Genomic DNA, 223,417 nt, shown 5'->3' with positions numbered 1-223,417 from the left:
AGATAGAGTCGCGCGTCTTCTTGCTCCTCGGCAGAGTAAACACGCTTGTGACTGTCGGTCGTTTCCTGGCTAGACGAAATAGGTGCGAGGATCAAAGACACCAAAGTGAAGCCGGAAAACTGCGTCACCTCCCACGGCGTATCGGTACGGCCCATGCAAAAGCCATCGCAGTGCGCATAAACGTTGGAGGTGAAGCTGAACAAAGCGAGGAGGGTGAAACGCTTGAAACCTGAACAAGTAAACGCGGGCATAAACGAAAGACATCCTGTCAGTACATCAAAACACCGGGCAACGCTCATGCGTCGCCCGCACGCTCAATCCATCAATCAACGACCTTCAAGCAACTCAGCCGCCTGATCCAGCAACGCCAGCGGATCCTTGGCCTTGTGAATATCCACCGACAACAACTGACGGAATTTCCGCGCCCCGGGGAAACCGGTGCCCAGGCCCAGCACATGCCGAGTGATGTGATGCATCGCCCCACCGGCCAGCAGATGTTCGGCGATATACGGCCGCAACTGCGCCAACGCCTCAGCCCGACTGATCACCGGCGCCGAACTGCCAAATAACTGCTGATCCACCTCCGCCAGCAAATACGGATTGTGATAAGCCTCACGCCCCAACATCACGCCATCGAAGGTCTGCAAATGCTCATGGCAGGCTTCCATGGTCTTGATCCCGCCATTCAGCACAATTTCCAGCTCCGGAAAATCCGCCTTCAACTGCGCCGCCACGTCATAGCGCAAAGGCGGAATGTCGCGATTCTCCTTCGGCGACAACCCCTCCAGAATCGCAATCCGCGCATGCACGGTAAAACTCGTGCATCCGGCATCCCGCACAGTCCCGACGAAATCGCACAACTCGGCATAACTGTCGCGCCCGTTGATGCCGATCCGGTGCTTCACCGTCACCGGAATCGACACCGCATCACGCATCGCCTTCACACAATCGGCCACCAACTGCGGATGCCCCATCAGGCACGCGCCGATCATGTTGTTTTGCACACGATCACTCGGGCAGCCGACGTTCAGGTTCACCTCGTCGTAGCCATGTTCCTGCGCCATGCGCGCGCAGGCGGCGAGATCGAGCGGAACACTACCCCCGAGCTGCAACGCCAGCGGGTGCTCGGCTTCGTTGTGACGCAGGAAACGTTCGTGATCACCGTTGAGCAACGCGCCAGTGGTGACCATTTCGGTGTAGAGCAGGGCGTTCTTCGACAGGAGGCGTAGGAAGAAACGGCAATGGCGGTCCGTCCAATCCATCATCGGAGCCACACTGAAGCGGCGAGAGGGCTCGGAACGGTTATAACTAGTATTAACGGGCACTTCAGGTTTTTCGAAATTCATTGATACTGATCTTTTATACAGCGGTTTTTACCCATTTTTCCTTGTTTTCTGAAGTCGGTTGCTACAATGTAGCAAGCGAATTCGGCAATGTAGCAACTGGAAATGGGCACGATCACATCACGCAAGCGCAAGGACAACTCGACGGCCTACACGGCGCAGATACGGATCAATCGGGACGGGCGCACAGTTTATCAGGAAAGCCAAACCTTCGACCGAAAGCAGGTCGCGCAGGCTTGGATCAAACGACGTGAGACGGAGCTGGCTGAGCCTGGTGCGATTGATCGTGCAAACCGTAAGGGTGTGACGATCAGGAAGATGATCGAGCAGTACCTGGACGAGTACGAGAAGATCCGGCCGCTGGGAAAGACCAAGAACGCCACCTTGAAAGCGATCAAGGATACCTGGCTGGGCGACCTTGAGGACTCTGCTCTGACCAGTCAGAAGCTGGTGGAGTTTGCACAGTGGCGGATGGGGAAGGAGGGCGGTGGCGTACAGGCGCAGACGGTTGGCAATGATCTCTCGCACCTAGGGGCTGTCCTATCCGTGGCGAGGCCGGCATGGGGCTACGAGGTGGATCCGCTTGCCATGCCTGACGCACGCAAGGTGTTGCGAAAGCTGGGTATGGTGAGCAAGAGCAAGGAGCGTAACCGTCGGCCGACGCTCGACGAGTTGGATAGGTTGATGGCGCATTTTTTCGAGATGCAGGTACGTCGACCTGAGTCGATCAACATGCCGAAGATGATTGCGTTTGCTCTCTTCTCGACGCGCCGTCAGGAGGAGATCACGCGGATTCGCTGGGATGACCTTGACGAGTCCCGGCAGGCGGTCCTGGTGCGTGATATGAAGAACCCCGGGCAGAAGATCGGCAACAATGTGTGGTGCCATTTACCGGATGAGGCTTGGGGGATCCTGCAGAGCATGCCCCGGACCGACCGCGAGATCTTTCCGTACAACTCCAGGTCGGTATCCGCATCGTTCACGCGGGCGTGCCCGCTGCTGGGGATTGAGGATCTGCACTTCCATGATCTGAGGCACGAAGGTGTGAGCCGTCTGTTTGAGATGGACTGGGACATTCCGAGGGTGTCGAGCGTGTCCGGTCATAGGGATTGGAATTCTTTACGGCGCTACACACACCTTCGAGGGCGAGGAGACCAATACCATAAATGGAACTGGTTACAAAAAGTCTCGTTGTCAGCCATGGATTGAGGTGTTGCGGGATGATGTCAATTCGATGCTAATGTAGATTCAAATGTGTGTGCACGGGATGGCGAGGATTTACAGTGATCGAGTTTCGAAGACCAAAAATTGTTGTGACTCTCCATGGCATTCAAACCACAGGAAAGTGGCAAAAGCAGATTACTCCCTACCTCGCGAAGCATGGCCTCATTCCCTATCACCTAGATTACGGGTGGTTTGATGTTTTGAGGTTTTTATTGCCATGGACACGCAATCGTCGGGTTCGAGCGATCCGGGAGGAGCTTCGGGACTTGGTGCGAATCACAGGCGCAGATAGGATCAGCGTGATTGCTCACAGTTTCGGCACATTCCAAGTGATGGAGGCGTTGCAGCGAGAACATGGTGAGCTCAAATATGATCGTGTTGTCCTGACCGGCAGCATCGTTCCATTGGATTATGATTGGCAGAGGGCGTTTGAGGTCGACCAATCTGTTATGGCTGTTCGTAATGAGCGCGCAGATGAAGATTGGGTGGCTGCCCTAGCTGGGTGGGTTTCTCAAAAGCTCGGATGGCTAACTCGCTTGAAGGCTGGGAACTCAGGCGGGACACAATTTGTCTACTCGTCACCAAGAATGATTGACACCGCGAACAGCGGAGATCATAGCTCCACGCTGAACGCATCCAAATTTGAGCGTTGGGCTAGATTCATTGCCTACCCGTACCTACCGGACGATATTCTCCGTAAGGTGAAGCTTGAAATTCAGGCATTTCGTCAGGAAGGTGCCCGTCTCTTAAGTGAAGATGTTGAAAAGATGCGAATTTGCCTCTTTGCTCCAATTGATGGTGCGCTGAGAATGGTGCCTGGCGCCTCAGATAACATGAATTTTGCACCAGAATACGACCTCTGCATTGAGGCTGACCATGGCGCAACCGGTGGGGCTTATGAAACCGGCGATACGGCGTTGATTCAGAAGGTTTCTGGCTATTGGGGTGGTGATACGTTGCCAGGCGATGAGCTGGCGAAAATTCACCCCGATCTTTCTTGGGTGGTGGCCATCCCAATAAAAAATGGTGACACAGGTGCTATAGTGGGGGTGCTGAGTCTGGATGGTCTTGGAAACGTGCCTGAAATGCTTCGGGACGATACCAGCGAAGAGTGCAAGGTAGCGTTATTTGCGCTCACAGCGGGTATTAATGCAAGAATTGCACCTGCCCTCGAGGCTGCGTTTCGAGGTGATAGCTTAAGAAAGGTGGAGGTTTAGATGGAAATCAAATTGGTACGCGGTAGCACCGATAAAGACAATTCCGGTTCTTCAGATGCTGTTGAGACTTGGCAGGATTCGCATGTTGTAATGCTAAAAGTTACAGGTGATGGTGACTTTTATAATCCAATTGTTAGTCAAGCTCGCGAGCTTATCTTAAAAACGGGATCTCAAGCGATGCTCGACTCCTTTGATTCAACTATCCTCAGTAAAAATAAAGCTAGCTTTTCGAAGTGAGCTTTTATGAAGGGTGAGATACCTTTGCAAGTAACTCAGGAAGGCTTGTTGAACGCAGCTCTTAGCATATTGGAAAGGTCTTATTCTCCTTATTCAAACTTTCCTGTTGCAGCTGTGGTAGTAGATGAACAAGGCCGGGAGTTCGGAGGAGTGAACGTCGAAAACGCCTCCTACGGATTGACCATGTGTGCAGAACGGATAGCAGTTTACTCCGCAATAGCAGCTGGGGCCAAAAGAATTCATGCAGTAGGATTGGTAACAAAGAGTCGCCAACGTATTGCGCCATGTGGAGCTTGCAGGCAGGTTTTGGCTGAATTCTGTGATCCATCTGTTTCGGTCGTTACCGACGATGGAAATGGTGCGTTACATTCATGGAGTGTAGGTGAACTGTTACCCTCAGCGTTCACCCCCCTAGACTTATTGATAGAAGAATAATTTTCTTAAGGGCCCAGTTGGGCCCTTTTTTATTACTGTCTACCCATGAGTTTGTTATGCTCGGCTGTTGCTCTTTGACGCTGTCTATCTATGTAGTTGGCCAAGTCTTGTAGGTGTATTCCTAGGTGAGCTTTTTGGCTTTCAGCGCCTAATCTTATTAGGGGTATATCAATTTCGCCTGAAAGTACTTTGTGTTTGAACTTTTCAACCGTTAGGCTCATGTAGTCAACGCATACGCGATCTAAAGGTATAACTGCTTGTCCGTTATATTGAGCCATCAGTAGATATAGTGTGTTCATCAGGCTACCCCTTTAGGTGTGGCTGAGAGTAATTTAAATGCTGTTGCTGCCACGACTGGAACTTGTCCGTTGCCAATGGCTTTAAGCTGGTCCACCCGATGGGCCACCCCATCAGCCACTCGGCCCATTCCGGGTTCAGATGACCACCATCCAGTGCCATCACGGCGTGATCCAGGCGATCGTTCGATCGGTCGGCCCCGGATCGGCGAGTCAGTGCGGCAGGGGAGGATCCCTTTGCCATGCTCGCTACCGGTGTTGGCCACCGTCTGACGCGTATCTTCTGCGATGAGCCAGATCCGGTCCCGCTGATGAGGCGCGCCGAGGTCAGCCGCTCCGATAACACCCCACCGCGCGTCATACCCCATTTTGGCAAGGTCACCGAGCACCACGGCAAGTCCTCTTCCCACAAGCAGTGGTGAGTTCTCCAATTCGACGTAGCGCGGTCGTACCTCATCGGTAATTCGTGCCATTTGCCGCCACAGTCCGGAACGGGCGCCGGCGATACCGAGGCCGTTGCCTGCAACCGAGATGTCCTGACAAGGAAATCCTCCCGAAACCACGTCAACAAGGCCTCGCCAGGGGCGCCCGTCAAAACTGCACACGTCAGACCAAATCGGGAAAGGCGGGAGCAGTCCATCGGTTTGTCGTTGCGCCAGAATCTGTGCGGCGTAGGCATCACGCTCAACGGCGCAGACGGTGCGCCAGCCGAGGAGGTGGCCGCCGAGTATTCCGCCACCAGCGCCTGCGAAAAGAGCCAGCTCATTCACGCGGCCTCCAATGAAGGACGCTTATACCCCTGAGCAAGCTGCGCGGGCGGGCGATTCTGAGCGATCAGCGTTGCATTGGGTGTGGCTGCCTCGCGCAGCTTTTGGTGGGGTATGAGCGCCTCGGTGGTGCTGCTGAGAGGGGCAATAATGCCTGCTGCTGCGCAGCAGAGGCGGTTTGTTTCTGGTGTGTCGACGCTGGTTTCCTTGCGGAGCAAAGCGGTCGTGGATTGGGTGTTGTGCTGGTCCTTTTGCATGCCGCTTTCCTCCGAGGTTCGATTGCGCGTTGGTTCATCAGCCGCTGGTGATGCGTGAGCCGGGTTGCGGTGGGTGTCGGATTGGATGCAGATCTGGCTCATGCGGCGCTCTCCTGAGCCATTGGCCCCAGTAGCGCTGCGATGGCGAGCGCCTGGTCGCGGAGGGTGCGTGTGTCTCGTTCCAGTTTTTTACCCGTGCGGAAGGCGGCAAACGTCTCAGCGGCAATCCGAAGCTTTTCGGCGATATCGAGTAACGTCTGGCGTTCGGTTTCGCCGAGTGCCAACGCTTGCTGAAGGCGCTTACTGAATCGCGCCAAGTGGGCATGGTCAGCTCTGATGAATTCGAGGGATGCTTTCAATTCGCGAATGGTCTTGGCGCTTTCAGCGCGCTGGATGGCATCGCTTTCTTTCATGCCCGCGGACTTGCCGTCGTTATGCCCCATGAAATAGCCGGCCCAGACTAGTAGTCCGGCCAAGGCGATCAGGGCAATGAGCGCGGAGATCTGTATAGCAGTCATGTGGTGTGCTCCTGGTGATGTCATTGGCTGGTGGTGGCAGCCGTTCGGTTTGTGGGTGTTACTCGTTGGCGTCGACCTGCTGTCGCTGCATGTCTTCGTCGGCCTTGTAGGCGCGGACGTCGATCAGTGAGGCGACGTGCCTGATGTGGGCGTACTTCGGTGCCTTGCGGCTGGTGTCCAGCGTAGTGATGGGAAGCTGGATGCGGCCGCTGCTGATCTCGGCCACGAACGACTGCTCGTTGAGGTTGCGGAAGTACTGCTCGCGCACTTTCTCCAGCGGGATCAGGACGTCGCCGAAGATTCGGTAGAGCAATTCGACGGTGGCTGACTCCGGTGCCGGGTGCAGGCGCAGCAGGTTCTGTGCTGTGTTACTCATGGCTTTGTTGGGCCTCCTTGCGTTGTTTTCTGGCCGGGTGGTTCCAGGCGTTCAGGCAATGCCGTTTGGTCAGCTCGCGCAGATGTTCGGGCACTTCGAGGAGCGCGGCGTTGCGCTCCTCTCGTGTCCGCATGGCGATGATCTGGCGGGCGTATTCCCTAGGCCACGTCACGGTTGTCTGCTGGGATGGCAGGCAGATCGATGCCCAACTGTTCGGCCAGCCAGCGGATGCCGGGTTGTTTCACCCGGGTTGACTGGCTGTACTGCATGCCGAGTTGGTCGTGGTACCACTGGCCGTCCTTGATGCGCAGGTAATCGCGGTCGCGGTTGGGGTAGGCCGGTAGGTTCTTCTCGTTCAGCAGGCCTTTTTCCCGCATGCGAGCGATGAGCTTTGGCCGGGTGAGGCAGAGTTGGGTTGCGGCTTGGGCGAGGTTGCGTTCCATGGCGTCCCCCTCATGCTGCGTGCGCGGCTGGGGTGGCCGCTGCAGCGAGGTGGTTGATGGACTCGGTAATCTTGCCGTAGATCTCGACATCGGTGCCGTAGGCGGTGAAGCACCGGGTGTTTGGGCTTTTGTTGCCGATGCTCAGGATGGTGGTGATACCTGAGCGCGATTGCGTTCTGTGTACCGCGACTTGCAGAGGGTAGTCGAAGCCCATGTCGAGGCTCAGCACACCGCCGGTGCGTACCAGCTCGAACACGCGTTGCTTGTCGGTGACCTCGAAGCGGCCGTATTCGCGGCTGGCATGCGGGAGGTGCGACAGGTCGCTGGTGTTGCTCGCGTCGAACGGGCCGTTGGCGATCTCTTCGATGAAGTCGGCCAGCCTAAGGTGCGTCCTCTTGTCGTTCTGCAGGGTCAGCGTGTGGCGTTCGCTGCCTAGCTCTACGACGAAGGTGCTCTCTGCTGTGCCGCGTTCAACCTTGAGCCGGAACGCCAGGCACTCACGCTTGGGCGCTGTCCTGATGACGTGGTTGAAGGTCTCAGTCAGGTTGACCTGGGCGTTGAGCAACTGAAGTGTGCGGTTGTCGATTTTGTACTTGATCATGCTGCGTGCCCTCCGCCGTTCGGATCGAATGGGCCCGGAGCGCTACGAGCTTGCTGCTTAGGTTTGCTGGTGACAAACGAGCAGCCGCTCTCGCGGGCCAAGCGGCGGATCTCGAAGATTCGGAAGGGATCAGCAGCGGCCGGGTGGACGTGCAGGGTTGCTGTGGTGTGCATGGTTTAGCCTCGCTCTGTGGTGGAAGAGTGAGGCGAAAGATAACCCATAAGGTTAATTTTGCAAGAAAAAATAACCTTATGGGTGGTTTTTGAGTGCCGGGGGTTGGCGTAGGTATGGATTTCGTTTAGTAAAAACGACCATTCTCACTTTGAAGATCAGCTGTTGTTGTGACATGCACCAAGATATCGAACCCATAGTCTTGAATAATTTCGACCATCCGATTACGAACTTCAGTTGGTGATAATTTCCAATTTTCCAGAACGACAACTAAGTGGAGTGTAAACTTTTTATCTTTAAAGGTTCGGCTTAGGTTGTGAGCTTTTAAGAGCGTATCTGCGTAGCGTCTTGGCTCGAATTGATTTGTAAATAGTTTTACTTCGACTACTTGTACTTCGTCTGATGAATAGGTTGCGGCGTCGAAAATGTATTTGACTGTTGAGTTGTGTGGCTTAAAACTTACTTCAGGTCTAAAGTCGATGTTAAGCGCTTTAGAAAGCTTGCTGATTGCTAGCTTTTCAGTAAGAGCGACATTGGCCATTAAATTCCTATGCTCAATTTCATAGGGTTCCATCAATGCTAGAAGTTTTGAGGCGTGAGTCGATGGGTTAGAGAAAGTTTTTTTGATTAGGCTCTCGGTAATGTTTTTTAATTCTGTTGCGTCAGCGAGGTGGGTATCCTTGTGGATAGGATCTAGATTTTCGTGACTTGTTTTTATCGGGCTTACCTTGATTTGCTCAGACGGCGTTGTCTCAGTTAGCGGAAGGTCATTTGTTTGAGTCGACTGGTTAAGCGCCGCTGCTTCTTCACTTTCGTGTACTTTAGGTTCTAAATTTGATTGGCTGTCAGGCTCGTCAGTTGGGGCCTCTCCAGTCGTTTTAGTGGGGGGCACTTCAGGGCTCGCCTGAGCCTGTACATCCGCTTGAACTTCACGGGTTTCATCATCTAGCTTGCGTTTTAGTTCTTCCGGAGTGGCTCGCCCAAACGGATTTACGAAGTTATTTTCATCTTTGTAATCAGATGGTGCGTATAGAACTTTATGGTTGAAATTTAATGTTGCAAAAAACAATATTATTATGAATGTAGGGAAGAATATTAAGAATAATATATATAGCCATTGGTTGGGGTTTTCAATGAGTGGCAGTATTGCAACTCCGCTCAGCTCTGCGGCGCCAGCAAATATAGAAATTAGGGTCAGCGGGTTTTTAATATGTTTTGCGCTTTCCGTCATCGCACGTGTGCTCCGTTAACTTGGCTAAACAAGCGATGGATTAAAGGTCTGAGATTTTCCATCTTGCCCTTCCGCAAATCGTCCATTCTTCAGTCATGCGAATTATTCTTTCTGGCCAATCAGGGTTAAGTGCGTACAAAAATTGTTCACCGCCCTCCTGCCTTAGCTGTTTCAAAGTTGTAGCGTGATCACTGGTGCGTTTAGCAGCCACAAAATGACCTGGTAGAGCCTCCAGCGCGGGATCAATTACAATTTTGTCACCCTCTATGAATCTAGGCTCCATACTCATTCCTTCGACTCTCAAAATGAATGCACGAGGGCCAACTGGTCCTGGAGCGTCTATCCATTCTTCAGCATCACGCGGATCGAAAATAGCATCGGGTTCACACCAAGCACCTGCTGCGATTGATCCAATCACTGGTAATTTACGTCCTGTATGGCTGATCAGTGTGGCATTGCTGAATTCGCCTAAGCCATATGGCATGTCTAAGTAGCCATTGTGCAGACCTAGCGCCCTCTCTATCTCGCGCGCTATCTGATCTCCAATTCCTTTCGTTGGATTCTTCCCTCCAAATGCACTGATCTGTGCCGGAGCTTTGCCGAGCATTTCGGCTACGTCAGTCAAGCGGAGCTTCCTGTCCGCCAAAATTCGTCGGAAATTCTGTAAGCGGGTGTCTGAAATTTTCATCTGACGATTCTGGCGTGATTAACCTTTATGGTGAATGGCCCTTTGGGTATTGCAAAAAATAACCCTAAAGGTTAATTTATGGCGTGAGAGGTGACCTATGAAGCTGCGTGATTACATAAATGAGCTAGACGATGAGGGGGTATCTGCATACGCGAAGCGCTGCCGCATAGCCCTTAATTACCTTCGGTTACACGTCAAATATGCGAGCAAGGATCCGAGTATTTCTCTGATTAAGTCTTTAGCTCGTGAAAGCAATGGCTGCGTTTCGCTCTATGAGGTGCTTGAGCATTTTGGCGTTACTGAATCGAAACCTGTGGAAGAGGTGGCATAAATTAGAAAAAAGGCGACCCAAAGGTCGCCCAGTCCCTCCCGATACGCACCACCACAGCGCTGTCGGGTCGCGATAAAGGTAGGCGGGCACACCACATGCAACCACCGCCCTTTATCGCGCTTTTCCAAGGCTCGGAAGCCTTGGTGTTGCTGCCTTTTCCACCACAGATTGGGCAGCTGTTGCGCCAGGGGTGAGCAACGGATTGCACGCCCCGGCACGGTGCCGGTGTCGATCCCGAAGATCTAGCCGGCGTTTGGGCCCTTTCAAGCCACGCGGCAAATGTATCACCACTGCACGCCGCGCGGCACTGGCAACTTACAAGGATTAATGCCATGAGCCGTATCATTCTGAGCTCTCTAGACCGGGCGCAGCGGGAAGTTCTGCCGCTCGATCTCGCGCTTTACCATGCCGCACGGGACTACCCCGGCGGCGCCGCTGCTATCGCAGCCACCACCGGCCGAAATGCGACCACGCTGCAGCACAAGCTGTCCCCAACCCATCCCAGCCACACAGTCAACATTCAAGAGTTCGGCGAGATTCTGGAGCTGACCAAGGATCGCCGCATTCTGGATGCGGTGCATGCCTTGGTCGGAGACACGACTTGGCAGGAACTGGCTGAGGCGTACACCAATGACATGCCTGAGACGTTGACCACCGGAATTGCGGAGTACTTCCGACAGGTCGCGGATCTGGCTGATACGTGGGCCAAAAGCATTGGTGATGGGGTAGTTTCCGATGAGGAACTGGCCGCGATTCGCCTGCAGGTGTTCCGTGGGATTCAGGGGCTATTGGGGTTGTTCAACCGAGCCACCTATGTCAACCAGACGACGCGGGGTGTTGATCGTGGCTGATATCGCGGATTTTGCAAATGACCTGGTGCAGGAGCGCATCGATCAAGCGCTCGCAGCACGCAACGCCACCAAACCTGCCTTGGTGGCGCATTCGTTTCTATTCTGCGAAACGTGTGATGACCCGATCCCTGAAGCCCGCCGTTTGGCGCAGCCCGGCTGCACGCAGTGTGTGGGATGCCTTTCTCTCGTGGAGTTGAAGGGGGCTCACCATGCTCGATGAAGTGTTGGGGCAATTCGCGGATTACGGGCTTGAGCCTGCGCAGCCATTGGTGTTTGGCAAGCTAACCCGGTGCAAGACGGCGCAGGATAAGGGCAAGGAAAAAAACGGTTGGTATGTCGTTCACGAGCAGCGTACGGAAAAGGGCGAGACGCTGATTTTCGGAGCGTTCGGTGATTGGCGCTCGGGTGAGTCGCAGAAGATCAAGGTCAAGGCTGGCCGGATGTCGTCTGAAGAACGTGAGGTCATGCGCGCTCGGCAAGAAGAAGCCAAGCGCCGGGCTGCCGAGATCTCGGCCAATGCGGCACGTCGTGCGGCGAATCGGGCGGCGGGAATGTTCAAGCGCATGCCGGAAAAGGGCCGTAGCGACTATCTGGATCGCAAGCAGATTGTCGGCTTTGGCGTTCGGTATGCGCCGCGCACCGGCGCGTTCCTGGTACCGATGAGCAATGTACGCGACGAGATTGTCGGCTTGCAGGTGGTGTTCCCGACTAAGCAGCAGGACACCGGTCGCGATAAATCCTATTGGCCTTACGGGATGTCGAAGGAGGGGGCTTTTCACCTGATCGGGCCGCATCCTGATCCGGGGGAGCCGGTGCTTGTTTGCGAGGGCTACGCCACCGGCGCCAGTCTGCACATGGCCACGTCACTGACCGTGGCCATTGCTTTTGATGCCGGTAACCTGCTGGTGGTGTGCAAAGCGATGCGCGAACGTTTCGCTGGTTGCCCGCTGATCATCTGCCGCGACGATGACTGGAAGACCACGAAACCGAATGGCGATGCTTGGAATCCCGGTGAGGAAAAAGCCAACAACGCGGCGTTGATCGTCGGTGGCCAGGTCGTTGCACCGATCTTCTCTGGCGAACGAGAGGACAAGTGGACCGACTTCAACGATCTGCATGTCGCGGAAGGTTTGGAAGCGGTGCGTCGTCAGGTGTTGGCAGTGGTCAAGCCGCCGGCCGCTGGTGGCTGGAAGGACATGCTGGCTCGCAGTGAAAGCGGCGCGTTGATTGCGCATATGCAGAACGTGGAGTTGATCCTGGCCAATGACGAACGCTGGGCCGGGGTGATCAGCTACAGCGCGTTCAGTTCGAAGATCGTGAAGCTGCGCGCGGCGCCTTATGGCGGCGGCACAGGCGATTGGGCGGATATCGACGATATGCGGGTGATGAAGTGGCTCGCGCAGCAGTACAACTTGCGGGTCAAGGCCTCGCATGTGATCGAGGCGGTGAGTGTGGTTGCGCATGACCATGCGTTTCATCCGGTGCGGCAGTACCTGCGCAAGCTCGAATGGGATCGCGTGCCGCGCCTGGAAAGCTGGCTGACGGACGTCATGGGCGTCAAGGCGACCGACTACTCGTCCAAGGTTGGCAAGCGCTGGATGTTGTCAGCCGTGGCGCGGGTGATGAAGCCGGGATGCAAGGCTGACTCGGTGATGATCCTTGAGGGCGCGCAGGGCGCAGGTAAGTCGACGGCGATGAGCATTCTCGGTGGCGATTGGTTCATGGATACGCCGTTTGCCTTGGGCGACAAGGACGGCTTTCAGGCGATCCGGGGCAAGTGGATCGTCGAGCTGGGCGAGCTGGACAGTTTCAACAAGGCCGAGAGCACCAAGGCCAAGCAGTTTTTCTCCGCGTCGACGGACACCTACCGCGAGAGCTACGGACGTCGCACGATGGACGTGCCGCGTCAGTGCGTGTTCGTGGGGACGACGAACCAGGACGAGTACCTGAAGGACGCGACCGGTAACCGGCGTTATTGGCCGGTGGCGTGTACCAAAGTGGATCTGGAGTTGTTGCGCTCGATTCGCGAGCAGCTTTGGGCTGAAGCGGTGTTCTGTTACGACGCTGGCGACCTTTGGTGGGTGACGCTGGATGAGGCGTCGATGTTCGGTGAGGAGCAGGACGAGCGCTTTGTGGTGGATGAGTGGGAAGGTCCGATTCTGACCTGGCTCGAGGAGTCGCAGATCGGCGAGACCACCTCGGGCAGCGAGGTGTTGGCCAATGCGCTGAAGCTGGACTTTGGGCATTGGGGCAAGCCGGAGCAGATGCGCGTCGGCGCGATCATGCATCGGTTGGGTTGGCGGCGCGTGCGGTTGCCTGCGTTGGTGAAAAGTGGGCAGCGGCCGTGGGCTTACAAGAAGCCGGCAGGGTGGGGCGGTGCTTCAGCGTTGCAGCGGGAAGCGTTCGAGGAGCCTTGTTTCGATGATTAAGGAGATCGATTCGCTGCTTAGGTTATGGGCGCAGGAGCTTCACTCAGAGCATTCGAAAGGGGGGCTGGCTGGGGGGAATATGGTTGCCATGATGATGGAGAGCAACGGGCAACTTATCAGGGGGCGACGTGCCTTCCGTGCGCCGCTGGAGAGTTCGTTGGACATGGAACTGATCGTGAACAAGCACCTCTCGCCCGAGCTGGTGACGGTCGTGCGTGAGCATTACTGCACGCACGATGTGGATATGCGTTTGCGGTACGCCCATTGCGGTTGTGGCCGTGACACCTACTATCAGCGTTTGCATGAGGCGCATCTGCAAATCTACTGGGAGCTGATGGGGGCGGCTGCGTGACCCCAGGCATCGCTCCGGTTGTGGTTGTCCCACTGGCCCGTCTTGTCCCGCTGCGTTTTGATGCAGTGGGACAGGTGCGAGCCTTGTCGTTGTTGGGCTGTCCCACCGTCCCGCTAAAAAGTGCCTCCCGCCCGTGTAAGCGTAGCGGGCAGCAGTACGCGCGTTTCACGCGCATGCGTGTCCTTTAAATTTCCTTCTTTACACGAGAAAGGAGAAAGATAAGTAGGACAGTGGGGCGAAGCCCCGAATTTAGGCGCTCTCAGGCGTCCCACTTCGATCCTAGGAAGTGGGACGAATGGGACACCGCTGAGGCAACAGAATGCCGTGGTGGTGTATTCACCGACATTCGCTAGGCGTTCACCCTGTGTTACCCACTTATTCACCGGGTGGCATTAAAACAGGGTTGCTGCCACCGGAATCGACCTGTAAAAAGTAGTCATCTTCGATAGGTGCGACCGCAGAGAGCGGCAGGCACCCACCACCAAACCCGGCCATTGCGCCGGGTTTTTGCGTTTAGGGGTTGGCGATGACAAACGAGCAACAAGCGCTGGCAGAGATGCCGATCTGGTTAGTGATCGTCCTGGCCCTGGTCGGCGGCGTATCGGGGGAGATGTGGCGAGCAGACAAGGATGGGGCGCGGGGCTGGGCATTGTTGCGCCGCCTCGCGCTTCGGTCCGGTGCCTGCATTGTCTGTGGGGTGTCGGCGATGATGCTGATGATCGCCGCCGGTATGACGATCTGGACGGCGGGCGCCTTGGGGTGCCTGACGGCGATGGCCGGTGCTGATGTGGCGATCGGGTTGTACGAACGCTGGGCCGCCAAGCGGCTGGGCGTTTCAGAGTCGGCATCGACCGACCGCAGCTAGGTCGGCGGCCGGGTGGGGGGCGCCATTTTTCCGGGTCCTCCCTGAGGGCCGCCCCCTACACGGGTTAGCGAACTCGCGGGATCTCTGCAGCTGAGAATTCTGCAGGGATGTCCGTCTTTTCAAAGGGTTAGATATGGGCAGGGCAGTTAGCAAGGCCGACTTAAGCGAGATCGTCGGTCGTGATGAACGCACTCTGACCCGATGGCAGAACGACGGCATGCCTGTGACCGAGTTCGGCCTCGGTCGGGGCAATGAAAACCAATACGACACCGAAGCCGTGATCCAGTGGCTGATGCATCAAGCCGCACTCAACGGCAAAAAAGAATCTTCCCGCGACCGACTAGACCGGATCCGTGCTGACCGCGAAGAACTCGCGATGGCCAAGGATCTTGGCGAGGTGGTCATCGCGTCCGATCTGATCGAACGCTTCGAAGCAATGATCACTGCTGCAAAAGTGGAGTTGCTCAACTCTTTCCCCGATGTGCTGGCCGCCGAACTCTCGGCGCGCTACGACGTGGAAATCGACGAGCAACTGATTCGCGACCCCATTGAAGCCATCCTGAGGAGGCTTTCTGACTATGACAAGGATGATGCCGCGTCAGATGGATATTCTGACGAACCGGACGATACGGAGGGCTTTGAGGAAGACGGCGACTAAAGCGCTGCGCGGCGCTTGCCGCAAATGGTCGCCGCCGCCTCGCATGAGCATTATCGAGTGGGCGGACAAGTACCGCTGGCTCGCACCGGAAGAGGCTGCGCGCCCCGGCAAATATCGCTTTGACGTTACTCCTCACCTGATCTGGCCCGGAGGTCCATTGGAAGCGCTGGATGATCCCGCTGTCAGTGAGATCGTCGGACGCAAGTCGGCGCAGGTGGCATGGACGTCGGGTGTTCTGGGTAACGCCCTGGGCAAGTGGATCGACATTGATCCGTCACCGATTCTGGTGCTGTTTCCCAAGGCCGAAGCGGCCAAGCAGTACGTTGGTGAAAAGCTCGAGCCGATGATCGAAGCCACGCCGCGCCTGCGCAAGAAAGTCGACCTGCGAAGCCGCAAGCTACAGCAGCGACAGGACTTCAAGCGCTTCCCTGGCGGCTTCCTGAAAATGGTGGGTTCCAACAGCCCGGCCAGCGTGAAGTCCACGCCGGTGCCGCGAGTTGCCATTGAAGAGCCGGACGACTGCAACCTGAACCTGCGAGGCCAGGGCGACAGTATCAAGCTCGCTAAGGAACGACTGAAAACGTTCCGCCGCTCGAAGATCATCATCGGCGGTACACCGACCATCAAGGGCTTGTCCGCCATCGATGCGGAGCTGGAACTGTCGGACAAGCGCGTCGGCTTGGTGCCGTGTCACGAATGCGGCCAAGAACACGCGTTGAGCTTTGACAACCTGCACTGCGACGAGGATCCGGAATACCTGCATGAGGTATACGGCAAGAAGCGGCCGGAGAAAACTTTCTACTCCTGCCCGCACTGCGGTGGAATCTGGGATGACAACCAGAAGAACGCCAACCTCAAGCATGGGCGCTGGTCGGCTACAGCAGAATTTCGGGGGATCGCCGGTTACATCCTCAACGAGCTGTACGCGACGTTTTGGGGATCGCGTTTCCAGGTGTTGATGGAGAAAAAGCTCCAGGCCGAACACGCGGCCTCACAAGGCAACATCGGACCGATGATCGCTTTCGTCAACAGCTCCAAGGGCGAAAGCTACGAGTATCAGAGCGATGCACCGAAGACCGATGAGCTGGAAAAGCGTGCGGAGCCTTATGCGGAGCTGACAGCGCCGAAAGGTGTCCTGCTGATCACCGTTGGCGTTGACGTCCAAGGCGACCGCCTCGCTCTCACCATTATCGGTTGGGGACGAGGCGAAGAGTCGTGGCGCTTGTACTGGGGTGAGCTTCACGGCAACCCCATCGACCCGCATGACGCCGTTTGGCAAGAACTGGATCGGGTTATTTCCCAACCCATACCGGTCGAAAGCGGTGCGCAACTGGCGGTATCGGCGGTCAGCATCGATAGCTCTGACGGCAATACCAGTGACGCGGTGTATGCCTACGTGCGGGATCGTCAACGCTACAACGTGATGGCGATCAAAGGCGCCTCTATCGACAGTCGCGACAAGGAGATCTTTACCAAGCCTCCGCAGTCGGTGGATACCTCACAGGACAACACCAAGGCTGCGAAATACGGCCTGCGAGTCCACATCGTCGGTACGCACAAAGCGAAGACGCTCATTGATGGGCGGCTGCGCCTCAAAGGTGCTGGACCGGGGCGCATGCATTGGTACAGCGAGATCCGCTCGGACTACTACGAACAACTCACCAACGAAGTCCTGGCACCGCACCCGCGTAACCCCAGCAAAATGGTTTGGCAAAAGAAAGCCGGCCGTCGCAACGAAGCGCTGGACTGCGAGGTGTATGCCTTGCACGCGGCTCGCAGCCTGAAAACTCACCTGTTACGCGATCACGAATGGGACCAGTTGGAGCAGCAGTTGCTGCAGCCAACCCTGTTCAGTACCGAACAACCGGTCGCACCGGTACCGCGCCGAGCTGTCGCTCGTGGGCGGGGCACCCGCAGTCGCGCGGGCTATTAAGGAAACACATATGACAGACGCACAACAGCGCCTCGCGGAAGTCCGGGCGGCGATCTCTGACGTCCTGAAAAAAGGCCAGCGCTTGCGCCGTGCGGATCGCGAGCTTTATCGCGCTGAGCTGAACAGCTTGCGTCTTCTGGAGCAGCAGTACGCCAGAGAGGTCGCGTTGGAACAGGCTCAACAACAGGGACGTGGCCGCAACCGTGTCTCCTACATGAAGATCTGACTATGGGATTTTTTCGAAAAGACCCGGCCGAGCTGCTGATGCGCGAGGCCCTCAAACTCGCCAAGTCGGCAAACGAGTCCAGGCCTATCGTCGCCCAAGGGGGCGGGGGCGGTGTTGAGACGCGTTGGCGCGGGGCTTCTCGCGTATTGCGCAGCATGGCCAGCTGGATTCCCGGTCTCGGCAGTCCGCGTCGAGATCTCGACCAAAACGAGCGTCGAATGCTGGTTGCTCGCTCGCGAGACGCCATGCGCAATCACTTGATAGCCCGTGCGGCGATCACGCGCTTGCGCACCAATGTTGTAGGAACCGGGCTGGTTTGCCGGTCACAGATCGATCATGACGCATTAGGTCTCGACGAGGCGCAGGCTGAGAAAATCAACAATCAGCTTGATCGCTTGTGGTCGCTATACGCCGATGATCCACGCGAATGCGATGCCGAAGCGACACTAAACCACTACCAGTTACAAGCACTGGTATTGATCTCGTCCATGGTGGGTGGTGACGTGCTAATTGCCAGTCCTGACGATGAGCGCCCCGGCTGCATCTTCAGCACACGCTTGCAGTTGATCGAATCGGACCGGGTCTGCAATCCAGCCGGGCAACTTGACGGCGCAAACCTCGTGGACGGCGTCGAGTTTGACCGGCTGGGGGCGCCTTTGGCGTATCACGTCTGCACCGGATACCCCAACGAATACACCGCCGGCCAAGCGCTGAAATGGGAGCGTCTGCCAGCCTTTGGCGAGGCAACTGGCCGGCGCCGCGTCATGCACGTTATGGCCGACAAGGAGCGTCCGGGACAGAAGCGCGGAGCGCCTTACCTGGCTCCGGTGCTGGAACCGCTGCAGAAGCTGGAGCGCTACAGCAGCGCCGAGCTGATGGCGGCGGTGATCTCCGCAATGTTCACGGTGTTCATCAAAAAGACCAACGACTTTCAAGTCGGGAATCTCCCGCTGACCGCATTAGCTAACGAAGGTGAAGGCGCTGGAGGTGATACCACAGCAGATGGCGAACTGGCGCTGGGCGAGGGGGCGATTGTTGACTTGGGCCAAGGTGAGGAACCGGTAATCGCCAATCCTGCGCGGCCTAATGCGCAATTCGATCCGTTCTTTACGGCAGTGGTCAAGGAAATCGGCGCCGCTTTGGAGCAACCGATGGAAGAGCTGTTGCTCCACTACAGCAGCAGCTACAGCGCAGCCCGTGCGGCAATGTTACAGGCGTGGCGCTTCTACAGCCTGCGCCGCTGGTGGTTGATCTGTGACTTTTGTCAGCCCAGTCGGGAATTGTTGATAGATGAGGCGGTGGCCCGTGGATTGATCAGCCTGCCGGGTTATGCGGACCCGGCGAAACGCAAAGCCTACTGCCAGGCCATCTGGATCGGCCCCGCTCGAGGCGCCATTGATGAGTTGAAAGAAGCCAACGCTGCCGGTAAGCGCATCGAGATCGGTGTCAGCAACGAAACACTGGAAACCGCCGCAATGACCGGCGAGCCGTGGCAGCAGGTCTATCGGCAGCGCGTGCGCGAAGTCACCCAGCGGCGCAACGATAGCCTGCACGTTTTACCCAAAGGGCGGGAGCAGGAAACACCGCCGTCCGCCAACCCCAACGAGGAATAACCATGCCCCGCGCATTCGAGCTGGCTGCATCGCAGCCGTGGCTGATGCTGCCCGGCGCCCTGGATAACTTGCTGACCATTGCAGACCGCATGGGCGATCCGGCGGCGCTGGAAACACGCACTGGCATGCGACTGGATAACAGCCGCACTGTCAGCGTACGCAATGGTGTGGCGATCATCCCGGTAGTCGGTCCGGTGTTTCGCTATGCCAACCTTTTCACCGAGATCAGCGGTGCGACCAGCACTCAGGTGCTGGCCACCGACCTGCAGGCGGCGCTCGATGATCCCAAGATCAGCGCGATCATCCTCAACATCGATAGCCCAGGCGGCGTTGCCGCCGGCATCAACGAACTGGCTGACCAGATCCATGCGGCCCGTGACCGTAAACGCATCGTTGCCTACATCGGCGGCACTGGTGCAAGCGCGGCCTATTGGATTGCGTCAGCTGCCAGCGAAATCGTCATCGACGAAACGGCGCTCGCCGGGAGTATCGGTGTGGTCGTTGAAGCTGTGGTCGGCGAGGAAGGCAACGGCCGTAAGCGCTATCAGATCGTCAGCCGCAATGCCCCGAACAAGCGTGTAGATCTCTCTACCGAAGAAGGGCGAGCCAAGGTCGGCGAAACGGTCGACGCCATGGGTGATGTGTTCGTCGCCAAGGTGGCCCGCAACCTGGGCGTGGAGCCGGAGCGTGTCCCAGAGATGGGCGACTTCGGCGGCCTGCGCGTTGGCGCAGCGGCTGTCGAGTCCGGCTTGGCCCACCGTCTGGGGTCGCTTGAAACATTGATTACCGAACTGGCCAAACCGGCCGCCACTCAACCGAGGAAATACAACATGACCACCGTCAGCAGCACGGCGGAGTTGCGTGAGGCGCTGGCCGCCGGCACGGATCCGCAAACCATCGAAATCGCTCAGGCCAATCAGCCAGATCTCGAAAGCATCCGCACCCAAAGTCGCGAGGAAGGCGCTACTGCAGAGCGGCAACGCATTACCGGCATCAATGCAATGGCCAGCAAGGGTTTCGAAACTGAAATCTCCGCTGCCATTGAAGCAGGCACAACGGTTGAAGCCACAGCGCTACAGCTGTTCAAGGCAGCGCAGGATCGCGGCATTTCTCTGAACGCCATCAAGGCCGATGCCACTGGCGCATCGACGTCCACTCCGACGGGCGATGCCGCTCAGGGTGAGCGCAAGGCCGTCGTAAACGCCATTGTCGAGGGCGCCTCGCGCCGCTGATTGGAGAACATCATGAGCAACCCAGAACGCCAAACCTATGTCCCGGACCAGCTGTCCGCCGGTGCCTTCCCGGTGATGATCGACACCGCCGTGATCGCTTCCGGCCAGAAGCTCAGTCGAGGCGCCGTCCTTGGGCAAGTAACGGCCAGTGGCGAATATGTGCTGAGCAAGGCCGCAGCAACCGATGGCTCCGAAGCTCCTGCGGCTGTACTGGATCAGTTCACTGATACGACCTCAGGCGCGCAGGTAGCGCCAATCCGCCTGACCGGTGAAGTGCTGGCCAGTCAACTCACACTCGGCGAGGGTTTTACTTTGGCGCAGGCAAAAGCTGCGCTGCGTTCCCTGTGCCTGTTCGTTCGTTAATTCGGAGTCTTTGATGGATATTTTTGATACCCGCACCATGCTTGAAGCGGTTGAGCAGATGCCAACCGCGCGGCGCTTTTTGCTGAACACTTTTTTCAACGGTGGCAGTCCTGTCACGTTCCCGACCAAAACCGTGGACATCGACATCATCAAAGGCAAACGCAAAATGGCGCCGTTTGTTAATCCTCGCCTGCCGGGCAGTGTGTCGTTGCGCGAAGGCTATACCACCAGCACCTACAGCCCGCCGTACATTCAACCCAAGCGCGAAACCACCGCCGAGCTGGTGCTCAAGCGTTCGGCCGGCGACAACCCGTTTTCCTCGCGTACTCCGCTGGAGCGTGCCGGGCAGTTGCTCGGTAAGGACCTGCGCGATCTGGACGACGAAATCATCCGCCGGGAAGAATGGATGTGCGCCCAGGCACTCACCACTGGGAAGGTTCGCGTCGTGGGGGAAGGGGTGGATGACACCATCGACTTCCTGATGGCCCCCGATCACAAGATCAGCCTGGGCAGCGGTCAGTGGGGCACCGAAGACGGTGACCCAATTGCCAATCTTCGTAGCTGGAAGCGCAAGATCGCCAAGGACTCCGGCCGCACGGCAAACACCGTAGCCATGAGCGGCGAAGCGCTGGACGCCTTTCAATCCAGTGCAATGGTGATGAAACAACTCAACACTCGCCGCGTTGACATGGGCTTGATCAAGCCAGAGGAACTGCCAGACGGCGTGACTTACCTGGGCTACCTGAATGATCCCGGCGTCGACCTTTACGGTTATGACGAGTGGTATCTGGACGACGAGGATGACGAGCAACCAATGATCCCGGCGGGTGGCTTGATTCTCGGCTCGACGTCCACGCGCAACGCCATGCTCTACGGGGCGATTCAAGATCTGGAAGCCGTGGAAAGCGGCTTGGTCGAAGCGGCGCGCTTCCCGAAGAGTTGGGTGACCCAAGAGCCGAGCGCTCGTTGGCTGAAGCTGCAGAGTGCGGCATTGGCTGGCCTGCTCGAACCGGATGCGTTCATTTACGCCAAGGTGGTGTGACATGGCCAAGAAAGCCGATTTTCTGGTGATCGACGGTTGCGTGCAGGATGGCCGTGTCGTTGTTGTGAAGGGCGAGCCTTACAGTCCACCAAGTAAAGGGATTGAGGAAGCGTTACTCGCCGAAGGGCGTATCGCTCCACTCAAGGATCCCAGAGCACAAGAACTGCTGCGCCAACAATCGGGCGTTGCCAATGGGGACGACGACAGCGGCGGTGAGTGATGGGCTTTCGCGAATTGAGCGACGACATGGACGCCCTGGTGCTGGATGGCTTGGGCGACATGGCAACGGTCGGCGGTCGAGAGATCGCCGGTTTCTTTTCCGCGCCATGGCTGCAGCCGCGTATGGGGCGGATTAACACCGCCTTGCGCGAGCCGCAGTTTGAGATTCGCGTCGTCGACGCAGCGGGTGTTGAGCCCGGGCAACTGGTCGTTGTAGATCTGGCAAAGCAGGACGGGGGAGGCCAGTACGATCTTGTCAAGCTGGAGCCAGATGGTTCCGGCTGGGTGGCATTGCTCTTGAGGGCTAAAGCATGAACGTCGGCAGCTATTTCAAACCCTCAGCAAGTGGCGGGATGATTTCGCTGCAAACCTCGGCGGCAGACTTGAAAGCCTTTCAGGACTTTGCCGCCTTGGTGCCGAAAGCAGCATCCAATGCCCAGCGCCGTGCGATCAACAAAACCCTGCGATGGCTTGCTACCCATATCGCTCGCGCCGTCGGCCGGCAGGAACGCATTGCGGTTGCCGCTGTACGGCAACGTCTGCGGGCCTACCCGGTCAGCAGCGGCGCGAACAGCGGCAAATTGTGGTTCGGCCTCAACGCCATGGAAGCCAGCCGCATAGGCCGGGCACGGCAAACCCGATCCGGTGTGTCAGTCGCGGGGCGACGCTTCCAGGGCGCGTTCCACAAGCGAGTCTATGGGAGCAGCGCAGATGTCTGGATCCGCGTCGGCAGCAAGCATTTCAAATCTGCGGATTACCCCGATAGCGATGTCAGTGCAGCCGGCGGCGCGAGTTCGGGTTGGATTGCCGAACATGACAACCGCTTCCCGCTGGCCAAGGCAAAGGTGTCGCTGGAGCAAGCCCGACCGCACTTCGATAGCTGGGTGCGCAAAGCAGACGAACACTTGGTGCATGTCCTGCAGCAGGAACTCAATTTTGAAGTGCAGAAGTACTTGAAGGGGAAATGACGTGATGGATTCAGTCGACGAACCATTCAGTCTTGAGCAGCTGTATCGAGCCATCGAACGACATCTTCATGATCATTTGCCGGGCGTTCAGACGGTCGCGGTCTGGCCCAACATTGATGATCGCATCGCCTTGCCGGCGGTGCTGGTGGAACTGGCAGAAATGGAGCCGGGCGTTGATCCGGGGACGGGAGAAACCTGCTTGTCCTGCAAGTTTGAGGCGCGGGTGATCACCGACCCGATCCAGCCCGACCATCATCAGCAAGCAGTGTTCTTGGCGGGTCAGTTGGCCGTTCTGCTTCGGGCGCAGTCTTGGGGTGTAGAGGTCGAGCCAGCCGAGTTCGTTCAGGCCATGCAGGACTGGACCAAACCCGAACTGGACGGCTACACGGTCTGGGTCGTGGAATGGACACAGCAGATCTACCTCGGTGAAACCTGCTGGCCTTGGCCGGATCAGCCACCGGGGACGTTGGTGTATGACGTTGAACCGGGTGACGGACCATTCAGGCCGGAGGATCTGCCGTGAGTTACGCGAGCGCCCAGCATGACCGCATGATCGCGGGGGCGGTCAAAGCTTGCTATGTGGTCGCGATGGATCTGTCCGCATCGCCGCCGGTGTGTCGAGTGTCGGATGGCAGTGATTGGGTCAGCGCCTGGGTGCGCTGGCACAGCATCGCCGCCGGCAAGGCCAGGCATTGGCGGGCGCCGTCTTTGGGGGAGCAGGGCAGTTTGATCAGTCCCAGCGGCGACGTGTCGCAAGGCACGTTTGTCCCGGGCCTGTATGGCAATGCCGGACCTCCGCCGGATAATCGCGACCATGTCGAGGTCTGGCGTTTCGATGATGGCGGCTCGCTGGTCTACGACTGGCAGGCCAAGTCTTACACCATCACCCTGCCGAGTGGCACGGTGGCGATCAAGGTCGGCGGCACGGACGTCGTCGTAACGGATAACGCGGTGACAGTGAAGTCGGGAACGATCGATCTTGAGGGCACCGTGAACATCAAGGGTCCGGTCAATATTGATGGCGCGTTACGCGTAACGGGCAACATCGACGGCGCCGGCAACATCATGGCCGTCGGCGACAGTGACAACCACCATAAACATTAACCCAAACATTCATCCAGCCCGCCGCGTGCGGGCTTTTTTGTACCTGGAGAAAACACATGGCCAAGATCAATGACCAGCCTGTCGAGGAGCAATTACCGTCGACGATTCGCCCGCCTGCTCCCCCTCAAGCGCGAACTGTTGATTTGCTGCTGAAGTTTCGCGACAAAGTCTATACCTCGCGCACGCTGTGCATCCCTGGAACGGATCGCACGCTGGCGGTGGCCAAGCACGAGGTCGAGGTGTCGGCGTCCGATGAGCAGGCTGTCAGCTTCCTGAAGACGCATCCCGAACTTGAACCGCTGGAGTGACCTAGATGATCGGAATGGATCGCCACACCGGCCAACCCATTTCCGGCATCAAGCACTTGCGCCAATCCATCGCAGACATCTTGGGCACGCCGCTGGGCAGTCGCCGGCACCGTATGGAATACGGCAGCAAGCTGCGCCGGTTTGTCGATTTGCCCGTTAACGAGGGCTGGAAAAGCGCCGTACAGGCTGAAGTCGCCCGCGCTCTAGGGCGCTGGGAGCCGCGTTTGAAGCTGGAACAGGTGCGCGTCATTTCCGTCATTGGCGGGCGAATCAATCTGCAAATCGTCGGGAAGTACCTGGGCGACAGCGTCACGTTGGAGGTGGCTGCATGAGTACCGTTGATCTGTCGTCGTTGCCGGCACCGACCGTGTTGGAGCCTCTGGACTTTGAAGAGGTTTATCAGGATGGGCTGGGCGTGTTTCGCGGGTACATGGGTGGCAACTGGACGGCCGCGCTGGAAAGCGATCCAGTGGTTAAGACGCTTGAGGTCGGGGCTTATATCAAGGTAGGCAACCGCGCCCGGGTCAATGACGCCGGCAAGGCGTTACTGCTCGCGCACGCCATTCGCGGTGACCTCGATCAGTTGGGGGCTAACGTCAATCTGAAGCGCCTGGTTATCCAGGCCGAGGATCTGCTGGCGGTGCCGCCGGTGCCCAAGGTCATGGAAGAAGACGACCCGTTTCGCGAGCGCATCCAGTTGGCCTATGAGGGCTTGACCACGGCCGGCCCGCGTAACAGCTACATCCTGCACGCGCGTAACGCCTCGGGGTTGGTGGCGGATGCCACGGCTGAAAGCCCGGCGCCTTGTTACGTTACGGTAACGGTGCTGGGGCTGGACGGGGAAGGCGAAGCGGCGCCGGAGCTGCTGGCGACGGTGGCCGCTGCGTTGAATGACGATGACGTGCGCCCGGTCGGTGATCGGGTGACCGTGCAAAGTGCGCAGGTGATCCGCTACGAGATTGACGCCATCTTGCATATGGCCGGCGCCGGCCCGGAAGCGGATGCCAGTTTGGCCGAAGCGAAAAGCCGATTGGCCGGTTGGATCAATCCACGCAAGCGGCTGGGCGTCGAGGTCGCACGCTCCGCTGTTGACGCTCAGTTGCACGTTGCCGGCGTTGCCCGGGTTGAGTTGGTTGGGTGGCACGACTTGGCCCCGACCAAGGCTCAGGCGGCGTTCTGCACGCGCTACAACGTGAGGCTGGCGGGCTGATATGAAAAGTCTACTGCCGCTCAATAGCACGCAACTGGAACGGGCCATGGAGGCCGCGTTTTTCGAAAAGACGATTGTCCCGCTGCGCGACCTCTATAACCCCGACACCTGTCCGGTGCATCTGCTGCCGCATCTGGCGTGGGCGTGGTCGGTCGATCGCTGGGATTACCGATGGTCTGAGGCGACCAAGCGCGCGGCCATCAAGGCGTCGTTTTACATCCACAAGCACAAGGGCACGATCGGCGCGCTGCGTCGTGTGGTCGAGCCGCTGGGCTATCTGATCGAGATTGTCGAGTGGTTCAAGACCGTTCCCGAGGGTGTGCCGGGCACCTTTGCGCTGAAGGTTGGCGTTCTGGATACCGGCATCACCGAGGAAATGTATCAGGAACTAGAGCGCCTGATTGACGACGCCAAGCCCGTCACCCGGCACCTGACCGGGCTGGCGATCAGCCTTGAAACTCAAGGTGATTTGAATATCGCCGTGTCCCTCTACGAAGGCGACGAAATCGACGTTTACCCGCCCGTCATGCGTGACATCGAGGTCACCGGCAGCTTCGGCGTGGTCGGTCGCGAACACACCATAGACACCCTGGACGTTTATTATGATTGATGCGAATTCGCAGTTTTTCGCGATCCTCACGAACGTGGGGATGGCCAAGCAAGCGAACGCCGACGCGCTCGGCATTCCCTGGCTTATCACGCAAATGGGCGTGGGTGATGCCAATGGCACCGAGCCGATCCCGAGCGTGACACAGACAAAGCTGATCAACGAGTGGCGCCGAAAGCCGCTGAATCAACTGAAGATCGATCCGGTCAACCCGGCAGTGATCATTGCCGAACAGATCATTCCGGCCGATGAAGGCGGTAAGTGGATTCGCGAAATCGGCCTATACGATGCGGACGGTGATCTGGTGGCGGTGGCCAACTGCGCGCCGAGCTTCAAGCCGCTACTGTCGCAAGGATCGGGCCGCACGCAAATTGTGCGGATGAACTTCATTGTCACCAGCACCGGCAACATCACCCTCAAGATCGATCCGGCGATTGTTCTGGCCTCGCGGGCCTACGTCGACGCGGCCATTCTGGAAGTGCTGCCGAAGAACAAGACACCCGGCGAATACACGCGGGTCAAGGTCAACGATCGCGGGGTTGTGGTCTCGGGCGACAACCCGGACACGTTGGCCAAGATGGGCATCAAGGACAGCTACACCAAGGCCGAGATCGAATCAATGATTGCCCAGGCCTCGGCGCTGCCTGTAGGCGCCACGGTGGCGTTCCCGCTGGACAAGGTCGCGCCCGGGTTCCTAGAGCTTGACGGCAGCGTCAAGAGCATTGCCGTCTATCCAGATCTGGCGGCGTTCCTCGGCACGGCCTTCAACAAGGGCGATGAGGGTGCCAGCAATTTCCGCTTGCCGGAATCGCGCGGCGAGTTCCTGCGAGGCTGGGATCATGGACGAGGGGTCGATGCAGGCCGCGCTGTTGGCAGTTATCAGCTTGACGCGCTCCAGAACATCACTGGTAATTGGTCGGCGTTTCAGGCCACATCTGTTGGTCAGTCTCATTCTGGAGCATTCCGAGGCACTGGTTCTTACAGCTACCCACAGCCAACAGGTACGGTAGTAAACGGCCCGGTAAGCGTCAATTTCGACGCCAGCCTCGTAGCGCGGACCTCTACCGAGACGCGCGGACGTAACTTGGCCGTGGTTTGGTGTATCAAGGCTTGGAACGCGCCCATCAATCAGGGCAATGTTGATATTGCGGCGTTGCTGCTGTCGGTTGAGCAACTGCGCCTAAACGGCCCTGTGGTGGGTGCGGCGCGAAATGCTGCGATGACCGTCGTCGCCGCATCGTTAACAGCTACGTTTACTGCTGACGAGCTGATCGTCGAGGATGCTGCCGGTACTTACCGCATTAATAGTTTCGCTAAGTCGATCAATCTGGCGACTGTGGGGCCGGGCGGAATGGACAGCGGCGTAGCACCAACTGCGGGATTCTTGGCGCTCTACGCGATTTATAATCCGGCTACCAAGGCGTCGGCGCTGCTAGCTCGAAACGCTACAAGCGCCAAGGTGGGCGATGTGTACGACGGCCCTAATATGCCTGCCGGTTATACCGCCTCGGCGTTAGTCAGTGTATGGCGAACGCAGGCGGGCAAGTTGGTTGTTGGGTATCAAGAGGGTCGAAGAATCCACACCTCTTGGGGGCCTCTGCTAAACGGAACGACGCAGCAGGGTTCTTTGGCGGCCTTGTCTGTCGCGGGCTATGTGCCGCTGAATGCGAAGACTCTTTCGGGTCAGCTTATTGGTTCGCCAGCGGTGGCTGGGGTGCTTGCAATGGATGTGGCGGCGACAAGTGAGGGGGTCGGAGGAAAATACTTCAACGCCTATCTGACTGCCGGCGCCAGTGGGCAGACGCCATTTTCAGATTTGCCATTGATTATTCCGCAAACCATTTACTACATCGCGACATCATCGTCAGCATCCGCAAACTTTCAGGTGTTGGCGAGTGCTTACACTTTCTAAAGAGGCTGAATATGGAAACTATTTTTGTTCGGTTCTCTGACGCTGAAGAAACGCGGATTGCTGATGTTTTTAGTTGCGTGCAAGAGAGTGAAATCTATCCCTTTCAAGGGACGGTCACGTTGGACGATCCGCGTTATGTGGACTTTCTTGCGCCGCTTTCGACTTCTCCAGATTTGGATGTAGCTCGGGCTTGGCGAGACGCTGAAATTGTCCGCGTGATCTGGCTACGTGATCGACACCGTGACGAAGTGGAAATCAGTGAAGAAACAACGATCAATGCAGAGCAGTACGCGGAGCTGTTGTTGTACATCAAAGCACTGCGTGACTGGCCGGCGACCCCTGACTTTCCGTCTGAAGAGTCCAGGCCACTCGCCCCCGAATGGGTGGCCAACCAAACCCAATAGGCGCCCCGCACTGACGGGGCGTTTTCTTTTCCGTTACGCGTAACACGAACACCCTCACAGCCTCGCTTATGCGGGGCTTTTTCGTTTCTGGAGACTGACCTTATGAGTTTTTTCCACGGCGTCACGACCACCTCGGTCGACACTGGCGCGCGCACCATCTCGCTGCCGTCGTCCTCGATCATTGGTCTGTGCGACACCTTCACCCCCGGCGTTCTCGGCGGCGGTACGGCCAAGGCCGGCGAACTGAAATTGATCACCACCGAGCGCGAAGCCATTGCGGCCTTCGGCGCTGACTCGGCGATCACAAAGGCGTGTAAGGCGATCTATGTCAAAGCCAAGGCGGTGATCGTCGCCATTGGCGTGCCCAAGTTGGAAGACGTCGCGCTGCAAACCTCGGCGATCATCGGCGGCGTCCTGGCCTCGGGTCAGCGTACCGGCTTGCAGGCGTTGATTGACGGCAAAAGTTTGTTCAACGCACAGCCGCGGCTGTTGATCGCTCCGGGTCATACCGCTACTCAGGCGGTGGCCACGGCCATCGACAGCGTGGCGCAGAAGCTGCGCGCGATTGGCATCATCGACGGCCCGGGTACGACCGATGAGGCCGCCATGGCCTACGCCGATAACTTCGGCAGTCGCAACCTGTACATGGTCGACCCGGGTGTGAAGTATTGGGACACCGTCACCAGCTCGACAGTCGACGCGCCCGGCTCAGCTTGGGCGGCGGGCTTGTTTGCCTGGACGGATGCCGAATACGGCTTCTGGGCATCGCCATCGAACAAGGAATTGACTGGCATCACCGGCACCGGCCGCGCGGTCGAGTACCTGGACGGCGACGAGACGTGCCGAGCCAACCTGCTCAACAACGCCAATATCACCACGATCATTCGCGATGACGGTTATCGCCTTTGGGGCAACCGCACGCTGTCGAGTGATCCGAAGTGGGCATTCGTCACCCGCGTCCGCACGCTGTTCATCCTCATGGACGCGGTGCAGGCCGGGCACAAGTGGGCGGTCGACCGCTCGATCACCAAGACCTACGTGACCGATGTCACCAACGGTCTGGATGCATTCATGCGCGACCTGAAAGCCCAGGGCGCAATCATCAACTTTGAAGTGTTCCCCGACACCGAACTGAACACGGCCAGCCAGATCGCCCAAGGCAAGGTGTATTGGCGCATCCGTTTCACCGATGTGCCGCCGGCAGAAAACCCGAATTTCCTTTTCGAAGTCACCGATCAGTGGATGACCGAAGTGCTTGAAGCAGCCTAAGGGGGCGTAGCAAATGATTCCTCAGACTTTGTACAACACCAACCTGTTCGTCGACGGCGTGAACTTCTCCGGCGACGTGCCGAGCCTGACGCTGCCCAAGCTGACCACCAAGACTGACGAGTATCGAGGGGGCGGCATGGCCGGCCCCATCGAGATGGATCAAGGGCTTGAGAAAATGGAGGCCTCGTTTGTCACCAAGGGCGTGCGCCGCGAGTCGCTGAAGTACTTCGGCCTGGCTGACGGCACGGCTTTCAACGCCACATTCCGTGGTGCCTTCAAGGGCCAAAAGGGCGCGGTGACAGCGGTCGTTGCAACCCTGCGCGGTCGGCTCAAAGAGGTCGACATGGGCGACTGGAAAGCGGGCGACGCCGCCGAGATCAAACACGCTATTGCGGTCACGTACTACAAGCTCGAAATCGACGGGCGCCTGATGTACGAGATCGACATGCTCGCCGGCATTCAGGTGATCGACGGCAAAGACCAACTCCTCGAAGTGCGCCAGGCGCTCGGCCTGTAAGGAATAGATCCAGATGACTCAAGCAATCGCTAAAAACCTGCCGGCCTGGCTGTCGCTCAGTGCAGTCGGTGCCGTCGTAACGCTGACCCGCCCAAGCCAAGCCAATAGCATCGACGTCGAGACGTTGAACCTGCGCAACCCTACCGTGCGTGAAGTGCGCGCGGCTGACCGTGCCGCTAACGGGGATGACGAACAGCGCGAACTGATGCTGTTCGCCGGTCTGGCGGAAGTCGGACTGAAGGATCTGGAAGGCCTCAAGCTGGCCGACTATCGCCGCGTGCAGGCGGCGTATTCGCACCTGGTGCCTAAAACCGATTATTCGAAGTCGATGCCGGCATGGTTGTCGCTGACCACCGATCAGGTGCTGGTGACGCTGTCGTGCCCGAGCGAAATCAACGGCGTGACGGTCGACAAGCTGGCCTTGCGTTCGCCGACCGTGGGCGACGTGCGTGCCGCCAACCGTGAGGTCAGTGGCGACGATGAACAGCGCGAGCTGGTGTTGTTTGCGGCGCTGTCCGGGGCGTCGGTGGCGGATCTGGAGGGGCTGAAGCTGGTGGATTTTAACCGCTTGCAGGCCGGCTATTTTCGCATGGACAACGACGACGGGCTTTAACCCCAGCGTTATCAAGTCAGCGGCGAAACGTCTGGCGGCGGAAACGGGATTTTCCGCCGCCGAGATCCAGTCGATGCCGTTTGCGGAAATGGTGTGGTGGCTCACGGATTGAGCCGCTTTGGGTAGTGCTGGGCAGATGGGGGCCATCACATGGCAAACAAAATCGCCCTCGGGCTGGTGATCGGCGGCGCCGTCAGTTCCACGGTCGGCGCCGCGTTCAAAGATGTGACCGGGCGTATCAAACGCCTTGAGGCGGAAGGCAATAAAGCGCGCGTGCTGCAGCGCACGATTGGCGACACCATCCGCCTGCGCGAAGAATGGAAGAAGGCTCACGACACCGGCGCGGCCGGTGCGTCCAAATTACTCAACCGTTTGAACTCAAACCTCGACAGCCTGAAAAAGCAGGGGATCGAGGTCGGCCGGCTGGAAAAAGCCTATCGCTCGATGGGGCAGACGGCCAACAAAGCCGAGCTGAAAGCCAAGGGGCATCAGCAGATTGATTCGGGCGTAAAGGGCATGAAAGGCGCCGTCGGTGCGGCGGTGGTGGGTGTAGGCGCCTTGGCGGTGCCGACCAAGGTCAGCGCTGATTTTGGCGCGATCGTGCGGGACATCGCGATCAAGGCCGGCATTGCCAACAAGCCGCAAGAGCAGGAGATGTCGCGCAAGATCATCGACACCTCGCGCGATACCGGCATGGCGCGTAACGACGTGGCCGACGTGGTCAATCAGTTGGTCGGCGCCGGCATGGACCTGAGCAAGGCGCTGGAGTACGCGCCTGTCGCGGCCAAGTTTGTCGTGGGGCAGGGATCCAGCGGTGTCGACACGGCGAAGATGATCAACGCCCTGGGACAGAACGCCAAGATCACCGACCCCAAGCAGATGCAGCAGGCGCTGGAGGCGATCGCCTACCAAGGTCAGGCGGGCAGCTTTGAAGCGGCCGATATGGCCAAGTGGTTCCCGGAACTGCTGGCCAACATGGCCAGCAACGGCATCACCGGCTTGGACGCGGTGACGCAATTGGGCGCCATGCTGCAGGTGCAGATGAAACAGGCCGGTAGTTCGGACGAAGCGGCCAACAACCTGAAGAACTGGATGGGCAAAATCGGCTCGACCGACACGGTCAAGGCCTACGAAAAAGCCGGTATTGATTACAAGGGATCGATGCAGACCGGTTTGCAAAACGGCATGTCGACCCTCGAAACCAGTATGGCGCTGGCTCAGAAATACATTCAGGCGACCGATCCAAAGCGCGCGGCTGCCATGGCCGAAGCGACGTCGAAAATCAGCAAGGAAGCTAATCCAGAAAAGGCCAAGGCCATGATGGCCTCGCTGGAGGAGTCCCTGCGCACTGGCGACCTGTTCGCTGACATGCAGGTCAAGGCCGCGCTGTCGGCCTACATGCAGAACAAGGCGTTGTACAGCCAGCTTAAAAATGATTCGCGTGAGGCATCCGGGATCCTCGACAAAAACCTCGCCGAACGGCGTGAGTCTTCGTCGCAGAAGTGGGCCGAAATGGCCCAGTCGATGGATGACGCCATGCGCAGCATCGGCGATGCCCTGCGGCCGGTAACGGACGTCGTCGCAGAGTCGTTGACTAAGGTCGCGAAGGGCATCACTTCGCTGTCGGACAGTTCGCCCGGTGTCGTGACTGGGATCGGGCTGGTCAGTGCTGCGCTGGTAGGGCTGTCCGGTCTGTATAGCTCTTTCAAGATGGGCAAAGGGTTGCTCAATATCGCGCGCGGATCCTTGGGCAAGGGCAAGGCCGGTGAGGTGCAAAAGGTCTTTGTGACCAATGCCGAGGATGGCGACGGCGGCGGTAATGCCGAGCCCAAGGGCAAGACCGGCAAAGCGTTGTCGCTGGTCGAAACCGGCCTCAAGGCTGTGGCTGCGTTCAAGGGCACGCCGGCAGATGGCGCCGATGATGCCGGTGACGACAAGAAGCCCGGGAAATTCGATCTGGTTTCTACCGGACTCAAAGTCGTGTCGCTGGCCCAAGAAGCCGTTTCGGGCGGCGATGGGGAGGGCGAGGCGGGCGGCGGTGACGATGCGGTCAAGAAGGTTTTCGTCGTCAATGCCAGCGCCCTGGGCGGCTCCGGTGGCGCAGATGTTCAAGGCGAGTCTCGCCGGCGTGGTCGCGGATCACGGCGCGGTGCTTCACGGCGTCGACCGCTGTCGCGTCCACCGGGGCCGCGCCCGCCCGTTCCCGTACCGCGCCCGCCTATTCCGCCGGTGCCACCTGTCCCGGCCGGGACGATGGCCAAGCTGGGTGGGGTTGTGCAGGCCGTTGGCAAGGTCGGCAAAGTCGCCAAGATGATTCCGGGCGGTACGCTGCTGGAGTCTGGAGCGATGGCCTACGAGACATTTGAAAACGCCAAGACCAAGGACGAAAAAGCCGAGGGCTACGGCGCGGCCGCTGGCAATCTGGCCGGCACCATGGCAGGTGCAGCAGCAGGCGCGGCCATTGGTTCGGTGGTGCCGATTATCGGCACGGCTATCGGCGGCTTGATTGGCGCCTATCTGGGCACTCAGGGCGGCGCGGCGCTGGGCGGGTCGTTAGGTAAGTCGCTGTTCGGCGGCGAGGATGAAAAGCCCGAGCAAACGGCAAAGGCGCCGGTGCCAGTAACGCCGCTCATGATGGCTTCAGCGGCGCAGCAAGGCCCGGTGTTGGGTGATGTCGCGCGCTCGATGGCGGTGACGGCGCCGCTCAAGTCGGCAGCGCTGGCCATTCAGCCCAAAGAGCCGGAGAAACCGGTGCCTACCAAGGTGGACCAGCAATTTCAATATTCGCTGAGCATGCCTGTCACGGTGCAGGGCGATATCAAAGACCCGCAAGCATTGGCGCGTGAAGTGATGCCGCACATGCAGCGAATGATGGCGGACGCGGCGAAGAGTAACGCTGCCAAACTGTACGACGAACCCCATGTGTAAGGAGGTTTCATGGCTTACATGGAGCAGATGCAATCAAGTCTGAAGTATCTGGTGGAGGCGGCGGAAACCGGGCGGCGTAGCTCGGATGGCATGCTGAGCCCGGTCAACGGTGCTATCCGCGAACTGACCGGTGCCGCGTCCGAGCTGGAGAACATCCCGTTTGTCGGGCCGGCCATCGGCGCCAAACTTCAGCGGGTAATGCGCGGCGTCGATGCGGCTCAAGCCAAGGTCGGTCAGGTGGTGGCGGTGTACGGCCGCGCCACTCGGGCGGCGGCCGAGGTGCAGGAGCGGCTAGGGACGTTGAAGGAACAGGCGGGCAAGGCGGCCACGGCGATCAACAACGTCGCCGGCAAAGTCAGCCCGGCGCTGGCCAACATCGTGCCCACCAGTTCCTTTGCCGTGGATGCCACGCCGGCGCCGGAGGCGGTGAAGCCGTTCCCGCACCTGATGATCATTCAGCCGCGCGATCCGAAGATTGAGCCGTATTACTTCAACTTGGACACGGCGGCCTTTGATGAGCTGAGCCGTTCGACCGAATTCCGCTGGGCTTCGCAGGAGCGCCTGAGGCGTAGGCCGGCGAAGCAGGCCATCGGTATGGGCGATGAAAAGTTGACGCTCAAGGGCACGATCTACCCGGGCTTCAAAGGCGGTTTAAAGCAGCTCGATACGCTGCGTTCCATCGGGGCCAGGCTTCAACCGCTGACCCTGACCACGGGGTATGGCGAGGTGATCGGAACGTGGTGCCTGAAAAACATCAACGAGGAACAGTCCGCGCTGCTCCACGGCGGGATTGCTCGAAAACAGGGCTTCACTTTGGAGTTTGAGCGCTATGGCGACGACATGCAGGACGTCTGACGGCGACATGCTCGATGTCATTTGCAACAACGCTTACGGCCATCTTAATGGCAGCGTCGAGGCTGTGCTTGATGCCAATCAGGGGCTGGCTGATGAGCCTCAGCCGTTCCGGTCGGGCGTGATTATCGTCCTGCCGGATCTGCCCAGCCCGACCAGTGAAGGCGTCAGCTTGTGGGATTGACTCGGGGCGATGCCTTCGCCGGCGCCGCGTCGCGTTACGCGTAACGGCATCTTGTTTTTCTGACCCGCCTTGTGCGGGTTTTTTATTGGGAAAAATCCATGACCCCGATGTTTCGCATTGTCGCCGATGGGGCCGACGTCACGGCCAAGATCAATGATCGTCTTTTGTTGCTGCGCACCTCTGACAAGCCGGGCATGGAGTCCGACGAGTTTGAGTTGCGTATCGACGACCGTGATGGTCAGGTGAAATTGCCACGGCGTGGCAGCGCTATCGAGATTTACCTGGGCTATGCCGAAACGACCTTGGCGCGCATGGGCAGCTACACCGTGGACACCGTCGAGGTATCAGGCCCACCCGATACCATCGTGATCAAGGGCAAGGCCAGCGATATGCGTGGCAGTGGCAAAACCATCCGCAGCGGAAGCTGGGAAGACGTGCCGCTGTCGAAGATCGTGGCTGACGTCGCGGCGCGCAATGGCTGGACGCCGGTGTGTCCGGTGTCGACCAAGGTCGCCCGCGTCGACCAGCTCAACGAGTCCGATTTTAATTTCATCACCCGGCTGGCCAAACAGTACGACTGCACGGCCAAGGTCGCCGACGGCAAACTATTGGTGATGCCGCGCCAAGGTGGCCAGACGGCCAGCGGTAAGGCGTTTGGCGCCGTCACCCTGACCCGTCGCGACCTTAGTCGCTGGCAATTCAGTCTCGGCGATCGCAACTCACACAAGGCGGTTTCGACCAAGCACCAGAACAAAAAGGACGGCAAGCTGGAGGTGGTCACCATCGACAACGATGACTCCCCGGACGGTCTGCCGGCGGTGCATACCGATCGCCATATCTACCCGAACAGGACCGCCGCCGAAGCGGCCGCCAAGGCCCGTCTGTCAGCGTTCAATCGATCGACCGCCGACGTGCGATTTGAGATGCCCGGCCGAACAGACCTCTTCGCCGAGCGGCCGATTCTCGCCCAGGGCTTCAAGGTCGGGCTTGATGGCGAGTATCTGGCGGATTCGGTCGAGCAGGTGTTCACCCAGTCCGGCTGGTCCACCACGGTCGAATGCAACGCCGGCAAAGCTGGTAAATCCAAGGGCAAGAAAAAGAAAGAGGCTAAGCCACCGCTCAAGGTTGTGAACATCGAGAAGCAATAGCCGCGTCCCATCGCCGCCTGAGTGCGGTTTTTTTACGTCTGGAGTTTGTATGTCCATCACTGAACAACAGCTGCAAAGCATCATGCCCAACGCCCGCCGCCAAGCGGGCGTTTTTGTATCCGCCCTCAACGCAGCTATGGCCCATCGACAGATCACTACGCCGAAACGCCAAGCCGCGTTCCTGGCGCAAGTCGGTCACGAGTCGGGTCAGCTGCAGTACGTGCGGGAACTGGGCGGCGACCAGTACCTGAGCAAATACGACACCGGCAGCCTGGCTGCGAAACTGGGCAACACGCCGGCAGCGGATGGTGATGGCCAGCGCTATCGCGGTCGCGGCCTGATCCAGGTCACTGGCCACGACAACTACCTACGCTGCAGCTTGGCGCTGTTTGGTGACGAGCGATTGCTGCGCACGCCTGAGTTGCTGGAGCTGCCGCAGTGGGCCGCCGAATCGGCTGCATGGTTCTGGTCGGTGAATGGGCTGAACGCGCTGGCCGATCAAAACGAATTCAACACGATCACCCGCAGGATCAACGGCGGCCTCAATGGCCTGCAGGATCGGCTGGAGTTGTGGGGGCGGGCGAGGGCGGTGCTATGCGTCTCGGCGAACTGATCCCGGCGCCGTATCGGCTGCTGGCAAAAGGCGTGCTGCTGGTCGTCTTTGTCGGTGGTTCCGCGGCCATTACTTGGCAAGTCCAGGATTGGCGCTACGGCAAACAGCTCGCAGAGCAGGCCCGCCTCCACACCGAGACCCTCAATCAACAGGTCCTAGACTCGGCCGCGCAGCAGCGTGCCGAACAAGACAAACGTCTCGCGCTCGAGCAGCGCCTGGCTACGAGCGAACAAACCCATTACCGAGCCATGAGCGATGCCCAACGTGATCAAGGTCGCCTGCGCGACCGCCTTGCCACTGCTGATCTGCGCCTGTCAGTCCTACTCGACGCCACCACCGGCGCCGGCAACGGATCGGTGTCAGCCGCCACCGCCACCGCCACCGCCACCGCCACCGGCGGCGTGGTTCATGGCCCCACAAGAGCCGAACTTGACCCAGCGCATGCTCAACGAATTATCGGCGTCACCGATGACGGCGACCGGGGGCTGATTGCCCTCGCGGCCTGTCAGGCATACGCCAAAGAAGTTTCAACACCGAAGTGAAAAAGAGCGGCCGGTCCGGATGCGTCAACATCCGGATCGACCGCCGTCCCTGCAGATGGTCCCTGCAAGTCCAGCCAAGGCTCTTGCTCCGTGCACAAAGCGCGGCGAGCCTAGCACCTGTTTATCTATACAGTAAAGGTCTTGCTCTCAATGTCTACACCCATCATCCCTTGGATGGGCGGCAAGCGTCGCCTGGCCGACCGCCTCATTCCGCTTTTTCCGCCACACGAATGCTATGTCGAAGTCTTTGCCGGCGGTGCCGCGCTCTACTTCATGAAGCCCCAGCCATCGCCGGTCGAAGTCCTCAACGACATCAACGGCGACCTAGTCACGCTTTACCGCGTCGTGCAAAACCACCTTGAGGAATTCGTGCGCCAGTTCAAATGGGCGCTCAGTTCGCGGCAGGTGTTCGAATGGCAGAAAATGACCCGCCCCGAAACTCTCACCGACATCCAGCGCGCCGCCCGATTCTTCTACCTGCAGCACCATGCCTTTGCCGGCAAGGTCTCTGGTCAGACGTTCGGCACGGCGACGACTGCCCCGGCCATCAACCTGTTGCGGATCGAGGAAAACCTCTCGGCCGCTTGGCAGCGCCTGTCCGGTACCTACGTCGAAAATCTTCCTTGGCTTGAATGCGCTGAACGCTACGACCGTCCACACACCTTCCACTACATGGATCCGCCTTACTGGCAGACCGCCGGCTATGGCGTGGACTTTCCATTCGAGAACTACGAACGAATGGCCGACTTCATGCGCCGCTGCAAAGGCAAAGTGATGGTCAGCATCAACGACCACCCGGACATCCGCCGCGTGTTTGAAGGCTTCCACTTCGAAACCTTGGACATCCGTTACACCACCACCAACCAGCGGCAGGGGAAGGCTGAGGTTAGTGGCGAGTTGATAATCATGAATTGGGAGCCAGCAGCGTTGGGTGAATTGTTCTAATCATTGTTAGGGCATTTTTTGGTACGCCCAGAGCAGCGATAAAGGATTTCAACGGGGAGACTCTCCGATAAATCGTTGAACCGTTTTGAGCATGGCAATCTGTGTTTTTAAGTTTATGGCTTGTGTTGGAAGAGAAATTAGATTTTTAATATCATCGGTGGTTGAAAATTTGAATGGATTTGTAATAAAGAAGATTAGGAGGTGTTCGATGAATGCGCAGAGTTGAAAGTTTTTCAACTCAATATTTACTGGAGGGTGTCCCCCGTGAATATGAGTGTTTCTAGAAGTTCGTAATGACTCTAATATTGCTTGATGGAGTATTCTATCTTGATAGAAAAATGATGCTCTTTTTATCAGCGCTGCGGACTCGTGAGTCATAGTTAATCTTTCGAGGGTTGACCACAGCTTCATGAATCTAAGCTCGGGGTCTGCTCGGTCTCTGGCGTCGATATAGTTAATGAGTGCGGAAATCGTAGCTGTGATATATGGGCATTTTTTTAGTCGAGAGACGTTTTTTCTCAAATGCTCCAGAGTCTTGGGAGGTGATTTTAGCGTCAGTGCTGGGTTGTCCTCAAACGATAGATTGATCCAGCAGCCATCTCCGGCTCTCTTGCCGTTCAGATGATGCAGTGTGTGAACTTGGCCGCATTGGACTACGCTTTTCGTGGGATATTCTCGCTCTTTTGAAGTTGTGATTAATTGGCGATTTTTCTTAAAGCCGATTTGCAGGAGCGCTCTGACGCAGCTTAACGCATCGATTGCGTTATTAACGGCGTGCTCTGTGTTAGCAGCGCGGGTTGTGATGCAGACAAAAGTGTAGGATTCTTGGTTTTTAAAATCGCGCTCCTCGTAGCGTGTTAGTTCGTAATCTCTGGCTGTGTAGTATTTTTTAGGTAAGGTGTTGTGAAAGCTAATGCGGCAGTCATTTATGTTGATTGTTGGTAGTTTATAAATGTTTTTAATGTTGATTTGTGTGGCGAGCTTGTATGTTTCTTGTTTTTTTGTTTTCAGATTGCAAAGTTTGTCAAACTCTAAAAGTAAATCGTTGTGGTTGGAGATTTTGTTTTTCTTATAACACCTGTCTATTGTTTCTTTTAGGGTCGAATGTAAAGTGTTTTCGTCAAGTTTGTGGTTGTGTTTGATTAGTCCGAATATTGTGTCGAAGAAAAAAGTTGCTTGAATTTTATAGCTGACGTTGCCGTCTGAGGTTAAGCTGTAGCAATCACGAATTGTATTTACAAGCTCAGAAATGTAGGCTGGGTTAATCCATGCTGATTTCAATTTTATCTCCTGGATCGCAACCGGGGCTGTAAAAAAAGAACGTGCTGTCCGTTATTTGTTGATAGAGTTTAGCAATGGTTCTCTTTATGGAACATTGCACTTTGCTATCCGGTGGTAAAGTTTTAGTTCGCATGCCTGCCAGACACCACAAGGACAGGCCCAAAGCCCTATAACTCTTTTTTGAGTAATTCCCCCAGAAAATTGATCCTCCGCTTTCTATCCTGCGTGCTGTATGTGATTACAGTATCTGTTGTAGATGGGTGGTTAATGGTTATTTGTCACGATGGGCATCTATCATGTTTTGGATGTGAGCGTCTAGCTGGGACTCAGCTTCGCTGATGTGCGAACGGATTTCGTCTGTTTGCTTCATGAAGTCACAATATTTTTTTAGTGCTGCATCTGAGTCTTTCTCTCTGGCAAGGGAGTCGAGTCGGTTCATCCAGCTTGGGAGCGGATCTGATTTGACTGGCCATGGGTAGCTGGAGGCAATTTGTTGAATGTAGTCACCAGTGTTGTTAATTGTTATGTTGTTGTCCTCGGCATATTTTCTACCAGCTTTACTATTAATGAAGGGCCAAACTTGGCAATCGATTATTATAGATGCACGGCTCTTAGGAGAGCCGAATTCGTATTCTTCTAAGAAGATAAGCGAACTGTCGGTGCGCTCGATTGTTTCTTTCATGTCAAAGTGAAGGTCAGATATCATCGTGTCATTCATGGATTCAGCAACTTCGCTTAACCGTTTCCATGCGGAGTCGAAGGTGAGTCGGGACATAAAAAAGTCAATTTTCCCAATATATTTGGCTGCGCGATGAGAAATTTTGTCACCGCTACCTGATGACCATATCAAGGGTGAGAAACTGGAAAGGACCGTGCACGCATTCTTGAAGTAAAATAATGCAAGTGAGTGAAGTATTCCATCATGACGAAGTCCGCGATGATATGCAGTGTTTCTAAAAATATGTAAATATTGGATGCTATCGCATGTGGCCGGCTGTATAAGTTTTTTTATTCTAGCGAGCTTTATTTTTGAATCAAAATTTTGTCCGAGAGCTGCAGCTACAAGTTTTGGGTCAGTACTTGGTTTAGAGAAACGTTTCCACATGTCGTTTTCATAAAAACGGTCTTGTGCATATTTGTGGAGTGTGAGTTCAACTACGTTGTCGATAAGCATGAGCGCGAAACGGTCGAAGTTTCGATCGTGCATTGCTAGCTGGTCCAGCGCCAAATCCATCTGATCAATTTGGTCTGCGAAAAATTGCAGCATTGATTTATTCCATCTCGAAGGCTGATAAAGTTTTTTGTGTCATGCTTGATGAAGTCGAGCTTATTTAATTTGGTGGAGGTAAACGCCTATTTACGTCGTTCATTGTCAGTTGGCGAGATAACGCTAAAATTTGTGAATAGTTCATTGTATTTACAGTGTTTTAGAAAATCGATGACCCCGCTAATGCTTTTCATCTGTTCCATTGGGATCATGTTGTATTGGAAGTCCCATTCATTGGTAATGAAACCTCCATCCTCTACGAAAGCAGTCTTGAGCTTTCCTTCGAAGTGATAGATGATTGCGTATAAAACATTGTCGTTATACACGAATCCATTAAATTTTCTAGTACTGTTTGTAGCTATTGAATAGTGTGAGAATTCCCTGAATGATTCTATCGAGTGTGAATTGGTGATTTTGCATTTGATCGGGCGGCCGATGCTGAATACATAAAGTTCTATTTTTTGCGGCGGCATGAAATTTGATTCATATTCGTCCATACCTATGTAGTAATTCGAAACTGGTGAGGTGTCAATGCTTAGGCTCTCAAGACCCTTAAGTATTATTGGAGGGTTGAATTCTTCTACTTTGATTGCTATGTGTCGATCAATTGTTACATAAATAGAAAATATGGGGACGGGCTTGTCTTTAAGGTTGCTTAATACGACGTTTCCAATTCTGGTTGCTGATGTTCTACTGTGATAGGTGGAAAAAGATGCAAGTATCTTGTTGTTTATTTTTTTCCATGCTAGATATCCGGTAAGAGGAAGGAGCATTAGGCCGGGAACGACTTTCAAAAATTCTTTAACTGTGTCGAAGAGTTCCGGTTGAATACTCATGCGCAGAGAACCTGTTCTTGGTCGGAAAAGTAATTGATACGATGCCATTTATATGGCAGGAAAGCGTTATTGTCTTGAATACCGGCCTCCAGAGCCGAACTCGACATATACTCCAGCACAATCGACCTGTGCTGGAGTGGCTGATTGCAAATAGCTAGGGGATGAGATGGCGTATGTCAGCATAGCTTACGCCAGCCTCAGCCACGCGGTTCACACTTGGTGGATCACCAGCAAGCGCATAGCCGAAGGGATAGCCCTCGTGTGCGTTTTTGAAGGCCAGAAAACAGATCTCTTGCTCATGATCCGCAATCAATGCACGAACCTGATCTTCACTGAGTCCTGGTGTGCGAAGCAACACGTGGAAAGTTTCTTCTTCCGTGCCCGAAGTGAGGCAGAGGTAGCCTTCCTCGCCCACTGGTTGGAGGAGTGCGATCTTAGATGGCAGATGCGGTGTCAGCAGGTGCTCAATATTTTCGAAAGGCTGGAGGCCCAGCTGATACTCCACGATCAATCGTGTGTGGATTCCTTTGATACCATAGCCTCCGATCTCTCTATCAACGTTTTCGACGATCTGATCAATTGACAGTCCTTGATCACGTTGAAAAATCACCCACTGGCCTTCAGTTGTTTCTCGGCGTGCAGGGTTTCTTAATTTGACAGCCTTTTGCATACAAACCTCCAGCGTTCTTCGGCTCTGATTCGAAGTCTGAGACTAGCACCTTGTCTTGGCCGTTAGCATCGGAGAACGGCGGTTAGATGCGTCCGAAGCCGGTGTAGTGCATTAGGGTATTTTCAGAGCGTGACGAGTTCCGCCGTATGCCGTAACTGGCGGTGAGCAACGGTTAATTTGTCTTGATCCATAGGCGTGTAGCGGACTGCATCGCGATAGGTAGGGGTTCGAATCCCTATCCCGCATAATTGAGTCGCTGCAATGGGTGGTTAGCTAGCCACTTCATCCACGCCCCAAAGGCCCATGCTCGCGCGCTTCAGTTGTTCGTCGAATGATTCCCATGCGAAACCGGCATTGCGGATTATCATCCCGATGATCTCCACAAGCCGTTGCATCTGCTCCAGGGTTGCTTTCATGTCTCCCCATTTAATGCCCAGCGTGCCGATATCAACGAGCTGGTATTTGTCTACGACCAAGTGCACTTCGGTATGCGCAGTTACCTTGTCACGGATGGTTCTAAAGGACTTGATCGTTGAACTATCGGATAAAGCTGACCATAGGCCGGTGGCCTCGCAATACAAATCATCGAATTGGGCTCCGCGTTGAGCCTCCTCTCGCAGCTCAATGCGTCTGAGAGCCTCAAGTATCTCAGGCTCGGTTTCATCCTCTCTCTGAGGGATTTCCCAGGCAGCAAACTGCTCACGCAGTGTGAGTCGAAGCGCGTCGTCTGCTAATGCTCGAATAATATTTTTTAAACTAGGAGTTCGCGTGTCGTCATCGAGCGTCAGTTTTGCTATGTCCTGCGCGCAAGAGAGGAATAGTGAGTCCTTTAGAATGCTAAATCCCACAGCTCGTTTTCCGGAGCCAATAGTGGTCACTACAGCTTTATCGAACAGCAACGGTTCGAGGATCGAATACCTTTGACGCAGTTTAATAAAAGCGTCGAGCAAGTGGGATGCGTGAGCCTCAAGTTTCTCTAACTGGGTTGACATGAGAGGTGATCCTTGGACGTTGTAGACACCAGATTCTGTTTTAGCCCGAAAGCGGCCGAGTAGTGCTCGTGCGGAACGGCAATAGCCGAGGCTAGCTCCCACTCTTTCCCTTCAGCTTGGCCAGTCCTTGCTTTATGTGTCCAGCGTTTTCGCCAATCGTCCACAAGGCACCGCGGACGTTGTCTCCGACTTCCGTGAAACCTTGCTGTTCAACATGAAGCGTAAGCTCCATCAGGGCTGCCTCCAGGCCTAGCTGATTCTGGTGGATCCTTTCCAGCACATCCGATAACGAATATTCGTCAGCCACAGCATCGACTCCTTTGGCAAAAGGAAAAGCATAGTACCGGTAGTGTCCTTTGTGGGCGGTAGTTGCTGGATGCTTAGAAATTGCTACAGAGCATTGTCTTTTTGAGGGTATGGCCAGGCTGGCCGGGGTGCAGACGAGGGACTACGCCCAATCCATCATCGGGGCGACAGAGAAGCGGCGGGAGAGTGTGACGGGTTGTAGGGACATGTGAGGAATCTGGATCAAGAAGGCGAAGGCGCAAGAGTTTATCAGGTCTGCGAACAGGCAAAGGCTTGCGAGCCGCTGTTTGTGGTTTGAACTGGGCTCCGACGCGCTCGGCCTGATGGGAGGAAGTGTATTTCTGCCTGTTTTCTGTCCTTCAGTATCCGTTTAAACGATTGCGCAGGCGCTTGTTTAAATCTGACTGGTGAAAGTCATCCGAAGCCTACCTTGTCTTGCGCCTCCCCTACACTTAAGACAGAATCCGCCGGCTTGTGCGTCTAGCCTGCGGGTTTTATCGTCTCCGGGTCACTGAAAACAGTGATCGGGTTTGGTAGCGCGTTCCGTCAAAAGCACAAGACTACAGTCTTGCGACGACGTTTCTCGTCTTTGTTTTATGGTGGTCATGCGCGGGGCGTCTTCGGATGCGCCGGGGTTCCCGACGACCGGTCTACCAACCTGCGTATGGCCTCCACCCTTCGTTTGGTAGCGAGAGTGATGGCTCCTTTTCGTTCATCCGTCAGGAGTTGTACAGCCTGCAATTGCGCACGACCGGTTATTTTTCCGCTAAATAACCCCCACTGCATTGCCCGTAGCGGCCTATTGGCTGAATAGGCCGGGCGCTTGATTGTTAGCTATTTACGTGAAGAGAATTTATGTCTACTCCTGATAAGCCGAAGTTGCCGCTGCAAGCATTTGTGATGTCGTGCCTAGTGGCCGGCTGGGGTCTGGTGTATGCCGGTCAGGTGAAGTGGGCGGTGCGTGTTGCCGCTTTGCTTTATCTGGGGGTGATTTTACTCGGTGTCTGCGGGGTGCCTGCCACGCCATTGGGCCTGTATGTCTTCGCTACGTTTATCGTCCTGGTGAAACTCGGCTCGGCCACGGCGGCTGCGATATCGGTGCGTAGAAACGACCGTCCGGTGAACAGCCCCAGCACCCGTTTCCATGTGCTTTACGTGGTGGCGCTGGTTATCTTTACGCTGGTTCTTTTCGGTCCATTGCGAGGCCCGACGCTAGGGTTCAAGACTTACTTGATCCCCTCCGGCTCGATGGTTCCGACCCTTTCGATCGGTGACTATATCGTCACCAACATGCGCATCGACGCGCCGCAGGTGGGCGACATTGTGGTGTATCGCTATAACGGCACGGAGGCGGTCAAACGTGTGGCAGCAGTGGGTGGCGACACCTTGTCGATTGTTGACGGTAAGGTCATTCGCAACGGCGAAAACATGGGGCTGTTCTTTGCGCCGCCAGAGCGCGTGAAGGATCCTCGTTATCTGCAAACGCCGCAGACGGTGGTCGAGAAAGATCATGTTTATCTGCTCGGCGATAACCGCGACAGCAGTAACGACAGCCGCTTTATGGGTCAGGTCGCAGTCCAGGACATTACCGGTAAAGTCACCGGAATCTGGTATTCATCCGATCGATCGAGGATTGGTACAGCCTTTCAATGAACACAAAAGCCGTCACCTTAAGGTGACGGCTTACGCTTGCAGATCTAGCCAAACTGCCCCGCCGACTCAACCGCAGATTTCGGCTTCCTCAACCGGGTCCGCTGGTAAGCAATCCAAACCATCACTGCATGGCCCTCAAGGCAATCTGCGTGTACCCATGCCCACCACACGCCACATACCATACACCGGACGCGTCGAGGCAGTGATTGCGTGGCCAGGCATTTGAATCCGCATTTTCAATCCCCTTTCACGCCAGTAGCGATGTGCCATAGGCCATGATGGCAATGCGTCATCACGCCACTCAAAAAGTTCAACGATTATACAAAAATATAAAGTTGTACAAGTTTTCGCAAAATTAATAGCATCCCTCCAGACACCTTTGCTGAAACGATAAATCCAGCGTGCAAATGCTCTGTTGCGACGTCCTGGGTTTGTCTGCCGGTGCTCGCGTCGGGTTGTTTTCGACGCTTCAACAGCATCGGCATTTGCATTTCCGGGACAGCTGGAGCGTCCCGTATTACGCCCTGGATGACGACCCCCGAATGTCTGGACGGTGACTGTGGTTACCGGAGATCAATTTTTTGTGCCTGGCGTTTCGCGTCAGGACGTTTGAGGCTGAATATGGCAGTAGCATCGAATTTCCTCGGTGACATCAAAGTTTCCCGCAAGCTGGGAACCGGCTTCGGCATTCTTCTGCTGGCCGTTTTGGCGGTTGCCTTCATTGGCTATAACAGCAACAGCTTGCTGGTTGATCGCTTGAGTACGACGCGTCTGATCGGCACGTTGAATGACGCTACGCAAAATATGCGGCTGTCCGAGAAACAGTACGAAGCCGCCGCTGACGCAGCGTTCGCCGAATCCTATAACGCGCAGTTGAATGTCTTGCAGGGCCTTGTGGGCAAGGCGCTGGATACCTTGACCCGCGCTGAAAACCAGCAAGCCTTGAAGGCTTTGCAAACCACGATTGTTGCCTACGACCAGAAGGTCAAACGGCTGATCGCTGCCGATCAGTCGACCACCGATGCGCTGAAACCGCTGACGGCGCTGTCGGACAAGTACGCGCAAACTTTTGCCGGCATGCTTGAAGGCACCACGACCAGTGCCTTGGCGTCTGCCGATGGTGAACGCGTTCGGGAGCTGCGCACGGTGGCCGATTTGCGCAATGGCATGACCACGTTTCGCCTGATGTTGCGTCGTTACATTGCGGTGCCCAACGACGTGAACAAAAAACTGCTGATGGAAACCATCGATATCTTCTTGAGTGATATCAGCAAGGCGCGCACCAGCCTGCCGACGGCGCTGTCGAGCCAATTGGAAGAAGCGCATGCCGGCATGCGGCGTTATCGCGAAGTACTGGTGGAAGTGGCCGGGCTGTTTGAGCAGAAGCAGAACATGCGCGAGCAGGTCGACCAGGAAAGCAAGGCGATGGACAAGATCATGAGTGGCCTGATGGACACCCAGCAGCGCCTTGCACATGAGGATCAGCATTCGGCTTTTATTCAGATGGCGGTATTGACTGCGCTGGCGCTGGTGATCGGGCTGTTGGCTTCGGTGGTCATCTCGCGCCAGATCACTGCGCCGCTAGCGCTGACGGTTGATCTGGCACGACGGATTGCCAAAGGCGACCTGACGGTACAGGCCAGGTCTGCGCGCAAAGATGAGTTGGGCGATCTGCAAAATGCGATGCAGGAGATGGCGCAGAACCTGAACACGCTGGTGCAAGGTATCGGCAATGGCGTCACGCAGATTTCCACCTCTGCGGAAAAGCTCTCGGCCATGAGCGAGCAGACCAGCGCAGGTGTACGTCAGCAAAAAAGTGAAGTGGATCAAGTTGCCACGGCGATGCACGAAATGGCTTCGACGGTGCAGGAAGTTGCGCGTAACACCACCGATGCCTCCGCTGCCGCGACCCTCGCCGATCAGCAGGCGCGCCACGGCAGCACGGTGGTCAAGCAGGCGACGGTGCAGATCAGCGAACTTGCCATGGCCATTGAAGAGTTGGGCGGTGCGATGAATGTGCTGACTCAGGACAGCGAGCAGATCGGCAAAGTCATCGATGTGATCAAAGCCGTCGCCGAGCAGACCAATCTGCTCGCGTTGAACGCCGCTATCGAAGCCGCGCGGGCGGGTGAGCAGGGTCGTGGTTTTGCTGTGGTAGCAGACGAAGTGCGCTCGCTGGCACAGCGCACGCAGGACTCGACCAAGGAAATCGAAGCGCTGATCGTCACCCTGCAACAAGGCACGCAAGCGGCCGCGACGCTGATGACCTCAAGCCGCGAGCGCACCCTCGATACGGTGGTACTGGCGCAGAAGGCCGAATTGGCGATTACCGAGATCAATCAGTCCATCGGTACGATCCAGGAGATGAGTCTGCAGATCTCGGCCGCCGCCGAGCAGCAAAGTGCCGTGGCCGACGAAATCAACCGCAGCATTGTCAGTGTGCGTGATGTGGCTGACCAGTCGGCTGTCGCCAGCGAAGAAAGTGCGGCGGCGACGATCGAATTGGCGTCCCTGGGGCAGGACCTGCAGCGAATGACCGCGCATTTCCGCACCTGATCTTTTCAACTTGGCGCACGCGGTGCCTTCAACTATTCAGGCGCCGCAGGGCTACAGTTATTGCCTTGTTTGCAGATAACTAAGGCCAGCAGCTGTTTTATTTATCGCCATGGAAGGTTGCACGCCGTCATCAGGTGGTTCATGACCGACTTTCCAAAATCATTCGCGTCTCCCGGTGGCTGCCAGGGCTGTAGAAACAAAGGTGTGCCAGAGATGGATTTCGCCTTCGCTTTCCAGCCCATTGTGGATCTGCGCGATCAAACGACGTTTGCCCATGAAGCGTTGGTTCGCGGCGTAAACGGTGAAGGCGCCTTGTCTGTCCTCGAGCAGGTGGACGATCAGAACCGTTATCGATTCGATCAACTGTGTCGTGTGCGGGCGATTTCCACGGCGGCTGACTTGGGCATGACGCAGTACCTGTCGATCAACTTTCTGCCGAATGCCGTTTACCGGCCGGAGATGTGTATTCGCAGCACGCTGGAAGCGGCGCGCACGTACGGCTTTCCGCTGGAGCGGCTGATCTTCGAGGCTGTGGAAGGCGAGCACGTCGAAAGCAACAAACACTTGATGAATATCTTGCGTGAGTATCGTGAGTTTGGTTTCAAGACGGCCATCGACGACTTTGGCGCAGGCTATTCCGGCCTTAACTTGTTGGCGGATTTTCAACCGGACCTGATCAAGCTGGATATGGCGCTGATCCGCAATATTCACCGTGACCGCGTACGCCAGACGATCGTGCGCAACGTGGTGAACATGTGCAGAGAGCTGGGCGTGGAAGTGATCGCTGAGGGCATAGAAAGTGCCGAGGAAAGAGACTTTCTCGCCGATTGCGGCATTTACCTGATGCAAGGCTACTGGTTCGCCAGGCCCTCGTTCAAATCGTTGGCGCAGATCTCGACGAGTGCGTGGCTGGGGAGATCATCCAATCCGCGCTCTTATGCAAAACATTGACAGCCACCAACACTGGCTGCCGTGAGTGCCATGCGCCTGAATGCCGGTTGTTCTGCGGTCACGGGGTGCGTCGGGTTTCCAGCAACGTAAATAGGCCCATGCCTGCGAGCATCGCCAATACGAAAACGATTGCCTGCCAGTGGCCCGTCAACAGGATGGTCACCGCCGGGCCGGGGCAGATGCCGGCTATCCCCAAACCGACGCCGAACAGCAGGCCGGCCAGGAATGCATTCAGTTTGAGCACGTTCAGATTCCCGACACCGCGTGCATTGAGCGAACCGTTCCCTCAACGCGCGCGGTGGCCGGGTTCAGTGGCTTATTGCGGCACCGCTATCCACTCACTCAACGTCTGCTGATACTTGCCAGTGACCTTGCTCAAATGCAGCCACTGATCGACATACACTTTCCAACTCATGTCATCACGCGGCAGCAAGTAAGCCTTCTCCCCGTACTGCATGTACTTATGCGGATTCACTGCGCACAACCCCGGTTTGAGTTTCTGCTGATACAGCGCTTCCGAGGCGTCGGTGATCATCACGTCGGCTTTGTTGTCGAGCAGTTGCTGGAAGATCGTCACGTTGTCGTGCAGGGCCAGCTGTGCCTTGGGCAGGAAGGCGTGGACGAAGGCTTCGTTGGTGCCGCCGGCAGGTTCCACCAGGCGCACGTTGGGCTGGTTGATCTGGTCGATGGTCTGGTATTTGGACTGGTCGGCGCAGCGCACCAGCGGGATTTTGCCGTCAGTGTCGAGGGTGTTGCTGAAGTAGGCTTTTTTCTGCCGTTCCAGTGTGACCGAGATGCCGCCCATGCCGATGTCGCATTTGCCGGCCTGCATGTCGGGCATCAGGGTTTTCCAGGTGGTCTGCACCCATTGCACCTTGACGCCGAGGCTGTCGGCCAGGGAGCGGGCCATGCTGATGTCGATGCCTTCGAAGTCGCCATCGTTGCGCTTGAAGGTATAGGGCTTGTAGTCGCCGGTGGTGCAGACGCGCAACTGGCCTTGTTGCTGAATGCTGTCGAGGTGGGACGTGGCGGGATCGGCGTGAGCGCCAGTCGCCAGGGTCAGCAGGCCGCCGAGGATCATCGTGCTTTTTAGTGTTGTCATTGAGATCGGGCTTCTGAAAGGGAAGGTGGCCCAGTGTAGTGAAAGCCTTCCACGGGTGTCATCCCGGGTCCGGACTCAATGTGCCCAGCCACGCCACCAGCGCCACGATCAACAGGGCAAGGGCCAGTTCCATCACCACACTGCGCCGCAGCGCGTTCGCGGCGATGAGGTGCTGGCCGTCGCGCAGCGATTGTTGCAGTGACGGTCCAAGATGAAAGCGGTTCAACGCAGCCAGCACCAGCATCACGGCAAACGCCAGCACCTTGATCGTAAGCAACTGCCCGTAGGTCCCGAACAGCACTCCGTCGAGCCTTGGGCCGACGATGAAGAGATAATTCATCACGCCGGTGACCGACACCGTCAGCACGATCAATGCGCCCACCCATTCGAAGCGTTTCACTGCATCGGCGAGCAGGCGAAAGCGTGTGTCACCGATCCGCCCGCTCGCCATCAACACCAGCGCCAGCAAGGCACCCAACCACGCTCCCGCCGCAAGCAAGTGCAAGATGTCGCTGAGAAAGTGCCAGAACCGCAGCCATCCTTCGTCCATCGCTCCGTGCCCGCTCCATGCCAGCGAAGCGAGGGCAATGGCGCCTGCCAACGACGCTGGCCACAGACTCGGCCGGATCACTACGATGGCCAGCGCTGTCATCCGCAGCGCCCACGCCAGGCCAACGTCCGTTTCCAGCAGCATCATCTGCAGGTGCGGCCACAACGCCGCGAGCTGGGTTTCGCCACTCATGGCGCGGGTCATCAGCACCAGCCCGGCCACTGACAGCAATGCCCCTGTCACCGCCATGCCCCGCAACAACGGACGGAACCGCAGCAGCGCGTTGAAGCTGTACAAGCCAAACAACGCCAGGCCGAACAACAGCAGCAAATCCACGTACAAGGCGAACCGCAGGATGATATTGAGCAGGTCCGCCATTGTTCACTTCACTTTGAACGTGACGTTACCGGTGATCGGGTGCGTGTCGGCGGACACCGCGCGCCACTGCACCTGATAGGTGCCGGCAGGCAGCGGGGCGAGCGGGGTGATCAGCATGGTTTTCGGATCGCTGCTGGCGCTGACCTTGGCTTTCATCGGCATCGGCGAGTGAGCCATGCCACCCATTTCGGTCATTACCAGTTTGGCCCCGGAGAACTGCGTGACCAGGCTCTCGGAAAAGTGCAGCTCGATCCTGCCCGGCGCGGCGCCTTCCGCGCCTTCGGCTGGCGTCGACGAGAGCAGTTTCGGATGGGCCTGGGCGAGGGTGCTCAGGAGCAATCCGCTGGCGAATATCAGGGGCAGGGTCAATGTGCGCATGCAAGGTCTCCGGTTTGTTTTTGTAGAAGAATTCAGAACCACAGCCTGACGCCGAGGACGAGGCGCGCCTCACTGCGGTCCTCGTCTTCTTCGCGGGCATAGTCGGCGGTGTTGCCGTAAGTGCGATTCCACGTCACGCCGATATAAGGCGCGAATTCGCGGCGGATTTCATAGCGCAACCGCAGGCCCGCCTCGGTATTGGACAACCCTGAGCCGATGCCCCGCTGCGGATCGTTTTTGCCATAGATATTCAGTTCTGCGGTCGGCTGCAGGATCAGTCGATTGGTCAGCAGGATGTCGTAGTCGCCCTCCAGCCGTACCGCACTCTGGCCGCCCTCGCCAAGGAAAGCCGTGGCTTCGGCCTCGAAGTTGTACAGCGCCATGCCCTGCACGCCGAACGCGGCCCAGGTTTGCGGTGCGCCGGGTTTGAAGTCCTGACGCACGCCGCTGACCACGTCCCACCACGGTGAAATGGCGTGGCCCCACAGCGCTTGAATTTCCGCGTCTTCAGTCTTGCCGTTGTTGCGCTCGCCTTCAGAGCGCAGCCACAGCCGATCGGTATCCCCACCGATCCAGCCGGACAGGTCCCAGGCCAAAGCGCTGCCGTCATCGGCGTTCTGCCATTCGAGTTTGTCGGCAAGAAAGTAACTGTTGACGACGCTGTCATGCACCTGATGACCGCCGGGGCTGATAAACACCGCAGCGCGGTCGGCGTCGGTCACGGGCGCAATCGGCGTGCGGCTTTCGCTGGGCGCGGCGGGCTGCATCATGCCGTCGTCCATGCTTTGCATTGCCGAATGATCCATCTCGGGCATCTGGCTGTGGTCCATGCCGTGCATGGCGTCGGCGGCCATGGCGGAGGTGCCGGCTAGCAGCAGCGGAAACACGCTGAGTCGAGTCATGATGGACCTCTTCATTCTTCCACCCGCACTTCGCGGAACATGCCCGTTTCCATGTGATAAAGCAGATGACAGTGATAGGCCCAGCGGCCGAGGGCGTCGGCGGTGACGCGATAGCTGCGGCGGCTGCCGGGCGGCATGTCGATGGTGTGTTTGCGCACCTGAAAGTTGCCGTTTTCGTCTTCCAGATCGCTCCACATCCCGTGCAGGTGGATCGGGTGGGTCATCATGGTGTCGTTTACCAGCACCAGGCGGATGCGCTCGCCGTATTTCAGACGTAGAGGCTCGGCATCGGAGAACTTGATGCCGTTGAACGACCAGGCGAATTTCTCCATGTGGCCGGTCAGGTGCAGTTCTATCGTGCGGCCCGGATCGCGGCCGTCCGGGTCCTCGAAGGTGCTGCGCAGGTCGGCGTAGGTCAGCACTCGGCGGCCGTTGTTGCGCAGGCCGAGGCCTGGGTCGTCGAGCTTTGGCGCGGTGATCATGGCCTGCATGTCCACCAGCGGATTGTTGTTTTCACTGTCGGGATGGGCTTGCATCGGGCCCATGCTGGAGTGATCCATGGCGCTCATGTCCATGCTGCCGTGATCCATGCCGCCCATGCCCATGTCGTCCATGCTCACCAACGGACGCGGATCCAGCGCCGGCACTGCTGCCGACATGCCGGGGCGTGTGGCGAGAGTGCCACGGGCGTAACCGCTGCGATCCATCGCCTGAGCGAAGAGGGTGTAGGCCTCGGTTGCAGGTTCAACGATCACGTCATAGGTCTCGGCCACGGCAATGCGCAGTTCATCGACGCTGACCGGTTTGACGTGCAGGCCATCGGCAGCCACCACCGTCATCTTCAGTCCCGGAATGCGCACATCGAAATAGGTCATGGCCGAGCCGTTGATCAGGCGCAGGCGCAGTTTTTCGCCGGGACGGAACAGCCAGGTGAAGTTGTCATCGGGGGCCTGGCCGTTGATCAAAAAGGTATACGTGGCGCCACTGACGTCGGCGATGTCGGTAGGGTTCATGTTCATTTGCGCCCACATCGTGCGATCGGCAACCGTGGCGCCCCAGCCTTTCTCACCGACATCGTTGATAAAGTCGCCCACGGTGCGTTTGTGGAAGTTGTAGTAGTCGGACTGCTTTTTCAGCGTCTTCATCAGGCTGGCCGGGTCTTCGTCGGTCCAGTCGCTGAGCATCACCACGTAGTCGCGATCGTACTGGAACGGCTCCGGCTCTTTGGCCTCAATGACCAGCGGCCCATAGACGCCGGCCTGCTCCTGTAAGCCGGAATGGCTGTGATACCAGTAGGTGCCGTGTTGCCGAACCTTGAACTGGTAAACGTACACGCCCCCCGGTTCGATGCCATGGAAACTCAGACCCGGTACGCCGTCCATGTTCGCCGGCAGCAGAATGCCGTGCCAGTGAATCGAGGTGTCGGCGGTGAGCCGGTTACGCACCCGCAGCGTCACGGTATCGCCTTCGCGCCAGCGCAACAGCGGGCCGGGCAGGCTGCCATTGATGGTCATCGCTGTGCGTGCCGAACCCGTGAAATTGACCGGAGTTTCGCCGATGAACAACTCGAATTCGTTACCGCTCAGTTCGTTGACGGGCGCGGCGCCGTTCAGCGCCCAGACCGGTGTCCGCCAGAGCCCGAGGCCACCGAGCAAGCTACCGGCGGCCAGGCCTTTGACAAAAGTGCGTCTTGTGAGAATGGAAGGCATGCGCTGGAAATCCCCGTCTGGCTCATGACAGAGAGACTAGCCAGCCCCGGCTTTCAGTTGGCTGAGGCAAACATTACAGTTTTGTCAGTTAACCCGGGCGGCTTAAAGCCCCAGCCCTTGCTGCACCACTTGCAGCAGATTGTTTTCCGTCAGCGCAATCGCATCCAGCTCCTGGCCGGTCTCGATAGTCTGCAACCACCAGTGACTCTCGCCATGCTCGTCAACCGTGCGCAGCAACGACTGATCGCGCCCCGGCACCTTGATCTCGACACGTCCGCAACCGTCCTCGGTAAACCGCGCAATCGGATCGAACATCAAACTGTGATGGTTGGCTTCGATCACCAGCTGGTCGATCGCGTAGTCGTGGCTTTCGCCGTCCGGCGAACTTTCGCAAACGTGCGTAGGATTTCGCCGAATCTTCAGTCCTACTTCGGTGACTGGCTGCAGCCAGCCCTCGATGCGGTGGTACAAGTCGTACACCTGAGCAGGCCAGCAATCGATTTCCAGCGCCGCATCAGCCTGGGTATGCCGTGTCTGCTTGAGTCTGGCGGCGAGTTCGTCTGCTTTACTCATGTCGGTTCCCTTGTTGGATGTCTGCCTGTTCAGCGTAGACCTTCGCACGGCGCAGGGCCTTGCCTTGCGTCATGCGCTTGCAATACAAGCGTGTCGAAATCAGCACTGGCCAGGTCTGGCCAACAACGAAAACCACGGACGCAGGCGTCCCAAGGAACGGGTTAATGAAAAAGCTGTTTACAATTCTGGCGCTGATCGCGCTGACGGCCGGTAGCATCGGCATGAGTTCGGCGCGTCAGCCGGCGTCGAACAAAGCGCAGGCGGAATCGGTGGCGGGGGTGTTCGACTACTACCTGCTGGCGCTGTCCTGGTCGCCGACTTTTTGTCTGACGCACAAGGACGACGCGCAGTGCACCGGCAACGGTTACGGTTTTGTCCTGCACGGTTTGTGGCCGCAATACGCCAAGGGCGGCTGGCCAGAATCCTGCCCGCCGCTGACCAGGCTATCGGCGGCAGAAACCAGCAAGGGCCTGACGATGTACCCGACGAAAAAACTTCTTGATCACGAATGGTCCAAGCACGGTACCTGCAGCGGTCTTGGCGCGGAGGGCTATCTGGACAAGTCCGATCAGGCCCTCGGCGCGGTGAAGATTCCGCAGGCGTTACAGCCGTTCGGCTCGACGTCGTACTACTTCGAAGCGCAGGAGATTGTCGATCTGTTTCGCAAGGCCAATCCGGGGATTCCCGTAGACGGAATTGCGGTGGTTTGCAGCGGCCCGCAGCTGTCGGAAGTGCGGGTGTGCATGGACAAGGATTTGCAGTTCGGCGCGTGTGGCAAAGGGGTGAAGACGCAGTGCCGGGCGGGGGATATTCGGGTGCCGCCGGTACGGTGAGCCATCCGTAATGAGCCAGGAAAAACAGGCGCTCCCGTGAGCGCCTGTTTTTTTGGCCTGAGGATTTGCAAATGTGAATATGAATACGAACCACGCTACTACCCAAACACCATGAACATCCCCACCGCCGACCTGCTCCGCGAAATCAACAAACCCGAATAAACACCCCCCGGGGGATTCAGGCAAATCCCCCCGCATCCACCCCCAATTCCCCACGCAAAAACTCCACCAGCCCCCGCTGCAACCCGCTCAACACTCCCTCACGACTAACCAGCGCCAGTTCCGTCGGCGCCAACTCAGGCAGATCCCTACACACCTCGTGCTCTGGCAATACCGCCGAAACCGGCAGCACCGAAACCCCCAACCCGGACGCCACTGCGGCTTGAATTCCGGTCAGGCTGTGGCTGCCGAACGCCACTCGCCATGGTCGCTGCGCCACATCGAGCAGGCGAATCGCCCGTTGTCGGTACAGGCAGCCCTGCGGAAACAGTGCCAGCGGCAGCACACAGCTGGAGGTGTCGAATTCGGTGCCTTTGACCCATACCAGTCGTTCCGGCCAGGTAGCCCATGCCGGGCCGCTGTCGGGTTCGCGTTTGATCAGGGCAATGTCGATGTCACCGGCGTCGAGGCGTTGGCGCAGGTCGAGGCTCATGCCACTGATGGTTTCCAGGCGCGCCTGCGGATGGTTGCGGGTGAAGCCGGCGAGGATCAGGGCCATGCGCCGGGCGTCGAAGTCTTCCGGCATGCCGATGCGCAGCACTTCCAGGTCGACGTCGCTGGCCAGCGCTTGCGTGGCTTCGGCGGACAGCGCCAGTAACCGGCGCGCGTAGTGGATCAGCAGTTCGCCGTGTTCGGTGACCGCGACGTTCACTCCGGTGCGGTCGCGCAGGAGTAGCGGGTGGCCGACCAGATCTTCGAGTTTGCGCACCTGCTGGCTGACCGTCGATTGGGTGCGATGCACACGTTCGGCAGCACGGGTGAAGCTGCCTTCATCGACCACGCAGACAAAGGTTTTCAGCAATTCCAGATCCAGCATGGCGGTATTCCTGATAGTTGTTTTGCGAATGAGGATTGAGTGTTTATTTAATTTCACACTATCACCGCACGCTCATAAGCTGAAGTCCTCACTGTGGAGGAATCGACCGATGACCTTGAACAACACGCCGCGCCCGCACTGGCTGACCTTCGATTGCTACGGCACGCTGATTCAGTGGGATGAAGGCCTGAAAGCCGTGGTCGAAAAAATGCTCAGCGACAAGGGCGAGCACGCCGTCGACGCCACTAAGTTGATCGAAGTCTACGACCGTCACGAGCACCGTCTCGAACAAACGCCGCCGCACCGTTCCTTTCGCGAACTCAGCACCCTCGGCCTGCAACTGGCGCTGGCAGAACTGGGCTTGCCGAGCCAGTCCGAGGACAGTCAGCGTCTGGCGGCGGCCATCCCGAACATGCCGCCATTTGCCGAAGTGGTCGACACCCTCGCGCAGCTCAAAGCCATGGGCTTCAAGCTGTGCATTGTCTCCAACACTGACGACGACATCATCGCCGGTAACGTCGCGCAACTCGGCGGCCATATCGACCGGGTGATCACCGCGCAACAGGCCGGTGCCTACAAACCGGCGCCGCGCCTGTTCGACTACGCTCATGAGCAATTGGGCGTGACCCGGGATGAAGTGGTGCACATCTGCGCCAGCCCCATGCTCGATCACACGGCGGCGCGGGACATGGGTTTTCGTTGCGTGTGGATCGATCGCGGCACGGGTCGTCAGTTGTTGCCGGACTATCGCCCCGACGCGATCCTCTCCAGCCTCGATCAAGTGCTGCCGCTGTTCAAATCCCTCGGCTGGACCTAAGGAGAATTGCCATGGCTCATATCTTGAGCGGCACTGGCAAAGCCAGACCAAGCGCAACGTTGAACCTGGACACCGAGGCGATCATCACCGCCCGCAACGAACTCGCTGCGTGCTTTCAACTGGCCGCATTGCATGGTCTGGAGGAGGGCATCTGCAATCACTTTTCGGCGATGCTGCCGGGGCATGATGATCTGTTTCTGGTCAATCCATACGGCTACGCTTTTTCGGAAGTGACCGCGCAGAATCTGCTGGTCTGCGACTTCGCTGGCAACGTGGTCGATGGCGAAGGCGAGCCCGAGGCGACCGCGTTCTACATCCACGCGCGCCTGCACAAACAACTGCCACGGGTAAAAGTCGCGTTCCACACGCACATGCCGCACGCCACCGCGTTGTGCCTCTTGCAAGGCCCGCCGCTGCTGTGGCTGGGGCAGACTGCGCTGAAGTTTTACGGGCGCACAGCGGTGGACGAGGATTACAACGGTCTCGCACTGGACGCATCCGAAGGTGACCGCATCGCCAGCGTCATGGGCGACGCCGACATTCTCTTTCTGAAAAACCACGGGGTGATTATCGCCGCGCCGAGCATTGCCGAAGCCTGGGACGATCTGTATTACCTGGAACGCGCCGCGCAGGTGCAGCTGCTGGCGATGGCCACCCAGCGTGAACTGAAACCGGTGCCTCATGCGATTGCGCAGCGCGCCTATGAACAAATGCGTGAAGGCGATGCGCAAAGTGCCCGCGCGCACCTGACCAGCGCGATGCGGCGGCTGGCCCTGCACAACTGATTAACCGTAAAGAAGCAATCGTAAATAAATCGACGAAAAGCGATCATCCAAACTCGCGACGCGCCGATAACTGGGCGGGAGGCGGGCGTTTGCCCGGTACATCCCGGTGGGCTACGCTCACACATACAAGGGTTTCGGGCTCGCGCCCCTGTCGTACCTGCCCAGGACATGCTTTTGCCAATCCCCAATCACGATCCGCATCAAGCCCCCGGCACGCTCAAGCGCCTGCCGCTACGCAAAGCGGCGGTGCTGTTTATCGTTGCGGTGAGCCTGTGCCTGTGCGGTCTGCTGTACCTGCAACTGGAGCAGTCGCGGCGTCAGGATCTGGCGGTGGCGAAAATGGCTTCGGGCAACCTGACCAGGGCCATGGCGCAGCAGGCCGAGGACACTGTGCGGGCGGCGGATCTGGTGATGACCAGCCTGGTCGACTGGATTCAGGACGATGGTTACGGGGCGGTGCAGCGCCCTCGGTTGCAGCGGATCTTTGCCCGCCGCGCGCAGCAACTGGATCAGTTGCATGGCATCTTTCTCTTCGATCGCGAAGGGCAGTGGGTCATTACTTCGTTCGCCGATCTGCCTCGTGGCAATGGCGTGGCCGATCGCGAATATTTCAAGTTCCATCAGCAGAATGCTTCGACGGTTGCGCACATCGGCCCGGCGATTCGCAGCCGCGAAAACGGCGAGTGGATCATTCCGATTTCCAGACGCGTCAACGACCAGCTCGGCAACTTTCAGGGCGTGCTGATGGCCGGCATCCGCATGTCCTACTTCGATCAGTTCTTCAAAAGCTTCAGCCTCGATGACAGCGGCATCATGTTTCTGGCGCTGACCGACGGCACCTTGCTGGCGCGACGGCCCTTTGATGAGTCGTTGATCAATACCTCGGTGGCACACGGCGAGATCTATCAAACCCTGCTGCCGAACGCTAACGCTGGCACCGCGATGCTCAACTCCGTGGTCGACGGCGTGACCCGCTTGTATGGCTATCGCCAGCTGGCCTCGTATCCGCTGGTGGTCTCTGCGGCGACGTCGCAAGACACGATTCTGCAGGGCTGGTATGACCGCGCCTTTCAGTCCAGCGTGATTGTCGCGCTTGTGATTCTCGGGGTTGGCCTGTTCGGCTGGGTGTTCATTCATCAGGTGCGCGACGGCGAACGTATCGAGAAAAACCTGCGCAAGGCGCAACTGGCGCTGGAGCAGATCGCCACCCACGACAGCCTCACCGGATTGGCCAATCGACGCTTGTTCGAGCGCTCGCTGGACATCGAATTTGCCCGTGGCGCGCGCCAGGTCAGCCCGGTCAGCCTGATCATGCTCGATATCGATTTCTTCAAGCGCTACAACGACGCTTACGGCCATGTCGCCGGCGATCAATGCCTGGCGCAGGTGGCGCAAGTGGTGAAGGCCTGCTGCCAGCGCAAGTCGGATCTGGCGGTGCGTTACGGTGGTGAAGAGTTCGCTGTGCTGTTGCCGGATACGGACATCAACGGTGCGCTGGCGATAGCCGGGCAGATTCGCCGCAGCGTGATCGACAAGCACATCATCCACAGTGGCTCGCCGACCGGTTATCTCACCGTGAGCCTGGGCTGTTATTCATTCATTCCGCATGGCAACGACAGCCCGCAGGTGTTTATCCAGCGCGCGGACGCGGCGTTGTATGAGGCGAAAAATGCCGGGCGCAATCGCGCGGCGGTGTTTACAGCTGAAGAGGGTTTTGCCGAGCTGATGCGTTCGGATCGCTGATTTTTTTTCAATCAACAGACATCAGAAGTGGGAGCGAGCCTGCTCGCGAATCGGTGTATCAGCTTGCATCAAGGTTGGCTGACAGACCGCTTTCGCGAGCAGGCTCGCTCCCACATTGGGTCCTGATGTAAGCAGGACTATCTGGGATGGCTCTTGTTCGTTCAGCTGCCCGTGCCACCGCCCGCACCACCCGTGCCGCCGCCGGCCGAACCGGTGCCGCCACCCGCGCCGGACCCCGAACCGCTGACGCCGCCATTGGTGCCCGTTCCAGTGCCCATGCCCGAACCAGTTCCTGTCCCTGTCCCTGTCCCGGTTCCTGTGCCAGTTCCGTTATTGGTTCCACCAGAATTGCTGTCAACGGAAGGCGAGCCCGGCGTGCTGTCTGGCGGCATGGTCGAGCTGCTGGCGCCGCCGGACTTGGTGCCCGTCGCATCGGTGCTGTCATTGGCAGCGAAGCTGGCGGCGGATGCCGTGGCGAGCAGGCCGGCCAACAATAACGAAGTGAATTTGCGCGTCATCATGGTACGTCTCCTGATAAAGGGGATTACCTGATATTGGTCTTGCGCACTGAAACCTTGGTGCCCGTCGAGTGACGAGCGGTCAGTCGCCGCGCCAAGTGGCCTACCGTTCTTCTGCAATATTGGCTATTTGCCGAACCACCCCCGGGGACTAACGTAGCCACACATTCAATCGCTACCCCGGAGCCCACCATGCAACCTCGTGCCGATTTCTACACCGCTTCCCCTGATGCCATGAAAGCGATGATGGCGCTGGAAAATGCCGTCTCGAAACTGTCGCTGGAAAAGAGCCTGCTCGAACTGGTCAAGCTGCGCTCTTCACAGATCAACGGCTGCGCATTCTGCATCGACATGCACACCGCCGACGCGATCAAGGACGGCGAAACCCCGCGTCGTCTGTTCGCCGTGACAGCATGGCGGGAAGCGCCGTTCTTCAGCGAGCGTGAACGTGCCGCACTGCTGTGGACCGAGTCGCTGACGCAACTGAGCCTGACCCACGCGCCGGACGAAGACTATGAAGTCGTCGCTGCGCAGTTTTCGCCGAAGGAACTGGTTGACCTGACGGTGGCGATCAACACCATCAACGGCTGGAATCGCCTGGCAGTGGGCTTCCGCAAACTGCCGCAGGCCTGAGACATTCACGCTTTTACCTTGTGGGAGCGAGCCTGCTCGCGAAGGCGACGTGTCAGTCACCATCATCGTTGCTGACATACCGCATTCGCGAGCAGGCTCGCTCCCACAGGGTCCTATTCAATGCCCATCGGAGCTCGGCGTCGTCGGTGCTTGCACCTTGCGCATCAAGAACACCATCACAGCGTGCATTGCTTTGTATTAATACGAAGCATTACTATTCACGCCCCTTTCTCACCACGCCGCCCATCCCCCATGCGCTCCCGCAGATCCGGCTTTTTCGAGCATTACGAAGAGTTGATCGGCACCTGGACTCGTCGCCTGCGCAATCGCGCGCAGGCCGAGGATCTGGCGCACGACACCTTTGTGCGGGTGCTCGAGGCGGATTCGGCGGCGGTGCAGCAGCCGCGTGCGTATTTGCATCAGACCGCACGCAATATCGCCGTTGACGGTTATCGGCGTGAGGACCGGCGGGGCGTCATGGAGTCGGAGGCGGTCGATGACAGTGCATCGTCGGCGGGCGATCCGGAGCATTACATGCACGCGATCCAGTTGGCCGACTCCATCGAACTCGCGCTCACCGAGCTGCCGCTCAACTGCCGCAAGATCTTTGTCTGGCAGAAGATCGAAGGCCTGACGCAGGCAGAAATCGCCGAACGCCTGGGGCTGTCCAAGAACATGGTCGAAAAGTATATGATCCGCACCCTGCGCCATCTGCGTGAGCGGCTGGATGGCTTGCAGTCATGATGACGTGTGACGTCGAAAAGATCGCAGCCTTCGGCAGCTCCTACAGGGGGGCGTGCCTGGTCTCAACCTCAGCCGGACAGAATATTCCATGATGGAGACGAGAGATTGCGCCTGTGGGCAAGCGGCGGTGCGTGACGAGGCGGCGGCATGGTTCGTGCGATTGCAGGAGCCGAATGTCAGCGTCGAGCAACGGCAGCGCTTCGAGGCCTGGCTGAACGAGCATCCGCAGCACCGTGCAGAATTCCAGCTGCTACAGGACTTGTGGGCGGCTGCTGATCTGCTGCCGACGTCGCGTCTGCAGGCCCTTGCCGAAACTCCGCCAGCTCGCCGCCAACGTCGGCCGATGCTGCGTTATGCCGTCGCCGCGAGTGTTCTGGCCGTGGCGCTGGGGCTTGGCCTGTTCAGCGGGCTGAATCATCCAGGCGGTTACCGCGCTGAATTCGCCACGGCGCCGGGCGAGCGCAAACATGTGGCGTTGCCGGACGGTTCGGTGATCGATCTGAACAGTCGCAGCCGCTTGCAGGTGCGTTATGAGCAGGATCGACGGGTGATCGAATTGAGCGCGGGCGAGGCGATGTTCAGCGTTGAACACGACGCCTCGCGTCCGTTTATTGTCGAAGCCGGCAGCGGCAAGGTCACGGTTACCGGCACGCGTTTCGATGTGCGCCGCGATGCCACGCAGACCCGCGTGGCGGTGGAGCAGGGCACGGTGAAGGTACAGGGAAGTGCTGCCCCGGACAACGAGTTCATCAACCTCACCGCAGGCCTCGGCACGGCGGTCGATGCCCAAGGCAAAGTCCTGCCGGCCTACGCGGTCAACCCGGCGCAGCTGACCGCGTGGCGCAACGGCAAACTGGTGTTCAACAACGCCAGCCTCAGCGAAGTAGCGGCAGAAGTATCGCGCTATCGCGACAAGCCGCTGACCGTAACCCAGCCGAACGTAGCCAGCCTGCGCCTGACCAGCGTGTTCAAATCCGACGACACCGACGCCTTGCTCAAAGCCTTGCCGAGCATCCTGCCGGTGACGGTGCGCACCCTTGCCGATGGCAGTCAGGAAATAATTTCCAGATAGCATTCAGGTTTTTTCGCCGTTCATCGTCTTCCTGTTCAACTGCAACTGGTTTGCATTAACAGCCGCACAATCTTGCGATCCACAGGACTCCGTACGACGTGAACATCACCACAACCCACAATAAAAAATCCCCTTGGTTGCCACTGGCTCTCGCGCTGGCAGTCAGCGCCGCGATGCCGTTGGCGTTTGCCGCTGAAGCCATTCATATCCGCGCGCAACCGCTAGGCCAAGCCTTGAGCGAACTGGGCCAGCAAACCTCGCTGCAGGTGTTTTTCAGCCCTGAGCTGGTGGCCGGCAAACAAGCTCCGGCGGTGGACGGCGACCTCGCGCCAGAGCAGGCGCTGCGGCAGTTGCTGCAGGGCAGCGGCCTCGATTATCAGATCAATGAAGGCTCGGTGACGCTCGCCCCGGCCGCCACTTCCGCAGCCAGCAACGGCCCGCTGGAACTGGGTGTGACCGACATCAAAGTGGTCGGCGACTGGCTCGGTGACGCGGACGCTGCGGTGGTGCAGAACCACCCCGGCGCACGCACGGTGATTCGCCGCGAAGCGATGGTCGAGCAGGGCGCGATGAACGTCAGCGACGTGCTCAAGCGCGTGCCTGGCGTGCAGGTGCAGGACTCCAATGGCACCGGCGGCAGTGATATTTCCCTCAACGTCGGCGTGCGCGGTCTGACTTCGCGCCTGTCGCCACGCTCGACTGTTTTGATCGATGGCGTGCCAGCGGCGTTCGCGCCTTACGGCCAGCCGCAACTGTCGATGGCGCCGATTTCCTCGGGCAACCTCGACAGCATCGACGTCGTGCGTGGCGCCGGTTCCGTGCGCTACGGGCCGCAAAACGTCGGCGGCGTGATCAACTTCGTGACCCGCGCGATTCCGGAGAAAACCACCGGCGAAATCGGTACCACCCTGGAAACCACGCAGTACGGCGGCTGGAAACACATTGACACCGCGTTCGTCGGTGGCACCGCCGACAACGGCATGGGCGTCGCGCTGCTGTACTCCGGCGTCAACGGTCACGGTTATCGCGAGCGCAACAACGGCAATGACATCGACGACGTGCTGCTCAAGACGCATTGGGCGCCGACCGATAAGGACGATTTCAGCCTCAACTTCCACTACTACGACGCCAGTGCCGACATGCCGGGTGGCCTGACGCAGCGTCAGTACGACGACAAACCGTACGAATCGGTGCGTGATTACGACCAGTTCACAGGCCGGCGCAAAGACGTGTCGTTCAAGTGGATCCGCCAGATCGACGAGCGCACCCAGGCAGAAATTCTCACCTATTACACCGACAGCTTTCGCGGCAGTACCATCGCCGCGCGCGATCAGCGCACCCTCAGCTCGTACCCGCGTTCCTATTACACCCTGGGCATCGAGCCGCGCGTGTCGCGGGTGTTCGATGTCGGCCCGACCACTCAGGAAGTCAGCGTCGGTTATCGCTATCTGAAAGAGGCCATGCACGAAGAATCGAGTCGTCTGGCGCTGGTCAACAACCAGCCGGTGGTCACGCCGACCTCCGACGGCCATGTGTTCCAGGATCGCACTGGCGGCACCGAGGCCAATTCGGTGTATGTCGACAACAAGATCGACGTCGGCAACTGGACCATCACCCCAGGCATTCGCTTCGAACACATCAGCACCGATTGGCACGACCGCGCCGTGCTCGACACCGCTGGCCGCCCGGTACCGGAGAAAAACCGCAGCATCGAAAGCAATGAGCCGCTGCCGGCGCTGAGCGTGATGTATCACCTGTCCGATGCCTGGAAGCTGTTCGCTAATTACGAAACCTCGTTCGGCAGCCTGCAGTATTTCCAGCTCGGCCAGGGCGGTTCGGGTGACAGCACCGCCAACGGTCTGGAGCCGGAAAAGGCCAAGACCTACGAGATCGGCACGCGTTACAACGATGATGTCTGGGGCGGCGAGGTGACGCTGTTCTACATCGACTTCGATGACGAACTGCAATACATCAGCAACGATGTCGGCTGGACCAACCTCGGCGCGACCAAGCACCAAGGCATTGAAGCCTCGGTGCATTACGACATGGCCGCACTCGACCCGCGCCTCGATGGCCTGACCGCCAACGCCGGGCTCACCTACACCCGCGCCACTTATGAAGGCGAGATCCCCGGCTTCAAGGGTCGCGATCTGCCGTTCTATTCGCGGCAGGTTGCGACAGTCGGTTTGCGTTACGACATCAACCGCTGGACCTGGAACATCGACGGCTTTGCCCAATCGAAACAGCGTTCGCCGGGCACCGGTGTGAATGCGGATGGCAGCTTCAATGGCAACTACATCACCGAAGGCACAGCAGACGGGCAGTACGGCGACATCCCGGGTTACGTGACCTGGAACGTGCGCGGCGGTTATGACTTTGGTCCGCAGGTGTCGAACCTGAAGCTCGGCGCCGGGGTGAAGAACGTCTTCGACAAGCAATACTTCACCCGCTCCAGCGACAACAACTCGGGGATGTATGTCGGCGCACCGCGCACGTTCTTCGTGCAGGCCAGCGTAGGCTTCTGATAGAGCGCGGTGCCTTCTTCGCGAGCAGGCTCGCTCCCACATGGACCACTGAAACCCTGTGGGAGCGAGCCTGCTCGCGAAGCTTTCAGACCTTGAGGACTTTGCCGCCGATCGCCACAGCCACCAGCAACACTGCCATCAATCCAAAGGCAAAACTCAGGCTGCTGGCATGGGCGACAAAACCGATCACCGCTGGCCCGGCAAGAATCCCTGCATAACCCAGCGTGGTAATTGCCGGTACCGCGATGCTTTCCGGCATCACCGTTTGTTTGCCCACCGCCGTGTACAGCACCGGCACGATGTTCGAGCAACCGGCGCCGACCAGCGCATAACCGAGCAGCGCCGCTTGCCAGCTCGGCGCGAAGGTGGCGAGAAACAGTCCCGCCGCCGCCAACAGACCGCCGAACAGAATGATCCGCGTAGCCCCCAGCTTGCGCACTATGCGATCACCCAGCAGACGGCCGACGGTCATGGTCAGGGCAAACGCTGCGTAACCCATTCCCGCATAAGCCGTGTCGATCCCCCGTTCCTGAGCGAGGAACACTGCGCTCCAGTCCAGCGCCGCGCCTTCGGTAAGGAAAACGATGAAGCACATGCCGCCGATAAACAGCACGATGCCATGGGGAATGGCGAACGCCGGGCCGGAGCTTTCGCTGCCGTAGGGCAACATGTGCGGCACGCACTTGAGCAGGGCGCCGATCAGCAACACGACGACGACCAGCATCGCTGCCAGCGGTGTCAGCCCGAGGCCGAGCAGGGCGCTGACACCCGCCGCACCGACGATGCCGCCGAGGCTGAACAGGCCGTGGAACCCCGACATCATGTGCTTGCCGCTGGCGCGCTCGACGATCACTGCTTGCAGGTTCACCGTCGAATCCACCGTGCCGAGACCGGCGCCGAACATGAACAATGTGGCGATCAGCGCCGGGATCGACGACACCGTCGCCAGCAACGGCAGTGCCGCGCAGATCAGCAAGGTGCCGGCGGTGGCCACACGTCGGCAACCAAAACGTGTGGCAAGAATCCCCGCCAGCGGCATCGCCAGAATCGAGCCTACGCCCAGGCACAGCAGCAATAACCCCAGCGTGCCCTCATCCAGCCCGGCCCGCGCCTTGGCATACGGCACCAGCGGCGCCCAGGCGGCGATGCCGAGGCCAGCGATGAAAAAAGCGACGCGGGTGGACATCTGTTGCAGGCGTCCGGGGACGAACGTGTCTTGGGGGTTGAGGCTGGTCATATCGATCCTTGGCAAAAAAACAACTGCATCCCGAGTGACATTCTGGCGGCGTTGAGGTTCGATCTCAGGCCTTTCGGGGCATAACGGTGAACATCCTACCCTGTGGGAGCGAGCCTGCTCGCGAAAGCGGTGGGTCAAATATGGAATTGTCGACTGACGCACCGCCTTCGCGAGCAGGCTCGCTCCCACACTGGTTTGCGGTTTACAGTCGGATTTTCGCCAGCATGGAATATGGGAACAAGGCATGACGACGTTCTACGACGCACGCGGCAATATCTACGGAGTGGTCTCACCCCAAGCCTTGCGCGAGGCCGGAATCGCGTTGCCGACAAGCGCCGACGCCTGCGCCGCATCTCGGCAGCACTGGAGCGAAGCCGCTATCGCCCTGTGCTGCGATTGGCCGGAAGGCCAGCGTCCGGCCAACGGCAAACCCCACCGCAGTGACGGCCTGCTGATCGGCCCGTTTCAGGCATCTGCGCCGTTCGATGTGCTGATCGTCAACACCGACGGCAGTCTCGCCGAGCGCAGCGGTAACGGCCTGACGATTTTTTCTCAGGCATTGACCGAGCAAGGCTTGCTGCCGGAGCAGGGTGCAGTGTTGCGTGTCCATCATGACAAAGGTGAGCCGGTAGCAACCTCGGTGAAACCGGCCGAAGTCGAAGGCGTGCGCGGTTTCTGGCTCGACCTCGGCTGGCCCGTATTCGGCCCGCAAGCCGTCGGGGCGCAGGCAGTCGAGAGCGTTCAAATCAACAATCGCGACGTCAGCCATGTCCAGCCCTTGGCGCAACTCGATCCCGCCTGGACCCATAGTCAATTCGTACGCATCGGCAATCCGCACTGTGTAACGCTGCTCGGCGATGCGTCCGCTTTGCCGAGCAACGAACAGATGAGTGAATCGCCCCTGAACGAGAGGCTGACGGCAATTGCCTATGCCATGCCCACCGGTGCCGGCAATCCCTGCCCGGCGGGCGTCAATCTGCAATGGGCCGCGCTGGCGTCGCCGCAGCAAATCCTCGCCCGGGTATTCGAACGTGGCGAAGGACCAACCGCGTCATCCGGCACCAGCGCCAGTGCGGTCGCGTGTGCCGCGTGGCGGGTGGGTTGGGTCGAGGCGGGAGAAGTGCGGGTGGTCATGCCGGGTGGCACCGCACCGGTTTTGCTTGAGGTTTCGCAAGGGGAATTGCTGCGCGTCAGATTGTTTGGCACGGCGCGGTTGATGGATTGATTCGGCCGACGCCATCGCTGGCAAGCCAGGCTCCCACAGGGTTTTGCATGAGGGCCCAATCATGTGCTCAACACAAAACCTGTGGGAGCCTGGCTTGCCAGCGATGAGGCCATCAGCCCCAGCGCAATCTCAACTGAACTCCACCACCGGCATCTGCCGCTTCATCAACACCTTGCCGCCGCGAATCGAATACAGCGGCAGGCCTTGGCTGCGGATCACTTCGTAGTCGCTGTCCGCCGAGAGAATCAGCAGGTTCGCCGGGCGGCCCTGTTCGAGTCCGTAACGCTCGCCCAGGTGCATGGCTTTGGCGCTGTTGTCGGTGACCAGATCCAGCGCGCTTTGCAGGTTGCGATAACCGAGCATGTGGCAGATGTGCAAACCCGCTTCAAGCACGCGCAGGATGTTGCCGTTACCCAGCGGATACCACGGGTCGACGATCGAATCCTGACCGAAACACACGTTCATGCCGGCTTCGAGCAGTTCGTTGACGCGGGTCACGCCCCGGCGTTTCGGGAAGTTGTCGAAACGTCCTTGCAGATGAATGCTTTCGGTCGGGCAGGAAACAAAGCTGATGCCGGAATGGCCGAGCAGGCGGAACAGTTTGGCGCAGTAGGCATTGTCATAAGAACCCATCGCCGTGGTGTGGCTGGCGGTGACGCGGGCGCCCATGTCGCGGCTGCGTGCTTCTTCGGCAAGCACTTCGAGGAAACGTGAATGCGGATCGTCAGTCTCGTCGCAGTGCACGTCGACCAGGCAGCCGGTACGCTCGGCCAGGTCCATGAGGAACTTCACCGAGCTGACGCCCTGATCGCGGGTGTATTCGAAATGCGGAATGCCGCCGACCACGTCGGCGCCCATGCGGATCGCTTCTTCCATCAGCTCGCGACCGTTGCGGAACGACTCGATGCCTTCCTGCGGGAACGCGACGATTTGCAGATCGATCAGGTGACGGCTTTCCTGGCGCACTTCGAGCATGGCCTTGAGCGCGGTGAGTTGCGGGTCGGTGACGTCGACGTGGGTGCGCACGTGCTGAATGCCGTGGGCGGCCAGGGCCTGAATGGTCTTCTTGGCGCGGGTCTTGGTGTCTTCTTCGGTGATGGTGACTTTGCGCTCGCCCCAGCATTCAATGCCTTCGAACAGCGTGCCGCTCATGTTCCAGCGCGGCTCGCCGGCGGTGAGGGTGGCGTCGAGGTGGATGTGCGGCTCGACGAAGGGCGGCACCACCAGATTGCCGCCGGCATCGAGGTCATCCGCGCCGAGGGTCGGCGCTTCGGTCTGACGGGCGATGCTGTGGATCAGGCCGTCTTCGAGGTGCAATTCGTGCAGGCCTTCCTGGTTGCGCAGGCGGGCGTTGATGATGTGCATCAGGCAAATCCTTTTTATAGGTCTTGTAGTGGTGCGCTGACGCGACGTGCGCCCAGCACACCGGTGACGATGACATACGTTAGCGCGGCAGCGGCAATGCCTACCAGCGGCGCGACCCAGGGCGAGCTGAACGCAGCGACGGTTCCGACCCCGTAGGCCCCGAGGCCCGGCCAGTTGAACGCTGGCAACCGTGCGTCGGCCAGACGCGGATAGTGCCCGCGCCAGCGATAGAAAAAGTCAGCCATGATCACCCCGCCAATCGGCGGAATCACCGTGCCGAGCAGGATGAGATACGGCACCAGCATGTCGTACATGCCCAGCAGGGCGAGCAGAGTGCCGATCACCGCGCCACCGAGGGTCACGGTCTTGCGCCGCCCGGTGCGCAGCAGGTTGCAGCCGGCCACGGCGAAGTTGTAGATGGTGTTGTCCTGAGTGCTCCAGATGTTCAGCAACAGCATGGCCATCGCGGCCATGGCGAAGCCCTGCAACAGCAGCACTTCAACCACATCCGGCTGTTGATAGACGATCGCGCCGTACGCGCCGATCAGCACCATCAGCCCGTTGCCGATGAAAAAACCGATCAGGCTGGCCAGCACCGCGACTTTTGCCGAGCGCGAAAATCGCGTCCAGTTGGTGGCTTGCGTTGCGCCGCTGACGAAGGTGCCGAACACCAGGGTGATCGCTGTCGACCAGTCCAGCGAACCGCTCGGCACCACGCTGAGCAAGCCTTCGAAGCCGCCGACTTTCACGGTCGCTGCCCACATCGACAGCATCAGCAGCAACATCATCGCCGGCACCGCGATGTACGAGAGAATCTCCAGTCCGCGATAACCGATGTACGCCGTAGCGCAGAAGCCGAGGCCGAACAGCACCATCAGGACCAGCACGGTGGTTTCATCGAGATTGAAATACTTGCCGATCACCACCGCCGCCGTCGCCGTGCCCCACGCGTACCAACCAATCTGGGTGAAGCCGAGAATCAGATCGCTGAGCTTGCTGCCGACCTCGCCAAAACAGAAACGCCCCATCAGCACCGAATTGAGGCCGCTCTTGAAGGCGATGTAACCCAGCCCTGCGGCGTAAAGGCCCAGCAGCAGATTGCCAACAATGATCACCACCATCATCTCGGCGAAACCGAACGCAACCCCGAGCTTGCCGCCGGCAAACATGGTCGCAGTGAAAAACGTGAAGCCCAGTAACACCATCGCCGTCGAGGCCAGGCCTTTGCGCGCGTGCATGGGGACTTCACTGAGCGGGTAATCGTTGCCGGAGGCGTTCTGCGTCATGGGGCAGTCCTTGCTGGAAGGGGAAGACGCAGAAGGGTTGCAGCGGTCGTGCCAAGCGGCGCAAGTGACCGAATGTGGAGACGCGACTGGGGTTTTCAGCGCAAAAGCAGTGCACTGAAAGCACCAGGAGCCCAATGTGGGAGCGAGCCTGCTCGCGAATACGGAGTGTCAGTCACCGAATAAATTGACTGGAACGACGCTTTCGCGAGCAGGCTCGCTCCCACAGGGGCGGGGAGATCTGTTGCTTATTCGCCGCGATAGATGCAGCCGCTGGTGCACGTCTCATGAATGCGGATCGCGCTGAGTTCCGGCAACAACGGCTTCATCTCATTCCAGATGAATTTGGCCAGCACTTCGCTGGTCGGGTTTTCCAGGCCAGGAATGTCGTTCAGGTAGTTGTGGTCGAGGCGCTCATACAGCGGCTTGAAAATCGCTTTGATCTCGGAGAAATCGCGAATCCAGCCAGTGTGCGGATCGAGGTCGCCGCTCAGGTGCAGCGCGACCTTGAATGAGTGGCCGTGCAGGCGGCCGCACTTGTGGCCGTCCGGGACGTGCGGCAGGCGGTGGGCGGATTCGAAAGTAAACTCTTTGAAGATTTCCACGGTATTTTCGGCTCTGTTCAGATGGCGTTCGCCGCAGCGATTCGGGCAGGCGGCGAGTTTATCAGCTTGTCTTTGGCCGTGCTGACTAAAGGGTCAGCAAGCGGTCGGCGAGGCGACCGTTGGCCGTCAGCTCGAGGAATTCGTCACCCAGTCGCCGGCTCTCGTCCATCGCCGCGTGCCAGTATTTCTGCCGGCTCGGCGCATCGCCCATAAAGCGTTTGAAGTCATTTCGATCGGGCAGTTTGCCGTAGGGCAGGCGCGCCAGATATTCCTTCGATGGCGCGACCAGCAGCACATCCTGCAGACGCTGCACCGAAGCGCGGCGCCATGGCAGGGTCTTGTCGAACCAGCCGGGAATCACCCGATCGGTGAAGTGCGGATAAAGCACGATGCCGTCGCCGCTGTAGGGCAGGTCGAGGTGGTAGTCGAGCAAACCGCCGTCACGGAACGTACCCGCGCCGGCGCCGGGCAGGTCGCGCACGCCTTCCATGACCATCGGAATCGACCCGGAAGCGAGCAGGGCCTGGCGCAGGTTGCCGGTATTGAGCGCAACGAAACGCGAGGGGAAATCGGTCAAGGCATCAAGCGGCGGCGCCAGGCGTGGATCGTGGATGATCAGCCGCTCAAAGTGTCGCGACAGCCGTGCACGGCCGCGCAGGTTGTCGGCGATCACCGAACCCAGCGCCAGACCGAGGCGTCCGCGATGGTCTTCGGCGAGCCGGCCCTGGCTTTTCACCACCATGATGTTCAAGCGGTAATCGGCGTTCTCGAGGATGCTCGCATCGCGGCCGTCGAGCAGGTCATTGAGCATGCGCTGCGAGCTTTGACTGATCTCGGCCATGCTCACGCCTTTGTTGAAATGCTGCTCGGCGTACAGCTCACCGAGGCGGCGAATGCCTTCGGCGGCGTCCGGCAGGCAGGCGCTGGCGAAGCGCCAGGAACCCACCGAGGCGCCGATCAGCGAACGCTCACGCGGCGCATCCGGCAGCCACTCGCCGAACAACGCCAGATCGAGCCCCTGAATCCCCAACGCCTTCGGCCCACCGGCTGCACCGGGCAGGGTGCCGACGTCCGCGGCGTGTAAACCCTGCGCACGAATGCGCGCCATGGCCCGTGGGCCGGCCTTGAGGGTGAGGGCGGGAAACTTGATGTGGATGGCGGTCATACCGGTCTCGATCGTTAGCAAGCTGGCGATTATAAGCACATGTTGCAGGCCCATGTCGGAGTGAGCCTGCCCCACAAGGGGGGCAGACGCAAACCACTGTGGGAGCAAGCCTGCTCGCGAAAGCGGTGGGTCAGAAACATCGTTGCAGCTGACACTGCGCCTTCGCGAGCAGGCTCGCTCCCACAGGGGAGCTTGCCAGCAATGGGGCACAATGATGGCCATTCAGTTTCAGTTAAGTTGACCTCGCTATGGTGCCCACCGTAAGCAACATATAAGAATTCGGAGACACCATGAAAACCCTGACTGCCCTGACCACTGCCTCGATCCTCGGCCTTGGCGCCAACACTGCGCTGGCGCGCGATCTCGGGCCTGACGAAGCGCTTCGTTTGCGCGACGCTGGTACTATCGTCTCCTTCGAGAAGCTCAACGCCATCGCGCTGGAAAAACACCCCGGTTCGGAAATCACCGAGACCGAGCTGGAGGAAGAGTACGGCAAGTTCATTTACCAGATCGAACTGCGCGACCCGAAAGGGCTGAAGTGGGATCTGGAGTTGAACGCGGTCGATGGTGAAGTGCTCAGGGATCATCAGGATACGTAATGAAGCTGAATAGTCGCGCCACCCGCCTGACGGCGCTGGCGCTGGTGTTGTTGTGCAGTACGGCCATGGCTCGCGACCTCGATCAGGACGAGGCGCTGGCCCTGCGTCGCGATGGTGTGATCCTGCCGCTGGAGCAAGTGCTGCAGCAGGCCATGGATCGCTACCCCGGCGCCAAACTGCTGGAAGTCGAGCTGGAAGAAAAACACGACGTGTACATTTACGAAGTCGAATTGCTGACGGTCGAGGGCGTGGCGCGCGAGCTGCACCTGAAGGCCGATACCGGCGAGTTAGTCAAAGACAAGGAAGATTGATCGATGCGTTTGCTTCTGGTGGAAGACCATGTACCGCTGGCCGACGAATTGCTCGCCGGCCTGCAGCGCCAAGGCTACGCGGTGGATTGGCTGGCCGATGGTCGTGACGCGGTGTATCAGGGCAGCAGCGAGCCCTATGACCTGATCATCCTCGACCTCGGCCTGCCCGGCGTGCCGGGGCTGGACGTGCTGGCGCAGTGGCGCGCGGCCGGTCTGGCGATTCCGGTGCTGATCCTTACCGCGCGCGACTCCTGGGCCGAGCGCATCGAAGGGCTGAAGGCCGGCGCTGACGATTACCTGACCAAACCGTTCCACCCGGAAGAACTGTACCTGCGCATTCAATCGCTGCTGCGCCGCTCCAAGGGCCAGGCCAACCAGCCGACCCTGCAAGCCGCCGGCCTGCATCTGGACGAAGGCCGCCAGTGCGTGGTTCGCGACGGCGCCGACATCCAGCTGACCGCCGCTGAATTCCGCCTGCTGCGCTATTTCATGCTGCATCCCGAGCAGATCCTCTCGAAAAGCCACCTCGCCGAACACCTCTACGACGGTGAGACCGAGCGTGACTCCAACGTCCTCGAAGTCCACGTCAATCACCTGCGGCGCAAGCTCGGCAAAAGCGTGATCGAAACCCGTCGCGGTCAGGGATACCTGTTCGGCGGACAAGCTTCATGAGATCAATCCAGCGCCGTTTGAGCCTGGGTTTGATCAGTGTGATGGTGATCGTCGGTCTGGTACTGGCGCAAACCAGCCTGTGGTTGTTCGAAGTCGGTTTGCAGCGCTACCTCGAAGCCGGCCTGCGCAACGACAGCGAAAGCCTGCTGGTAGCGCTGGTGCGCGGCCCGCAAGGTTTGCAGCTGGATGAGCGGCATCTGTCGCCGGCCTATCAGCGGCCGTTTTCCGGGCACTACTTTCGCATCGATTTCTCCGACAGCCACTGGCGTTCGCGCTCGCTGTGGGATCAGGAACTGCCGCTGCTGCAACACCCGGGGCTGCACAGCAATCTGCAACTTGGCCCGGACGGGCAACGCTTGTTGATATTGCGCTCGGACTATCGACGCCTGGGTCAGTCGATCTCGATCAGCGTCGCCCAGGATTACACGCCGGTCAGCGACAGTTTCCAGCGCATGCGCCAGATCGGCCTCGGTCTGGGGCTGGCGGCGTTGCTGTTGATCCTGTTCCTGCAACGCCTGACCGTACGCCGCGCCCTTAAACCGCTGGAACGCGCGCGCGAGCAGATCGCTCAGTTGCAGCAGGGCCAGCGCTCGCAACTCGACGATCAGGTGCCGGTGGAGCTGGAACCGCTGGTGGCGCAGATCAACCATTTGCTCGCCCACACCGAAGACAGCCTCAAGCGCTCGCGCAATGCCTTGGGCAACCTTGGCCACGCGCTGAAAACCCCGTTGGCGGTGCTGCTCAGCCTGGCCTCCAGCGACAAGCTCGATGACCATCCCGAGCTGCGCAGGATCCTCAAGGAACAACTGGAGCAGGTGCAGCAGCGCCTCAATCGCGAACTCAATCGCGCGCGGTTGTCGGGGGATGCGCTGCCCGGCGCGTTGTTCGATTGCGATGCCGAGCTGCCAGGGTTGCTGGCGACCTTGAACATGATTCACGGCGAGCATCTGGCCTTGAGCTACGTCGCACCGCCGGGTTTGCAACTGCCGTGGGACCGCGAGGACTTGCTCGAACTGCTCGGTAACCTGCTCGACAACGCCTGCAAATGGGCCGATGCCGAGGTGCGCTTGAGTGTGATCGAAAGGTCTGACGGCTTTGCCCTGAGCGTGGAAGATGATGGGCCAGGGATTCCCGAAGAGCAGCGCACTCAGGTGTTCAGCCGTGGCACGCGGCTGGATGAGCAGACCCACGGGCATGGGCTCGGCCTTGGGATCGTGCGGGATATTGTCGAAACGTGGGGTGGCTTGCTGGTGCTGGGCGAAAGCGAGTGGGGCGGGTTGAAAGTGGTGATTGAACTGCCTCGGCGGTGAGCCCCTGAAAAGCCCCTCACCCTAACCCTCTCCCAGAGGGAGAGGGGACTGATTGTGTTGTTCTTGAGAGATTCACCCACTTGAAATCCGAGTCGAACTCAGGACTTGAATGGCATGAAGATCGGCTCCCTTTCCCCCTCGCCCCCTTGGGGGGAGAGGGCTGGGGTGAGGGGGGATTGGAACTGACACCCCGCACTTGTGCATCAAACGCGAAACTGATCCATCAACCGCTGTTGCTGATTCGCCAGGCTGTTGAGCGACTGGCTCACGCGCGCCGATTCATTGGCCTGCCCGGACAGCGACTCGGTCACATCGCGAATCGTCGCCACGTTGTTGTTGATCTCCTCAGCCACTGCGCTCTGCTCTTCGGCGGCACTGGCGATTTGCAGGTTCATGTCGCTGATCACCGTCACCGCATCGCCGATCTGCCGCAGCGCCGTCACCGCTTGACCAACCTGCTCGACACTGCCCTGGGCCTGACGATGGCTGTTGCCCATCGCACCGACCACTTCCTGCGTGCCGTTCTGCAATTGCTCGATGACCTGGCGGGTTTCCTCCACCGACTCCTGAGTGCGGCGCGCGAGGTTGCGCACTTCATCGGCGACCACAGCAAAACCGCGTCCGGCTTCACCGGCACGGGCGGCTTCGATGGCGGCGTTGAGTGCGAGCAGGTTGGTCTGCTCGGCGATGGCGCGGATGGTTTCCAGCACCGTGCCGATTTTCTCGCTGTTGGCGGCCAGGCCCTCGACCTGAACCATCGCGGCGCTCATGTCGGCGGCGAGGGTGTCGATGCTCGCGGTGGTGTGGTCGATCACGGTCAGACCCTGGCGGGTGGCGCGGTCGGCGTCTTTGGCTGCTTCGGCGGCCTGGGCGGCACTGCGCGCGACGTCCTGGGCGGTGGCGCTCATTTCGTGGGACGCGGTGGCGACCTGATCGACCTGGCGATATTGCTGCTCCATGCCGGCGCTGGTCTGAGTGGCGATGGCCGAGGACTGGTCGGCAGTGTTGCGCGCGTCCTGCACCGAGCGTTTTACCTCGGCAATGATCGGCTGCAACTTGTCGAGGAACTTGTTGAACCAACCGGCCAATTGGCCCAGTTCGTCCTGCTTGTCATAGGCCAGACGCCGGGTCAGGTCGCCTTCGCCGCTGGCGATGTCTTCAAGCATGTGCGCCACACCGAGAATCGGCTTGGTCACGCTGCGCGCCATCAGCCACACCAGCAGCAGGCCGATCAGCGCGGCGAGCAGGCCCAGGCTCAATTCGATCAGCGTGCCCGAGGTATTGCTCGCATCCAGTTGCTGCTTGAGCGCTTCGGCGCGGCTGACCAGGACTTTCTCCGGCACATCGAGCAACACGCCCCATGCCGGTCCGTCGGGAATCGGCTGGAACGGCGACAGCACTTTCAACTGGCCGTTGCTGTGCAGGCTGCTCACGCCAGTGCTCGCGGCGAGCAGGCGCAGCAACTCGCTGCCGCTGGCCTGATCCACCGCATCCAGGCGCTGGCTGAGTTTGCCGGCATCCGGGCTGTAACCGGCGAGCAGGCCGGCGGGGCTGACGATACTCACGGCGGTCTGACCGTCATACAGCTTGCGGCTGGCGTTCTGGCTGATCGCTTGCAGGCTGTTGAGGTTGATGTCGACCGACAGCGAGGCGATGACTTTGCCGTTGACCTGCAGCGGGAAGACGATGCTGGTCATCAGCACTTTGTGGCCGTCGATGACATAGAAGTACGGCTCGATCACACACGGTTTGAGCGTGGTGCGCGGGCAGGTGAACCAAGCGTTGGCGGCCTGACCGCTGGGGCCGGTGCTGGTGTCGCTCATGTCGCTTTCCGGCAGCGCCATCGAAGTGACTTTGCCCGGGGTCGGCTGCGACCAGTACAGGGCAAAACGGCCCTTGTCGTTGCTGCCCAGCTCAGCCTGATCGGCGAACAGTTCGTCCTTGCCGTCCAGCGCATTGGCTTCGAACACCAGCGACAGGCCGAGCAGGTCCGGGTTGGCTTGCAGCGCGGATTTGACCTGACGGGTCATGTCCTCGCGCAGGTCGAAGGCATCGAGAAAGCGCTTCTCGGCCTGCTCACGCAAAAACAGTACCTGCCGCGAGAAACCGTGGCCGTACTGATAGGCGTCCATGAATTGCTGACGAATGCCGGCGGCCTGCACTTCACCTTGCGATTCGATCCGCGCCTGCGCCGACTCGGTGAGCATCTCCATGCTCGAGGCCTTGACCAGCGCCGAGCTGTGTTCCATGCGATACAGCGAAAGACCGACCAACAGGGTCACGATACCGGCCAGGCAGAGGCCGGCGAGCAGGGTGATTTTCCACTGGATGGAAAGTTGTCTGAGCGACATGGAAAACATCCTTATCCGATAAATATCTGAGACTTTGCACTGTAGCGGCCGCGTTTCGGCTTTCTTTATGCCGTGAGCGCAATATGACCGATTGCCGCATGCGGGGCCTGTGGTCCTGTGGTCCTGTAGTCCTGTGGCGAGGGGATTTATCCCCGTTCGGCTGCGAAGCAGTCGTGACACCTGCGTACAGGGTTGATTTAAAGTTTGCCGGGGGCGGCTTCGCCACCCAACGGGGATAAATCCCCTCGCCACAGAGCTTTGACAGCGCCGCCACTCTGCGGCACAGTGCGCGCCCTCTAACAAGACCCTCTGTACACCTCCGCCGGCCAACCCCGGGCGGACTCATCCTGTCTGGCGGTGTGTTTTCACCCGCAGTGTTTTTTGAGGTAGTGAAATGAATGCAGTCATAGCAGCCGTCGGCGTCATGCTGATCCTCAGCCTGTCGCGCGTGCATGTGGTGATCGCGCTGATCGTCGGGGCGCTGGTCGGTGGCCTGACCGGCGGTCTGGGCATCGACGCAACACTCAAGGCGTTCAACAGCGGGCTGGGCGGTGGCGCGACGGTGGCGTTGTCCTACGCCTTGCTCGGCGCGTTCGCCGTGGCGATTGCCAAATCCGGCCTCGCCCATGCGCTGGCCGACAAGGCTTTGGCGATGGTGGATCGGCAGCACGCAACCGGCGGCGGTAACGTCAAATGGCTGCTGATCGGCCTGCTGTGGGTGGTGGCGATTGCCTCGCAGAACATCCTGCCGATCCATATCGCGTTCATTCCGCTGCTGGTGCCGCCACTTCTATATGTACTGACCAAGCTGCAACTCGATCGCCGTCTGATCGCCTGCGTCATGACCTTTGGCCTGATCACCCCGTACATGTTTCTGCCGGTGGGTTTCGGCAACATCTTCCTCAACGAAATCCTGCTGGCCAACGTCGCCCGCAGCGGTGTCGACATCAGCGGCATCAATGTCACCCACGCCATGGGCATTCCGGCGCTGGGCATGGTTTTCGGACTGGCGATCGCGTTCATCAGCTACCGCAAGAAGCGCGTTTATGACCTGGCCAAAATCGAACAGGTCGAGCAGACGGCGGTGCACTACAACCCGCTGAGCCTGATGATCGCCGGTGTGGCCATCGCTTCGGCATTCGTGGTGCAGTTGCTGCTGGACTCGATGATTATCGGCGCTCTGGTCGGCTTCCTGATTTTCTCGGTGTCGGGCATCGTCAAATGGCGCGAGACCGATGACCTGTTCACCGAAGGCATGAAGATGATGGCGATGATCGGTTTCATCATGATCGCCGCCTCAGGTTTTGCCGAAGTGATGAAGGCCACCGGGCAGGTGCAGACGCTGGTCGAATCGTCGGCGGCCTGGATCAATCACAGCAAAGGCGTGGGTGCATTGTTGATGCTGCTGGTGGGCTTGCTGGTGACCATGGGCATCGGTTCGTCGTTCTCCACCGTGCCGATTCTGGCGGCGATTTTCGTGCCGTTGTGCGTGCAACTGGGCTTCAGCCCGATCGCCATCGTCTGCATCGTTGGCACTGCCGGTGCGCTGGGCGATGCCGGTTCGCCGGCCTCGGACTCGACCCTCGGCCCGACCTCGGGGCTGAACATCGACGGCCAGCATCACCACATCTGGGACACCGTCGTACCGACCTTCCTGCACTACAACCTGCCGCTGCTGGTGTTTGGCTGGGTTGCGGCGATGGTTCTCTAAAAAATCCACAATTGCCCCATGTGGGAGCGAGCCTGCTCGCGAAGGCGTCGTGTCAGTCGACACACAGGTTGCTGAGCCAACGCTTTCGCGAGCAGGCTCGCTCCCACAGGGGGGGCGGCGATGTTTCAAGACTCAACTTTTGCCCCGGCGTGCCGTTAAAGCCTTTAACCACGCCAACAAAATCAAAAGAGTGAGTCCCCCGATGCGCCTGAGTCTCAAGGCTAAAGTCCTGTCCCTTGCCGTTCTGCCGGTGCTGCTCTTTGCGCTGGTCATCAGCGTGACCACGCTGTTCATCCTCCAGGAACAGGCGCGCAAGGAGGTCGAACAGACCCGCGAGCGGCTGCTCAGCGACGCCAAGGCCACCCTGCAAAGTTACGTCGCCGTGGCCATGACCACGATCAAACCGCTGTACGACGCCGCCGCACCGGGCGATGACGCGGCGCGGGCGCAAGCGATCAAATTGCTCTCGGGCATCCGCTACGGCAAGGATGGCTACTTCTTCGGCTACGACTCCGAGACCGTGCGTCTGTTCAAGGCCAACGACCCCGACGGCGTGGGCAAAAGCTTCAAGGACAACCGCGATCCGAACGGCGTCTACGTCAACCTCGGCCTGGTCAAAGTGGCCAAGGACGGCACCCACTATCTGCAATACAGCTCACCGCTGCCGGGTAACGCCAAGGTGCTGGTGCCGAAACTCGGCTACACCGAATACCTGCCGAAGTGGGACATGGCGGTCGGTACCTCGGTCAACCTCGACGGCATCGAAGCGCAAGTGGCGCAGGTCGAGGCGCAAGTGCAGGAGCGCGTGCAAGGCGTGGTGCTGAGCATCGTCGGCGTTGCGGTGCTGGTGCTGTTGGTGATCGCGGCGGCGGGGATGCTGCTGGCCAACACCATTCTGCGCCCGCTGACCCTGATGAAAGCCAACCTCGATGATATCGCGGCGGGCGAGGGCGACCTGACCCGACGCCTGAACATCACCAGCCAGGACGAACTCGGCGAACTGGCCGGCTCGTTCAATCGTTTCGTCGACAAGATCCACGGCCTGGTGCGGCAGATCACCGAGATGACCACGCAACTGACCGGTCTGGTCACCCAGGTCTCGGAACAGGCGCAGCGTTCCGATCAGGCCATGGAGCGTCAGCGCCACGAAACCGATCAGGTCGCCACGGCGATCAACGAAATGTCCGCCGCCGCCCAGGAAGTCGCCAAGAGCGCACAGAACGCCGCCGTCGCCGCTCAGCAGACCGACGAAGAAGGCCAGAGCGCCAAGCGCGTGGTGGCGGGCAGCATCAAGCAGATTCATGCGCTGGTCGACGACATCCGCAACAGCGGCGTGTCGCTGGACAGCTTGCAGCAGGACGTCAGTTCGATTGTCGGCGTGCTTGGGGTGATCCGTTCGATTGCCGAACAGACCAACCTGCTGGCGCTCAACGCCGCGATCGAAGCGGCACGTGCCGGTGAGGCCGGGCGTGGCTTTGCGGTTGTTGCGGACGAAGTACGCGCACTGGCCAGCCGCACGCAGATCAGCACCCAGGAAATCCAGGGCATGATCGACCGCTTGCAGGCCGGTACGCAGCAGGCGGTCGAAGCCATGCGCCGTTCCAGCGAGGCCGGCGATGGTACTTCGCAGCAAGCCAATCAGGCCGGTGCATCGCTGGACGCGATGGCGCAGTTGATCGCCACGATCAACTCGATGAACGCGCAGATCGCCAGCGCAGCGGAAGAGCAGACGGCGGTGGCCGAAGAGATCAACCGCAGCGTGCATCAGATTGCCGTGGCGGTGGACAGCGTCGCCGATGAAACGCAACTGGGCGCGCAAACGTCGCGCAGTCTGGCGGAGCTGGGGCAGCGGTTGGGCAAGCTGGTGGGGCAGTTCCGTATCTGATGGCCTGAAAAGCCCCTCACCCTAGCCCTCTCCCAGAGGGAGAGGGAACCGATTGGGGAATATTGCGGGATTACGCCGACCTGAAAGTCCTGCTTTGAATCCATAATCGACGCGGTTTTTCAGGTCGATGCAGTAGGTGGGACACCTCGGTCGGTTCCCTCTCCCTCAGGGAGAGGGCTAGGGTGAGGGGGCTCTTGATCTTCAGGCTCTGTCCCAATAGGGAATGTCGCCAAAGCACTCGACAAAAAAATCAATCACCGTCCTCACCTTCACCGACAGCCGTCGGCTCCCCGGCCACAGCACGGCGATCTGCTGCGGTTCCAGGCTGTTCGACACCTGATATTCCCCCAGCACCGGCACCAGTGTGCCTTCGCGCACCGCTTCGCCAATCAGCCACGACGGAAACATCACCAGCCCCAGCCCCTGCTGAGCGGCCTGGGTCAGGGTGTCGGCGTGGTTGCCGGTGATCGGGCCTTTGACGGTGTACGGCGTCCAGTCCTCGCCATCACGGCGGAAAAACCAACGCTGCTGACCGGCCGCGCCTTTATAGGCCAGGCACTGATGTTGCGCGAGTTCGTCCGGGTGCTGCGGCGTGCCGTGGCGTTTGAGGTAGGCCGGGCTGGCGGCGACCTGAAAACGGTGCGGCGCCACAATGCGTGCCTGCATGCTCGAATCGTGCAGCGCGCCGATGCGAAACAGCAGGTCGGCGCCTTCCTGTAGCGGGTCGATGTAATGGTCGGTTTGCTGGATATCCAGTTGCAGCTTCGGATAGCGCGCGCAGAGCTCGCCCAGCCAGGGCGTCAGATGGCGTTGGCCGAACACCACCGGGGCGTTGATGCGCACCAGTCCGGTGGGTTCGCTTTGCTGCTCCTGCAACGCCTGCTCGGCCTCTTCCAATTGCACCAGCAGTAACCGCGCATGGTGGCCGAGCGTGCGCCCGGCTTCAGTCGGCGTGACGGCGCGGGTGTGGCGGTAGAGCAATTGCTGGTTCAGCGCCTGTTCCATCAACTGGATCTGCCGCGAAATGGAGGAGGGCGCGACCCCTTCGCGGCGGGCGACTTCGGAAAAACTGCCGTGGTCGAGGACCGCCACAAACAGCCTTAACGCTTTGAATCCGAGTTCTTTGAGCCCGTGCATGCCGTGTCTCGCTGTGCGTGTTGCGCAAAAGTGTTGTCCGGATGCTCCCATTTATCGCACAGCGGCGCCAGCCGATAATCCGCGCCATTGTTTTTGAGTGTGGAAGGTTATGTATGCAGACGTTGGATGAAGGGGTGGTTGCTGCACCGGTGAAAAGATCGGTGTTGCGTCTGCTGTTGCTGCCACTGGTAATTCTCGCTGGCATGGGCTTGTCGGTAGAAGCCGGATTGCTCGGGCCGCTGGGTGAGCAGGTCGGGCATTTGTGGGCGACTTTGAGCATCTTCGGCGTGGGTTCGGCGATCCTGTTTTTGCTCCTGCTGTTTGCCGGCCCACAGAAAGGTCCGGCGCTGACCGAACTGCCGCGCTGGCAATTGATCGGTGGTTTTCTCGGGCCGATCTACGTGGTGGTGCTGACGCTGGCGACGCCGCACATCGGCATTGCCATGACGATGATTGCGATTTTGTCCGGTCAGGTCGGCAAGAGTGTGCTGATCGACCATTTCGGCTGGTTCGGCGCGACGCGCAAGAAGGTCAACGGCGAGCGCTGGCTGGCGTTGGGCTTGATTGTGGTGGCTTTGGTTCTGATTGCGCGGGGGTGAATGATGGGTCTGGTGATTTTGTTGGCGGTGGTGGTATTGGCCGGTGCGGTGTTGAGTGTGCAGGCCGCGATCAATGGTTGTCTGGGTGAAACGGTCGGTGTGCTGCGCTCCAGTCTGCTGACATTTGCGGTGGGCGCGGTGGTGACCGGGTTGTTGATTCTGTTTTTCGAGCCGGCGCAGGCGGTGAGTCTGCTTGAGGTGCCGAAGTGGCAGTTGACCGGGGCGCTGTTTGGTGTGGTGTACATGATGGTGATGGTTGGCGCGGTGCCGGTGGTCGGGACGGCTGTGGCGACGGTGGCGGTGATTGTCGGGCAGTTGGGGATGGGGATGTTGATCGACAATTTTGGCTGGTTGGGGAATCCGGCGATCGGCTTGTCTCCGAGTCGGATGTTGGCGATGGTGTGTCTGGCGGTGGCTTTGGTGTTTATGTATCGGAGTTCGCGGCAGGCGCAGTGATTTTATTTTTTTGACTGTGTACATATCCGTTGCTGCGGGTGTTGCTTCTGGCGGTTCCGCTCTTACAGCGGGTCACTTTTTCAGACGCCAAAAAGTAACCAAAAGGCTTGGCCCCGGCGTTCGGCCCGCTCGCTGGGGCTCGGGGTTCCTTCGCTCCGGGACCGATCCCTCCACTCAGCCTGCCGATGGGGCCGGCACGGCAAGATCAAGGGCGGTACTCGAGCTTGCGCTCATTGTGTTGAGTGGTTAGGAGCGGGTGGTGTCTGGCTTTGGTTTTGTGCCGGGATTCGCCCCTCACCCCAGCCCTCTCCCGAGGGAGAGGGAGCCGACCGAGTTGTTTCGCGTTATACAGCGAACTGAAAGACCTTATCGATTATGGATTCGGTGACGCACGATCAGGTCGGTGTACTTTTGAAGCACTCCCCAATCAGTCCCCTCTCCCTTTGGGAGAGGGCTAGGGTGAGGGGCTTTTGATGTCATGTGCAGGTCTGTGCAGCGCGATGTCGTTCTGGTGGGAGCGAGCCTGCTCGCGAAAGCCATCTCTGCGTCGCCCAATCTCTCAACAGTTGGTCAGCCTGCAACACCACCTTCTACACTGTCCCTTACGGCTTACCACTCAAGCCTCAGACAACCACTACGCAAGGAGTCTGTCCCATGTCCGATAAAAAATGCGACTGCCCGGGCTGCAACTGCACGATCAAAGAAGGCGAACATTCCTACGCTGTACACGGTAAACACTATTGCTGCGAGGCTTGCGCTCATCACCACAAACACGGTGAAGAGTGTGCGATGAAGGGTTGCGGTTGCGCTCATCCGAAATAAGCGGGGCAAAAAAAGTGGAGCCTAATCAGGCTCCACTTCCATTTTCAGACTGTCGTCTTCATGTCGTTCAAAGTGCCTCACCGTGCCTTGCAGTGTTCGCCCTTCGACCTTGACCACCACAACCTTGGCTTGGTGGAGGTCTTCCGGTACCGGTGCCTGGACGCACAAGGTGAAGCGGTAAGGGTCATCCGCGACCGTTTCCAGTGCGACTTGGCAATTCACCGTTTTGGTGATCTGGCCGAAGAAGGTGGTCAGGCCGTAGTCCAGTCGGGCCGTGTGATAAGTGTCGGTCATCGGTCGATTCCCCCTGTCGATTGCCAAGCCTGCGGTGGAGGCGGTGGGGTCAGTTGGTCTGGCGCCAGGTGACGTTTTCCAGGCCGAATTTTTCTGCCATCGGTTTGCTGGTCTTTTGCACTTTCTCGCGGCCGAAGCGCGGGATGCGACCCACGCCCGCGTCGCAGCTTGCCCAATGCCAGGCTTCGGCGTTGTCCATTTTGTCCGAGCGGATAATGAACGACTTGGGGGTGCCATGCAGTGTGTAGTCGATGACGTAAAGTTTTGCGTTGTTCATAAAGCCCGAATTCCTCCCTGTGGTATTAAACGGATCGCGCTGTGCCGGGAAAATTCATTCGGATTGTCCGACGGTATCTATCGTTGGCGAGGGCGCGGCGTGCTGGTTACCATGGCGGCTTCGCCAACCCCCTGTGAACGCTCGCCATGGCCCTCGCCGCGCCCCCTGATCTGACCGACACCGATGTCCCCGTGCAACCGCTGGCGCGAACCTATCCGCGTGGTTTGTTCATCGAGCCGCACGAGCATGTCTGGGGGCAGTTGCTGTATGCGATGAGCGGGGTGATGTGGGTCGAAACCCCGCACGAAGCGCTGGTGGTGCCGCCGCAGCGGGCGGTGTGGTTGCCGCCGGGGGTGCCGCACGGGATTCGGGTGGTGTCGGATTTGCAGATGCGCAATATCTACCTGCGCCCGGCGCTGGCGGCGACGCTGGATGCGACGGTGCAGGTGATCGAAGTCGGTGGTCTGCTGCGCGAGTTGATCGTCGGACTGGTGGCGCAGGGCGATGACGGCGAGGCTGAGTATTACGATGCACTGGTCGGGCTGGCATTGCTGGAACTGCGCCGGGCCAGGCGTTCGCAGTTGAAGATTCCACTGCCGGACGAGTCCGACCGGCGTCTGATGAATCTGTGTCAGGCGGTGATGGCCGCGCCGTCGCTGGAGATCCCGTTCGAGCAGCATGCGGAAAACGCCGGGGCCAGCGTGCGCACCCTGGCGCGGTTGTTCAAGGACAGCCTCGGCATGGGCTTCGCCGAATGGCGACGGCAGGTGCAGTTGGCGACGGCGGTGGCGGCGTTGATTCAAGGCGTGGCGGTGAGCGTCATTGCTCGCGAACTGGGTTATTCACCGAGCAGTTTCAGCGACATGTTTCGCCGGGAACTTGGCGTAGCGCCTTCGCAATTCTCGGCAACTTGAACAGATCCATGTGGGAGCGAGCCTGCTCGCGAAAGCTTTGCACCAGGCAATGAAGTGCTGACTGGAAGACCGCATTCGCGAGCAGGCTCGCTCCCACACGGTTCTATGGCGGCTGCAGAAGGTTTGTCCGAAATTCAGAAGTCCTTGGCCGATACCGCTCCGCCCGTTTCCCTAGACTCTGCCCATCACTTATCGCGGCGGAGTTCCTTTCATGAACTACCTCATTTCTCTGGCCATCGGCCTGGGCGTCGGCCTGCTCTACGGCGCGCTCGATTTCCGTTCTCCCGCCCCACCGGCCATCGCGCTGGTCGGTCTGCTTGGCATGTTGGCCGGTGAGCAGTTGTGGCCGCTGGGCCGGCAACTGGTCGCTGGCTGGTTGTCCTGAATTTCCCTTTTTCTTTTCGGTGGATGTGCCCATGAAAGCGTTGCAATTCGATCAGACCGGCGACCTGTCTTCCCTGCGTTTCGTCAACGTTCCGACCCCGGTGCCCGGCGCCGATGAAGTGCTGGTGCAGATCAAGGCTGCCGGGCTCAATCCCAGCGATGTGAAAAACGTCCTCGGGCGTTTTCCCTACACCACGCTGCCACGGGTTCCGGGGCGGGATTTTGCCGGGGTGGTGGTCGAGGGGCCGCAAGCGTTGATCGGTCAGGAAGTCTGGGGTACCGGGCGCGAGCTGGGCTTCTTCGCCGACGGCGCCCATGCGCAATTCGTCAAACTTCCGGCGAGCGGCGTGGCGCACAAACCGGTGCATCTGAGTTTCGCCCAAGCGGCCAGCTTGGGCGTGCCGTACACCACGGCGTGGGATGCGTTGGAACGCAGTCTGGTCAGCGCCGATACACGTTTGCTGGTGATCGGCGGCGGGGCAGTGGCAACTGCGGCTTTGGCCCTGGCAAAAGTGCGCGGCGCGCAATTGCTGGCGGCGGCGCGCCGGCCCGAGCAGGTAGCCGATTTGCAGCAGCAGGGCTATCAGACGATTCAACTGGATAAGCCAGAAGACCTCGGTGCCCAGGTCAATGCGGTGTATCGCGGCGGCGCCGATGTGATCTTCGACACCACCGGTTTCTGGCTGCCCGCCTCGGTGGCGGCACTGGCGACCTTCGGCCGCATCGCCATCATCGCCGCACCGGTCGACGGCCATGTGCAATTGCCGGCGCTGGCGCTGTATCGCAAGGGCGGCTCGGTGGTCGGGATCAACTCGTTGTTGTACGGCGTTGAGGCGTGCGCGGCGATGCTCGAGCAGTTCGGGCGGTTCTTCGATGAGGATCGCTTGCCGCTGCCGCAGGGCCTGGTGGAGGTGCCGCTGGCTGAAGGGCTGGCGCGCTATGAAGAGGTCAATCAGGGTGGCGGCGACAAGATCATCTTGCTGCCCTGACTCACGCAAATCCCTGTGGGAGCGAGCCTGCTCGCGATGACGGTAGATCAGTTAAACCGTCGGCGACTGACACACCGTTTTCGCGAGCAGGCTCGCTCCCACAGGGGAAAGGCATAGGATTCGGGATCATTTCCGTAGGATCCAGGGCGTTTCTCTGTGGGCCACGTCCTTTTCGCTCGCAGACCGGCAAAACAGGGAAACCTCTGACTTCACCCATTGCCGTGCACCGTTGCACAGTCCCGTCTTTCACTCAGACACAGGGACAGGTGGATGCGCATCGCTGGCAGGCCCGTTGTTTTCACTCTCGAGATAGAAGGCGTTTCCCACGATCTTCAAGTGTTCGATTTTCGCACCCGGGAAGTGCTCAACCAGACCTACGAACTGGATCTCGAGCTGGTCAGCGAGCGCCCCGATGTGGATCTGGAAGGCTTACTGCATCGGCCGGCCTTTCTCTGTTTCGGTGCCGACGGTAGCGGCATGCACGGGCTGGTCTATCGGGTCGGCCAAGGTGATTGCGGTGTTCGGCTGAGCCGTTACCAGATCACCCTGGCGCCACATCTTGCCTACCTCGCGCATCGGCGCAATCAGCGGATTTTCCAGAACCTGAGCGTGCCGCAGATCATCGCCAATGTGTTGAGCGATCACGGTATGCAGGCCGATGCCTGGCATTTTCAGCTCAGCGCCGAGTACCCGGCGCGGGTGTATTGCGTGCAATATCAGGAATCCGATCTGCACTTCATCCAGAGGCTGTGCGAAGAGGAGGGTCTGCACTTTCACTTCCGTCACCGCCGTGAGGCGCACCTGTTGGTGTTCGGCGACGATCAAACGGCGTTCCTCAAACACGACGTGACGACGCGCTATTTGCAGGGCAACGGCCTGGTTGCCGATGCGCCGGTTATCGACCAGTTCACTGTGCGCCTGGAGCCACGCTCCAACCTCGTCGAGCGCCGCGACTATCACTTCGAAAAGCCCGCAGTGCAGTTGGACGCCAAGGTCAGCGCAGCGTGCGTTCCGCTGCTGGAAGATTATGAGTTTCCCGGGCAGTTCACCCATCGCGAGCGCGGCAAGCACCTCAGCCAGCGTGCGCTGGAGCGCCATGGTGCCGACTATCGTCTGGCTAACGGGCGCAGCAATCAGGCGCTGATGCGCGGCGGCAGTTTCATGACCATGGCGGATTACTCGCGCGCCGACTGCAACGATTTATGGTTGCTGAGCGAGGTCGAGCACATCGGCAAACAGCCGCAAGTGCTCGAGGAAGCGTTCACCGAGCAGGCTGACGCAGATGGTTTCAGTCAGGGCTATCGCAACCATTTCGTCGCGACGCCGTGGGACGTGGTGTTTCGCCCGCAGCTCAAGCATGTCAAACCGCGCGTCAGTGGCAGTCAGTTGGCGGTGGTGACCGGCCCGCCCGGCGAAGAAATCTACAGCGATGCCTACGGCCGCGTGAAAGTGCAAATGCTCTGGGATCGCGACGGCCAGCGTGATGAACAGTCAAGTTGCTGGCTGCGCGTGGCCACTGCCTGGGCGCATGACCGCTACGGCAGCGTGCAGATTCCTCGCGTCGGTATGGAAGTGCTGGTGGGCTTCACCGATGGCGATCCGGACAAACCGTATGTGCTCGCCTGCCTGCCCAACGCCGAAACCCCGGTGCCACTGGACCTGCCGGCGCAACAGACGCGCAGTATCTGGCGCAGCCAGAGCAGTCCCGGTGGCGGTGGTTACAACGAACTGCGCATCGAGGACCGGCAAGGCGCGGAAGAAATCTCCATCAGGGCGCAGCGCGACTTGGTGCAGCACGTGCTCAACGACTTGCGTGTGCAGATCGACAACCTGCACAGCCAAGTGATTGGCGGCGTTTCCAGCCTTGAGTTGCGCGACGAAGAACATCACCTGACCCACGGCAACCGCCTGACTGAACTCAAGCAGGACGATCATCTGTGGGTGCAGGGCGAGCAGCATGTGCGGGTCGCCAGCCAGCGCGTCAGTGCCGCGCAGCAGCTGCATTTCGGCGCGGGCGAGCAGGTGGTTTTCAACAGCGGCCTGCAGATCACCCTGGCTGCTGGCGGGCATTGGCTGACGGTCGGCGCCGCCGGCATTTTCAGCAGTGTGCCGGTGGTGCAGGGCGGGGCGCCAACGGTGTGTCTGCCAGCGGAACCGTTGCTACCGGGGGCTGCGCCGTTGCTCAAGGCGACGTTCGATGCCGTGCAGCAACGGCATGCGCTGCTGACCACGCGGACCTCGCGTTGCCTGATTTGCGAGGCGGCCCAGGCATGAGCCTTTTGACGGATTGGCCTGAAGGTTTGCCGTGGGCTGAGCAGCAGGCGTTTGTGCTGCTCGACGGCGCGACGATCGCCGATTTACCGGCGCAACTGCGAAGGCTCGACCCCGCCGCCAACGCTTTTGCGCTCTACGACCAGCCACCGTTTTCGGCCCTGCGCGATGTCTCGCCGCTGCTGGTGGCGCTCGCGGACGCTGACGATCCGGTGGCGCGGTTTTATCGCCAGCATGCCCAACAGGAATGGGGCGTGCTGTTGTTCAGCGCCGCGCCGGCGCATGAAATCGTCGCGCATTTGCGCCAGTTGCTGATCGTCGAGTTGCCGGTCGGCTCGCCGGTGTTGTTGCGGCTGGCGGATGCCGCCGTGGCGCAGGCGCTGTTTGCCAGCGGCGATGCGAGTCTGTTCGGGCCGCTGGGGTGTGTGGTCACGGCGGATGGCGCGCGGGGAGTCTGGCACTGTCAGCGACCTCGCCAAGGGCAGGGTGGGGCGCTGGTGGCGCCGTATCGGTTGAGTGCGGAGCAGGATGCCGCGCTGGATCGGGTGGATCGGCGGCGGGTGTTGCTACAAGTCGATGCGTATTTGCTTGAATATTTTCCCCGGTTTCATACCGGGGAAACCATCGCTGAACGTTGGATACTTCTGGAACAAATCGAGGCAAAAGCCAGCGCGCTCGGCCTGAGCAGCCAATCGGAATGGCTTTACTTCGCCAACCTTGTCGCGTCTCTCAATGGTGCTGATCCGGATCAGCATCCGCAGATCCAGCACTTGCTACACGAGCCCTCCCTGCAACCGATCGGTGAGCGCTTGACGCTGGCCGTTTCAATGGCCCGCCAATGGGCGTCTGAAAGAGTCCGACCATGAACCATCCCGCCGACCTTGCGGCAGCCGCCGCGTCCAAAGCCCCGATCATCGGCCCCGCCGCCTGCCCCTTGCGCAACACCCACGTGCAACTATTGCCCCTCGCGTACGGCCTTGTCGAAAAACCCTTCGACCCCAGCACCGAAATCACGCTGCCGTACACCCTGACCACGCGCCCCATGGGCATCCGCCGCCTGCGCGACGGTTGGCTGTACATCGTCGACAGCCTCAGCGGTGAGCTCTACGAATACCGCGTGCTGGAAGGCGTCATCAGCGCATTGCTGCATCGCGGCAAAAGCGTCAGCGAGGATCAGCGCAGCGCCATCGAAGAACGTCCGGCGTTGATCTTTTCGCGCAAAAGCACCCTTTACGTGACCTTCGCCGACGTGCAGTTGAGCGCGGCGAAGTGCCGACAGGTGCTGGACAGTGCGCAGGAACGCGAGCACTTCATGCAGGCGGTCGATCTCGGCCCGGTGCATTGTCTGATCGGCGGCGAGCATCTGCTTACCGTGGCTCAGGCGAAACAGTGGCTGGCGGAAGTGGCCTGCACAGCGAAACCGCTGGCCGAGGCGGACGCCACGCGTATGCCGACGGTGCAGGTCAGCGATGCGCCCGAGCACGAACGCGAACCTTATCTGTGGGAAAACCCACGACGTTTTCGCGAGGCGCATATCGGCGAATTTCTCGGTCGGGTGCGCGGGCCTTATCAGGACGACACGCTGTTTCTGCTGGTCAACGACGACCTTGGAGTAATGCGCGATCTGGCCGATTATCAGGACCTGGTAGTCGGCTGGATCGAGCAGTGGAGCAACACCGACAACAACGAGCGCGACTATCTGCTGGCCAGTTACATCGAGTCGCTGAGCCAGCTCGGCGCTCAGGATTTCGACACCCTGGCCAAGGCCAGCGACGATCCGCGCGCCCAGGCATTGTTTGCTGAACTGGAGCAATTGCCCGAGCCGGATCGGGAAAATACCCGGCAGGCGCTGCTCGACTATTTGAACAAGGGTGGTGAGGTCGAGCCAGTTGCAGTCGAAGCCACGCCTGAGTTGCAACAGCTTCGCGAAAAGGCATTGGACGAGTCACTGGCGCTGAACCGCTTCGACGGCGTTGCCCCGGATTTCACCGCGCACGCTCGCGTCACCGCCGAGGCGGACCGACGCTTTTACACCCGCGAATATTTTTCTGAAGTCGCCCCGGCCGACTTCGTCGAGCGCCACCTGAACACACTGGTCGACCTCGGCAAGGATCAGAGCCGACGCATGAAAGACGTGCTCGACGGCCCATTGCTCAGCGGCAAACGCGGCATCAACGACCTGATCGACCGCCCGGCCATGGACGAGGTGCTGAACAGTCATCGCGACAACCTCGGACGCTGGAATCGCCTGCTCGAACGCATCACCGCCGATCGCGCGCAACTGCTGTGCGCCGGGCGTTTCCATCGCTCGGCGTGGTATTTCGACGGCCAACTGCCGGCGCAGATCGATCAGGCGCTCGCCAGCGAATACGCCTGCCTCAAGGACATCGGCCGTAGCGACGCGGCCAATGAGCAAATGCTCGATTACCTCGAACAACACCCGCAACTGACCCGCCCGCTGTTCTACACCTTGCCGCTGCGCTTGCAGACCGAACAGGCCGGGCAATATTCAACGCTGTTCAACGCCGGCATGGCGATGTTCAACAACCTGCCGGACTGGCTGGCCAAATTGCAGAGCATCGAGCAGCCGCAGCTGCCGGCCCTCGACGATCTGCCCGCACACAGCCGCGTCCTCGCCGATGCCGTGCAAGACACCTACAGCCCGGCGCTGAACCTCGGCCTGAGCCGGGCGCTGGAAGGCTTTGATCTCGCCGGCGAGAAAATCCCCGACCTCGACGAACTGTTCCAGCGCCTGCCCAAAGCCCTGCGCCTGCGCGTCTTCGACGCCGCGCGAACCAGCGGCGTGACCTTCACCGTATCCACCCCGGCGGAACAAGCGGCGCTGCAAGCCACGATCAAGGAAGTGCTGCGCGAACGCGACTACCTGAAAACCCTCAACCGTGAACGCAACCAGCTCACCCACAACAAAAACCGCCAGGGCCACAAAACCGCCCGCGCGGTGGAATTGCAGCAGGAAATCGTCCGCGTGCGCACGCAACTGGGCTTGTTCGAAGGAAGACTGGCGGCAGCGTTAAGCCCGATCGACGAACTGCCGGATCGCTCGGCCCGGCTGTATGGCGCCACACCGGCGAAAGCGGGCGTGACGGTGGTGTTTCCGCCGGCGCAGCAAGGGGAATTGCGCGGGTTGCTGGAGAACATTCGCGCGGGGGTGGCGGGGGTTTCGAAGGCGAGTCTGGTGCGGACGGAGGGGATGGGGTTGTTGGTGGTGTTGGTGCAGGTGGTGAATTTGGTGGGGGTTTATCGAGAGGTGATGAAGCAGACGAGGGACAGGAAGAAACGGGCGGATTTTGTTGCTGCCGTAATCGCGACAGGCGCAGCCGGATTTACCGCTGCGCAAGGGCTTGCCGATACGGCGCTCAAGGCTCGAAGCGCGAGTCTTATTGCCAGCATGCAGGTTGAAGCGCTGCGACAGGTTCATGTGCAGATGGGGAAGTTGCATGTTGGGTTGGGGGCGTTTACTTATGTTCTGGGTTTGAGAACTTCGTTTGCCAGCTTCAGAATTAGCGATCGAAAGTGGCAAGATGCAATTCGTAGTGGCACTCAATTTGAGCAGAAAGCGGCTGCGGTGGCGACGTTGGGCGCCGCAGGTATAGTTGCAACTAACGGATATGGGGCGAGCAACACTTTTCACGCTTCTTTTAAAGTGTTGACTGCAGCGAACAGTTCGGCACGCGCAGCGGCGTGGGCTGCCGCTGGCACACGTCTTTCTACTGTATTTTTTCGCTTCAATCTCGCCGGTGCGTTGTTCACCGTGCTGGAATTCGTCGGAACGTGGCTATTCCATCGCTACAACCTCTCTGCCCACGATAAGTGGTTGAAAGTCACGCCCTGGAGCCGTGATGAAGAGATGCGCGGTGACCACTCCCTGGATGACTATCAAAATTATCTGGCGTTTTTGATACACGCTCCTTACGCCCAATCAGGACCTGATCCCAGTGACACCTGGCTGAAGACTTTATTATTTGGCGCCAAACCCAGTGATATTCATTTGGTTCTGCCGAGGCTGGCGCTAAACGATCTTCTGCCGCCGTTAAACGGTAAACCGAGTCGACGCTTGGGAATCGGTGCCCATCGACTTGTTGCACCGCTGCATGGTCGCGGTGTGCCGCAAGTGCGCAAGGAAGTCATCAGTGAGGAGATATTGAGCAGTCTGCGAATCGTGAAGTCATCACCAGATGGTTTGGTGCTTTGTCTTCAGTACCCCATCCGTCCCGATTCTGACTATACGCCTGCAAAAGAAACGCTCGAACTTGCCATATGTATCCAGACCGTCAATGGCAAAGGTGGGGCGGAGTCAAGAACGCGCGTGATTCATATTGACCCTCTGGATAGCGGTCATTTTGCTGTAGTAACTCCCGGCTCAATTAAAGACAACCCTCCGGTTTTGCTGGTAGAAACTCAATACCTCGAATGGGCTGACCATGCTGAATAATCGCAGTAATCCTCCTTCCAGTTCGGAATATGAGGGGGTTAAAAAAGCGGGCGATATTGAGCCGTTCCCAAGCGGGAAGATTACCTATCTCGCACCGTTGCCATTACCTACATCAATGCCGCCTTACGGACCTCATATCGGAGCGTTCAATGACGGATACATGGACTTTGGTCTCGGCTCACTGGAGGTATTCCCATGGCAGCTAATTCTCGGCGCGACGACCGCAGGAACTTTTATGGTTCTCGTTTTGATTCCTTTATTTACGGGCTTGCTAGGGATTCTTTTTGGCTATGGAAACGAGGCGATTTGGGAATCAATGGTTGGTGTATTCGAAGTGGCGTTGGAAAATGAATTAATTTGCGGTCCCTTGATCTTGCTCATCGGTATTGGTGTCTGGCATCACCACCACAAAAAACGTCTCTCCCTCATCCCAACCCGCTTCAACCGTCAACGCCGCGAAGTCTGCTTCATGCCCGAAGGCGCCACCGAGCCGGTCTTTGTCCCGTGGGAGTCGCTCAGCGCCTGGATCATCGAAGCCAAGGGTGCCACCCAGTTCGGCATCCATCGCCAATACGGCATGGGCATCGGTTTCTACCAAGGTGAAACCCTCATAAGCCAGGAATTCCAATGCGCCGGCCTGGAGCTCGCGATCAGCCATTGGGAAGCGATTCGCGGTTACATGGAGTACGAAGTCAACGACCTCAAATCCATTCAGGATTTGCAAGACCTTCAAGGCCCGGACGACCCGCCCCACGAAGGCCTGCATACTTTTCGTAACGCCCGCGCGCGGATGCACCAGCAGATCCGTGACGGCCGCCGCTCGCGGTTGTCGGGATTTTTTTGGTACCTGTATCACGTCATGACTTTATGGACGATTCCCAATCGTCTGGTCGAATGGGAAGTGCGTCGGCTGGAAAGAATCGGCAAGCAGGCGCTGCCGGAAGTCATGCGTGCCTGGTCCGAGCCGCTGCCCGAAGAGCAATGGGCCAAGCCCAGTGAAGAGTTGTTGCGACTGAGTGAACAAGTGCGGCGGATGCACAAGCGCCAGCCGCATCGGCCGATTACGCAGATTTTCGCTGAGATTTGCAGGCGGGCTGTGGACTGATGCAGAGCAGTTTTGTGACCAGAGGAGGGGAGGTTTTTTGCCTGTTTGAGCGCCTTCGCGAGCAGGCTCGCTCCCACAGGGGACCGCGCTGGATGCGGATGTTTCGGTTGATCTTGGCCGAGGTGGGAGACCCTCGGGGTGGCGGCCATTTCTCAGTTGTTGCTACCGGGTCGGTCAAGGAAAACCCGATGGTTCTGCTGGTAGAAACTCAATACCTCGAATGGGCTGACCATGCTGAATAATCACAATGAGCCTATTGTTGATGCGCAATGTGAGGTGGTCAGAAAAGCGGGCGATGTAGAGCCATTTCCGAGTGGAAAAATTACCTATCTCGCACCATTGCCCTTACCTACAGCGATGCCGCCTTACGGACCTCACATCGGAGCGTTCAATGACGGATACATGGACTTTGGTCTCGGCTCACTGGAGGTATTCCCATGGCAGCTAATTATCGGCGGAACGACCGCAGGCACTTTTATAGTTCTCGTTTTATTTCCTTTGTTCACGGGCTTGCTAGGAATTCTATTTGGCTATGGAAACGAGGCAATTTGGGAGTCAATGGTTGGTGTATTCGAAGTGGCATTGGAAAATGAATTAATCAGCAGCCCCTTGATCTTGCTTATTTGTCTAGGCGTCTGGCACCACGCTCACAACAAACGCGCCACTCTCATCCCAACCCGCTTCAACCGTCAACGCCGCGAAGTCTGCTTCATGCCCGAAGGCGCCATCGAGCCAGTCTTCGTCCCATGGGAATCGCTGTCTGCCTGGATCATCGAAGCCAAAGGCGCCACCCAGTTCGGCATCCACCGCCAATACGGCATGGGCATCGGTTTCTACCAAGGTGAAACCCTCATAAGCCAGGAATTCCAATGCGCCGGCCTGGAGCTCGCGATCAGCCATTGGGAAGCGATTCGCGGTTACATGGAGTACGAAGTCAACGACCTCAAATCCATTCAGGATTTGCAAGACCTTCAAGGCCCGGACGACCCGCCCCACGAAGGCCTGCATACTTTTCGTAACGCCCGCGCGCGGATGCACCAGCAGATCCGTGACGGCCGCCGCTCGCGGTTGTCGGGATTTTTTTGGTACCTGTATCACGTCATGACTTTATGGACGATTCCCAATCGTCTGGTCGAATGGGAAGTGCGTCGGCTGGAAAGAATCGGCAAGCAGGCGCTGCCGGAAGTCATGCGTGCCTGGTCCGAGCCGCTGCCGAAAGAGCAATGGGCCAAGCCCAGTGAAGAGCTGCTGCGGCTGAGCGAACAAGTGCGGCGTATGCACAAGCGCCAGCCGCATCGGCCGATTACGCAGATTTTCGCTGAGGTTTGCAGGCGGGGCTGACTGGACGGTGCAGGCAGGTTCGATTGCTTTCGCGAGCGGGCTCGCTCCCACAGGAGACCACCGTACAAATGTGGGAGCGAGCCTGCTCGCGAAGGGGCCGCTCGGTCAGCACAAAAATCTGCGCGCTCGCGCTCTGCTAGAATCCGCCCCATTCATTGCCAGAGACTCTCCCATGAGCGAGCCGATTCGTCTGACCCAATACAGCCATGGCGCCGGTTGTGGCTGCAAGATTTCCCCGCAGGTGCTGGAAGTGATCCTCGCCGGCAGCGGCGCACAGAACCTTGATCCAAAACTCTGGGTCGGCAACGCCTCGCGCGATGACGCGGCGGTGTATGCGATCGATGCCGAGCGTGGTGTGGTGTCGACCACCGATTTTTTCATGCCGATTGTCGATGACCCGTTCGACTTCGGCCGCATCGCCGCAACCAACGCAATCAGCGACATCTACGCGATGGGTGGCGATCCGTTGATGGCGATCGCGATCCTCGGCTGGCCGGTGAATGTGCTGGCGCCGGAAGTGGCGCGGGAAGTGATTCGTGGCGGTCGCTCGGTGTGCGACGCGGCGGGTATTCCACTGGCGGGCGGGCATTCGATCGATGCGCCGGAGCCGATCTTCGGCCTCGCCGTCACCGGGCTTGTGGAAAAGCGCCACATGAAACGCAACGACACCGCCACCGCCGGTTGCCTGTTGTACCTGACCAAACCGTTGGGCATCGGCATCCTCACCACCGCCGAAAAGAAGGGCAAGTTGCGCGCCGTCGACGTCGGTGTCGCCCGCGACTGGATGTGCACCCTGAACAAGCCTGGCAGCCGTTTCGGCAAACTCGCCGGCGTTACGGCGATGACTGACGTCACCGGTTTCGGCCTGCTCGGGCATCTGGTGGAAATGGCCGACGGCAGCCAGTTGACCGCGCGCATCGCCTATGACCGCGTGCCGCGTCTGGACAGCGTCGAGTACTACCTCGATCAGGGCTGCGTGCCGGGCGGTACGCTGCGCAACTTTGACAGCTATTCGAGCAAGGTTGGCCGCGTGCAGGAGTTGCACAAACGCGTGCTGTGCGATCCGCAGACCAGCGGTGGTCTGCTGATTGCGGTCACGCCTGCAGGTAATGACGAGTTCCTTGGCGTCGCCGCCGAACTGGGCCTGAGCCTTGCGCCGATCGGCGAACTGGTTGAGCGACAGACGAACGCGGTCGAGGTGATTTGATGCTCCGCGACTGCACCGACTACCGCGATATTTTCCTCAACGACCGGCCAATGATGGATGTCCGCGCGCCGGTTGAATTTTCCCACGGCGCGTTCCCGGGTGTGATCAATCTGCCGCTGATGAACGACCGTGAGCGCGAACAGGTCGGCACCTGTTACAAACAGCACGGGCAGCAAGCCGCGATTGCACTGGGTGAGCGGCTGGTGTCGGCCGAGGTTCGGGAGGCACGCATTCAGGGCTGGGTCGAATTCGCCCGTAACCACCCCGACGGCTATCTCTATTGTTTCCGCGGTGGCCTGCGTTCACAGATCGTCCAGCAATGGATCAAGGACGAGGGTGGCATCGATTACCCGCGTGTGGGCGGTGGCTACAAGGCCATGCGCACGTTCCTCCTGGAAACCGTCGATCAGGCTGTGGCCGAATGCGATCTGGTTCTGCTCGGTGGCATGACCGGTACTGGCAAGACCGAAGTGCTGGTGCAGTTGAGCAATGGTCTGGATCTTGAAGGCCATGCCAATCACCGCGGTTCGAGTTTCGGCAAGCGCGCCACCGGGCAGCCGGGCAACATTGATTTCGAAAATCGCCTGGCTGTCGATGTGCTGAAAAAGCGCGCCCGCGGGATCGGGCAATTTGTCCTGGAAGACGAGAGTCGGGTGGTCGGCAGCTGTGCCTTGCCGTTGCCGCTGTACCGGGGCATGCAAGCGGCACCGCTGGTCTGGCTTGAAGACAGCCTCGAGAATCGGGTAGAGCGAATCCTGCAGGATTACGTGATTGACCTGCACGCCGAGTTCGTCGCCTTGCATGGCGAGCAGGTGGGTTTCGCCCTATATGCCGAGCGATTGATTGCCAGCCTGAACAATATTCAGCGTCGCCTGGGTGGCGAGCGCTATCAACGACTGTACGGTCAGATGGAGGCTGCACTGGCCGAACAGGCCCTTAGCGGTTCGGTCGAGTTGTTTCGCGATTGGACAAGCGTGTTGCTGCGCGAGTACTACGACCCGATGTATGTATTCCAGCGCGAGAAGAAGGGCGGGCGGATCGAGTTTGCCGGGGAGCGTCAGGCGGTGATCGAGTATTTGCGCGAGCGGGTCAGCCAGAAGGCTTGAGGTGCAAGCAACTGGCCTCTTCGCGAGCAGGCTCGCTCCCACAGTTGAAATGCGTTCCCCTGTGGGAGCGAGCCTGCTCGCGAAGACGCAAGATCGGGCGATACAAAACTCAGGTCGGGCAAGTGTCCTTGCCGTTATCCAGCCCCTGTTTGTAGACATGGCTCTGCAAACTGGCCTTGCCGTTGTGCCACTTCAGGGTCAGCACATACAGCGAATCGAAGTCATCGCCGGCCCAGTCATCGGTGATCTTCTGTCGCTCGCCCACTGCGTTGCCGGCGACCTTGTTGATCAGATCCGGCAGATAACCGTGGGACCAGGCGGTGTAGATCGTCGAGTTGTGGTACTTCTCGTCCAGCAGCTCGCGGGCCAGATCGCTGGTGTCGTTGGCAGAGAATTCGATGTTCACCGGCAGGCCGAGCTTGATCGCGGCCGGGCTGATGGTCATCAGCGGACGAATGTAGCTGTAGGAATTATCCAGCTCGCCTTCCTCGACATTGCGCGTGGGGTTGGCGGCGAATACGTAATCGGCCTTGCCGAATTTTTCCGGCAGCAGCGTCGACAGGTCGATGGCGCGGTTCAGGCCCTGGCAGTTGAGCTGGCCGAGGCCGCCTTCGGGCTTTTCCGCGTGGCGCAGGAACACCAGCGTCTGTGTGCCGTCCGCCGGTTGGGCGCGGCTTTCGCTGGATTCGAGGGACAGAAAAAGCGCGCTGACTGCCAGCAGGGAGGGCAGGGCCACGTACGCGCGATGTTTGAAACGTTTGGCGAAACTCATCAGGTTCGTCATCAATTCGAGGGTTCTTCAGCAAAATCGGTTAAGGCTGACAAACCTTGGCACCGCGGGCTCCCAGCACCGGGTGTTTCCCTGTCATAAACAGCTTCCTCTGCGAGAAAGGCATAACTCAGAGTCCTGTAATGCCCGTTTGGTTCGATCCGGGCCAGTGCGCAGCACTCTAACGGCAACCTTTGCGGGCATGCAGGCAGGTTAGCGACAGGATGTTACGGTTCGTGTAGGCGCGGCAGCAGGCCTACTTTATGATCGGTTTTCAATTTGTGACTGGATGCTTCCAATGACCGATCTGTCTGCATTCCCGATTACTCAGAAATGGCCGGCGCAGTACCCGGACTGGATTCAGCTCTACTCCCTGCCGACCCCCAACGGCGTCAAAGTGTCGATCATGCTCGAAGAGATCGGCCTGCCGTACGAGCCGCACCGCGTCGGTTTCGACACCAACGACCAGACCTCGGCGGAATTTCTCTCGCTGAACCCGAACAACAAGATCCCGGCGATCCTCGACCCGCATGGCCCGGAAGATAAACCCCTGCCGCTGTTCGAATCCGGCGCGATCCTGATTTATCTGGCCGACAAGAGCGGCCAGCTGCTCGCTCAGGAAGGCGCGCTGCGCTACGAGACCATCCAATGGCTGATGTGGCAGATGGGGGGCATTGGCCCGATGTTCGGCCAGCTCGGTTTCTTCAACAAATTCGCCGGCAAGGATTACGAGGACAAGCGTCCACGCGATCGGTATGTCGAGGAGAGCAAACGCCTGCTGAATGTGCTCAACACTCGCCTCGAAGGCCGCGACTGGATCATGGGCGAGCGCTACACCATCGCCGACATCGCCACGTTCCCGTGGGTGCGCAATCTTCTCGGGTTTTATGAGGCCGGGGATCTGGTCGGCATTCAGAATTTCCCCAATGTCACCCGAGTGCTGGAGCGGTTTCTAGCTCGCCCGGCCGTCATTCGTGGCCTGACCATCCCATCCTGACTTTCAGTTGTACACATGCCCCCTGTGGGAGCTGGCTTGCCAGCGATGAAGCCAGCACAGTCAACCTCATTGGTGACTGACCTGCCGCCATCGCTGGCAAGCCAGCTCCCACAGGAATTTGAAATGTACATGCAGGATTATTACAAGCCCGGTAACGCTCTCTTGATCGATCCAGGTTTGTCCCGCACCCGCCGCAAGGCATAAGCTTCGCCCCCTACGACTTTCGTCTCATCCGCTGTTTTCAGGAAAGGCCCCATGTCCAGTCAGTTCCCCGAAGCACGTCCCCGCCGTCTGCGCCGCAATGCGAGCCTGCGCAGTCTGTTCCAGGAAACCGAGTTCAGCCTGAACGATCTGGTCCTGCCAATCTTCGTCGAGGAAGACATCGACGACTTCGTGCCGATCACCAGCATGCCCGGCGTGCAGCGCATTCCCGAGCGCAAACTGGCCAGCGAAATCGAGCGCTACGCCCGCGCCGGCATCAAGTCGGTGATGACCTTTGGCGTGTCCCATCATCTCGATGCCAACGGCAGCGACACCTGGCGCGAAGACGGTCTGGTGTCGCGCATGTCGCGCATTGCCAAGGACGCCGTGCCGGAAATGATCGTGATGTCCGACACCTGCTTCTGCGAATACACCGATCACGGCCATTGCGGCGTGATGCACAACCACGAAGTCGACAATGACCAGACCCTGATCAACCTCGGCAAACAAGCCGTAGCGGCCGCCCGCGCCGGTGCTGACGTGATTGCGCCGTCGGCGGCGATGGACGGCCAGGTGCGCGCGATTCGCCAGGCGCTCGACGCTGCCGGCTTCACGCAGATTCCGATCATGGCCTACTCGACCAAATTCGCTTCGGCACTCTACGGCCCGTTCCGCGAGGCCGGCGGCAGCGCGCTCAAGGGCGATCGCAAAAGCTATCAGATGAACCCGATGAACCGCCGCGAAGCCCTGCGCGAATCGCTGCTCGATGAGCAGGAAGGTGCCGATGCGCTGATGGTCAAACCGGCCGGTGCTTACCTCGACATCATCCGCGACATCCGCCAGGCCTCGAACCTGCCACTGGCGGCGTATCAGGTCAGCGGCGAGTACGCGATGATCAAGTTCGGCGCCCAGGCTGGGGCGATCGATGAGGATCGCGTGGTCCGCGAAAGCCTTGGCGCAATCAAGCGTGCGGGGGCGGATCTGATCTTCACTTACTTTGCGATGGATCTGGCGTTGGCGGGGATCTGAGAAAGGAATCGCAACTTGCAGCATTGCCTATATGGAATGGTTGCTCCTTGTAGGCAGAGGCGTCAGGTTGCGATCGTCTCCATGATCCGATTTTTATCAGAAAAGAGCTTTGCTGAGTTTGACACCTAGCGACGCAGTGACATACAGCGTTGAAGCACCAGTTTTGTGTTCGACTGGATCGAAATCAGCTTTGATTACTCCACTGAAACGAGTTTTATTTTCAGAAATCGTTAGATGCAAGATTGATTGATTGGGCGATGCGTACGTCCAACCTGCATGATTTGCAAAGTAGAATGCGGCGTACTGGTAGTAGGTCGAAGGTATTTCATATGTTCCATCTTCCAGATCGCTGAAAATTTGAAATATAAAAGACCTGTCGTTGGCCTCCGTTCTCCCTCGGAACTCATATTTTACCCGCTGGGTTGAACGCAACTCGATCAAAGCAGCATTTAAAGGTTGGTGGTCGGCGACTTCGAACAGTGCGTTTAATGTTCCAGTGACCTCTATGTCTTGCACTTGGTCTGCGGTGGACAGTTCCATCTTGATTGCTCCTTGAAAACGGTGAGCAATGATTAGAGGTGGCGCTGCGCAATGCGTCCACTGTCAGAGTTGACAGGTGTTCAGGTCTTTCCGACGAATGGCTGGCCAACAAAGTGTGAAGGTCACTGAAAAGGCCGGATGCCGTGATCGAGGAAGTAGCGTTCGATCACCTTCGGATCGGCGCTGCTATCGGCAATCGCCACATAGGTATCCGGCCGCAACAGATAAAATCCGTTGCGCCCCAATCCCGCCGTTTCAAACGCCGGGCGCCAGTCGAAGACGTGCAGCGGCAAGTGGTGTTCGGCGCACCAGGCGATCATCTCGTCGCTGGTGTCGCCATAGACATGCACCTGCCAGCATGGCTGCCGTAGCGGTTCGAAATTATCCCCTTCGCCATCATGCGCCCACGGCAAGCGGTCGCCGCCGTGCACGTGGCCGGCTTCACCCTGGCTCAGTGGCATGCCGCGATAGTTGAGGGTGACTTGCGAGACCGTGCGAAACAGGAATTCGCGGCTGGCTTCGAACCCGGCCATTTTCGGCAGCAGAAACGGCGCCACACGCATCCGTAGCAGATCGGCCATGCGACCCTGCGCGGTGACGAAACTGAAGACCTTGTCGGTGGTGGAGACCAGTCGGCGAGCGAAGGCGATGCGCTCGGTTTCGTAGGTGTCGAGCAGTTTCGGTTCGGCACCACCGCTGAGCACGGCGGCGAGCTTCCAGGCCAGATTGATTGCATCGCCAATGCCCGTGTTCATGCCCTGGCCACCGGCCGGACTGTGTACATGGGCGGCATCGCCGAGCAGAAACGCCCGGCCGTTGCGAAAGTGCTCGGCCACGCGGTGATGCACGCGGTAGGTGGAGAACCAGTGCACGTCTTCGATATGCACTTTCAGGTGTTCGATGGCGCGGCTGCTGACGTCGGCAAATTGCAGGGTTTCGGCACGCTCGGCGCGTTCGTCACGCACCGTGCCGATCAGTCGCGCGCGGCCTTCGCCGGCCAGTGGAAACACCGCGAGAAAATCCGCTTGGTCCAGGTCCAGATGCAACTCGCCATTGAGCGCCGGGCCGCTGGCCGTGATATCGGCGACGTAGAAAATCTGCTGATAGGTGCCGCCGGGGAAGTCGGTGTCGAGGGCTTTGCGCACCACCGAACGGGCGCCGTCGCAACCGGCCAGATAGCAGGCCTGACAAACTTCCCGCCGGCCATCGGGCAGGCGCAGGTGGGCGGTGAGGGTGTCGCCGGTTTCCTCGAAGCTGTCCAGTGCGGTATTGCGCTCCACACTGACGCCGTAATCTTCGAGGCGTTCGAGCAACAGCCGTTCGTGCTCGTCCTGCGGGAAAATCTCGACAAACGCGTAGGGCGTCAGGCCTTCGCCGATGCGCTTGAGGGGCAACTGCGCGACCGGTTTGCCGTTGACCCAGAAGTTCGCCGCCGCGACCTGATGGCCGCGACGCACGATGGTGTCGGCGAGGTCGAGTTGGCGATACAGCTCAAGGGTGCGTGCCTGCACGGCCAGAGCGCGGGAAGTGGTGCCTGGCGCCGAGATCTTGTCGATGATGCGCACGCGCACGCCGAGTTTGCTCAGCCACAGCGCCAGGACCAGACCGGTCGGGCCGGCGCCGATGATCAGCACGTCGCTGCGGTTCATGGGGCTGTCCTCCTGTGGCTGTGCAGCAAGTATGGATCAGGTCGCCAGTTCCGGCCTCTTCGCGAGCAGGCTCGCTCCCACAGGGGACGCATTCCAGTGTGGGAGCGAGCCTGCTCGCGAAGCGTCCGGTCAACCACCAAAAAAACCAGAAAGGCCCCGCAACCGTGAAGCTGCGGGGCCTTTTCTGCGACGCAATGACGCTTAGAAGTCGATCGTCCCCGACAACTTCGCCACTCGCGGTTCGCCTTGGGTCAGGTAGCCGCCCTGAGCCGATTCCCAGTACTTCTTGTTCGCCACGTTTTCAACGCCGAATCGCAGCGTCACGTCCTTCTCCGACACCTTGAACGCATAACGCGCGCCTGCATCGAAGCGGTTCCACGTTGGCAGGCTGAGGTTGTTCGCTGCGTCGGCGTATTGCCCGCCGGTGCGCAGCATCCGCGCATTCAGCGCAACGCCTTGCAGGCCTGGCACGTCCCAGTCCACGCCAGCGTTGAACTGGAAGGTCGGTACGCCGATGGCGTGGTTACCGTCGTTGGCGCCATTGAGGGTGTTTTTCAGTTCGGTGTCCATCAGGGTCAGGCCACTGATCAGGCGCAGGCCGTCGATCGGCTCGCCGAACACGTTCATCTCCACGCCTTTGTTGATCTGTTCGCCTTCACGGACGTAGGTGCAAGTGGTCGGACTGTTGATTTCGCAGTAGCCATCGCTTGGCTGTTCGATGCGGTAAACACCGAGGCCCGCACCGTAGGTGCCCATGTCGACTTTCACGCCCAGTTCGGTCTGCTTGGAGCGTTTCGGTGCGTAGACCTCGTTGCCGTTGGTGACGCGGAAACCGCCGGAGCTGGTCGGCGAAGTCGGCCCTTGGGCCAGGCCTTCGATATGGTTGGCGTAGAACGACACATGCTCCCACGGCTTGAACACGATGCCGTACACCGGAGTGGTGATCGATTCGTCGTAGCTCGACGAACGCGGGCCGCTGCCGTAGCTGGCGTAGCTGTAACCCTGCACCACCAGTTGCTGACGACGCAGACCGGCGGTGACCAGCAGGCGATCGTCGAAGAACCCGAGGGTGTCGGAAATCGCCACGCTGCGGTTGAAGGTCTTGCCGACGATGCCCGGATCGTTGAGATCGCCACCGGCGAAGTTGCCGACCGGCGCTGGGGTAGTGATCGGGTGATAGATGTTGTTGGAGTAGCGGGTCAGGTCGAAGTCATAAGCGCTGCGCTGCTCGGCCCAAATCCCGGTCAGGCCGAAATTCAGCTTGTGGCTGACTGGCCCGGTGTTGAATTTGCCGTTGAGGCCGGCCATGACGCTGGTGTTGTCCTCATCGTGGGGGACGAACGAGCCGGTGGTGAACGAGGCGCCGCTGTTGCCGACCAGCGTGGTCGAGTTATAGCGCCCGACTTCACGGGTGTGCTTGGCGCCACCGGCGGCGTAGGCGGTCCAGTTGTCGTTGAGGTCGTACTCGGCGCGGAGCATGCCGAAGGTGTCTTCGATGTCGGTGTAGCCCCATTTCGGCGCGTAGTTGGTGTCCGCCGATGGCGCATCCGGGATGTGCGTGGCGGTGCCGAGGTTGACCGAGCTGCGGCCGCCGTTGACGCGTTCCTTCTGATAGGCGAAGTCACCGGAAACCCGTAGCGCATCGCCGCGATAATCCAGACCGATGGCGAACAGTTTCGAGCGCTGGTTCTCGTGATCGATGCCGGTGTCGCCCTCGCGTTGCGACAGGTTGACCCGCGCACCGAAGCGGTTGTCTTCACCGAAACGCTGGCCGATGTCGAAGTGATGACCGATGCGGCCTTCGCTGTTGATGTCGGTGGTGTAACGACGCAGCGACACGTCGCCGGCCCGCTTGGGTTGCAGGTTGACGCCGCCGCCGATGCCGGAACCGGTCGGGGTCACGCCGTTGATGAAAGCGTTGGGGCCTTTGAACACTTCCACGCGCTCCAGCGCATCGGTGGAAATGATTTGCCGGGGCAACACGCCGTACAGGCCGTTATAGGAAATGTCGTCGCCATTGAGCGGCAGGCCGCGAATCATGAAGACCTGCGCCTGGTTGGAGAAGCCCGAGGCCTGGCGCACGGAAGAATCGTTGAGCAGTACATCGGCGACGTTTTCCGCCTGCTGATCCTGGATCAATTGCTCGGTGTAGGACGCGGCGCTGAAGGGCACGTCCATCATGTCCTGATTGCCGAGCACGCCCAACTGGCCGCCGCGCGCAACCTGACCGCCAGCGTAGACCGGGGGCAGGGCGTTGGGTGTCGGGGCTTGGGCATTGACGTTGACGTCGTCGAGCACCAGCTCTTTGCTGTTTTGTTCAGCGGCGTGGGCGGTAACGGTCAGGGTGCACAGCAGGGCAAGCAAAGTCGGGCGAAATGGAGCGCCGAGTCGAGCTGAAGCGGGCATGTCGGATCCTGGAGGCGAGCGGCCAAAGAAAAATAAGGGCGGCGCGGAACTCCTTGCGCTAATGCGACTCCAGGCGCGAATGATAGGGTTTCGCAGTAACGTTTTGCAATCAGTTTGTCATCAGCGTGTAGGAGCTGCCGAAGGCTGCGATCTTTTGATTTTGATCTTGATCTGATCTGCAAAAAGCAAGATCAAAAGATCGCAGCCTGCGGCAGCTCCTACGGGGGTTGTGTATGGTGTTGTGGCTAATTTGATTGGATGGAGCAACATGCGATTACTCATTACTCTCGGCGCGGTGCTACTGCTCGCCGGTTGCGCCAGCCAGCGCAGCAACGAACCGGCGCCGCGTCCGCCGGCTGAAGTGAAGGCGGAAATTGTTCGGCTGTTGCCGGCGAAAACTGCCGACCGTCAGGGTTGGGCCACGGACATCTACGCCGCGTTCGCCGCGCAAGACATCAACACCACCACGCAGAATCTGTGTTCGGTACTGGCTGTGGCCGAGCAGGAATCGACTTTCCAGGCCGACCCGACGGTGCCCGGGCTGGGCAAGATCGCCCGCGACGAAATCGACCGCCGCGCCGCCAAGGTGCACATCCCCAGCCTGCTGGTCAGCGGCGCTTTGCAAGTGCGCTCGCCCAACGGCAAGACCTACAGCGAACGCCTGAATGCGGCGCGCAGTGAAAAAGAGCTGAGCGCGATATTCGACGACTTCATCGGCATGGTGCCGATGGGCCGTACGCTGTTCGGCGGCTTCAACCCGGTGCACACCGGCGGGCCGATGCAGGTCAGCATCGAATTCGCCGAGGAGCACGCCAAGGATTACCCGTACCCGGTGGACGGCACGATTCGTCGTGAAGTGTTCAGCCGGCGCGGCGGCATGTATTTCGGCATCGCCCATTTGCTCGGTTACCCGGTGAATTACCGCGAGCCGTTGTATCGTTTCGCCGATTTCAACGCCGGCTGGTACGCCAGTCGCAATGCCGCGTTTCAAAATGCGGTCAGCCGCGCGTCCGGCATTCCGCTGACTCTGGACGGCGATCTGATTCGCTACGACTCGATCATGCCCGGCAGTACCGAACTGGCGGTGCGCACCCTTGGCAAGTCGCTGGGCATGCGCAACCCGACGATTCGCGATCAATTGGAGAAAGGCAAAAACCTGGAATTCGAAGAGACCAGACTCTATCAGCGCGTGTTCGAACTGGCGGAGCGGGCCGAAGGCAAGGCGTTACCGCGCGCGGTATTGCCGGGGATTGTGCTGCAGAGTCCGAAGATCACCCGCAAACTCACCACAGCCTGGTTCGCCAAACGCGTGGACGAGCGTTACAAGCGCTGCATGGCCAAGGCCGGATAAAACACGCAGACATAAAAAACCCGGCTGCGGGAGCCGGGTTTCTCTGCGGTGTTGCGCTTGCAGTCATGCATCAGGCAACACGGCGTTCGATCAGACGATCCGAGCCACCTTCGGCAACGCGGCGTTCGATCAGACGATCCGAGCCACCTTCCGCAACGCGGCGTTCGATCAGACGATCCGAACCACCTTCAGCAACGCGGCGTTCGATCAGACGATCAGAGCCACCTTCGGCAACGCGGCGTTCGATCAGACGATCCGAACCGCCTTCGGCAACGCGGCGTTCGATCAGACGATCCGAACCACCTTCGGCAACGCGGCGTTCGATCAGACGATCCGAGCCGCCTTCGGCAACGCGGCGTTCGATCAGACGATCCGAACCGCCTTCAGCCAGACGGCTTTCGATCAGTTTGTCCGAGCCGCCTTCGGCGATCATGGTGTGCGCCGGGGTGGCGGCGAAAGCGTTAACTGCGAAAACCGAGAAAGCAATGCTGAGAAGAGTCTGGCGTTTCATGATGGTGTGCTCCGGGGTGTTGTTGGTTGGTATGGAGCTGATGTTACGCCCGGAATTTTTTATGAGAACTTCATTGCCGTGATGGTGAACATCGACGTCGATGATGGTTGCGGACAACCGCGTAGCAGAGCCTCAGAGCACCTTCACCGCACGCCCGATCGCCTGAATCGGCCCGGTCGGTTTGCCGATCGGTGAGCCATTGGCGCCTTCCAGGGTCAGCTCAAACAGCTGGTTGGGTTGCAGCGGCGGCAACTTGTCCAGCGGCACCGACAACGCTTGCCCCGGTTTGACCAGTCCCAATGACACCGGTCCCGACCAGCCGTCAGCCTTGGTCCAGAACTCCAGCGCCTTGTCCGCCGGCACCTCGACCACGCCCAGTGGAATCAACTGGATCTCCCGCGCATTGCTCGCCTGAATCACCCAACCCGGCGCCTTGTCCTGCGGCGCCACCAGCACCACCAGATAACTCGGTTTCGGCGCAGTCTGGGTCAGTAGCATCGCGCCCAGAATCAGCGTCGCAGCCAGGCCCGCCGCACTCAAACCGCGCCACAGCGGCAGCAGGTTCCACCAGGAAGCGAGAGGTTTTCTCACCGTCAGCCGTTCGAGACTGCGCTCGATACGTGGCCATAACTGCGCCGAGGGTTGCTGAGGTTCGGCCAGATCGGTCAGCTCCAGCAGACGTCGCTCCCATGCGTCGACTGCCGCGCGCAACTCAGGATCGTTCGGCAGCCGCCGTTGCACCTCGATGCGCTGTTCGAACGACAAGGTGCCGAGCACGTATTCGCCGGCCAGTTCATCCCGTTCCTGCGCTGATTCGCCGGTCATCCCATGCACTCCCGCAAAGCATTGAGGCTGCGCTTGATCCACGCTTTGACCGTGCCCAGCGGCGTGTCGAGGCGCGCGGAAATCTGCGCGTGGCTATAACCGTCGACGTAGGCATGGAGGATGCAGCTGCGCCGCTGCGGTTCCAGTTGTTCGAGGCAGCGATGAATGCGCGCCGAGTGAACATCGACCGCCTCATCAGACGCCGCTGTCTCATGTTCTTCGCTGAACGGCGTTTCCCGACTTTGCTTGCGCAACTGATTCAAGGCCAGGTGCCGGGTCACGCTGAACATCCAGCCCCGCGCCGAGCCGCGCGCCGGGTCGAACCCGGCCGCGCCGTGCCAGATCTTGATGAATGCCTCATGCACAATGTCCTCCGCCAGCGCCGTATCGCGCACCAGCCGCTTGGCCACGCCGAGCAGGCGCGGGCCTTCCTGCACATACAAATCGCGCAAAGCCGCGCGCTCGCCCCGGGCACAGGCGGCGAGGCGGGCTTCATAATCGAAAACGGATTCGGGTAAAGGCATGGGGTGCAATCTAGCTCACATTTCCCAAACATCCAGATGCATTGTTCCCAGTGGGAGCGAGCCTGCTCGCGAATGCGGTGGGTCAGAAAGTAATAAGGCGACTGACACTCCGTCTTCACGAGTAGGCTCGCTCCCACAGGATTGTGCACTGCTTCCGGATATCAGTTCGCCGCCCAGAAAATATAATCCGCCTGGTACTTCACCACTTCCTGCTTGCCCTTGTTCGCCATGTTGCACTCACTGCCCGGCGCGACGCCGCCCTTGAGCGCGACACGCTGGATATAGCTGACCCCGGTCATCGCGCCTTTGCCCTCGGCGGGATTGGTCTTGACCAGTTGATAAGGCAGGTTGCCCGGGCTCGACGGTGCCACGGCGAGTTGCGTGCCGGTGACTTTCGAACCGTCCTTGGCTTGCCACGTCGCTGGCGGGCCGAAATAGGTGCCGACCTGTTTGCCGCTGCGATCATTGAGCACCGCTTTCGGGCCGACAAAGGTCCATTCGGTCTGCCCGGCCATATTGGGTTTGTCGCGGCATTCGTAGGTGATCTCGCCAACCCCGGTGGTTTCCAGGGCAATCTTGTGCCCGTCCGGCACCTTGATCGCGTCGGGATAACTGCTCTGGGCGAAGGTGGTCGCGGTGAAGGCGAGCAAACCGGTGAAGCCAATCAGCTGGGTGATTTTCATCCGATGATTCTCCGAAAAGGGTAGGGCGCTTACAGCACCAGAGTGGGCTGTTACAGGGACTACCCGTGACGGAGGCGATTGGATGCAGTGCCGGAAAAATAAATTTCAAACACCACCGATCAAACCTGTGGGAGCGAGCCTGCTCGCGAAAGCGTCGGGTCAGCCAGCACTTATGTGACTGATGCACCGCATTCGCGAGCAGGCTCGCTCCCACAGGGTTCTCTGTACGGCTTGAGGCCCGAGGCTTTCAGTAACTCTTGGGTATACGGATGTTGCGGCGCAGCGAAGATCTCCCGCGACGATCCTTGTTCAACCACCTTGCCATCCTTGATCACCATCAAGTCATGCGCCAGTGCATGCACCACCGCCAGATCATGGCTGATGAACAGGTACGTCAGCCCATGCCTGATCTGCAACTGGCGCAACAACTCCACCACTTGCTTCTGCACCGTGCGATCCAGCGCCGACGTCGGTTCGTCGAGCAGAATCAGCGCCGGTTCCAGCACCAGTGCGCGGGCGATGGAGATGCGCTGGCGCTGGCCGCCGGAAAATTCGTGGGGATAACGATGGCGGCTTTGCGGATCGAGGCCGACTTCCTCCAGCACGCGAATCACCGCTGCCTCGCGCTCGGCCTCGCTGCCGATGCCGTGGGTCAGCAAGCCTTCGGCAATGATCTGCTGCACCGACATGCGTGGGCTGAGGCTGCCGAACGGGTCCTGAAACACCACCTGAATCTGCCGGCGCAACGGGCGCATCAGACGCTGATTGAGCAGGCTCAACTGCTTGTTGCCGAAACGGATATTGCCCTCTGATTCGACCAGTCGCAGGATCGCCTGACCCAGCGTCGACTTGCCCGACCCCGATTCGCCGACAATCCCCAGGGTCTTGCCGCGTTGCAGGGTGAAACTGACGCCGTCCACCGCTTTGATGTAATCCTGCTGGCGGCTGAAGAGTTTTTTCGGCAGGGGAAACCACACCTTCAAATCATCGACTTCCAGCAGGTTGTGCTCGTACTTGCTTGGCACTGGCGCGCCGCTCGGTTCCGCTTCGATCAACAAGCGGCTATAGGAGTGTTGCGGCGCTTGGAACAGCGTCTCGCAATCGGCCTGTTCAACGATCACGCCCTGACGCATTACGCACACGCGCTGAGCGATCCGGCGTACCAGATTGAGGTCGTGGCTGATCAGCAACAGCGACATGCCGAGGCGCTGCTGCAACTCGATCAGCAGCTCAAGAATCTTCTGCTGTACGGTCACGTCCAGCGCTGTGGTCGGTTCATCGGCAATCAACAATTCCGGCTCGTTGGCCAATGCCATGGCGATCATCACCCGTTGCCGCTGCCCGCCAGAGAGTTGATGCGGATAGGCTTTGAGTCGCTGCAACGGCTGGCGAATACCGACCAGCTCCAGCAACTCCAGGGTCCGCGCGCGAGCGGCGCGGCCCTTGAGGCCCTTGTGGATTTCCAACACTTCGCTGATCTGTTTTTCCACCGTGTGCAGCGGGTTCAGCGAAGTCATCGGCTCCTGGAAAATCATCGCAATGCGATTGCCGCGCAAACCACGCATCTGCTGTTCGCTGGCGTGCAGCAAATCCACGCCGTTGTAGCGAATCGCGCCGCTGCTGCTGACGCTCTGGCCAGGCAGCAGGCGCAGGATCGAATGCGCCGTCACCGACTTGCCCGAGCCGGACTCGCCGACCAGCGCCAGACACTCGCCACGGCGAATATCCAGGTTCACACCGTGCACCACTTCTTGCCCTGCGAAGGCGACGCGCAGGTCGCGGATCTCGATTAAATGGTCTTGCATGTCAGCTCCTCGGATCAAAGGCATCTCGGCACGCTTCACCGATGAAAACCAACAAAGACAGGATCAGCGCCAGGGCAAAAAACGCTGTCAGCCCCAGCCACGGTGCCTGCAGATTGCGTTTGGCCTGGCCGATCAACTCGCCCAGCGACGCGGTGCCGGCGGGCATGCCGAAGCCGAGAAAATCCAGCGCGGTCAGGGTGGCGATGGCGCCGGTGAGAATGAACGGCAGGTAGGTGAGGGTGGAGGTCATGGCGTTGGGCAGAATGTGCCGGCGCATCAGTTCGCTGTCGGTCAGGCCCAGCGCGCGCGCGGCTTTCACGTATTCGAGATTGCGCCCACGGAGGAACTCGGCGCGCACCACGTCGACCAGCGCCAGCCAGGAAAACAGCGCCATGATCCCCAGCAGCCACCAGAAACTCGGCGAGACGAAGCCGGACAGGATGATCAGCAGGTACAGCACCGGCAACCCCGACCAGATTTCCATTACGCGCTGCCCGAGCAAGTCGACCCAGCCGCCGTAGTAGCCCTGCAAGGCCCCGGCGACAATGCCGATCAACGCGCTGATCGCGGTGAGGATCAGCGCAAACAAAATGGAAATCCGCGTGCCGAAAATCACCCGCGCCAGAACATCGCGGGCCTGATCATCGGTGCCCAGCCAATTGCTCGATGACGGCGGGCTGGGCGCCGGTTCGGTGAGGTCGTAGTTGACCGTGTCGTAGCTGAACGGGATCGGCGGAAACAGCATCCAGCCGCCCTGATCCTCGATCAGTTTGTGCACATAACTGCTGGCGTAATCCGGCTGAAACGGCAGCTCGCCGCCGAAATCGGTTTCCAGATAATCGCTGAGGATCGGAAAGTAGAAGGCGTCGTGGTAGCGGATCACCAGCGGCTTGTCATTGGCGATCAGCTCGCCACCGAGGCAGATCAGGCACAGGCCGATAAACAGCCACAGTGACCAGCGCCCACGGCGGTTGGCCTTGAATTGCGCGACGCGGCGCTGGCCCAGAGGCGACAGTGTGAACATCAGGCAGTCCTCGCCGAGAAATCGATGCGCGGGTCGAGCAGGGTGTAACAGAGGTCGCCGATCAGCTTGATCAGCAGGCCGAACAGGGTGAACAGAAACAGCGCGCCGAACACCACCGGATAGTCACGCGACACCGCCGCTTCGTAGCTCATGCGCCCGAGGCCGTCGAGGTTGAAGATGGTTTCGATCAGCAGGGAACCGGCGAAAAACACTTCGATCAGCGCCGACGGCACGCCGGCCACCACCAGCAGCATGGCGTTGCGAAACACGTGGCCGTACAGCACGCGCCGCTCGGTCAGGCCCTTGGCTCGTGCGGTGATCACGTACTGGCGACTGATCTCGTTGAGAAAGCTGTTCTTGGTCAGGATCGTCAGCGTGGCGAAGCCGCCGATCACCAGCGCCGTGACCGGCAGTACGAGGTGCCAGAGGTAGTCGCCGACCTTGCCCAATGTGCTGAGGCTGTCGAAGTTGTCCGACACCAATCCCTGCACCGGAAACCAGTTGACGTAGCTGCCCCCGGCGAACACCACGATCAACAGAATGGCGAAGAGAAACGCTGGCATGGCATAGCCAACGATGATCGCGGTGCTGCTCCAGACATCGAAGGCGCTGCCGTTCCTGATCGCCTTGCGAATGCCCAGCGGAATCGAAATCAGGTAGGTGATCAGCGTCGCCCACAAGCCCAGCGACAACGACACCGGCAGCTTCTGCACGATCAGGTCGGTGACCTTGGCGCCGCGAAAGAAGCTGTTGCCCAGATCCAGTTGTGCGTAGTTTTTCAGCAGCAGCCACAGGCGTTCGTGCAGCGGTTTGTCGAAGCCGTAATGGTGTTTGATTTCCTCGATCAGCGCCGGGTCCAGCCCACGGCTGCTGCGCCCGGCACCGCCGACCGCCGCGACTTCGCCGCCACCGCCCATGCTGTGCCCGCCAAAGCCTTGCAGGCGAGCGATGGCTTGTTCCACCGGGCCACCGGGTGCGGCCTGCACGATAAGAAAATTCACCACCAGAATGCACAACAGCGTGGGGATGATCAGCAGCAAACGGCGACTCAGATAACGCAGCATGTCACTGGCCTCCCGCAAGCTGAGCGCTCATCTGCTGAGTCGTCAGCGGCCTGGCCGAGACTTCCCACCAGGTGTTGAGACCTTCGTCATACGAAGGTTGCACGGCGGGCATGCCGAAGCGGTTCTGATACACCGTCGGCGTGCCTTTGGAGTAGTAGTTGGGAATCATGTAGTAACCCCATTGCAGCACCCGGTCGAGGGCGCGGGCGTAATGCACCATGGCTTCGCGGCTGTTGGCCTGGACCAGCCCGTCAATCAGTTGATCGATTGCCGGATCGGCCAGCACCATCGCGTTCGAGCTGCCGACTTGCGTGGCACTTTGCGAGCCGTACAGGCTGTACAACTCGCGGCCCGGGGACACGATCGGATCGCCACTGCGCGGGAAAGCGCAGACGATCATGTCGTAATCGCGGGCGTTGAGACGGTTGATGTATTGCGCCGAATCGATGCGGCGCAGATTGAGCGTGATGCCGATCTGCGCGAGGGTGCGTTTGAACGGCAGCAGCATGCGATCGAAGCCGCCCTGGCCATCGAGAAAGGTGAATTCCAGCGGCTCGCCGGCGGCGTTGACCAGACGATTGTTTTTCGCCGTCCAACCGGCTTCGGCGAGCAGCTTCAGCGCTTGCAGTTGCTTGTCGCGGATGTAGCCGCTGCCATCGGTTTTCGGCGCTTCATACACCGTGGTGAACACCTCGTCAGGGACCTTGCCGCGCAACGGTTCGAGGATCTTCAATTCCTCGGCATCGGGCAGGGCGCTGGCGGCCATTTCACTCTTGGGCCAGAAGCTGTTCTGACGCACGTAGAAGCCGCGCATCATCTGTTTGTTGGTCCACTCGAAATCCCAGAGCAGGCTGATCGCCTGACGCACGCGGCGATCCTTGAAGAACGGGTTCTGCAGGTTGAACACGAAGCCCTGAGCGGCGGTGGGTTTGTCCGGCGCGAGGATCGACTGCTGCAAACGACCGTCACGCAGTGCCGGGCTGTCATAGCCGACCACGTAACCAGAGGAGGAGAACTCACGGTTGTAATCGAACGCGCCGGCCTGCAACAGCTGGCGGGCGACGTCGGTGTCGCCGTAGAAATTCACCGTCAGGCTGTCGAAGTTGTACATGCCGCGACTGACCGGCAGGTCCTTGCCCCACCAGTCCGGGTCACGCTGGAAACTGATGCTGCGTCCGGCGTCGACTTTGCTCACCCGGTACGGGCCGCTGCCCAGCGGTGGCTCGAAGCCGCCGCCGTTGGCGAAGTCGCGGGTTTTCCACCAGTGCTCGGGCAGCACGCGCAGCGTCGCCAGATCCAGCGCGAGGGTGCGATTGAGGTTGTTCTTGAAGGTGAAACGGACCTGCCGTGGACTTTCGACCAGCACGTCCTGCACGTCGGCGTATTGCTGGCGGTAACTCAGGCTGCCCTTGGTCATCAGCAGGTTGAAGGTGTAGCGCACGTCTTCGGCGGTGATCGGCGTGCCGTCGGCAAAGCGTGCCTTGGGGTTGAGGGTGAAGCGCACCCACAGACCTTCGGGATCGCGCTCGATCTGCTGCGCAACCAGAGCGTAAACCGTGTAGGGCTCATCCAGCGAACGGAACGCCAGCGGCGCGTATACCCAGTCATTGACCTGCACCACCGAAATGCCCTGATCGGCATACGGCGTGATGTAGTTGTACTGACCGATCTCCATCGATGCACGGCTGAGCGAACCGCCCTTGGGCGCGTCGGGGTTAACAAAATCGAAATGCTTGAAGCCGGCCGGATACTTCGGCGCCTCGCCGTACACCGTCAGCGCATAACTGCCGCCGGCCAGCGCCGAAGTGCCGAAGCACAGCAGCGCACTGCCCAAAAGCAGGCCAGCCATGTTGCGCAAGAAACTCATGAAGTCACCCTTGAAATCCCTGAAGGAACCCGGACCCGATGTGAGGCGAGCTTTTGTGGCGAGGGGATTTATCCCCGATCGGCTGCGCAGCAGTCGCAAGATCAATGCATGCGGTACTTCTGATTCTCCGCGTCGGCAGGTCTTGGGGGCGCTTCGCACCCCATCGGGGATAAATCCCCTCACCACAAAGGCTCGCTCCCACAGGGGGATGCGCTTTATCTCGGGTTAGAAGTGGTAAGTCATGCGCGCAAACAATGTCCGGCCCAGCGGGTCGGTGTAGCGCGGGTCATAGCCGCTCTGGAAGTTGTAGGCCTGGTTGGAGAACGGCGGGTTGCGGTCGAACACATTCTTCATCCCGGCATCAACGTCGAGCACTTTGTTGAAGGTGTAACCGGCCGACAGATCCCACACCGAATACGACGCCACCCGCGCGTGCGTCTCGCGGTCGTAATCGTTGTAACCGGTGGTGAAGCGGTTGGTCAGCGCCGCCCGTGCCGCGCCGAAGCTCCAGCTGCCGGTGAGGTTGTGCTTCCAGCGCGCGATCACGCCGTCGCCCTGAAAGTCGCCGACCTTGTCGGTGAACGGGCCTTTGATGGTGCTCTGGAAGTCGTACTCGTCGACATAGGTGCCTTGCAGGCCGAGGCCGAACTGACCGTATGGCGTGTTCGGGAAGCGATAGTCGAGCGACACGTCGACACCATTGGTCTCGACGACGCCGAGGTTGGCGTTGCCGGTGACGATGTAGTTGAGCGTGCCGTCGGCGTTGCGCACGAAGCGGTCCGGATAGGAGCCGGCCTGATCGAACACGGTGGATTCCGGGAACGGCTGGATCTGGTTGGAGATGTGAATCCACCAGAAATCCAGACCCACCGACAGATTGCTGATCGGCTGGTAGACGAAGCCCAACGTCACGTTGCGCGCCTTCTCCGGGGCCAGATCCTCGTTGCCGCCAATCTGGTTGAGGAATTGCTGACCGCAATCGCGCCCGCCGTTACCGCCCGGTTGCACCACACCGCCGGTACACAGCACCGGGTCGTTGTAGTAACCCTGAGTGAACGTGATGCTGCGCGGCGAATACAGCTCGTACAGCGATGGCGCGCGGAAACCTTCGCTGTAGGCACCACGCACCACCAGCTCTTTGATCGGCTGATAACGGAACGAATATTTCGGGTTGGTGGTGCTGCCGAAGTCGCTGTATTTGTCGTGGCGCACAGCGGCGGACAGTTCGAGGCTGTCGAGCACCGGCACGTTGAGTTCGGCATAGGCGGCCTTGACGCTGCGGTCGCCCTCGACGCTGCCGGCCGGGTCGATGCCGAGGCTCTGGATGTCGCCGGCGAACGACTCGAAGTCCTGATGGAATTTCTCCTTGCGGTACTCGCCGCCCAGAGCCAGACCGGACGGACCTGCGCCGAACCAGTCGCCGATTTCACGGCTGACGCGACCATCGAACCCGGCCACGCGACCCACGGCTGTGGAGTAGGCGCCGTGGTACGCGGCGGCATCGATGTACTGCTGGCCGGCAGCGGTCTGCGGGCCGAACGGGTTGAGCAAACCGCTGGCCAGCCCGTCAATCATCGCCTGATCGCTGACATAGCCACTGGTGACGCTGGAGACGATTTTGTTCTGGTTGTACGAGGCGCCGACGTTGTAATCCCAGCCGCCAACCAGACCATCGAAGCTCAGCAGAAAGCGCTGGCTGGTGTTCTGGTCTTTCGATTCACGCGGGCCGGCAGCGGTTTCACGCCAGTTCACATCGACCGGCTGCGTCGGGTCGAGGGCGAAATCGGTGGGCGCCGGGGTGATGCCATTGCCGGGGTAGTACGGCGACGAGGAATCCAGGCTCAGACCAGTCAGTGGCGCCGGGCCGACGGCGACGGCGTTGTTGTTGCGCGACCAGAAATATTCAAGGTTGGCGTTGTGATCATCGCCGAGCTTGGCAGTGGTCTTGCCGAAGAACGAGGTCTTCTCGGTCTGTGGCACCAGATCGATGTATTCACGGGTGCTGAAGCGGCACAATCCGTCGCGGGCGATCAGGTTGGGGCCGTTGCAATTGCTGTTGGCCAACGGGTTGGTGGCGTTGCCGTTCTGGCTGTAGTTGCCGGGGAACGCGGTGCCGGAAGTCTGATCGAGACCGCGACCGGGCGCATAGTCGGTGGCGAAGGAGCGGTCGTTGGCGTCGAGGTTCTGCTGCTTGTTGTAGTTGAACACGCCGAGGACGTTGAAGCGGTCTTCTTCCAGATCGCCGTAGCCCCAACTGGCGCTCATGTCTTTGGTCGCGCCGCCACCGCTGTGGGTCGGCGTTTCGCCGCCCAGGGTCAGGGCGCCATCGGTGAGAGATTTTTTGGTGATGAAGTTGATCACACCGCCGATGGCGTCGGTGCCGTACAGGGCCGAGGCGCCGTCGCGCAGCACTTCCACGCGTTCGATGGCGGCAAACGGGATCATGTTCAGATCCACCGCGCCGCCGGCGGAGTTGGTGCCGGACAAGGCATTGTTGGCCAGGCGTCGACCGTTGAGCAGCACCAGGGTTTTGTTCGCGCCGATGCCGCGCATGTCGGCAAACGACGCACCGCCCGTTGCCGCGCCGACGGAGCCGGCGCTGTTGTTGATCGACTGGCTGCCGGTGATGCGCTGCACCAGTTCGGCGGTGGTGGTCACGCCCTGTTTGCGCAGCTCGTCAGCCTTGAGGATGGTGATCGGCACCGCCGTTTCCGCATCGACCCGGCGAATCGCCGAACCGGTCACTTCGACCCGTTGCAGTTGCGTGGTCGGCGCCGCCACGACAGCGGCTGCCGGCGTGGCACTGTTGTCGTCCTCGGCCGCTTGCACGGTCCCGGCGCCCATCCCCATGGCCACCAGATACAGCGGAACGAAACGGTGGCGAGACATCGTTGCCACCAAAGGTTTGAGCGTGAAGCGTGGAGTGTTCATCAGCATGGTTGTTTCCGATTTTCAGACGTTATCGAATTGGCCTTGTGAGCCGCTCATTGCTCCGCTTCCGGTGATACCGCGCGCGGAAAACCACTTTCTTCAAGCAAGCCGATCCCCTCCGAAGACGCGGGGCGTTTTTTCGGTCGGCCGGGTGCGACGGGATTTCTTTCAGCGGCGCCGGGCGGGTGTTTCAACACCCATCCGGCACCGCACTCAGTGGGTGGTCATCACCGAAATCTTGCTGATGCCGGAGCGCTCGATCGATGCCATCGCCTTGGCCACCTGGCCGTAATTGACGGCGGCGTCGGCCTGCAACTGCACGCGCACGTCGGCGTCCTTGGCCTTGACCTCCTTGAGACTGGCCTCGAGGGATTCCGGGGCCAGTTCGGTCTTGGCCAGATAGAACTTGCCGTCCTGATCGACGCTGACCACCACCGGGTCTTTCTTTTCGGCAGGGGCGACGGCGTCGGTTTTCGGCAGGTTGACCTTGATCGCGTTGGTCATCAGCGGCGCGGTGACAATGAACACCACCAGCAGCACGAGCATCACGTCGACCAGCGGCGTGACGTTCATTTCGCTGAGCACTTCATCGCTGTCTTGGATAGAAAAGGACATCAGCTGGCCTCCCGCACGGCGGTGGTGCTTTTGCTGGCAATGGCCTGGCGGCTGATGGAAAAGGCACTGCGCGAGGCGAGGGCGTCGAAGTCGTGGGCGAAGTCGTCCATGTCCGCTGAGGCCAGTTTCAGCCGACGCAGGAAGAAGTTGTAGATCAGCACCGCCGGCACCGCGACGGCGATGCCCACGCCAGTGGCGATCAGCGCGTGGCCGATAGGCCCGGCGACCGCCTCAAGGCTGGCCGAGCCGGTTTCGCCGATGCTTTGCAGGGCTTCCATGATTCCCCACACGGTGCCGAACAAACCAATGAACGGCGCGGTGCTGCCGATACTGGCGAGGATCGCCTGGCCGTTTTCCAGCGAGCGACGTTCCTTCTGGATCTGCTGGCGCAGGTTGCGTTCCAGGCGGTCGGAACGGTTGATGGTGTGCGCCAGTTGCTGCGTGGTGCGCGGCGAATCTTCCACCAGCAGGGCTTCGAAACCGCTGCTGGCGATGCGCGCCAGCGAGCCCGGATACTGGCTGGCGTGTTCGGCGGCGGTGAGCAGGTCCGGCGCGCTCCAGAAGGCTTTGGCGAACTGTTTGTTCTGCGCTTTCTGGCGCAGGTACTGGGCCGACTTGACCAGCAGGATCGCCCAACTGACCACGGAAAACAGCACCAGACCCCAGAGCACACCGGGGACAATCATCGAAGACAGTGAATCGTTCATGGCTACACCTCGCTTGCGTTAATCAGTAATGAGTCGGTTGTGCCGTCATTGCGGCAATTTGAAATCGATGGTCTGGGTGGCGAAGCCGTCGATCGGCGTGTCACCGCGCTTGGCCGGAATGAACTTCCAGTTCTTCACCGCCGCGACGGCCGCCTCATCCAGTTGCGGTTTGCCGCTGGACTTGGTCACCGTCACCGCACCGGCACGGCCGTTAGCCAGCACCTGAATGCGCAGCACCACGCTGCCTTCCCAATTGCGGCGCAGCGCCAGCGACGGGTATTCCGGCGGCGGGTTGCCAAGGCTGGCCAGGCCGGAAATCGCCGCCGACTCCTTGACCGGAGCGGGCGCAGCAGGTGGTGCCGGTGGTGCGCTCGGTGTCGTCGGCGCCGCAGGTGCGGCAGGTTGCGCCGGGGCTGGCGGTGCTTTCGGTGGCTCGACTTTCTTCACCGGTTTGGGTTTCTCGACCGGTTTTGGTTTTTCGATTGGCTTGGGCTTCTCCACCGGTTTGGGCGGCGGCTTCACCGCGTCCTCGTCTTCCACCGGCTGCTCGGGTTCCGGCGGCGGTGGAGGCGGGGGCGGCGGTGGTGGTTCCGGTGTCGGTGGGGCCGGAGGCGTCGGGCTGGTCAGCTCGACGGTCATTTCCGGAATTTCCGGCGGCGTCGGCAGTGGCTCCGGCCGCGCCTGATGGAAGAACCACCACGCGCCGCCGTGTATCAGCGCCGACACGGCGATCAGCAAGAGCATCTGTGGTTTGTTCAACCCGCCGGGTCGTGACGTGTTGGCTGTAAACGCCGGCCTGCCCGTTGCCGGCGGGACCGGCGCTTGCCGCAACGGCCCGGGCAGGGTTTTGTGCTTTACCGCATCGTTCATTAAAGCTCCCTCGGGTCAGATGAAGGGCAATAAGGTGCCGTCCGAACATATGGCTGATGTTCGAGTGAGTGGGTGCAACTTTCTTCAAGGTGTACGCGAGCCGATAGTTGGACTATCTGTTTAAACGGCCTCGAACAAACTTATTGGCTTATTAGTATCTATATCGATTGTTCATTATCCATTCCGTGGCTTGTTGTTGTGTGGAGACGTGAGCTGTCTCAGGTTTGTTACAGTTTGCAACAGGTGTGCCAGATGTTGCTGAAACCGGTTGAGCGCATATCTTCGGTATTGCTCATGTCGCATTTATATAAGTTTCAAGTTCGCCCGCTGTTTATTCGGCGCGAAGTGGTCCTCAAGTCCTCGCAGAAGGGCTTTTTCCAGAGCGAGTCAGAGGGAACGCTGTATCACGCCAATCGACGGGATAGAGCGGCTGCTCGGTGATCAGGCTTAGCACCTATCGGTGCGTAGCGAATCGATTTGGTGCAGGTCAGTCATTCAGCGGCTCACGGGACAAGTTCCTTATTTTGATTCTGGAGTATTGGTAACTGCATCACATTTGGGCGTGCGCTTTTGGTGCAACTTCAATGGCAGCAAGTTATTGTTCGACAATCTTGCTAGGCCGCCTTTTATTCATAGGGTATTTAAAAAATAAATAACACTTGGCGCCCGGCGATCGCTCGATCGCCAGGCACGCAAAGTGTGCATTGGGTTTCAGGTAATAAAGGAGAAGCGCGCCAGGCTGAATAGGTTCGGCTGAACTTGCGGCTGGATTTGCGAGTAAGTCGGGTATGTCGTACGGCGGAGCATTTGAAGATTCACGGGTGAACTCCTTGTTGCCAGCTCGGACAGGCGAACTTTTGGTTCGCTGTCGCACCTTACAAGAACGCGGATAGCGTTCGATGAATGCTCTTGGTGCGGGATGGGCACCGCCAGCGCTGATTGGCGAAGGTCGATTTCGCAAGTCGGCAGTGCATGGGAAAAACGTGCCAATCACGACACATTTGCAGAATTTTCTACGTCAGGCCAGCCAGCCATCTACCCTGTGCAAAGGCCTTATCGGGGGAACGGACATGTACCAGCTCTACGGTCACAAGAATTCCGGCGCGGCCGCCATCGAGGCGGCACTGGAGTTGTGCCAGATCGCCTATCGCTTCATTGATACCGAAGCCAGCGCCGAGGCTGACGAGGCGCTGAGCAAACTCAATCCGTTGAAACAGATACCGACCTTGCAACTGCCGGACGGCAGCGCCATGACCGAAAGTGCGGCGATCCTGATTCACCTGGGCTTGACGTTTCCCAAGTCCGGCCTGCTGCCGAGCGAGGCAGCCGATCGTGATCAGGCGATTCGCGGTCTCGCCTACATCGTCAGCAATTGCTACGCAGCGGTTGGCATCATCGATTACCCCGAGCGCTGGCTGAGCGCGCCTGACGAGAGCGCACGGCAAAACCTGATCGCCGGCACGCGCCAGCGCCTGCACTTCAGTTGGGAGGTGTTTGCCGATCAGTTTTCCGGGGAGCTGTATCTGGATGATGAAACGCCCGGTGCACTGGATGTGCTGGCGGCCGTGGTGAGCCGCTGGGCCGGCAGCCGCGAACACCTGCGCCAGACCCGCCCGGGCTTTTATGCATGGCTGCAAAGGATCGACCGGCACCCGGTGCTGGCACCGGTGTTCGAGCGGCACTGGCCGGCCTGACAGGCGCGATCGTTCCCACGCTCTGCGTGGGAATGCCTCAACGGACGCTCCGCGTTCGGCTCTAGAGGGACGCGGAGCGTCCCGGGCTGCATTCCCACGCAGAGCGTGGGAACGATCATCACTGACCTGGCGCATTCGCGAGCAGGCTCGCTCCCACAAGGGGATCACGGCGGTGGGCTCAGTCGCCGCGAATGTACTGCTCCAGCTGTTTGATCAGTTCGGCCTGTTCCGCAATCGCCTCCTTCACCAGGTCGCCGATCGACAACAGGCCGATCAACTGGCCGTCCTCGACCACCGGCAAGTGGCGCAGGCGTTTGTCCGACATGATGCCAAGGCAGGTGTCGACGGTTTGTCGGGTATCCACGGTGATCACGTCCTTGACCATGATGTCGCGCACTGGCGTACCGACCGAAGAGCGCCCGTGCAGCACCAGTTTGCGTGCATAGTCGCGCTCGCTGATGATGCCGACCACTTTGTCGTCTTCGACCACCAGCAAGGCGCCGACGTTTTTCTCGGCCATCTTCATCAGCGCTTCGAGCACCATGTGATCGGGTTTGATCTGGTGCACTTCCTGATTTTTCTGATCTTTGAGCTTGAGCAGTTGGGCGACGGTCTTCATGGCGGTTACTCAGGTGTTGTCGTTGTTCATCAAGCATCGTAGACGCAGCTGCGCAGAGCAAGGTGGCAAAGCGGCAGTTAGCGTGCAAAAAACGCCATTTGCCGGAAAAAACTTCTTTGTATCGGTGAATGAAGCATCTGTGGTTAGAGAATTTATATGTAACAAGGGGGATTATCTTTGGCAGAGGATTTATCTGTGGCGAGGGGATTTATCCCCGCTGGCCTGCGCAGCAGGCCCTTTCATTAAAAGCGGGGCCGCTTCGCGGCCAGCGGGGATAAATCCCCTCGCCACAAATGCTGCGTAGAATGGCGTTCTGATTGAAACGTTGAGGTCGCATTGGTGGATTTACAGCAGGGCTTCGTCCTGACCCGGCATTGGCGCGATACGCCGGCCGGCACCGAAGTCGAGTTCTGGCTGGCAACGGACGCCGGGCCGCGCCGCGTGCGTCTGGCGCATCAGCCGTCGGTCGCATTTATTCCCGCCGCACAGCGAGAAGCAGCCGAGCGTCTGCTGCACGATGAAAAGAATGTAGAGCTGCGACCGTTGGCCTTGCTCGATTTTCAGCATCGTCCGGTGCTCGGTCTGTATTGCCAGCAGCACGGCCAGTTGATGCGCCTCGAAACCGCGCTGAACCGCGCCGGCATCGATGTTTTTGAAGCCGACGTGCGCCCACCGGAACGCTATCTGATGGAGCGCTTCATCACCGCGCCGGTGCTGTTCGGCGGCACGCCTGATGCTGACGGCGTGCTGATCAACGCCCAACTGAAACCCGACCCCATTTACCGGCCGAAACTGCGCTTGGTCTCACTCGACATCGAGACCACCGAAAACGGCGAGCTGTATTCCATCGCGCTGGAAGGCTGTGGCGAGCGCCAGGTGTACATGCTCGGCGCGCCGAATGGCGATGCCAGCATTGTCGATTTCGACCTTGAATACTGCGATTCGCGCACGCTCATTCTGAAGAAGCTCAACGACTGGTTCGCCCGCCACGACCCTGACGCGATCATTGGCTGGAACGTTGTGCAGTTCGACCTGCGCATCCTCCATGAACACGCGCGGCGTCTCGGCGTGCCGCTGAAGATCGGTCGTGGCGGCGAAGAAATGCAGTGGCGCGAGCACGGCAGCCGCAATCACTACTTCGCCTCGGCAGCGGGGCGGCTGATCATCGATGGCATCGAGTCGTTGCGTTCGGCGACCTGGAGTTTTCCCTCGTTCAGCCTGGAAAACGTCGCGCAGACCCTGCTCGGCGAAGGCAAGGCGATCAACAACCCATACCAGCGCATGGACGAGATCAACCGCATGTTCGCCGAGGACAAACCGGCGCTGGCCAAATACAACCTCAAGGACTGCGAGCTGGTCACGCGGATCTTCGCCAAGACCGAACTGCTGACGTTTTTGCTCGAACGCGCCAGCGTCACCGGACTGCCGGCCGACCGCAGCGGCGGTTCGGTCGCCGCGTTCACCCATTTGTACATGCCGTTGATGCACCGCCAGGGCTTCGTTGCACCCAATCTGGGCACCAATCCACCGCAGGCCAGCCCCGGCGGGTTTGTCATGGATTCACGCCCGGGGCTTTACGAATCGGTGTTGGTCCTCGATTACAAAAGCCTTTACCCGTCGATCATCCGCACCTTTCTGATCGACCCGGTGGGCTTGATCGAGGGCCTGCAACACCCGGATGACGCCGACTCGGTGCCGGGCTTCCGTGGCGCCCGTTTCTCGCGCAGCCGACATTGTCTGCCGTCCATCGTGGCGCGGGTGGCCGAAGGGCGCGAAACCGCCAAGCGCGAGCACAATGCGCCGCTGTCCCAGGCGTTAAAGATCATCATGAACGCCTTCTACGGCGTGCTCGGCTCCAGTGGTTGCCGTTTTTTCGATACCCGGCTCGCCTCGTCGATCACTTTGCGCGGCCACGAAATCATGCTGCGCACCCGCCAGTTGATCGAAGAACAGGGCCACGCGGTCATTTACGGCGACACCGATTCAACCTTCGTCTGGCTGCGCAGTCTGCACGGCCAGGAAGAAGCAGCGCAGATCGGCCATGCGCTGGTCAAGCACGTCAACGATTGGTGGCGCGCGCATGTGCGCGAGGAATACGGGCTGGAAAGCGCGCTGGAATTGCAGTTCGAGATTCACTACAAGCGCTTTCTGATGCCGACGATTCGCGGCGCCGAGGAGGGCAGCAAGAAGCGCTACGCCGGCCTCGTTACCCGCGCCGATGGCAGCGAAGAAATGGTCTACAAGGGCCTGGAGACCGTGCGCACCGACTGGTCGCTGCTGGCCCGGCAATTTCAGCAGGAGCTGTATGAGCGGATTTTCCAGCGCAAGCCGTATCAGGATTACGTGCGCGACTACGTGCGCAAGACGCTCGCTGGCGAGTTCGACGATCGGCTGATCTACCGCAAGCGCCTGCGCCGCACCCTCGACGACTACGAACGCAATGTGCCGCCGCACGTCCGCGCGGCGCGGCTGGCCGACGAATACAATGCCGAGCACGGGCGGCCACGGCAATATCAGAACGGCGGCTGGATCAGCTACGTCATCACCCTGGCCGGCCCGGAGCCGCTGGAGGTACGCCGCGCCGCCATCGACTACGACCACTACATCACCCGCCAATTGCAACCGGTAGCGGATGCGATTCTGCCGTTTGTCGACGACGACTTCTCAACCCTGATCGGTGGGCAACTGGGCCTGTTTTGAGTCGAGCAATTGCAGCGTCCATTCATCGAGAATGCCGTGGAAGTACCGCTCCAGTGCCTGATGGAACAGGCTGTCCTCGGCGCTGAACTGGGCGAACAGAGTCATCGAAGAATGAAATTTCAGGTCATCGGGATGGCCGAAAATGTCTGCAATCGAGCGCTGCGGCACATTCAGCACCAGTTGCGTGCAGGTGCGCAGCCGCGCCCCGAGCAGCTCGTGGGCCAGATAGGCCTGGGCTTCCTCGGCTGAACCAATGGCAAAGCGCCGGGCCATCTCGCTGCCGCCCAACCCGGCGAACTGCGGGAAGACGAACCACATCCAGTGGCTGCGCTTGCGGCCCGTCTCGAGTTCACGCTGGACCCGTTCGAACACCGGGTCCTGAGCCTGGACAAAACGTTGCAGGTTGTACGGGTCGTGCAGATCTGTGCTTCTCATGGCGAAGCCCTCACAGTCGGCAGCTCAGACCATGGCCAGCCGCTGCTTGCGTTGTGGCGCCGGGAACACCTTGTCCAGCGCCGTCAGATCCCCGGCGTCGAGTTGCAACTGCGCCGCCTCGGCATTGAGTTGCACATGCTCCGGGCGCACAGCCTTGGGAATCGCAATCACGCCGTCCTGGCGCAGGAGCCACGCCAGTGAAATCTGCGCCGGGGTGGCGTTGTAACGACTGGCAATGTCCTGCAGAACCGGCTCGGCGAGCATCGCGCCGCCCTGGCCGATCGGGCAGTAAGCCATCAACGGCAGGCGCTGATGCTGGCACCACGGCAGCAGATCGAATTCGATGCCGCGCTCCTCGAGGTTGTACAGCACCTGATTGGTGGCGCAGGCCGAGCTGGACAGTTCATCGAGGTCATCGACATCGAAATTCGACACGCCCCAACGGCCGATCTTGCCGTCCTCGCGCAGGCGTTCGAAGGCTTCGACGGTTTCCTCCAGCGGATACTGACCGCGCCAGTGCAGCAGATACAGATCGATGTAGTCGGTGCCGAGCCGACGCAAACTGCGCTCGCAGGCTTGCGGGATGCCCTGGCGGCTGGCGTTGTGCGGGTAGACCTTGCTGACCAGAACGACTTGATCGCGCAGACCGGCGATGGCTTCGCCGACCACCGTTTCGGCACCGCCCTCGGCGTACATCTCGGCGGTGTCGATCAGGGTCATGCCCCGCTCGATGCCGGTGCGCAGCGCCGCCACTTCACGGCTGTGCGCCGAACGATCCTCGCCCATGCGCCAGGTGCCCTGACCAATCACGGGAACCTGTACGCCGGCCAATTCAAGAGTACGCATCCAAACCTCCTGCCTTAAAGAGTCGATATCTTTAGTGGGCAGCAGGATAGAGCAAGGGTTCCCGGAAGGAAGGAGGAGTCAAGGATGAAACCGGTCAATCGTGGCGAGGGGATTTATCCCCGCTGGGCTGCGAAGCAGCCCCGATCCTGCAACTCGCGCTGTATCAGACAGCGTTCTATTGCAGGTTTTTGGGGCTGCTTCGCATCCCAACGGGGATGAATCCCCTCGCCACAGGGGGAGCATGGCAGGTTACTTGGTGGAGAACTTCAGGATCACGCTGTGGGCGTAAGTCTGCCCCGGATCAAGCCGCGTGCTCGGGAAGTCCGGCTGGTTCGGCGAATCCGGGTAGTGCTGGGTCTCGAGGGTGAACGCGCCCCAGTGTGGATAGACCTTGCCGCCCTTGCCCTTGACCGTGCCGTCGAGGAAGTTGCTGGTATAGAACTGCACGCCCGGCTCGCTGGTGAACAGTTGCAGGACGCGTCCGGATTGCGGGTCGCTGACTTCGGTGGCGAGCTTGCTGACATCGCCCTTGGTGTCCAGCGCCCAGTTGAAATCGAAGCCGCCCTGTTTCGGCTCGGCGAACTTCAGCTGCGGATGATCAGCCTTGATGTGCGTGCCGATTGCCGTCGGTTTGCTGAAGTCCATCGGCGTACCGGCGACAGGCGCCAGCTCCCCGGTCGGGATCAGTTTGGCGGTGACTGGCGTGTAATGGCTGGAGTTGATCATGGCGACTTGCTTGAGAATATCGCCATTGCCGGCACCGGCCAGGTTGAAGTAGCTATGGTTGGTCAGGTTGAGCACGGTCGGCTTGTCGGTGCTGGCCTTGTAGTCGATGCGCAGCTCGTTGTTGTCGGTCAGGCGATAGGTGACTTCGGCGGTCAGATTGCCTGGGAAGCCCATCTCGCCGTCGGCCGAGAGGTAGGTCAGGGTTACGCCAACCGAATCCTTGTCCTTGGTTTCTTTGGCCTTCCAGACTTTCTTGTCGAAACCTTCGGGGCCGCCGTGCAGGGCGTTGGATTTGTCGTTCTGCGGCACTTGATAACGCTTGCCATCAAGTTCGAAAGCACCTTCGGCCAGGCGGTTGCCGAAACGGCCGATGGTCGCGCCGAAGTACGCGGTGCCTTTCTGATAGCCCTGCACATCGTCAAAACCCAAGACGACGTCGTCGAACTTGCCGTGTTTGTCAGCGACTTTCAGCGCTTGCAGGGTCGCGCCGTAGGTGATCACGGTGGCCTGCATGCCGTGGCTGTTGCGCAGGATGTACTGTTCGACAGGCGTGCCGTCATTGGTTTTGCCGAAGGCTTTGTGTTCGGCGGTCAGGCCCGCCGCGTTGGCGGAAAGGGTAGCGATCATCAGGGACAGTCCGAGGCCGGAGAGCAGGTGACGGGATTGAAGCATGGTTGACCTTCCTTTTTGTTGTTGTTTTCGCATTGACCGTAGGAGCTGCCGAAGGCTGCGATCTTTTGATCTTGATCTTGATTTTTATAAGCAAGATCAAAAGATCGCAGCCTTCGGCAGCTCCTACATGTCACTAGTCATGCTATTTGAGTCGAGAGAGAAGATTTATAGCGGATTTACCGCTGTTGGCAAATATAAAGTCCGACTAATTGACATGGCGAAAAGCGCCGAAGGTCGGCTCACCGCCCGGGCACTGCACTTTTTCGCAATCGGCGGCTCTATGCATGGCCAGGATGCGGTGACTCCCGCCGCACAGGAATGTGCCTGTCCGAGACTTCATGCCGAGTGTTTTTGCCCTGATCACCGTCGCTCACCGCCGCCCGTGCCTGCTGCTGGCCTGCCTGTTGTCGCTGTTGCTCAGCGGCTGCAGCCATCAGAACGGCAATGGATTTTTCAATCAGATACGAGAAGGGCAGCCGCAGGAATTTCTGCAGACCAGCGTCGACCGCATGGCCACCCTGGCGATGCGCGACAACCTCGACAGCCTCTATCGATTGATGGGCAAGCTTTACCTGCGCAACCCGGAAGAACTGCGCAAATCCGGTTTCCTCACCGTCAACGCCGCCGTGAAACAGGTGCGTCTCGCTGTCGAGCAACAGCAGCCGTTGCCCGTGCTGGGCGGGCGCAAGGACCTGGCGGCGCTGAGCTATGCGATGAGTCCGGAATTCCTCGGCGACCGCGTCGGCGCCTTCATCTATGCGATCGGCAGCATGCTGGTTACCGCTCACGGCAATCGCACCGAGTTCTACATGACCGACGCGATCAACCCGACTTTCGTGCACAACGCCGCGCGCAACATCGAAAAAGCCATGTGGATTCTGTCGCAACGACAAAACAAGGAAGGCCAGCCGTTGCTGTTCTCCAACGAAATCTCGGAGGAGGGCAGCAACCTCAGCTTCGCCACCGAATTCAGCAAAATCGTCGCGCGCCTGGATCTGCTCACGCAGATGCTCGATGAGCGCTATCGCAGGATCGGCCTGAATTACGCGCAGAGCCTGCTGTTCTTGAATTTCCTGCCGGTGCAGTGAGCCCGGCAGGTTTTCTGTAGCGCCAGGGGCCACTGTGGGAGCGAGCCTGCTCGCGAATGCGTTGCGTCATTCAACTCATCGGTCGGCTGACACCCCCTTCGCGAGCAGGCTCGCTCCCACAGGTAACTGCAGCAAATTCGATATGGCATAACGATAGACCGCATCGATATATGTGGTTATAAGAAAAATCGCTATGCTGCGGGCCAGATTTTCCTGTCGTTTTCTGGACGTTTGAATGGAATTGGCAAATTTCGGCCTGGTGATTGCCGGGCTGGTGGTGGGGTTTATCGTCGGCATGACCGGTGTGGGCGGCGGTTCGTTGATGACGCCGATCCTGCTGTGGTTCGGCATCAACCCGGCGACGGCGGTGGGTACGGACCTGCTGTACGCCGCGATCACCAAATCCAGCGGCGTCCTCGTTCACAAGAAGAACAAGAACATCGACTGGGCGATCACCGGCTGGCTGACCCTCGGCAGTGTGCCAGCCGTGGCCATGACCCTGTGGTTCCTCAGCACCCTGCACACCGCGCCGGACGCGATGAACGCCATTATCAAACAGGCGCTCGGTTTCGTCCTCTTCGCCACGGCGCTGGCGATTTTCTTCAAAAAACGCTTGCTCGAATTCGCCCACAAACGCGCGGGTGGCAACTACAACCCGAGCGGTTCGCGCCTGAATATCATGACGGTGATCACCGGTCTGATCCTTGGCACCATGGTCGCCCTGACCTCGATCGGCGCCGGCGCACTGGGCACCGTCGCCTTGTTCATCCTCTACCCGCTACTGCCAACCCGGCGCCTGGTCGGCACCGAAATCGCCCACGCCGTACCCCTGACCCTCGTCGCCGGCCTCGGCCACGCAAGCATGGGCAACATGGATTGGGGCGTGCTGGGCTTCCTGCTGATGGGCTCGCTGCCAGGCATCTGGCTCGGCAGCCACCTGACCGGTCGCATCTCCGACGAAGTCCTGCGCCCGTGCCTGGCGACGATGCTGGTGTTGATTGGTTACAAGTTGGCGTTCTGATTCAGCCTGGAAAAAACACTTCCTGTGCAGCGGCCGTAGGGAGGTGCCGATGATCGCTTACGTCATGTTGCGCAAAGTTCTCCCTGACCTAAGCTTCTGACAGGGCAATGCCTTTTTGCCAGACGCCGCCGGAACAATCGCCACGATGCGCAATCAGTAGTGCGTGGATATCAAAAGGAGATGCGCATGCTCATCAGGTCCCTGACCCTGACCCTCTTGCTGGCAATCGCCGGCCCCCTGTTCGCCGCTGACAGCGATTCACCCCTGGCCGGGGACGTGGGCCGCGCCCGTCCGCTGATCGTGATTGCGCAAAGCACCGTTGACCCGGTGTGGCTGAGCCTGAAAAAGTCACTGGAAGACCCGGCCAACAAAAAGGGCGTCACCGACCGCAACATCAAGGTCTACACCATCCTCAGCATGTCCGGCCAGCTCGACGGCAAGGACATGGGCCAGCAGGACACCATGGCCCTGCTGCGCTCGCTGAAGCTCGGCGCCGGCGCTTATCCAAAAGTGTTCCTGGTGGGCAAGGACGGCGAAACCAAGCTCTCCGCCTCGGGTGACGAAGCCAAGGCATTGAGCCTGGCGAAAATCTTCGAAACCATCGACGCCATGCCCATGGCCGAAAAAGAAGCCGCCGCTGCGGCCGCCGCACAAACGCCTGCCGCCACCGAGCCGGAACCGGCCAAAGGCGCGAAGGGCAGCAAACCGGCAAAACCGAGCAAGCCGCCGCAGATGCCGGATGATTGATTGCGCGTTGCGTGAGTGAAGCAAAATCCCTGTGGGAGCTGGTAGACCAGCTCCCACATTTTTTTGTGAAGTGCACAGTTCAAATGTGGGAGCGAGCCTGCTCGCGATAGCGGTTTTTCAGGCGCTGAAAGGTGACTGATCGAGCGCATTCGCGAGCAGGCTCGCTCCCACAAGTCATCTTCTGATCGAAAGTTGTTGCAGCCTGCGACACCTCCAACGTTAACCGAGTGAAAACCCGATCCTGTAGGAGCCGCAGAAGGCTCGGGCTGCGATCTTTTGCTCTTAATCCGCCAACGCCGCGAAAACCGTGTGCGCAATCTTCACCCGTTCGACGTTCGGGTAATTCTTGTTGGCCAGAATCACGATGCCCATGTCCCGCGACGGCACGAACGCTACATACGCACCAAAGCCCCGCGTAGAACCGCTTTTGTTGAACAGCACATTGGCCGGCTCAGCTTGCGGTGGGGTCAGCCACTCGACTTTGTGAGGTTCCATGGCCATGGGGGTCGAGTTGCCGTTTTGCAGTTTTTCCAAAGTGATCGGGTAGGCGTAGCTTTCCCAGCCCAGGCCTTGGGTCATGTCGCCGACGCGGTAATAACCGATGTGGGTGTTGGCGATGGCTTGGTGCAGATCAGGCGCAAGGCTGGCCGGTTTCAGTTGTGCCTGGACGTAACGCAGCAGGTCGGCGGCGCTGGTTTTGATGCCGTAGGCCTCGGCGTCAAGGGCGCCGGGGCTGACGCGCACGGGTTGGTCGGCGCTGTCGTAGCCTTGGGCGTAAAGCTTCGACTGCGCTGGCGCCACGCTGAGGAAGGTGTGCTGCAAACCGAGTTTCGGCAGCAGGGATTGGGTCATTGACTGCTCGAACGGTTGGCCGAGGCTTTTCGCCGTCAGGTAGCCGAACAGGCCCAGGCTCGGGTTGGAATACAGGCGATGGCTGCCGGCGGGAAATTGCGGTTTCCACTGTTGGTAATAGCCGAGCATCTTGTCGGAAGAATCCGCCTCGGCAGGAAATTGCAGCGGCAGACCGCCAGCACTGTAGGTGCCCAGTTGCAGCACGCTGATGTTGTCGAAGGCGCTGCCCTTGAGCTCCGGCCAGAGCTGGCTGGCCTTGCTCGACAGGTCGAGTTTGCCGGTGGCCTGGGCGTAACCCGCGAGGGTGGCGGTGAAGGTTTTACTCACCGAGCCGACTTCGAACAGGGTGTTTTCACTGACTTTTTGCCCGGTGTCTTTGGCAGCGACTCCGTAATTAAAGTAATGCACCTGGTCGTTCAGGGTGATCGCTACGGTCAGCCCCGGGATGTTGTTTTGCTGCATCACCGGGGTGACGGCTTGGCTGACCAGTGCCTGCAATTGCGCATCCGTCGGCGTTGCGGCATGACAGGCAACGCTGCCGAAGAACAGTGCGAAAGCGCTGTGGGAAAAGACCTTGCTCGGGTTGAAGGAACACATGAGTGAATCACTCTCCATGAGTGTCGTTTGTTGTATCCCGCTACACTGCGGGTGATTTTTTCATCGGGCGGCTGATCAGCGCGGTTAATTTAGGCACTTTGCCGACCTTCGACAAACGATGAAAACTCGCACGAACCCTTAGAAAAATTTGGGACAACCCATGATTCGACCGCAACTGCCGCTCAACGCTCTGCGCGCGTTTGAAGCCTCGGCACGTCATCTGAGCTTCACCCGCGCCGCCGTCGAACTGTGCGTAACGCAGGCAGCGGTCAGCCATCAGGTCAAAAGCCTGGAAGCGCAGCTCAACCTGACCCTGTTCAAACGCCTGCCCCGTGGGCTGATGCTGACCAGTGAAGGCGAAACCTTGCTGCCGGTGCTCAGCACCTCATTCGATCACATTGCGCAGATGCTCGAGCGTCTGGCTGGTGGGCAGTATCGCGACATGTTGACGGTCGGCGCGGTGGGCACGTTTGCGGTGGGTTGGCTGTTGCCGAGACTGGCGGATTTTCGCGGGAAATATCCGCTGATCGATTTACGCCTCTCGACGAATAACAACCGGGTCGATGTGGCGGCGGAAGGGCTGGATTACGCGATTCGGTTCGGCGCTGGCGCCTGGCATGGCATTGAGGCGACACGCTTGCTCGATGCGCCGTTGTCGGTGTTATGCGTGCCGGAGATTGCCCGGCAACTGCACGCGCCGGCGGACTTGTTGCAGCAGACCTTGCTGCGTTCCTATCGCACTGATGAATGGCCGCAGTGGTTTCAGGCGGCGGGCCTGGCGACCCAGGCTGCGCCACCGCAAAGCATCGTCTTCGATTCGTCGCTGGCGATGATTGAAACGGCGTTGCAGGGCGGCGGCGTGGCGTTGGCGCCGCCGCTGATGTTCGCCCGGCAACTGGCAGCGGATGCGATCTGCCAGCCGTTCGCGATCGAGATCACCACCGGCAGTTACTGGCTGACGCGGTTGCAGTCGCGAGCGGAAACGGTGGCGATGAAAGCGTTCAAAACCTGGCTACTGCAAGTTTCTGCCTGACACAAACCCCCCCCTTGTGGGAGCGAGCCTGCTCGCGAAAGCGGTGCATCAGCGACAGCACTATCGACTGACCTGACGCCTTCGCGAGCAGGCTCGCTCCCACAATTGAAATCAGCGGCGCCTGCTGGATCAACGCACCAGACACGGCCGCTTGTTATCGAATTTCCACCCCGGAATCAGGAACTGCATCGCCACGCTGTCATCCCGCGCGCCGAGGCCCATGCCTTTGTACAGTTCGTGGGCCTTGGCCATTTGATCCATGTCCAGTTCCACGCCCAGTCCCGGTTTCTGCGGCACCTGCACGCAGCCGTCGACAATTTGCAGCGGTGCCTTGGTCAGGCGCTGACCGTCCTGCCAGATCCAGTGGGTGTCGATGGCCGTGATCTCGCCGGGTGCGGCGGCGGCGACGTGGGTGAACATGGCCAGGGAAATATCGAAGTGGTTGTTGGAATGCGAGCCCCAGGTCAGGCCCCATTCGTGGCACATCTGCGCGACCCGCACCGAACCCTGCATGGTCCAGAAGTGCGGGTCGGCCAGCGGGATGTCCACTGACTGCAACTGAATCGCGTGGCCCATTTCTCGCCAGTCGGTGGCGATCATGTTGGTCGCGGTTTTCAGCCCGGTGGCGCGGCGGAATTCAGCCATGACTTCGCGCCCGGAATAACCGTTTTCCGCACCGCACGGGTCTTCGGCGTAGGCGAGCACTTGGTGCTGATCGCGGCACAGACGAATTGCTTCTTTCAGCGACCAGGCGCCGTTCGGATCGAGGGTGATCCGCGCGTCGGGGAAACGCTCGGCCAGTGCCGTGACCGCTTCGATTTCGGCATCGCCGCTGAGCACGCCGCCCTTGAGTTTGAAATCCTTGAAGCCGTATTTGGCATGCGCCGCCTCGGCCAGACGCACGACCGCTTCGGCGGTCATGGCTTTCTCGTGGCGCACGCGGAACCAGTCGTTGTCGGCGTCCGGTTCGCTGCGGTAGGCGAGATCGGTTTCGTGCTGATCGCCAACGTAAAACAGATAACCGAGCATTTTCACTTCGTCGCGTTGCTGACCTTCACCGAGCAGTGCCGCCACCGGCACGTCCAGATGTTGGCCGAGCAGGTCGAGGAGGGCGGCTTCCAGGCCGGTGACCGCGTGAATGGTGATGCGCAGGTCGAACGTCTGCAGACCACGGCCGCCGGCATCGCGGTCGGCGAAGGTCTGGCGCACTTGGTTGAGGATCTTCTGGTAGGTGCCGATCGGGCTGCCGACCACCAGATTGCGCGCGTCTTCCAGTGTCTGGCGAATGCGCTCGCCACCGGGCACTTCGCCGACGCCGGTATGGCCGGCGTTGTCCTTGAGGATGACGATGTTGCGGGTGAAAAACGGCCCGTGGGCGCCGCTCAGGTTGAGCAGCATGCCGTCGTGACCGGCCACCGGAATCACTTGCATGTCGGTGATGATCGGAGCTTTGGCGGTGTCGTGAACAGTCATTATTGTTTTCCTTGTCGAGACGAAGTCAGGCGTGTTTCGGCGCGGCGTCGGCCACAGCCTTTTCAGCAGCGGGTTTGGGCGTGGTGCGCGCAGCGAAGACGATGATTGCGGCGATGATCGAGGTCGCGGCCAGACCATAGAGGCCGCCCTGAATCGAGCCGGTGTGTTGCTCCAGCAGGCCAAAAGTGGTCGGTGCGACGAAGCCGCCGAGGTTGCCCACCGAGTTGATCAGCGCGATTACTGCCGCCGCAATGCGTGCATCCAGATAAGCCTGGGGAATCGGCCAGAACAGCGACGAGGCGGATTTGAAACCCAGCGCCGCAAAGCAGATCGCGACGAAGGCAAAGATCGGCCCGCCAGTGGTGGACATGAACATCCCCGCTGCTGCGATCAACAGGGCGGTGGCGACCCAAGCTTGTTGATGTTTCCACTTCGCCGACAGCGAGGCGAAGGCGTACATGCCGACGATCGACAGCAACCATGGAATCGAGTTGAACAGGCCGACCTGCACGTCGCTGAGTTCGCCCATCTTCTTGATGATGCTCGGCAGCCAGAAAGTCGCCGCATAAATGGTCAACTGAATGAAGAAGTAGATCAGGCAGAACAGAATGATCTGCCGGTCCTTGAGCAGTTTGCCCAGCGACGGCCGGATCGGCGTCGCGGCTTCGCGGGCCTTTTGCTCGTCGTCGATGGCGCTGACCAACGCATCCTGTTCGGCGCGGCTCAGCCATTTCGCGTCGTGGGGTTTGGCGTCCAGCCAGAACCAGACAAACACGCACAGGCACACCGAGAACATCCCCTCGATGAAGTACATCCATTGCCAGCCGTGCATGCCCAGCCCGTTGATCTGCAGGAGCAGACCGGACAGCGGGCCGGAGATCAGCGAGGCCACGGCAGAGCCGCTGAGGAAAATCGCGATCGCCTTGCCGCGCTCGACGCCGGGCAGCCAACGGGTGAAGTAATAAATCACCCCGGGAAAGAATCCGGCCTCGGCGACACCGAGCAGGAAACGCAGAATATAGAAGTGGGTTTCGTTCTGGATGAACGCCATGCAGGCCGCGACTATGCCCCAGGTGAACATGATGCGGGTCAGCCAGATCCGCGCGCCGACTTTTTGCAGAAGCATGTTGGACGGCACTTCGAACAGCGCGTAGCCGATGAAGAACAGCCCGGCGCCGAAGCCATAGGCGGCAGCACCAATGCCCAGATCGGTTTCCATGTGGGTGCGGACGAAGCCGATGTTCACCCGGTCAATGTAATTGACGATGAACATGATCACGAAGAGCGGCAGGACGTGGCGTTTGACTTTGGAGATGGCTGAGGCGAGCGTCGGGTCGACGCTGTCCTGCATCCCGGAGATGGAGGTTTTCACTGATGTTTCTCCCACTGATTATTTTTATGCGGGTAGGGCTGGGTGCTGCGTTGTTGCTAGACATCATACAACTGTAATTTTTTGTCCTACAAGTGGGGAGGGCGATCAAATTCTTCTGATTGTTCGGTTTTTTATGCGAAAACAGGATTTAAGCTTGTATTTATTGATTGTTGCGCCAGTCGAGCGGAGCGCCTTTTTGAGATGTGAATGGTGATGCGTGATGGCTGGCTATCGAAAATATTCGACGTAATTGAGTGTTGTCATACAAGTTGATGTCCCATCGACCGCTAAAATCCATCTCAACCGTCATCCCGCAGTGCTACGATCGGTAAGCCCCGATCACCGGAACCGATCATGCAAGAAGACCTCGACGCGCCCGCGCGCAAACGCACGCACAACCTCGCTCATGACCTGGTAGAAAAGCTCACCCAGAGCATCCTGCTCGGGCAACTGTCGCCCGGTGACAAGCTGCCTTCGGAGAACTCCATCGTGCAGGAGCACGGGGTCAGCCGCACGGTGGTACGTGAGGCGATTTCCAAGTTGCAGGCCTCGGGGCTGGTGGAGACGCGCCATGGCATCGGTACTTTCGTCATCGAACGTGCAGCGGAGCAGGGCCTGCGCCTGAACGTCGATACGGCGCTCGGCGTGCGCAGCATTCTCGAATTGCGCATGGGCCTGGAGACGCAAGCGGCGGCGCTGGCGGCGCAGCGGCGCAGTGAGCAGCAGTTGCAGCAGATGCGTCAGGCGCTGGATGACTATCAACGGCTGCTGGCCAACAATGACAGCTGCGTGGAAGCCGATCGGCGTTTTCATCTGCTGATCGCCGAGGCCACCGGCAACGCTTGTTTCAGCGAGATCATGCAGCACCTGGGCAGTGCGATGATCCCGCGCAATCGCCTGAATGCCGCCGAGCGCGGCGCGGCGGATCTGAGCAAGCTCGGGCACTTGGCCAATCTGGAACACGAGGCGATTCTGAATGCGATCAAACGTCAGGACGCCGATGCCGCCCGCGCTGCGATGTGGCTGCACCTGACCAACAGTCGCGATCGCTTTATCGCCCAAGGCTGATGCCGCTGGTCTGATCTACCGCACGCCCTCAGCATCCGCGCTTCCAAACAATACGCCCCGGATAATCCGGGCCAGTATTGTGAGGTGCAGCATGGCTGATGACTCGCTTGTTCCCGGTGGCATGGCGCCCACCGAGCAGACCCGCCCCGTATCCGGCACTGACGAGCCGACCCTGAGCGATCACGACGCACCGCCGGGCATGGATCCGGGCCGCGACCCATTGAGCGATGCCGACCGCCCGGATGACTGGAAGGATCCGCCGGATGACGACAATGTACCGCCGGCGGACGAGCCGACGCCGTTGTCGGATGATTTGCGCTGAGGTCTGGATTATTCATTGAGTGGGCCGGCCTCTTCGCGAGCAGGCTCGCTCCCACAGTGGATGACACAAACTCCCTGTGGGAGCGAGCCTGCTCGCGAAGACGGCATCGGCTTCGCAGCAAATTACGGCCATGCTGCGAGTGCCAGACAAGATCGCCAGTCAACCAACACGCAAATCCCGCATCAACAACCCAAAGCGCAAATCCACCGCATCCGGAATCGGCACGTACACCGTATGCCCGTCCCCCGGCGCCACTTCGATCGCTTGCCCGCTGACACTCTGCAACTCATGCAGATCAAAATGGAAATTGCCCTTGGGTGTCATCAGTTCCAGATGATCGCCCACGGCAAAACGATTCTTCACTTTCACTTCGGCCAGGCGATCACGGCGCTCGCCGGTCAGCTCGCCAACGAACTGCTGACGCTCCGACACCGAACTGCCGTGCTGATAATTCTGATATTCGTCGTGCACATGGCGGCGCAGAAAACCTTCGGTGTAGCCGCGCTGGGCCAGCGATTCCAGATCCAGCATCAGGCTGCGATCGAACTCGCGCCCGGCCACGGCATCATCGATCGCGCGGCGATATACCTGGGTGGTGCGCGCGCAGTAGAAATGCGATTTGGTCCGGCCTTCGATCTTCAATGAATGAACACCCATGCGCGTCAGCCGCTCGACATGCTGCACCGCGCGCAGGTCCTTGGCGTTCATGATGTAGGTGCCGTGTTCGTCTTCGAACGCCGGCATCAATTCGTCGGGGCGGTTGGCTTCCTGGAGCAGGAAGACTTGATCGGTCGGTGCGCCGAGACCCAGCGTCGGCTCGGGTTCAAAGGTCTGGACGATCTCGCCGAGCTGGTTTTCCGTCGCTTCTTGCGCCGTGTACTTCCAGCGGCAGGCGTTGGTGCAGGTGCCCTGATTGGCATCGCGCTTGTTCATGTAACCGGAAAGCAGGCAGCGCCCGGAATAGGCCATGCACAGCGCGCCGTGCACGAACACTTCCAGCTCCATGCCCGGCACCTGCTCGCGGATTTCACCGATTTCTTCGAGGGACAGTTCGCGCGACAGAATGATCCGGCTCAGTCCCTGTTGCTGCCAGAACTCGACGCTCGCCCAATTCACCGTGTTGGCCTGCACCGACAGGTGAATCGGCATCTGCGGAAAATGCCGGCGCACCAGCATGATCAGGCCCGGGTCGGACATGATCAGCGCATCCGGGGCCATCTCGATCACTGGCGCCAGATCCTTGAGAAACGTCTTCAGCTTGGCGTTGTGCGGGGCGATGTTGACCACGACGTAGAAGCGCTTGCCCTGCGCCTGCGCCTCACGGATGCCCAGCGCCAGGTTGGCATGATCGAACTCGTTGTTGCGCACCCGCAGGCTGTAGCGCGGCTGGCCAGCGTAGACCGCATCGGCGCCGTAGGCGAAGGCGTAGCGCATGTTTTTCAGGGTGCCGGCGGGGGCGAGAAGCTCGGGGGCGATGAGAGTCTGCATTTGGATGTCAGTCGCAAAAGCCGCGCAGGGTAGGGCAGCTGTTGCGAGGGTTCATTGATCTGGATCTATGCTCCATGAATAAACATGGCACTCGCGCGCTCGGCGGCTGACTAAGTGGGGCGGGCGTGCGTGACGCCTGACTGACATGGACCGGATATGAACGAAAAGAGTCTGCAATTCAAATCCCTGACAGTGCTGCTGGTGCTGGTCACGGTGGCCTTTATCTGGATTCTTCTGCCGTTCTACGGCGCGGTATTCTGGGCTGTCATCCTCGGCATTCTGTTTGCGCCGGTACAGCGCAGGTTGCAGCAGAAGTTCGGCTGGCAACGCAACGTGACGTCGCTGTGCACCTTGAGCCTGTGCCTGGTGGTCGCGATTCTGCCGGTGATCATCGTCAGCATCCTGCTGGTGCAGGAAGGGGCGACTGTCTACAAGAACATCGAAAGTGGCGAGCTGGACATCGCTGCGTATCTGGCGCAGTTCAAGCACAGCCTGCCGCCGTACTTTCAGCACTTGCTCGACCGCTTTGGCATGGGCGAACTCGACAGCTTGCGCGAGAAGATCGTCAAAGCGGCGATGCAGGGCAGCCAGGCGCTGGCGACTCAGGCGTTCAGTTTCGGTCAGGGCACGTTCGAATTCGTGGTGAGCTTTTTCATCATGCTGTATCTGCTGTTTTTCTTTCTGCGTGACGGCCCCGAGCTGGCGCGCAAGATGCGCACTGCCGTGCCGCTGGAAGAAAACCACAAGCGCCGCCTGCAACTGAAGTTCAACCGCGTGGTGCGCGCGACAGTCAAAGGCAACGTGGTGGTGGCCGTGACCCAAGGTGCGCTGGGCGGGCTGATTTTCTGGTTTCTCGACATTCCCAGCGCGTTGCTCTGGGCGGTACTGATGGCGTTTCTGTCGCTGTTGCCAGCGGTGGGCGCGGGGATTGTCTGGGCGCCGGTGGCGGTGTACTTCCTGCTCAGCGGCATGATCTGGCAGGGCGTGGTGCTGGGCTTGTTCGGCGTATTCGTGATCGGCCTGGTCGACAACGTGCTGCGTCCGATTCTGGTGGGCAAAGATACCAAGATGCCCGATTACCTGATTCTGGTCTCGACCCTCGGCGGCCTCGCGGTATTCGGCCTCAACGGCTTTGTGATCGGGCCGCTGATTGCCGCATTGTTCCTGTCGAGCTGGGCGCTGTTCGTCGAGACCAAGCCCAAGGTGCAACTGCCCTAAGCGTGAAACGTGCTGCTGGCGACCTGTTGCGACAAGGCCTGCGCCGCTGGTAACGAGGTGAGCGGGCCGCTGATCGGCTCGCCATCGCGCACCAGATACCAGCAAGCGAGCAAACCGGATGCACGCAGCGAAGCGGGAACTGCGCTGCCGATCACCGACATGATTTGAACCTGTGCCATGGGAAAACCTCCATCAAACTGATGGGGCTACCTTAGGGATTTGCCGGCACGACGGACAATCAACGCTTTCGATAGTGGTCATTGATGCCAGTGAGGTCTGGCGTCATTCGACCACTTGATCGAGCATGTGCATGACTTCGCGCTCATTGAGCAGGCCCTTGTGCACGAGGTTTTCGGCGAGCAGGGACAGCAGCTTGGCGCAGCGATGGCCTTCCAGGTGCTTGAGCTCGGTGAGCGCGCTGTACACCTTGCTCGAGGTGCACAGACCGACGATGCGGTGCGGGTTTTGTGTGGGCATACAGTCGTCCTTGTTGTTATCGATCTGTTGTTTACGGACGGATTCAGATTGCGGTTCCGTCATGACAAAGCGGTGACCGTTTGATGAAAAAAATCTCTACGGTCGATTCCATCATGCCGACTTTAGCTGCTCAAACTGTTCTCACAGCGACCCTGGCGAGATTTTTTCAGACGTTGGCCGACCAGCGGTCATAAAAAAGCCCCGCTTGAAAACGGGGCTCTGTGTTGCGCTTACCAGCGTGGACCGCCGTAGTAGCCATGCGGGCCGCCGTAGTAGCCGTGGGGGCGACCGTAATAACCACGAGGCGGGCCGTAATAGACGGGGGCCGGCTGCACGTAGACCGGTTGTTGTACATACACCGGCGCCGGCTGGTAATAGACCGGTGGCGGCGGTTGCTGCACGTAGACCGGTTGCGGCTGAACATAAACCGGCTGCTGCTGCACGTACACCGGCCGATCCTGGTTGATCAGTGCCGAGCCGATGATGGCCGAGCCGACGATCGCGCCAAACACTGCAGGGCCCTGCCAGCCATGGCCACCACCCGCTTCAGCCTGGCCGGTGACGGCGAGTGCGCCAATCAACAAAGCCATGATGGGAAGTTTACGAATCATGATAAGTCCTCGGTTCTTCGACCCGGCGCCGCGGCCTGAGTCAGGCCCACAGTTGTCGCGGGGATACAGCTAAGACAGCAAATTTGCGAAATTCAGCACAGCCGCTGGGTAAATTTTGTGTAAGGTCTGTAGCGGCTTCTTTACCCGGCTGCGCAGCGCCACAGACAAGCCGCAATGATGATTCAGAACCCGGTGGGCTGGCCAATCCCGTCCATCCGAAAGTGCGTTTGAAGGAGAAGTTTCATGCAGATGAACCCGAACAAAGACACCCAATTGTGCATGTCCCTGTCGGGGCGGCCGGGGAATTTCGGTCTGCGTTTTCACAACCATTTGTATGAACAGCTGGGCCTGAACTTCTACTACAAGGCGTTCAGCAGCCAGGACCTGACCGGCGCGGTCGGTGGCATCCGGGCGCTGGGCATTCGTGGCTGCGGCGTGTCGATGCCGTTCAAGGAAGCCTGCATTGCGCTGGTCGATGAGCTGGATGCGTCGGCGGCGGCGATCCAGTCGATCAACACCATCGTCAACACTGGCGGCCACCTCAAGGCATACAACACCGATTACATCGCCGTCGCGCAATTGCTGGAAAGCCACGCGGTGCCGAAAGATTCGACCTTCGCCCTGCGCGGCAGCGGCGGCATGGCCAAAGCGGTGGCCAGCGCCCTGCGCGATGGTGGCTACAAGAACGGTTTGATTGTCGCCCGTAACGAGCGGGCCGGCCGCGCCTTGGCGGATTCGCTGGGTTATCGCTGGCAGGCAGAGCTGGGTGACGAGCGCCCGCAGATGCTGATCAATGTCACCCCGGTAGGCATGGACGGCGGGCCGGAGGCGGGGCAACTGGCGTTCGAGCCTGAAGTGATCAAAGCGGCTGAGACCGTATTCGACGTGGTGGCGATACCTTCGGAGACGCCGCTGATTGTGCGGGCGCGGGCCGAGGGCAAGCGAGTGATCACCGGGCTTGAGGTGATTGCGATTCAGGCGCTGGAGCAGTTTGTCCTGTACACCGGGGTGCGGCCGAATGAGGCGCAGTTTGCGGCGGCGGTGGATTTTGCGCGTAGCTGATTGATCTTTTAGTGGCTGGGCTGGCCTCTTCGCGAGCAGGCTCGCTCCCACAGGTTGAGCTGGAATGCGATTGAATGTGGGAGCGAGCCTGCTCGCGAAGGCCGCGCTGCGGTTCTGGATCACTATCTATAATCCTCGCCAGCACGCACAGATGTGCCCACCACAAAAACCATAACCGAGGCCGCCCATGCATCCGCCCATCCTCAACCTGAACGAGGTCGAACTCGAAGCCCTTCCCGAAGCCCTGGCCCCTGAAGGCGACACTGCCGGGCGTTATCAGCAGCGTATCGCGCGGATCGGCCAGCAACTGGGTGCGCAGAAACTCGGTTATCGCCTGTATGCGCTGCCAGCGGGCATGCGCGGCAGTCCATTCCACAGCCATCGGGTCAATGAGGAGATGTTCTACGTGGTGGCCGGGGAGGGCGAGGTGCGGTTGGGAGGTGAGCGTTTTCCGATCCGCGCCGGTGATGTGATCGCCTGCCCACCGGGAGGACCGGAAAAGGCTCACCAGATCATCAATACCAGCGCGGATGAGCTGCGTTATCTGGCGATCAGCACTCAGCAGCAGCCGGAGATCTGCGAGTATCCGGATTCGAACAAGTATGCGGTGATGGATAATTTCACGGTGGATGCCGAGGGCAAGGCCTCGGGCTTTGTCGCTGTCGCGCGGCAGGTGGATGGGGTGGATTATTGGGATGGGGAATAACATCTGAAATTCGCAGATGTCCCCTGTGGGAGCGAGCCTGCTCGCGAAGGCGGCAGGTCATTCGAGGTCGTGGTGACTGACACTACGCTTTCGCGAGCAGGCTCGCTCCCACAGAGGTTCTGTTGCGATTATTCGAGGCGGGCCAGGCGTTCTTCCAGTGCGGCGATCCGCGCTTCCAGTTCTTCGATACGCTCCAGGGAAACACCAGCGCTCGAGCGCTCCCCAGGATTTTGCCGCGCCGCCAATATCGCCTCGATATCCGCCGGGTCGCCCAGGGCATGGGTATAACGATCCTCACGCTGCCCGGCCTGACGCGGAATCAATACCGCCAGACCGCGTGCGATCAGCCGTTCAAGCTGATGAACCACCTGCTCGGCGTCCTCGAACTCGTGCATGCGCCCGCTGCGGGTCAGCAGTTCGTTGACGGTCTGCGGTCCGCGCAGAAACATCAAGCCAGTCAGAATCACCTGTGCCGGCACCAGCTCCAGCGCCTTGTCTACCTTGTGCTCCCAGCGGTCGGCACGGCTGCCCATGACCAGCCGGGTGAAACCTCGACCTTCCAGCGCCCGCAGGCTCTGCCCGACCTGACCCTGATTGAGGTTCATCACCGGCTCGCGACTGGTTTTCTGATTGCAGGCCAGCACCAGCGCGTTGAGGGTCAGCGGATAGGTTTCCGGGCTGGTGGCCTGTTTTTCGATCAGCGCACCGAGAATGCGGATTTCCGTGGCATTTAACCGTGGCTGTTCGGAGGTGGATTCTTGTTCGTTGCTCATCGCGCGTTCCCTCTGCAGTCGAAGCCGCCTAGCCTAATCCTTGCCAAACAAAAGGCAAGCCGTGTGCTCATCAAGCATGGCTATAATCGCCACCACGTATTACCCAGCCATCACATGAGACTGCCATGACCATTTCACTGTACGCCGCATCCGTCCCGGTTTTTCAACAAATGCTCAACGCCCTGAGCGATGTGCTGAAAAAGGCCGAAGCCCACGCCAGCGCGAAAAACATCGACCAGAGCGTCTTCCTGCAAGCGCGTCTGTACCCGGACATGTTCCCGCTGGTGCGTCAGGTGCAGATCGCCGTGGATTTCGCCAAAGGCGTGTCGGCGCGTCTGGCCGAAGTCGAACTGCCGAAGTACGACGACACTGAAACTACCTTTGCCGAACTGCAAGCGCTGATCACCAAGGTTCTGGCCTTCATTGGCGAGATCAAGCCAGAGCAGATCGACGGCAAGGAAGGCATCGAAATCGTGACCCGTCCGGGCACGCCGAAAGAGAAGCGCTTCAGTGGTCAGGCGTATCTGCTGACTTACGGCTTGCCGCAGTTCTTCTTCCACGTCACCACCACCTACGCGCTGCTGCGTCATAACGGCGTTGAAGTGGGCAAGCGCGATTACATGGGCGCGTTCTAAACACCCGTATACGAAAAAGCCCACCAAGGTTCGCGCCTTGGCGGGCTTTTGTTTTTCTGTGGGAGCGAGCCTGCTCGCGAATGCAGCGTATCAGGCGATATTAATGCTGAATGTCTCGCCCCTTTCGCGAGCAGGCTCGCTCCCACAAGGTAAGGCGGTTACGCCGTACGCTGAGCTTTTTCTTCCTCGCCCAGGCAAGCCGCCGCTGTAAACAGCACGTCAGTCGACGAGTTTAGCGCGGTCTCCGCCGAATCCTGCAGCACGCCAATAATGAAGCCCACCGCCACGACCTGCATGGCAATCTCGCTCGGGATGCCGAACAGGCTGCACGCCAGCGGAATCAGCAGCAGCGAACCACCGGCCACACCCGAGGCACCACACGCGCAAATGGCTGCGACGACGCTGAGCAGGATTGCGGTCGGAATGTCCACAGCGATGCCCAAGGTGTGCACCGCCGCCAGGGTCAGCACGGTAATGGTGATCGCCGCACCGGCCATGTTGATGGTCGCACCCAGCGGGATCGATACCGAGTAGGTGTCTTCGTGCAGACCCAGGCGCTTGCTCAATTCCAGATTGACCGGAATGTTCGCCGCCGAACTGCGGGTGAAGAACGCGGTGATGCCGCTTTCGCGCAGGCACATCAGGGTCAGCGGGTACGGGTTGCGGCGCAGCTTCCAGAACACGATCAGCGGGTTCATCACCAGCGCGACGAACAGCATGCAGCCCAGCAGCACCGCCAGCAGGTGCGCGTAGCCGAGCAGCGCGCCGAAACCGGAGGTGGCCAGTGTCGACGCGACCAGGCCAAAGATGCCCAGCGGCGCGAAGCGAATGACCACGCGGACGATCACGGTGACGCCATTGGACAAGTCACCCAGTACCTCGCGGGTGGTGTCGCCGGCATGCCGGATGGCAATGCCCATGCCGATCGCCCAGGCCAGAATGCCGATGAAGTTGGCATTCATCAGCGCGCTGACCGGGTTATCGACGACGCTCAGCAACAGGCTTTGCAGGACTTCGCCGATGCCGCCGGGCGCAGTCACGGCAACGTTTTCGGTGGACAACACCAGATTCGACGGGAACGCCATGCTGGCGACCACGGCCACCACCGCAGCGCTGAATGTACCCAGCAGGTAGAGGAACAGGATCGGGCGGATGTGGGTTTCCTGACCGTGCTTGTGGTTGGCGATCGAGGCCATCACCAGCACGAACACCAGAATCGGCGCCACGGCTTTCAACGCCGAGACAAACACCTTGCCGATGAACGCGGTGGACTTCGCCAGCTCCGGTGCAATCAGGGCCAGGGCAATACCGGCGATCAGACCAATGACGATCTGGCTGACCAGACTCAGGCGTTTCAGGCGTTGCAGTAACGAAGGGGATGAAGCGGTCATAGCGGCATCTCTGTTTTTTATAGGGTGCGAAGCGTCGTGGGCAGTCACGAAACGCCTGTCGAAGTGACATCAACGCCGCCAAACGGCACGTTGAACAGCTGTACGATTTTCAGGGCGCGGACTTTATCACAGCGTAGGCGTGAACCTTCAGGCCTGTGACGATCTGCCACCGGATCGGCCCGGCAGATCGGCAGTTTTGGGCAACTCAGTGCGGACGCAGTCTGTTAAGCTTCGCCATCCTCATTTTCAAGTTCTGCCAGCGGGCCTCCGGGTCATCGCTGGTGTCGTCGTTTTGCTGGAGTTGCGCATGCTGTTGCCTATTCTTCTGTTGTCCGCCGCCGGGTTCACGGTGCTGACCACGGAATTCGTCATTGTCGGCCTGTTGCCGGCGATCGCCCGAGACCTCGAAGTCAGCATCCCGCAAGCCGGGCTGCTGGTGACCTTGTTTGCCTTTACCGTGGCGCTGTTCGGCCCATTCCTGACCGCGTATTTCGCCCGATTCGAACGGCGCAAACTGTTTATCAGCATTCTGATCATGTTCGGTCTGGCCAACACCGTTGCAGCGTTGGCGCCGAATATCTGGGTGATGGCCATCGCACGGTTGATTCCGGCGTTGGGTTTGCCGGTGTTCTGGGCCTTGGCCAGTGAGACGGCGGTGGACATCGTCGGCCCGGATTTCGCCGGCCGCGCCATCGCCAAGATCGGCTTCGGTATCGTCTGCGCCACGGTGTTCGGCATTCCGGTCGGTACGTTGATTTCCGATGCGTTCGGCTGGCGCAGCGCATTCGGCATTCTGGCGTTGATCGCGTTTGCCAAAGCCTTGCTGCTGTTTGTCTATCTGCCGAAAACCAGTCTGCACCAGCATCAGGTCAGCTTCCGTTCGCAGTTCAAGATCCTGCGCAGCCCGCTGATGCTCGGCCATATCTTGTTGTCGATTCTGGTGTTCAGCGGCATGTTCACCGCTTACACCTACCTTGCTGACATCCTCGAACGACTTGCCGGATTCAACGGCACCGTGGTCGGCTGGTGCCTGATGGCGTTTGGCGCAGTCGGGCTGATCGGCAACTCGCTTGGCGGGCGTGCGGTGGATCGGCATCCGCTGGGGGCGTCGGTGTTGTTCTGTGCGTTCATGATCGCCGGTATGGTTTCGCTGGTGCCGAACATTCATTCGCCAGTCGGCCTGGCGGTGGCGATGGGCATCTGGGGCGTGACTCAGGCGGCGCTGTTCCTGGTCAGCCATGTGCGCCTGATGAAAGCCGCGCCGGAAGCGCCGGCCTTTGCCGCGTCACTGAACATCGCCGGGGCCAATCTCGGCATCGGCCTGGGCGCGATGGTCGGCGGCCGGGTGATCGACAGTGCCGGGCTGGGCTTCCTTGGCTTTGCCGCTGCAGGCTTCATTTTGCTGTCGGTGTTCCTCGCCATGGTGCTGATGACGCTCAAGCCGCGGGAAGTCTGCGCTTCATAACCCGGTAAACAGCTCGCGTCGGGCACCCTCGGTAATCGCTACGATGCCAGGGTGCTTGACCTTGCGTTCCACCGAAATGGCATAGAACGACTCGCTCACCGCGTCGGTCTGGCCGATCAGCTCGACGCCGTACTGGCGCTTCACTTCCTCGGCAATCACGCTCGGGCCGATAAAGATCCCGCTGCCGGATTGGCCGAAGGCCTGCATCAAAGCGCTGTCATCGAATTCGCCGACAATCTGCGGCTGGATCTGCTGTTCGGCGAACCAGCGCTGCAAACGGCTGCGCACCACGGTTTCCGCGCCGGGAATCAGCAGCGGTGCGCCGTGCAGGCTGCGCGGGAAATCCTGGCCATACTGCGCGGCAAGTTCGGCGGTGGCGAAGAAGCTGATCCCGCATTCACCGAGCTTCTGGCTGTAGCCTTTGATGTCCAGATGCGAAGGCATCGGGCTGTCGGAAATCACCAGATCCAGACGCTGGATGGCCAGATCAGCGAGCAGACGTTCGAGTTTGTCTTCGCGACAGGTGATGCGCAGCGGCTCGCTCAATTCCATGGTCGGCGCGATCAGGCGATAAACAATGGATTTGGGCACCACGTCGGCCACGCCGACGCGAAAGAGGATCTGCTGCTCGTTGGGCTGCGCTCGCAGCATCAGCTCCAGCTCGCCGCCCAGTTGAAACATCTGCTCGGCGTAGGGCAGGGCCTGGCGCCCGGCTTCCGTGAGCTCCAGCTGTCGGCCAACCCGGCGAAACAATTCCACGCCATAGGTTTGTTCGAGCAGTGAAATCTGTCCGCTGATCGTCTGTGGCGTCAGGTTCAGCTGCTCGCACGCCCGGACGATGCTGCCGGTTTTGGCTACAACCCAGAAGTAATGCAGTTGTCGGTAATTGAGCATAGTGATGGCCACTTCGTGAAAACCGAAGTATAGCCGCTAAAAATACGAATTTTCCTGAAGTGTTCATCTCCCTAGAATGCCCAGCCATCGACGGCCGGTGTGTGCGCCTGTCTGTTCATTCGAAGGAAACCTTATGAAATACACATTTCCCGCAGTGATGTTTGCGTCTTTACTGGTTCTGGCCGGTTGTGATCAGGCGGAAAAAAGCGCCCAACAACTGATGGGCGCGGCGGCTGAAACCGCCAAACAAGCAATCGACGACACCCATAAAGCCGCTGAGCAAGCGCTCAGCGATGCCACTGGTGGTTTGATCGAGAAAAAAGAAACACCGGAAAAACAAGCGGAAGAATCCGAATCTTCCTCCAAGACCATCTAAACCGTCTTACACAGAGTCAGGACTGACCCATGGAATATCTGTTAGAACTCGCCGCCAGCCCCACCGCTTGGGTTGCTTTGGCCACACTGGTGGTAATGGAAATCGTGCTCGGCATCGATAACCTGATCTTTATTTCGATCCTGACCAACAAATTGCCCGAACAGCATCGGCAGAAGGCGCGTCGTATCGGTATCGGCATGGCCCTGATTCTGCGTCTGGCCCTGTTGAGCACCATCGCGTTCATCGTGCAGTTGACCGAGCCTGTGATCGAAATCCTTGGCCAGGCGTTCTCCTGGAAGGACATGATCCTGATCGCCGGTGGCCTGTTCCTGGTGTGGAAGGCCACGACCGAGATCCATCACAGCATGGACCCGTCGCCGGAAGACCCGAAGACCGCGACTTCGACCGTAACCCTGGGTTTTGCCGCGGCCATCGGTCAGATCCTGATGCTCGACATGGTGTTCTCGATCGACAGCATCATTACCGCTGTCGGCATGACCGAACACTTGCCGATCATGATCATCGCGGTGGTGGTGTCGGTGCTGGTGATGCTGCTCGCGGCTGATCCGCTGGCCAAGTTCATCAACGATAACCCGACGGTGGTCATGCTGGCGCTGGGCTTCCTGATCATGATCGGCATGACGCTGATCGCTGAGGGCTTCGGCGCCCACGTACCGAAAGGTTATGTGTACGCGGCCATGGCGTTCTCGGCCGGTATCGAAGTGTTGAACATGCTGTCGCGCCGGGCGAAGCAGAAGAAGGTTGCTCAGCAGGCGTAATTGCTGAGAACACAAAAAACCGCCTGGGCTGGTTGAGCTCAGGCGGTTTTTTTTCGCTTTGATGTTGGGGGTATGGTTTAGGGCTTGTCCCTCATCGGAACGCCGCCCGCCCAGCTCTCTCCCGAGGGAGAGGGGGCCGGTCAGTTCCCTCTCCCTCCGGGAGAGGGCTAGGGTGAGGGGCTCTTGATCTTCAATGCGCAGCAGCGTGCCGCACTGGATGCTTCTCTGTTTTCTCAACCGGCATCGTCTGCACCGGATGATGCCGCCGCGAAATCCGCAGCACACCCCACAACATGGCAGTCGCCACGGCCAGCCAGCCGGCTATCAACATCACGATGGTCATGGTCAGGCTCATTGGTGCCTCCTCTTCGCCCTGCGTCGGGCGCTCGCTTTTCGCAATTCGCTCTATTTCAGTGACAGTCTAGTCAATGGGGTGTTTCAAGCTATTGACCAAAGGTCGTTAGTGACCAATCAGTTTGCTCTATGCAATCGCCCGCTCTGCGGTTTAAGGCTATACCGCAGGCGGGTGCGGCTCTATGATCGCTGGCGTTGCCGGAACACGATGACCGGCGTCTGGAAGAGAGTGACGATGGTTCAGGTATTTTCTCGAGTGCGTGGAGCGTTGCTTGCCGGCGCTTGCGCGGTGGTGCTGAGCGGATGTGCGGGCAACGTAGCGCCAGAAGTCAAACGCTTGCCAGAGCGAGTTGAACTCAGCGGCACCTTCTATCGTGGCGAAGCCAACCAGAGTGGGCCACAGGTGCTGGCCAGTCTGCTGTCGCAACAAGGCATCGTCATCACCCCGGGCCTTCTGGAAAAACCGCTGCACTTGCCGGGGGCTGAGGACAAGCTGCAGCAGAACATGCAGAACCTCGCCCGCGAATATGGCCTGGTGGTTTATCCGCTCGACAGCCAGCTGCCAGCCTTGCTGACCCAGGTCGCGGCGGGCTACCCGGTCATGGTGCGTTTCAGTGAAGGTTCGGCATTCTGGGCCGAGCCGCGTTACGCGATCCTGTCCGGCTACGACCGCAACAAACAGAAGGTCCTGCTGCGCGCCGGCATGAATCGTCGGCAGTTGATGGACTTCGGCAGCTTTGAATCAGCGCTCGAAAAGGCCGGTGGCTGGGCAATTCTCATTCAGAAACCGTCGCAGATTCCGGCATCTGTCGACCCCTCCCGTTGGCTGAAAGCCGCCGATGAGCTGGCGCAGGCCGGTGAAGAAAACGCTGCGGCGCAGGCGCGTAAGGCCCTCGCGGCGCAATAGACCTCCGTTCGTCATCTGCCGGGCACGACTGCGCCCGGCCAGCCTCTGAAGATTAATGCCCGTGCTTCGCGGGTGAATCAAGGAGGCAACATGGCAGATTCCCAAACCCCGAAAGGCCCACACTCGTCCGAACATTCCTCGGGCGATGATCTGGGCTTCGATCCGGATTCGCCGGACCTCGAGGATCCGCAAGTTGATCCGGTCGGTCCGGCTAAGGCCCCGCAGGATGTCGAGCCCGGTGAAGATCCGAAGAAACCGGCCAAGCCCTATGATCCGTTAGCCGATCTGAAACCTTGATGTGAGGTGCGTATGAGTACCGATTCAAGCTTCGATGACCACAAACCTGACAGCGTACCGACCACGCCGGAGCCGGAGGTTGATCCGGTGCTGGACCCGGACAGCCCGATGCGCGACCCGATGGCGCGGCCAAATGTGCTGACGCCGGACGTTTCGCCAGAGCCGAGCTCGGGCGATGGCATTCCTGATGACGACAAGATGCCACTGCCCAACGACTGACGCGCAGACGAAAAAAAGCCCCGAACATTCGGGGCTTCTTCATGATTGCCGGATCTACTTTGCCGCTTCGACCACGCCGCTCTGACGGCTCTTGAGGTTCTTGTCGGCTTTGTATTGCTGTGCCACGGCAGGCACGTTGGCGCTGCGCCCGGTTTCCACCCAGCTGCGGATACGGCTGGCGTCGGCAAAATGCGTGTATTTGCCGAACGCATCGAGAATCACCAGGGCGACCGGACGGTTGCCCATCTTCGTCACCAGCACCAGGCAATGGCCGGCCGGGTTGGTAAAACCGGTCTTGGTAATCTTGATGTCCCAATCGGCCTTATTGACCAAGTGGTCGGTATTGCGGAAGCCCAAGGTGTAGTTGGGCTTGCGGAACGCCACGGTCTTTTCCTTGGTGGTGGTCAGTTGCACCAGAAGCGGTTGCTTGTGCGCGGCCACCAGCAATTTGCTCAGGTCGCGGGCGGTGGAAACGTTGCGCTCTGACAGCCCGGTCGGCTCGACAAAGTGCGTGCTGGTCATGCCCAGCGCCTTGGCCTTGGCGTTCATTGCCGCGATAAAAGCAGCGTAGCCACCTGGATAGTGGTGCGCGAGGCTGGCGGCGGCACGGTTTTCCGAAGACATCAAGGCGATCAGCAGCATCTCGCGGCGAGGCAGCTCACTCTTGAGTTTGACGCGGGAGAACACACCCTTCATTTCCGGGGTGTTCCTGATATCGACATCGATCCATTCGTCCATGTTCTGTCGAGCTTCCACCACGACAAGGCCAGTCATCAGCTTGCTGACGGAAGCGATCGGTACGATCACGTCAGGGTTGCTGGAATAAATGACTTTGTTGGTCTGCATATCCATGAGCAGGGCGCTGCCAGACGCGATCTTCAATGTCGAAGCGTCACGTGGAGCAGCGGTGGTTTCCGCAGCGTTGATCGTTGGCGTGATGAATGTGCCTGTAACAGCAAACAACAGGCTCAGAATCGAGAGACGAATTTTCACGCGGGCGAACTCTAAAAGGTTGGATATACCGTTAGTTTGTAACGGGTTATTTCTCAAAACCGGCGCATTTTAGGAGTATGGCTGAAGAACTGTCGATGGTTGTTTGTAAGACCTGAAAATCTCGTGAAAAGGCCTGTAAAAAGAGCGGTTTCCGGCGAACGGTTGAAGTTTTTTCTCAGGCACTAAAAACCCCGCACGAGGCGGGGTTCTGGTGCAGCGGAAAAATTCGATCAGACGTGCAGTGTTTCTGCGGCGTAGAGCGTGTTTTCCAGCAGGCAGGCGCGGGTCATCGGGCCAACGCCGCCCGGTACCGGGGTGATCCAGCCGGCGCGGGGCAGGGCGGTTTCGTAGACAACGTCACCGACCAGTTTGCCGTCGTCCTGACGGTTGATGCCGACGTCGATCACGATCGCGCCTTCCTTGATCCACTCGCCCTTGACCAGGCCCGGCTTGCCGGCGGCAACGACCACCAGATCAGCGCGGCCGACGTGGCCCGCCAGATCCTTGGTGAAGCGGTGAGTCACAGTGACGGTGCAGCCGGCCAGCAGCAATTCCATGGCCATCGGGCGACCGACGATATTGGAGGCGCCCACGACTACCGCGTCCATCCCGTAAAGATCAGCGCCAGTGCTTTCCAGCAAGGTCATGATGCCTTTCGGGGTGCAGGGGCGCAGCAGCGGGATGCGCTGGGCCAGGCGACCGACGTTGTACGGGTGGAAGCCGTCGACGTCTTTGTCCGGGCGGATGCGTTCCAGCAGCTTGGACGCGTCGAGATGTTCGGGCAGAGGCAACTGCAGGAGCACGCCGTCGATAGCCGGATCGTCGTTGAGGCGATCGATCAGATCGGTCAGGGCGTCCTGAGTGGTGTCGGAGGGCAGGTCGTAGGCTTGAGAGAGGAAGCCAACCTCTTCACAGTCTTTACGCTTGTGCGAGACATAAACCTGAGAGGCAGGATCGCTGCCGACCAGGATCACCGCGAGGCCGGGGGTGCGCAGGCCTTGCTGGCGACGCTCGGCAACTCGTTGGGCGATCTGCTGGCGCAGGCTGGCGGCGATCGATTTGCCGTCGATTAGTTGTGCAGTCATTGCGCGTGATTAACCATCGAGAGGGGAAAAAATGAGAACGCATTCTCGCATGTCGAGCGGTGAGGGCAAAGGCGCTTGGTCAGCAAATTCCTCTAACTCCTTTAATTAAATGAATTTTTTTCAAAAAGGATTTGACGACCTTTGGAGCCCTCTATACTATTCGTCGCACTTGTCGGGCACAGCCTAGCACTGGTTAAGAAGGTGAAGCGGAATCAAGGTTCTGCGACACTGGAAAGCACTTAGTTTGTAGTCCTTTAAGAGTACAGATTAACAAGGCGCCCGTAGCTCAGCTGGATAGAGCATCCGCCTTCTAAGCGGATGGTCGCAGGTTCGAGTCCTGCCGGGTGCGCCATTAGGCAGCTTTGGCACAAGTAACGCGATATGGTGGGCGTAGCTCAGTTGGTAGAGCACGGGATTGTGACTCCCGTTGTCGTGGGTTCGATCCCCATCGTCCACCCCATATTTCGAAAGGCGCCAGATTTAACGGTCTGGCGCCTTTGCTTTAAAAGCTTCATCCGCGGATGTGGTGGAATTGGTAGACACACTGGATTTAGGTTCCAGCGCCGCGAGGCGTAAGAGTTCGAGTCTCTTCATCCGCACCAAATAAAGCTTCACCTGTGCCTAGGGCCTGATGAAGTTTCGACAAAGAAGTTGTTTGGCTTTTTTGTTACGCAATATGGTGGGCGTAGCTCAGTTGGTAGAGCACGGGATTGTGACTCCCGTTGTCGTGGGTTCGATCCCCATCGTCCACCCCATATTTCGAAAGGCGCCAGATTTAACAGTCTGGCGCCTTTTTTGTTTTAGCGGTTTCGAAATCCGGCCACGGCCGATTTCGCAGCGCAGGGCAGGGCACTTCATCGCTTTTAAAGGATCGGATGACGCTGAACTGCTCGTCGTTCCGGTTTGGCCGGAACGCCTGTCGGGGCGTATCTGATAGTTGCTTCTATATATAGAAGCGTTGCTGCAGAGCCCTGACGTGATCGCTTGTATTCGCCAGTGGAGTGCACGGCATTCGTGCGGCGCTCCCTATAAATTGCCTGCTGTTTTTTTACCCGTTTCCAGTAGGGTGACTTCTTGAGTTTGACCCACTAGAATGCATGCCCTTGATTCTGGGGTCGGAAACGGCCGGCTAACGTCTGTGCAACGAGGAATATCCATGCAAGTTTCTGTTGAAAATACTACTGCTCTCGAGCGCCGCATGAGCGTCACCGTGCCGGCAGAGCGCATCGAGACTCAGGTCAACAAGCGTCTGCAGCAGACTGCCCAAAAGGCCAAAATTGCTGGCTTCCGTCCAGGCAAAGTGCCAATGAGCGAAATCAAGCGCCGTTTCGGTGCTGATGCGCGTCAGGAAGCGGTAGGCGACGTCATCCAGTCTTCCTTCTACGAAGCTGTGGTCGAGCAGAAGCTCAACCCTGCCGGTTCGCCTTCGATCGAGCCAAAGTCGCTCGAAGCGGGCAAGGATCTGGAATACGTTGCTGTATTCGAAGTCTTTCCTGAGTTCACCGTTGCTGGCTTCGAAGGCATCACCGTTGAGCGTCTGAGTGCTGAAGTGGCTGACGCTGATCTGGACAAGATGCTCGACATCCTGCGCAAGCAGAACACCCGTTTCGAAGTGGCCGACCGTGCTGCCCAGAACGAAGACCAGTTGAACATCGATTTCGTTGGCAAGGTTGACGGCGAAGTATTCGCTGGCGGCTCCGCCAAGGGCACTCAGCTGGTACTGGGCTCCGGCCGTATGATCCCGGGCTTCGAAGAAGGCCTGGTTGGCGCTAAAGCCGGCGAAGAACGCGTTCTGAACCTGACCTTCCCTGAGGACTATCAGAACCTGGACCTGGCTGGCAAAACCGCCGAGTTCACCGTGACCGTCAACACTGTGTCCGAGCCTAAGCTGCCTGAGCTGAACGAAGAGTTCTTCGCTCAATTCGGCATCAAGGAAAGCGGCATCGACGGCTTCCGCACCGAAGTTCGCAAGAACATGGAGCGTGAACTGCGTCAGGCAATCAAATCCAAGGTCAAGAATCAGGTAATGGACGGTCTGCTGGCCACCAACCCGATCGAAGTGCCAAAGGCTCTGCTGTCCAACGAAGTTGACCGTCTGCGCGTGCAGGCTGTTCAGCAGTTCGGCGGCAACATCAAGCCAGACCAACTGCCGGCCGAGCTGTTCGAAGAGCAAGCCAAGCGCCGCGTCGTGCTGGGCCTGATCGTTGCTGAAGTAGTCAAGCAGTTCGACCTCAAGCCTGATGAAGCTCGCGTTCGCGAAATGATTCAGGAAATGGCTTCCGCTTACCAGGAGCCAGAGCAGGTCGTGTCGTGGTACTACAAAAACGAGCAGCAACTGAACGAAGTACGTTCGGTTGTGCTGGAAGAACAAGTTGTGGATACTGTTCTGCAGAAAGCTAGTGTGACCGACAAATCGGTCTCCTACGAAGAAGCAGTCAAGCCGGTAGAAGCTCCAGCAGCCGACTGATTGATTTTGCGTTAGAAGTGCACACCATAAGCCAGCTCTCGAGCTGGCTTATGCGTATTCAAGACATAACTATTTGGGAGCGACTGCAGAGCATGTTCCGTAATTCTTATATTCAGCAGAACTCTGATATCCAGGCCGCCGGCGGCCTGGTCCCGATGGTTGTCGAGCAGTCCGCTCGTGGCGAACGCGCCTACGACATCTACTCGCGCCTGCTCAAGGAGCGAGTGATCTTTCTGGTGGGCCCGGTAGAGGACTACATGGCCAACCTGATCTGTGCGCAACTGCTGTTCCTTGAAGCGGAAAACCCGGACAAGGACATCCATCTGTACATCAACTCGCCGGGCGGTTCGGTGACTGCCGGCATGTCGATCTACGACACCATGCAGTTCATCAAGCCGAACGTGTCGACCACCTGCATCGGTCAGGCGTGCAGCATGGGCGCATTCCTGCTTACCGCAGGTGCACCGGGCAAGCGTTTCTGCCTGCCGAACTCGCGCGTGATGATTCACCAGCCACTGGGCGGTTTCCAGGGCCAGGCGTCGGACATCGAAATCCACGCCAAGGAAATCCTCTTCATCCGCGAGCGTCTGAACATGCTGATGGCCAAGCACAGCGGCCGTACTCTGGAAGAAATCGAGCGCGATACCAATCGCGACAACTTCATGAGTGCTGAAGCTGCGAAGGAATACGGCCTGATCGACGAAGTGATCAACCAGCGTCCAGCTTAATATAAGCAGCGCAAAACAGGCCTGATCGGCATGTCCGATCAGCGGCGGGCTTGAAAAAGCCCGCAATAGCCTTCATCTTGTGTTGCAAGCCTATCGGATTTGGATCGAACGAATGACTGACACCCGCAACGGCGAGGACAACGGCAAGCTGCTCTATTGCTCCTTCTGTGGCAAAAGCCAGCATGAAGTGCGCAAATTGATTGCCGGCCCCTCGGTCTTTATCTGCGACGAGTGCGTCGACCTGTGCAATGACATCATCCGCGAGGAGGTGCAGGAAGCACAGGCCGAAAGCAGCGCGCATAAATTGCCTTCGCCTAAAGAAATCAGCGGCATCCTTGACCAGTACGTCATTGGTCAGGAGCGTGCGAAAAAGGTTTTGGCCGTAGCGGTGTACAACCACTACAAGCGCCTGAACCAGCGTGACAAAAAGGCTGACGACGTCGAACTCGGCAAGAGCAACATTCTGCTGATCGGCCCGACAGGCTCCGGTAAAACCCTGCTGGCCGAAACACTGGCCCGCTTGCTGAACGTTCCGTTCACCATTGCCGACGCAACCACCCTCACTGAGGCCGGTTACGTGGGTGAAGATGTCGAGAACATCATTCAGAAGCTGCTGCAGAAGTGCGATTACGACGTAGAGAAAGCCCAGATGGGCATTGTCTACATCGACGAAATCGACAAGATTTCCCGCAAGTCCGACAACCCGTCGATCACCCGTGATGTTTCCGGTGAAGGCGTGCAGCAGGCCTTGCTCAAGTTGATCGAAGGCACGGTCGCTTCGGTACCGCCGCAAGGTGGCCGCAAGCATCCGCAGCAGGAATTCCTGCAGGTCGACACCCGTAACATCCTGTTCATCTGCGGTGGTGCGTTCTCCGGCCTGGAAAAGGTCATTCAGAACCGTTCCACCAAAGGCGGCATCGGCTTCAACGCCGAAGTGCGCAGCAAGGAAGAAGGCAAGAAGGTTGGTGAATCCCTGCGTGAAGTCGAGCCTGACGATCTGGTCAAGTTCGGTCTGATCCCGGAATTCGTCGGTCGTCTGCCGGTCCTGGCGACACTGGATGAGCTCGACGAGGCTGCGCTGATGCAAATCCTCACCGAGCCGAAAAATGCTCTGACCAAACAGTATGCCAAGCTGTTCGAGATGGAAGGCGTGGATCTGGAATTCCGTTCCGACGCGCTGAAATCGGTCGCCAAGCGTGCTCTGGAACGTAAAACCGGTGCCCGTGGCCTGCGTTCGATTCTCGAAGGTGTATTGCTCGACACGATGTATGAAATCCCCTCGCAGTCCGAGGTGAGCAAAGTCGTGATCGATGAAAGCGTGATCGAAGGCAAGTCCAAGCCACTGTATATCTACGAAAACAGTGAGCCGACGGCCAAGGCAGCGCCGGACGCGTAAGCGTTCACAGCGCCGCAGCAAAGAAGGGGCCTTCGGGCCTCTTTTTTTTAAGTCGTTTTTTACCTCCGCTTTGCGCTTGTTTTTTTTCGAGGCAGCCCCCATCTTGGTTTCAAGCTTAATTCCATCTGATTACGGCCATACGGCCGCCGTAGAGGCGAAATCATGAAGACAACCATCGAATTGCCTCTCCTGCCATTGCGTGATGTCGTGGTTTATCCGCACATGGTTATCCCGCTGTTCGTGGGGCGCGAGAAATCCATCGAAGCCCTCGAGGCAGCGATGACGGGTGACAAGCAGATTCTGCTGCTGGCCCAGAGAAACCCGGCTGACGATGATCCCGGTGAAGACGCTCTCTATCGCGTAGGTACGATTGCCACGGTACTGCAACTGCTGAAGCTGCCTGATGGCACCGTCAAGGTTCTGGTCGAAGGCGAGCAGCGTGGTACTGTCGAGCGCTTCAGCGAAGTCGATGGCCACTGCCGCGCCGAAGTTTCTCTGATCGAAGAAGTCGACGCCGCCGAGCGCGAGTCGGAAGTCTTCGTGCGCACGCTGCTGTCGCAGTTCGAACAATACGTTCAGCTGGGCAAGAAGGTTCCGGCTGAAGTCCTGTCGTCGCTCAACAGCATCGATGAGCCCGGTCGTCTGGTCGACACCATGGCCGCGCACATGGCGCTGAAAATCGAGCAGAAGCAGGAAATCCTCGAGATCATCGATCTGTCGGCGCGTGTCGAGCACGTGCTGGCGCTGCTGGATGCCGAAATCGACCTGCTCCAGGTTGAAAAACGCATTCGCGGTCGCGTCAAAAAGCAAATGGAGCGCAGCCAGCGCGAGTACTACCTGAATGAGCAGATGAAGGCCATTCAGAAAGAACTCGGTGACGGCGACGAAGGCCACAACGAAATCGAAGAGCTGAAAAAGCGCATCGATGCTGCCGGCCTGCCGAAAGACGCGCTGGCCAAGGCCACCGCTGAGCTGAACAAGCTCAAGCAGATGTCGCCGATGTCAGCTGAAGCCACTGTGGTGCGTTCCTACATCGACTGGCTGGTGCAGGTGCCGTGGAAGGCGCAGAGCAAAGTACGCCTCGACCTGGCCCGTGCAGAAGACATTCTCGACGCCGATCACTACGGCCTCGAAGAGGTCAAGGAGCGCATCCTTGAATACCTCGCCGTGCAGAAGCGCGTGAAGAAAATCCGTGGTCCGGTGTTGTGCCTGGTCGGTCCTCCAGGTGTGGGTAAAACCTCGCTGGCGGAATCGATTGCCCATGCCACCAATCGCAAATTCGTACGTATGGCCTTGGGCGGCGTGCGTGACGAAGCGGAAATTCGTGGTCACCGCCGGACCTACATTGGTTCGATGCCGGGAAGATTGATTCAAAAGATGACAAAAGTGGGCGTACGCAACCCGCTGTTCCTGCTCGATGAAATCGACAAGATGGGCAGCGACATGCGTGGCGACCCGGCTTCGGCGTTGCTGGAAGTGCTCGATCCCGAGCAAAACCACAACTTCAACGATCACTATCTTGAAGTCGATTACGACCTGTCCGATGTGATGTTCCTGTGCACCTCGAACTCGATGAACATCCCGCCAGCGCTGCTGGACCGGATGGAAGTCATCCGTCTGCCGGGTTACACCGAAGACGAGAAGATCAACATCGCTGTGAAATACCTCTCGCCGAAACAGATCGCCGCCAATGGTCTGAAGAAGGGCGAGCTGGAGTTCGATGAGGAAGCGATTCGCGACATCATCCGTTATTACACCCGTGAAGCGGGCGTGCGGGGCCTCGAGCGACAGATCGCCAAGGTCTGCCGCAAGGCAGTCAAAGAGCATGCGCTGGAAAAACGCTTCTCGGTAAAAGTGACAGCTGACCTGCTCGAGCATTTCCTCGGCGTGCGCAAGTTCCGCTACGGCCTGGCCGAGCAGCAGGATCAGGTGGGGCAGGTGACTGGCCTGGCGTGGACTCAGGTTGGCGGTGAATTGCTGACTATCGAAGCCGCAGTGATTCCGGGTAAAGGTCAACTGATCAAGACCGGTTCGCTCGGTGATGTGATGGTCGAATCGATCACTGCCGCACAGACCGTTGTGCGCAGCCGCGCCAAGAGCCTGGGCATCCCGCTGGACTTCCACGAGAAGCGCGACACGCACATTCACATGCCGGAAGGTGCTACGCCGAAAGACGGCCCAAGTGCTGGCGTCGGTATGTGCACGGCGTTGGTTTCGGCATTGACCGGTATTCCGGTGCGCGCCGATGTCGCCATGACCGGTGAGATCACTCTGCGTGGGCAAGTGCTGGCAATTGGCGGTTTGAAAGAAAAACTGCTGGCGGCTCACCGCGGCGGAATCAAGATTGTGATTATTCCGGAAGAAAACGTCCGCGATCTGAAGGAGATTCCTGACAATATCAAGCAGGATCTGCAGATCAAGCCGGTTAAATGGATTGACGAGGTCCTGCAAATTGCGCTGCAATACGCGCCGGAGCCCTTGCCGGATGTGGCTCCGGAGATAGTTGCCAAGGACGAAAAACGCGAGTCTGATGCCAAGGAAAGAATTAGCACGCATTAATACGTTTTAGCCTGGGGGGCTTTCCTTGACAGCATTTTAGAGCCCTTGTTATAAAGCGGCTCTTAAGTGTCTGTAGGCCATTCAGCACTCGTTTTTGCTTTCACCAAAAAACTTAGAAACATCTCAAAATAGATATAAGGGGACTTAGAGTGAACAAGTCGGAACTGATTGATGCTATCGCTGCATCCGCTGATATCCCGAAAGCTGCTGCTGGCCGTGCGCTGGACGCTGTAATCGAATCCGTCACTGGCGCTCTGAAGGCTGGCGACTCCGTTGTTCTGGTTGGTTTCGGTACTTTCTCCGTGACTGACCGTCCGGCTCGTACCGGTCGCAACCCGCAAACTGGCAAGTCTCTGGAAATCCCGGCTGCCAAGAAGCCAGGTTTCAAAGCCGGTAAAGCGCTGAAAGAAGCTGTTAACTGAGTTTCCAGGTTTTTACCCATCCGGGTCGGGGTCAAGCCTGACTTGGCAGCGGAGCGGTAGAGCAGGTGGCTGGAACAGGCACCTGTAACGCCGGGATCGAGGGTTCGAGCCCTGTCCGCTCCGCCAGTTACGAGAAGGCGCATCCTCGGATGCGCCTTTCTTCTATCCGGATTCTACCCACGCTCCACGGTTGCCTAAATTGAAGTTCAACCGTTTCTGGGGGACGCATGCTGCAAAATATCAGGGACAATTCACAAGGCTGGATTGCCAAGACCATTATCGGGGTCATCGTTGCACTGATGGCCCTGACCGGTTTCGATGCCATTTTCCAGGCCACGACTCACAAGAACGAGGCGGCCAAGGTCAACGGTGACGAAATCAGCCAGAACGAGCTGAGCCAGGCCGTTGATATGCAACGCCGTCAGCTGATGCAACAGCTGGGCAAGGACTTCGATGCGTCCTTGCTCGACGAAAAAATGCTGCGCGAATCGGCGCTCAAAGGCCTGATCGACCGCAAGTTGCTGCTGCAAGGCGCCGAACAGGCGAAGTTCTCGTTCTCCGAAGCCGCGCTGGATCAAGTGATCCTGCAGACGCCTGAATTCCAGGTCGACGGCAAGTTCAGCTCCGAGCGCTTCGACCAGGTGATCCGTCAACTGGGCTACAGCCGCATGCAGTTCCGTCAGATGCTGGCTCAGGAAATGCTTATCGGCCAGTTGCGCGCTGGTGTTGCCGGCAGCGGTTTCGTCACCGACGCCGAAGTGCTGGCTTTTGCCCGTCTGGAAAAACAGACCCGTGATTTCGCCACTCTTAACGTCAAGGCCGACCCGGCTGCGGTCAAGCTGACCGATGACGAGGTCAAGGCTTACTACGACGAGCACGCCAAGGAATTCATGACGCCGGATCAGGTGATCATCGATTACGTCGAGCTGAAGAAATCGTCGTTCTTCGATCAGGTTGCGGTCAAGGATGAAGATCTTGAGGCGGCTTACCAGAAAGAGATCGCCAACCTGTCGGAACAGCGTCGTGCCGCGCACATCCTCATCGAAGTGAACGACAAGACTACCGAAGCGCAGGCAAAGGCGAAGATCGACGAAGTCCAGGCGCGTCTGGCCAAGGGCGAGAAGTTCGAAGCGTTGGCCAAGGAGTTCTCGCAGGATCCGGGTTCCGCCAACAATGGTGGTGACCTTGGTTATGCCGGTCCTGGCGTTTACGACCCGGCTTTCGAAAAAGCGCTGTACTCCTTGTCGAAAGACCAGGTGTCCGAGCCGATTCGTACCGACTTCGGTTATCACCTGATCAAGCTGTTGGGCGTGGAAGCGCCTGAAGTGCCGACCCTGGCCAGCCTGAAAGACAAGCTGACCCGCGAGCTGAAAGCCGCTCAGGTCGAGCAGCGTTTTGTTGAGGCGACCAAACAACTGGAAGACTCGGCGTTCGAAGCTTCTGACCTGGCGCAGCCAGCAGCGGATCTGAAACTGACTGTGCACACTTCCAAGCCGTTCGGCCGTGAAGGTGGCGAAGGTGTTGCAGCCAACCGTGCCGTGGTCACTGCCGCGTTCAGTCCGGAAGTGATTGATGAAGGTGCCAACAGCACCGCCATCGAGCTGGACCCGGAAACCGTGATCGTGCTGCGCGCCAAGGAGCATCTCAAGCCTGCGCAATTGCCACTGGAAAGCGTGAGCGCGGCGATCCGCACTCAGTTGACCAAGGAGCATGCCAGTGCCGAGGCCAAGACCCGTGCCGAGAAGCTGATCGCTGATCTGCGCGACGGCAAGGCGCCGCTGGACAAGGCCATCGATGGCCAGAACTGGAAGATCACCGAAGCGGCCACCCGTGGTCAGGAAGGGGTTGATCCGGCTGTGCTGCAGGCACTGTTCCGTATGCCGAAGCCGGCTGCCAAGGACAAGCCGACGTTCTCCAGCGTTACCTTGCCGGATGGCAGCCTGATGATTGTGCGTCTGAATGGCGTCAATGAAGCAGCTGCACCGACGGAAGAAGAGAAAGCGCAATATCGTCGTTTCCTCGCTTCCCGTGAGGGCCAGCAGGACTTTGCGGCGTATCGCAAGCAGTTGGAAGCTGAGGCGAAGATCGAGCGGTTCTGATCTTTTGACTGACGTTTGAAGGAGCCCCGGCCTGATGGTCGGGGCTTTTTTGTTTTTGGTGGCTTGGCGGTCTTTGGGCCGGCCATGCTCTGGGTGGTTTGGGTGAATATCCGTTTCTTCGGGTGCGGCGGCTGGCGGTTTCGCCCTTACGGCGAGGCACTTTTTCCAGACGCCGAAAAAGTACCCAAAAAGGCTTGCTCCTACGTTCGGCCCTCGCAGGCTCGGGTTCCTTCGCTGCGGGATCGATCCGGGCGCAGCGGCTCCGGTTTGCTTCGCTGCACCTCCTTCCGCTGTGTCTGGCTGCGCCAGACGGTCGCTGCGCTCCCACGCCCGGATCAATCCCTCCACTCAGCCTTCCGATGTCGCCGGTGGATCAAAAGCAAGATCAAAAGCACTCGAGCTTGCGCTCATTGTTGAGTGGGGCGGCTTTGCCGCGGGCAGCTGCGCTGCTTTGCTTTTGCTTTTGTGGGAGCGAGCCTGCTCGCGAAGGCGGCTTGGCAGCCGACCTGATCTTGAGTTTTTACCTTTCTTTTGCTTTAGAACACGCCGGTCGGTTCTGGGGTGTTATGGCCGTCGAGCCGACAAGCCATGGCGAAATTGCGCGCGTTGATCGATCATTTGTCCACGCGGCTTTTTCCTGACGGCCATGACCGGTAAAGTTGTAACCGATTCTTGACACTATTCCATGCGCCATGGGGCAACGATCTGTTGCACAATACGCCCCGGACTGTTTTCCCTCAGGATGTTCAATGTTGATTTCCACTCCCATGCGTGTTGTCGGGCTGGCGCTGTTATTGACTGCGGTGGCCGGTTGTTCGAAGGACAAGCCGATCTATGAGCATGAGAACTTCGATGACTCCGGCACCTTTTCGCGCAATTACCCGGTAACCGACACCGCCAGTTGCGAAGCGGCCCGGCGCGCGTTGCTCAGTCAGGGCTACATCATTACCAGCAGTGATCCGAAGCTGGTCAGCGGGCACAAGAGCTTCCAGCAGACCGGCGAGACGCACCTCGAGATCAGCTTCAACGTGGTCTGCGCCGAAGATGGCAGCGCCGGGCATCATGCGACGGTGTTCGCCAACGCCTTGCAGGACCGTTATGCGCTGAAGAAGACCAACAACTCGGCCAGCCTCGGGGTTGGTGTGTTGGGCTCGGTGTCGATGCCGATCGGCTCCTCGGACGACTCGATGGTCAAGGTCGCCAGTGAGACGGTCATTGCGCAGAAGTTCTACGAGCGTTTCTTCACGCTGGTGGAGCAGTTCCTGCCCGCCGATGCGAAGAAAGCTGCACACATCGAAGAAAAGCCGAAAACCGATCTTGGTGTGCCAGAACCAAAAGCGGCACCTGCACCTGCGCCTCTGGCGCCGACACCTGCAGCGGAACCGGTCCCCGCGCCGGCTGCGGAACCTGCACCGGCCCCGGTTGAAGCCGCGCCAGTGAGTTCCGAGCCGGTGGTACCGCCAGCGGAGTCGACGCCGATTACGCCTGCGCCAGCGCCCGTGGAAGAGCCAGCGCCGGCCAGCGAAACCATCACCCCGCCGACCAACCCGGATATTCCGCCACCATCCGAGCCGATTCCGGCGATGCCTGCGTCGGGCCAATAAGAAACCAAGCGAAACCCTGTGGGAGCAAGCCTGCTCGCGAAGCGGTGTATCAGTCGACAGATGATTAGACTGACACACCGCTTCGCGAGCAGGCTCGCTCCCACAGTGGTTTTCGGGTTGGCTTAAAATCTGGTAACACACCTGCGGCATCATCGCCGCGATAAATCCCCAACCACCTGCTACGTTTTATTCATGAAGGCAGCGTTTCACTTTTCCTTCACACGGGCACTTTATGCTCGGGGCACAGGTCGATTGATCAGGCCATTTTCATAGCGAGCAGTTGGGGGATTCATACGATGGATGAGTATCAGGAAGAACTGCTCGAATACCAGGCCTTTGAACTGGATCAACCAGAGCCGGCTGACGACGCGACGGAACTCTGAGCTTCAGGCTCCCGAGCGGTAATTTCGTCGGGATTCGCCGGGCGTCTGCCCGCTCCAGCGCTTGAATGCGCGCTGGAAGGCTTCAGCTGAGGCGAAGCCCAGCAGGTAGGCGATTTCGCCGAATGCCAGTTCGGTGTCGCGGATGTAGGTCATCGCCAGGTCGCGGCGTGTGTCATTGAGGATCGCGCGAAATTGCGTGCCTTCCTCAGTGAGCTTGCGCCGCAAGGTCCAGGTCGGCAGTTTCAGGCGTGCCGCGACTTCTTCTAGATCCGGCTCGCGGCCGCCATTGAGCAGCGGGCCGAGCAATTGGGTGATGCGCTCGCGCAAACTGCGGGTGCGGGTCAGTTGTTCCAGCTCCCGCTCGCACAATTGCAGCAGATGTCGCCAGGTGCTCGGGCAGTGTTCAGGGTTGCGCAGGGCGAGGCTGCTCAGGCTCAGGCGCAGTTGGTTGCGCTCGGCGCTGAACTGGATCGGGCATTCACCGAGCATTGTGTAGGCGTCGCGGTAATCCGGCGCTTCGAATTCGATTTCGATTCGCTCGGCGCGTAACGTTTCGCCGCACAGGCTCGACAACTGATGCAGCCAGCCAGCGAGGATCGAGTCGACCACGAAGCGGTTATAGGTGTTGTACGGGCTGATCGAGTAGAAGCGCAGCCACGCACCGTTGGCGTCTTCGTGGAAACTGGACTGCCCGCGATAGTTCGAGCCGTAAAGCGGCTCGAAGCGCGTCAGGCAGCGGGCCGCTTCACGCACGGTGGGTGCTTGCGCCGCAGTGATGCCGGCCAGACCGGCCTGATTCAAGCGGATCATCCGGCCCATGCGCAGGCCCAGAGCCGGGTCGCCGGTGAGTTGAATCGCCGCATGGCCGAGGCGCATGTAACGCGGGATCGACAAGCGCGCCCCGGCCTCGGCCAGTCGCGCGGCATCAAGGCCATATTGTTCAAGCAGAGGCAGCGGATCGACGTCGTGGCTGCGCACGGCATCGGCCAGACTATGGACGACGCCCACTGACAGATCCCCGAGGCGCATCGGCTGTGGCTTCATGGTTTACAGCCAGACGTTCAGCAAGCGCGCACCACGGGCCTCGCCATCGGCGAACTGCTGGCCGTTGCTGCTGAGGAAGCTTGTGCCGGTACTCGACTTATCCCAGAACTGCCCGCGCATGAACACACTGACGCCGGCAATCGCGCGGCTGCTCGGTGGTTGTGCGGTGAGGGTCAGTCGGTGCCAGGCCTGACCTTCACTGAGGTCGCCGGGCTTGAGGCTGACCGAGCCCGGCGTGCTCGAGCCCTTGTAGCCACGCCATGGCTTGTCCCAGGCGCCTTGGCCAATAACCTGCGCCGGCACCGCCACCAGTTGCGCGCCTTGCTCATCGAGGGTGCGGTAGTTGGCGGGATACCAGCTGTCACTGCCGATCAGGATGCCCAAGCGTCCGGCCGGTGTGTCGACGACCTGGATGGCGTGTTTGTCTTCGGCCTGAATCACACCTTGCTGATCAAAGATCGGATGCATCTGCCGCTGCGGCTGGCCCAACGGTACGCCGTTGCGACCAAACACCACGCTGCTGTTGAACAGGGCGCCGCTGCCGGGCTTGAGCCGGCCGTCGCGGATGCTTGGCTCCGGCAGCACGATGGAGCCGGCCACCAGGGTGACCTGGAACTCCTTGGCCAGACCGCCGAACAGCGCCTGGTAATCCTTGGCCATGGCCTTCGCTTTCATCCGCAGATAAGCGTCATCCAGGCGTTGCTCGCCCTTGGCCCGCAGCCAGGCACGGGCAAACAGCAGTGGATTGCTCGCCGCCAGCCAGTTCATTGCCTCCGCCAGCGTTGGCGCCTGATACAACTCGTCTTTCTCGCCGCTGACCATCAGCCAGGTGCCGACGTGCTCGGGCAACACCACCACGGTTTTTTCGTTGAGCAAGCCCTGATCGCGCGCCTGCTGCAGATACGCCGCGAGTTTGCGGTGCAGGCGTGCGGAGCTTTGGTAATCGGTGGGGAACAGTTCGGGCTGGATGCCGAGCAGATTGCCACGGTCGCCGGGCGTGCCCTGATTGACGGCGAGCTTGATGCGCAGGTCCGACAGGTAATGTCCCGCCGGCCGGTCTGCCGCCCACATGGCGTAGGTGGTCAGGGCGGCAACGAGGGCCATGGAGAAAAACAGATACAGAAGTTTGCGCATGAAAACCAACAACAGCCGGGTACAGGATGTGCCGACTAGGGTAGGGCCCATGGCCCGGGTTGCCAAGGGGCGCTGCGCATTTGGATCAATAACTTGTCAGTTACGGTCATTGAGTGACAGCGGTGCGACTCTTAGTCTGTCGAACATGACTGACGGGGGACGCAGAGCTCCCGCAATTTTTCCGTGATCGCTCGTTGTGGAGTTACCGATGACCGCCGCTCATTACCCGCATCTGCTGGCCCCGCTGGACCTGGGATTCACCACGCTGCGCAACCGCACCCTGATGGGCTCGATGCACACTGGCCTTGAAGAAAAGCCGGGTGGCTTCGAACGCATGGCGGCGTACTTCGCCGAACGTGCCCGTGGCGGTGTCGGCCTGATGGTCACCGGCGGCATCGGCCCGAATGACGAGGGCGGCGTGTATTCCGGCGCGGCCAAGCTCACTACCGAGGAAGAGGCGCTCAAGCACCGCATCGTCACTCGCGCGGTGCACGAGGCGGGCGGCAAGATCTGCATGCAGATTCTTCACGCCGGGCGTTACGCCTACAGCCCGAAACAAGTAGCACCGAGCGCGATTCAGGCGCCGATCAACCCGTTCAAGCCCAAAGAGCTGGACGAAGAGGGCATCGAAAAACAGATCAGCGATTTCGTCACCTGCTCGGTATTGGCGCAAACCGCCGAATACGACGGCGTCGAGATCATGGGCTCGGAAGGTTACTTCATTAACCAGTTCCTCGCCGCGCACACCAACCACCGCACTGACCGCTGGGGTGGCAGCTACGAAAACCGCATGCGCCTGCCGGTAGAAATTGTCCGTCGTGTGCGCGAAGCGGTCGGGCCGAATTTCATCATCATCTTCCGCCTGTCGATGCTCGATCTGGTCGAAGGTGGCAGCACCTGGGATGAAATCGTCATGCTGGCCAAAGCCATCGAGCAGGCCGGTGCGACCATCATCAACACTGGTATCGGCTGGCACGAAGCGCGGATTCCGACCATCGCCACCAAGGTTCCGCGTGCAGCGTTCAGCAAGGTTACGGCCAAGTTGCGCGGCTCGGTGAGCATCCCGCTGATCACCACCAACCGCATCAATACCCCGGAAATTGCCGAGCAGATTCTTGCCGAGGGGGATGCCGACATGGTCTCCATGGCCCGACCATTCCTCGCCGATCCGGACTTCGTCAACAAAGCCGCCGAAGGCCGCGCCGACGAAATCAACACCTGCATCGGCTGCAACCAGGCGTGCCTCGACCACACCTTTGGCGGCAAGCTCACCAGTTGCCTGGTCAACCCGCGCGCCTGCCACGAAACCGAACTCAATTACCTGCCGGTGCAGCAGATCAAGAAAATCGCCGTGGTCGGTGCCGGCCCTGCCGGCTTGTCTGCCGCCACCGTGGCCGCTGAGCGCGGTCATCAGGTGACGTTGTTCGATTCGGCCAGTGAGATCGGTGGCCAGTTCAACATTGCCAAGCGCGTACCGGGCAAGGAAGAGTTTTTCGAAACCCTGCGCTACTTCAACCGCAAGCTGCAAACCACCAATGTCGAGGTGTGCCTGAACACCCGCGTCGACGTGGCCAAGTTGGTTGAAGGCGGCTACGACGAAATCATTCTCGCCACCGGTATCGCCCCGCGCGTGCCGGCGATTCCGGGCGTCGAGAATGCCAAGGTGCTGAGTTATCTGGATGTGATCCTCGAGCGCAAACCGGTCGGCAAGCGTGTCGCGGTAATCGGTGCGGGCGGGATCGGTTTCGATGTCTCGGAATTTCTCGTTCATCAAGGCGTAGCCACCAGTCTGGATCGCGCGGCGTTCTGGAAAGAGTGGGGCATCGACACGCAACTGGAGGCCCGTGGTGGTGTGGCGGGAATCAAAGCGGCACCGCATGCGCCGGCCCGTGAGGTTTTCCTGTTGCAGCGCAAGAAAACCAAGGTCGGCGACGGTCTGGGCAAAACCACCGGCTGGATTCATCGCACCGGTCTGAAGAACAAGCAGGTGCAGATGCTCAACAGCGTCGAATACCTGAGCATCGATGACCAAGGCTTGCACATTCGCATCGGCGAATCCGGCGAGCCGCAACTGCTGGCAGTGGACAACATCGTGATCTGCGCGGGGCAGGATCCGTTGCGTGAATTGCACGACGGTCTGGTTGAAGCCGGGCAGAACGTGCACTTGATCGGCGGCGCGGATGTGGCGGCGGAGCTGGACGCCAAGCGGGCGATCAATCAAGGTTCGCGGCTGGCGGCTGAGTTGTAAACACATTCCGTAGGAGCTGCCGAAGGCTGCGATCTGTTGATCCTGATTTCAAAAGCAAGATCAAAAGATCGCAGCCTGCGGCAGCTCCTACTAGTATGTGGTCTTTTCCAGATTGTGCAGTGCCCATGCTTTTGCCTCCCCCCAACTGGCTACCCCCGGCCCCTCTCGAACCGCTCTATCTGGACTGGCTTGCAGTTGCCGGCATAGAGGTCGCGATCCTGCGCCTGGACCGCATCGACCCGCTGATCAGCGGCAACAAGTGGTTCAAACTCGTCGAACACCTCAAAGCCGCCGAGCGTGCCGGCGCCGAGGGCATCATCAGCCTCGGCGGTGCGCATTCCAATCACCTGCATGCGCTGGCGGCGGCGGGCAAGCGGCTGGGTTTCAAAACCGTGGGACTTCTGCGCGGGCACCCGCAGGACACGCCGACAGTGCGGGATCTGCAAGCGTTCGGCATGCAGTTGCATTGGCTGGGTTACGCCGGCTATCGCGCGCGGCACGAAGCGGGATTCTGGGTACCGTGGCACGCGCAATATCCGACGCTGCATGCAGTGCCCGAGGGCGGTGGTGGCGTGGCCGGCGCACTGGGTTGCGCAGCGATCAGGCAGCAAGCCGAAGAGCAATTGGCCAAGCTGGGCTGGGATGATTTCGACGCCTGGTGGCTGGCCTGTGGCACCGGCACGACACTGGCCGGGCTGGCGCTCGCCGAGCAAGGCAAGCGCGCGGTGTACGGTGCTCTGGCGGTACCGGATGATCACGGCGTAGCGCCGAACATCGAGTCGATCCTCGCGCCCGCCACCGAGCATGCGGCGGGCTATCAACTGATCGACGCCAGCCGTGGTGGTTTCGCCAAAGTTGACGAGGCGTTGCTGACCTTCATCGATCAGACCGAGCAAACCAGCGGCATCCCTTTGGAACCGCTGTACACCGGCAAGGCCTTGCTGGCGCTCAAGCAGCATGTCGAAGCAGGCGAATTTGCCATCGGCACGCGTCTGATCTTTATCCACACGGGGGGCTTGCAGGGGCGACGCGGATTTGCAATGACATAGCCGATGGACGCGATCAGTACATGCCAGCGTTTCGGCGTAATGATATTTGCAACACACAAAAGTCTTATTTGTACGGTTTATTATTTCTGCTTATTTAAAGTTGTTGGTGTGCGTTGAACTGTGGGCGTAACTCTATGTTGCTTATATCTTGTAGGTTCTTTTGGTTTGAATAGTTTGTTGTGCGTGATTATTGTTGGTTCGGCTCTTTAGTTTGTTATTAAAGATCATAATTATATTTGTAAATTTGAGTGTGAATATGAAAAGTCCGATCTCCAAGCCTCGCCCCACTACCACTACACCAAAGCCAGTGGCGCCAACCAAACCCGTAGCACCGACCAAACCCGTAGCACCGACCAAACCAGTGGCACCAACCAAGCCAGTAGCACCAACCAAACCGGTAGCGCCGACCAAGCCGGTAGCGCCAACCAAGCCAGTAGCACCAACCAAACCGGTAGCGCCGACCAAGCCAGTGGCACCAACCAAACCGGTAGCGCCGACCAAGCCAGTGGCGCCAACCAAGCCAGTAGCACCGACCAAACCAGTGGCGCCAACCAAACCGGTAGCCCCAACCAAACCAGTTGCGCCGACCGCACCAGTAGCGCCGGTCGATACCAAGCGTCCGCCAATGCCATGGCCGACCCTTAACATCAACATCGATCCGGTGGCCTTGATTACGCTGATTCAAACACTCGGTGCGACCGTCAATGTCGATGGTTCGACCACACTGCCTGACGGTAGCGTGGTTGACGTTGATAAGACTTCGATCAAGCGTCCCGACGGCATCATTCAATATGACGACGGCCGGGTAGAGTATCCGGACGGGCGGATCGTATGGTCTGATAATACCGTTGAATATCCGGATGGCCGTATTGTCTGGGAAGATGGTACTGAACAATTGCCTGACGGAAGTGTTAGACATCCCGATGGTAGTGCGTACGACGCAGAGGGCAACCTTGTTTCAGAGTAAGTAATAACCGGGCAATATATTTATTCAAGACAGTGCAAAAAAAACACCGCTGATTGTCATGGATCAGCGGTGTTCCGGTTATCGGCCTCAGGCGTTTTGCGGCATCTCCCCGTTGGCCAGACGCTTGTTGATGTCGGCGATCACTTCCGGCAGATCGCTGATGGTGTCGATCATGTAATGCGGCCGCGAACTTGCGAACAGCGCGTGGATGCGCTGGCGTTCGCTGGCCAGTTCGTCGCTGCCCAACGCGCGGAAACCTTCATAGTCCAGACCCAGCGCGTTGCCCGAGCAAATCAGCGCAACCGTCCACATGCCGGCCCGGCGGCCTTCGAGAATGCCCGGCACGGTGTCGTCGATCTTCACGCACGCTGCAACATCGTCGATGCCCAGAGCGATCACGTTGGCCAACGCTTGCGCCGGCCATGGACGACCGTTTGGCACTTCGTCGGTGGCGACCACGTGGTCGGCGACGTAGCCGTTGCTGGCGGCGAGTTCGACGACTTTGTCCATCACCGCTTTCGGGTAGCCGGAGCAGGAACCGATCTTGATCCCTTGCGCGCGCAGTTGGGCGATGGCGTCCAGCGCGCCGGGAATCAGTGCCGAGTGCTCTGCGATTTTCTCGATCTGCAACGGCATGAAGCGGTTGTAGATAGCGGTGACGTCATCGTCGGTCGGCGTGCGACCGAATACCTTGCGATAACGCTCGGCCACTTGCGGCTGATCACAGAGGGTGCGGATGTGATCCCACTTGCCCATGCCCATCGGCCCACGGGCCTCTTCAATCGACACCTGCACATCGAACTCGGCGAAGGCTTCGACGAAGATCTGCGTCGGCGCGAACGAGCCGAAATCGACCACGGTACCGGCCCAGTCGAGGATCGCGGCTTGCAGCTTGCTTGGATTGGTGTAGTTCATGGCAATCAATTCCTGATTTGAAAATGAGATCAAAATGTGGGAGCGAGCCTGCTCGCGAAAGCGGTCTGACATCAGCGTAGGTGTCGCCTGGGACGACGCTTTCGCGAGCAGGCTCGCTCCCACAGGGGGATTTTTGGTGAGGTTCAGATATCGAGCACTTCCATCTCGCGCAGCACTTCACCCACTGCTGCCACGGCCTGGCGCATTTCGTCCGGGGTGACGTGGCCGATGCAGCCGACGCGGAAGGTTTCGACCTGGGTCAGCTTGCCGGGGTAGAGGATGTAACCCTTGGCCTTGACCCGCTCATAGAAGTCCTTGAACTGGTAGCGCGGATCCTGCGGGGCATGGAACGTGGCGATGATCGGCGCCTGAATTGCCGCCGGCAGGAAGCTGCGCAAGCCGAGCTTGTTCATCTCTTCCATCAGCGCCTGACAGTTGGCCGCATAACGCGCATGCCGCGCCGGCAGACCGCCTTCTTCGCTGTATTGCAGTAGCGCTTCGTGCAGCGCCGCGACCACATGGGTGGGCGGGGTGAAGCGCCATTGCCCGGTTTTCATCATGTAGGCGTGCTGGTCGTACAGGTCCATCGCCAGCGAGTGCGAGTTGCCAGCCGCGGCGGCCAGCGATTCCTTGCGGGCGAAGACAAAACCCATCCCCGGTACGCCTTCCAGGCATTTGCCGGAAGCGGCAATGAGCGCGTCGAACGGTACTTTTTGCGCATCCACCGGCAACGCGCCAAAGGAGCTCATCGCGTCGATGATCAGACGTTTGCCATGTTGCGCAACGACCTCGGCGATCTCGGCCAGCGGATTGAGAATGCCGGTGCTGGTTTCGCAGTGGATCAGCGCCACGTGGGTGATGTCAGCGTCGGCGCGCAGCAAGCGGTCGACGTCAGCGGCGGTGGTCGGTTCGTCTTCGGCGGTTTCGAAGGTGCTGAACGAGCGGCCGAGCACTTCGCAGATCTTCGCCAGACGCTTGCCGTACGCGCCGTTGATCAGCACGAGGATTTTGCCGTCGCGCGGCACCAGCGTGCCGATCGCCGCTTCGACGGCGAACGTGCCACTGCCCTGTAACGGTACGCAATGGTGGCTGGCGGCGCCGTTGAGGATGGCCAGCAATTGCTCGCACAGGCTGGCGGTCAGCTGGTTGAAGCGGTCATCCCACGAACCCCAATCGACCATCATGGCCTGACGGGTGCGGGCCGAAGTGGTCAACGGGCCGGGAGTGAGCAGAATCGGTGCGGCGGTACTCATTCGGGTGTCCTCGCGAAAACGCTGTGGGATGAAGCTACGGGGCCTACGTTGCAATTCGCCGCTTCATCAATCAAATTGTTTGTTGTTATGCCAGCCATCAGTGAGGGTTATCCATGAATCTGTTTCAGCTGCGCGCCTTCGATGCCGTGGCCCGCGAAGGCAGCTTCACCCGCGCGGCTGCGCGGTTGTTCATCAGCCAGCCGGCGGTCACCGGACACATCAAGGCACTGGAAGAGCACTACCAGATCACCTTGCTGCGGCGCACCGCGCGACGGGTGGAACTGACCGAGGAGGGCACCAAACTGGCGGCGATCACCCGCGCCATGTTCGGTCTGGCGGAAGAAGCGCAGACGCTGCTCGAGGCCAATCGGCAATTGTTGACCGGGCGTCTGGAGGTGGCGGCGGATGGGCCGCACATGGTCATGCCGATGCTGGCAAGTTTGCGCGCGCGCTATCCGGGGATCACCGTCAACCTGCGTCTGGGCAATGCCCAGGAAACCCTGGCGGCGCTGTTGTCGGAACACGCCGATGTCGCGGTGCTGACCGAGGTCGAGCCGCGCAAGGGCCTGCATCTGCAAGCGCTGAGCGAATCGCGGATCTGCGCGCTGGTGCCGGCGGGGCATCGCTGGGCGAATCGCTCCGGGGAAGTGAAACTCAAGGAGCTGGACCAAGTGATCATGGTTCTGCGCGAGCCAAGTTCGATTACCCGGCGCACGTTTGACCAGGCGTGTATGCAGGCCTCGATTCAGCCGCGGGTGTTGCTGGAGTTGGACAGTCGCGAGGCGGTGACCGAAGCGGTCGCGGCCGAGTTGGGTATCGGTGTGGTGTCATCGGTGGAGGTCAGTCATGACCCGCGCGTGGTGGCGATCCCGATTGCCGGGGAAGGGCTGATGAACCGGCACATGATTGGCTGCATGGAGCGCCGGCGCGAGTTGCGCTTGATTCAGGCGTTTTTTGATCTGGCGCCAGACTGAAAACCGAGGCGACTTTTTCGCGAGCAGGCTCGCTCCCACACTACAGAGCGCGGTCCCATGTGGGAGCGAGCCTGCTCGCGAAGGGGCCAATACTGTTTACACAAGGCTCTCGCGAACCATATCAAGAAACGTCGCCACCACCCGCCGCGAACTCTGTTCGCGCAAGCACACCAGGGTTTCGGTCAGGCGCCTCGTGCAATCGGTGATCGGCAACGCGCAGACCCGTGAGTCGGCGCCGAACTCCGCCGCTGAAACCACACCAACCCCGATCCCCACCACCACGGCTTCGCGCGCCGCTTCCCGACCTTCAACCTGAATCGCCGGGCGGATGCGCAAACCTGCGCGGGCCATTTCCTCTTCCAGGGTCTGCCGGGTCACCGAACCGATCTCTCGCAGCACCAGTGGCGTGTCATCCAGATCGGCCAGACAGATCGATTCGCGCTCGGCCCACGGATGATTGCGCGAAACGAACGCCACCATCGGATCGTTGCGCAACGGCACACACAGCAAGCGTTCATCGGTTACGTCGCGGCCGAGCAGCGCCAGATCGGCCTGATAGTTGAACAGGCGAAACAGCGATTCATCGGTATTGCCGGTCTCGATTTTCACGCTGATGCCCGGGTAGCGCTCGCAGAACCGTGCGATCTGCGGCAACACGTGGATCGGCGCGTCCACCGCGAGAATCAGGCTGCCGGTCTGCAGGGCTTGGGATTCCTGCAGCAATTCCTGCGCTTCGGCTTCGATCACGAACAGGCGCTGGGTGATCGCCAGCAGGCGCTCGCCGAGATCGGTCAGGCGTACGGAACGTTTATTGCGGTGAAACAGCAGCACGCCGAAGCGTTCTTCGAGTTTGCGTACCTGGTCGGAAATCGCCGGTTGCGTCAGATAAAGCCGCTCGGCGGCGCGGGTGAAGCTGCCATGGACGGCCACCGCGTGGAACGCTTTGAGTTGGGCGTGAGAGACGGACATGGTGGCTCCAGTAACAAGCTCGGCTTATGTGTGAAATACGATAAATCGATTTTATTTATTAAACAGTAATTGCTTTGATCGGCTCACGCCATCGCTGACTGCTCGGTCGAGCAGCGGCGCCGGCCCATGAGCCTGTGCGTGCAACAGCAGACTCATCTGACCGTTATCGCCGAAGGGAAGGGGCGGTATCGCAGTGCTCAACAATAAAAAACACAGGCGTTTTTCTTAACGATTCTGCCGGCACACTCACACCCTGAGGTCAGAACCACCATGAACAAGCACATCGGCACCCTGGCGCGTTGGCGCGTGCAGATCTTCGCTATTACCTGGCTCGCGTACGCCGCGTTCTACTTCACCCGCAAAGCGTTTTCGGTGGCCAAACTGGGCATCGCCGAAGACCCCGATTTCACCCTCGACAAAATGGCCATGGCCAACCTCGACGCGATCTATCTGGCGGCGTATGCCCTCGGACAGTTCACCTGGGGCATGCTCGCCGATCGCTTTGGCCCGCGAGTGGTGGTGCTTGGCGGTTTGCTGATATCCGCCGCTGCGGCGCTGGTGATGGGCAGTTTCGCTACATTGCCGATCTTCGCCACGTGCATGTTGATTCAAGGTCTGGCGCAGTCCACTGGCTGGTCGGGGCTGTGTAAAAACCTTGGCAGCTTCTTCCCGTCAGAGCAGCGCGGGCGCGTGCTCGGCTTGTGGAGTTCCTGTTACGCGTTTGGTGGTCTGGTCGCCTCGCCGTTCGCCGGCTGGTGGGCCTACACGCTGGTCGGCACCTGGCACGCGGCATTCATTTCCAGCGCGGCGGTGGTCGCGGTGGTGGCCGTGCTGTTCTTTATCTTCCAGCGCAACAAACCGGAAGACGTCGGCTTGCCGGCGGTGGAGCCCGAGCCGGAACTGACCGCCGAGGAAACCGCAGCCAACAGCAAACTCAGCGTGTGGGAGCCGTTAAAGGAAATCCTGCGCAACCGCACGGTGCTGGTGCTGGGCCTGGCGTATTTCCTGCTGAAACCGGCGCGCTACGCGATTCTGTTGTGGGGGCCAGTGATTGTTTTCGAGCAGATGCCCAGTGTCGGCAAGGTTGGCGCGGCGATCATTCCCACCGCGTTTGAACTGGCTGGATTGCTCGGGCCGATCATGATCGGCCTGGCCTCGGACAAACTTTTCGGCGCCCGACGCATGCCGGCCTGTGTGCTGAGTCTGCTGGCGCTGACCGTAACGCTGGCATTGTTCATGGCCGCGCTGAACACCGGCAGCGTGTTGCTGGTTGTCGCGTTGCTGTTCGTCATGGGCCTGACGTTGTACGGCCCGGACTCGATGATCAGCGGCGCGGCCGCCATCGATTTCGGCAAGGCCAAGGCCGGTGCCACCGCCGCCGGTTTCGTCAACGGCTGCGGCTCCGTTGGCGCAGTGCTCGGCGGTTTGCTGCCGGGCTACTTCGACTCGGTGACGGTGTTCATCGTCTTCGCCGGATGCGCGCTGTTCTCGGCGCTGGTGCTGATTCCGCACTGGAACAGTCGGCCGGTCGGCGTGATGGAGCCGCGCGCGGCGATCCCCAACTGCCCGCTGAGCGTCAAACCGCTGCGTTCCTGAAACCCTTCGCCCCGTCGCCTGCTGCGCGGTGCGCGGCAGGTTGCGTCGTGACCTTCTGACTGGAGATTTCCCATGCGACCGTTCTGGCTCGAGCAAGCCTTGCAGGCCGACCCATCCGAACAGTGTCCACCGCTGCAAGGCGAGGTGCGCACGGATGTGTGCATTGTTGGCGGTGGTTACACCGGATTGTGGACGGCGATCATGCTCAAGCAGCAAAACCCGGAGCTGGAGGTGCTGCTGATCGAGGCGGACATCTGCGGCGCTGGCGCCAGTGGCCGCAATGGCGGCTGTGCGCTGTCGTGGTCGGCGAAATATTTCACCCTGGAACGCTTGTTCGGCGTCGACGAGGCGGTGCGTCTGGTCAAGGAATCCGAGCGCAGCATCCATGCGATCGGCGAGTTCTGCGAGCAGTACGGCGTCGATGCCGACTACCGCCTCGACGGCACGCTATATACCGCGACCAATCGCGCCCAGGTCGGCGCAACTGACGCGGTGATCGCGGCGCTGGAGCGTAACGGCATCAACTCGTTCAGCCAGCGACCGCTCGCCGATGTGCAGCGCATGGCTGGTTCGTCAAAACATCTGGAAGGCTGGTTTTCCCCGGCGGCTGCCAGCGTGCAACCGGGCAAACTGGTGCGCGGCCTGCGCCGGGTGGCGCTGCAATCGGGCGTGAAGATCCATGAAGGCACGGCGATGACCGGGCTGGAAGAGGGCCGCCCGGCACGCATCCACACGCCCGGCGGCAAGGTCATCGCCGACCGAGTGGTGCTGGCGATGAACGCGTGGATGGCCCGCGCGTTTCCTCAGTTCGAACGCAGTGTGGCGATCGTTTCCAGTGACATGCTGATCACAGAGCCGCGCCCGGACCTGCTGCAGCAAATCGGTTTGACCAGCGGCGTCAGCGTCCTCGATTCGCGGATTTTCGTGCATTACTACCACAACACCCCGGACGGCCGGATCATGCTCGGCAAGGGCGGCAACACCTTCGCCTATGGCGGGCGGATGCTGCCGGTGTTCGATCAGCCGTCGCCTTATGCCGGATTGCTCAAGCGCAGTCTCGCGGATTTTTTTCCGGCGTTCGCCGAGGTCAAAATCGACGCGACGTGGAACGGCCCATCGGATCGTTCGGTGACAGGTTTGCCGTTTTTCGGCCAGATGAGCTCGGCGGGCAACGTGTTTTACGGCTTCGGTTATTCCGGCAGCGGCGTCGGCCCGTGTCACATGGGCGGGCAGATTCTCGCCGCGCTGGTGCAGGGTCTGGATAATCCGTGGACCCGTTCGCCGCTGGTCAACGGGCCGCTGGGTTATTTCCCGCCGGAACCCATCCGCTACCTCGGCTCGTTGATGGTGCGCAACGCCATCCGCCGCAAGGAGCGCGCCGAAGATCACGGGCACCGGCCTCGGCATCTGGACGTGCGCCTGGCCAGGTTCGCGGCGGCGGCGGGCAAGGCGGACAAAAGCTGAGGCGCCGATCAATGCTCGGCGCGGTGGCTCAGCCAGTCGAGCAACAGGCTGTCGCGCACGGGCTCTGATTCGCGCTCCGGCGGCTGGCGTGCGTGGCTGAGGCACAGGATCGGTCGGTCCGGATCGCTGTCGAGGAAACTCACCCACACTTCACTGCCAGCACGCGGTAATTGATCGATGGCGACAGGGCCGCTGAGCCGGCTCATGGCGATCGGCAGCCACAGGGCGTCGCTGGCGGATTTATCCGCAGACGGCCACAGGCTTACAGCGAGGCAGCCGTTTTCGTCCACTTGCGCAGGTTGCCCAGGCGCACCCGCCACTTTCGCCAAGTGATAACCGGCAATATTCGGGCGAGCTTGTTTGAGTGGCGGACGGAAGTCGGTCGACCAGGGCTGCGCAGTGAAGTCGTTGTGATAACGCTGAACGCTTGGCGCCGGATCAAGGATCGAAGGGTGCTGCCCGTGGTGGCGCACCGCGCTGATCAGCCATTGTTCGTTGAAATGATGAATCGGGTGGTCGGCCACAAGCAGCAGTCGTCCACTGAGCAAATCGCTGCAATCACTGCGCCCGTGAATGGAGCGCAACTGGCAGCGTTGGCGTTGCAGATGACGTCGGCTGCGTTGTTCGGCGTGCAGACGTTCCGGCGATCGCGCGGGCATCGGCAACTCGGTCGAGACCTCGTTGGCGGCTTCGGCATTGCCGGTTGGCTGACCGCGATTGCGCACCGCATGCAGCATCGGTACAGGCGCCGCGCGATGCTGTTGATAGAGCGCGCTGACGCAGGGCGACGGTGGTTGCTCATCAGCACTGAAAGGGATTTCGACCGGTTCCTGCGGCAGGCTCAGGCTGTCGTCAGCGAAGACCACGACGTGTCCGTCCGGCCCATGTTCGAAGTGATAGTGGATGCCTTCTTCTTCGCATAGCCGCTGCGCCAGTGCCAGATCGCTTTCTTCGTACTGAATGCAAAACGCCCTTGCAGGGTAGTGACCGACGCTCATTTCAATGCGGTAGCTGTGCGCTGGCAGGGCATGTTCTTCGAGCAGTTGTTGAATGATCTGCGGCACACTCAGGTGAGTAAACACGCGGCGCTTATGCGTTTGCGCCAGTTGTTGCAGATGCGGCACCAGAATCAGTCGATAGCCGACCCGATGCGTCCCGCGATGTTCGCAGCTGGCGCTGGAAATGACGCCGTGGAATCCGTGCTGCTCACTGAGCCGCAAAAAGGCTGGCCTGTGCAGGAAGGATCCCGGGACGATGGCCGGGGCCAGTCCGAGCAGTTCGATGTCGAAACGGTAAGGCTGGTTCAGCGCTTCCTCGCCGCGAAAACGCACCACCGGCAGGCGCAATCCGCTGTCGGTCAGCGTAAGGGTGAAGGGACTTTCCTTGTCATTGAGCATTCGAGCAGGCCCTGTCAGGCGATACGGGGTTTCAAGGGTACGAAACCGTCGGGCTGAATGGTCATGTCAAAGGCGCTTTTCAGAATCCCCCTACATGCTTTGGTGAAGATGTCGATTCCGTCGGCTATTTTTTTGGTCGATTGCCGACTTTAGGCCGTATAAACTTGCCGCCACGCGTCGGCCAATAGATGTCTCGGCGCCACAGATCAAGAGAGTGAGTAATGGGCGCACAGTGGAAGGTTAAACACAAAGAAGCGGCAGCCAACGCCAAAGGGAAGATCTTCGGCAAACTGGTGAAGGAAATCACCATTGCTGCGCGCAACGGTGCCGATACCGCCACCAACGCACACCTGCGTCTGGTGGTCGAACAGGCGAAAAAAGCCTCGATGCCAAAAGAAACCCTCGATCGCGCGATCAAGAAAGGCGCCGGTCTGCTGGGTGAAACCGTGCAATACCATCGCGTGACCTACGAAGGCTTCGCGCCGCATCAGGTGCCGTTGATCGTCGAATGCGTCACCGACAACATCAACCGCACCGTCGCGGAAATTCGTGTGGCGTTCCGCAAGGGCCAGTTGGGCGCTTCGGGTTCGGTGGCGTGGATGTTCAACCACGTCGGCATGATCGAAGCCGCGCCGGACAGCCCGGAAGCCGATCCGGAAATGGCTGCGATCGAAGCCGGTGCCCAGGATTTCGAGCCGGGCGAAGAGGGCGCGACGCTGTTCCTCACCGACCCGACCGACCTCGACGCTGTGCAGAAAGCCCTGCCGGAACAAGGTTTCACCGTATTGTCGGCGAAACTCGGCTACCAGCCGAAGAATCCGGTCAGCGGCTTGAGCGACGAGCAGATGGCTGAAGTCGAGGCGTTCCTCGAAGGCCTCGACAACCATGATGACGTGCAGGACATGTTTGTTGGTCTGGCTGGCTGATCCGTCGCGCCAGTAATGACCTCTTCTCGAGCAGGCTGGCTCCCACATTTGCAATGCATTCCAATGTGGGAGCCAGCCTGCTCGCGAATGACCGCGCAGCGGTCACAGATTCTCCAGCATCTCGATGACTTCACTGAACCCCGGCCGCCCCAGCACATCCGCCTGACAGCAACGTCGTTCCAGCGCCTCCAGGTGCGCGCGCCGCTCCGTACTCAATCCTGAGTCGACACGCTCCAGCAACTCCCCCAACAACACACCGAACGCACGGACTTCCAGGCGCTGCAATGCGCGCGTCTGCACGTCATCGCGGGTGGCATGAAACGACGCCGCGCCGAAATCCCCGAGCAGACAATCGCCCTGATCGTTCAACAGAATGTTGTGGCCATACAGATCGCCGTGGGTAATGCCTTGGTGGTGCAGGTGCTCGGCCGCTGACGCGATGCCTTTGGCGACGCGCAGGGCAACCTCCGCCGTGAACCGGCAGTCCTCGGCATAAACATCCCGCGAGCACGAGGCCAGGCTCGGCAAGCCGGCGAGATTGCCGAAGCTCGGATCAATCAGTTGCATCACCAGCCCCTGCTGTTGATCGGGGTGGCCGCTGATGCGGCCCTCGACGCGGATCAGGTTGGGGTGCAAACCGGCGGTGGTGCAGGCGTTCATCTCATGCAACGGCGAGCCGTCGCTGGTCATCTCGCCTTTGTACAGCTTCACCGCAACCGCCTGCGCCGTGCCATCGTCACGCTGCCAGACTGCCCGGGAAATCACCCCGGAAGCGCCTTCGCCCAGTTGCTGCTCCAGACGTAGCGCCGACCAGTCGATCAGCGGCGTGGCCTCAAGGGCAGCGGCATCGGCTTCGGTTTCCAGCGGATTGCCGGCATAGGCCAGCCAGGTCAGGCTCGGCAAGGTCAGCAGCCATTGCGGCAGCTCGTTGAGCTGGTTGGCGGCGATGCGCAGCAATTCCAGCCGATGGCAGTGACGCAGGGAGTCTGGCAGCGATTGCAGGCGATTGCCGGCGAGCATGAGCTTCTGCAAAGCGCGGCGTTCACCCAGTTCTTTCGGCAGGTTCTCGATGCGGTTATCGGTGAGGATCAGCCAGCGCAGCTGCGGCGGCAGAGCGTCACCAGGGACATTGACGATGCGGTTGGCCTTGAAGCCGACCATGGTCAGCGCGGTGCACTGGCCGAGGCAGGCCGGCAGCTCGGTGAACTGGTTGTCGGAGCAGAACAGCACGCGCAGGCGGGTCAGGCGATGCAGGTCATCGGGCAGGCTGCTCAGCGCGTTGCCGCTGAGGTTGAGCACTTCCAGCGTGTCGGCCAGTTGGAAAATTTCGCGGGGGAATTCGGTCAGCCCGCAGGACAGGTCGAGGCGGGTAATGCCTGACAGCTCGCCGGCGCGCAGTTGAGCAAGGGTGTGCATGTCTGGTTTCGCTATTGATCGGTGGAGCGACGCGGGGGCGCGGGAATGGGCGACATGATAGCGGTAAAGCGGATGCTGAACGGATTTTGAGTTGTCCCGGGACCTTGTGGGAGCGAGCCTGCTCGCGAAAGCGCTGTATCAGTTAAATGAACTCTGACTGACATACCGCTTTCGCGAGCAGGCTCGCTCCCACAGGGCTCGCTCTCACAGGGTAGGGTGTCAGTTGGGTTCGTGAATTTCCTGCAACTGACCCAACCGGCTGCGCGTGCGCGCCAGGTCAATGGCGTGACCTTCCAGGCTCTGGCCTAGCGGCAGTTGGCCGAGCAGGGTCAGGTGCTTGTCCTGATCGTAGAGCACGTCGATCAGATTGATGAAGCGCTGTTGCACGGCGATCGGACACTCGCCGAGCGGCGGCAGGTCATCGATGATCCACTGGTCGAAACGCTGGCACAGTTGCAGATAATCCATCACTGCCGTTGGCTGTTCGCACAGGTCGTTGAAGGTGAACCCGACTCGCCGGCCTTGGCAGAAACGGGCCTGAAGCTGGCGTTTGCCAACTTCGAGGGCAAGGGCAGGCGCGTCGGCCGGTGGCAGGTCCAGAGCCTGGCGCTGCGCTGTTGAAGCCGGCCAGACGTAATGCCCTTGGGTAAACACTTGATGCGAATGCTGGCGGTTCAGCGTGCGGTAGTCGTGGTCGCCGCCGACTTCCATCACCTGCATGCGCGTGTTGATCAGCTCGATCACCGGTTTGAAGCGTGCGTGATACAGCGGGTTGGGCAGCAGGCCCTCGGGTGCATAGTTGGAGGTTACCAGCAACATGATCCGCCGTTTGAACAGGGCCTTGAACAAACGCGTGATCAGCATCGCGTCGCCGATGTCGTGCACATGAAATTCGTCGAAACACAGCACCTGGCAATCTTCCAGCAACTCATCCAGGGTGATTTCCAGCGCATCTTCCTCCTGGCGGTGACGGAACATGCCGTCGTGCAGCCGGGCAAAAAACTGATGGAAGTGCAGGCGACGTTTGCGCGGGATCGGCAGTGCCTGGAAAAAACCGTCGAGCAACCAGCTCTTGCCGCGCCCGACGGCTCCGTACAGGTACAGACTCGGCGGCGTGTGGCCGCTGTCGCCCAGCAGTACGCTGGCCTGCTGCGCCATGCAGTCGATGACGTGCTGCTGACTGCGGCTAAGGGTGTAGCCCTGGCTTTTGGCCTTGTCGCGGAAATAATCGCGGATGGTCGCGGCATGAGCATCGTGCCCGGCGCTGACGGGCAGGCTTTTGCCGAACAGGCGGCGCAACAACGGCCAGCGTTGGCTCAGTCGTGATCGTTTCGGCGTTCGGGCGGGCACGCGGGAAAGGCTCCTGGTTGATCGGGCGGGCTCCACCGGGAGCGCGGTGGCCCAAGTGTAACCAGAGCTCAGGCGTCGGCTCCATGAAATATGTGCACGGTCCCCTGTAGGAGCTGACGAGTGCAACGAGGCTGCGATCTTTTGATCTTGGTTGCCGCCAACAGATCGCAGCGCCGTTGCACTCGTCAGCTCCTACCAGAGGCGGATTTCAGAACGGTGGCGATTGCTTGAGCAACTCTGCTGCCGGCGAGTCGGTCGGGCTGACCACCGCATAGTTGTAGCCCGGCCCTGACCAGTAATCGGCCTGCAGATCGCCATCGCTGCGCGAACCGCGCGGCAGCAGGGTGTTTTTCGGCCCCGGTGGACGCAGGTAGAAACTGACCTTGTGACCGCTGCCATCCTCATACATCACCATCGCCGCCGCGCCTTCATCGGTGCTGAGCAAACGCCCGCTGACCGGCTCGAATCCGGCAGCTTTCAAGTCCGGCAAGCGCCCGGCACCGCTGAAGTAGCGGTCGAGCCAACGCTGCATGTCGCCGTCGCTGTCGACCTTGTAATCGGCGGGCAGTACGCCTTGCTGGGCGATCAGGCGATAGGCTTGCAACGCGTCAGTCATCGGCAATTGCGCAGGGCGCGCCAGGGTCATTTCCCGTGCCTGCCAGCCACTGAAACCGCCAATGCTCACGGCAATCAGCAGCACCGCCGCGCTGGCCAGGTGCCTACGGGACTGCTGGCGGCGGCGCTGGCGAATCATCATCGGGTCAAGCGCCGGATTGGCCGGTTGCTGCAACGCGCCACTCAGCGCTGCGCGCAGCTGCTGGGCGTCGCGTTGCCAGGCGCGCACCTGCGCCGCTTCTTCGGGGTGGCTGGCCAGCCAGGTCTCGAGCACGCGCCGATCGGCGTCGCTGAGCTGGTGGTCGACATAGGCGTGCAAATCACGTTCGCTGGGAGGCAGGCTGATCATTTGAGTATCCGCAAGGAAGGGCTGCTGATTTCGCCGTCGCTGAGTTGGCGCAAGGCCTGGCGGGCGCGGGACAGGCGCGACATCACGGTGCCGATCGGGGCGCCGAGGATCTCGGCGACCTCTTTATAGGACAGGCCTTCCACCGAGACCATCAGCAGCAAAGCGCGCTGTTCGGTGGGCAGGCGTTCGAAGGCTTGCAGGGTCGACTGGGCAATCACCGCGCGTTCCACCGAGGGCTCGGCATCGTCGCGACCGGTGAAAAACTCGAGCATTCGCGCATAGCGCCGCGAACGACGGTGCGCATCGAGAAATTGCCGATAGAGGATTGCAAACAGCCAGGCGCGCAAGTCGCCATCGGCGCGTTTTTCGCCCCACGCCGACAGCGCCCGCTCGAGGCTGGCCTGGACCAGATCGTCAGCGCTGCTGCTGTTGCGCGTCAACGACACGGCGAAGCGGCGCAATCTGGGAATGATTTCTCTCAACTGTTCGTCGAATTCGCTCATGAATGTCTGCTGGTCGCTACGCTGTGGACTAGGAAGACGCCCGTCAGCGCAGGTTATTCCCCGCGCGCAAAAATAAATACCGCACCGTGGAATAAACCCGGACGGGGTGCGTCTTGCTGACTCTTTCCACTTGTGGCCGATGGCCTGGAGATATTCATGGTTGATCGCTCGTCCCCAAACGCTGCACCGCCCGGCAGGCCGCCGCGCGAGCCACTGAGCGCCGCGAGCCTGGTTTTACGTCTGGGCGGCATTGCCGTGATTGTCGCTGCCGTGGCCGGGGCGTTTGCCTACGTGCATGGCAACCTTGACCCACAACGATTGACGCCAAAAGCGTTGGTCGATGTGCTGGAAAAGAACAACGGCGTGCATCCCGGCTTTCGTCGCAATCACGCCAAGGGTGTCTGCGTGATCGGCCATTTCGAAAGCAGCGGCGAGGCGCGCGCGTTCTCCACGGCACAGGTGTTCAACCTGCCGCAGACACCGGTGGTGGGGCGTTTCGCCTTGCCGGCCGGCAATCCCTACGCGCCGGACAGCGCCGTACCGATCCGCAGCCTGGCGCTGCGCTTCACCCAGGCGAACGGTCAGCAATGGCGCACCGGGATGAACAGCATGCCGGTGTTTCCGGTGGGCACGCCCGAAGCGTTCTACCAATTGCAGCAGGCGCAGTCGCCGGATCCAGCCACCGGCAAGCCAGACCCGACGAAGGTGCCGGCGTTTTTTGCCGCACATCCGGAAGCCGTGCCGTTTCTGACGTGGGTGAAGACCGCCAAGCCTTCGGCCAGCTACGCCACCGAAACCTATAACAGCATCAATGCGTTCTATCTGATCGATGGCAACGGTAAAAAACAGGCCGTACGCTGGAGCATGACGCCGCTGGCGCAGGACGCGGCGGGTGCCACGGCCCCTGAAGGCGCGGACTTTCTCGAGAAGGATCTGGTGCAACGCTTGGCCGCCGCACCCTTGCGCTTTCAGTTGAACATCACCCTGGCCAACGCCGGTGACCCGGTGAACGATGCCAGCAAGACCTGGCCCGCAGATCGCAAAGTGTTGAACGCCGGAACCCTGGTGCTGGTGAAGACCCAGCCGCAACTCAGTGGCGAGTGCCGTGACATCAACTACGACCCGCTGGTGCTGCCGGCCGGGATTCAAGGCTCGGAAGATCCACTGCTGGCCGCGCGTTCTGCCGGCTATGCCGATTCCTACCTGCGTCGCACCAGCGAAGTCAGCCAGTTGCCCGCCGCCAAACAGGAGGCTCGTCCATGAACAAGCAACCGACGCATTTCGTTTTGCTGGCGCGCCTGCTGCACTGGCTGATGGCGCTGATGATCATCGCCATGCTGTTTATCGGCGCGGGCATGGTCACTTCGGTGTCGTCTCGCCATGAATGGCTGATTCATCTGCACAAGCCGCTGGGCATCGCGATCCTGGCGCTGGTGATCGTGCGCCTGCTGGTGCGCTTCACCACCCGCCAACCGCCGCTGCCGGATGATCTGCCGGGCTGGCAGGTGCTGGCAGCCAAGGCTTCCCACGTCTTGTTGTATGCGTTGATGCTGGTGTTGCCGTTGCTCGGCTGGGCGATGATCAGTGCGTCGGGTGAGCCGGTGATGCTCTCGGCGTCGCTGCATCTGCCGTCGATTGTGCCGGCCGATGCGCAACTGTTTGCATTGCTGCGCAAGTCCCATGGCTATCTGGCGTATCTGCTGTTTCTGACGGTGCTGCTGCACTTGGCGGCGGCGCTGTTCCATGGCTGGGTGCGGCGTGACGAAGTGCTCGACAGCATGTTGCGCGGGCGCGATCGCGGCTGACCGGTTAAAGCAAAAGATCGCGGACAGGCCGCGATCTTTTGTTGTTGCAGGGAAGGGGATCAGCGCAGGGTGTCGACCATGTCGGCGAGGGTGGTCAACACGTCTTTACCCAGTTGCTTGGAACGTTTGCCCGACCAGCCGGTGATCTTGTCCGGGTGGTCGTCGTGGTCCTTGAACGGCATCTCCAGGGTCAGCGACAGGCAGTCGTATTTCTGTCCGACGCTGTTGCAGGCCAGGGTCATGTTGGCCTGTCCCGGTTCGTCGCGGGTGTAGCCATAGGTGGTCTGGAAGTCTTTGGTGGTGTGCTTCAAGTGGCTGCGGAAATGCTCTTCAAGCTTTTCGATGCGCGGCGTAAAACCAGGATTGCCTTCACAGCCGGCGGTGAAAACGTGAGGTATGGTTTCGTCGCCGTGTACGTCGATAAACGCATCGACGCCATACTTTTGCATCTGCTGCTGAACGAATAGCACTTCCGGGCTGATGTCCTGGCTGGCGTTCTGCCAGGCCCGGTTCAAGTCCTGCCCCATGGCATTGGTGCGCAGGTGGCCGTGGAACGCGCCGTCCGGGTTCATGTTCGGCACCAGATACAGATCGGCGCTGGCCAACAGTTTGTTCAATACCGGATCATCCTGGCGCTCCAGACGCTCGATCACACCTTCCATGAACCATTCAGCCATGTGCTCGCCCGGATGCTGCTGGGCGATGATCCAGATTTTGCGCTGGCCTTCGGCACCGGTGCCTTTGCGCAGCAGCTGAATGTCGCGGCCCTCGACACTTTTGCCGGTCGCCAGCAATTCGGTGCCAGCCTTGCTTAGCGCTTGCTCGATCAACCAGTCGTGGCGGCCGCGGCTGTAGGGTTCGAAGTAGGCGAACCAGGCGTGGGTCTGTTCCGCTTCGAGGCAGAAGCGCAGGCTGTCGCCTTCGAAGCTGGTGGGGATGCGGAACCAGTTGACGTGATCATACGACGCCACCGCTTGATAGCCCGGCCAGCCTTTGCTGTAGGTCGATTGGCTGGCGTTGACCAGGCGAAACCAGTGTTCCTGGTGCACATGCAGGCCGCTGGCCTTGAAGTGGAACCACTGAAAATGAGCGCTGCGGGTGTCCGGGCGGATGGCCAGGACGGGACTGAGCGGGTTGCTGATATCGATGACTTGGATATTGCCGCTGTCGAAATTGGCGCTGATGTCGAACGAAGATTTGGCCACGGTCATGGTCGGTTCCTGATCAGGATTTTTATGACCGGTACTTTACACGCAGGCAGGGCTGAAACCGAGGGGAATCGCGGGTGTAGCGGGGGGCGTCTTCCGTGACGCGCCAGCAGCTTAGAGGCTATGCGATTGATTCTCAAGTGCTGATTGCCATTAGTTTCGCCCAATGTGGCTGGGCTCGGCTTGCCAATCAATATTCTTTTGATATTATCCGCGCCATCGAATTTGCAGCACCCAAAGACTTCATTAGCCTGAAGACACAAGCCCGAAAAACGGGCAAAAAAAGACCCGGCAAAAAGCCGGGTCAAAAACCGTGATTAGCCTGATGAGGAGATAGTCCAGAAGACCGACCTAAGGTCTCTGGTCCATCGACTGATCTCGCGACCAGCTGCTTGCAATAATAATCATTATCATTTGCAAGTCAAATGTTTTTATCTGCGCGATGGGAAAATTCTTTCCTGTCCGCCCGTACCTTGTCCGCCGTGACTTCGTCGTTGTCGATCGAATGGTCGACCATCGCCCGCGCCATATCCACCATGTGCACCACCGAAAAGGCCAGATCGCGACTGGTGCCTTGCAGGTTTTCTGCGGCCTTGAACGCGGTGGCGGCTGCACATCGCAACAAGTCCGAGGCGTGCACCAGTGCTTCCTCGCCGCTGAGATGGCCTTTGACATTGAAAAAACGTTCGTCCGTCTCGGATTTCGAAACAGTCGGTTTCAAGTAATAGTCCAGCGCGCGCTGTGCGGCGGCATTGCCTTGAGGGGAGGTGAAGCTGGTGTCGATTTGCAGATCGGGCAGGTCTTTGCTGCTGATGTTCATCATGAAACGTCACTCCATGTTCGATTGAAAGTCCGTTCCTCTAGGATAGTACCGCCTGTATTTGTGACTAGGATTTAAATACTACAATATGTGTTTTGCCGGTCGAAGACGTCCGCGTAAGGTGCGGCACATGGATAAATGGATTGAGTTGGTCAAGGCCAAGATGAGTGAACTCAAAGTCACTCAAACAGAGCTCGGAGAGCGCGTCGGCATGTCCCAGGGCGGGATCGGTCATTGGCTGAACAAGCGTCGCGAACCCGGTGTTACCGAAATGAACCGCGTGCTCAAGGCGCTGGGAATGGACTTCCTCGAAGTCGTTCTGGTGATTCGCGAACCGCAGCCGACGCCGGAAGACGAGATGCCGCTGGCGCAGAAGTACAACCCGTACTTCCGTTATCCGGTCTGCGATTGGCGTGCACCGTGCGAAGTGCGTGACACTGCGGCGAGCTATCCCGGAGCATCAGCGAAGCAGCGCTTCGAACTGACGGATTACCACGCTCGCGGCGGTGCGGCGTTCTGGCTGACGGTGACGGGGGATTCGATGACCGCGCCGAGCGGCCAGAGCGTTGCCGAGGGCATGCTGATTCTGGTCGATCCGGAGTTGGAGGCAGTGCCTGGCAAACTGGTGATCGCCCAGTGGCCGGACAGCGAAGAAGCGATTTTCCGCAAGCTCGACGAACAGGCCGGCCAGCGTTACCTGGTGCCGCTCAATCCGACCTGGCCGAAAACCCTGCTCACCGATGAATGCCGGATCATCGGCGTGGTGGTTCAGGCAACGGCGCGTTACTGAACGGATCGATCCTCGCGCAAGGCCAGGATCGACCCTTTTATTTCATCCCTCTTCCAGTTCAACCAAAGCGCTGCCTTCGCTGACCATATCGCCTTCCTGGCAATACAGCGCTTTGATCACACCGGCCTTCGGCGCACGGATGCTGTGTTCCATCTTCATGGCTTCAAGCACCACCAGTTGCGCCCCGGCCTCAACCGACTGTCCCGTTTCGACCAGCACGCGTACGATGCTGCCGTTCATTGGCGCGGTCAGACCGCCCTGATGGCTGTGGCTGGCCTCGACGGCGCTGATCGGATCGAACGCTTCGATGCGCCGCAACTCGCCGTCCCATTCCAGATACAACGCGCCAGCCTGACGAATCGCCCGCAATGTGCGGCGCACGCCGTCATGCTCGACGATTAGTGCTTCGCCCAGCAGTTTTGCATGGGCCGCAGTTCTCAAGGTCAACGCGCGATCCTGTCCCTCGCAACTCAAATGCAAGGTGATTTGCGCCGGCAAACCTGCTCGCAATCCGCCACCTGAAGCCCACGGCGAAGCGGGATCATCCGCCCGAGCACGCTGCGGCAGACTCTGCGCAAACGCCTGCGCCGCCGCCTGCCAGAACTCATCGCTCAACGTGCCTGGTGCTGGCAGCAATTGCTCCTGATAGCGCGGAATGAACCCGGTATCCAGCTCTGCCGCCGCAAACGCCGGATGCGCGATGATCCGGCGCAGGAAATTGATGTTGGTCTTCAGCCCGCCAATCGCAAACTCGTCGAGCATGCTCAACAGACGCAAGCGCGCCTGTTCGCGATCTTCACCCCAAGCAATCAGCTTGCCGAGCATCGGGTCGTAGAAGGGCGATATCTCGTCACCTTCCTCAACGCCGCTGTCCACCCGCCGCCCCGCGCCCTGTGCCGATTCGCGATACAAGTCCAGCCGCCCGGTGGCCGGCAGGAAATCATTCGCCGGATCCTCGGCATACAAACGCACTTCGATCGCATGACCATTGAGCGGCACCTGCGCCTGAGTGGTCGGCAGCGTTTCCCCACGGGCGACGCGAATCTGCCAGGCGACCAGATCCAGTCCGGTGATTGCTTCGGTCACCGGGTGCTCGACCTGCAGCCGCGTGTTCATCTCCATAAAGAAAAACTCGCCGCGCGCATCCAGCAAAAACTCCACGGTGCCGGCGCCGACATAACCGATCGCCTGCGCCGAACGCACGGCCGCTTCGCCCATTGCTCGGCGCAACTCGGGCGACAGGCCCGGCGCCGGGGCTTCTTCGACGACTTTCTGGTGACGGCGCTGGATCGAGCAGTCGCGCTCGTTGAGATACAGGCAGTTGCCGTGCTGATCGGCGAACACCTGAATCTCCACGTGACGTGGCTTGAGCAAATACTTTTCCACCAGCATCCGCGAGTCGCCAAACGACGATTGCGCTTCGCGCTGCGCCGAGGCGAGGGCTTCAGCCAGTTGGCTGACATCCTCAACCACCTTCATACCCTTGCCGCCACCACCGGCGGTGGCCTTGAGCAGCACCGGATAACCAATGCGTTCGCAAGCTTCGCGGAAGGTGTCGAGGTCCTGCGCTTCGCCGTGATAGCCCGGCACCAAAGGCACACCGGCCTTTTCCATCAGCGCCTTGGCGGCGGATTTGCTGCCCATCGCGTCGATGGCCGAGGCGGGCGGGCCGAGGAAGATCAGCCCGGCGGCTTCGATGGCGCGGGCGAATCCAGCGTTTTCCGAGAGAAAGCCATAGCCGGGATGAATCGCCTGGGCACCGCTGGCCTTGGCGGCGGCGATCAATTTATCGATTTGCAGATAACTCTCGGCAGCCTTGCTGCCGCCCAGATCCACGCGGATATCGGCTTCACGGCTGTGCCGCGCATCGCGGTCGGTGGTGCTGTGCACAGCGACGGTAGTCAGGCCCAGGGCCTTGGCGGTGCGCATCACTCGGCAGGCGATTTCGCCGCGGTTGGCCACCAATAGGGTGGTAATCACAGGTGCGCTCATCAACGCGACTCCTTGGTGGATGCGGCTTGCCAGCTCGGCGGGCGCTTTTGCAGGAAGGCGCGCAAGCCTTCCTGGCCTTCAGGGCTGACGCGAATCCGCGCGATGGCATTTTCGGTGTAGCGGCGCAGGGCCGGGGTCAGCGCGCCGTTGCCGACTTCGCGCAGCAAGTCCTTGCTGGCGCGCATGGCCGCGGGGCTGTTGAGCAGCAGGTTGTCGATCCACTGTTCGACCTGTTGCTCCAGTTCAGCCGCAGGATAGCTTTCGGCGAGCAAGCCGATCTCCCGCGCCCGCTGCCCGCTGAAGCGCTCGGCAGTCAGCGCATAGCGCCGCGCCGCACGCTCACCGATCGCCTGCACCACGAACGGGCTGATCACGGCCGGTGCCAGACCGATGCGCACTTCCGACAGGCAGAACTGCGCGTCATCGGCGCCGATCGCCATGTCACAGCAACTGATCAAGCCCAGCGCGCCACCAAACGCCGCGCCCTGAACCACAGCCAGAGTGGGGATTTTCAGCTTGGCGAGGTTGTACATCAGCTCGGCCAGCTCGCGGGCGTCATCGAGGTTGGTGTGGTAATCGAGTTCTGCCGATTGCTGCATCCACGCCAGGTCGGCGCCGGCACTGAAGTGCTTGCCGCGCCCACGCAGCAGCAGGAAACGCAGGCTCGAATCGCTGGCGACCTTGTCGAGAGCGAGGATCAGTTCGCGGATCATCTCGGCGTTGAACGCGTTGTTTTTCTCGGCGCGATTGAGCCACAGCGTCGCGAAACCGCGTGGGTCGTTTTGCAGTTCGAGGGTATTGAAGTCGCTCATATTCATCCGTCTCCACGGTTCTTGTGGGAGCGAGCCTGCTCGCGAAAGCGGGGTATCAGTCGATCTATCCGCTGCCTGACAGAGCGCATTCGCGAGCAGGCTCGCTCCCACAAAAAAACATCACATCCGGAACACGCCGAAGCGGCTCGGTTCGATTGGCGCGTTCAGCGACGCGGACAGGGCCAGGGCCAATACATCGCGGGTCTGCGCCGGGTCGATGACGCCGTCGTCCCACAGCCTTGCGCTGGAATAATAGGGGTGACCCTGTTCTTCGTACTGATCAAGAATCGGCTGCTTGATCTCGGTCTCCTGCTCAGCGGTAAACGCCTGACCGCTGCGTTCGGCTTGTTCGCGCTTGACCTGCACCAGCACACCGGCGGCCTGTTCGGCGCCCATCACGCCAATCCGCGCGTTCGGCCACATCCACAAAAAACGCGGATCGTAAGCGCGCCCGCACATGCCGTAGTTGCCGGCACCGAAGCTGCCGCCGATGATCACGGTGAATTTCGGCACCTTGGCGCAGGCCACTGCGGTCACCAGTTTCGCGCCGTGTTTGGCGATGCCGCCGGCCTCGTATTTCTGGCCGACCATGAAACCGGTGATGTTCTGCAGAAACAGCAGCGGAATGCCGCGCTGGCAGGCCAGTTCGATGAAGTGCGCGCCTTTCTGCGCGGCTTCGGCGAAGAGGATGCCGTTGTTCGCCAGAATCGCGATCGGATAGCCGTGCAAGTGAGCGAAACCGCAGACCAGCGTGGTGCCGAAGAGCGCTTTGAACTCATCGAACACTGAGCCGTCGACCAGCCGCGCAATCACTTCGCGCACATCGAATGGCTGCTTGGCGTCAGCCGGAACCACGCCGTACAACTCGTCGCTGGCGTACAGCGGCGCGATCGGCGTGCGTTGCTGCACCTCGCCGAGCTTGCGCCAGTTGAGGTTGGCGACGCTGCGGCGGGCGAGGGCGAGGGCGTGTTCGTCGTTCTCGGCGTAATGGTCGGCCACGCCGGAGGTCTTGCAGTGCACATCGGCGCCGCCGAGGTCTTCGGCGCTGACCACTTCACCGGTCGCGGCTTTCACCAGCGGCGGGCCGGCGAGGAAAATCGTCGCCTGGTTGCGCACCATGATCGCCTCGTCCGCCATCGCCGGCACATACGCGCCGCCGGCGGTGCACGAGCCCATGACCACGGCGATCTGCGGGATGCCCATGGCGCTCATGTTCGCCTGATTGAAGAAGATCCGCCCGAAATGCTCGCGATCCGGGAACACTTCGTCCTGACGCGGCAGGTTGGCACCACCGGAATCCACCAGATAAATGCACGGCAGGCGATTCTGCTGGGCGATGGTCTGCGCGCGCAGGTGTTTTTTCACGGTGAGCGGGTAATACGAGCCGCCTTTCACCGTCGCATCGTTGGCGACGATCATGCACTCGACGCCTTCAACGCGACCAATCCCGGCGATCACCCCGGCAGCCGGCACGTCTTCGCCGTAAACCGCATGGGCGGCCAGTTGGCTGATTTCGAGAAACGGCGAGCCCGGATCAAGCAAGCGATTGATGCGCTCGCGCGGCAGCAATTTACCCCGCGAGGTGTGGCGTTCCTGCGCTTTGACACCGCCACCCTGCGCCACTTGGGCGAGCAAGGTGTGCAGCGCGTCGACCTGTTTGAGCATCGCCGCACTGTTGGCGGCGAACTCCGCTGAACGCGGGTTGAGCTGAGTGTGCAGAATCATGGGGCTTACTCCGTAAGCAGCTTCCAGCTACAAGCGGCAAGCTGCAAGTTGGGGCAAGAGCGTGGTTCTCTTGCAGCTTGTCGCTTGCGGCTTGCAGCTGACGAAATTCATTTCGTCTCGTTGAACAGTTCGCGGCCGATCAGCATGCGGCGGATCTCGCTGGTGCCTGCGCCGATTTCGTAGAGCTTGGCGTCGCGCAGCAGGCGGCCGGCGGGGAATTCGTTGATGTAGCCGTTACCGCCGAGAATCTGGATCGCGTCGAGGGCCATTTGCGTGGCGCGTTCGGCGGTGTAGAGGATTACCCCGGCAGCGTCCTTGCGGGTGGTTTCGCCGCGCTCGCAAGCCTGGGCCACCGCGTACAGATAGGCGCGGCTGGCATTGAGCTGGGTGTACATGTCGGCAACTTTGCCCTGGATCAGCTGGAATTCGCCGATGCTCTGGCCGAACTGCTTGCGGTCGTGGATGTACGGCACGATCAGGTCCATGCACGACTGCATGATCCCGGTCGGGCCACCGGAAAGCACCACGCGTTCGTAATCGAGGCCGCTCATCAGCACTTTCACGCCACCGTTGAGCACGCCGAGGATGTTTTCCTCCGGTACTTCGACGTCATCGAAAAACAGCTCGCAGGTGTTGGAGCCACGCATGCCAAGCTTGTCGAACTTGTTGCTGCGGCTGAAGCCTTTCCAGTCACGCTCGACGATGAATGCAGTAATGCCGTGCGGGCCTTTTTCCAGATCGGTCTTGGCGTAGATCACGTACGTATTGGCGTCAGGGCCGTTGGTGATCCAGGTTTTGCTGCCGTTGAGTACGAAGCGATCGCCGCGTTTGTCGGCGCGCAGCTTCATCGAGACCACGTCGGAACCGGCGTTGGGCTCGCTCATCGCCAGGGCGCCGACGTGCTCGCCGCTGATCAGCTTCGGCAGGTATTTGGTTTTCTGTTCGTGGTTGCCGTTGCGGTTGATCTGGTTGACGCAAAGGTTGGAGTGCGCGCCATAGGACAACGCCACCGACGCCGAGCCACGGCTGATTTCTTCCATCGCCACCACATGCGCGAGGTAACCCAGACCTGCGCCGCCGTACTCCTCCGGCACGGTGATGCCGAGCAGGCCCATGTCACCGAATTTGCGCCACATGTCGGCGGGGAACAGGTTGTCGTGGTCGATCTGCGCGGCGCGCGGGGCGATCTGATCGGCGACGAAGGACTGCACCTGATCGCGCAGCATGTCGATGGTTTCACCGAGGGCGAAATTCAGGGATGGATAGCTCATGAGGCACCTTTTGGCTTTTTTATCGGGTGGAGCGCACGACGAATCGGCGTTCAGCTTTACGTTAACGTAAAGCTTCCGGAGTTCGACTGTCAATCGGCTTTACGTAAGCGTCAACTTGGGCGAGAGTAAGGACAGTTCAGGATCAGATATCGGTTTGTTTCTGGTGGGAGCGAGCCTGCTCGCGAAAGCGCTGTATCAGTCGCCCTCAAGGCTGAATGACGCAGCGTATTCGCGAGCAGGCTCGCTCCCACAGGGATTCAAAACCGGGAAAACCCACTAATAAAGACAATAGGGGTCGTCATGGATCTACCCAGTGCAAACCCGCAGCGCAGCTACACCCGTGGCTCTCAGGACAAAGCCCTGCTGGCGATGACCATCGGTCAGCGCTTCGATCAGACTGTCGCGCAATACCCGGACGGCGAGGCTTTGGTGGTGCGCCATCAACAGTTGCGTTACTCCTGGCGGCAACTGGCCGACGCGGTGGATGAGCAGGCCAGGGCCTTGCTCGCACTGGGCTTGCAGACCGGTGATCGCCTCGGCATCTGGGCGCCGAATTGCGCGCAGTGGTGCATCACTCAGTTCGCCACGGCGAAGATCGGCGTGATCCTGGTCAACATCAATCCCGCCTACCGCAGCTCCGAACTCGAGTACGTGCTCAAGCAATCCGGCTGCCATTGGCTGGTCTGTGCCGGAGCGTTCAAAACCTCGAATTACCACGAAATGCTCCAGAGCCTGGCGCCGGAATTGGCCGAGCACGCCATCGGTCAGCTGCGTAGCGAACGCCTGCCGGAGTTGCGCGGCGTGATCAGCCTCGATGCCAATCCGCCGCCCGGTTTTCTGCCGTGGTCGCAGCTCAGCGATCTGGCCGCCAGCGTCTCGCCCGATCAATTGCGCGAACGCAGTGCCAGTCTGCATTTCGATCAACCGGTGAACATCCAGTACACCTCCGGCACCACCGGTTTCCCCAAGGGCGCGACCCTCAGTCACTACAACATTCTCAACAACGGCTACATGGTCGGCGAAAGCCTCGGCCTGACGACTGCCGATCGTCTGGTGATTCCGGTGCCGCTGTATCACTGCTTCGGCATGGTCATGGGCAACCTCGGTTGCGTCACCCACGCCAGCACGATGATTTACCCCAATGACGCTTTCGATCCGGCCCTGACCCTGCAAGCGGTGGCCGAAGAAAAAGCCACGGCGCTGTACGGTGTGCCGACCATGTTTATCGCCATGCTCGATCAGCCGCAGCGGCAGACTTTCGACCTGTCGAGCCTGCGCACCGGGATCATGGCCGGCGCGACCTGTCCGATCGAGGTCATGCGCCGGGTCATAAAGGAAATGCACATGAGCGAAGTGCAGATCGCCTACGGCATGACCGAAACCAGTCCGGTGTCGCTGCAGACCGGGCCAGCGGATGAGCTGGAGTTGCGCGTCACCACCGTCGGCCGCACCCAGCCGCAACTGGAAAGCAAGATCATCGACACCGCCGGCAACCTTGTGCCGCGCGGCACCATTGGCGAATTGTGCACGCGCGGTTACAGCGTGATGCTCGGCTACTGGAACAACCCGCAGGCTACTGCCGAAGCCATCGATGAGGCGGGGTGGATGCACACCGGCGACCTGGCGAGCATGAACGAGGAGGGTTACGTCAACATCGCCGGGCGTAACAAAGACATGATCATTCGTGGCGGGGAGAACGTTTATCCGCGTGAGCTGGAGGAATTCTTCTTCACCCATCCGGCGGTGGCGGACGTGCAGGTGATCGGTATTCCGTGCTCGCGCTACGGTGAGGAAATCGTCGCCTGGATCAAATTCCACCCCGGCCACAGCGCCTCCGAACTGGAGCTGCAAGCCTGGTGCAAGGAGCGCATCGCCCATTTCAAGACACCGCGTTACTTCAAATTCGTCGACGCGTTTCCGATGACGGTGACGGGCAAGATCCAGAAATTCAGGATGCGTGAGATCAGTATCGAGGAGCTGAAAACAATCGAGGGATAATCACAAAATTTCTGTGGGAGCGAGCCTGCTCGCGAATGCGGTGTGTCATTCAGCGCAAATGTGTCTGGCACACCGTTTTCGCGAGCAGGCTCGCTCCCACAGGGATGCAGTGATAGAGAGACGAATTGCAGAAAGCACAAAGGGGAGCCGAAGCTCCCCTTTAATTTGTCGTTGCGTGCTCTTTTTATTATTGAGGGTCGGTCTGTTGTTGTTTTTGGCAACCGTGGCCCTGTACAGCTTTTTGGCGACCCCCATCCGGGATCAAGAGCAAACGTATTTTTTTGAGCGCTGATCTGCTTTCTCGTTAACGATCCAACCGATTCGGGAGCTACCTGAAGGTAGTTTTATTGTTCTCTGCCCGGTTGCGGGTCACTCCTGAGAGCACCCTGAAAAGCACACCTTCTCCAAAAAAATCTGTTAGCTGCGTCTCTGCCGTGTTGTTCTTGTTATGTCAGAGTCGTTTCGTCTTGTTTTTATTGGTTTGCGGCTTTTTATTCTTGTTATGCCATAGAGATAGCAGGTGTCGTGCCAACTTTTAAAAAGTCTTATAAATCAGTGATTTAAGTTTTTCGGGCTTTTTCACCCCAGGGCAAAGCCAGACAATTTGTTTCCGTGTTACTCGCTTTTGCCCACTTCACTGATCCAGCGGTAACACCTCACTGCGCGCTGCGTGCCTTGGCCACTCGCGAACCGCTTGGACGGCCGAGCACTGCACTGATCTGCTGGCCCGCGGCAATCAAGGCGTCCAGGTCGATACCGGTCTCGATGCCCAAGCCATTGAGCAGGTACACCACGTCTTCGGTCGCAACGTTACCGCTCGCGCCTTTGGCGTACGGGCAGCCGCCGAGGCCGGCGATAGAGCTGTCGAACACCGCAATGCCTTCGAGCAGGCTGGCATAGATATTGGCCATGGCTTGGCCATAGGTGTCGTGGAAATGCCCGGCAAGCTTGTCCCGTGGTACCTGCGCCGAGACCACCTCGAACAGGCGCCGGGTCGCGCCCGCCGTGCCGGTGCCGATGGTGTCGCCCAGCGACACTTCGTAGCAGCCCATCGCGTACAGCTCGCGCGCGACCATCGCCACTTGCTCCGGCGCAACCGTGCCTTCATACGGGCAGCCCAGCACACAGGAAACATAACCGCGCACGGTAACGCCGTGTTGTTTCGCGGCTTCCATGATCGGCGCAAACCGCGCCAGGCTCTCGCTGATCGAGCAATTGATGTTGCGCTGCGAGAACGCCTCGGAGGCGGCGGCGAACACCGCGACTTCCTTGACCCCGGCGGCTAGCGCGTCTTCAAAGCCGCGCAGGTTCGGCGCCAGCGCGCCGTAGGTCACGCCGGGCTTGCGCTGGATCTGCGCAAACACCTCGGCGGATCCGGCCATTTGCGGCACCCATTTCGGCGAGACGAAACTGCCGACTTCGATGTAGCCGAGCCCGGCGGCGCTCAGGGCATCGACCAGTTGCACCTTGTCAGCCACGCTGATCGGTTGGGCTTCGTTCTGCAGGCCATCGCGCGGGCCGACTTCGATCAGGCGTACTTGGGAGGGGAGGGACATGGGTGGGACCTGCCTGTTTTTTTAGTTCACGAAGAACCCTGTGGGAGCGAGCCTGCTCGCGAAAGCGGTGGATCAGTCACCGTTAATGTTGGATGACAGAATGCATTCGCGAGCAGGCTCGCTCCCACAGGGGCGCCAGTGTTGGCTAGACCGCCTGCTGGCTCTTGAGCGTCTGCTCCAACGCCTGCACGCAGCGCTCTTCTGCTGTATCCAGCTCAAGCTTCATCTGTTCGATATCCAGCAACTGCTGTTCGAGCTGTTCGCGGCGTTCGCTGATTTTTGCCAGCATGCTGTTGAGCTGTTTGGTGTTACCGCCGGACGGATCATAGAGCTCGATCAGCTCGCGGCATTCGGCCAGGGAAAAACCGATGCGCTTGCCACGCAGGATCAGCTTCAGGGTGACCTTGTCGCGCGGCGAATAGATACGTTCCTGGCCACGACGCTCGGGGCTGAGCAGGCCTTGCTCTTCATAAAAGCGGATCGCCCGGGTGGTGATGTCCAGCTCGCGGGCGAGGTCGGAAATGCTATAGGTCTGACTGCTCATGAAAGCGCTCGGAAAAGGGGCATGGCGCTAAGCTAATCGGTGGTTTACGTTTACGTCAAGCGGGATGGTTTTGGGGTGTCTGTACAGGCCTCTTCGCGAGCAGGCTCGCTCCCACATTCGACCGCGTTCCTTCAGATGAAATGCAATTCATTGTGGGAGCGAGCCTGCTCGCGAAGAACAATAACGCGGTAAAAAGCCCTACACCTTCTCCAGCTTCTTCTCCTGCGCCGTCACCTGTTGGCACAACTCGATCATCTGCTCGCGCATCCAGCGGTTGGCCGGGTCCTGGTCGGTGCTCTCATGCCAATACAGGTGCGTTTCCACCGAGGGCACATCATTCACCGGCAAATTGAACGATTGCAGATCATGGCGGCGGGCGAAGCGTTCCGGCACGGTCATGACCATGTCGGTCTGCTGCATCACTTGCGAGGCCATCAGATAGTGCTGCGAGCGCAGGGCGATCTTGCGCTGGATGCCCATTTTGCCCAGCGCCAGATCGACATAGCCCAGACCACTGCGGCGGCTGGAAATATGGATGTGAGTCAGCGACAAATAGTCATCGAGACTGAGTTTTTCCTTGCTCGCCATCGGATGGCCCTTGCGCATGGCGCAGACGTAACGGTCGTCCATCAGCTTGACGTGGCGTACCTGCGGGTCGGTGTTGAGCGGCGCATCCACGGCGAAATCCAGACGCCCGGCGGCCAGTTCCTTGGTGGTTTCCCGGCGCTTGGACAGAAAGCTTTCGATGATCACCGTCGGCGCCAGGCGGCGCAGACGCTGGAACAAGGGCGGCAGAATGATTGCCTCCGTCAAATCGGTCATGCTGATGCGGTAAGTCTTGGCCGCCTGCGCCGGGTTGAAGATGCGGCTTTCCTGCACCGACACGCGCAGCAGCGACAGGGCGTTGCGCACCGGGCCGATGATGTTCTGCGCCATCGGCGTGGGCACCATGCCCTGAGCGGTACGCACGAAGAGCGGGTCGTTGAAGGTTTCGCGCAACCGCGCCAGGGCATTGGACACCGCCGGCTGGGTGATGCCGACAATCTGCCCGGCGCGGGTCAGGTTGGCTTCCGTGTAGATCGCGTCGAAGACGATGAAAAGGTTCAGGTCGACCTTGCTCAGATTCATAACGCGGCTTCTCTTGTTATTAAGTGCAAGTGTTTTGGGGCTGACGATCAGCGGATCATATATTGGTGATGAATGTTTATACACGCCGAGAATAGGCTAGGTAAATGATCAGCGCTGTTCTAGCATCGATTGCATGACTTGAACAACCTCTGCCCGAGAAGGTAACTACCCATGGATTTCGCTTATTCGCCCAAGGTTCAGGAACTGCGTGAGCGCGTGACTGCGTTCATGGACACTTACGTTTACCCGGCCGAAGCGGTGTTCGAACGCCAGGTCGCCGAGGGCGATCGCTGGCAGCCGACCGCAATCATGGAAGAGCTCAAGGCCAAGGCCAAGGCTGAGGGTCTGTGGAATTTGTTTCTGCCTGAGTCCGAGCTGGGCGCCGGCCTGAGCAATCTTGAATACGCGCCGTTGGCGGAAATTATGGGCCGTTCCCTGCTGGGGCCGGAGCCGTTCAACTGCTCGGCGCCGGACACCGGCAACATGGAAGTATTGGTGCGCTACGCCAACGAAGAGCAGAAACAGCGCTGGCTCGAGCCGCTGCTGCGCGGCGAGATCCGTTCGGCGTTCGCCATGACCGAGCCCGACGTGGCATCTTCCGACGCGACCAACATGGCCGCTCGGGCCGTGCGCGATGGCGATCAGTGGGTGATCAACGGTAAGAAATGGTGGACTTCCGGCGCCTGCGATCCGCGCTGCAAGATCCTGATTTTCATGGGCCTGAGCAACCCCGACGCGCCGCGTCACGCCCAGCACTCGATGATTCTCGTGCCGGTCGACACCCCCGGGGTGAAAATCGTCCGTCCGCTGCCGGTGTTCGGCTACGACGACGCACCGCACGGTCACGCCGAAGTGCTGTTCGACAACGTTCGCGTGCCGTACGAAAACGTCCTGCTCGGTGAAGGACGCGGCTTCGAAATCGCTCAGGGTCGCCTTGGCCCAGGCCGCATTCACCACTGCATGCGTTCGATCGGCATGGCCGAGCGTGCGCTGGAACTGATGTGCAAACGCTCGGTGAGCCGCACCGCGTTCGGCAAACCGCTGGCGCGTCTGGGTGGCAACATCGACAAGATCGCCGACTCGCGGATGGAGATCGACATGGCGCGCCTGCTGACGTTGAAAGCGGCGTACATGATGGACACCGTCGGCAACAAAGTGGCGAAAAGCGAGATTGCGCAGATCAAAGTCGTCGCGCCGAATGTCGCCCTGCGGGTGATCGACCGCGCTATCCAGATGCATGGCGGGGCAGGGGTGTCGAACGATTTCCCGCTGGCCTATATGTATGCGATGCAGCGCACCCTGCGTCTGGCCGACGGCCCGGACGAAGTGCACCGCGCGGCGATCGGCAAGTTCGAGATCGGCAAGTATGTGCCGAAGGAGATGATGCGTAGCGGCCAGTAACACCGCGTCGCCTCATTCGCGAGCAGGCTCGCTCCCACAAGATTTGTGCACGCCACAGATCCAATGTGGGAGCGAGCCTGCTCGCGAAAGGGCCTGTACACTCAGCACATCGACATCAGGATCAATACACCCAAACCTCAACCCGCCGATTCTTGATCCGCCCTTCATCCGCGCTGTTGGTCGCCACCGGCATCAGCGCACCAAAGCCGCGTACTTCGCGCATGACCACACCGTTTTTGACCAGCTCGCGCCGCACCGCCATTGCTCGCAGCTTCGACAGTAGATCAGCCCGCGCCGGGTCATCCTTCAAATCACCAAACCCCACCAGCGTCACCGCCCGTTCGGTCTTGCCATTGCGCTTTATATAGTCGAGCACCCGCGCCAGATCCTGCCGCGCCTTGTTGTCCAGACTGGCGCTGCCCTCGGCAAAACGGAAATTCACTGTCAGACGCTGGGCATGCCGGCTGAGAGATTGATAACCCTCTGGCATCAGCGCATTCGGCGCCACGCTCATGGCCTGCACGGTCTGGCTGACAAAACCGCTGGTCGCGACGATCGCCTGACCCTCTGGGCTCTGGGCAAAGCTGGCCAACGCCTGCGCCCACGGGTTGCGGCTGTCCGGCGGCAGATAAAAGAACAAGCGCCGCGACAGCGGATAGTCTTCGGTGGCGATCAGGCTGTTCAGCGGCAGCATCGCTTGCGACGCGCCGTCGGCAATCGCCACGGCTTTGGCTTGACGCACATAGGGCAAGCCGATGAAGCCGATACCTTGCGGATCGTTGCTGACTGCATCGGACAATTGCTCGCTGGATTCGAAACGTTTCGCCGCGCTGCTCAGACTTTTCCCACGCCGGCTCAGGACCAGTTCCTTGAAGGTGTCGTATGTTCCCGACTGATCATCCCGCGCATATAAATGAATGGCGCCGCCACGGCCACCGAGTTCTTCCCAGGTTTTCACTTCGCCGGCAAAAATCCGCGCCAGTTGCTCGGTGTTCAACTGCTGTAACGGATTGGAAGGGTTGAGGATGATCGCCAGACCGTCGATGGCGATGACTTGCTCGGCCGCCGGGCTTTTCAGATCGCCGAGGGTTTGCAGGGCAAGCAGTTCGCTGTCCTTGATCTCACGGGAAGAGGCGGCCAGATCGACGCTGGCGTTTTTCAACGCAGCGAAACCGGTGCTGGAACCGTGAGCGGCAACTTCGATGATCACGCGTTGCCCTTGTGCGGTCTGGCCGACGATGCGTTGTTCGTTGGCGGTGTCCGGGGTTTCGCGGTGGATTTTCAGCAGGCCTTGTTCCTGCAACAGGCCTTCGACCAGCGCCGGACCCAGATCGGCACCGATGGTGTTGGAACCCTGAATGCGCAATGCCGGGCCGTTTTCGGGGATCGGCAGGGCGGCGGCGTAGATCGACAGCCAGCCACTCAACAGGAAAACGCAGAGAACACGCAGGGTCATGCCGGCACCGAATCAAGCCAAGGGGATTGCCGGGGAGATTAAGTCAGGCGCGTGACCGAAATATGACAGGGGATTACCTGTGGGAGCGAGCCTGCTCGCGAAGGCGCCGTGTCAGTCGAAAAATTCGTCGCTGATCCACCGCATTCGCGAGCAGGCTCGCTCCCACAATGAAAATTCCCTCAGGCCAGCTCAAGCCAGATCGGCGCATGGTCCGATGGCTTTTCCATGCCGCGCAGTTCGTAGTCCACGCCGGCATCCTTGACCCGTGGCAGCAGGCCATGGGACGCCAGAATTACATCGATGCGCAGGCCGCGTTTGGGCTCATCTTCAAAGCCACGGCTGCGGTAGTCGAACCAGCTGAACATGTCGCTCACGTCGGGATTGAGGTGACGGTAGCTGTCGGTCAGGCCCCAGTTTTTCAGGCGCGCCATCCACTCGCGTTCTTCCGGCAGGAAGCTGCATTTGCCGGTTTTCAGCCAGCGCTTCATGTTGTCCGGGCCGATGCCGATGTCGCAGTCTTCCGGGGAAATGTTCACATCGCCCATCACCACCAGCGGCTGTTCGTTGTGGAACTGGCTTTCCAGCAGCGCTTGCAGATCGCTGTAGAAACGCTCTTTGGCAGGGAATTTGGTTGGGTGATCGCGGCTTTCACCTTGTGGGAAATAGCCGTTCATGATCGTCACCGGCACGCCGTTGGCATCGGCAAAAGTGCCCCAGATAAAGCGCCGTTGCGCGTCTTCTTCATCGGTGGCGAAGCCTTTATGGATGGCGATCGGTTCGTTGCGCGAGAGCAGGGCGACCCCGTAATGACCTTTCTGGCCATGGAAGTGCACGTGGTAGCCGAGGGCGCGGATGTCTTCGAGGGGGAACTGGTCGTCGTGGACCTTGGTTTCCTGCAGGCCGATCACGTCGGGCTGATGTTTTTCGATCAGCGCTGCCAGCTGATGCGGACGGGCACGCAGTCCGTTGATGTTGAAGGAAACAATCTTCATGGTCGGCAGTCCTGGCAAAAGGGCGATGCTAGCTGACATGGGGGAGATGGGCCAGTGTGGGACAAATCATTTTGGCCTGTGGGATTTGTGATGCCCTATGCAGCGCCTCTGTGGGAGCGAGCCTGCTCGCGAAGAGGCCGGCGAGATCGATGAAGATCCCGACTTGGTCTATACCTGTCAGGGGAACCACCACATCCGCCCAAGGTTCGTACCAACAAGCGCGCCAGCCTCCGAGCGCGCCCCCGGGGAGAATCACTGCAATGCCTGAAACCCAGACCGCCGTTGCCGACATCCATATGCTCGACCGCGGCTATTCGCGCGAAGCCCGCTCGTTGCTGTATCAGGCCTATCGCCACGAGCCGACCTTCGGCTACCTGTTCGAAGCCGAACGTCCCGGCTATGAACAACGGGTGCGCGCGACGGTGCGCGAGTTGGTCAAACAGCATTTTCTCCAGGACCTGCCGGCGATCGGCCTGTTGGTCAACGATCGCTTGATCGGCATCGCCCTGATCGCACCGCCGCAACGGCGCCTGGGCGTTACCGAAAGCTGGGCGTGGCGCTTGCGCATGGTGCTCAGCACCGGTTTTCGCTGCACCCGGCGTTATCTGGAATACCACGATGCCGTTGCTGCATGCGTGCCGGGTGATTCGGTGCACATGCTGCCGCTGCTCGGTGTGCACCCGCAGTTTCAGGGCAAGCACTACGGCGAACAATTGCTCACTGCCGTGCACAACTGGTGCGCCGTTGATGAAACATCGCAAGGCGTGGTGCTCGACACCGGCAACCCACGCTACCTGGAATTCTATAAAAGGCAGGGTTATCAGGAGATCGGCGAGGTTGCCGTCGGGCCGGTGCGCGAACACGTATTTTTCCACGCCAATCCGCAGGTGTTACAAACAGCAACGGGATAATGATCGAACTTCTTCACAAATTACCTGTTCTATCAGGCTCCCGAGCCCGTGATAGCATCCGCGCCTATGAAGTTTCCACGAAGATTTACCAGCGGCGTGCTGATGCTGTTATCCAGCTGCACGGCGCTGGCGCAAAGTGAATTGGATGTACGGATCAAGCCGTCCAACGATGAACTCAAGGCCAATATAGAAGGCTATATCGGCAGCCTCGGCGATCGCGACGAAGAAGCCTTGCTGCGTTTCAGTCGCGGCGCCGAAGAGCAGGCGCGCAAAGCGGCGCAGGCGCTGGGCTACTACCAGCCGCAGATCGACAGTGACGTCAAGGGCGGAGAAAAACCGCGTCTGGTGTTGAACATCGATCCCGGCGAGCCGATTCGCCTGCGCAACGTCACCGTGCGCGTCGACGGCCCGGCAGCCTCGCTGAGATCCTTCCGCGTGCCGAAAAGCGACCTGCTCAAATCCGGGGCAGTGCTCAACCATGGCCGGTACGAAGACGCCAAACGGGTGATCCAGAACCAGGCCTCGCGCTTCGGTTACTTCAGCGGTCATTTCACCAGCCAGAAGCTCATGGTCGATCCGCGCGCGGGCGTGGCCGACATCGAATTGATCTACGACAGCGGCCCGCGTTATGCGCTGGGCAAAGTCAGTTTCGAGGGCGATACGCCGTTCGACGAAGACCTGCTGCAACGCATGGTGCCGTTCAAGGCAGGCGAGCCTTACGATTCGGAACTGATCGCCGAACTCAATCGCGATCTGCAATCGAGCGGCTATTTCGAAGGCGTGCGCGTCGACGCGGCACCGACGGCAGCGCAGAACGATGTGATTCCGGTCGCCGTCAAACTCGACACGCGCAAGCCGCGCACCATGGGCCTGGGCCTCGGTTATTCGACCGACGTCGGGCCACGGATCAAGGCCAACTGGACGCGTCACTGGGTCAACCCGCAGGGCGACAGCTATGGCTGGGAGGCCGAGCTCTCGGCGCCCCGGCAGAACGTCGGGCTGTTTTACGACATCCCGCTCGACCCGCCATTGACCGACAAACTGCGCTGGGCCGGCGGCTATCAGTTCGAAGACATCGAAGGCTCCGACACCCTCAGCAAGCTGCTGACTTTCGGCCCGGAATGGCACAGCAAGTTGCCCAGCGGCTGGCAGCGGGTGATCTCGCTGAAATGGCAACGTGAAGAATACGAACTCGGCGACGACTCCGGCCTGAGCACGTTGCTCATGCCCGGCATCAGTTATTCCTATCTGAAAAGCGACAACCGCATCGATCCGCGTAACGGCTATCGCCTGAGCTTCGAAAGCAAAGTGGCCAAGGAAGGCCTCGGTTCGGACAACAACCTTTTATATGGCACCGCGCTGGTCAAGGGCCTGACTACGGTGTTCGACAAGCACCGCTTGCTCGGTCGCGTGCAGGTCGGCGGCAGCGCCACCAACGGCTACAACTCGATTCCGCCGTCGCTGCGCTTCTTTGCCGGTGGCGATCAGAGCGTGCGCGGTTACGACTATCAGAGCCTGTCGCCGAAAAACTCTGACGGCGACCGCATCGGTGGCCGCTACATGATTGCCGGCAGCGTCGAGTATCAGTATTCGATCGCCGAGAAATGGCGGGTCGCGACCTTCGTCGACCAAGGCAACTCTTTTAACAAACTCGAACTGCCCGACCTCAAGACCGGGGTCGGTGTAGGTGTGCGCTGGGTCTCGCCGGTCGGGCCGATCCGCCTTGACCTGGCCCATGCGCTGGACGACGACGGCGGCATCCGGCTGCACTTTTCCATGGGGCCTGAGCTGTGAAGCGTGGTGTGAAAATAACGGCGCTGACGCTGTTGGCGCTGGTCGTGTTGATTGTCTTGAGCCTGGCCGCGCTACTTGGCACGCAGGCTGGCAGTCGGTGGGCGTTGGGCCTGGTGCCCGGCTTGAGCGTGGAGAATTTCCACGGTCGCCTCGCTGGGCAGTGGAGTGCCGATCACCTGGTGTGGCAGCAGGACACAAGCCGCGTCGAGCTGAACAAGGCAATCTTCGCCTGGTCGCCGCTGTGCCTGACGCGCATGACCTTGTGCATTGATCAGCTCAAGGCCGATCAGGTGATCCTGCAATTCCCGCCGAGCGAAGAAACCACCGAGAGCGGCCCGATCAAACTGTCGGACCTGCAATTGCCGTTGGCCATCGAATTGGGCGACGTCGAGGTCGGCAGCCTGTTGTTCAACGGCAGCGAACAGCTCAAGGGCTTGCAACTGGCGGCGCACTGGACCGCACAAGGCCTGCAGATCGACAGCGTGAAATTGCAGCGCGACGAGCTCAGCCTGAACCTGTCCGGCCTGCTGCAACCGAGCGGCAACTGGCCGCTGACGATTCAGGGCGATTTGACTTTGCCGTCTCCCGGCAGCGAGCCGTGGACGCTGGCGCTGAAAGTTGAAGGCGATCTGCTGAAAACCCTCAACCTGCACGCCGACAGCCGTGGCTACCTCGACGGCCAGTTGAACGGTGAACTGCAAGCGCTGGCGGAAAACCTCCCGGCCAAGCTGCGCATCACCAGCGGCGCGTTCAAACCCAGCGCCGATCTGCCGGACACCCTGCAATTCAATCAGCTTGTGCTCACCGGCGAAGGCGACCTGAAAAACGGTTATCAACTGCTCGGCAACGCATCGTTGCCCGCCGAGGAATCACCGGTGGCGCTGCTGCTCAAAGGCAAGGTCGACGCCAACGGCGCGCAGATTGCCGGGCTCGACCTCAATGCCAACGACAAGCAAAGCCTCAAGCTCACCGGCAATGTCGACTGGAGCAAGGGTCTCAGCGCCCAGGCCAATATCAACTGGCAAGACTTCCCGTGGCACCGGCTCTATCCGGAAATCGACGAGCCGCAAGTCGCGTTGCGTACTTTCACTGGCGAAGTGTCCTACACCGACGGCCAGTACCTCGGTAATTTCGACGCCGCGCTGGATGGCCCGGCGGGGGCGTTCACCTTGAGCAGTCCGTTCAGCGGCAGTCTGGAACAGATCGCCTTGCCGCAACTGGTCATGCAGGCCGGGCAGGGCAGGGCCGAAGGGCACGTGAATGTGCGCTTCGCCGACGGCATCGCCTGGGATACCGCGCTGGATCTGTCGGCGCTCAACCCGGCGTACTGGGTCGCCGAACTGCCGGGCACGCTGGCCGGGCCGTTGAGGAGCAAAGGCGAGATGAAAAATGATCAACTCAGTCTCAGCGCCGACCTCGACCTCAAAGGCAAATTGCGCGGTCAGCCGGCGATCCTCCAAGCCAAGGCTGACGGCGCGGGCGAGCGTTGGAACCTCAGCGCCCTGCAGATCCGCCTCGGCGATAACAGCATCAACGGCAAGGGCAGCCTGCAGGACAAACTCGGCGGGCAGATCGACATCAAGCTGCCGCGTCTGGCCCAGTTGTGGCCGCAATTGCGCGGGCAGGTCAACGGTCAGATCAACGTCGCCGGCACGCTGAAGGCGCCACAGGGCAAGCTCGATCTGCAAGGTTCGCAACTGGCCTTCCAGGACAATCGCCTGCAAAGCCTCAACCTCGACGCCACGCTCGACAGTGCGCAGCGGGCGAAGATCAATCTCAAAGGCAGCGGCATTCAGGCCGGCGATACTTCGCTCGGCACCCTGACCGCCAGTGCTCAGGGCGATATCAAAAGCCAGAAACTCAATCTCGACCTGATCGGATCGAAGCTGAAACTGGCGCTGGGGCTGGACGGCAATCTGGACAAGGGCAACTGGCGCGGACGCTTGGCCAGTGGCGACATTCAGGCCGGTGGCCAAGACTGGAAGCTGCAAAGCCCGGCCAGACTGGAACGCCTGGCGGATGGCCAGATCAATTTCGGCGCGCATTGCTGGTTGTCGGGCAATGCCAGCCTGTGTGGCGAAGACCAGCGCCTGATGCCCGAGCCGAAGCTGCGTTATCACCTCAAGCAATTCCCGATCGAAAGCCTTGCGCAATGGCTGCCCAAAGACTTCGCCTGGCAGGGCCGACTCAACGCCGATCTGCAACTGGACTTGCCGGCGAGCGGCCCGAACGGCGCGGTCAGTGTCGATGCCAGCGGCGGCACCCTGCGCGTGCGCGACAAGGATCGCTGGCTGGATTTCCCCTACCAGACCCTCAAACTCAGCAGCAAGCTCACGCCCAAGCGCGTCGATACCGAGCTCAATTTTGTCGGCGGCAAACTCGGCGAATTACTGGTGCAGGCGCAGCTCAATCCGCTGCCGAAAAACAAACCGCTGAGCGGCTCGTTCCGCCTCTCTGGCCTCGATCTGTCGGTGGCGCGGCCGTTTGTACCGATGGTCGAGAAACTCACCGGCCGCCTCAACGGCAGTGGCACGATCTCCGGTGGTTTGCTCGCACCGCTGGTCAACGGCACCGTGCAGCTCAGCGATGGCGAAGTGTCCGGCGCCGAACTGCCGATGGAGCTGCAGAATCTGCAACTGACTGCGGCGATTGCCGGTGAATCGGTACGCCTGGACGGCGGCTGGCAAAGCGGCAAGACCGGTCAGGGCAGCCTCAACGGCAACGTCGCCTGGGGGCAGGCGCTGGTGGTCGATCTGGCGCTCAAGGGCACGCAATTGCCGGTCAGCGTCGAGCCCTACGCCAAACTGGAAATGGCCCCGGATCTGAAGATTTCCATGGCCGGCGATGAGCTGAAAGTTGCCGGCAAGGTGCTGGTGCCGAAAGGCGAAATCACCGTGCGCGAGCTGCCGCCATCGACGGTAAAAGTCTCCGACGACACGATCATCGTTGGTGCGCAGACCGAAGAGGGCAAACCACCGATCGCGATGAAAATGGACATCGACGTGATCGTCGGCCAGGACAAGCTGAGCTTTGCCGGTTTCGGCCTGACCGCCAATCTGCAAGGTCAGGTTCACATCGGCGACAACATGGACACCCGTGGCGAACTCTGGCTCAACGACGGCCGCTATCGCGCCTACGGCCAGCGCCTGACCGTGCGTCGCGCGCGTCTGTTGTTCGCCGGTCCCATCGATCAGCCGTATCTGGACATCGAAGCGATCCGCCAGACCGACGACGTCATCGCCGGTATTCGCCTGAGCGGCAGCGCCGAACAGCCGACCACGCAGATCTTCTCCGAACCGGCGATGAGTCAGGAACAGGCGCTGTCGTACCTGGTGCTGGGCCGTCCGCTGAGCACCAGCGGCGAAGACAACAACATGCTCGCGCAAGCCGCGCTGGGCCTGGGCCTGATGGGCAGCGCCGGGGTCACCAGTGGTCTGGCCAAGGATCTGGGCATCGAGGATTTCCAGCTCGACACCCAGGGCAGCGGCAACGACACCAGCGTCGTCGCCAGCGGCAACATCTCCGAAAAACTCAGCCTGCGCTACGGCGTCGGCGTCTTCGAACCGGCCAGCACCATCGCCTTGCGCTACAAGCTGAGCAAGAAGGTCTACGTCGAAGCGGCGAGCGGCGTGGCGAGTTCGCTGGATATTTTCTACAAGCGGGATTTCTAGAGCGCGTTCTCTCCAATGATCGTTCCCACGCTCTGCGTGGGAATGCCTCAAGGGACGCTCTGCGTCCCGGCTCTCAAAAAAAACGGACGCAAAGCGTCCCCGGCTGCATTCCCACGCGGAGCGTGGGAACGATCCCGCGTGGCCGGTCAGTGATTAATTACAAAGCCCCCTAACTATTGCGTTGACATTCGCTGCCTAAGCAGTAACATCTCGACATACATTCACTGCCTAGGCAGTTATCAGGTCGACCCATGAAGCATTTCACTCCGGAAGAATTCAAACATTGCCACCTCGGCCTGTTGCTCGGTCGTGCCGCGTTGCTCAAGGACCGGATCATCGATACCCACATGGAACCCCACGGCATCACCGCCGCGCAGTTCAAGGTGTTGATCATCATGGCCCAGTTCGGCGTCGACACGCCGGCCGAGCTGTGCCGCCATCTGTCGCTGGACAGCGGGTCGATGACGCGCATGCTCGATCGCCTCGAGCAGAAGGCTTTTCTGATTCGCCAGCGCAGCGAAGGCGACCGGCGTCAGGTGCAGTTGAAACTGACCGAGCAGGGCCAGCAACTGGCTGATCGCCTGCCGCACATCGGTGCCGATGCGATGAATGAACTGGCCGGCGCGATCTCCCGCGAAGAGCTGAAAACCCTGGAATACATCCTCAAGAAAATCCTGCTGGCCGCCGGTGACCCGATCACCATCCAGCGTCTAGGTGATCACAATGAGCGCTAACACTTTGCGCAGCAGTCTGACGCTGCTGTTGTCGGCGATGATCCTCGCCGGTTGCGCTAATTACAGCGGCCTCGACACCGAAGGCCAGCGCCTCGACGCGAAGAGCCTGAAGACAGCGCAGTCTCTCGACGGCGTCACCCTGTCGCCAGCGGCGTGGCCGAAAAGCGATTGGTGGAGCAGCCTCGGCGATCCGCAGCTCGACGGCCTGATCCGCGAAGCCCTGCATGACAGCCCTGACATGCAGATCGCCGCAGCCCGCGCCCATCAGGCCAGTGCCGCCGCCTATGCCGCCGATGCCGAGCGTTATCCGACCCTCGACGCCAGCGCCGGCATCAGCCGTTCGCGGCTGGCTCGTGACCAGGATCCGCGCGGGCAGGGCGGGGCTTACGCGACGGTGCGCAATGTCAGCGCCGGCTTCAATTACAACTTCGATTTGTGGGGCGGCCAGCGCGATGCCTGGGAAGCCGCCCTCGGCGAGGCGCGCGCTGCTGAAGTCGACCGTCAGGCGGCGCAGTTGACACTTGCCGCTGACGTCGCCCGTGCGTACAGCGATCTCGGTCAGGCGCACATCGTTTACGACCTTGCCAGCGAAGACCTCAAGCGCACCCGGCAAATGCTCGACCTCAGTCAGCGCCGCTTGAGTTCGGGGATCGACAGCCAGTACCAGTTCCAGCAAACCCAGAGTCTGGAAGCCAGTTCTCAAGCGAGCCTGATCGACGCGGAAAAACGCCTGAACAGCGCGAAAATCGCCTTGGCGGTATTGCTCGGCAAAGGCCCGGATCGTGGCAACGAGATCGCTCGGCCGAAAGTTCTGCAAGCCAGCGCCGTGGCGGTGCCGTCGATGTTGCCGGCGGAACTGCTCGGCCGCCGCCCGGATCTGGTCGCGGCGCGCTGGCGTGTCGAGGCGGCGAGCAAAGACATCGATGCGGCGAAAACCCGTTTCTATCCCAACCTCAATCTGTCGGCCTCGGCCGGCGCCGAGTCGTTGCTGGGTGATGCGATGTTCGGTTCGGCCAGCCGCTTCTTCAACATCGCGCCGACCGTATCGCTGCCGATTTTCGATGGCGGACGCCTGCGCGCCAACCTCGATGCGCGCGACGCCGATTACGATCTGGCGGTGGCGCAGTACAACAAAAGCCTGGTGAAAGCCCTCGGCGATGTTGGCGACACCATCAACCAGCTGCGTGATATCGGCCGGCAGATCGGCGCGCAGCAACATGCCACCGACATTGCTCAGGATTCTTACAACACCGTCGTCCAGCGTTACGGTTCCGGCATCGGCAACTACCTGGACGTGCTCAGCATCGAGCAGCAATTGCTCCAGGCCCAGCGTCAGCTGGCGACCCTCAATGCCGAGCAGATCGACCTGTCGATTCAACTGATGCAAGCGCTGGGCGGCGGCTTTCAGGGTGAAAACCTGAACGCAGCCAACGCCAGCCCCGCCTCGTCGCACCATTAATTCAAGGTATTTGTCATGGCCACTGCCGAAAACACCCAAGCTCGAGACAACACCCCGGACACCGGCAACCCGCGCAAACGCAAGGTGATGCTGCTGGCCCTCGCCGTGGTCGTCCTGCTCGCCATTGCCGGCGTCTGGGCCTATCACGAGTTCATCGGGCGCTTTAACGAAAGCACCGACGATGCCTACGTCAACGGCAACGTCGTGGAGATCACACCGCTGGTCACCGGCACCGTGGTCAGCATCGGCGCTGACGACGGTGATCTGGTCCAGGAAGGCCAGGTGCTGGTCAACTTCGACCCCAACGATGCCGAAGTCGGCCTGCAAAGTGCCAAGGCGAAACTGGCGCGCACTGTGCGTCAGGTGCGCGGCCTGTATAGCAACGTCGACGGCATGAAAGCCCAGGTCAACGCGCAGCAGGCCGAAGTGCAGAAGGCCCAGGACAACTACAACCGGCGGAAAAATCTCGCCCAGGGCGGGGCGATTTCCCAGGAAGAGCTGTCCCACGCCCGCGACGACCTGACCTCGGCGCAGAACGCCTTGGCTAACGCCAAACAGCAACTGAAAACCACCAGCGCACTGGTCGACGACACCGTGGTCTCGTCCCATCCGGACGTAATGTCGGCGGCTGCCGATCTGCGTCAGGCCTACCTGACCAATGCGCGCAGCACCTTGATCGCGCCGGTCACCGGTTACGTCGCCAAGCGCACCGTGCAACTCGGTCAGCGCGTGCAGCCGGGCACCGCGTTGATGGCGGTGATTCCGCTGGATCAGCTGTGGATCGACGCCAACTTCAAGGAAACCCAACTGCGTGACATGCGCATCGGTCAGCCAGTGGATATCGAGGCCGATATTTACGGCAGCGATGTGAAATACAGCGGCACCGTCGACAGCCTCGGTGCCGGTACGGGTAGCGCGTTTGCTCTGCTGCCGGCACAGAACGCCACCGGTAACTGGATCAAGATTGTTCAGCGTGTGCCGGTGCGTATCCACATCAACGCCGAAGAGCTGGCCAAGCACCCGCTGCGTGTCGGTCTGTCGACCAATGTCGAGGTCAATCTGCACGACCAGAGCGGCCCGGTGCTGGCCCAGCAACCGCCGCAAAAGGCCTCGTTCAGCACCAACGTCTACGAGCGCCAACTGGCCGAAGCGGACGCGATGATTGCCCAGTTGATTCACGACAACAGCGCAGCAGCAGGCAAGACCGCACAGCGCTGAGAGCACACTGGATCAGAAGGGGCTCTGTGGTGAGCGGTTATCTGTGGCGAGGGGATTTATCTGTGGCGAGGGGATTTATCTGTGGCGAGGGGATTTATCCCCGCTTGACTGCGCAGCAGGCCCGTTTTTCCTGAGCCAAAAGAGGGGCCGCTTCGCGACCCAGCGGGGATAAATCCCCTCGCCACAAGGGCCTGTTACCACAGGGCCTGCTGTGTTCATCAGACCGCAGCGACCATCAGGTTTCATAGGATTCACAATGAGCAATAACGCTTCTTTCACGCCGCCCAGCCTGTTGCTCAGCACCATCGGCCTGTCGCTGGCGACGTTCATGCAAGTGCTCGACACGACCATCGCCAACGTGGCGCTGCCGACGATTTCCGGCAACCTCGGGGTGAGTTCGGAGCAGGGCACCTGGGTCATCACTTCGTTTGCCGTGAGCAATGCCATTGCGCTGCCGCTGACCGGTTGGCTCAGCCGCCGCTTCGGCGAGGTGAAGCTGTTTCTGTGGGCGACGATGCTGTTTGTGCTGGCGTCGTTTCTCTGCGGTATCTCGACTTCGATGCCCGAGCTGATCGGCTTTCGTGTGCTGCAAGGCCTGGTGGCCGGGCCGTTGTATCCGATGACGCAGACCCTGTTGATCGCGGTCTATCCGCCGGCGAAACGCGGGATGGCCCTGGCATTGCTGGCGATGGTCACGGTGGTCGCGCCGATTGCCGGGCCGATTCTCGGCGGCTGGATCACCGACAGTTACAGCTGGCCGTGGATCTTCTTCATCAACGTACCGATCGGCATCTTTGCGGTGATGGTGGTGCGTTCGCAACTGGCGAAACGGCCGGTGGTGACCAGTCGCCAGCCGATGGATTACGTCGGTCTGATCACGCTGATCATTGGCGTCGGCGCGTTGCAGGTGATCCTCGACAAGGGCAATGACCTGGACTGGTTCGAATCGAACTTCATCATCGTCGGCGCGGCGATTTCCGTGGTCGCCCTGGCGGTGTTCGTGATCTGGGAAATGACCGACCGCCATCCGGTGGTCAACCTGCGCCTGTTCGCCCATCGCAACTTCCGCATCGGCACGCTGGTGCTGGTCTTGGGTTACGCCGGGTTCTTCGGCATCAACCTGATCCTGCCGCAGTGGCTGCAAACGCAAATGGGTTACACCGCGACCTGGGCGGGACTTGCCGTGGCGCCGATCGGGATTCTGCCGGTGTTGCTGTCGCCGTTTGTCGGCAAATACGCGCACAAGTTCGACCTGCGTCTGCTCGCCGGCATTGCGTTTCTGGCGATTGGCCTGAGCTGCTTCATGCGTGCCGAGTTCACCAACGAGGTCGACTTCCAGCACATCGCTCTGGTGCAGTTGTTCATGGGTATCGGTGTGGCGCTGTTCTTCATGCCGACCCTGAGTATTCTGATGTCGGACTTGCCGCCGAGCCAGATCGCTGATGGCGCAGGCCTGGCGACGTTCCTGCGGACACTGGGCGGCAGCTTCGCGGCGTCGTTGACCACCTGGATCTGGATTCGCCGGGCCGATCAGCATCATGCGTATATGAGCGAAAGCATCAGCACGTTTGAGCCTGCCACCCGCGAGACCTTGAATCAGTTGGGTGGAGCGAGTCAGTCGGCGTATGCGCAGATGGACCAGATCCTCACCAGCCAGGCGTACATGCTTTCGACCGTGGATTACTTCACGTTGCTAGGGTGGGGATTCATGGGGCTGATTTTGATTGTATGGCTGGCGAAACCGCCGTTTGCCGCCAAGGCCGGGCCGGCAGCTTCGGGGCACTAGAATCAAGAGCCCCTCACCCTAACCCTCTCCCGGAGGGAGAGGGGACTGACCGCGGTGCATGTTCGAGGTACATCGACTTGCGATACCGAGTCGAACTCAGGTTTTGAACTGCATGCGATCAGCTCCCTTTCCCCCTCGCCCCCCTGGGGGAGAGGGCTGGGGTGAGGGGGTAAAGCTCTTCAGCCGTGCGGCAATGCCAGCGGCGGGGCGAAATCGAACGGCGCCAAGGCATACCCGCTCTCATCCACCTGCAACGCCCAACCCTGACGATCCCAATCCCCCAGCACAATCCGCTTCGCCGCTTGTTCACCAAGCTGCAACTTGTGAATCGCCGGGCGGTGGGTGTGGCCGTGGATCAGAGTCTTCACGCCGAATTCCTGCATCACTCGCGGAATCTCTTCCGGGGTGACATCGACGATGTCATTGGCCTTCATCCGCGTCTGTGCGCGGCTTTCGCTGCGTAGCTTGCGCGCCAGTTTATGGCGGCTGCGCAGTGGCAGGTGACGGAGGATGAACAGGGTGATCGGATTACGCAGATAACGCCGCAGCTTCATATAGCCGACGTCGCGGGTGCACAGGCTGTCGCCGTGCATCAGCAGCACTGGCTCGCCGTAGAACTGCACGACACTCGGGTCCTTCAGCAATGTGCAGCCGGCCTGTTTGCAGAAGGCCTTGCCGAGCATGAAGTCGCGATTGCCGTGCATCAGGAATATGGCTGTGCCGCTGTCGCTCAAATCGCGCAGGGCCTGGCAGATGGAACGCTGAAAGGGCGTCATGGCGTCGTCGCCAATCCACGCCTCGAAGAAGTCGCCGAGGATGTACAACGCACTCGCCGAGCGGGCGCGTCCGGCGAGCAAATCCAGAAACGCCCGGGTAATGTCCGGGCGCTCCTCTTCCAGATGCAAGTCTGAAATCAGCAATATCACGCTGCGATGATCTCGGCTTTCTCGATGATCACGTCGTCTGCTGGTACGTCCTGGTGGCCGGCCTTGGAAGTGGTCGACACGCCTTTGATCTTGTCGACAACGTCGGTGCCGGCGGTCACTTTACCGAATACCGCGTAGCCCCAGCCCTGGACGTTCTTGCCGCTGTGGTTGAGGAAGGTGTTGTCGGCGACGTTGATGAAGAACTGCGCCGATGCCGAATGCGGCTCCATGGTGCGGGCCATGGCGACGGTGTATTTGTCGTTGGAGAGACCGTTGTCCGCTTCGTTCTGGATGCTTGGACGCTTGTCTTTCTTCTCTTTCATGCCTGGCTCGAAACCGCCGCCCTGGATCATGAAGTTACCGATGACGCGGTGGAATACGGTGTTGGTGTAGTGACCGGCGTTGACGTACTCGATGAAGTTGGCAACGGTGATCGGCGCCTTTTCAGCGTTCAGTTCGATGACGATGTCGCCATGGTTGGTGGTCAGTTTGACTTGAGTCATGGTCATTACTCTTCATAGGGAATTCGTGGTTCTGGGACCTTTAGCCCCACAACCGGTTCAGCCTGCTTCGGCCAAGGTGCGCAGTTTAGCGTGACAGGCGCGAATTTCGAGGCGGTTTTTCATTTCCCGGCGATTAAATGCGTGCCTTTATAAGAGCTGCTCTGTCAGGCCCTTGACAGCATCGGCTATGATAGCGGCTTTGTTTTGTCTGGCCCCTCTTTGCGGCCGCGCACCTGTACGTCAAGGATCCTATGAGCAAGCCCACTGTCGACCCTACCTCGAATGCCAAGTCCGGCCCTGCCGTGCCGGTCAACTTCCTGCGGCCGATCATCCAGGCAGACCTGGACTCGGGCAAGCACACCCAGATCGTGACTCGCTTTCCGCCGGAGCCCAACGGCTACCTGCACATCGGCCACGCCAAGTCGATCTGCGTCAACTTCGGCCTGGCCCAGGAGTTCGGTGGCGTCACGCACCTGCGTTTCGATGACACCAACCCGGCCAAGGAAGATCAGGAATACATCGACGCCATCGAAAGCGACGTCAAATGGCTGGGCTTCGAATGGTCCGGTGAAGTGCGCTACGCCTCGCAGTATTTCGACCAGTTGCACGACTGGGCGGTCGAGCTGATCAAGGCCGGCAAGGCCTACGTCGACGACCTGACCCCGGAGCAGGCCAAGGAATACCGTGGCAGCCTCACCGAGCCGGGCAAGAACAGCCCGTTCCGTGACCGTTCGGTTGAGGAAAACCTCGACCTTTTCGCGCGCATGAAGGCCGGTGACTTCCCTGACGGCGCGCGCGTGCTGCGGGCGAAGATCGACATGGCCTCGCCGAACATGAACCTGCGCGACCCGATCATGTATCGCATCCGCCACGCCCATCACCACCAGACCGGTGACAAGTGGTGCATCTACCCGAACTACGACTTCACCCACGGTCAGTCGGACGCCATCGAAGGCATCACGCATTCGATCTGCACCCTCGAGTTCGAAAGCCATCGTCCACTGTACGAGTGGTTCCTGGAGAACCTGCCGGTGCCGGCGAACCCGCGCCAGTACGAGTTCAGCCGCCTGAACCTGAACTACACGATTACCAGCAAGCGCAAGCTCAAGCAACTGGTTGACGAGAAGCACGTCAACGGCTGGGACGATCCGCGCATGTCCACGCTGTCGGGCTTCCGCCGCCGTGGCTACACGCCGAAATCGATCCGCAACTTCTGCGAAATGATCGGCACCAACCGGTCCGACGGCGTGGTCGATTTCGGCATGCTCGAATTCAGCATCCGTGACGACCTCGACCACAGCGCACCGCGCGCCATGTGCGTGCTGCGTCCGCTGAAAGTGGTCATCACCAACTACCCGGAAGGCCAGGTCGAAAACCTCGAACTGCCACGCCACCCGAAAGAAGACATGGGCGTGCGCGCGCTGCCGTTCGCCCGGGAAATCTACATCGACCGTGAAGACTTCATGGAAGAGCCGCCGAAGGGCTACAAGCGCCTGGAACCGGCCGGTGAAGTGCGTCTGCGCGGCAGCTACGTGATCCGCGCCGACGAAGCGATCAAGGACGCCGACGGCAACATCGTCGAACTGCGTTGCTCGTACGACCCGGATACCCTGGGCAAGAACCCGGAAGGGCGCAAGGTCAAAGGCGTGATCCACTGGGTGCCGGCCGCCGCCAGCGTCGAGTGCGAAGTACGTCTGTACGATCGCCTGTTCCGTTCGCCGAACCCGGAGAAGGCCGAAGACAGCGCCAGTTTCCTCGACAACATCAACCCTGACTCGCTGCAAGTGCTGACCGGTTGTCGCGCCGAGCCATCGCTCGGCAACGCACAGCCGGAAGACCGTTTCCAGTTCGAGCGCGAAGGCTACTTCGTCGCGGATCTGAAGGACTCGAAACCCGGTCAGCCGGTATTCAACCGTACCGTGACCCTGCGTGATTCGTGGGGCCAGTGAGTGAGTCAAGGAACTAACGTGCTAACGATCTACAACACGCTCAGCAAGAGCAAAGAAGTCTTCAAGCCGCTGGATGGCAACAAGGTGCGCATGTACGTCTGCGGGATGACCGTGTACGACTACTGCCACCTCGGCCACGGCCGCAGCATGGTCGCGTTCGACCTGGTGACGCGCTGGCTGCGCTTCAGCGGTTATGACCTGACCTACGTGCGCAACATCACCGACATCGACGACAAGATCATCAATCGCGCCCGCGAGAACGGTGAGTCGTTCGAAGCGCTGACCGAGCGCATGATCGCCGCGATGCACGAAGACGAAGCGCGCCTGAACATCCAGAAGCCGGACATGGAACCGCGCGCCACCGATCACATCGCTGGCATGCACGCGATGATCCAGACCCTGATCGACAAGGGCTACGCCTACGCACCGGGCAATGGCGACGTGTACTACCGCGTCGCCAAGTTCATGGGCTACGGCAAGCTGTCGCGCAAGAAGATCGAAGATTTGCGCATTGGCGCGCGCATCGAAGTCGATGAGTCGAAAGAAGACCCGCTCGACTTCGTCCTGTGGAAAGCCGCCAAGCCGGGCGAGCCGAGCTGGGAATCGCCATGGGGCGCCGGACGTCCGGGCTGGCACATCGAGTGCTCGGTGATGTCGACGTGCTGCCTCGGTGAGACTTTCGATATTCATGGCGGCGGCAGCGACCTGGAGTTCCCGCACCACGAAAACGAAATCGCCCAGAGCGAAGCGGCCACCGGCAAGACCTACGCCAACGCGTGGATGCATTGCGGCATGATTCGCATCAATGGCGAGAAGATGTCCAAGTCCTTGAACAACTTCTTCACCATCCGCGACGTGCTCGACAAGTACCACCCGGAAGTGGTGCGTTACCTGCTGGTCTCGAGCCACTACCGCAGTGCGATCAACTATTCGGAAGACAACCTCAAGGACGCCAAGGGCGCACTGGAGCGTTTCTACCATGCGCTGAAAGGCCTGCCGAGCGTGGCGCCGGCCGGTGGCGAGGCGTTCGTCGAGCGTTTCACCACGGTGATGAACGACGACTTCGGCACCCCCGAGGCGTGCGCTGTGCTGTTCGAGATGGTGCGCGAGATCAACCGTCTGCGCGAGAGCGATCTTGATGCAGCGGCGGGGCTGGCGGCACGTCTGAAGGAACTGGCGAGTGTGCTGGGCGTGTTGCAACTTGAGGCCGATGACTTCCTGCAGGCGGGCGCTGAGGGGCGGGTCGATGCGGCTGAGGTTGATGCGCTGATTGCGGCGCGTCTGGCGGCTCGGGCGAGTAAGGATTGGGCTGAGTCCGATCGTATCCGTGATCAGTTGACGGCGATGGGTGTCGTGCTGGAAGACGGCAAGGGTGGGACTACCTGGCGTCTGGCTGACTGAGGCCCAGAGCCCCTACCATGATCGTTCCCACGCTCTGCGTGGGAATGCCTCAACGGACGCTCCGCGTTCGGCTCTGTAGGGACGCGGAGCGTCCCGGGCTGCATTCCCACGCGGAGCGTGGGAACGATCGATCCCCTGTGGGAGCGAGCCTGCTCGCGAAGAGGCCCGTCCAGACAACTTGTCATTCAGCCTGCCGCAACCGCTTGTAAAGCGTATTGCGGCTAACCCCCAGCCGCCGCGCCAGATGCGAAATATTTCCCCCGGCCGCCTTCAACTCGCGATTCAACGCCTCAACATCATTCAAATCCAGCCCCAGCGGCGCAGCCGTCTCAACCGGCTCCATCTCCAGATCGACAAAAAAATCATCCGGCAAATGCTCCGGTCGCACTGGTTGTTCCTCGGCCATGGCCAACGCCACCTGCATCACGCTGCTGACCTGACGCAAATTCCCCGGCCACGGATGCTTTTCAAACAACTCCAGAACTTCAGGGCTTAGCCCCGCCCATTGCGTCGGCTCGCGATGCTGCTCCCACAGTCGTTTGAACAGCGCCTGCTTGTCACTGCGCTCACGTAACGGCGGCAGCTCCAGGGTCAGGCCGCCGATGCGGTAGTACAAATCTTCGCGGAAGCGGCCCAGTTGCACCTGCTCGCGCAACGAGCGGTTGGTCGCGGAAATGATCCGCAAATCAACCGGGAACAACTCGCTGCTACCCACCGGCTGCACGCAGCGCTCTTGCAACACGCGCAACAAACGCGCCTGGGTCGGCAGCGGCATGTCACCGATCTCATCGAGAAACAGCGTGCCTTTGTCGGCCTTGCGGATCAGGCCGATGCTGCCTTTCTGGTTGGCCCCGGTGAACGCGCCTTTCTCGTAACCGAACAACTCGGACTCGACCAGTTCAGCGGGGATCGCTGCACAGTTCACCGCGATGAATGCCTGTTTTTGCCGGGAGCTGGCCTGGTGCAAGGCTTTGACGAACACTTCCTTGCCGACGCCGGTTTCACCGTGAATCAGTAGCGGAATGTCTTTCTCCAGCAAACGCTCGGCCTGGCGCACGGCTTTTTCCACACGGCTGTCGCCGAAATGCAGCGTGTTGAGGCTGATCACGCTGGCTGGCGCAGGCTTGTCCTCGGCGACAAACACCCGCGCTTGCACCGGCGCCTGTTTCGGCCGTTTCAGCAAGCACTGGAAACGGTTGCGCCCGGAGGTCTGCAAAGCAAACGGCAAGCCCTCGGGCTGATTGATCAACTCCAGCAGCGACACCTTGAACAGGCTTTCAACGCTGACGCGCGACAAACGCACACCGAGCAAATTGTCGGCGCGGCGATTGGCCGACAGCACTTGACCGCTTTCATCGAAGATCAGCAACCCGGCCCACTGGCTGTCGAGGTTGTTCAACCCGGTGTTGAATGTCAGTTGAAAGTGCTGGCCATGGAACAGGTTGAGGATCAGCCGGTTTTCCACGGTCTGGCTCATCATCTTGACCATGCCCAGAGTGTGCGAGGGCGGCAGGTAGCTGTCGCTGGAGACATCGAGCACGGCGATGACCTTGCGCTCGGCGTCGAAAATCGGCGCGGCAGAGCCGGTCATGAAACGGTTGGCCTTGAGGAAGTGTTCATCGTGTTCGATGTGCACAGCCTGCTCACAGGCCAGTGCGGTGCCGATTGCATTGGTGCCGCTGCTGCGCTCCATCCAGCTCGCCCCGGCCTGAAAGCCCCGGGCCAGATTTGGTTCGATAAAGCGCTGTGTGCCCCATGAGGTCAGCACCTGGCCCTGATTGTCGGCGAGCATGATCAGGCAGTTGGAATTGCTTAGAATGTTTTCGTAGTAGGGCAGGACTTCCTGATGCGTGGTCTGCACCAGCGAATGATGGCTGTCGAGCAATCGTGCAATGCCGGCGGCGGGCAATTGATCGAAGGCCGGTGCGCTCTGGTGGTCGAGGCCGAACGCGCGGCAACGTTGCCAGGAGGTCTGGACGATCGCGTCGTGGGACAGCGGCGAAGCAGGTGCGGCCATGGGGCGAGCCTCTGAGTGCAGCGATTTTATTATTGTTATGAGCCCGATCTTCAAAACTACACAAATCCCCATGTGGGAGCGAGCCTGCTCGCGAAAGCGTCGGTTCAGTCAATGGATTCATTGAATGACACACCGCTTTCGCGAGCAGGCTCGCTCCCACAGGGATCCATTTTGCATTCAGGATTGGGCAAAAGCGTGCATAGAGTGTTGTTCACTATTGTTCATTGTCAATCACCCCGACTGTTCAAAAGTGTTCAGCTGTGAACGCCATTTCCTCGCGTAATCAACGATTTTCACGGCAAATCAACCACTTGCCATTTCTGGCACGAATGTCGCTCTGTTGCTCCGGTCGCTTGACTCCAAAAATAAAAAAGGCCGAGCCATGTCACTCACCCTGGAGCACGTCAGCCGTACCGTCGAGGGCCAGATCTGGA

At 59.8% G+C, this 223,417-nt stretch carries 213 protein-coding genes, 4 tRNA genes and 4 pseudogenes (2 of these 221 only partly in view); 126 read left to right on the top strand and 95 right to left on the bottom strand.

What is annotated here, in order from left to right; genetic code table 11:
- Window positions 1-251, bottom strand: the 5' portion of a protein-coding gene (locus tag AC0Z5Z_RS11235; RefSeq protein WP_056791440.1) for a DUF2388 domain-containing protein. Its footprint begins 121 nt before the window's first position; 251 of the gene's 372 nt are visible here — the first part of the coding sequence; the start codon lies at window positions 249-251; the stop codon falls past the left edge of the window.
- Between the two features lie 75 nt (window positions 252-326).
- Window positions 327-1,346 carry a tRNA dihydrouridine(20/20a) synthase DusA gene (dusA, locus tag AC0Z5Z_RS11230; RefSeq protein WP_485611088.1) on the bottom strand — a complete coding sequence of 340 codons (1,020 nt, stop codon included), beginning with the start codon at window positions 1,344-1,346 and terminating at the stop codon, window positions 327-329.
- A gap of 102 nt (window positions 1,347-1,448) precedes the next feature.
- Here dusA and AC0Z5Z_RS11225 point away from each other — a divergent pair, with 102 nt between their 5' ends.
- The 4 genes from AC0Z5Z_RS11225 to cdd all read left to right on the top strand — a co-directional run bounded on the left by AC0Z5Z_RS11225 (window position 1,449) and on the right by cdd (window position 4,456).
- On the top strand, window positions 1,449-2,552 hold the full coding sequence (locus tag AC0Z5Z_RS11225; RefSeq protein WP_485611087.1) for a site-specific integrase: 1,104 nt from the start codon (window positions 1,449-1,451) through the stop codon (window positions 2,550-2,552).
- 74 nt (window positions 2,553-2,626) lie between these two features.
- The gene (locus AC0Z5Z_RS11220) at window positions 2,627-3,784 is read left to right on the top strand and encodes an esterase/lipase family protein (protein ID WP_485611086.1); all 1,158 of its coding nucleotides are present in this window, start codon (window positions 2,627-2,629) and stop codon (window positions 3,782-3,784) included.
- Entirely contained in the window at window positions 3,785-4,021 is a 237-nt protein-coding gene (locus AC0Z5Z_RS11215) for a hypothetical protein (RefSeq protein ID WP_485611085.1), read from the top strand.
- Window positions 4,022-4,027: 6 nt separating this feature from the next.
- Complete coding sequence (gene cdd / locus AC0Z5Z_RS11210; protein ID WP_485611084.1) at window positions 4,028-4,456, top strand: cytidine deaminase; 429 nt, start codon at window positions 4,028-4,030, stop codon at window positions 4,454-4,456.
- A 32-nt stretch (window positions 4,457-4,488) separates the two neighbouring features.
- On the opposite strand, the gene AC0Z5Z_RS11205 is transcribed toward cdd, so the two are convergent.
- The 10 genes from AC0Z5Z_RS11205 to AC0Z5Z_RS11160 all read right to left on the bottom strand — a co-directional run bounded on the left by AC0Z5Z_RS11205 (window position 4,489) and on the right by AC0Z5Z_RS11160 (window position 9,741).
- Window positions 4,489-4,755 (bottom strand): pyocin activator PrtN family protein, encoded by a 267-nt coding sequence (locus tag AC0Z5Z_RS11205; RefSeq protein ID WP_485611083.1) that lies wholly within the window; start codon window positions 4,753-4,755, stop codon window positions 4,489-4,491.
- Window positions 4,755-5,522 (bottom strand): DNA cytosine methyltransferase, encoded by a 768-nt coding sequence (locus AC0Z5Z_RS11200; RefSeq protein ID WP_485611082.1) that lies wholly within the window; start codon window positions 5,520-5,522, stop codon window positions 4,755-4,757. Before AC0Z5Z_RS11200 ends, AC0Z5Z_RS11205 begins: the two co-directional genes overlap by 1 nt.
- Window positions 5,519-5,878, bottom strand: coding sequence for a hypothetical protein (locus AC0Z5Z_RS11195; protein ID WP_485611081.1), 360 nt, complete (start codon window positions 5,876-5,878; stop codon window positions 5,519-5,521). The genes AC0Z5Z_RS11200 and AC0Z5Z_RS11195 overlap by 4 nt, the downstream gene beginning before the upstream one ends.
- Window positions 5,875-6,294 (bottom strand): hypothetical protein, encoded by a 420-nt coding sequence (locus AC0Z5Z_RS11190; RefSeq protein ID WP_485611080.1) that lies wholly within the window; start codon window positions 6,292-6,294, stop codon window positions 5,875-5,877. Before AC0Z5Z_RS11190 ends, AC0Z5Z_RS11195 begins: the two co-directional genes overlap by 4 nt.
- A gap of 58 nt (window positions 6,295-6,352) precedes the next feature.
- Window positions 6,353-6,670 carry a pyocin activator PrtN family protein gene (locus AC0Z5Z_RS11185; protein WP_485611079.1) on the bottom strand — a complete coding sequence of 106 codons (318 nt, stop codon included), beginning with the start codon at window positions 6,668-6,670 and terminating at the stop codon, window positions 6,353-6,355.
- Window positions 6,663-6,842, bottom strand: coding sequence for a hypothetical protein (locus AC0Z5Z_RS11180; RefSeq protein WP_083221614.1), 180 nt, complete (start codon window positions 6,840-6,842; stop codon window positions 6,663-6,665). Before AC0Z5Z_RS11180 ends, AC0Z5Z_RS11185 begins: the two co-directional genes overlap by 8 nt.
- Complete coding sequence (locus AC0Z5Z_RS11175) at window positions 6,829-7,113, bottom strand: phage antirepressor KilAC domain-containing protein (protein ID WP_485611078.1); 285 nt, start codon at window positions 7,111-7,113, stop codon at window positions 6,829-6,831. Before AC0Z5Z_RS11175 ends, AC0Z5Z_RS11180 begins: the two co-directional genes overlap by 14 nt.
- Before the next feature lie 10 nt (window positions 7,114-7,123).
- On the bottom strand, window positions 7,124-7,714 hold the full coding sequence (locus AC0Z5Z_RS11170) for a hypothetical protein (protein WP_485611077.1): 591 nt from the start codon (window positions 7,712-7,714) through the stop codon (window positions 7,124-7,126).
- 298 nt (window positions 7,715-8,012) lie between these two features.
- Window positions 8,013-9,116 carry a hypothetical protein gene (locus AC0Z5Z_RS11165; RefSeq protein ID WP_485611076.1) on the bottom strand — a complete coding sequence of 368 codons (1,104 nt, stop codon included), beginning with the start codon at window positions 9,114-9,116 and terminating at the stop codon, window positions 8,013-8,015.
- Window positions 9,117-9,156: 40 nt separating this feature from the next.
- Window positions 9,157-9,741, bottom strand: coding sequence for a LexA family protein (locus tag AC0Z5Z_RS11160; RefSeq protein ID WP_485611075.1), 585 nt, complete (start codon window positions 9,739-9,741; stop codon window positions 9,157-9,159).
- Between the two features lie 160 nt (window positions 9,742-9,901).
- Between AC0Z5Z_RS11160 and AC0Z5Z_RS11155 the strand changes: the two genes are divergently transcribed.
- The 34 genes from AC0Z5Z_RS11155 (at window position 9,902) to AC0Z5Z_RS10990 (ending at window position 38,042) form a co-directional block, all read left to right on the top strand.
- Complete coding sequence (locus AC0Z5Z_RS11155; RefSeq protein WP_485611074.1) at window positions 9,902-10,135, top strand: hypothetical protein; 234 nt, start codon at window positions 9,902-9,904, stop codon at window positions 10,133-10,135.
- Window positions 10,136-10,467: 332 nt separating this feature from the next.
- A complete protein-coding gene (locus tag AC0Z5Z_RS11150; protein WP_177413691.1) occupies window positions 10,468-10,986 on the top strand; it encodes a phage regulatory CII family protein in 519 nt (172 codons plus the stop codon).
- Window positions 10,979-11,206, top strand: coding sequence for a TraR/DksA family transcriptional regulator (locus AC0Z5Z_RS11145; protein WP_098968436.1), 228 nt, complete (start codon window positions 10,979-10,981; stop codon window positions 11,204-11,206). Before AC0Z5Z_RS11150 ends, AC0Z5Z_RS11145 begins: the two co-directional genes overlap by 8 nt.
- Window positions 11,196-13,415, top strand: coding sequence for a VapE domain-containing protein (locus AC0Z5Z_RS11140; protein WP_485611073.1), 2,220 nt, complete (start codon window positions 11,196-11,198; stop codon window positions 13,413-13,415). The genes AC0Z5Z_RS11145 and AC0Z5Z_RS11140 overlap by 11 nt, the downstream gene beginning before the upstream one ends.
- Window positions 13,408-13,767 (top strand): PA0613 family protein, encoded by a 360-nt coding sequence (locus AC0Z5Z_RS11135; RefSeq protein ID WP_485611072.1) that lies wholly within the window; start codon window positions 13,408-13,410, stop codon window positions 13,765-13,767. Before AC0Z5Z_RS11140 ends, AC0Z5Z_RS11135 begins: the two co-directional genes overlap by 8 nt.
- Before the next feature lie 526 nt (window positions 13,768-14,293).
- Window positions 14,294-14,632, top strand: a complete 339-nt coding sequence (locus tag AC0Z5Z_RS11130; RefSeq protein WP_085701142.1) for a phage holin family protein — start codon at window positions 14,294-14,296, stop codon at window positions 14,630-14,632.
- A 133-nt stretch (window positions 14,633-14,765) separates the two neighbouring features.
- Window positions 14,766-15,290 carry a terminase small subunit gene (locus tag AC0Z5Z_RS11125; protein ID WP_485611071.1) on the top strand — a complete coding sequence of 175 codons (525 nt, stop codon included), beginning with the start codon at window positions 14,766-14,768 and terminating at the stop codon, window positions 15,288-15,290.
- A gap of 43 nt (window positions 15,291-15,333) precedes the next feature.
- Entirely contained in the window at window positions 15,334-17,223 is a 1,890-nt protein-coding gene (locus tag AC0Z5Z_RS11120) for a phage terminase large subunit family protein (protein ID WP_103305625.1), read from the top strand.
- Window positions 17,224-17,233: 10 nt separating this feature from the next.
- Window positions 17,234-17,449, top strand: a complete 216-nt coding sequence (locus AC0Z5Z_RS11115) for a hypothetical protein (RefSeq protein WP_103305626.1) — start codon at window positions 17,234-17,236, stop codon at window positions 17,447-17,449.
- Between the two features lie 2 nt (window positions 17,450-17,451).
- Window positions 17,452-19,062, top strand: a complete 1,611-nt coding sequence (locus AC0Z5Z_RS11110) for a phage portal protein (protein WP_485611070.1) — start codon at window positions 17,452-17,454, stop codon at window positions 19,060-19,062.
- Window positions 19,063-19,064: 2 nt separating this feature from the next.
- Window positions 19,065-20,294, top strand: a complete 1,230-nt coding sequence (locus AC0Z5Z_RS11105) for a S49 family peptidase (RefSeq protein WP_476249043.1) — start codon at window positions 19,065-19,067, stop codon at window positions 20,292-20,294.
- A gap of 12 nt (window positions 20,295-20,306) precedes the next feature.
- The gene (locus AC0Z5Z_RS11100) at window positions 20,307-20,657 is read left to right on the top strand and encodes a head decoration protein (protein ID WP_103305629.1); all 351 of its coding nucleotides are present in this window, start codon (window positions 20,307-20,309) and stop codon (window positions 20,655-20,657) included.
- 13 nt (window positions 20,658-20,670) lie between these two features.
- Window positions 20,671-21,699 carry a major capsid protein gene (locus tag AC0Z5Z_RS11095; RefSeq protein ID WP_103305630.1) on the top strand — a complete coding sequence of 343 codons (1,029 nt, stop codon included), beginning with the start codon at window positions 20,671-20,673 and terminating at the stop codon, window positions 21,697-21,699.
- Window position 21,700: 1 nt separating this feature from the next.
- Window positions 21,701-21,919, top strand: coding sequence for a hypothetical protein (locus AC0Z5Z_RS11090; protein ID WP_476249045.1), 219 nt, complete (start codon window positions 21,701-21,703; stop codon window positions 21,917-21,919).
- On the top strand, window positions 21,919-22,233 hold the full coding sequence (locus AC0Z5Z_RS11085; RefSeq protein WP_127926430.1) for a head-tail joining protein: 315 nt from the start codon (window positions 21,919-21,921) through the stop codon (window positions 22,231-22,233). Before AC0Z5Z_RS11090 ends, AC0Z5Z_RS11085 begins: the two co-directional genes overlap by 1 nt.
- Window positions 22,230-22,886, top strand: a complete 657-nt coding sequence (locus tag AC0Z5Z_RS11080; RefSeq protein ID WP_476249046.1) for a hypothetical protein — start codon at window positions 22,230-22,232, stop codon at window positions 22,884-22,886. The genes AC0Z5Z_RS11085 and AC0Z5Z_RS11080 overlap by 4 nt, the downstream gene beginning before the upstream one ends.
- Window positions 22,887-22,890: 4 nt before the next feature.
- A complete protein-coding gene (locus AC0Z5Z_RS11075; RefSeq protein WP_485611069.1) occupies window positions 22,891-23,409 on the top strand; it encodes a hypothetical protein in 519 nt (172 codons plus the stop codon).
- Window positions 23,406-23,990 (top strand): phage baseplate assembly protein V, encoded by a 585-nt coding sequence (locus AC0Z5Z_RS11070; RefSeq protein WP_485611068.1) that lies wholly within the window; start codon window positions 23,406-23,408, stop codon window positions 23,988-23,990. The genes AC0Z5Z_RS11075 and AC0Z5Z_RS11070 overlap by 4 nt, the downstream gene beginning before the upstream one ends.
- Before the next feature lie 56 nt (window positions 23,991-24,046).
- Window positions 24,047-24,298: a hypothetical protein gene (locus AC0Z5Z_RS11065; protein WP_485611067.1), complete on the top strand. Its 252-nt coding sequence runs from the start codon at window positions 24,047-24,049 to the stop codon at window positions 24,296-24,298.
- 5 nt (window positions 24,299-24,303) lie between these two features.
- The gene (locus AC0Z5Z_RS11060) at window positions 24,304-24,630 is read left to right on the top strand and encodes a GPW/gp25 family protein (RefSeq protein ID WP_485611066.1); all 327 of its coding nucleotides are present in this window, start codon (window positions 24,304-24,306) and stop codon (window positions 24,628-24,630) included.
- A complete protein-coding gene (locus AC0Z5Z_RS11055; RefSeq protein WP_485611065.1) occupies window positions 24,627-25,508 on the top strand; it encodes a baseplate assembly protein in 882 nt (293 codons plus the stop codon). Before AC0Z5Z_RS11060 ends, AC0Z5Z_RS11055 begins: the two co-directional genes overlap by 4 nt.
- Before the next feature lies 1 nt (window position 25,509).
- On the top strand, window positions 25,510-26,118 hold the full coding sequence (locus AC0Z5Z_RS11050; protein WP_485611064.1) for a phage tail protein I: 609 nt from the start codon (window positions 25,510-25,512) through the stop codon (window positions 26,116-26,118).
- Entirely contained in the window at window positions 26,111-28,027 is a 1,917-nt protein-coding gene (locus AC0Z5Z_RS11045) for a phage tail protein (RefSeq protein WP_485611063.1), read from the top strand. Before AC0Z5Z_RS11050 ends, AC0Z5Z_RS11045 begins: the two co-directional genes overlap by 8 nt.
- Window positions 28,028-28,038: 11 nt before the next feature.
- A complete protein-coding gene (locus AC0Z5Z_RS11040; protein ID WP_485611062.1) occupies window positions 28,039-28,431 on the top strand; it encodes a phage tail assembly chaperone in 393 nt (130 codons plus the stop codon).
- 102 nt (window positions 28,432-28,533) lie between these two features.
- Window positions 28,534-29,700, top strand: a complete 1,167-nt coding sequence (locus AC0Z5Z_RS11035; protein WP_485611061.1) for a phage tail sheath subtilisin-like domain-containing protein — start codon at window positions 28,534-28,536, stop codon at window positions 29,698-29,700.
- A 13-nt stretch (window positions 29,701-29,713) separates the two neighbouring features.
- Window positions 29,714-30,217: a phage major tail tube protein gene (locus tag AC0Z5Z_RS11030; RefSeq protein WP_485611060.1), complete on the top strand. Its 504-nt coding sequence runs from the start codon at window positions 29,714-29,716 to the stop codon at window positions 30,215-30,217.
- A gap of 13 nt (window positions 30,218-30,230) precedes the next feature.
- The gene (locus AC0Z5Z_RS11025; RefSeq protein ID WP_150688861.1) at window positions 30,231-30,830 is read left to right on the top strand and encodes a phage tail assembly protein; all 600 of its coding nucleotides are present in this window, start codon (window positions 30,231-30,233) and stop codon (window positions 30,828-30,830) included.
- 150 nt (window positions 30,831-30,980) lie between these two features.
- A complete protein-coding gene (locus AC0Z5Z_RS11020) occupies window positions 30,981-33,758 on the top strand; it encodes a phage tail tape measure protein (protein WP_485611059.1) in 2,778 nt (925 codons plus the stop codon).
- 9 nt (window positions 33,759-33,767) lie between these two features.
- Entirely contained in the window at window positions 33,768-34,613 is an 846-nt protein-coding gene (locus AC0Z5Z_RS11015; protein ID WP_485611058.1) for a phage tail protein, read from the top strand.
- Window positions 34,588-34,794 (top strand): tail protein X, encoded by a 207-nt coding sequence (locus tag AC0Z5Z_RS11010; protein ID WP_485611057.1) that lies wholly within the window; start codon window positions 34,588-34,590, stop codon window positions 34,792-34,794. Before AC0Z5Z_RS11015 ends, AC0Z5Z_RS11010 begins: the two co-directional genes overlap by 26 nt.
- Window positions 34,795-34,892: 98 nt before the next feature.
- Window positions 34,893-35,942 carry a phage late control D family protein gene (locus AC0Z5Z_RS11005; protein ID WP_485611056.1) on the top strand — a complete coding sequence of 350 codons (1,050 nt, stop codon included), beginning with the start codon at window positions 34,893-34,895 and terminating at the stop codon, window positions 35,940-35,942.
- A 49-nt stretch (window positions 35,943-35,991) separates the two neighbouring features.
- Window positions 35,992-36,555: a glycoside hydrolase family 19 protein gene (locus AC0Z5Z_RS11000; protein ID WP_485611055.1), complete on the top strand. Its 564-nt coding sequence runs from the start codon at window positions 35,992-35,994 to the stop codon at window positions 36,553-36,555.
- Window positions 36,537-37,097, top strand: a complete 561-nt coding sequence (locus tag AC0Z5Z_RS10995) for a lysis protein (protein WP_485611054.1) — start codon at window positions 36,537-36,539, stop codon at window positions 37,095-37,097. The genes AC0Z5Z_RS11000 and AC0Z5Z_RS10995 overlap by 19 nt, the downstream gene beginning before the upstream one ends.
- Before the next feature lie 150 nt (window positions 37,098-37,247).
- Window positions 37,248-38,042, top strand: coding sequence for a DNA adenine methylase (locus AC0Z5Z_RS10990; protein ID WP_485611053.1), 795 nt, complete (start codon window positions 37,248-37,250; stop codon window positions 38,040-38,042).
- A gap of 48 nt (window positions 38,043-38,090) precedes the next feature.
- Here the strand turns inward: AC0Z5Z_RS10990 and AC0Z5Z_RS10985 are convergent, their stop codons facing one another.
- The 6 genes from AC0Z5Z_RS10985 to AC0Z5Z_RS10960 all read right to left on the bottom strand — a co-directional run bounded on the left by AC0Z5Z_RS10985 (window position 38,091) and on the right by AC0Z5Z_RS10960 (window position 43,395).
- Window positions 38,091-39,323, bottom strand: coding sequence for a hypothetical protein (locus AC0Z5Z_RS10985; protein WP_485611052.1), 1,233 nt, complete (start codon window positions 39,321-39,323; stop codon window positions 38,091-38,093).
- Between the two features lie 271 nt (window positions 39,324-39,594).
- Window positions 39,595-40,590 (bottom strand): hypothetical protein, encoded by a 996-nt coding sequence (locus AC0Z5Z_RS10980; protein WP_485611051.1) that lies wholly within the window; start codon window positions 40,588-40,590, stop codon window positions 39,595-39,597.
- Window positions 40,591-40,676: 86 nt separating this feature from the next.
- Complete coding sequence (locus AC0Z5Z_RS10975) at window positions 40,677-41,426, bottom strand: hypothetical protein (RefSeq protein WP_485611050.1); 750 nt, start codon at window positions 41,424-41,426, stop codon at window positions 40,677-40,679.
- Between the two features lie 154 nt (window positions 41,427-41,580).
- Window positions 41,581-42,096 carry a hypothetical protein gene (locus AC0Z5Z_RS10970; protein WP_485611049.1) on the bottom strand — a complete coding sequence of 172 codons (516 nt, stop codon included), beginning with the start codon at window positions 42,094-42,096 and terminating at the stop codon, window positions 41,581-41,583.
- A gap of 269 nt (window positions 42,097-42,365) precedes the next feature.
- Window positions 42,366-43,088 carry an AbiU2 domain-containing protein gene (locus AC0Z5Z_RS10965; RefSeq protein WP_485611048.1) on the bottom strand — a complete coding sequence of 241 codons (723 nt, stop codon included), beginning with the start codon at window positions 43,086-43,088 and terminating at the stop codon, window positions 42,366-42,368.
- A gap of 91 nt (window positions 43,089-43,179) precedes the next feature.
- Window positions 43,180-43,395, bottom strand: coding sequence for a hypothetical protein (locus tag AC0Z5Z_RS10960; RefSeq protein ID WP_485611047.1), 216 nt, complete (start codon window positions 43,393-43,395; stop codon window positions 43,180-43,182).
- 854 nt (window positions 43,396-44,249) lie between these two features.
- Here AC0Z5Z_RS10960 and lepB point away from each other — a divergent pair.
- The 4 genes and pseudogenes from lepB (at window position 44,250) to rimA (ending at window position 48,554) form a co-directional block, all read left to right on the top strand.
- On the top strand, window positions 44,250-45,047 hold the full coding sequence (lepB, locus tag AC0Z5Z_RS10955; RefSeq protein WP_122603762.1) for a signal peptidase I: 798 nt from the start codon (window positions 44,250-44,252) through the stop codon (window positions 45,045-45,047).
- A gap of 528 nt (window positions 45,048-45,575) precedes the next feature.
- Window positions 45,576-46,697, top strand: a pseudogene (locus AC0Z5Z_RS10950) (methyl-accepting chemotaxis protein); the annotation flags it as partial.
- Between the two features lie 33 nt (window positions 46,698-46,730).
- Entirely contained in the window at window positions 46,731-47,603 is an 873-nt protein-coding gene (locus AC0Z5Z_RS10945) for a methyl-accepting chemotaxis protein (RefSeq protein ID WP_370695147.1), read from the top strand.
- A gap of 141 nt (window positions 47,604-47,744) precedes the next feature.
- Window positions 47,745-48,554 (top strand): S6 modification regulatory phosphodiesterase RimA, encoded by an 810-nt coding sequence (gene rimA / locus AC0Z5Z_RS10940; RefSeq protein WP_460062144.1) that lies wholly within the window; start codon window positions 47,745-47,747, stop codon window positions 48,552-48,554.
- A 58-nt stretch (window positions 48,555-48,612) separates the two neighbouring features.
- Here rimA and AC0Z5Z_RS10935 read toward each other — a convergent pair.
- From AC0Z5Z_RS10935 to AC0Z5Z_RS10905, 7 genes and pseudogenes are all read right to left on the bottom strand, one after another.
- Window positions 48,613-48,771: pseudogene (locus AC0Z5Z_RS10935) on the bottom strand (DUF6691 family protein); the annotation flags it as partial.
- A gap of 99 nt (window positions 48,772-48,870) precedes the next feature.
- Window positions 48,871-49,656, bottom strand: a complete 786-nt coding sequence (locus AC0Z5Z_RS10930) for a transporter substrate-binding domain-containing protein (protein WP_024013599.1) — start codon at window positions 49,654-49,656, stop codon at window positions 48,871-48,873.
- A gap of 58 nt (window positions 49,657-49,714) precedes the next feature.
- Window positions 49,715-50,584 (bottom strand): copper homeostasis membrane protein CopD, encoded by an 870-nt coding sequence (copD, locus tag AC0Z5Z_RS10925; RefSeq protein ID WP_016775437.1) that lies wholly within the window; start codon window positions 50,582-50,584, stop codon window positions 49,715-49,717.
- 3 nt (window positions 50,585-50,587) lie between these two features.
- A complete protein-coding gene (copC, locus tag AC0Z5Z_RS10920) occupies window positions 50,588-50,962 on the bottom strand; it encodes a copper homeostasis periplasmic binding protein CopC (protein ID WP_016775436.1) in 375 nt (124 codons plus the stop codon).
- Window positions 50,963-50,994: 32 nt separating this feature from the next.
- Window positions 50,995-51,864: a copper resistance protein B gene (locus AC0Z5Z_RS10915; protein WP_016775435.1), complete on the bottom strand. Its 870-nt coding sequence runs from the start codon at window positions 51,862-51,864 to the stop codon at window positions 50,995-50,997.
- 11 nt (window positions 51,865-51,875) lie between these two features.
- Entirely contained in the window at window positions 51,876-53,573 is a 1,698-nt protein-coding gene (locus AC0Z5Z_RS10910) for a copper resistance system multicopper oxidase (protein ID WP_263220137.1), read from the bottom strand.
- A 102-nt stretch (window positions 53,574-53,675) separates the two neighbouring features.
- Entirely contained in the window at window positions 53,676-54,146 is a 471-nt protein-coding gene (locus AC0Z5Z_RS10905) for a hypothetical protein (protein ID WP_041477268.1), read from the bottom strand.
- 164 nt (window positions 54,147-54,310) lie between these two features.
- On the opposite strand from AC0Z5Z_RS10905, the gene AC0Z5Z_RS10900 reads away from it, so the two are divergent.
- Window positions 54,311-54,979, top strand: a complete 669-nt coding sequence (locus AC0Z5Z_RS10900; RefSeq protein WP_485611046.1) for a ribonuclease T2 family protein — start codon at window positions 54,311-54,313, stop codon at window positions 54,977-54,979.
- Window positions 54,980-55,157: 178 nt separating this feature from the next.
- Here AC0Z5Z_RS10900 and AC0Z5Z_RS10895 read toward each other — a convergent pair whose 3' ends face one another.
- Window positions 55,158-56,015, bottom strand: coding sequence for a LysR family transcriptional regulator (locus AC0Z5Z_RS10895; RefSeq protein WP_485611045.1), 858 nt, complete (start codon window positions 56,013-56,015; stop codon window positions 55,158-55,160).
- Window positions 56,016-56,124: 109 nt separating this feature from the next.
- Between AC0Z5Z_RS10895 and AC0Z5Z_RS10890 the strand changes: the two genes are divergently transcribed.
- From AC0Z5Z_RS10890 to AC0Z5Z_RS10880, 3 genes are all read left to right on the top strand, one after another.
- Window positions 56,125-56,832, top strand: a complete 708-nt coding sequence (locus AC0Z5Z_RS10890) for a haloacid dehalogenase type II (protein WP_056791404.1) — start codon at window positions 56,125-56,127, stop codon at window positions 56,830-56,832.
- An 11-nt stretch (window positions 56,833-56,843) separates the two neighbouring features.
- Complete coding sequence (locus AC0Z5Z_RS10885; protein ID WP_485611044.1) at window positions 56,844-57,617, top strand: aldolase; 774 nt, start codon at window positions 56,844-56,846, stop codon at window positions 57,615-57,617.
- A 174-nt stretch (window positions 57,618-57,791) separates the two neighbouring features.
- Complete coding sequence (locus AC0Z5Z_RS10880; protein ID WP_252884535.1) at window positions 57,792-59,360, top strand: sensor domain-containing diguanylate cyclase; 1,569 nt, start codon at window positions 57,792-57,794, stop codon at window positions 59,358-59,360.
- 161 nt (window positions 59,361-59,521) lie between these two features.
- Here AC0Z5Z_RS10880 and AC0Z5Z_RS10875 read toward each other — a convergent pair whose 3' ends face one another.
- Entirely contained in the window at window positions 59,522-59,881 is a 360-nt protein-coding gene (locus AC0Z5Z_RS10875) for a hypothetical protein (RefSeq protein WP_423662326.1), read from the bottom strand.
- Window positions 59,882-60,070: 189 nt separating this feature from the next.
- Here AC0Z5Z_RS10875 and AC0Z5Z_RS10870 point away from each other — a divergent pair, with 189 nt between their 5' ends.
- The 4 genes from AC0Z5Z_RS10870 to AC0Z5Z_RS10855 all read left to right on the top strand — a co-directional run bounded on the left by AC0Z5Z_RS10870 (window position 60,071) and on the right by AC0Z5Z_RS10855 (window position 64,852).
- Window positions 60,071-60,511: a carboxymuconolactone decarboxylase family protein gene (locus tag AC0Z5Z_RS10870; RefSeq protein WP_016775423.1), complete on the top strand. Its 441-nt coding sequence runs from the start codon at window positions 60,071-60,073 to the stop codon at window positions 60,509-60,511.
- A gap of 252 nt (window positions 60,512-60,763) precedes the next feature.
- The gene (locus AC0Z5Z_RS10865) at window positions 60,764-61,255 is read left to right on the top strand and encodes a sigma-70 family RNA polymerase sigma factor (protein WP_095182429.1); all 492 of its coding nucleotides are present in this window, start codon (window positions 60,764-60,766) and stop codon (window positions 61,253-61,255) included.
- A gap of 88 nt (window positions 61,256-61,343) precedes the next feature.
- A complete protein-coding gene (locus tag AC0Z5Z_RS10860; RefSeq protein ID WP_485611043.1) occupies window positions 61,344-62,327 on the top strand; it encodes a FecR family protein in 984 nt (327 codons plus the stop codon).
- Between the two features lie 98 nt (window positions 62,328-62,425).
- A complete protein-coding gene (locus AC0Z5Z_RS10855; protein ID WP_310217149.1) occupies window positions 62,426-64,852 on the top strand; it encodes a TonB-dependent siderophore receptor in 2,427 nt (808 codons plus the stop codon).
- A gap of 85 nt (window positions 64,853-64,937) precedes the next feature.
- Here AC0Z5Z_RS10855 and AC0Z5Z_RS10850 read toward each other — a convergent pair whose 3' ends face one another.
- Complete coding sequence (locus tag AC0Z5Z_RS10850) at window positions 64,938-66,089, bottom strand: MFS transporter (protein ID WP_150634866.1); 1,152 nt, start codon at window positions 66,087-66,089, stop codon at window positions 64,938-64,940.
- A 244-nt stretch (window positions 66,090-66,333) separates the two neighbouring features.
- Here AC0Z5Z_RS10850 and AC0Z5Z_RS10845 point away from each other — a divergent pair, with 244 nt between their 5' ends.
- Window positions 66,334-67,314: a diaminopimelate epimerase gene (locus AC0Z5Z_RS10845; protein WP_460068228.1), complete on the top strand. Its 981-nt coding sequence runs from the start codon at window positions 66,334-66,336 to the stop codon at window positions 67,312-67,314.
- A gap of 129 nt (window positions 67,315-67,443) precedes the next feature.
- Here the strand turns inward: AC0Z5Z_RS10845 and codA are convergent, their stop codons facing one another.
- From codA to AC0Z5Z_RS10825, 4 genes are all read right to left on the bottom strand, one after another.
- Window positions 67,444-68,679, bottom strand: a complete 1,236-nt coding sequence (codA, locus tag AC0Z5Z_RS10840; protein WP_460068226.1) for a cytosine deaminase — start codon at window positions 68,677-68,679, stop codon at window positions 67,444-67,446.
- Between the two features lie 14 nt (window positions 68,680-68,693).
- On the bottom strand, window positions 68,694-69,965 hold the full coding sequence (codB, locus tag AC0Z5Z_RS10835; RefSeq protein ID WP_423662316.1) for a cytosine permease: 1,272 nt from the start codon (window positions 69,963-69,965) through the stop codon (window positions 68,694-68,696).
- A 245-nt stretch (window positions 69,966-70,210) separates the two neighbouring features.
- A complete protein-coding gene (queD, locus tag AC0Z5Z_RS10830; protein ID WP_007915588.1) occupies window positions 70,211-70,567 on the bottom strand; it encodes a 6-carboxytetrahydropterin synthase QueD in 357 nt (118 codons plus the stop codon).
- An 85-nt stretch (window positions 70,568-70,652) separates the two neighbouring features.
- Window positions 70,653-71,732: a patatin-like phospholipase family protein gene (locus AC0Z5Z_RS10825; protein WP_485611042.1), complete on the bottom strand. Its 1,080-nt coding sequence runs from the start codon at window positions 71,730-71,732 to the stop codon at window positions 70,653-70,655.
- Between the two features lie 290 nt (window positions 71,733-72,022).
- Here AC0Z5Z_RS10825 and AC0Z5Z_RS10820 point away from each other — a divergent pair, with 290 nt between their 5' ends.
- Genes AC0Z5Z_RS10820 through AC0Z5Z_RS10805 form a run of 4 tightly spaced genes read left to right on the top strand, consistent with a single transcriptional unit; the run spans window position 72,023 to window position 74,624 of the window.
- Window positions 72,023-72,331 (top strand): PepSY domain-containing protein, encoded by a 309-nt coding sequence (locus AC0Z5Z_RS10820; protein WP_016775414.1) that lies wholly within the window; start codon window positions 72,023-72,025, stop codon window positions 72,329-72,331.
- The gene (locus AC0Z5Z_RS10815; protein ID WP_016775413.1) at window positions 72,331-72,642 is read left to right on the top strand and encodes a PepSY domain-containing protein; all 312 of its coding nucleotides are present in this window, start codon (window positions 72,331-72,333) and stop codon (window positions 72,640-72,642) included. Before AC0Z5Z_RS10820 ends, AC0Z5Z_RS10815 begins: the two co-directional genes overlap by 1 nt.
- Window positions 72,643-72,645: 3 nt before the next feature.
- Complete coding sequence (locus tag AC0Z5Z_RS10810) at window positions 72,646-73,314, top strand: response regulator transcription factor (protein WP_016775412.1); 669 nt, start codon at window positions 72,646-72,648, stop codon at window positions 73,312-73,314.
- Window positions 73,311-74,624 carry a sensor histidine kinase gene (locus tag AC0Z5Z_RS10805; protein ID WP_485611041.1) on the top strand — a complete coding sequence of 438 codons (1,314 nt, stop codon included), beginning with the start codon at window positions 73,311-73,313 and terminating at the stop codon, window positions 74,622-74,624. The genes AC0Z5Z_RS10810 and AC0Z5Z_RS10805 overlap by 4 nt, the downstream gene beginning before the upstream one ends.
- A gap of 203 nt (window positions 74,625-74,827) precedes the next feature.
- On the opposite strand, the gene AC0Z5Z_RS10800 is transcribed toward AC0Z5Z_RS10805, so the two are convergent.
- Window positions 74,828-75,583 (bottom strand): methyl-accepting chemotaxis protein, encoded by a 756-nt coding sequence (locus AC0Z5Z_RS10800; protein ID WP_370593523.1) that lies wholly within the window; start codon window positions 75,581-75,583, stop codon window positions 74,828-74,830.
- Between the two features lie 102 nt (window positions 75,584-75,685).
- A pseudogene (locus AC0Z5Z_RS10795) lies at window positions 75,686-75,832 on the bottom strand (HAMP domain-containing protein); the annotation flags it as partial.
- A 1,537-nt stretch (window positions 75,833-77,369) separates the two neighbouring features.
- Between AC0Z5Z_RS10795 and AC0Z5Z_RS10790 the strand changes: the two are divergent.
- From AC0Z5Z_RS10790 to AC0Z5Z_RS10780, 3 genes and pseudogenes are all read left to right on the top strand, one after another.
- Complete coding sequence (locus AC0Z5Z_RS10790) at window positions 77,370-78,686, top strand: Na+/H+ antiporter family protein (protein ID WP_056791374.1); 1,317 nt, start codon at window positions 77,370-77,372, stop codon at window positions 78,684-78,686.
- A gap of 202 nt (window positions 78,687-78,888) precedes the next feature.
- Window positions 78,889-79,713: pseudogene (locus AC0Z5Z_RS10785) on the top strand (cache domain-containing protein); the annotation flags it as partial.
- A gap of 36 nt (window positions 79,714-79,749) precedes the next feature.
- On the top strand, window positions 79,750-80,571 hold the full coding sequence (locus AC0Z5Z_RS10780; RefSeq protein ID WP_370695145.1) for a methyl-accepting chemotaxis protein: 822 nt from the start codon (window positions 79,750-79,752) through the stop codon (window positions 80,569-80,571).
- A 201-nt stretch (window positions 80,572-80,772) separates the two neighbouring features.
- Here the strand turns inward: AC0Z5Z_RS10780 and AC0Z5Z_RS10775 are convergent, their stop codons facing one another.
- Window positions 80,773-81,708, bottom strand: a complete 936-nt coding sequence (locus AC0Z5Z_RS10775; RefSeq protein ID WP_485611040.1) for a LysR family transcriptional regulator — start codon at window positions 81,706-81,708, stop codon at window positions 80,773-80,775.
- Window positions 81,709-81,821: 113 nt separating this feature from the next.
- Between AC0Z5Z_RS10775 and AC0Z5Z_RS10770 the strand changes: the two genes are divergently transcribed.
- From AC0Z5Z_RS10770 to AC0Z5Z_RS10760, 3 genes are all read left to right on the top strand, one after another.
- A complete protein-coding gene (locus tag AC0Z5Z_RS10770) occupies window positions 81,822-82,307 on the top strand; it encodes a DMT family transporter (RefSeq protein WP_016775407.1) in 486 nt (161 codons plus the stop codon).
- Window positions 82,308-82,310: 3 nt separating this feature from the next.
- On the top strand, window positions 82,311-82,763 hold the full coding sequence (locus tag AC0Z5Z_RS10765) for a DMT family transporter (RefSeq protein ID WP_252886478.1): 453 nt from the start codon (window positions 82,311-82,313) through the stop codon (window positions 82,761-82,763).
- 654 nt (window positions 82,764-83,417) lie between these two features.
- Window positions 83,418-83,585: a metallothionein gene (locus AC0Z5Z_RS10760; protein ID WP_016775405.1), complete on the top strand. Its 168-nt coding sequence runs from the start codon at window positions 83,418-83,420 to the stop codon at window positions 83,583-83,585.
- A 21-nt stretch (window positions 83,586-83,606) separates the two neighbouring features.
- Here the strand turns inward: AC0Z5Z_RS10760 and AC0Z5Z_RS10755 are convergent, their stop codons facing one another.
- Window positions 83,607-83,879 (bottom strand): hypothetical protein, encoded by a 273-nt coding sequence (locus AC0Z5Z_RS10755; RefSeq protein WP_252867926.1) that lies wholly within the window; start codon window positions 83,877-83,879, stop codon window positions 83,607-83,609.
- 49 nt (window positions 83,880-83,928) lie between these two features.
- A complete protein-coding gene (locus tag AC0Z5Z_RS10750) occupies window positions 83,929-84,156 on the bottom strand; it encodes a DUF6555 family protein (protein WP_016775403.1) in 228 nt (75 codons plus the stop codon).
- 146 nt (window positions 84,157-84,302) lie between these two features.
- Here AC0Z5Z_RS10750 and AC0Z5Z_RS10745 point away from each other — a divergent pair, with 146 nt between their 5' ends.
- From AC0Z5Z_RS10745 to mnmH, 10 genes are all read left to right on the top strand, one after another.
- On the top strand, window positions 84,303-85,070 hold the full coding sequence (locus AC0Z5Z_RS10745) for an AraC family transcriptional regulator (protein WP_423662309.1): 768 nt from the start codon (window positions 84,303-84,305) through the stop codon (window positions 85,068-85,070).
- A gap of 211 nt (window positions 85,071-85,281) precedes the next feature.
- The gene (locus tag AC0Z5Z_RS10740; protein WP_073471384.1) at window positions 85,282-85,455 is read left to right on the top strand and encodes a DUF1427 family protein; all 174 of its coding nucleotides are present in this window, start codon (window positions 85,282-85,284) and stop codon (window positions 85,453-85,455) included.
- 31 nt (window positions 85,456-85,486) lie between these two features.
- Entirely contained in the window at window positions 85,487-86,443 is a 957-nt protein-coding gene (locus AC0Z5Z_RS10735) for a quinone oxidoreductase family protein (protein ID WP_485611039.1), read from the top strand.
- A 270-nt stretch (window positions 86,444-86,713) separates the two neighbouring features.
- Window positions 86,714-88,717 carry a type VI secretion system tip protein TssI/VgrG gene (tssI, locus tag AC0Z5Z_RS10730; RefSeq protein ID WP_460161091.1) on the top strand — a complete coding sequence of 668 codons (2,004 nt, stop codon included), beginning with the start codon at window positions 86,714-86,716 and terminating at the stop codon, window positions 88,715-88,717.
- Window positions 88,714-89,580, top strand: coding sequence for a DUF4123 domain-containing protein (locus tag AC0Z5Z_RS10725; RefSeq protein WP_460161090.1), 867 nt, complete (start codon window positions 88,714-88,716; stop codon window positions 89,578-89,580). Before tssI ends, AC0Z5Z_RS10725 begins: the two co-directional genes overlap by 4 nt.
- Complete coding sequence (locus tag AC0Z5Z_RS10720; protein WP_485611038.1) at window positions 89,577-93,167, top strand: toxin VasX; 3,591 nt, start codon at window positions 89,577-89,579, stop codon at window positions 93,165-93,167. The genes AC0Z5Z_RS10725 and AC0Z5Z_RS10720 overlap by 4 nt, the downstream gene beginning before the upstream one ends.
- Window positions 93,157-94,272, top strand: coding sequence for a hypothetical protein (locus AC0Z5Z_RS10715; protein WP_485611037.1), 1,116 nt, complete (start codon window positions 93,157-93,159; stop codon window positions 94,270-94,272). Before AC0Z5Z_RS10720 ends, AC0Z5Z_RS10715 begins: the two co-directional genes overlap by 11 nt.
- Before the next feature lie 231 nt (window positions 94,273-94,503).
- Window positions 94,504-95,613 carry a hypothetical protein gene (locus AC0Z5Z_RS10710; RefSeq protein WP_252884520.1) on the top strand — a complete coding sequence of 370 codons (1,110 nt, stop codon included), beginning with the start codon at window positions 94,504-94,506 and terminating at the stop codon, window positions 95,611-95,613.
- A gap of 172 nt (window positions 95,614-95,785) precedes the next feature.
- Entirely contained in the window at window positions 95,786-96,820 is a 1,035-nt protein-coding gene (gene selD / locus AC0Z5Z_RS10705; protein ID WP_310217094.1) for a selenide, water dikinase SelD, read from the top strand.
- The gene (gene mnmH / locus AC0Z5Z_RS10700) at window positions 96,820-97,926 is read left to right on the top strand and encodes a tRNA 2-selenouridine(34) synthase MnmH (protein WP_236169570.1); all 1,107 of its coding nucleotides are present in this window, start codon (window positions 96,820-96,822) and stop codon (window positions 97,924-97,926) included. Before selD ends, mnmH begins: the two co-directional genes overlap by 1 nt.
- Before the next feature lie 109 nt (window positions 97,927-98,035).
- On the opposite strand, the gene AC0Z5Z_RS10695 is transcribed toward mnmH, so the two are convergent.
- Window positions 98,036-98,710, bottom strand: a complete 675-nt coding sequence (locus tag AC0Z5Z_RS10695) for a hypothetical protein (protein ID WP_024013504.1) — start codon at window positions 98,708-98,710, stop codon at window positions 98,036-98,038.
- Window positions 98,711-98,993: 283 nt separating this feature from the next.
- Between AC0Z5Z_RS10695 and AC0Z5Z_RS10690 the strand changes: the two genes are divergently transcribed.
- Window positions 98,994-99,692 (top strand): glutathione binding-like protein, encoded by a 699-nt coding sequence (locus AC0Z5Z_RS10690; protein ID WP_122611212.1) that lies wholly within the window; start codon window positions 98,994-98,996, stop codon window positions 99,690-99,692.
- A gap of 255 nt (window positions 99,693-99,947) precedes the next feature.
- Window positions 99,948-100,922 (top strand): porphobilinogen synthase, encoded by a 975-nt coding sequence (hemB, locus tag AC0Z5Z_RS10685; protein ID WP_016775388.1) that lies wholly within the window; start codon window positions 99,948-99,950, stop codon window positions 100,920-100,922.
- Between the two features lie 96 nt (window positions 100,923-101,018).
- On the opposite strand, the gene AC0Z5Z_RS10680 is transcribed toward hemB, so the two are convergent.
- The 3 genes from AC0Z5Z_RS10680 to AC0Z5Z_RS10670 all read right to left on the bottom strand — a co-directional run bounded on the left by AC0Z5Z_RS10680 (window position 101,019) and on the right by AC0Z5Z_RS10670 (window position 105,517).
- Window positions 101,019-101,462: a hypothetical protein gene (locus AC0Z5Z_RS10680; RefSeq protein WP_150634883.1), complete on the bottom strand. Its 444-nt coding sequence runs from the start codon at window positions 101,460-101,462 to the stop codon at window positions 101,019-101,021.
- A gap of 122 nt (window positions 101,463-101,584) precedes the next feature.
- Window positions 101,585-103,111, bottom strand: coding sequence for an FAD-dependent monooxygenase (locus AC0Z5Z_RS10675; protein ID WP_375122419.1), 1,527 nt, complete (start codon window positions 103,109-103,111; stop codon window positions 101,585-101,587).
- A 201-nt stretch (window positions 103,112-103,312) separates the two neighbouring features.
- A complete protein-coding gene (locus tag AC0Z5Z_RS10670; protein ID WP_485611036.1) occupies window positions 103,313-105,517 on the bottom strand; it encodes a TonB-dependent receptor in 2,205 nt (734 codons plus the stop codon).
- A gap of 268 nt (window positions 105,518-105,785) precedes the next feature.
- Here AC0Z5Z_RS10670 and AC0Z5Z_RS10665 point away from each other — a divergent pair, with 268 nt between their 5' ends.
- Window positions 105,786-106,868, top strand: a complete 1,083-nt coding sequence (locus AC0Z5Z_RS10665; protein ID WP_485611035.1) for a DUF1615 domain-containing protein — start codon at window positions 105,786-105,788, stop codon at window positions 106,866-106,868.
- Between the two features lie 70 nt (window positions 106,869-106,938).
- Here AC0Z5Z_RS10665 and AC0Z5Z_RS10660 read toward each other — a convergent pair whose 3' ends face one another.
- From AC0Z5Z_RS10660 to AC0Z5Z_RS10605, 12 genes are all read right to left on the bottom strand, one after another.
- A complete protein-coding gene (locus AC0Z5Z_RS10660) occupies window positions 106,939-107,379 on the bottom strand; it encodes a phage infection protein (protein WP_071172976.1) in 441 nt (146 codons plus the stop codon).
- A gap of 132 nt (window positions 107,380-107,511) precedes the next feature.
- Complete coding sequence (locus tag AC0Z5Z_RS10655; protein ID WP_095182135.1) at window positions 107,512-108,204, bottom strand: anti-sigma factor; 693 nt, start codon at window positions 108,202-108,204, stop codon at window positions 107,512-107,514.
- Window positions 108,201-108,728: a sigma-70 family RNA polymerase sigma factor gene (locus AC0Z5Z_RS10650; protein WP_095182134.1), complete on the bottom strand. Its 528-nt coding sequence runs from the start codon at window positions 108,726-108,728 to the stop codon at window positions 108,201-108,203. Before AC0Z5Z_RS10650 ends, AC0Z5Z_RS10655 begins: the two co-directional genes overlap by 4 nt.
- A gap of 161 nt (window positions 108,729-108,889) precedes the next feature.
- Window positions 108,890-109,411 carry a DUF3455 domain-containing protein gene (locus AC0Z5Z_RS10645; RefSeq protein WP_485611034.1) on the bottom strand — a complete coding sequence of 174 codons (522 nt, stop codon included), beginning with the start codon at window positions 109,409-109,411 and terminating at the stop codon, window positions 108,890-108,892.
- 170 nt (window positions 109,412-109,581) lie between these two features.
- Complete coding sequence (locus AC0Z5Z_RS10640; protein WP_485611033.1) at window positions 109,582-111,216, bottom strand: ABC transporter ATP-binding protein; 1,635 nt, start codon at window positions 111,214-111,216, stop codon at window positions 109,582-109,584.
- Between the two features lies 1 nt (window position 111,217).
- Complete coding sequence (locus AC0Z5Z_RS10635) at window positions 111,218-112,240, bottom strand: ABC transporter permease (protein ID WP_485611032.1); 1,023 nt, start codon at window positions 112,238-112,240, stop codon at window positions 111,218-111,220.
- Complete coding sequence (locus AC0Z5Z_RS10630) at window positions 112,240-113,304, bottom strand: microcin C ABC transporter permease YejB (RefSeq protein ID WP_056788670.1); 1,065 nt, start codon at window positions 113,302-113,304, stop codon at window positions 112,240-112,242. Before AC0Z5Z_RS10630 ends, AC0Z5Z_RS10635 begins: the two co-directional genes overlap by 1 nt.
- A 1-nt stretch (window position 113,305) precedes the next feature.
- Window positions 113,306-115,171 (bottom strand): extracellular solute-binding protein, encoded by a 1,866-nt coding sequence (locus tag AC0Z5Z_RS10625; RefSeq protein WP_485611031.1) that lies wholly within the window; start codon window positions 115,169-115,171, stop codon window positions 113,306-113,308.
- Between the two features lie 225 nt (window positions 115,172-115,396).
- Window positions 115,397-118,108 (bottom strand): TonB-dependent receptor, encoded by a 2,712-nt coding sequence (locus AC0Z5Z_RS10620; RefSeq protein WP_315435403.1) that lies wholly within the window; start codon window positions 118,106-118,108, stop codon window positions 115,397-115,399.
- A 207-nt stretch (window positions 118,109-118,315) separates the two neighbouring features.
- Entirely contained in the window at window positions 118,316-118,717 is a 402-nt protein-coding gene (locus tag AC0Z5Z_RS10615) for a biopolymer transporter ExbD (RefSeq protein ID WP_315435402.1), read from the bottom strand.
- The gene (locus AC0Z5Z_RS10610; RefSeq protein ID WP_041477200.1) at window positions 118,717-119,424 is read right to left on the bottom strand and encodes a MotA/TolQ/ExbB proton channel family protein; all 708 of its coding nucleotides are present in this window, start codon (window positions 119,422-119,424) and stop codon (window positions 118,717-118,719) included. Before AC0Z5Z_RS10610 ends, AC0Z5Z_RS10615 begins: the two co-directional genes overlap by 1 nt.
- 45 nt (window positions 119,425-119,469) lie before the next feature.
- Window positions 119,470-120,294, bottom strand: coding sequence for an energy transducer TonB (locus AC0Z5Z_RS10605; RefSeq protein WP_252886465.1), 825 nt, complete (start codon window positions 120,292-120,294; stop codon window positions 119,470-119,472).
- 1,070 nt (window positions 120,295-121,364) lie between these two features.
- Between AC0Z5Z_RS10605 and AC0Z5Z_RS10600 the strand changes: the two genes are divergently transcribed.
- Window positions 121,365-121,988, top strand: coding sequence for a glutathione S-transferase N-terminal domain-containing protein (locus AC0Z5Z_RS10600; RefSeq protein WP_252886464.1), 624 nt, complete (start codon window positions 121,365-121,367; stop codon window positions 121,986-121,988).
- 178 nt (window positions 121,989-122,166) lie between these two features.
- Here the strand turns inward: AC0Z5Z_RS10600 and AC0Z5Z_RS10595 are convergent, their stop codons facing one another.
- Entirely contained in the window at window positions 122,167-122,607 is a 441-nt protein-coding gene (locus AC0Z5Z_RS10595) for a CBS domain-containing protein (RefSeq protein ID WP_041477195.1), read from the bottom strand.
- A 339-nt stretch (window positions 122,608-122,946) separates the two neighbouring features.
- Here AC0Z5Z_RS10595 and AC0Z5Z_RS10590 point away from each other — a divergent pair, with 339 nt between their 5' ends.
- Window positions 122,947-125,307, top strand: a complete 2,361-nt coding sequence (locus tag AC0Z5Z_RS10590; RefSeq protein WP_315435401.1) for a DNA polymerase II — start codon at window positions 122,947-122,949, stop codon at window positions 125,305-125,307.
- On the opposite strand, the gene AC0Z5Z_RS10585 is transcribed toward AC0Z5Z_RS10590, so the two are convergent.
- From AC0Z5Z_RS10585 to AC0Z5Z_RS10575, 3 genes are all read right to left on the bottom strand, one after another.
- Entirely contained in the window at window positions 125,272-125,742 is a 471-nt protein-coding gene (locus AC0Z5Z_RS10585; RefSeq protein ID WP_056788700.1) for a DUF1810 domain-containing protein, read from the bottom strand. The two genes, AC0Z5Z_RS10590 and AC0Z5Z_RS10585, sit on opposite strands and share 36 nt — an antisense overlap.
- Window positions 125,743-125,766: 24 nt before the next feature.
- Complete coding sequence (locus AC0Z5Z_RS10580) at window positions 125,767-126,588, bottom strand: aldo/keto reductase (RefSeq protein WP_252884508.1); 822 nt, start codon at window positions 126,586-126,588, stop codon at window positions 125,767-125,769.
- 249 nt (window positions 126,589-126,837) lie between these two features.
- On the bottom strand, window positions 126,838-127,986 hold the full coding sequence (locus tag AC0Z5Z_RS10575) for an aldose epimerase family protein (protein ID WP_485611030.1): 1,149 nt from the start codon (window positions 127,984-127,986) through the stop codon (window positions 126,838-126,840).
- 338 nt (window positions 127,987-128,324) lie between these two features.
- Here AC0Z5Z_RS10575 and AC0Z5Z_RS10570 point away from each other — a divergent pair, with 338 nt between their 5' ends.
- From AC0Z5Z_RS10570 to AC0Z5Z_RS10560, 3 genes are all read left to right on the top strand, one after another.
- A complete protein-coding gene (locus AC0Z5Z_RS10570) occupies window positions 128,325-129,074 on the top strand; it encodes a hypothetical protein (protein ID WP_056788708.1) in 750 nt (249 codons plus the stop codon).
- A gap of 235 nt (window positions 129,075-129,309) precedes the next feature.
- The gene (locus AC0Z5Z_RS10565) at window positions 129,310-130,095 is read left to right on the top strand and encodes a sulfite exporter TauE/SafE family protein (RefSeq protein ID WP_125927590.1); all 786 of its coding nucleotides are present in this window, start codon (window positions 129,310-129,312) and stop codon (window positions 130,093-130,095) included.
- A gap of 186 nt (window positions 130,096-130,281) precedes the next feature.
- A complete protein-coding gene (locus tag AC0Z5Z_RS10560; RefSeq protein WP_116659119.1) occupies window positions 130,282-130,842 on the top strand; it encodes a DUF4174 domain-containing protein in 561 nt (186 codons plus the stop codon).
- Window positions 130,843-131,124: 282 nt separating this feature from the next.
- On the opposite strand, the gene ampC is transcribed toward AC0Z5Z_RS10560, so the two are convergent.
- Window positions 131,125-132,291, bottom strand: a complete 1,167-nt coding sequence (ampC, locus tag AC0Z5Z_RS10555) for a class C beta-lactamase (RefSeq protein ID WP_485611029.1) — start codon at window positions 132,289-132,291, stop codon at window positions 131,125-131,127.
- A gap of 160 nt (window positions 132,292-132,451) precedes the next feature.
- Between ampC and AC0Z5Z_RS10550 the strand changes: the two genes are divergently transcribed.
- Complete coding sequence (locus AC0Z5Z_RS10550; protein ID WP_485611028.1) at window positions 132,452-133,324, top strand: LysR family transcriptional regulator; 873 nt, start codon at window positions 132,452-132,454, stop codon at window positions 133,322-133,324.
- 129 nt (window positions 133,325-133,453) lie between these two features.
- On the opposite strand, the gene gudD is transcribed toward AC0Z5Z_RS10550, so the two are convergent.
- Window positions 133,454-134,797: a glucarate dehydratase gene (gudD, locus tag AC0Z5Z_RS10545; protein WP_485611027.1), complete on the bottom strand. Its 1,344-nt coding sequence runs from the start codon at window positions 134,795-134,797 to the stop codon at window positions 133,454-133,456.
- Window positions 134,798-134,822: 25 nt separating this feature from the next.
- Window positions 134,823-136,169: an MFS transporter gene (locus AC0Z5Z_RS10540; RefSeq protein ID WP_024013478.1), complete on the bottom strand. Its 1,347-nt coding sequence runs from the start codon at window positions 136,167-136,169 to the stop codon at window positions 134,823-134,825.
- Between the two features lie 354 nt (window positions 136,170-136,523).
- Between AC0Z5Z_RS10540 and AC0Z5Z_RS10535 the strand changes: the two genes are divergently transcribed.
- Window positions 136,524-137,237, top strand: coding sequence for a FadR/GntR family transcriptional regulator (locus AC0Z5Z_RS10535; RefSeq protein ID WP_041477180.1), 714 nt, complete (start codon window positions 136,524-136,526; stop codon window positions 137,235-137,237).
- A 91-nt stretch (window positions 137,238-137,328) separates the two neighbouring features.
- On the top strand, window positions 137,329-137,559 hold the full coding sequence (locus AC0Z5Z_RS10530; RefSeq protein ID WP_150634898.1) for a hypothetical protein: 231 nt from the start codon (window positions 137,329-137,331) through the stop codon (window positions 137,557-137,559).
- A 159-nt stretch (window positions 137,560-137,718) separates the two neighbouring features.
- On the opposite strand, the gene trhP is transcribed toward AC0Z5Z_RS10530, so the two are convergent.
- On the bottom strand, window positions 137,719-139,047 hold the full coding sequence (trhP, locus tag AC0Z5Z_RS10525) for a prephenate-dependent tRNA uridine(34) hydroxylase TrhP (RefSeq protein ID WP_252867898.1): 1,329 nt from the start codon (window positions 139,045-139,047) through the stop codon (window positions 137,719-137,721).
- 156 nt (window positions 139,048-139,203) lie between these two features.
- Between trhP and AC0Z5Z_RS10520 the strand changes: the two genes are divergently transcribed.
- Window positions 139,204-140,265 (top strand): AI-2E family transporter, encoded by a 1,062-nt coding sequence (locus AC0Z5Z_RS10520; RefSeq protein ID WP_041477173.1) that lies wholly within the window; start codon window positions 139,204-139,206, stop codon window positions 140,263-140,265.
- Here AC0Z5Z_RS10520 and AC0Z5Z_RS10515 read toward each other — a convergent pair.
- From AC0Z5Z_RS10515 to AC0Z5Z_RS10505, 3 genes are all read right to left on the bottom strand, one after another.
- The gene (locus AC0Z5Z_RS10515) at window positions 140,262-140,444 is read right to left on the bottom strand and encodes a hypothetical protein (protein ID WP_041477171.1); all 183 of its coding nucleotides are present in this window, start codon (window positions 140,442-140,444) and stop codon (window positions 140,262-140,264) included. The genes AC0Z5Z_RS10520 and AC0Z5Z_RS10515 overlap by 4 nt on opposite strands.
- Before the next feature lie 103 nt (window positions 140,445-140,547).
- Window positions 140,548-140,742: a hypothetical protein gene (locus tag AC0Z5Z_RS10510; protein WP_016770691.1), complete on the bottom strand. Its 195-nt coding sequence runs from the start codon at window positions 140,740-140,742 to the stop codon at window positions 140,548-140,550.
- Between the two features lie 230 nt (window positions 140,743-140,972).
- On the bottom strand, window positions 140,973-141,353 hold the full coding sequence (locus AC0Z5Z_RS10505) for a hypothetical protein (RefSeq protein ID WP_024013471.1): 381 nt from the start codon (window positions 141,351-141,353) through the stop codon (window positions 140,973-140,975).
- Between the two features lie 243 nt (window positions 141,354-141,596).
- Here AC0Z5Z_RS10505 and AC0Z5Z_RS10500 point away from each other — a divergent pair, with 243 nt between their 5' ends.
- Window positions 141,597-142,415, top strand: a complete 819-nt coding sequence (locus AC0Z5Z_RS10500; protein WP_122508131.1) for a shikimate 5-dehydrogenase — start codon at window positions 141,597-141,599, stop codon at window positions 142,413-142,415.
- Window positions 142,416-142,602: 187 nt separating this feature from the next.
- Window positions 142,603-143,121 (top strand): cupin domain-containing protein, encoded by a 519-nt coding sequence (locus AC0Z5Z_RS10495; protein WP_375122406.1) that lies wholly within the window; start codon window positions 142,603-142,605, stop codon window positions 143,119-143,121.
- Window positions 143,122-143,249: 128 nt separating this feature from the next.
- Here the strand turns inward: AC0Z5Z_RS10495 and AC0Z5Z_RS10490 are convergent, their stop codons facing one another.
- Window positions 143,250-143,894 (bottom strand): YceH family protein, encoded by a 645-nt coding sequence (locus AC0Z5Z_RS10490; protein ID WP_041477166.1) that lies wholly within the window; start codon window positions 143,892-143,894, stop codon window positions 143,250-143,252.
- 125 nt (window positions 143,895-144,019) lie between these two features.
- Between AC0Z5Z_RS10490 and AC0Z5Z_RS10485 the strand changes: the two genes are divergently transcribed.
- Window positions 144,020-144,529 (top strand): DUF1993 domain-containing protein, encoded by a 510-nt coding sequence (locus AC0Z5Z_RS10485; RefSeq protein WP_041477165.1) that lies wholly within the window; start codon window positions 144,020-144,022, stop codon window positions 144,527-144,529.
- A gap of 158 nt (window positions 144,530-144,687) precedes the next feature.
- Here the strand turns inward: AC0Z5Z_RS10485 and sstT are convergent, their stop codons facing one another.
- Window positions 144,688-145,920: a serine/threonine transporter SstT gene (sstT, locus tag AC0Z5Z_RS10480; RefSeq protein WP_024013468.1), complete on the bottom strand. Its 1,233-nt coding sequence runs from the start codon at window positions 145,918-145,920 to the stop codon at window positions 144,688-144,690.
- A 307-nt stretch (window positions 145,921-146,227) separates the two neighbouring features.
- Here sstT and AC0Z5Z_RS10475 point away from each other — a divergent pair, with 307 nt between their 5' ends.
- Window positions 146,228-147,385, top strand: a complete 1,158-nt coding sequence (locus AC0Z5Z_RS10475) for an MFS transporter (RefSeq protein ID WP_024013467.1) — start codon at window positions 146,228-146,230, stop codon at window positions 147,383-147,385.
- Here the strand turns inward: AC0Z5Z_RS10475 and nhaR are convergent.
- A complete protein-coding gene (nhaR, locus tag AC0Z5Z_RS10470; RefSeq protein WP_016775345.1) occupies window positions 147,380-148,279 on the bottom strand; it encodes a transcriptional activator NhaR in 900 nt (299 codons plus the stop codon). The two genes, AC0Z5Z_RS10475 and nhaR, sit on opposite strands and share 6 nt — an antisense overlap.
- Window positions 148,280-148,412: 133 nt before the next feature.
- Here nhaR and AC0Z5Z_RS10465 point away from each other — a divergent pair, with 133 nt between their 5' ends.
- Both AC0Z5Z_RS10465 and AC0Z5Z_RS10460 read left to right on the top strand, forming a co-directional pair.
- A complete protein-coding gene (locus AC0Z5Z_RS10465; protein WP_024013465.1) occupies window positions 148,413-148,655 on the top strand; it encodes a hypothetical protein in 243 nt (80 codons plus the stop codon).
- Window positions 148,656-148,684: 29 nt separating this feature from the next.
- On the top strand, window positions 148,685-149,434 hold the full coding sequence (locus tag AC0Z5Z_RS10460) for a TerC family protein (protein WP_016775343.1): 750 nt from the start codon (window positions 148,685-148,687) through the stop codon (window positions 149,432-149,434).
- Between the two features lie 190 nt (window positions 149,435-149,624).
- Here the strand turns inward: AC0Z5Z_RS10460 and AC0Z5Z_RS10455 are convergent, their stop codons facing one another.
- The gene (locus AC0Z5Z_RS10455; protein WP_164488349.1) at window positions 149,625-149,789 is read right to left on the bottom strand and encodes a hypothetical protein; all 165 of its coding nucleotides are present in this window, start codon (window positions 149,787-149,789) and stop codon (window positions 149,625-149,627) included.
- A gap of 234 nt (window positions 149,790-150,023) precedes the next feature.
- Between AC0Z5Z_RS10455 and AC0Z5Z_RS10450 the strand changes: the two genes are divergently transcribed.
- From AC0Z5Z_RS10450 to AC0Z5Z_RS10440, 3 genes are all read left to right on the top strand, one after another.
- A complete protein-coding gene (locus AC0Z5Z_RS10450; RefSeq protein WP_485611026.1) occupies window positions 150,024-150,695 on the top strand; it encodes a peptidase C39 family protein in 672 nt (223 codons plus the stop codon).
- 90 nt (window positions 150,696-150,785) lie between these two features.
- Complete coding sequence (locus AC0Z5Z_RS10445; RefSeq protein WP_056788754.1) at window positions 150,786-150,992, top strand: DUF6021 family protein; 207 nt, start codon at window positions 150,786-150,788, stop codon at window positions 150,990-150,992.
- Between the two features lie 12 nt (window positions 150,993-151,004).
- Window positions 151,005-151,211 carry a hypothetical protein gene (locus tag AC0Z5Z_RS10440; protein ID WP_041477156.1) on the top strand — a complete coding sequence of 69 codons (207 nt, stop codon included), beginning with the start codon at window positions 151,005-151,007 and terminating at the stop codon, window positions 151,209-151,211.
- Between the two features lie 54 nt (window positions 151,212-151,265).
- Here the strand turns inward: AC0Z5Z_RS10440 and pbpG are convergent, their stop codons facing one another.
- On the bottom strand, window positions 151,266-152,204 hold the full coding sequence (pbpG, locus tag AC0Z5Z_RS10435; RefSeq protein ID WP_095182110.1) for a D-alanyl-D-alanine endopeptidase: 939 nt from the start codon (window positions 152,202-152,204) through the stop codon (window positions 151,266-151,268).
- A 230-nt stretch (window positions 152,205-152,434) separates the two neighbouring features.
- A complete protein-coding gene (gene folD / locus AC0Z5Z_RS10430) occupies window positions 152,435-153,289 on the bottom strand; it encodes a bifunctional methylenetetrahydrofolate dehydrogenase/methenyltetrahydrofolate cyclohydrolase FolD (RefSeq protein WP_016775338.1) in 855 nt (284 codons plus the stop codon).
- A 275-nt stretch (window positions 153,290-153,564) separates the two neighbouring features.
- On the opposite strand from folD, the gene AC0Z5Z_RS10425 reads away from it, so the two are divergent.
- The 11 genes from AC0Z5Z_RS10425 (at window position 153,565) to AC0Z5Z_RS10375 (ending at window position 164,564) form a co-directional block, all read left to right on the top strand.
- Window positions 153,565-153,641: transfer RNA gene (locus tag AC0Z5Z_RS10425), tRNA-Arg, on the top strand.
- A 32-nt stretch (window positions 153,642-153,673) separates the two neighbouring features.
- A tRNA-His gene (locus AC0Z5Z_RS10420) sits at window positions 153,674-153,749 on the top strand.
- Window positions 153,750-153,806: 57 nt separating this feature from the next.
- A tRNA-Leu gene (locus tag AC0Z5Z_RS10415) sits at window positions 153,807-153,891 on the top strand.
- Window positions 153,892-153,968: 77 nt separating this feature from the next.
- Window positions 153,969-154,044, top strand: a tRNA-His gene (locus AC0Z5Z_RS10410).
- Window positions 154,045-154,445: 401 nt separating this feature from the next.
- Window positions 154,446-155,756 carry a trigger factor gene (gene tig, locus AC0Z5Z_RS10405; RefSeq protein WP_016775337.1) on the top strand — a complete coding sequence of 437 codons (1,311 nt, stop codon included), beginning with the start codon at window positions 154,446-154,448 and terminating at the stop codon, window positions 155,754-155,756.
- Between the two features lie 92 nt (window positions 155,757-155,848).
- Window positions 155,849-156,484: an ATP-dependent Clp endopeptidase proteolytic subunit ClpP gene (clpP, locus tag AC0Z5Z_RS10400; protein WP_016775336.1), complete on the top strand. Its 636-nt coding sequence runs from the start codon at window positions 155,849-155,851 to the stop codon at window positions 156,482-156,484.
- 112 nt (window positions 156,485-156,596) lie between these two features.
- Window positions 156,597-157,880: an ATP-dependent Clp protease ATP-binding subunit ClpX gene (gene clpX / locus AC0Z5Z_RS10395; protein ID WP_016775335.1), complete on the top strand. Its 1,284-nt coding sequence runs from the start codon at window positions 156,597-156,599 to the stop codon at window positions 157,878-157,880.
- A 162-nt stretch (window positions 157,881-158,042) separates the two neighbouring features.
- Window positions 158,043-160,439 carry an endopeptidase La gene (gene lon, locus AC0Z5Z_RS10390; protein ID WP_016775334.1) on the top strand — a complete coding sequence of 799 codons (2,397 nt, stop codon included), beginning with the start codon at window positions 158,043-158,045 and terminating at the stop codon, window positions 160,437-160,439.
- 149 nt (window positions 160,440-160,588) lie between these two features.
- Window positions 160,589-160,861 carry an HU family DNA-binding protein gene (locus AC0Z5Z_RS10385; protein ID WP_016775333.1) on the top strand — a complete coding sequence of 91 codons (273 nt, stop codon included), beginning with the start codon at window positions 160,589-160,591 and terminating at the stop codon, window positions 160,859-160,861.
- Window positions 160,862-161,088: 227 nt separating this feature from the next.
- Window positions 161,089-162,960, top strand: coding sequence for a SurA N-terminal domain-containing protein (locus tag AC0Z5Z_RS10380; protein WP_150634904.1), 1,872 nt, complete (start codon window positions 161,089-161,091; stop codon window positions 162,958-162,960).
- 749 nt (window positions 162,961-163,709) lie between these two features.
- A complete protein-coding gene (locus tag AC0Z5Z_RS10375; protein ID WP_485611025.1) occupies window positions 163,710-164,564 on the top strand; it encodes a DUF2242 domain-containing protein in 855 nt (284 codons plus the stop codon).
- Between the two features lie 386 nt (window positions 164,565-164,950).
- Here AC0Z5Z_RS10375 and AC0Z5Z_RS10370 read toward each other — a convergent pair whose 3' ends face one another.
- Complete coding sequence (locus tag AC0Z5Z_RS10370; RefSeq protein ID WP_095182107.1) at window positions 164,951-165,991, bottom strand: AraC family transcriptional regulator; 1,041 nt, start codon at window positions 165,989-165,991, stop codon at window positions 164,951-164,953.
- 3 nt (window positions 165,992-165,994) lie between these two features.
- Window positions 165,995-167,125, bottom strand: coding sequence for a nitrilase-related carbon-nitrogen hydrolase (locus AC0Z5Z_RS10365; protein WP_095182106.1), 1,131 nt, complete (start codon window positions 167,123-167,125; stop codon window positions 165,995-165,997).
- A gap of 208 nt (window positions 167,126-167,333) precedes the next feature.
- Between AC0Z5Z_RS10365 and AC0Z5Z_RS10360 the strand changes: the two genes are divergently transcribed.
- Together AC0Z5Z_RS10360 and AC0Z5Z_RS10355 are read left to right on the top strand one after the other, a co-directional pair.
- On the top strand, window positions 167,334-169,373 hold the full coding sequence (locus tag AC0Z5Z_RS10360; RefSeq protein WP_150634907.1) for an NADPH-dependent 2,4-dienoyl-CoA reductase: 2,040 nt from the start codon (window positions 167,334-167,336) through the stop codon (window positions 169,371-169,373).
- 125 nt (window positions 169,374-169,498) lie between these two features.
- Entirely contained in the window at window positions 169,499-170,422 is a 924-nt protein-coding gene (locus AC0Z5Z_RS10355) for a 1-aminocyclopropane-1-carboxylate deaminase/D-cysteine desulfhydrase (protein ID WP_485611024.1), read from the top strand.
- 141 nt (window positions 170,423-170,563) lie between these two features.
- Here AC0Z5Z_RS10355 and AC0Z5Z_RS10350 read toward each other — a convergent pair whose 3' ends face one another.
- A complete protein-coding gene (locus AC0Z5Z_RS10350) occupies window positions 170,564-171,070 on the bottom strand; it encodes a collagen-like protein (RefSeq protein ID WP_082530311.1) in 507 nt (168 codons plus the stop codon).
- On the opposite strand from AC0Z5Z_RS10350, the gene AC0Z5Z_RS10345 reads away from it, so the two are divergent.
- Window positions 171,048-171,389 carry a hypothetical protein gene (locus AC0Z5Z_RS10345; RefSeq protein WP_485611023.1) on the top strand — a complete coding sequence of 114 codons (342 nt, stop codon included), beginning with the start codon at window positions 171,048-171,050 and terminating at the stop codon, window positions 171,387-171,389. The genes AC0Z5Z_RS10350 and AC0Z5Z_RS10345 overlap by 23 nt on opposite strands.
- Window positions 171,390-171,476: 87 nt before the next feature.
- Here AC0Z5Z_RS10345 and phnX read toward each other — a convergent pair whose 3' ends face one another.
- Window positions 171,477-172,304 (bottom strand): phosphonoacetaldehyde hydrolase, encoded by an 828-nt coding sequence (phnX, locus tag AC0Z5Z_RS10340; RefSeq protein WP_095182103.1) that lies wholly within the window; start codon window positions 172,302-172,304, stop codon window positions 171,477-171,479.
- 143 nt (window positions 172,305-172,447) lie between these two features.
- Window positions 172,448-173,557: a 2-aminoethylphosphonate--pyruvate transaminase gene (locus AC0Z5Z_RS10335; RefSeq protein WP_024013452.1), complete on the bottom strand. Its 1,110-nt coding sequence runs from the start codon at window positions 173,555-173,557 to the stop codon at window positions 172,448-172,450.
- Between the two features lie 113 nt (window positions 173,558-173,670).
- Here AC0Z5Z_RS10335 and AC0Z5Z_RS10330 point away from each other — a divergent pair, with 113 nt between their 5' ends.
- Window positions 173,671-174,531 carry a LysR substrate-binding domain-containing protein gene (locus AC0Z5Z_RS10330; protein ID WP_305381118.1) on the top strand — a complete coding sequence of 287 codons (861 nt, stop codon included), beginning with the start codon at window positions 173,671-173,673 and terminating at the stop codon, window positions 174,529-174,531.
- 96 nt (window positions 174,532-174,627) lie between these two features.
- On the opposite strand, the gene AC0Z5Z_RS10325 is transcribed toward AC0Z5Z_RS10330, so the two are convergent.
- Window positions 174,628-175,500, bottom strand: a complete 873-nt coding sequence (locus AC0Z5Z_RS10325; RefSeq protein ID WP_122612111.1) for a LysR family transcriptional regulator — start codon at window positions 175,498-175,500, stop codon at window positions 174,628-174,630.
- A 270-nt stretch (window positions 175,501-175,770) separates the two neighbouring features.
- On the opposite strand from AC0Z5Z_RS10325, the gene AC0Z5Z_RS10320 reads away from it, so the two are divergent.
- Together AC0Z5Z_RS10320 and AC0Z5Z_RS10315 are read left to right on the top strand one after the other, a co-directional pair.
- Complete coding sequence (locus tag AC0Z5Z_RS10320; RefSeq protein ID WP_016775327.1) at window positions 175,771-177,096, top strand: MFS transporter; 1,326 nt, start codon at window positions 175,771-175,773, stop codon at window positions 177,094-177,096.
- A gap of 72 nt (window positions 177,097-177,168) precedes the next feature.
- Complete coding sequence (locus AC0Z5Z_RS10315) at window positions 177,169-178,560, top strand: FAD-dependent oxidoreductase (protein WP_485611022.1); 1,392 nt, start codon at window positions 177,169-177,171, stop codon at window positions 178,558-178,560.
- A gap of 8 nt (window positions 178,561-178,568) precedes the next feature.
- On the opposite strand, the gene AC0Z5Z_RS10310 is transcribed toward AC0Z5Z_RS10315, so the two are convergent.
- Window positions 178,569-179,957 (bottom strand): type VI secretion system Vgr family protein, encoded by a 1,389-nt coding sequence (locus tag AC0Z5Z_RS10310; RefSeq protein ID WP_375122394.1) that lies wholly within the window; start codon window positions 179,955-179,957, stop codon window positions 178,569-178,571.
- Between the two features lie 221 nt (window positions 179,958-180,178).
- Here AC0Z5Z_RS10310 and AC0Z5Z_RS10305 point away from each other — a divergent pair, with 221 nt between their 5' ends.
- On the top strand, window positions 180,179-180,883 hold the full coding sequence (locus AC0Z5Z_RS10305; RefSeq protein ID WP_252882301.1) for a YebC/PmpR family DNA-binding transcriptional regulator: 705 nt from the start codon (window positions 180,179-180,181) through the stop codon (window positions 180,881-180,883).
- 102 nt (window positions 180,884-180,985) lie between these two features.
- Here the strand turns inward: AC0Z5Z_RS10305 and AC0Z5Z_RS10300 are convergent, their stop codons facing one another.
- From AC0Z5Z_RS10300 to AC0Z5Z_RS10285, 4 genes are all read right to left on the bottom strand, one after another.
- Window positions 180,986-182,299 (bottom strand): leucine-rich repeat-containing protein kinase family protein, encoded by a 1,314-nt coding sequence (locus AC0Z5Z_RS10300; RefSeq protein ID WP_460161069.1) that lies wholly within the window; start codon window positions 182,297-182,299, stop codon window positions 180,986-180,988.
- A gap of 219 nt (window positions 182,300-182,518) precedes the next feature.
- Window positions 182,519-183,649 carry a cell division protein ZapE gene (zapE, locus tag AC0Z5Z_RS10295; protein WP_485611021.1) on the bottom strand — a complete coding sequence of 377 codons (1,131 nt, stop codon included), beginning with the start codon at window positions 183,647-183,649 and terminating at the stop codon, window positions 182,519-182,521.
- Between the two features lie 208 nt (window positions 183,650-183,857).
- Window positions 183,858-184,613, bottom strand: coding sequence for an anti-sigma factor family protein (locus tag AC0Z5Z_RS10290; protein WP_110600761.1), 756 nt, complete (start codon window positions 184,611-184,613; stop codon window positions 183,858-183,860).
- Window positions 184,610-185,116, bottom strand: a complete 507-nt coding sequence (locus AC0Z5Z_RS10285) for a sigma-70 family RNA polymerase sigma factor (protein ID WP_150741166.1) — start codon at window positions 185,114-185,116, stop codon at window positions 184,610-184,612. The genes AC0Z5Z_RS10290 and AC0Z5Z_RS10285 overlap by 4 nt, the downstream gene beginning before the upstream one ends.
- A 156-nt stretch (window positions 185,117-185,272) precedes the next feature.
- On the opposite strand from AC0Z5Z_RS10285, the gene AC0Z5Z_RS10280 reads away from it, so the two are divergent.
- Window positions 185,273-186,379 carry a catalase gene (locus tag AC0Z5Z_RS10280; protein ID WP_476249609.1) on the top strand — a complete coding sequence of 369 codons (1,107 nt, stop codon included), beginning with the start codon at window positions 185,273-185,275 and terminating at the stop codon, window positions 186,377-186,379.
- Window positions 186,376-186,921, top strand: coding sequence for a cytochrome b (locus AC0Z5Z_RS10275; RefSeq protein WP_252878530.1), 546 nt, complete (start codon window positions 186,376-186,378; stop codon window positions 186,919-186,921). Before AC0Z5Z_RS10280 ends, AC0Z5Z_RS10275 begins: the two co-directional genes overlap by 4 nt.
- 59 nt (window positions 186,922-186,980) lie before the next feature.
- On the opposite strand, the gene AC0Z5Z_RS10270 is transcribed toward AC0Z5Z_RS10275, so the two are convergent.
- Entirely contained in the window at window positions 186,981-188,132 is a 1,152-nt protein-coding gene (locus tag AC0Z5Z_RS10270; RefSeq protein WP_056788813.1) for a M14 family metallopeptidase, read from the bottom strand.
- Between the two features lie 95 nt (window positions 188,133-188,227).
- Here AC0Z5Z_RS10270 and AC0Z5Z_RS10265 point away from each other — a divergent pair, with 95 nt between their 5' ends.
- Window positions 188,228-188,446, top strand: a complete 219-nt coding sequence (locus AC0Z5Z_RS10265) for a hypothetical protein (RefSeq protein ID WP_143979101.1) — start codon at window positions 188,228-188,230, stop codon at window positions 188,444-188,446.
- A 104-nt stretch (window positions 188,447-188,550) separates the two neighbouring features.
- Here the strand turns inward: AC0Z5Z_RS10265 and AC0Z5Z_RS10260 are convergent, their stop codons facing one another.
- Window positions 188,551-188,949, bottom strand: coding sequence for a DUF6124 family protein (locus AC0Z5Z_RS10260; RefSeq protein WP_315436107.1), 399 nt, complete (start codon window positions 188,947-188,949; stop codon window positions 188,551-188,553).
- 130 nt (window positions 188,950-189,079) lie between these two features.
- Between AC0Z5Z_RS10260 and AC0Z5Z_RS10255 the strand changes: the two genes are divergently transcribed.
- Window positions 189,080-189,739, top strand: a complete 660-nt coding sequence (locus AC0Z5Z_RS10255) for a LexA family protein (RefSeq protein WP_071172928.1) — start codon at window positions 189,080-189,082, stop codon at window positions 189,737-189,739.
- A gap of 42 nt (window positions 189,740-189,781) precedes the next feature.
- On the opposite strand, the gene AC0Z5Z_RS10250 is transcribed toward AC0Z5Z_RS10255, so the two are convergent.
- From AC0Z5Z_RS10250 to AC0Z5Z_RS10235, 4 genes are all read right to left on the bottom strand, one after another.
- A complete protein-coding gene (locus AC0Z5Z_RS10250) occupies window positions 189,782-191,731 on the bottom strand; it encodes an acetyl/propionyl/methylcrotonyl-CoA carboxylase subunit alpha (RefSeq protein ID WP_236168560.1) in 1,950 nt (649 codons plus the stop codon).
- A complete protein-coding gene (locus AC0Z5Z_RS10245; RefSeq protein WP_485611020.1) occupies window positions 191,731-192,543 on the bottom strand; it encodes a gamma-carboxygeranoyl-CoA hydratase in 813 nt (270 codons plus the stop codon). Before AC0Z5Z_RS10245 ends, AC0Z5Z_RS10250 begins: the two co-directional genes overlap by 1 nt.
- A gap of 120 nt (window positions 192,544-192,663) precedes the next feature.
- Window positions 192,664-194,268, bottom strand: a complete 1,605-nt coding sequence (locus tag AC0Z5Z_RS10240; protein ID WP_076563545.1) for a carboxyl transferase domain-containing protein — start codon at window positions 194,266-194,268, stop codon at window positions 192,664-192,666.
- Between the two features lie 107 nt (window positions 194,269-194,375).
- Window positions 194,376-195,539, bottom strand: coding sequence for an isovaleryl-CoA dehydrogenase (locus AC0Z5Z_RS10235; RefSeq protein WP_024013438.1), 1,164 nt, complete (start codon window positions 195,537-195,539; stop codon window positions 194,376-194,378).
- A gap of 300 nt (window positions 195,540-195,839) precedes the next feature.
- Here AC0Z5Z_RS10235 and AC0Z5Z_RS10230 point away from each other — a divergent pair, with 300 nt between their 5' ends.
- Window positions 195,840-197,537 carry an AMP-binding protein gene (locus AC0Z5Z_RS10230; RefSeq protein ID WP_485611019.1) on the top strand — a complete coding sequence of 566 codons (1,698 nt, stop codon included), beginning with the start codon at window positions 195,840-195,842 and terminating at the stop codon, window positions 197,535-197,537.
- Between the two features lie 656 nt (window positions 197,538-198,193).
- On the opposite strand, the gene AC0Z5Z_RS10225 is transcribed toward AC0Z5Z_RS10230, so the two are convergent.
- The 3 genes from AC0Z5Z_RS10225 to AC0Z5Z_RS10215 all read right to left on the bottom strand — a co-directional run bounded on the left by AC0Z5Z_RS10225 (window position 198,194) and on the right by AC0Z5Z_RS10215 (window position 200,765).
- Window positions 198,194-199,093, bottom strand: coding sequence for a hydroxymethylglutaryl-CoA lyase (locus AC0Z5Z_RS10225; protein WP_137214772.1), 900 nt, complete (start codon window positions 199,091-199,093; stop codon window positions 198,194-198,196).
- 145 nt (window positions 199,094-199,238) lie between these two features.
- Window positions 199,239-199,637 (bottom strand): MerR family transcriptional regulator, encoded by a 399-nt coding sequence (locus tag AC0Z5Z_RS10220; RefSeq protein WP_039763349.1) that lies wholly within the window; start codon window positions 199,635-199,637, stop codon window positions 199,239-199,241.
- A 198-nt stretch (window positions 199,638-199,835) separates the two neighbouring features.
- Window positions 199,836-200,765 carry a LysR family transcriptional regulator gene (locus AC0Z5Z_RS10215; protein WP_262135995.1) on the bottom strand — a complete coding sequence of 310 codons (930 nt, stop codon included), beginning with the start codon at window positions 200,763-200,765 and terminating at the stop codon, window positions 199,836-199,838.
- Between the two features lie 171 nt (window positions 200,766-200,936).
- Between AC0Z5Z_RS10215 and AC0Z5Z_RS10210 the strand changes: the two genes are divergently transcribed.
- Window positions 200,937-202,166, top strand: a complete 1,230-nt coding sequence (locus tag AC0Z5Z_RS10210; RefSeq protein ID WP_024013435.1) for an acyl-CoA dehydrogenase — start codon at window positions 200,937-200,939, stop codon at window positions 202,164-202,166.
- Between the two features lie 121 nt (window positions 202,167-202,287).
- Here AC0Z5Z_RS10210 and AC0Z5Z_RS10205 read toward each other — a convergent pair whose 3' ends face one another.
- Together AC0Z5Z_RS10205 and xthA are read right to left on the bottom strand one after the other, a co-directional pair.
- On the bottom strand, window positions 202,288-203,622 hold the full coding sequence (locus AC0Z5Z_RS10205) for a substrate-binding domain-containing protein (RefSeq protein WP_485611018.1): 1,335 nt from the start codon (window positions 203,620-203,622) through the stop codon (window positions 202,288-202,290).
- A gap of 179 nt (window positions 203,623-203,801) precedes the next feature.
- Window positions 203,802-204,614: an exodeoxyribonuclease III gene (gene xthA, locus AC0Z5Z_RS10200; RefSeq protein WP_041477104.1), complete on the bottom strand. Its 813-nt coding sequence runs from the start codon at window positions 204,612-204,614 to the stop codon at window positions 203,802-203,804.
- A 260-nt stretch (window positions 204,615-204,874) separates the two neighbouring features.
- Between xthA and AC0Z5Z_RS10195 the strand changes: the two genes are divergently transcribed.
- The 7 genes from AC0Z5Z_RS10195 (at window position 204,875) to AC0Z5Z_RS10165 (ending at window position 216,187) form a co-directional block, all read left to right on the top strand.
- Entirely contained in the window at window positions 204,875-205,525 is a 651-nt protein-coding gene (locus tag AC0Z5Z_RS10195; RefSeq protein ID WP_041477100.1) for a GNAT family N-acetyltransferase, read from the top strand.
- Between the two features lie 66 nt (window positions 205,526-205,591).
- Window positions 205,592-207,319 (top strand): autotransporter assembly complex protein TamA, encoded by a 1,728-nt coding sequence (locus AC0Z5Z_RS10190; RefSeq protein ID WP_485611017.1) that lies wholly within the window; start codon window positions 205,592-205,594, stop codon window positions 207,317-207,319.
- Window positions 207,316-210,990, top strand: a complete 3,675-nt coding sequence (locus tag AC0Z5Z_RS10185; protein WP_485611016.1) for a translocation/assembly module TamB domain-containing protein — start codon at window positions 207,316-207,318, stop codon at window positions 210,988-210,990. Before AC0Z5Z_RS10190 ends, AC0Z5Z_RS10185 begins: the two co-directional genes overlap by 4 nt.
- 251 nt (window positions 210,991-211,241) lie before the next feature.
- Window positions 211,242-211,724, top strand: a complete 483-nt coding sequence (locus AC0Z5Z_RS10180) for a MarR family winged helix-turn-helix transcriptional regulator (protein ID WP_024013429.1) — start codon at window positions 211,242-211,244, stop codon at window positions 211,722-211,724.
- Complete coding sequence (locus AC0Z5Z_RS10175; protein WP_485611015.1) at window positions 211,714-213,183, top strand: efflux transporter outer membrane subunit; 1,470 nt, start codon at window positions 211,714-211,716, stop codon at window positions 213,181-213,183. Before AC0Z5Z_RS10180 ends, AC0Z5Z_RS10175 begins: the two co-directional genes overlap by 11 nt.
- A gap of 15 nt (window positions 213,184-213,198) precedes the next feature.
- Window positions 213,199-214,401 carry an EmrA/EmrK family multidrug efflux transporter periplasmic adaptor subunit gene (locus tag AC0Z5Z_RS10170; protein WP_485611014.1) on the top strand — a complete coding sequence of 401 codons (1,203 nt, stop codon included), beginning with the start codon at window positions 213,199-213,201 and terminating at the stop codon, window positions 214,399-214,401.
- A 256-nt stretch (window positions 214,402-214,657) separates the two neighbouring features.
- A complete protein-coding gene (locus AC0Z5Z_RS10165) occupies window positions 214,658-216,187 on the top strand; it encodes a DHA2 family efflux MFS transporter permease subunit (RefSeq protein WP_024013426.1) in 1,530 nt (509 codons plus the stop codon).
- A 179-nt stretch (window positions 216,188-216,366) separates the two neighbouring features.
- Here the strand turns inward: AC0Z5Z_RS10165 and lpxH are convergent, their stop codons facing one another.
- Window positions 216,367-217,113 (bottom strand): UDP-2,3-diacylglucosamine diphosphatase, encoded by a 747-nt coding sequence (gene lpxH / locus AC0Z5Z_RS10160; RefSeq protein WP_056788853.1) that lies wholly within the window; start codon window positions 217,111-217,113, stop codon window positions 216,367-216,369.
- Window positions 217,110-217,616: a peptidylprolyl isomerase gene (locus tag AC0Z5Z_RS10155; protein ID WP_076567676.1), complete on the bottom strand. Its 507-nt coding sequence runs from the start codon at window positions 217,614-217,616 to the stop codon at window positions 217,110-217,112. Before AC0Z5Z_RS10155 ends, lpxH begins: the two co-directional genes overlap by 4 nt.
- 251 nt (window positions 217,617-217,867) lie before the next feature.
- Here AC0Z5Z_RS10155 and AC0Z5Z_RS10150 point away from each other — a divergent pair, with 251 nt between their 5' ends.
- Window positions 217,868-219,565 (top strand): glutamine--tRNA ligase/YqeY domain fusion protein, encoded by a 1,698-nt coding sequence (locus AC0Z5Z_RS10150; RefSeq protein ID WP_095182077.1) that lies wholly within the window; start codon window positions 217,868-217,870, stop codon window positions 219,563-219,565.
- Between the two features lie 18 nt (window positions 219,566-219,583).
- Window positions 219,584-220,966, top strand: coding sequence for a cysteine--tRNA ligase (gene cysS, locus AC0Z5Z_RS10145; RefSeq protein ID WP_485611013.1), 1,383 nt, complete (start codon window positions 219,584-219,586; stop codon window positions 220,964-220,966).
- Window positions 220,967-221,147: 181 nt separating this feature from the next.
- On the opposite strand, the gene AC0Z5Z_RS10140 is transcribed toward cysS, so the two are convergent.
- Window positions 221,148-222,983 (bottom strand): sigma-54-dependent Fis family transcriptional regulator, encoded by a 1,836-nt coding sequence (locus AC0Z5Z_RS10140; protein ID WP_252876569.1) that lies wholly within the window; start codon window positions 222,981-222,983, stop codon window positions 221,148-221,150.
- Between the two features lie 382 nt (window positions 222,984-223,365).
- On the opposite strand from AC0Z5Z_RS10140, the gene AC0Z5Z_RS10135 reads away from it, so the two are divergent.
- A protein-coding gene (locus tag AC0Z5Z_RS10135; protein ID WP_016775291.1) for an ABC transporter ATP-binding protein crosses the window boundary here: on the top strand, window positions 223,366-223,417 show its start. Its footprint extends 1,043 nt past the window's final position; only the first 52 of its 1,095 coding nucleotides appear in the window; its start codon is at window positions 223,366-223,368; the stop codon falls past the right edge of the window.

The organism is Pseudomonas sp. 1L-E-NC-VB-C3 (assembly GCF_057291535.1).
This window is presented reverse-complemented; position numbering and strand designations above follow the sequence as displayed.

Coding starts and splice junctions, on each gene's coding strand:
- dusA (WP_485611088.1), bottom strand. CDS start 1,346: ATGAATTTCGAAAAACCTGAAGTGCCCGTTAATACTAGTTATAACCGT.
- AC0Z5Z_RS11225 (WP_485611087.1), top strand. CDS start 1,449: ATGGGCACGATCACATCACGCAAGCGCAAGGACAACTCGACGGCCTAC.
- AC0Z5Z_RS11215 (WP_485611085.1), top strand. CDS start 3,785: ATGGAAATCAAATTGGTACGCGGTAGCACCGATAAAGACAATTCCGGT.
- cdd (WP_485611084.1), top strand. CDS start 4,028: ATGAAGGGTGAGATACCTTTGCAAGTAACTCAGGAAGGCTTGTTGAAC.
- AC0Z5Z_RS11205 (WP_485611083.1), bottom strand. CDS start 4,755: ATGAACACACTATATCTACTGATGGCTCAATATAACGGACAAGCAGTT.
- AC0Z5Z_RS11195 (WP_485611081.1), bottom strand. CDS start 5,878: ATGAGCCAGATCTGCATCCAATCCGACACCCACCGCAACCCGGCTCAC.
- AC0Z5Z_RS11190 (WP_485611080.1), bottom strand. CDS start 6,294: ATGACTGCTATACAGATCTCCGCGCTCATTGCCCTGATCGCCTTGGCC.
- AC0Z5Z_RS11185 (WP_485611079.1), bottom strand. CDS start 6,670: ATGAGTAACACAGCACAGAACCTGCTGCGCCTGCACCCGGCACCGGAG.
- AC0Z5Z_RS11175 (WP_485611078.1), bottom strand. CDS start 7,113: ATGGAACGCAACCTCGCCCAAGCCGCAACCCAACTCTGCCTCACCCGG.
- AC0Z5Z_RS11170 (WP_485611077.1), bottom strand. CDS start 7,714: ATGATCAAGTACAAAATCGACAACCGCACACTTCAGTTGCTCAACGCC.
- AC0Z5Z_RS11165 (WP_485611076.1), bottom strand. CDS start 9,116: ATGACGGAAAGCGCAAAACATATTAAAAACCCGCTGACCCTAATTTCT.
- AC0Z5Z_RS11155 (WP_485611074.1), top strand. CDS start 9,902: ATGAAGCTGCGTGATTACATAAATGAGCTAGACGATGAGGGGGTATCT.
- AC0Z5Z_RS11150 (WP_177413691.1), top strand. CDS start 10,468: ATGAGCCGTATCATTCTGAGCTCTCTAGACCGGGCGCAGCGGGAAGTT.
- AC0Z5Z_RS11140 (WP_485611073.1), top strand. CDS start 11,196: ATGCTCGATGAAGTGTTGGGGCAATTCGCGGATTACGGGCTTGAGCCT.
- AC0Z5Z_RS11135 (WP_485611072.1), top strand. CDS start 13,408: ATGATTAAGGAGATCGATTCGCTGCTTAGGTTATGGGCGCAGGAGCTT.
- AC0Z5Z_RS11130 (WP_085701142.1), top strand. CDS start 14,294: ATGACAAACGAGCAACAAGCGCTGGCAGAGATGCCGATCTGGTTAGTG.
- AC0Z5Z_RS11125 (WP_485611071.1), top strand. CDS start 14,766: ATGGGCAGGGCAGTTAGCAAGGCCGACTTAAGCGAGATCGTCGGTCGT.
- AC0Z5Z_RS11120 (WP_103305625.1), top strand. CDS start 15,334: ATGAGCATTATCGAGTGGGCGGACAAGTACCGCTGGCTCGCACCGGAA.
- AC0Z5Z_RS11115 (WP_103305626.1), top strand. CDS start 17,234: ATGACAGACGCACAACAGCGCCTCGCGGAAGTCCGGGCGGCGATCTCT.
- AC0Z5Z_RS11110 (WP_485611070.1), top strand. CDS start 17,452: ATGGGATTTTTTCGAAAAGACCCGGCCGAGCTGCTGATGCGCGAGGCC.
- AC0Z5Z_RS11105 (WP_476249043.1), top strand. CDS start 19,065: ATGCCCCGCGCATTCGAGCTGGCTGCATCGCAGCCGTGGCTGATGCTG.
- AC0Z5Z_RS11100 (WP_103305629.1), top strand. CDS start 20,307: ATGAGCAACCCAGAACGCCAAACCTATGTCCCGGACCAGCTGTCCGCC.
- AC0Z5Z_RS11095 (WP_103305630.1), top strand. CDS start 20,671: ATGGATATTTTTGATACCCGCACCATGCTTGAAGCGGTTGAGCAGATG.
- AC0Z5Z_RS11090 (WP_476249045.1), top strand. CDS start 21,701: ATGGCCAAGAAAGCCGATTTTCTGGTGATCGACGGTTGCGTGCAGGAT.
- AC0Z5Z_RS11085 (WP_127926430.1), top strand. CDS start 21,919: ATGGGCTTTCGCGAATTGAGCGACGACATGGACGCCCTGGTGCTGGAT.
- AC0Z5Z_RS11080 (WP_476249046.1), top strand. CDS start 22,230: ATGAACGTCGGCAGCTATTTCAAACCCTCAGCAAGTGGCGGGATGATT.
- AC0Z5Z_RS11075 (WP_485611069.1), top strand. CDS start 22,891: ATGGATTCAGTCGACGAACCATTCAGTCTTGAGCAGCTGTATCGAGCC.
- AC0Z5Z_RS11065 (WP_485611067.1), top strand. CDS start 24,047: ATGGCCAAGATCAATGACCAGCCTGTCGAGGAGCAATTACCGTCGACG.
- AC0Z5Z_RS11060 (WP_485611066.1), top strand. CDS start 24,304: ATGATCGGAATGGATCGCCACACCGGCCAACCCATTTCCGGCATCAAG.
- AC0Z5Z_RS11055 (WP_485611065.1), top strand. CDS start 24,627: ATGAGTACCGTTGATCTGTCGTCGTTGCCGGCACCGACCGTGTTGGAG.
- AC0Z5Z_RS11050 (WP_485611064.1), top strand. CDS start 25,510: ATGAAAAGTCTACTGCCGCTCAATAGCACGCAACTGGAACGGGCCATG.
- AC0Z5Z_RS11045 (WP_485611063.1), top strand. CDS start 26,111: ATGATTGATGCGAATTCGCAGTTTTTCGCGATCCTCACGAACGTGGGG.
- AC0Z5Z_RS11040 (WP_485611062.1), top strand. CDS start 28,039: ATGGAAACTATTTTTGTTCGGTTCTCTGACGCTGAAGAAACGCGGATT.
- AC0Z5Z_RS11035 (WP_485611061.1), top strand. CDS start 28,534: ATGAGTTTTTTCCACGGCGTCACGACCACCTCGGTCGACACTGGCGCG.
- AC0Z5Z_RS11030 (WP_485611060.1), top strand. CDS start 29,714: ATGATTCCTCAGACTTTGTACAACACCAACCTGTTCGTCGACGGCGTG.
- AC0Z5Z_RS11025 (WP_150688861.1), top strand. CDS start 30,231: ATGACTCAAGCAATCGCTAAAAACCTGCCGGCCTGGCTGTCGCTCAGT.
- AC0Z5Z_RS11020 (WP_485611059.1), top strand. CDS start 30,981: ATGGCAAACAAAATCGCCCTCGGGCTGGTGATCGGCGGCGCCGTCAGT.
- AC0Z5Z_RS11015 (WP_485611058.1), top strand. CDS start 33,768: ATGGCTTACATGGAGCAGATGCAATCAAGTCTGAAGTATCTGGTGGAG.
- AC0Z5Z_RS11010 (WP_485611057.1), top strand. CDS start 34,588: ATGGCGACGACATGCAGGACGTCTGACGGCGACATGCTCGATGTCATT.
- AC0Z5Z_RS11005 (WP_485611056.1), top strand. CDS start 34,893: ATGACCCCGATGTTTCGCATTGTCGCCGATGGGGCCGACGTCACGGCC.
- AC0Z5Z_RS11000 (WP_485611055.1), top strand. CDS start 35,992: ATGTCCATCACTGAACAACAGCTGCAAAGCATCATGCCCAACGCCCGC.
- AC0Z5Z_RS10995 (WP_485611054.1), top strand. CDS start 36,537: ATGCGTCTCGGCGAACTGATCCCGGCGCCGTATCGGCTGCTGGCAAAA.
- AC0Z5Z_RS10990 (WP_485611053.1), top strand. CDS start 37,248: ATGTCTACACCCATCATCCCTTGGATGGGCGGCAAGCGTCGCCTGGCC.
- AC0Z5Z_RS10980 (WP_485611051.1), bottom strand. CDS start 40,590: ATGCTGCAATTTTTCGCAGACCAAATTGATCAGATGGATTTGGCGCTG.
- AC0Z5Z_RS10975 (WP_485611050.1), bottom strand. CDS start 41,426: ATGAGTATTCAACCGGAACTCTTCGACACAGTTAAAGAATTTTTGAAA.
- AC0Z5Z_RS10970 (WP_485611049.1), bottom strand. CDS start 42,096: ATGCAAAAGGCTGTCAAATTAAGAAACCCTGCACGCCGAGAAACAACT.
- AC0Z5Z_RS10965 (WP_485611048.1), bottom strand. CDS start 43,088: ATGTCAACCCAGTTAGAGAAACTTGAGGCTCACGCATCCCACTTGCTC.
- lepB (WP_122603762.1), top strand. CDS start 44,250: ATGTCTACTCCTGATAAGCCGAAGTTGCCGCTGCAAGCATTTGTGATG.
- AC0Z5Z_RS10945 (WP_370695147.1), top strand. CDS start 46,731: ATGCAGGAGATGGCGCAGAACCTGAACACGCTGGTGCAAGGTATCGGC.
- rimA (WP_460062144.1), top strand. CDS start 47,745: ATGACCGACTTTCCAAAATCATTCGCGTCTCCCGGTGGCTGCCAGGGC.
- AC0Z5Z_RS10930 (WP_024013599.1), bottom strand. CDS start 49,656: ATGACAACACTAAAAAGCACGATGATCCTCGGCGGCCTGCTGACCCTG.
- copD (WP_016775437.1), bottom strand. CDS start 50,584: ATGGCGGACCTGCTCAATATCATCCTGCGGTTCGCCTTGTACGTGGAT.
- copC (WP_016775436.1), bottom strand. CDS start 50,962: ATGCGCACATTGACCCTGCCCCTGATATTCGCCAGCGGATTGCTCCTG.
- AC0Z5Z_RS10915 (WP_016775435.1), bottom strand. CDS start 51,864: ATGACTCGACTCAGCGTGTTTCCGCTGCTGCTAGCCGGCACCTCCGCC.
- AC0Z5Z_RS10910 (WP_263220137.1), bottom strand. CDS start 53,573: ATGCCTTCCATTCTCACAAGACGCACTTTTGTCAAAGGCCTGGCCGCC.
- AC0Z5Z_RS10905 (WP_041477268.1), bottom strand. CDS start 54,146: ATGAGTAAAGCAGACGAACTCGCCGCCAGACTCAAGCAGACACGGCAT.
- AC0Z5Z_RS10900 (WP_485611046.1), top strand. CDS start 54,311: ATGAAAAAGCTGTTTACAATTCTGGCGCTGATCGCGCTGACGGCCGGT.
- AC0Z5Z_RS10895 (WP_485611045.1), bottom strand. CDS start 56,015: ATGCTGGATCTGGAATTGCTGAAAACCTTTGTCTGCGTGGTCGATGAA.
- AC0Z5Z_RS10890 (WP_056791404.1), top strand. CDS start 56,125: ATGACCTTGAACAACACGCCGCGCCCGCACTGGCTGACCTTCGATTGC.
- AC0Z5Z_RS10885 (WP_485611044.1), top strand. CDS start 56,844: ATGGCTCATATCTTGAGCGGCACTGGCAAAGCCAGACCAAGCGCAACG.
- AC0Z5Z_RS10875 (WP_423662326.1), bottom strand. CDS start 59,881: ATGATGACGCGCAAATTCACTTCGTTATTGTTGGCCGGCCTGCTCGCC.
- AC0Z5Z_RS10870 (WP_016775423.1), top strand. CDS start 60,071: ATGCAACCTCGTGCCGATTTCTACACCGCTTCCCCTGATGCCATGAAA.
- AC0Z5Z_RS10865 (WP_095182429.1), top strand. CDS start 60,764: ATGCGCTCCCGCAGATCCGGCTTTTTCGAGCATTACGAAGAGTTGATC.
- AC0Z5Z_RS10860 (WP_485611043.1), top strand. CDS start 61,344: ATGATGGAGACGAGAGATTGCGCCTGTGGGCAAGCGGCGGTGCGTGAC.
- AC0Z5Z_RS10850 (WP_150634866.1), bottom strand. CDS start 66,089: ATGACCAGCCTCAACCCCCAAGACACGTTCGTCCCCGGACGCCTGCAA.
- AC0Z5Z_RS10845 (WP_460068228.1), top strand. CDS start 66,334: ATGACGACGTTCTACGACGCACGCGGCAATATCTACGGAGTGGTCTCA.
- codA (WP_460068226.1), bottom strand. CDS start 68,679: ATGCACATCATCAACGCCCGCCTGCGCAACCAGGAAGGCCTGCACGAA.
- codB (WP_423662316.1), bottom strand. CDS start 69,965: ATGACGCAGAACGCCTCCGGCAACGATTACCCGCTCAGTGAAGTCCCC.
- AC0Z5Z_RS10825 (WP_485611042.1), bottom strand. CDS start 71,732: ATGACCGCCATCCACATCAAGTTTCCCGCCCTCACCCTCAAGGCCGGC.
- AC0Z5Z_RS10820 (WP_016775414.1), top strand. CDS start 72,023: ATGAAAACCCTGACTGCCCTGACCACTGCCTCGATCCTCGGCCTTGGC.
- AC0Z5Z_RS10815 (WP_016775413.1), top strand. CDS start 72,331: ATGAAGCTGAATAGTCGCGCCACCCGCCTGACGGCGCTGGCGCTGGTG.
- AC0Z5Z_RS10810 (WP_016775412.1), top strand. CDS start 72,646: ATGCGTTTGCTTCTGGTGGAAGACCATGTACCGCTGGCCGACGAATTG.
- AC0Z5Z_RS10805 (WP_485611041.1), top strand. CDS start 73,311: ATGAGATCAATCCAGCGCCGTTTGAGCCTGGGTTTGATCAGTGTGATG.
- AC0Z5Z_RS10800 (WP_370593523.1), bottom strand. CDS start 75,583: ATGGAGCAGCAATATCGCCAGGTCGATCAGGTCGCCACCGCGTCCCAC.
- AC0Z5Z_RS10790 (WP_056791374.1), top strand. CDS start 77,370: ATGAATGCAGTCATAGCAGCCGTCGGCGTCATGCTGATCCTCAGCCTG.
- AC0Z5Z_RS10780 (WP_370695145.1), top strand. CDS start 79,750: ATGACCACGCAACTGACCGGTCTGGTCACCCAGGTCTCGGAACAGGCG.
- AC0Z5Z_RS10775 (WP_485611040.1), bottom strand. CDS start 81,708: ATGCACGGGCTCAAAGAACTCGGATTCAAAGCGTTAAGGCTGTTTGTG.
- AC0Z5Z_RS10770 (WP_016775407.1), top strand. CDS start 81,822: ATGCAGACGTTGGATGAAGGGGTGGTTGCTGCACCGGTGAAAAGATCG.
- AC0Z5Z_RS10765 (WP_252886478.1), top strand. CDS start 82,311: ATGGGTCTGGTGATTTTGTTGGCGGTGGTGGTATTGGCCGGTGCGGTG.
- AC0Z5Z_RS10760 (WP_016775405.1), top strand. CDS start 83,418: ATGTCCGATAAAAAATGCGACTGCCCGGGCTGCAACTGCACGATCAAA.
- AC0Z5Z_RS10755 (WP_252867926.1), bottom strand. CDS start 83,879: ATGACCGACACTTATCACACGGCCCGACTGGACTACGGCCTGACCACC.
- AC0Z5Z_RS10750 (WP_016775403.1), bottom strand. CDS start 84,156: ATGAACAACGCAAAACTTTACGTCATCGACTACACACTGCATGGCACC.
- AC0Z5Z_RS10745 (WP_423662309.1), top strand. CDS start 84,303: ATGGCCCTCGCCGCGCCCCCTGATCTGACCGACACCGATGTCCCCGTG.
- AC0Z5Z_RS10740 (WP_073471384.1), top strand. CDS start 85,282: ATGAACTACCTCATTTCTCTGGCCATCGGCCTGGGCGTCGGCCTGCTC.
- AC0Z5Z_RS10735 (WP_485611039.1), top strand. CDS start 85,487: ATGAAAGCGTTGCAATTCGATCAGACCGGCGACCTGTCTTCCCTGCGT.
- tssI (WP_460161091.1), top strand. CDS start 86,714: ATGCGCATCGCTGGCAGGCCCGTTGTTTTCACTCTCGAGATAGAAGGC.
- AC0Z5Z_RS10725 (WP_460161090.1), top strand. CDS start 88,714: ATGAGCCTTTTGACGGATTGGCCTGAAGGTTTGCCGTGGGCTGAGCAG.
- AC0Z5Z_RS10720 (WP_485611038.1), top strand. CDS start 89,577: ATGAACCATCCCGCCGACCTTGCGGCAGCCGCCGCGTCCAAAGCCCCG.
- AC0Z5Z_RS10715 (WP_485611037.1), top strand. CDS start 93,157: ATGCTGAATAATCGCAGTAATCCTCCTTCCAGTTCGGAATATGAGGGG.
- AC0Z5Z_RS10710 (WP_252884520.1), top strand. CDS start 94,504: ATGCTGAATAATCACAATGAGCCTATTGTTGATGCGCAATGTGAGGTG.
- selD (WP_310217094.1), top strand. CDS start 95,786: ATGAGCGAGCCGATTCGTCTGACCCAATACAGCCATGGCGCCGGTTGT.
- mnmH (WP_236169570.1), top strand. CDS start 96,820: ATGCTCCGCGACTGCACCGACTACCGCGATATTTTCCTCAACGACCGG.
- AC0Z5Z_RS10695 (WP_024013504.1), bottom strand. CDS start 98,710: ATGACGAACCTGATGAGTTTCGCCAAACGTTTCAAACATCGCGCGTAC.
- AC0Z5Z_RS10690 (WP_122611212.1), top strand. CDS start 98,994: ATGACCGATCTGTCTGCATTCCCGATTACTCAGAAATGGCCGGCGCAG.
- hemB (WP_016775388.1), top strand. CDS start 99,948: ATGTCCAGTCAGTTCCCCGAAGCACGTCCCCGCCGTCTGCGCCGCAAT.
- AC0Z5Z_RS10680 (WP_150634883.1), bottom strand. CDS start 101,462: ATGGAACTGTCCACCGCAGACCAAGTGCAAGACATAGAGGTCACTGGA.
- AC0Z5Z_RS10675 (WP_375122419.1), bottom strand. CDS start 103,111: ATGAACCGCAGCGACGTGCTGATCATCGGCGCCGGCCCGACCGGTCTG.
- AC0Z5Z_RS10670 (WP_485611036.1), bottom strand. CDS start 105,517: ATGCCCGCTTCAGCTCGACTCGGCGCTCCATTTCGCCCGACTTTGCTT.
- AC0Z5Z_RS10665 (WP_485611035.1), top strand. CDS start 105,786: ATGCGATTACTCATTACTCTCGGCGCGGTGCTACTGCTCGCCGGTTGC.
- AC0Z5Z_RS10660 (WP_071172976.1), bottom strand. CDS start 107,379: ATGAAACGCCAGACTCTTCTCAGCATTGCTTTCTCGGTTTTCGCAGTT.
- AC0Z5Z_RS10655 (WP_095182135.1), bottom strand. CDS start 108,204: ATGACCGGCGAATCAGCGCAGGAACGGGATGAACTGGCCGGCGAATAC.
- AC0Z5Z_RS10650 (WP_095182134.1), bottom strand. CDS start 108,728: ATGCCTTTACCCGAATCCGTTTTCGATTATGAAGCCCGCCTCGCCGCC.
- AC0Z5Z_RS10645 (WP_485611034.1), bottom strand. CDS start 109,411: ATGAAAATCACCCAGCTGATTGGCTTCACCGGTTTGCTCGCCTTCACC.
- AC0Z5Z_RS10640 (WP_485611033.1), bottom strand. CDS start 111,216: ATGCAAGACCATTTAATCGAGATCCGCGACCTGCGCGTCGCCTTCGCA.
- AC0Z5Z_RS10635 (WP_485611032.1), bottom strand. CDS start 112,240: ATGTTCACACTGTCGCCTCTGGGCCAGCGCCGCGTCGCGCAATTCAAG.
- AC0Z5Z_RS10630 (WP_056788670.1), bottom strand. CDS start 113,304: ATGCTGCGTTATCTGAGTCGCCGTTTGCTGCTGATCATCCCCACGCTG.
- AC0Z5Z_RS10625 (WP_485611031.1), bottom strand. CDS start 115,171: ATGAGTTTCTTGCGCAACATGGCTGGCCTGCTTTTGGGCAGTGCGCTG.
- AC0Z5Z_RS10620 (WP_315435403.1), bottom strand. CDS start 118,108: ATGCTGATGAACACTCCACGCTTCACGCTCAAACCTTTGGTGGCAACG.
- AC0Z5Z_RS10615 (WP_315435402.1), bottom strand. CDS start 118,717: ATGTCCTTTTCTATCCAAGACAGCGATGAAGTGCTCAGCGAAATGAAC.
- AC0Z5Z_RS10610 (WP_041477200.1), bottom strand. CDS start 119,424: ATGAACGATTCACTGTCTTCGATGATTGTCCCCGGTGTGCTCTGGGGT.
- AC0Z5Z_RS10605 (WP_252886465.1), bottom strand. CDS start 120,294: ATGAACGATGCGGTAAAGCACAAAACCCTGCCCGGGCCGTTGCGGCAA.
- AC0Z5Z_RS10600 (WP_252886464.1), top strand. CDS start 121,365: ATGTACCAGCTCTACGGTCACAAGAATTCCGGCGCGGCCGCCATCGAG.
- AC0Z5Z_RS10595 (WP_041477195.1), bottom strand. CDS start 122,607: ATGAAGACCGTCGCCCAACTGCTCAAGCTCAAAGATCAGAAAAATCAG.
- AC0Z5Z_RS10585 (WP_056788700.1), bottom strand. CDS start 125,742: ATGAGAAGCACAGATCTGCACGACCCGTACAACCTGCAACGTTTTGTC.
- AC0Z5Z_RS10580 (WP_252884508.1), bottom strand. CDS start 126,588: ATGCGTACTCTTGAATTGGCCGGCGTACAGGTTCCCGTGATTGGTCAG.
- AC0Z5Z_RS10575 (WP_485611030.1), bottom strand. CDS start 127,986: ATGCTTCAATCCCGTCACCTGCTCTCCGGCCTCGGACTGTCCCTGATG.
- AC0Z5Z_RS10570 (WP_056788708.1), top strand. CDS start 128,325: ATGCCGAGTGTTTTTGCCCTGATCACCGTCGCTCACCGCCGCCCGTGC.
- AC0Z5Z_RS10565 (WP_125927590.1), top strand. CDS start 129,310: ATGGAATTGGCAAATTTCGGCCTGGTGATTGCCGGGCTGGTGGTGGGG.
- AC0Z5Z_RS10560 (WP_116659119.1), top strand. CDS start 130,282: ATGCTCATCAGGTCCCTGACCCTGACCCTCTTGCTGGCAATCGCCGGC.
- ampC (WP_485611029.1), bottom strand. CDS start 132,291: ATGTGTTCCTTCAACCCGAGCAAGGTCTTTTCCCACAGCGCTTTCGCA.
- AC0Z5Z_RS10550 (WP_485611028.1), top strand. CDS start 132,452: ATGATTCGACCGCAACTGCCGCTCAACGCTCTGCGCGCGTTTGAAGCC.
- gudD (WP_485611027.1), bottom strand. CDS start 134,797: ATGACTGTTCACGACACCGCCAAAGCTCCGATCATCACCGACATGCAA.
- AC0Z5Z_RS10535 (WP_041477180.1), top strand. CDS start 136,524: ATGCAAGAAGACCTCGACGCGCCCGCGCGCAAACGCACGCACAACCTC.
- AC0Z5Z_RS10530 (WP_150634898.1), top strand. CDS start 137,329: ATGGCTGATGACTCGCTTGTTCCCGGTGGCATGGCGCCCACCGAGCAG.
- trhP (WP_252867898.1), bottom strand. CDS start 139,047: ATGCAGACTCTCATCGCCCCCGAGCTTCTCGCCCCCGCCGGCACCCTG.
- AC0Z5Z_RS10520 (WP_041477173.1), top strand. CDS start 139,204: ATGAACGAAAAGAGTCTGCAATTCAAATCCCTGACAGTGCTGCTGGTG.
- AC0Z5Z_RS10515 (WP_041477171.1), bottom strand. CDS start 140,444: ATGGCACAGGTTCAAATCATGTCGGTGATCGGCAGCGCAGTTCCCGCT.
- AC0Z5Z_RS10510 (WP_016770691.1), bottom strand. CDS start 140,742: ATGCCCACACAAAACCCGCACCGCATCGTCGGTCTGTGCACCTCGAGC.
- AC0Z5Z_RS10505 (WP_024013471.1), bottom strand. CDS start 141,353: ATGATTCGTAAACTTCCCATCATGGCTTTGTTGATTGGCGCACTCGCC.
- AC0Z5Z_RS10500 (WP_122508131.1), top strand. CDS start 141,597: ATGCAGATGAACCCGAACAAAGACACCCAATTGTGCATGTCCCTGTCG.
- AC0Z5Z_RS10495 (WP_375122406.1), top strand. CDS start 142,603: ATGCATCCGCCCATCCTCAACCTGAACGAGGTCGAACTCGAAGCCCTT.
- AC0Z5Z_RS10490 (WP_041477166.1), bottom strand. CDS start 143,894: ATGAGCAACGAACAAGAATCCACCTCCGAACAGCCACGGTTAAATGCC.
- AC0Z5Z_RS10485 (WP_041477165.1), top strand. CDS start 144,020: ATGACCATTTCACTGTACGCCGCATCCGTCCCGGTTTTTCAACAAATG.
- sstT (WP_024013468.1), bottom strand. CDS start 145,920: ATGACCGCTTCATCCCCTTCGTTACTGCAACGCCTGAAACGCCTGAGT.
- AC0Z5Z_RS10475 (WP_024013467.1), top strand. CDS start 146,228: ATGCTGTTGCCTATTCTTCTGTTGTCCGCCGCCGGGTTCACGGTGCTG.
- nhaR (WP_016775345.1), bottom strand. CDS start 148,279: ATGCTCAATTACCGACAACTGCATTACTTCTGGGTTGTAGCCAAAACC.
- AC0Z5Z_RS10465 (WP_024013465.1), top strand. CDS start 148,413: ATGAAATACACATTTCCCGCAGTGATGTTTGCGTCTTTACTGGTTCTG.
- AC0Z5Z_RS10460 (WP_016775343.1), top strand. CDS start 148,685: ATGGAATATCTGTTAGAACTCGCCGCCAGCCCCACCGCTTGGGTTGCT.
- AC0Z5Z_RS10455 (WP_164488349.1), bottom strand. CDS start 149,789: ATGAGCCTGACCATGACCATCGTGATGTTGATAGCCGGCTGGCTGGCC.
- AC0Z5Z_RS10450 (WP_485611026.1), top strand. CDS start 150,024: ATGGTTCAGGTATTTTCTCGAGTGCGTGGAGCGTTGCTTGCCGGCGCT.
- AC0Z5Z_RS10445 (WP_056788754.1), top strand. CDS start 150,786: ATGGCAGATTCCCAAACCCCGAAAGGCCCACACTCGTCCGAACATTCC.
- AC0Z5Z_RS10440 (WP_041477156.1), top strand. CDS start 151,005: ATGAGTACCGATTCAAGCTTCGATGACCACAAACCTGACAGCGTACCG.
- folD (WP_016775338.1), bottom strand. CDS start 153,289: ATGACTGCACAACTAATCGACGGCAAATCGATCGCCGCCAGCCTGCGC.
- tig (WP_016775337.1), top strand. CDS start 154,446: ATGCAAGTTTCTGTTGAAAATACTACTGCTCTCGAGCGCCGCATGAGC.
- clpP (WP_016775336.1), top strand. CDS start 155,849: ATGTTCCGTAATTCTTATATTCAGCAGAACTCTGATATCCAGGCCGCC.
- clpX (WP_016775335.1), top strand. CDS start 156,597: ATGACTGACACCCGCAACGGCGAGGACAACGGCAAGCTGCTCTATTGC.
- lon (WP_016775334.1), top strand. CDS start 158,043: ATGAAGACAACCATCGAATTGCCTCTCCTGCCATTGCGTGATGTCGTG.
- AC0Z5Z_RS10380 (WP_150634904.1), top strand. CDS start 161,089: ATGCTGCAAAATATCAGGGACAATTCACAAGGCTGGATTGCCAAGACC.
- AC0Z5Z_RS10375 (WP_485611025.1), top strand. CDS start 163,710: ATGTTGATTTCCACTCCCATGCGTGTTGTCGGGCTGGCGCTGTTATTG.
- AC0Z5Z_RS10370 (WP_095182107.1), bottom strand. CDS start 165,991: ATGAAGCCACAGCCGATGCGCCTCGGGGATCTGTCAGTGGGCGTCGTC.
- AC0Z5Z_RS10365 (WP_095182106.1), bottom strand. CDS start 167,125: ATGCGCAAACTTCTGTATCTGTTTTTCTCCATGGCCCTCGTTGCCGCC.
- AC0Z5Z_RS10360 (WP_150634907.1), top strand. CDS start 167,334: ATGACCGCCGCTCATTACCCGCATCTGCTGGCCCCGCTGGACCTGGGA.
- AC0Z5Z_RS10355 (WP_485611024.1), top strand. CDS start 169,499: ATGCTTTTGCCTCCCCCCAACTGGCTACCCCCGGCCCCTCTCGAACCG.
- AC0Z5Z_RS10345 (WP_485611023.1), top strand. CDS start 171,048: ATGCCATGGCCGACCCTTAACATCAACATCGATCCGGTGGCCTTGATT.
- AC0Z5Z_RS10350 (WP_082530311.1), bottom strand. CDS start 171,070: ATGTTAAGGGTCGGCCATGGCATTGGCGGACGCTTGGTATCGACCGGC.
- phnX (WP_095182103.1), bottom strand. CDS start 172,304: ATGAACTACACCAATCCAAGCAAGCTGCAAGCCGCGATCCTCGACTGG.
- AC0Z5Z_RS10335 (WP_024013452.1), bottom strand. CDS start 173,557: ATGAGTACCGCCGCACCGATTCTGCTCACTCCCGGCCCGTTGACCACT.
- AC0Z5Z_RS10330 (WP_305381118.1), top strand. CDS start 173,671: ATGAATCTGTTTCAGCTGCGCGCCTTCGATGCCGTGGCCCGCGAAGGC.
- AC0Z5Z_RS10325 (WP_122612111.1), bottom strand. CDS start 175,500: ATGTCCGTCTCTCACGCCCAACTCAAAGCGTTCCACGCGGTGGCCGTC.
- AC0Z5Z_RS10320 (WP_016775327.1), top strand. CDS start 175,771: ATGAACAAGCACATCGGCACCCTGGCGCGTTGGCGCGTGCAGATCTTC.
- AC0Z5Z_RS10315 (WP_485611022.1), top strand. CDS start 177,169: ATGCGACCGTTCTGGCTCGAGCAAGCCTTGCAGGCCGACCCATCCGAA.
- AC0Z5Z_RS10310 (WP_375122394.1), bottom strand. CDS start 179,957: ATGCTCAATGACAAGGAAAGTCCCTTCACCCTTACGCTGACCGACAGC.
- AC0Z5Z_RS10305 (WP_252882301.1), top strand. CDS start 180,179: ATGGGCGCACAGTGGAAGGTTAAACACAAAGAAGCGGCAGCCAACGCC.
- AC0Z5Z_RS10300 (WP_460161069.1), bottom strand. CDS start 182,299: ATGCACACCCTTGCTCAACTGCGCGCCGGCGAGCTGTCAGGCATTACC.
- AC0Z5Z_RS10290 (WP_110600761.1), bottom strand. CDS start 184,613: ATGATCAGCCTGCCTCCCAGCGAACGTGATTTGCACGCCTATGTCGAC.
- AC0Z5Z_RS10285 (WP_150741166.1), bottom strand. CDS start 185,116: ATGAGCGAATTCGACGAACAGTTGAGAGAAATCATTCCCAGATTGCGC.
- AC0Z5Z_RS10280 (WP_476249609.1), top strand. CDS start 185,273: ATGGTTGATCGCTCGTCCCCAAACGCTGCACCGCCCGGCAGGCCGCCG.
- AC0Z5Z_RS10275 (WP_252878530.1), top strand. CDS start 186,376: ATGAACAAGCAACCGACGCATTTCGTTTTGCTGGCGCGCCTGCTGCAC.
- AC0Z5Z_RS10270 (WP_056788813.1), bottom strand. CDS start 188,132: ATGACCGTGGCCAAATCTTCGTTCGACATCAGCGCCAATTTCGACAGC.
- AC0Z5Z_RS10260 (WP_315436107.1), bottom strand. CDS start 188,949: ATGAACATCAGCAGCAAAGACCTGCCCGATCTGCAAATCGACACCAGC.
- AC0Z5Z_RS10255 (WP_071172928.1), top strand. CDS start 189,080: ATGGATAAATGGATTGAGTTGGTCAAGGCCAAGATGAGTGAACTCAAA.
- AC0Z5Z_RS10250 (WP_236168560.1), bottom strand. CDS start 191,731: ATGAGCGCACCTGTGATTACCACCCTATTGGTGGCCAACCGCGGCGAA.
- AC0Z5Z_RS10245 (WP_485611020.1), bottom strand. CDS start 192,543: ATGAGCGACTTCAATACCCTCGAACTGCAAAACGACCCACGCGGTTTC.
- AC0Z5Z_RS10240 (WP_076563545.1), bottom strand. CDS start 194,268: ATGATTCTGCACACTCAGCTCAACCCGCGTTCAGCGGAGTTCGCCGCC.
- AC0Z5Z_RS10235 (WP_024013438.1), bottom strand. CDS start 195,539: ATGAGCTATCCATCCCTGAATTTCGCCCTCGGTGAAACCATCGACATG.
- AC0Z5Z_RS10230 (WP_485611019.1), top strand. CDS start 195,840: ATGGATCTACCCAGTGCAAACCCGCAGCGCAGCTACACCCGTGGCTCT.
- AC0Z5Z_RS10225 (WP_137214772.1), bottom strand. CDS start 199,093: ATGTCCCTCCCCTCCCAAGTACGCCTGATCGAAGTCGGCCCGCGCGAT.
- AC0Z5Z_RS10220 (WP_039763349.1), bottom strand. CDS start 199,637: ATGAGCAGTCAGACCTATAGCATTTCCGACCTCGCCCGCGAGCTGGAC.
- AC0Z5Z_RS10215 (WP_262135995.1), bottom strand. CDS start 200,765: ATGAATCTGAGCAAGGTCGACCTGAACCTTTTCATCGTCTTCGACGCG.
- AC0Z5Z_RS10210 (WP_024013435.1), top strand. CDS start 200,937: ATGGATTTCGCTTATTCGCCCAAGGTTCAGGAACTGCGTGAGCGCGTG.
- AC0Z5Z_RS10205 (WP_485611018.1), bottom strand. CDS start 203,622: ATGACCCTGCGTGTTCTCTGCGTTTTCCTGTTGAGTGGCTGGCTGTCG.
- xthA (WP_041477104.1), bottom strand. CDS start 204,614: ATGAAGATTGTTTCCTTCAACATCAACGGACTGCGTGCCCGTCCGCAT.
- AC0Z5Z_RS10195 (WP_041477100.1), top strand. CDS start 204,875: ATGCCTGAAACCCAGACCGCCGTTGCCGACATCCATATGCTCGACCGC.
- AC0Z5Z_RS10190 (WP_485611017.1), top strand. CDS start 205,592: ATGAAGTTTCCACGAAGATTTACCAGCGGCGTGCTGATGCTGTTATCC.
- AC0Z5Z_RS10180 (WP_024013429.1), top strand. CDS start 211,242: ATGAAGCATTTCACTCCGGAAGAATTCAAACATTGCCACCTCGGCCTG.
- AC0Z5Z_RS10175 (WP_485611015.1), top strand. CDS start 211,714: ATGAGCGCTAACACTTTGCGCAGCAGTCTGACGCTGCTGTTGTCGGCG.
- AC0Z5Z_RS10170 (WP_485611014.1), top strand. CDS start 213,199: ATGGCCACTGCCGAAAACACCCAAGCTCGAGACAACACCCCGGACACC.
- AC0Z5Z_RS10165 (WP_024013426.1), top strand. CDS start 214,658: ATGAGCAATAACGCTTCTTTCACGCCGCCCAGCCTGTTGCTCAGCACC.
- AC0Z5Z_RS10155 (WP_076567676.1), bottom strand. CDS start 217,616: ATGACTCAAGTCAAACTGACCACCAACCATGGCGACATCGTCATCGAA.
- AC0Z5Z_RS10150 (WP_095182077.1), top strand. CDS start 217,868: ATGAGCAAGCCCACTGTCGACCCTACCTCGAATGCCAAGTCCGGCCCT.
- AC0Z5Z_RS10140 (WP_252876569.1), bottom strand. CDS start 222,983: ATGGCCGCACCTGCTTCGCCGCTGTCCCACGACGCGATCGTCCAGACC.